The organism is Streptomyces sp. NPDC028298 (assembly GCF_055565895.1).
This window is the reverse complement of the sequence record NZ_JBVHTL010000006.1, coordinates 111142-278487: the sequence shown is the minus strand read 5'-3', so window position 1 is coordinate 278487 and position 167346 is coordinate 111142. Positions and strand designations below refer to the sequence as shown.

Here is a 167346-nt window from a genome sequence, read left to right as displayed (position 1 = left end):
GTATGACGCGGGGGGGGAGATGACAAGCAAGTGCGGGTGAAAAGGGACGTCCACCCCCCACAAAACGAGGGGGGGGGGGGGCCCCCCCCCCCCCCCCCCCGACCCACCACCGGACGGGAACCGCGCCCGCGGTAGGCCGAGCCCCCCGCCGGGTACTCAACAGAAGCCCACCCCTGCACAACGGTTCCTGACACGGCGTCAGTTGCGTAATCTGACAGTGCGTCAGTTAACAATTGGCTGTCACACAGGAGCGGGCGGACCGATGCTTGGATCAACCCACGGCACCCTCACCACCGACTCCCGCCGGGCCAGGGTCATCGCCTGCGGCGAGCAGCCCTCCCCGGTCGTGCACGGACGCCCGGCCGAGGTCGACGACCTGGACGTCAGCGGTCGCCCGCTGTACGCCACCGTCCCCGACCTGGACCGCTTCTTCCGTCCCGAGTGCGTGGCCGTCATCGGCGCCTCGGACACCGAGGGACGGCCGAACACCGGGATCACCCGCCAGCTCATCGCCTGGGCCGAACGGGTCGGCGCCCGGCTCCACCCGGTCCACCCCACCCGCCGCACGGTCTTCGGCCTCCCGTGCCTCCCCTCCGTGGCGGACGTCCCGGAACAGGTGGACCTGGCGGTGCTCCTCGTCGCCGACCCCCTCCCCGTGATCGGGGAACTCACCGAGGCCAAGGTGAAGTTCGCCGTCGCGTTCGCGTCCGGCTTCGCCGAGACGGGAACCGAGGGCGCCGCCGCGCAGACCCGCCTCGCCGCCGCCGTGCACGGCTCCGGCCTGCGCCTGCTCGGCCCCAACACCAACCTCAACGCGTTCGAGCACTTCCGCGACGACCTCGACGGCCCCGCGGTCGCCCTCATCACCCAGTCCGGCCACCAGGGCCGGCCGGTGTTCGCGATGCAGCAACTGGGAGTCCGCCTGTCCCACTGGGCACCCACGGGCAACGAGGCCGACCTGGAGACCGCGGACTTCATCTCCTACTTCTCCGAGCGCCCCGAGGTCGGCGCCATCGCCTGCTACGTCGAGGGACTCAAGGACGGCCGCTCGTTCCTGCTCGCCGCCGACCGCGCCGCCCGCCGCAAGGTGCCCGTCGTCGCGGTGAAGGTCGGCCGCACCGAGACCGGCGCCCGCACCGCCGCCTCGCACACCGGCAAGCTGACCGGCGCCGACGCGGTGGTGGACGCGGCGATGCGGCAGTTCGGCGTGATCCGCGTGGACGGACTCGACGAACTCCAGGACACCGCGGCCCTGTTGGCGCGGGCTCGCGCACCCCGGGCCGACGGGGTCGTGGTCTATTCGATCTCGGGCGGCACGGGCGCGCACTTCGCGGACCTGGCCAGCGAGGCGGGCCTGGACCTGCCCGTCCTCTCGGAGGCCAAACAGGCCGAACTGCACACCTGGATACCGGACTACCTGAACGTCGCGAACCCGGTCGACAACGGCGGGCACCCGGTCGGCGACTGGCGCGGCCGGAAGATCATCGACGCGATCCTCGCCGATCCGGCCGTCGGCGTCCTGATCTGCCCGATCACCGGGCCCTTCCCGCCGATGAGCGACAAGCTGGCGCAGGACCTGGTGGACGCCGCTGAGCAGACGGACAAGCTGGTGTGCGTGGTGTGGGGATCGCCGGTCGGCACGGAGGCCGCGTACCGCGAGACGCTGCTCGGCTCGTCCCGGGTCGCCACGTTCCGTACGTTCGCGAACTGCATCACCGCCGTCCGCGCCCACCTCGACCACGCGCGGTTCACCGCGGCCTACCGCTCGCCCTTCGACGAGGCCCCGCGCACCCCGTCGCCGTCCTTCCGCAAGGCACAGGCCCTGATGCGCCCGGGCCAGCAACTCAGCGAGCACGGCGCCAAACAGTTGCTGCGGGCGTACGGGATCCGCGTGCCGCGCGAGCAGTTGGTGACCAGCGCGGCGGCGGCCGTCCGGGCGGCGAGCCAGGTCGGCTACCCGGTGGTCATGAAGGCCTCCGGCGCGCAGATCGCCCACAAGACCGAACTCGGCCTGGTCAAGATCGGGCTGACCTCCGCCAGTCAGGTCCGCGACGCCTATCGCGAGCTGACCGACATCGCCCGCTACGAGGGCATCTCGCTCGACGGGGTGCTCGTGTGCCAGATGGTCGAGCGGGGTGTGGAGATGGTCGTCGGCGTCACGCACGACCAGCTCTTCGGGCCGACCGTCACCGTCGGGCTCGGCGGGGTCCTCGTCGAGGTCCTGCAAGACTTCGCCGTGCGGGTGCCGCCCTTCGGCGACGACCAGGCGCGCGCCATGCTGTCCGAACTGCGCGGACGGGCCCTGCTCGACGGGGTCCGCGGGGGCCCGCCGGTGGACGTGGACGCGCTGGTCGAGGTCGTGATCCGGGTCCAGCGGATGGCGCTCGAACTGGGCGACGAGATCGCGGAGCTGGACATCAATCCCCTGATGGTGCTGCCCCGGGGTCAGGGCGCCGTCGCCCTGGACGCGCTGGTGCTGTGCCGCTGACCCAGACCTTCCGACCCGCACGCAACGGAGCACCCTCATGACCGACTCCCCCCGTGCACCCCACCAACCGTCCGAACCCCCCGCGCCATCCGAAAAGCCGCTCGACTCATCGATACGCCGCACCACCGACAACGCCGTCTCGTGGATCACCCTCGACCGGCCCGAGGCGATGAACGCGCTCACCTGGGACCAGCGGGAGCGCGTGATCGAGCTGCTCGCGGCGTCGTCGGCCGACCCCGAGGTGCGGGCCGTGGTCCTCACCGCCACCGGCCGCGGCTTCTGCGCCGGAGCGGATCTACGCGGCGGTCCGCCCGCCGGGGAGCGGGTGCCCGGCGACGTCGCCCGCATGATCCGGCAGGGCGCGCAACGCCTGATCGCCGCCGTCCTCGACTGCGAGAAGCCGGTGATCGCGGCGGTGAACGGCACGGCGGCCGGGATCGGCGCGCACCTCGCCTTCGCGTGCGACCTCGTCCTCGCGGCCGAACCGGCCCGGTTCATCGAGGTGTTCGCGCGGCGCGGCCTCGTACCGGACGGCGGCGGGGCTTATCTGCTGCCCCGCCTCGTCGGCCCGCAGCGGGCCAAGGAGCTGATGTTCTTCGGGGACGCGCTGAGCGCGGCGGACGCCGAGCGGATCGGGCTCGTCAACAGGGTCGTACCGGCTGAGGAGTTGGAGAAGACGGCACGGGCCTGGGCCGAGCGGCTGGCCGCCGGGCCCACTCGGGCGCTGGCGCTCACCAAGCAGCTCGTCAACGCGTCCCTCGACTCCGACCGCGCCACCGCCTTCGCGGCGGAGGCCGCGGCGCAGGAGATCAACATGACGACGGCGGACGCCAACGAGGGCGTGGCGAGCTTCGTCGAACGCCGTAGCCCCCGCTTCAAGGGCCGCTGACGCACCGAACCCGGCGGGAACGGGGCCGGAGGCCCGGGTTCGGCCCCGGGTTCGGCCGGTGGGTGGGTCGGGGCCGTGCCGGTGCATCAGCCCGTCGCCGTTGGGCGGAGATGTGGGCGTCGGTGGCGACGGCCATTGATGTACCGGCACGGCCCCTCGCGCGCGTGGCCGGGTGCGGGTGATTCGTGGTGGCTGCGGGCACCGCCGTACCGGCATGGCCCCCTCGCGTGCGTCGCCGGGTGCGGGTGCATCGTGGTGGCTACGGGCAACGCCGTACCGGCATGGCCCCCTCGCGTGCGTCGCCGGGTGCGGGTGCATCGTGGTGGCTACGGGCAACGCCGTACCGGCATGGCCCCCTTCCGTGCGTGGCCGGGTGCGGGTGGTTCGTGGTGGCTGCGGGCATCGGTGTACCGGCATGGGCCCCCTCGCGTGCGTCGCCGGGTGCGGGTGCATCGTGGTGGCTACGGGCATCGCCGTACCGGCACGGTCCCCTTCCGTGCGTCGCCGGGTGCGGGTGGTTCGTCGTGGCTGCGGGCATCGGTGTACGGCACGGGGGTTCGAGTCAGCCCCGTCGCAATATGCGTAGATCCCCCGCGTCAGGGTCGCCGAACAGGACGAACAGCTCCGGGTGGGCCTCGGTGCCGCCGATGGTCCAGTAGGTGTCGTGGCCGCAGTCGCCGACGCGGACGACGACGCCGTCGCGCCGCTCGGAGTCGGGCCCGTCGGCGTACGGGTCGTAGCGGCCGGCGGTGTCGAGGAACCACGTACCCGCGCCGTCGCAGCGCGTGAACTCCTTGGTGGTCACGTCCCCGAACTCGGGCTGGGCGGGCACGGACGAGAGCTCGGCCCTGCCCCCGGCCCGCAGCCGCAGCACCGCCCCGTGATCGCCGCGCCAGACGCCGGTGAGCCGGTCGGCGCCGAGCTTCGGGGGCTCGTACTCGTGGATGAGCCCCGTGGCCAGTCCCACCGTGCCGGCAGCGACGACGAGGACGCAGGCCCCGAGGGCGGCGAGCGCCGAGCGGAACCAGACGCGGTCCGGCGGTCGTCCGCCGGCCCGTTCGCGCCGCCGCGCCCCGGCGGCCGCCAGGACGGGCGGAACACCGGACACGGTGAGCAGCAGGGCCTCGGTGCTGGTGGGACGGAGACCGAGGAGGACCGCGAGCGCGGTCCAGAAGGCGCCGAGCAGCAGGACGAAGCCCAGGTGCCAGGCACCCTCGGGGCCGGGTGCGCGACGGCGCGCGAGACGGGCGAGCGTGGCCGCCGGCATCGTGAACGTCACCGTGTGCAGCAGACCCAGAGCCGCGAGCAGGGGCGGCCCGAAGACCATCACGCACAGCAACCCGACGGCGGCGAGACCGCCGCCGAGGCCCGCCCCGTGGTCGTCGTCGTCGAACGTGCCGACCCACCAGACGGCGGCGGCGACCGCGAACTGCGCCGCGCAGACCGCCGCGGCGAGGTTCACCTCCGCGCCGGTCCATGCCGACCGGGACAGCCTGGGCCTCCCGGAGTTCGCCGACCTCATGAGGCGAAAAGATACGCGGGCGAAACACCCCGCCCCGCGACGGGGGCTGCACCGCCGGTTGCCCCACCCGCCGGGCCGTCCGCCGTGAGCCCCGCTCTCGCGCACCCCTTCCTATCTGACACTCCGTCAGCTTCAATAGTGGATGTGATGGGACACGCAGGGATGGCGGCCGCCGCCGTCCGCTACCTCAGGTCGGCCGGGGCCCCCACCGTCGCGGGGCCCGTCGAGGCGTTGCCGCGCCCGGATCTGCGCGCGGTCCGCGAGGACGAGCGGGCGCCGGTGGATCCGGCCCGGTTCCGTCACGTACTGGGCCACTTCGCGACCGGCGTGACCGTAGTGACGGCGCCCGCGGCCAACGCCGGGGATCCGGCGGGCCCGGCCGGCTTCGCCTGCCAGTCGTTCGCCTCGCTCTCCCTCGACCCTCCGCTGATCTGCTTCATGGTCGGCCGTACGTCCACGACATGGCCGCGTATAGCCCGCGCCGGCGTCTTCTGCGTCAACGTGCTCGGCGCGCACCAGGGCGACCTGTGCCGCGGCTTCGCGGTGAGCGGCGCCGACAAGTTCGCCGGAGTCGCCCACGACGCCGCTCCGGTGTCGGGATCCCCCCGCCTCGCGGGCGCCGCGGCCTGGATCGACTGCACGATCCACGCGGTGCACACGGGCGGGGACCACCTCATCGTGGTGGGCCGGGTGGACGCCCTGGGCGCGAGCGACGACGACGTGCCGCCCCTGCTCTTCCACAAGGGCCGCTTCCTCACCTGAGGCCACTGGCCCGAGGCCTGTCACGCGGGGCCCGTCACCCGAGGCCCGTCACGCGGTGGCCGGTCCCACCACCGGCGCCGCCGATGCCGCCGATGCCCCCGGACGACGCCGGCGGATGACCAGGGCCATCAACGCGGCCGCCGCGCACAACGCGCCCGAGGCGTACCAGACGACGTCGTACGAGCCGAAGCGGTCGCGGGCGACACCGCCGAGGAAGGCGACGAGCGCGGCGCCGACCTGGTGGGAGGCGAGGACCCAGCCGAAGACGATGGCGCTGTCCTCGCCGTACTGCTCACGGCACAGGGCCAGGGTGGGCGGGACGGTGGCGACCCAGTCGAGGCCGTAGAAGACGATGAAGAAGATCATCGGCGGGTGCACGGACGGGGCGAGCAGCATCGGGAGGAACAGCAGCGAGATGCCGCGCAGGGCGTAGTACACCGCCAGCAGGCGGCGCGGCTCGAAGCGGTCGGTGAACCAGCCCGAGGCGACGGTGCCGATCACGTCGAAGACGCCGATGACCGCGAGGAGCGAGGCGGCGGCGGTGATGGGCATGCCGTGGTCGTGGGCGGCGGGCACGAAGTGGGTCTGGACGAGCCCGTTGGTCGAGGCGCCGCAGATGGCGAAGGTCCCGGCCAGCAGCCAGAAGGGGCCGGTGCGGACGGCGGAGAACAGGACGGTCACCGCGCGCCGGGCGGCACCGCGGACCGGTTCGGGCTTGGGCACGAACTCCTTCGCCCCGTACGGCATCTGGCCCACGTCGGCCGGGTGGTCGCGCAGCAGCAGCCAGACGAAGGGGACGACCGCGAGGGCGGCGAGGGAGACGGTCACCGCGGCCGGACGCCAGTCGTGCTCGGTGACGATCCAGGACAGCAGCGGCAGGAAGATGAGCTGGCCGGAGGCCGAGGCCGCCGTCAGGATGCCGGTGACCAGACCCTTGCGCTCGGTGAACCAGCGGTTGGTGACGGTGGCCGCGAAGGCGAGGGCCATCGAGCCGGACCCCAGACCGACCAGCAGGCCCCAGCACAGCAGCAGTTGCCAGGCCGCCGTCATCCAGACCGTCAGCCCGGAGCCGACCGCGATCACGGTCAGGGCGACCGCCACCACGCGGCGGATGCCGAAGCGGTCCATGAGCGCGGCCGCGAACGGCGCCGTGAGCCCGTAGAGCGCGAGGTTGATCGAGACCGCGGCGCCGATCGTGCCGCGCGACCAGTCGAACTCCTCGTGCAGCGGGTCGATCAGCAGTCCGGGAAGCGACCGGAAGGCGGCCGCGCCGATGATCGTCACGAAGGTGACGGCGGCGACGAACCAGGCACGGTGGATGCGGTGGGAGGGGGCGGGGCGGACGGGCCGGGAGTCCTCCGGGGCCTGCGCGGCTTCGGTTGTCTGGGTCACGCCCTAGAGCTTCGGGGAACGGACAAGGACGAACCACTGGCCCGAGAGACAGCATTCGTTAGGATCGGGCCATGGCTCTCCCGGATACGCCGCCTCCGCACCGCGTGGTCGTCCTCGCCCTCGACGGTCTGCTGCCCTTCGAGCTGGGCATCCCGCAGCGCATCTTCGGCAAGGCGCGGGACGCGGAGGGGCGCCCGCTCTACGAGGTCGTCACCTGCTCGGTCCGGCCGCCGGGCCCGGTCGAGACGGACGCGGACTTCTCGGTCCTCGTCGGCAACGGGCCCGAGGCGCTGGCCGGCGCCGACACGGTCGTCGTCCCGGCCTCGTACGAGCTCGGCCCCGTGCAGCAGGAGGGCATCCTGACGCCGGAGCTGGCGGCCGCCCTCGCGCACATCCGCCCCGGCACGCGTCTGGTCTCCATCTGCACCGGCAGCTACGTCCTCGCGGCCGCCGGCTATCTCGACGGCCGCCCCGCCACCACGCACTGGATGCACGCCGAGCACTTCCAGCGCCTCTTCCCGAGGATCAGCGTCGACGCGGACGTGCTGTTCGTCGACGACGGAGACGTCCTCACCTCGGCCGGGGTCGCGGCCGGGATCGACCTGTGCCTGCATCTCGTGCGCCGCGACCACGGCGCCGCGGTCGCCAACGAGGTGGCCCGCCGGACCGTCGTACCGCCGCACCGCGACGGCGGACAGGCGCAGTACATCCGGCGCCCGGTCCCGGAGGCGCGCTCGGCCGGCACGACCGCCGCCCGCGCCTGGGCGCTGGGCCGCCTCCACGAGCCGATCCAGTTGCGCGACATGGCCGAGCAGGAGTCCATGTCGGTGCGCACCTTCACCCGGCGCTTCCGCGAGGAGGTCGGGGTCAGCCCCGGCCAGTGGCTCACACAGCAGCGCGTGGAGCACGCCCGCCATCTCCTGGAGTCCAGCGACCTGTCCATCGACCACGTGGCCCGCGACGCCGGCTTCGGCACGGCCCAGTCGATGCGCCAGCACCTCCAGGCGACCCTCGGCGTCACCCCGACCACCTACCGCCGCACCTTCAGATCCGGCACCCCCGCCGACCACTGACCACCGGGCGGGCGGCCCCCGGACGGGCGGCCCCCGCCCCGTCGACACCTCCCCGCGCCAGGGGCCCGGACGTCGGCCCCGGACCCCTGGCCACCTCCCCGCGCCAGGGGGTCCCCGGATGCCCGGCCCCGGACCCACCCCCCTCCCGCGCGAGGGTGTCCTAGAACGTCAGCACCGCCCGCGCCACCTTCCCCGCGTGCGCGTCCTCCGCCGCCCGCTCGAAGTCCTCGACGGGATACGTCGCGGTCACCAACTCGTCCAGGAGCAGGCGGCCTTCGCGGTAGAGCTCGGCGTACAGGGCGATGTCCCGCTGGGGCCGGGACGAGCCGTAGCGGCAGCCGAGGATGGACTTGTCGAGGTACATCGAGGAGACCAGGAAGGACGCCTCGGCCGTCGCCGGGGGGACGCCGAGCAGGACGGCCTGGCCGTGCCGGTCGAGCAGGTCGATCGCCTGGCGGACGAGTTCGACGCGGCCGACGCATTCGAAGGCGTGCTGGGCGCCGGTGGGCAGGATGTCCTTCACGCCGTCCACCGAGGTCAGGAAGTGCGTCGCGCCGAACTGCCGGGCCACGGACTCCTTGGCCGGATTGGAGTCGACGGCGACGATCCGCAGCGCGCCCGCGAGCCGGGCGCCCTGGAGGACGTTGAGTCCGATGCCGCCGGTGCCGATGACCAGGACGGTGTCGCCACGGTCGACCCGGGCCCGGTTCAGCACCGCTCCGACCCCCGTCAGGACCCCGCAGCCGATCAGCGCGGCCGAGGTGAGCGGGATGTCCTTCGGGATCCGGACCGCCTGCACCGCCTTCACCACCGTGCGTTCCGCGAAGGCGGAGTTGGCGGCGAACTGGTGGAGCGGCTCGCCCGAGCGCGCGAACGGCCGCTGCGGCATACCGATCGCCTTGCGGCACATCGTGGGCCGCCCCCGGTCGCACTCGGCGCAGGTCCCGCAGTTGGCGAGAGTGGACAGCGCCACATGGTCGCCGGGCTCGACATGGGTGACGCCCACGCCCACGGACTCCACCACGCCCGCGCCCTCATGGCCGAGCACCACGGGAACGGGGAAGGGGATGGTGCCGTCCACCACGGACAGATCGCTGTGGCAGAGCCCCGCAGCGGAGATCGCCACCCGCACCTCCCCGGGTCCCGGGTCCCGTACCTCCAGGTCGTCCACGACCCGGGTCCTTCTCCCGTCGAAGATCACGCCTCGCATCGCGCCGGCTCCCCTCTCCCCGGGCCGCCCCGGGCTGTTCCTGGGCTGTTGGTTCCGGGGCCGGTCAGGGCCGGCCCCGGGGCTCCTTCGGCAGGCCGAGCGCGCGCTCGGCGATGATCGTGCGCTGGATCTCGTCCGAGCCGCCGTAGATCGTGTCGGCCCGGCTGAACAGGAACAGGTGCTGGGAGGCGTCCAGTTCGTAGGGCAGCGCGGCGGACCAGTCCCGCGGACCCACCGCCCCCGCGGCCCCCCGCACCTGGACGGCCACCTCACCGAGCCGCCGGTGCCAGCCGCCCCACAGCAGCTTGGCCGCACTGGGCGCGCCCGGTCCGCCGGGACTCCCCGGACCGCCCAGGGTGCGCAGGGCGTTCCACCGCATCGCGCGCAGCTCGGCCCACAGCCGTACGAGCCGGTCGCGTACGACGGGATCCCCGGCCGCTCCCGTGGCGAGGGCCGTGCGCAGTACGCGCCCCAACTCCTCGGCGAAGCCGATCTGCTGGGCGAGGGTGGAGACCCCGCGCTCGAAGCCGAGCAGGCTCATGGCGACCTTCCAGCCCTCGCCCTCGCCGCCGACCACGTGCCCGGCCCGCGCCACCGCCCCGTCGAAGAACACCTCGTTGAAGTCGCTCGTGCCGGTGAGCTGGCGGATCGGACGGACCTCGATCCGGCCGGGCTGGTCCATGGGGACGAGGAGGAAGGACAGGCCGTGGTGGCGGGTGGACCCCGGTTCGGTGCGGGCGAGCACGAAGCACCAGTCGGCCTCGTGGGCGAGCGAGGTCCAGATCTTCTGTCCGGTGATGCGGTACACCCCGGAGGGCCCGGCCCCCGTGTCCCGTACGGCGGTCGTGCGGACGCCGGCCAGGTCCGAGCCGGCGCCGGGCTCGCTGTACCCCTGGCACCACAGTTCCCGGCCCTCGGCGACCGGCGGCAGGAAGCGGCGCTTCTGTTCCGGGGTGCCGTGCGCGATGAGCGTCGGTGCCAGCAGGTTCTCGCCGATGTGCCCGGAGCGGGCGGGCGCCCCGGAGCGGGCGTACTCCTCGGCCCACACGACCTGCCGGGTCAGGTCCGCGCGCCGGTTGCCGTACCCGTCCTCCGCCCAGCCGAGTCCGATCCAGCCGGCCTTCCCCAGTTCCCGCTCCCAGTCGCGGCGCCCGGGAGAGCCGTCCAGATGCTCCTCCAGCCAGGCCCGCGCCTCGCGCCGGAAGGCCTCGTCCTCGGGACCGAATGCGAAATCCACGCGCTCTCCTCCCCTCCGGACCGGGACACCCGGGCCGGGAACGGTCACGCGTTGGGGCGCGCCTTGTCCGCGGCCGCCCTTGCCATCGCCTCCAGTTGCTCCAGCAGCGGCATCGGATCGACGCCGACGGTCCCGGGCAGGAAGTCGGCGATCCTCTCCGGGGTCCAGGCGCCCTCGGCGTATCCGGCGCGCAGTTCGCGGGGCTGGGCCCATACGGCGATCTTGGGGCCGGCGATCGTGTAGACCTGCCCGGTGATGCGTTCCGCGCGGGCCCGCTCCGACAGGAGGTAGACCACGAGCGCGGCCACGTCCTCCGGTTCGCCGATCTCCTTGAGCTCCATCGGTACGTTCGCCGACATGCGCGTACGGGCGACGGGCGCGACGGCGTTGGCGGTGACCCCGTACTTGTGCAGACCGAGGGCGGCGCTGCGCACCAGCGAGATGATCCCGCCCTTGGCGGCGCTGTAGTTGGCCTGCGCCACGGACCCCTGGTGGTTGCCGCTGGTGAAGCCGATCAGGGTGCCCGAGCCCTGTTTACGCATCACCGCCGAGGCGGCGCGGAAGAGCGTGAACGTGCCCTTGAGATGGGTGGCGACGACCGGGTCCCACTCCTGTTCGGACATGTTGAAGAGCATCCGTTCGCGCAGGATGCCGGCGACGCACACCACTCCGTCGATCCGTCCGTACGAGGCGAGCGCGGTGTCGACGACACGCTGCCCGCCCGCCATCGTCGAGATGTCGTCGGCGACCGCGACGGCCTCCCCGCCGGCCGCCTCGATCTCCTTGACGACGGCCTCGGCGACCGAACTCGTGGGCTCGCCGCCCTCGACGGACACGCCGTAGTCGTTCACGACGACGCGCGCGCCCTCGGCGGCCGCGGCGAGGGCGACCGCCCGGCCTATCCCCCGGCCCGCGCCCGTGACGGCGACGGCCTTGCCCGCAAGGAAGTTCCCCATGCCCGGCCCCTTCCCGCAGTTTCTGACGGTCCGTTAGATTCAACTCGGATTCTACGACCCGTCAGATACCTGGAGACAAGCCCCCGGGGAGGACTCATGTCGCAGCCGGCGCTCAGTCCGGAGTTCCACGAGATCGCCAAGCGCGTCAACAACTGGGGGCGCTGGGGCGCCGACGACGAGATCGGGACACTGAACCTCATCACGGACGAGGTGGTGCGGGAGGCCGCCGCGACGGTACGGACGGGGCTCCGGGTGCCGCTCGCCCTGCCGCTCCAGCAGGACGGCGTGCAGACCGGGATGATCCCGGGGCGGGTCAATCCGCTGCACGCGATGGTGCAGATCAACCAGGAGATCTTCGGCCCCGGCACGGTGGCGTGCAGCGACGACGCGGTGACCATGGGCCTTCAGGCGGGCACCCACTGGGACGCGCTGCCGCACGTCTCGCACTCCGGCAGGCTCTACAACGGACGCCCCGCCTCCACCGTCACCCCGCACGGCGGCGCCGAGTTCAGCGGGATCGACAAGCCGCGGCACATCGTCTCGCGGGGCGTCCTGCTCGACGTGGCGCGGGCGCGCGGTGAGCACCGGCTGGCCGGCGGGCACGCCGTGACCCCCGAAGACCTGGAGGCGGCGGAGGAGTTGGCGGGGACTCGGGTGCGGGCGGGCGACATCGTGCTCGTACGGACCGGTCAGATCCAGGTGTACCTGGCGGGCGACAAGCACGGGTACGGGTATCCGTCGCCCGGTCTGTCGGTGCGCACCCCCGAGTGGTTCCACGCGCGCGATGTCGCGGCGGTCGCCAACGACACCCTGACCTTCGAGATCTTCCCGCCCGAGATCGAGGACCTGTGGCTGCCCGTGCACGCGCTCGACCTCGTCGAGATGGGGATGCTGCAGGGCCAGAACTGGAATCTCGAAGAGTTGTCCACAGCCTGTGGACAAGAAGGCCGGTACGCGTTCCTGCTGTCGGCGATGCCGGAACCGTTCGTCGGCGGCACCGGCACACCGGTGGCACCCGTCGCGATCCTCTGACGTCCGGCCGGCGCGAGAGCGGTCCGGGGCCTGCCGCACGAGGGCCGACTGGCGGCGCGCTTCCCCCACTCTCGACTGCGCCCGGCCGAAGGTCCCCACCTCACCCCGGGCACGGCACCGCGCGCCGCCATCCGCCTCCGGCGTACCCGCCCTGCCTCCCCTGGCCGTGGGGGAGCCGACGCCGAATCACGACCCACACTCGCCGAGGGCCCCCGTCACCGGAACCCTCGTCGTCCCCTCGCGGCGAATCGCTGAACACAAGCGTGATCAAACGGACACGCCACGTCAACAGTCGATCGGGGATTTGCGGTGTTCCACCCTATTTGAGACAGCGCGTACGGAAGCACGACCCGGCGCATTCGGCCACGACCGCGGCCGTGTACAGCGGTTTCGTGCATACATGCACGAAACGCGAGACGCACGCACGAAACGCGAGACGCATGCCCGGGAGACGGGGCGGCCTAGACCGCCTCGTACGCGAAGCCGCCGTAGGCGCCGTACGGGGAGTCCTGCGCGGCGCCCGCGGCGCACCGGTCCAGTTCGCACCAGATGCGTTTGCCGGCGCCCTCGGGATTCCAGCCCCAGCGGTCCGCGAGGCCGTCGACGAGTTCCAGGCCGCGGCCGTTGGTCTCGTCGCCGTCCGCGTGGCGGGGCATCGGCGGGCGGGCGCTGGAGTCGGCTACCTCGAGACGCACCGTGGCGGCTCCGGCACCACCCGGCAGACACAGGCGCAGCACGGCCGGACACCCGGTGTGCACCACGGCGTTGGTGACGAGCTCGGAGACCAGCAGGATCAGCGTCTCGGCGAGTGGTTCATCGGCGTCTATCCCGGACCCCGCGAGCCTCGAACGGGCCCACCGCCGGGCTCGCCCCACCTCTGCGGGGTCGGGCCGGATCTCCAGCTGCACTTGAAGCACCTGCACCGCTCACACCATCCGAACCGGCGGACACATCGCCTCGCGCCTCACAAGGGCCACGATCGTAGCCATTTTCTGCATGGCCAGAACAAGGATCACGGAACGTGATTCCCTTGCGAGACAGCATGGTTGACGTACAGTCACCCCAACAAGCGCTTCGGGCATATTCCAGCGCGAAGGAGTACGCGTGCGGCATACTGTGCGACGCTCGCCACGGGGAGTCGAACAGGCAGGTGCGGGGGTCCGCCCTGCCCCACGAGCGGCGCGCATCGCCGGGTCCGGCGCGGCCTCGGGGGCAACACCGGGATGGCTCAGCCTCAGAACCACTCGCATCCCACACAAGGTACCGGAGCCCGGCGCCGACTCCAGGCCGTGACAAGTCACGCCTAGGACACAACCAGGTCTCAACGCTCCGTGATCCCGGTTTGCCACGATCCGCGACATCCGCCCGCGTTCCTCCCGCGACACCCCAGGACAGCGGCCCTCTACGCCTCGGCGGACACCAGATCGTCCGCCAGCTCCTCCTCACTTTGCGTAGCGCCGCCGGCACGATGTGTCCGCGTCCAGGCCCTCTTCAGGTGCAGATGGACGTCGGACTCCCAGGTGAAGCCCATGCCGCCGTGCACCTGGAGGCAGTCGCGGGCACCGCGCACGGCGGCCTCGTCGGCGAGCAGACGGGCGGCCGCGACATCGGCCGGGTCGGCGGTGACCGCGGCGGCGTAGACGGCCACGCGGGCCGTCTCGACCCGCGCGAGCATGCCCGCGCACAGATGCTGCACCGCCTGGAAGGCGCCGATCGGCTGCCCGAACTGCTCGCGCGTCCGGGCGTGTTGCACGGCGGTCTCGCAGGTCCGGGCGGCGCTGCCGAGCTGTTCGGCGGCGGTCAGGAGCGACACGAGCAGCCGGTCCGGCGTCGGGGCGGTCCCGGGTGCGCCGCGCCCGGGAGGCCGGGCGCCGGTCCCGGGCAGCCGGTGCAGGGGCGTCAGCGGGTCCACCGGGTCCAGCGGCTCGGCCCCGGCGGCGTCGCCCCGCACGACGTCGGCCTCGTCCAGCCATTCCACGAGCCCCCCGTCGGCGCGGGTCACGACCACCTCCCCGGCGGCCGCTCCGGGCACGGCGCCCGCGGCGAGATGGGTGGCGATCAGCGGTCCCGGCAGCAGGACCCGCCCCGCCTCCTCGAAGGCCAGCACGGCCTCCGGGAGGCCCTGCCCGACGCCGCCCGCGGCCTCGGGAAGGCGCAGCGCGAAGAACCCGGCGGCGCCCAGCTCGCGCCACAGCCCCCGGTCGAGCACCCGGGCGCCCTTCTCGTCCGCCCGCTCCACGGCCGCGCGCAGCGCCTCCCGCCCGAACCGGCCTTCGAGCAGGTCGCGTACGCCCTGCCGCAGAGCCCGTTGATCAGCCGTCAGCCGGAAGTCCACGGTCACCTCCCCCTGGGAAGGCCGAGGATCCGCTCGGCCACGATGTTCCGCTGGATCTGCGAGGTGCCGGCCGCGATCGTGTACGACAGGGACGAGAGCCGGTCCAGCGTCCACTCCCGTCCCAGGTCCAGGGCCTCGGGGCCGAGGACCTCCGCGGCGGCGTCGAACAGTTCCTGGCGGGCGTGCGAATAGCCGAGCTTGAAGACCGAACCGCCGACGCCGGGCACTCCCCCGGTGCCCTGCGCCTCGCTGACGTTCCACTGGGTGAGCCGCCACAGCGCGCGGAACTCGGCGTTGAGCCTGCCCAGGCGGCGGCGCACGACGGCGTCGTCCCAGCGGCCGTTCTTGCGCGCCTCACGGGCGATCTCGGCCAGGACGCGGCGGCAGGCGACCACTTCGCCGACGAAGGCGGTGCCGCGCTCGTAGGAGAGCGTCACCATGGTCACGCGCCAGCCGTCGTTCTCGGCGCCGACCCGGTTGGCGACCGGGACTCGCACCTCGTCGAGGAAGACCTCCGCGAACTCGGTGGAACCCGCGAGCGTCCGCAGCGGGCGGACGGTGATGCCGGGCGCGTCCATCGGCATGGCGAGCCAGGTGATGCCCCGGTGCCTGCGCTCGGCGGGGTCGGTGCGCACGAGCAGTTCGCACCAGTCGGCCACCTCGGCGTGGGAGGTCCAGATCTTGGACCCGCTGACCACGTAGTCGTCGCCGTCGCGCCGGGCGCGCGTGCGCAGCGAGGCGAGGTCGGAGCCCGCGTCGGGTTCGCTGAAGCCCTGGCACCAGACCTCGTCGCCGCGCAGCACGGGCGGCAGCCAGCGCGCCCGCTGCTCCGCGCTCCCCTCGGAGGCGATGGTCGGCCCGGCGTGCAGCAGCCCGACGAAGTTGGCCCCCACGTAGGGGGCGCCCGCCTTCTCGGTCTCCTCCAGGTAGATGAGGTGCTGGGTCGGCGTGGCCCCGCGGCCGCCCGCGTCGACGGGCCAGTGCAGGCCCGCGTACCCGGCGTCGTACAGCATCCGCTGCCAGCCGAGGTCGTAGGCCCGTCGCGCGGGCCAGTCGCGGGGGGACGGTTTCGGCGGCAGCGTCGGCAGGACCGAGGCGAGCCAGGTCCGCAGGCGGGCGCGGAACTCCTCCTCCTCGGGGGTGTACGTCAGGTCCACTACAGGTCCAGGTCCAGCATGCGGATGGCGTTGCCCCGCATGAGCTTGTGGACGGTCTCGTCGTCGAGGCCCTTCACGTGGTCGAGGGCGACCTCCTTGGTGTGCGGGAAGGTCGAGTCGACGTGCGGGTAGTCGGTCTCGAAGGTGGCGTTGTCGCGGCCCACCACGTCCAGGGACGCCACTCCGTGCTTGTCGCGGAAGAAGCAGCAGAAGATCTGGCGGTAGTAGTACGTCGACGGGGGCTCCGGGATCAGGTCCTTGACCCCGCCCCAGGCGCGGTGCTCCGACCAGACGTCGTCGGCGCGCTCCAGGGCGTACGGGATCCAGCCCATCTGGCCTTCGGAGTAGGCGAGTTTGAGGCGCGGGAACTTCACCAGGACGCCGCTGAACAGGAAGTCCATCATGGAGGCCATCGCGTTGTTGAAGGACAGCGAGGCCTGGACGGCGGGGGGTGCGTCGGGGGACGCGGCCGGCATCTGGGAGGACGAGCCGATGTGCATGTTCACGACCGTCCCGGTCTCCTGGCAGACCGCGAAGAACGGGTCCCAGTAGCCGGAGTGGATGGAGGGCAGTCCCAGGTGGGTGGGGATCTCGGAGAAGGTGACGGCCTTCACGCCCCGGACGGCGTTGCGGCGGATCTCGGCGACGGCGAGGTCGATGTCCCACAGCGGGATCAGGCACAGCGGGATCAGCCGGCCGGCGCTGTCGCCGCACCATTCCTCGACCATCCAGTCGTTGTACGCCCGCACGCAGGCCAGGGCGACCTCCTTGTCGTGGGCCTCGGCGAAGGTCTGGCCGCAGAACCGCGGGAAGGTGGGGAAGCAGAGGCTGGCCTCGACGTGGTTGAGGTCCATGTCCTTGAGCCGCTCGGCGGGGTCCCAGCAGCCGCGCCGCATCTCCGCGCGGGTGATGCCCTCCAGCGTCATCTCGTCGCGGTCGAAGCCGACGGCGGCGATGTTGCGCTTGTACGGGAACGAGAGGTCCTCGTAGATCCACCAGTCGGTCGGCGGGCCGTCCGGGTCCATGGTGATCCGGTACTTGCCCCCGACGTAGGCGAGTTCGCCGATGCCGGCAGTGAGCGGCTTCGGTCCCCGGTCGTGGTACTTGCGCGGCAGCCAGGTCTCGAAGAGGTGCGCGGGCTCGATCACATGGTCGTCGACGCTGATGATGCGGGGCAGTTCGGTCATGGTCCCCTCCGCCTGGCGTACGTTTCTGATGACCCGTCAGATTCAACTCCACAAGCAGGCTAGCCCCGCGCCTATGGACCGACAAGGCGCCGGGCCCTACGCTCTGCCCACGATCTGACTGACCGTCAGTTGCCGGGTCGAAGAGAACGACCACAGGGGGTCGAAGTGAACGACACCGCACACGCCCTGAGCTCCGCGCGCACGCTGTGGGAACTGGTCGACCGCCGGGCCGGCCTCACCCCCGACCGGCCCGTCCTGCTCCAGGGCGACCGCTCCCTGAGCTTCGGCGAGCTGCGCGACCGCGCCGAGCGGGTGGCGGCGGGACTCCACGACAGGGGCGTGCGGCCGGGCACGGTGGTCGCCTGGCAGTTGCCGACCCGGATCGAGACCGCCCTGCTGTCCTTCGCGCTGGCCCGTATCGGCGCCGTGCAGTCGCCGGTCATCCCCTTCTACCGCGACCGCGAGGTCGGCTTCGCGCTGCGGGAGTCGAAGGCCGAGTACGTCGCCGTGCCGGGCGAGTGGCGCGGCTTCGACCACACCGCGATGGCCCACCGGCTCGACGCGAAGAACGTCTTCGAGGCCTACGACACGCTGCCCGACGGCGATCCCGCCGTCCTTCCGCCCCCGCCCGCCGACGGAACCTCCGTCCGCTGGATCTACTGGACCTCGGGCACCACCTCCGACCCCAAGGGCGTGCTGCACACGGACCGTTCACTGATCGCGGGCGGCTCCTGCCTCGCCCACGCGCTGCGGCTGTCCGAGGACGACGTCGGCTCGATGGCCTTCCCGTACGCGCACATCGCCGGGCCCGACTACACGGTGATGCTGCTGCTGTACGGGTTCCCGGCGGTGATGTTCGAGCACTTCGCGCTGCCGGACGCGCTCGCGGAGTACCGCAGGCACGGCGTGACGGTGGCGGGTGGGTCGACCGCGTTCTACTCGATGTTCCTGGCCGAACAGCGCAAGCGGCCCGGGGAGCCGGTGATCCCCACGCTGCGGCTGCTCGCGGGCGGCGGGGCCCCGAAGCCGCCCGAGGTCTACCACTCGGTCGTCCGGGAGATGGGCGTGCAGCTCACCCACGGGTACGGGATGACCGAGGTCCCGATGATCACGATGGGCGCGCCGGACGACACGGCCGAGAACCTGGCCACCACGGAGGGCAGGCCCCCCGAGGGCATGGAGATACGGATCGTGGACGCGGCGGGCGCCGCCCGGCCGTGCGGGGTCGACGGCGACGTGCGGCTGCGCGGGGAGGCCGTGTGCCAGGGGTATCTGGACCCGGCGCAGACCGCGGAGGCGTTCGACGGGGACGGGTTCCTGATCACCGGGGACGTGGGGCATCTGACCGGGAGCGGTCATCTCGTCCTGACCGGCCGGGTCAAGGACATCATCATCCGCAAGGGCGAGAACATCTCCGCGAAGGAGATCGAGGATCTGCTGCACCGGCACCCGGCGGTCGGCGACGCCGCCGTGATCGGACTGCCCGACGCCGAGCGCGGGGAGCGCGTGTGCGCGGTGGTGGAGCAGCCGCCGGGTGCGCCGGAGCTGACGCTGGTCGCGGTGACGTCGTATCTGCGCGCGGAAGGGCTGTCCGTGCACAAGCTGCCGGAGCAACTGGAGGTGGTGGACGCCCTTCCGCGCAACGAGACGCTGCGGAAGGTACTCAAGTACCGGCTCAGGGACCGCTTCTCGGGGTGATCCCCCAACGCGGGCCCAGTCCGGCACGCCCGGCAGGTCCGGCTGGCCTGGCCGACCCGGCTGACCCGGCTGACCCGGCAGGTCCGGCAGGCCAGGCAGGTCCGGCAGGCCAGGCAGGTCCGGCAGGCCAGGCAGGTCCGGCAGGCCAGGCAGGCCAGGCAGGCCAGGCAGGTCCGGCAGGTCCGGCAGGCCAGGCAGGTCCGGCAGGCCAGGCAGGTCCGGCAGGTCCGACTGACCTGGCCGACCAGGCTGACCCGGCGGGTCCGGCAGGCCCGGCTTACCCGGCCGACCCGGCAGGTCCGGCAGGTCCGGCAGGTCCGGCAGGTCCGGCGAGTCCGGCTGCCCCGACTGCCCCGACTATCCCGGCTGACCCGGCTGGACCGGTGTGTCCGGCTGACCCGGCTGACCCGGCTGACCCGGTGTGCCCGGCTGAGCCGGCCGGGTCGGCTACTCCGGCACCGTGAAGTAGCGGGCGAAGCCGGTCACGATCTCCGGTTCGCCGATCCGTCCGTCGGCGTCCGTGTCCAGGGCGGCGGCCACGCCGGTGGCGAGGGTCTCGCCCACTCCCAGCGCCCCGAGGACGCGAGTGACCTCGCCGACCGTGGCCGCGCCGTCCCCGTCGGCGTCCGCCACGGCGAGGGCCGCGTGCAGGAAGGGACGGGCGATCTCGGCGAACCGGTCGGGGTTGTCGCGCAGCCGCTTCACGGCGCCGCTCACGAACTCCTCGCGCGTGATCCGCTGGTCTCCGTCACGGTCCGCTATCCCGGCCATCCCCTGCCAGAACGCCTCGGCCCCGATGTAGAGGGCCTGCCCCTTGTCCGACCGGGCGGTCGTGCCGAACTCGGCGAGCAGGGCCTTGGCCGCGGCGTTGAAGTCCTCCCGGTCGATGTAGCCGTTGCCGTCCTGGTCGAAGCCGGCGAACCGGGCGGCGATCCTGCGCTCGTACTCGGAACTGACCATGGTGTGTTCGGACCGCCTCACTACTCAGCCGGCCGCGGCCGGACTGCGGTTCATCTGGGACGGAGCGTACGACGACGGAACCGTCCGGGGGGCCGGAAAGCGACGGTTGTACCAAGACCGCAAGAATTCCGAGACAAGGGAAAGGGGCCGAAAAGGGACGGGAGGAGGGCGCGAAGGGGGCGGGAAGCGGCCGTCTCCGGGCCGTGCCGGGCGATCACGACCGAACCCTCAGGCCGACAGCGGGCGGGACTCCTCGTCCGTGGCCGCGTCGACGTCCGGGTACACGTCGAAGAGCCGGCGCACGCCGAGGGCCCCGAGGACGCGGTTCACATGGGAGCCGTCGACCGCGCCCCGCGCGGGCAGGATCAGACGCAGCCGCCCGCGGCACGAGCGCATGAGACGGCGGGCGGCGATCAGGACGCCGACCCCGCTGGAGTCGCAGAACACGACCTCGGACAGATCCAGGACGATGCTGTGCCGGCCCGCGGCCACCACGTCGTGGACGCTCTGCCGCAGCCCCGGCGACGTCACGAGATCGAGTTCGCCCGACACCCGCAGCACGGCCCACTCGCCGTCGGTCACGTCGGTCACGTGCGTCACTTCGAGCGTCACCGCCACGCCTTTCGCTCGCCTCGCCCAGCAGAAACGGAAGCACTCCGTACGCTTCCTTCCAGCGCGGCTGCCCCGCCGTAGTTCCATGAAACACGGATCCCGCCAGGAAGAAACGTCTGTCTACGGTCGAAAATGCTTCACGATGGTTCTCTTTCGGTCGCATACGACCAGTTGCGGTCAGGTGCGGGGCCGGAAAGGGCGCGCCTCTACCATCCACAGCCCGCCCAGGGGCGCACATTGACGCAAAGGGGCGTGCGGCGACGGACGTGCCGACTACATTCAAGACAGCGGACGCGCCCAGGCTGGACGGCAGCACCGCATGGCCGGCCAGGGACAGGGGACACGGCCGGTACACGGGCCGGACGCGGGAACGCGCACCGGGCACGACCAGGGGTGAGGGGGCCGTATGGCGACGCAGGACGCACCGCCCCGCTGGGACCGCAAGATGCAGCAGCGGCTCTCGCGCGGGGAGGCCGCCGCGCTCGGCGAGCTCTACGACCGGTTCGCCTCGCTCGTGCACGGCCTCGCCCATCGCGTGCTCGGGGACGAGCGGGCCGCCGACGGGATCACCCGCGAGGTCTTCACCCACGTCTGGGAGAACCCCGACGCCTACGACCCGAAGCAGGGCCCGCTGCGCTCCTGGGTCGCCACCCTGACCCACCGCCTGGCCGTGCAGCGTCTGCGCGCCACCGAGGCCGCCGCCCTCGCCCGCGACGGCGACGGCAGCGCCGAGGAACTGGAGCGCAAGGTGCGCAGCGCGTCCGTCGCCGCGCGCGCGGACTACATCGTCACGTCCATGCCCACCCCGCTGCGGACCGCCCTGGAACTGGCGTACTTCCAGCGCCGCGACTACCGCCAGGCGGCCGCCGACCTCGGCGTCACCGAGGACGAGGCCCGCCGCCGGCTGCGCCTCGGCCTCCAGTTGCTGTCCACCGCCCACGACGCCGGGCCGGCCGGCACCCCGCCGGAACCCGGGGGTGCGCGGTGAGCGAGGAACCCGGCCGGTTCGTGCCGCCCGACGACGAGGAGGGCCGCGCGGGCGGGTACGAGGACGGTCACGGGGACAGGCACGGGAAGACGAACGAGAACGACGCGAACGACGAGGACGGGCACAGCGGCATGCACGAGGACGCGCACGACGACGCCGACGGCGGTGGCGCCGGGCCGCGGCCGGGCGGGCCGCCGCGCATACCGCCGCCCCGCGCCTCCGTGGAGGACACCGGACTGCCGCTGCCCGAACCGGCCGGCACCCCGGCACCGCCGGTCCTCGAACACCGGGTCCTGAAGTCGCTGCTGGGCGCCTGGGCGCTGGCCGCCTGCTCGGCGGACGAGACGAACGCCGTCGAGGAGCACCTCGGGAACTGCGGCTCGTGCGCGGAGGAGGCGCTGCGGCTGCGCGAGGCGGTCGGCCTGCTGCACCCGGCGGAGAGCCTCGACCTGGACCCCACGCTGCGCACCCGCGTCCTGACGAGTTGCCTGGACCGGCGCCCGCCGCGCATCCCGGTACCCGAGTGGGCCGCCCCGTACGACGCGGAGACCGCGCGTCTCGACGCCCTGCTCCAGGACATCGGCGGTTCCGAATGGCACGCCCCCGTGCGGCTGCGCTGGTTCGAGGGCGACGGGCCCGTGAGCCGTCGTACGACCGTCGCCGGGGTCATCGCCCATCTGCTGAGCGTCGACGGACTGGTCGCCGTCGCGCTGGGTCTGGACGACCCGGTCGGCACGGCGGGAGCGGAGCGGCCGACACCGCAGGAGCGCACCGAGACGTACTGGCGTTCCTCGCGCGTCCCGCCCACCCGGTCCGTGCGCGCCCCCTGGCGGGAGCAGAGCCACGACATCGTCCGGAGCGTGTCGTTCGTGGAGGAGGGCGCCCCGGCCGCGGGCGGGGTCGCGGGCGGGGAGGCCTCCGGGCGGCTCACCGTGGCGTACGGCGGTTTCGAACTGCCGCTCAGCGACGCGATGCTGGACCGGGCCTTCGAGTGCTGGGTGCACGCGGGGGACATCGCCGACGCGGTGGACTACCCGTACGAGCCGCCCGCTCCCCGGCATCTGCACCGGATGATCGACCTGGCCGCGCGGATGCTGCCCGTCTCCCTCGCCGAGCGGCGCCGGGCCGGGCTGTCGGCCCGGTCGGTCCGGCACCTCGTCACGGCCGGCGCTCCCGGACGCAGTCTGCGCCTGGAGATCGAGGGCTCCGGGGGCGGTGAGTGGCTCATCCCGCTCGACTCGCCCGGCGCCGTCGGCTCCGCCGACCACGAGGTGGCCCATGTCGCGCTGGACGGCGTCGAGTTCTGCCGCCTGGCCGCGGGCCACGTCTCTCCGGAGGAGGCGGCCGCCGGACAGGACGGCGACCGTGACGTCATCAGGGACGTCCTGTCCGCGGCGGCCTCGCTGAGCCGGATGTAGTCCCGCGCCCCGCGCCCCGGACGTCAGGCGGTCAGGCGAAGACGACCGTGCGGCGTCCGTTGAGCAGGATGCGGCGCTCCGCGTGCCACTTCACGGCGCGGGCCAGGGCCTGGCACTCCACGTCACGGCCGATGGCGACGAGCTGGTCGGGGGTGACGTCGTGGCCGACCCGCTCGACCTCCTGCTCGATGATCGGGCCCTCGTCGAGGTCGGCGGTGACGTAGTGCGCCGTGGCGCCGATGAGCTTGACCCCGCGGGCGTGTGCCTGGTGGTAGGGCTTGGCGCCCTTGAAGCTCGGCAGGAAGGAGTGGTGGATGTTGATGATGCGGCCGCTGAGCTGCTTGCACAGATCGTCCGAGAGGACCTGCATGTAGCGGGCGAGGACGACCAGCTCGACGCCCTTCTCGCGCACCAGCTCCAGCAACTGCGCCTCGGCCTCGGCCTTCGTGTCCTTCGTCACCGCGATGTGGTGGAAGGGAACGTCGTACGACCCCACGAGCTCCGCGAAGTCGGTGTGGTTGGAGACCACGGCGGCGATGTCGACGGGCAGCGCGCCGATCCGCGCGCGGAAGAGGAGGTCGTTCAGGCAGTGGCCGAACTTGCTGACCATGAGGACGACCCGCATCCGGTCCTCGGCGCGGTGGATCTGCCACTCCATGTGGAACGCGTCGCCGATCGCTGTGAAACTCGCCCGCAATTTCTCCACGGTCACCGGGGATTCGGCGGAGAAGTGGACGCGCATGAAGAACAGACCGGTGTCGTGGTCGCCGAACTGCTGGCTGTCCTCGATGTTGCAGCCGGTCATGAACAAGTAGCTCGACACGGCGTGCACGATGCCCTGCTTGTCGGGGCAGGACAGCGTCAGGACGTACTGCTCGGCGGAGGGCACGGTCTCGCGGACGGACGGCTCATTCATGCGGGACAGGCTTTCATACCGGGCGCCCGCGCAGGAGTGCCGTCCCGCCACGCGGACGCCGCCCGGGCCCCCGCGCCGACCGCGCCGCGACGCCGCGCGGAGCTACGCCGACCGCGTCAGGATGCGCAGGACCTCAAGGGTGCGCGGAGGCGCGTCCGGGTCCTCTCCGTCGCTCGATGCCAGCCGCATGTGCGCGGCACGCGCGGCCTGGAGGGCGTCCGGCCAGCCCTGGTGGTCGAGGTAGGCGGAGACCGGGGCGTCGGGTCCGACCTGGTGCATGATCCGCAGGACCCGCAGGACGGCACTGTCCACGAGGGCCGCCTCCTGGGAGTCGCGGAAGATCGTGCCGACGTATTTCTCGGCCGACCAGTTGTCCAGCCAGGTGTCCTCGACCAGGCGGTACACGGCGTCGGTGACGTCGCCGTATCCGTCGACGCCGGCGAGCCAGACGTCTCTCTGGAACGCGGGGTCGGAAAGCATGTGCAGCGCGGAGCGCACATTGCTGCGCCAGCGCCACCAGGGCATGTCGTTCAGTGGCATGCCGCCCATGGTGGATGAGCGACGGCCGCGGCGGGAAGAGTTCTCCGAGTCTTGCACGGTCATCGATCGTACGTTCCCTGTGAAAAACAGTTCATCGACCCCTGTAATTCACCTCTGCGTCACCTGGTGTCGACCACGGGTCACATAAATATTTTTGATGTGGCGGAATCGTGCATGCCCATGACCGGTAGGCGACGTACTCGCACCACCTCCCCCACCCCGCCCCGGCCCCGCAAGGCCAAGCTGCTGTACGCGAGCGCCTTGGTGGCGTGCGCGTCGGTCGCCGTCGGATGCGGGGTCATCCCTGGTGCCACGGGGGGCTCCGGGGATGGCCCCGTCAAGGTGATGACCTGGGCCCCCGAGAAGACCAACGCGACGAACAAGCCCGGAATGCCGGCCCTGGCGAAGGCGTACGCGCGCTGGGTCAACGCGCACGGAGGTATCAACGGCCGCCGGCTCGAGGTCCTCACCTGCAACGACCACAACGACTCGGTCGCCGCCGCGCACTGCGCCGAGCGGGCCGTCGACGAGGACGTCGTCGCGGTCGTGGGCTCCTACAGCCAGCACAGCCGGGCGTTCCTCGCCCCGCTGGAGAGCGCCGGCATCCCCTACATCGGAGGCTTCGGCGTCACCGACGACGAGTTCACCAGCCCCGTCTCCTACCCCGTCAACGGCGGTCAGGGCGTCCTGCTGGCCGGCCTCGGCGAGCAGCTCGCGAAGAACTGCGGCGCCGTCTCGCTCATACGCCCCGACACGATCGCCGGTGACGAGCTGCCGGTGCTGCTCGACTCCGGTCTGAAGGCGCTGGGCCACTCGCAGGCCGCGGACCAGCGGGCGGCCGAGGACGCCACCGAGTACTCCCGGCCGACCCAGCAGGCGCTCGACCACGCGACGTCCGACCCGAGCAAGCCGGGCTGTGTGGTCCCCGCGCTCGGCGACCGCACGAACACCTTCATGGACTCCTTCCGGCGCGACGCCAAGGACTACCCGAAGGTGCACACCGGGACGGTCATCGGCAACGTCGACCAGTCGCTCATCGACGCCACCGGAGGCAAGTCGGGCCCCTACGAGGGTTCGTACGTCACCGGCTGGTACCCGACCGCCGACGACTCGCGCTGGAACCCGATGCGCGCGGTGATCAAGGAACAGGCGTTCGGCGACAACCGGATCGACCCCGCCGACGCCGGGGTGCAGACCACCTGGATCGCCTACACCGTGCTGAGGAAGGCCATCGAGTCCCTCGGTGCGGGAGAGGTCTCGCCCCTCACTCTGCGGCGCGAACTCGACAACGGCCTGAAGGTGGACACCGGCGGGCTCACCCCGGTCCTGAGCTGGCGCTTCGACGCGGACACCGCCGCCGCCGACTTCCCGCGCCTGGTCAACGCCAACGTCACGTTCCAGGTGGTCAACGGCGGTCTGCTCACCTCGCAGCGCAAGGGGTTCGTCAACATGACGAAGACCCTGTCCGGGGAGGACTAGCCGGTCCCCGGCGGGACACCGCTCACGACGAAAGCCTGGCCCCCGCACCGTTCGGTGCGGGGGCCGGGCTTTCGTGCGTGGCCGGTACCGGCGTGCGCGGCCGGAAGGGGCGCGTGCTGCCGGAAGCGTGCGCCCGGTCAGAGCTGGGTGCGGGCCCGCTGGGTCAGGCCGTACTTCGACGCGATGGCGTTCCACAGCGTCGCGGCCTTCCCCTTCTGGGCGGAGGCCGTGCCGCTGGCCCGGTCGCCCGCCTGGGTCTGCCCGGTGGTGCGGGCATGGCCCTTGCGGCAGCCCTTCTTGTCGTTCTTGACCTGGTCGGCCCAGGCCGCGTAGTGGTTGTCGGCCGCGGCGGAGGCCTTCCAGCCGCTGTTGAGGGCGGCGCTCAGCTCGTCGTGGTTCGGCAGCTTGTCGACCGAGAGGCCGGCGAGCCGGGTGACCAGCTCGCCGCGCTGCTTGGCCGCGTCCCGCAGATCACTGGCCGCCTGGTCGAGGTTGCCGCACGCCTTCACGTTCGCCACGGCGTTGATCACCGAGTCGCGGCTGCTGGCGCTGTCCGCGAGCAGCTTGTCCAGTTCGACGGCCTGCGCCTTCACCGGATCGGCACCGGCGGGCGCCGACGAACCCGCCGTCGCGGGCGCGGTCGCGGCCACCGTCTTGCCGGTGTCGTCCTTGGCGTCGTCGCCACCGCCACCGCCGCTGAGCAGGGCGCCCGCGCCGACACCGAGCACGATGATGCCGATGCCGACCGCGGCGATCACTGGGACGCGCGAACGGCCGCGGCCACCGCCGCCCGCGTCACCGCCCGACGGGCCGCCGCGCCGCCCGGCGGCACGTCCGCCGCCGGCGCCGGGCACCGGCTGGGCGCCGTACCGGTCACCCTGGCCGTAGGGGTCCTGCGGGCCGTACGGGTCCTGCGGGCCGCCCGCGTCGATACGGGGCAGCATCTGCGTCGACCCGGCGACCTCCGGCTCGCTGCGGAAGAGATTGTCGAACTCCGCCGGGGGCTGCCGCTCCTCGTGCGCTCCGGAGGGCATCCCGTAGGAGCCCGAGGGCTGCGCGGGGACGGGCGGGATGTACTGCGTGGCGTCGGCGTCCGAACCGCCCGGCGCGGCCTGTCCCGGGTAGTGCGGGGTACCGGCCGCGACCTCCGGCGGCAGAGCGCCCGGTCCGACCGGCGGAATGAACTGGGTGGCGCCCTCGTCCGGCGCGGCGGCGACCGGCGGTATGAACTGCGTCGCCCCCTCGTCGGCACCGGGGGCGGCCGGTATGTACGGAATGTACTGGGTGGCGCCGTCGTCACCGCCGGACGGGAGCGGGGTCCCGTGGCCGCCCTGCTGCTCCTGGGTCCCGTACGCGCCGTAGCCGTCGTATCCGGCGGCGGCGCCCGGGCCGTGCGCCCCCGGCGCATAGCCGTTCTGGGCGCCGTATGCCGAGGACGACGCGCTCTCGGGCGGCAGCGGTGCGGAGCCGGATCCGGGCGCGCCGAAGCCCTGCGCCTGCTGTGCGCCGTGCTGGTCCGCGGCCGGCCAGCCCTGGGCCCCGGAGGGCGTGGGGGCGCCCCAGGACGGATCGGCGTTCGCGGGCGTGCCCCAGCCGTCGGCGGACTGCGGGGCGGGGGCGGCCGACTGATCGGGACCCCACTGCCCACCCCAGGCCGGGCCACTGGCCGGGGTCACACGGTCACCCGTCGTGCCCGGCAGCAGGGGCTCGCTACCGTCGGAGGGCAGCACGATGCCTTCGTGCGCGGGCCGCGCCGAGGGCTCCTCGCCCTGTCCACTCTGCGTCACCGGGACTCCTACGAATGGGGGACCTTCGGAATCATCGGCTCACGCTACCGGGTCCCCACAACCCGGTGCCACGCAGCACCGGCGGTGACCGCGGCGCCCTGTGACGCGGGTAACGAAACCGCCCCCGAATGCGCTGTATCTCACTCCCTTCCCCCACGGCACTCTCGTTTTCCCGGCGTTCACGCCTCTAAGGGCCATATGTTCACGCAGGCGGGCCCCGAAGACCGCGAAGCGAAATGATCACACCCGCGCCGCCGGTCACTTCCGTGCCGGGTCCGCGCGTACGCTCACGCGGCCGCCTGCAGCTCCATGCGCGCCCCGAACTCCCGGACCACGGCCTCGTCCTGGAACGGCGCCAGGCGCTGCTGGAGGTCCTCCAGATACTCGGCGCCGCGGTTGGAGCGGAGCGTGCCGAGGAGTTCGACGGCGCGCAGACCGGTGTGGCAGGCCTGCTCCACCTCGCGCTTCTGGACCTGTGCCGTGGCGAGCAGGACGTAGCCGATGGCCCGGCGGCGGGCGCGCGACTCGGGAAGACCGGCCAGGGACTCCTCGGCGCACCGCGCGGCGGCCTCGGCCTGACCGAGGTCCCGGTGGCAGTGGGCCAACTCGTCGGCCAGATAGGCCTCGTCGAAGTGCGCGATCCACGCCGGATCGTCCCCGGAGGCCGCGTCGGCGTTCTCCAGGGCCGTGACGGCCTTCCCGGACGCCACCTGCGCGGCGCGCGCGTCGCCCAACAGCGCGTGCCCGCGCGCCTCGGCGGCGTGGAACATCGACTCCGCCCGCGGTGTCACCCGGCCCCGCGACCCTTCCTGGGCCGCGCGCGCCAACTGCGCGATCTCGCGCGGGTTGCCGAGCTGGGCGGCCAGGTGGCTCATGGACGCGGCGAGGACGTAACCGCCGTAGGCGCGGTCACCGGCCGCCTGCGCGAGCCGCAGCGCCTGGATGTAGTAGCGCTGGGCGAGCCCGGGCTGTCCGGTGTCGATGGCCATGTAGCCGGCGAGTTCGGTCAACCGGGAGACGGCGGCGAACAGTTCACGTCCGACCGCCTCGCGGTAGGAACCGGCGAGCAGCCCGGAGACCACGCTGTTCAGGTAGTGCACGACCACCGGGCGCACATGCCCGCTGCCGTACTGGTGGTCCAGGTCGGTCAGGGCCTGGGTCATCGCGCGGACCGCCGCCACGTCCGAGAGGCCGACGCGCGGGCCCGCCGACCGGGCCACCTGCGAGTCCGGCGACGAGATCAGCCAGTCGCGGCTCGGCTCGACGAGCGCGGAGGCGGCGACGGACGACCCGGACAGGAAGTCCCGCCGTCCCACGTCGCTGCGCCACAGCTCGCAGACCTGCTCGATCGCGCCCAGTATCGTCGGCGAGAACTGGAGACCGACGCCGGACGCCAGGTTCTTGCCGTTGGCCATGCCGATCTCGTCGATCGTGACCGTCCGGCCAAGCTTGCGCCCCAGCGCCTCGGCGATGATCGCCGGAGCCCTCCCCCGGGGCTGCTGCCCGCGCAGCCAGCGCGCGACCGACGTCTTGTCGTAGCGCAGGTCGAGTCCGTGCTCCGCTCCGCACATGTTCACTCGGCGGGCCAGCCCGGCGTTCGAGCAGCCCGCTTCCTGGATGAGCGCCTGGAGCCGTTCGTTCGGCTGCCTGGCGATGAGAGGCCTTGCGGCCATGGCGTACCCCCTGTGGCTGCGGTGCCTGCCCACGCACCGAGTTGATGTGTCCTCACCGGCCGGCGCACCGAAGGAGACCGGCCAGGAAGATCGATGCCCCGCAGACATACCGAAGATGCGAGACATGTGAGGATTGCCGGGGTAAGGACGGTCGCCCGACCCCATCCCTGATTACCCGCTACCGGCTGCCGCCGCCCCCGCGCGCCCCCACACGTGCATCCATGCGCCCCAGCCGGGGAATCGATGCTCCTCCCCCGCGCGCGTGTCCCCCGTAACCCTGGGTGGACGCGGAAGTTGAGATCGACGTGGAAGAGATCATCACAGGAACCGAGTCCGCACACTTTCCCCAGCAGCGGGGCGAATCGCTGCCGGAAACCGCCGTGCGCTACGCCGAGGAACGCCACTGGGACGTGTTCCCCGGCACCTGGCTGGTGACGTCCGGCGGGGTGCAGCTCTGCTCCTGCGGTGAACCCGCCTGTGCCGCGCCCGGCGCGCATCCGGCGCGCGAGGACTGGGCGGCCCAGGCCACGGGCAGCGCGACCGTGGCGCGGCGGCTCTGGTCGGTGCGGCCGGAGGCGTCGATCCTGCTGCCCACGGGGCGCGCGTTCGACGCGATCGACGTGCCCGAGACGGCCGGGTTCCTGGCGCTCGCCCGGATGCGGCGGATGGAGCTCACGCTCGGGCCGGTGACGTGCACCCCGGACCGCCGCATGCACTTCTTCGTGCTCCCCGGAGCCGCGGCGAAGGTTCCCGACCTGGTGCGGGCGCTGGGCTGGCCGCCGGCCTCGCTCGATCTGACCGTGCGCGGCGAGGGCTCCTACGTGGCCGCGCCGCCGACCCGGGTCGGATCGCGGGGTGCCGTGCAGTGGGCCTGCCGGCCGACGCCCGCGAACCGCTGGCTGCCGGACGCGGAGGAACTGATCTCCCCGCTGGCCTACGCCTGCGGACGGGACCGGTGACGGGCGGAGCCGGCCGGCGTCCGTAGATCGACCGGGACTCGGCGGGGACCGGTGGCGGGCGGCCGGGGGCCCTTAGGGTGCCTGTATGAGCGAGGGAGCGAAGGACGGCGGCGTGCCCGCCGTGCGTGTGCGGGGGCTCTGGAAGCGGTTCGGTGAGCAGGTCGCCGTGGCCGGGATCGATCTGGAGCTTCCCGCGGGGCAGTTCATCGGGCTCGTCGGGCCGAACGGCGCCGGCAAGACCACCACCCTGTCGATGGTGACCGGTCTGCTCAGACCCGATCAGGGCACGGTTGAGGTCGTGGGTCACGACGTCTGGCGCGACCCGGCGGAGGTGAAGGCCCGGATCGGGGTGCTGCCGGAGGGGCTCCGGCTGTTCGAGCGGCTCTCCGGACGCGAACTGCTGGGCTACACCGGCCGGCTGAGGGGGCTGCCCGGCGCCGAGGTCGACAAGCGCGCCACCCAGCTCCTGGACGTCCTCGACCTCGCGGGCGCCCAGCACAAGCTCGTCGTCGACTACTCGACCGGCATGCGCAAGAAGATCGGCCTGGCCTGCGCGCTCCTGCACAACCCCGAAGTCCTCTTCCTGGACGAGCCGTTCGAGGGCGTGGACCCGGTCTCCGCGCAGACCATCCGGGGCGTCCTGGAGCGGTACACCGCGTCCGGCGCCACCGTCGTCTTCTCCTCCCACGTGATGGAGCTGGTCGAGTCGCTGTGCGACTGGGTCGCCGTGATGGCCGCCGGGCGCATCCGCGCGCACGGTCCGCTCGCCGAGGTGCGCGGCGCCGCGCCCTCGCTCCAGCAGGCCTTCCTGGAACTGGTCGGCGCGCACGGGCGCGGCGTCACGACCGACCTGGACTGGCTGGGCGGCGGTGCTCCCCGATGAGCGCGGCCACCGGCGTCTCCGCCGCGTCGATCACTCCCGTCGTCGTACGACTGAAGCTGTCGCTCCTGCGCAACGGCCTGCGGCAGTCCGCCGGGCGGCGGGCCGCGTTCATCGCGTCCACGGTGCTGGTGCTGCTCTTCGCCGCGCTCCAACTGCTCGGCCTGATCGCGCTGCGCGGCAACGAGCACGCCACCGCCGTCGGCGTCCTCCTCGTGGCGATCCTGGCGCTCGGCTGGACGGTGATGCCGCTGTTCTTCCCCAGCGGCGACGAGACGCTCGATCCGACGCGGCTGGTGATGCTGCCGCTGCGGCCGCGGCCGCTCGTCCGGGCGCTGCTGGCCGCCTCCCTGGTCGGTGTCGGGCCGCTCTTCACGTTCTGCCTGCTGCTCGGTTCGGTGATCGCGGTCGCGCACGGGGCGGCCGCGTACGCGACGGCGGTGGTCGCGCTGGTGCTCGCCCTGCTGGTCTGCGTGGCCCTCGCCCGGGCCGTCGCGGCCGCCAACATCCGGCTGCTGTCCAGCCGCAAGGGCCGCGATCTTGCGGTGCTGAGCGGGCTGGTCGTCGCGATCGGCGCCCAGCTCGTCAACTTCGGCGCCCAGCGCCTGGGTTCGGCGGGCGGGCTGTCGGCGCTGGACCCGGTGACGGACGTGCTGCGCTGGATCCCGCCCGCGTCGGCGATCGGCGCCGTGGACTCGGTGAGCGACGGGTCGTACGGGGCCGGGATCGTCCAGCTCGCCCTGTGCGCGGCCGCCCTGGCGGGGCTGCTGGCGCTCTGGTCCCGTCATCTGACGCGGCTGATGACCTCGCCCGACGGGTCCACGCTCCAGGCCGCGGAGCCCGCCGCCAAGGAGCGCGGCTCCTCGGGGCTCGGGCGGCTGCTGCCGGCCGGACGCACCGGGACGGTCATGGAGCGCAGCCTGCGGTACGTGTGGCGCGACCCGAAGACCAAGGCGGCCTGGGTGACCTCGCTGGCCATCGGGCTGATCGTGCCGGTGTTCAACGCGCTCCAGGGCACCGGCTCGGTCTACTTCGCGTGCTTCGCGGCCGGGATGCTCGGGATCCAGATGTACAACCAGTTCGGGCAGGACACGTCGGCGTTCTGGATGGTGGCGCTGACGATCTCCTCCACCCGTGACGCGTACGTCGAGCTGCGCGGGCGGGCGCTGGCCCTGCTGTTGATCACCCTGCCGTACGCGACGCTCGTGACGACCGTGACGACGGGGCTGCTCGGCGCGTGGGGGAAGCTGCCCGAGGTGCTCGGGCTGTCCTTCGCGCTGCTCGGCGCGATGCTGGCGACCGGCGCGTGGTCCTCGGCACGCTTCCCGTACTCCATCCCCCAGGAGGGCTACAAGAACGTGGCGCCCGGTCAGGCCGGTCTGGCCTGGATCGCCATCTTCGGCGGCCTGATCTCGGCCGCCCTGCTCGCCTCTCCCGTCATCGCCCTGACGATCTGGCTGAACGTGAGCGCCGACGGCGACCGCTGGACCTGGCTGCTGTTGCCCGTGGGCGCCGTCTACGGGGCGCTGATCACCCTGCTCGGACTCCGGCTCGCCGCGCCGCGGACGGCTGGGCGCCTGCCGGAGATCCTGACGGCGGTCAGCAAGGGCTGACCGCGGGCCGCCGCCGGTGGTCGTGCGGCGTTGCGGTGCGCGTCCCCCTGAAAGGTGAGCTGAGCGGCCGGGACGGCACACCGCGCCGCAGCGCTATTGGGCACCACACAGCAGCGGAATATGAAGATCCGGTGAAGCTTCGTGATCACCTTGTGACACGGCCGGACTGCGTCGGCAGACAGGCCCTAGCCGGTGAGCACTCCGTCCAGAAACGGCTCGATCGCGGCGCGCCACGCCTCGGGCTGGTCGTAGTGCACGAGGTGGCCGGCGTCCGCGACCTCGGCGTACTGACCGCGCGGCAGGACCCGGACCATCTCCTGGGACTCGGCCCGGCCGAGTTCCCCGTCAAGGCCGCGGACGACCAGGGCGGGGCACCGGACCTGGGCGAGCTCCTCCCAGTGGGCGTCGTACACCCAGGTCTGGCGGGACTTGAGCATCTGTTCGGGTTCGAAGACGGGGCGCCAGCCGTCGGGGGACTCGTGCATCACCTCGGCGTAGAACTCGCCGCGGGAGGGATTCGGGCGCTCCACCCAGGGATCGTCCTCGCCGAACCATTTCCGTACGTCGGCGAGGGTGGCGAAGGGGACGGGCCAGGCCTTGAACCAGTCCTCCCATTCACGCTGGGAGGCGGAGCCGAGCGCCGAGGCCCGCATGTCGCAGATGATCAGGGCCCGGACGAGATCGGGGCGCTTGGCGGCGAGCTGCCAGCCGGTCAGTGCGCCCATCGCGTGGCCGACGACGACGGCCGGTCCGAGGCCGAGCTGGTCGAGGGCGGCTTCGGCGTCCTCGACGTAGGCCTCACGGGTGTACTCGGCCTCCGGGGCCTTGTCGCTCTGGCCGTGACCGCGCTGGTCGAGGGCGATGGCGCGGTGCCGCTCGGAGAGCCAGCGGGCGGTGGACGCCCAGTGCGAGGCGCGGCCCATGAGGCCGTGCAGTAACAGCACGCCGGGCGCCTCGGACGCCTTCGGCTGGTCGCTCTTGGGAGGGTCGGCGTACTCCCATGCGGCCAGGCGCACACCGCCGGCCCCTGTCACGTCGATGCGCCGCACCATCGGTAAAGGCACCCCCCTGGCTCGCTCGGACCCGCTCGCTCCCGCTCTTCCCGGCCGGTCCACTCGTACCGCTTTCTGCCGCTGTTCCCGGTGTGCGGGCGATGCCCTCACGCACGCCGCCACATCGTCACGTTATCGAATGGGGATTCGAAAATGGCCTCTCCGGCCGCAACACCCCTCGTTCGAGTGACCGCCCACCAGGATTGACCGCCGTCGCCCGGGGGAGATCTTCTGCGGGAGGCGGACCGCTCGGGGAAAACGGTCCGAAGGGAATGACCCTGGGAGCTCGGGGCTCCGGGTCAGCACAGGGGAGGACAGGCCCCGGCGCCGGAAGGCGCCGGGGCCCTCTCCGCATCTGCGGCACATCCTCACGCCCCCTCCCCGACCGTGCACGATCGCTCCCGGACACGGTCAAGAGCCCTCAAGTCATATGCCTCACGCGACAGCCTTGCACGCAAACGGTCTCGGCGCTGCGATTCGGCACACTGAATCTTGGTTTCGAGATGGTCGCGGAGACATCACAACTGCCCCTCCCGCCACAGCAGTTGACGCGTCCGGGGTGGTGGGGACGGGGGTGCCCCACGGTGTCCGGCGTGCTCCCGGACGCCGACCTCAAGGTCAGCGACTGCCGGCCTCTCGGTCGGCGCCCGGGAGCTGCCCCTCGCGGGTACCGGAAGATGCGTCAGCGCTTGGCGACGAACACATGCGAGGCGATGTCCGCCTCCAGCTCCGCGGCCTCACCGCCGCTGCCGACGAGGACCCCGCCGGCCGACTCGGTCACGCTGACCACGGAACCGGGCTGCACGCCCGCCCGCCGCAGCGTGTACATGAGCTGGGCGTCCGTCTGGATCGGCTCCCCGATCCGCCGGACGACCACGGTCTTGCCGTCCACACCCGGGTCGAGCTCGGACAGCGCCACCATGCCCTCGTCCAGGAACGGGTCGGCCCCGTCCTTCTCGCCCAGCTCCTCCAGGCCCGGGATCGGGTTGCCGTACGGCGACTCGGTCGGGTGGCGCAGCAGTTCGAGCACGCGCCGCTCCACCGCCTCGCTCATCACGTGCTCCCAGCGACAGGCCTCCGCGTGCACCTGCTCCCACTCCAGGCCGATCACGTCGACGAGCAGGCACTCGGCGAGACGGTGCTTGCGCATGACGCGGGTGGCCAGCCGCCGCCCCTCGTCCGTGAGCTCCAGATGCCGGTCGCTCGCCACCGCCACCAGACCGTCGCGCTCCATGCGCGCCACCGTCTGGCTCACCGTCGGGCCGCTCTGGTCGAGCCGCTCCGCGATCCGGGCGCGCATGGGGACAACGCCTTCCTCCTCCAGCTCGAGGATGGTGCGGAGATACATCTCCGTGGTGTCGATCAGTCCGGACATTCGTGCCCCTCGATTAGCTCTGCCGGAGACTCGATGGTCCACCGGCGTGTGCGCTGGCCCTGGACTCAATTCTGACGCATAGCACTGACAACCGTGCCTCGCCGTCCGAACCGCTTGGCGACGATCGCCTCGGAATGCCCGTGAATCAGGTCCCGTCCGGCCGCCGGGGCCCGCGTCACCGTGCCCTCGGGCGCCCCGGAAGCCGTATTGACAGGGCAGTGGTCCAGACCGCAACGTGATCCGCGACACGAGGATGTACGGCCACGCCGGGCGACCGGTTCGGCCGTCCGCCCGCCCTGCGCCGACCCGGCGCCGACGAGATCTCCAAGCCGACGAGACTTCAAAGGGGCTTCGCCGATGAGCGACAGCAAGCTGGCCGGGCAGTTCTTCGACGCCGCGATCGGCCTGCTGCGGCAGGTGCGGGACGAGGACGCCGGGGAGATCGGGGCGGCCGGGAACCTGATCGCGGACACCGTCGTGGACGGCGGCCGGCTCTTCGCCTTCGGCGCCGGTCACTCCTCGCTCGCCGCGCAGGACATCGTCTACCGCGCGGGCGGCCTGGCCCTGATGAACCTGCTCGCCGTACCGGGGGTGGTGGGCGTCGACGTCATGCCCGCGACCCTGGGCTCCGCCCTGGAGCGGGTCGACGGCCTGGCGAGCGCGGTCCTGGACTCCAGCCCGCTGCGCTCCGGCGACCTGTTGGTGATCATCTCGCTCTCCGGCCGCAACGCGCTCCCCGTGGAGATGGCGATGAACGCCCGCGCCCTGGGCGTGAAGGTCATCGGCGTCACCTCCGTCGCCTACGCCACCGAGACGACGTCACGGCACGTGTCGGGGACCTACCTCAAGGACCACTGCGACGTCGTCCTCGACTCGCGGATCCCGGTCGGCGACGCGGAACTCACCCTGGACTCCATCGAGGCACCCTTCGCCCCCGCCTCGACCGTCGTCACCTCGGCGCTCCTCCAGGCGGTGATGGCGACCGCAGCCGGCGCCCTCGCGGACCGCGGCATCGAACCGCCCCTGCTCCGCTCGGGCAACGTCGACGGCGGCCACGAGTGGAACGGCCGCGTCATGACGGAGTACGGGGACCGGATCTTCTACCGCCGCTAGGGCGCGGACCCGCCCAGGCGCGAACCCGCCCTAGGGCCTGTCCGTCAGCTCTTCCAGGTCCAGGGCCATCGCGATCCGCACGGCCACGTCCTCCGCGTACATCGCGTCCGAGCGCTCGAACCGGCTGCGGCCCGCGCTCCGCAGGAACGTCACGACCCCGAGCGTCCGGCCGCGGCTGCGCAGCACCGCGCACAGGGCGTGCACGGAGTCGCGCGGCCACTGCCGGGCCAGCGCCCATTCGCGCGCCTGCTCGGGGTCGGCGGCGGCCGCGTCGGCCCGGACCGAACCGGCGCGGTCCACGCACTGGAGCGCCGGGTGCCCCTCCCCGTAGCGCAGGGGCAGTCCGGCCTTGCCGGTGATGTGGCTCGGTCCGGGCGATCCGGCGGGCGTGGCGACGGTCCGTACGAGCCGGACGGGCCCCTCCCCGTTCGCCGGACCGCCCGGGGCGACCCGGTCGACCAGCGCGTGGTCGGCGAAGCCCGCGAGGGCGAAGTCGAGGTGCACGGCGGCGGCCTCACCCGGGTTCTCGCACTCGGCCGCGGCCCGCGCGGCCCGGTGCAACTGGTTGGCGCGGAAGCGCAGCAGCGCCGCCTCCTGCTCGGTCTGCTTGGCCTCGGTCACGTCCTGGAAGAGCCAGCCGACACCGAGCGGTACGGGCTCCTCCGCGAGCGGCGAGGCGAGCCGCACGAAGCCGCTGCGCCAGCACCGCCGCTTCTCGCCCTCCGGCGTGCGCAGGCCCACCCACATCTCCGCGGGGGCCGGTGGCGCGCCTTCGGACAGGACGTGGGTGAGGGCGCTCTCCAGTTCCTCGACGCCCTGGGAGAGGAGGTCGCCCAGGGGCCGGCCGAGGGCGGAGGTGCGGCCGGCGCCGAGGGCGTGGGCGGCGTACGCGTTGACCACGGCGGGCCGCAGGTCGGCGTCGACCAGCACCACGCCCCAGCCGGCGTCCTCGAAGAGCGCCTCGCTCAGGGCGATCGACCGTTCGAGGTCGATCTGGGTGTGCACCTCGCTGAAGGCGCAGTACACCCCGGCGGGCTTGCCCTCCGGGCCGCGGACGGCGGCGGACTGGGTGCGGACGAGGACCCTGCCGCCGTCCTTGGTCAGGAGCGCGAACTCGTGCACCTGGCGGCCGGGCGCCTCCATGGCGGACATCAGCCGGCCCTCGACCTCCTCGGCGTCGGCGGTCCGCACGGCCCAGCCGGCGAATCCGCGCCGCCCCACCGCTTCGGCCGCCGTCCACCCGAGGATGCGCTCGGCCTCGCGGTTCCAGTGGGTGAGGACCCCGTCGGCGTCGAAGGCGCACAGGGCGGCGTCCATGCCGTCCAGCAGCGCGGCCAGCAGGTCGGAGCCGTCCCGCTCGGGCTCGTCCGGCCCCAGCTCGTCGGTGGTCCCACTACGCCGGGAAGCACTCACCTGGACCCCCTGCAGGCTGCGTCCGTTGTGTACGGCGCGACAGTTCGCTCACTCGTCACCATTCAACTCGAACGTGACCCAGCCCACACCTCGTTCCTCGAAGATGCCCGAAGAAGAGGGAAATCCCTCTGTGCCGCGAACCGTGCGAGGACCGCGAATAAATCGCTTGAGCCTTCCGGGACGGGTTCCTAGAGTTCTCCACACGTAGGAGAGGAGGTGGTTCGGCTCATGACGGAAACCCGGACATACGAGGTGACTGCGGGCTAGCGGCCCGCTGTCGGACTCGGTTCGGCGCCGGACCGGCATGCGACACGCATGCAGCCGGCCCAATCCAACGCAGTCACCCGACCCGTGAGCTCGCCGGTACGTCCGGCCGGCCCCGTCGCCGCGAGGCGGAGGGACCCGAGCTCACGGGTCGTCCGCGTCTCCCGGCCCGCGCGCCCGCCTCCGGGCGATCGCGGACCTCCGAGTGATCGCGGACCTCCGCGGCCCGGACCTCCGAGCGATCATCGATCGTCGAGTGACCCGGGTCACAGGTGGTTCGCGGGGAGAGCAGTACGCTGTGGCCATGCTTCCGATGCTCGTCCGACGCCGCCACGTGGATTTCGTGCGCGTCACGAGCATGGGCTGTCGGCGCTCCGCCTGACCGGCCCCCTTCGCACGGCTTCTTCCCTCCCCGGCACCCGTGGCCCCCGCCCCACCCCCGGCGGCCGCCCCGGGCACCCGTAGACCCCGCGGACGCACCTCATGACGACGAACACGTCTTCCACGTTTTCCACCGCTGCCCCGAACGGGCGCTCCCACGCCCCGTACCAGCAGCTTCCGATCATCGACCTCTCGGCGGCCGACCGCGGCCCCCAGGCACGGGCGCTGCTGCACGCGCAGCTCCACAGCGCCGCCCACGACGTCGGCTTCTTCCAGCTCGTCGGGCACGGCGTGACCGAGGCCGAGACCGGCGCGCTGCTGCGGGCCATGCACCGGTTCTTCGCGCTCCCCGAGGCCGACCGGCTGGCCCTCGACAACGTCCTCTCACCGCATTTCCGCGGGTACACGCGCACGGGCGACGAGCGCACCGGCGGCAGCCGGGACTGGCGGGACCAGCTCGACATAGGCGCCGAACGGCCCGCGCGGGCGCCGCTGCCCGGCGAACCCGCGTACTGGTGGCTCCAGGGTCCGAACCAGTGGCCGGCCGCGCTGCCGGAGCTGCGGACGGCCGCGCTGGCCTGGATGGAGCGGCTGAGCGCGGTCGCGGCCCGGCTGCTGCGCGAGCTGCTGACCTCCATCGGGGCCCCGGCCGGCTTCTACGACCCGATCTTCGGCGAGCGGGCCCACCCGCACCTGAAGCTGGTGCGCTACCCCGGGAGCGCCGGCGACGGCGCCGATCAGGGCGTGGGCGCGCACAAGGACTACGGATTCCTGACGCTGCTGCTCCAGGACCGGATCGGCGGGCTCCAGGTGCAGCGCGACGACGGCCGTTTCCACGACGTGCCGCCGCTGCCGGGTGCCTTCGTGGTCAACCTGGGCGAGCTCCTGGAGGTCGCGACGAACGGCTATCTCGTAGCCACCAACCACCGGGTGGTGAGCCCGGCCGGGGCCACCGAGCGGTTCTCGGTGCCGTTCTTCTACAACCCGCGCCTGGACGCCCGGATCGAGCCGCTGCCGTTCCCGCACGCCTCCGGCGCGCCCGGCGTCACCGACGACCCGTCGAATCCGCTCTTCGCCGAGTACGGCTTCAACGAGCTCAAGGGCAAGCTGCGGGCGCACCCGCTCGTCGCCGCCCGCCACCACGCGGAGCTGCTCGCTCCCGCGTGACGGCGGTCGTCCCGGTGCGGGGCCGGTGCGCCCCGCGCCGGGTCAGTGCGCGATGTCCTCGAACCCCTCGATCTCCTGGACACCGCGGGTGCCGGGTCCCACGTAGCGGGCGGAGGGGCGCACCAGGCGGCCGGTGCGCTTCTGCTCCAGGATGTGGGCCGACCAGCCCGCGGTACGGGCGCAGGTGAACATGGACGTGAACATGTGCGCCGGGACCTCGGCGAAGTCCAGGACGATGGCCGCCCAGAACTCGACGTTCGTCGCGAGGACACGGTCCGGGCGGCGGGCGTGGAGCTCGGCGAGCGCGGCCTTCTCCAGGGCCTCGGCGACCTCGAAGCGGGGGGCGCCCAGCTCGCGCGCGGTGCGGCGCAGCACCCGCGCGCGGGGGTCCTCGGCGCGGTAGACGCGGTGGCCGAAGCCCATGAGGCGCTCGCCGTTGTCGAGGGCCTGCCGGACGTAGGCGTCGGCGTCCCCGGTGCGCTCGATCTCCTCGATCATGCCGAGGACGCGGGAGGGGGCGCCGCCGTGCAGCGGGCCCGACATGGCTCCCACCGCGCCGGAGAGCGCCGCGGCGACGTCCGCGCCGGTCGAGGCGATCACGCGGGCGGTGAAGGTGGAGGCGTTCATGCCGTGCTCGGCGGCCGAGGTCCAGTAGGCGTCGACGGCGGCGACGTGCTTGGGGTCCGGCTCTCCGCGCCAGCGGATCATGAACCGCTCGACGATGGAGTGGGCCTTGTCGATCTCGTTCTGCGGGACCATGGGCAGGCCCTGTCCGCGGGCGGACTGGGCGACGTACGACAGGGCCATGACGGCGGCGCGGGCGAGGTCCTCGCGGGCCTGCTCGGCGTCGATGTCGAGGAGGGGTTTGAGGCCCCAGACGGGTGCGAGCATCGCGAGCGCGGACTGCACGTCGACACGGATGTCACCGGAGTGGACGGGGATCGGGAACGGCTCGGCGGGCGGCAGACCGGGGTTGAAGGCGCCGTCGACGAGGAGTCCCCAGACGTTGCCGAAGGAGACGTGGCCGACGAGGTCCTCGATGTCGACGCCCCGGTAGCGAAGAGCGCCGCCCTCCTTATCGGGTTCGGCGATCTCCGTCTCGAACGCGACGACTCCTTCGAGTCCGGGTACGAAGTCGGACATCAGGCGGCTCCTCGTGATGTGTGCGACGGATGGTGTTGTCGGGGTTGTGGTGACCCTGCGCCCCTGTGGGGGCGACGGTCGACGGGGAGGTGCTGCGCCGGCCGGTTCCACGGTCGTCCGCGAAGACTCCCGAATGCTCTTCGGTCGGTCTCCGCCGGCTCGCGGTCCGAAAGCGGTCACCCCGGTGATGCCCCGTACGACTGGTCCTCCAACCGGAACGGCATCAGCACGATATCCCCGAGTGCCATCTTCAGGGAGAGAACGCGGCACTGAGTGCCACTGCGTGACGAAGCCCACCCGCCCTCGCACCCGGCCCGCGAGGGGCCCCGATGCGGCAGGATGACCGCGTGAACGATCGTGTCCCGGACGAATCCACGAACGAGCCCCTCATCCAGGCCGCGGCCGAGGCCGCCGAGGCCGCGCACGAGGAGATCGCCGCCGACCCGGCCTCCATGCGGGCGCACTACCGCGCCGAGGGACTCGACGAGAGCGATCTCGCCGCGCACCCCATGGAGCAGTTCTCCCGCTGGTTCGAGCAGGCGGCCCAGGCGGCGGTGCACGGTTTCGTGCACGAGCCGAACGCGATGGTCGTCTCCACGGCGGACGCCGAGGGCCGGCCCAGCTCACGCACGGTGCTGCTCAAGGGGTACGACGACCAGGGCTTCGTCTTCTACACGAACTACGACTCGCGCAAGGCCCGCGAGCTGTCCCGCAACCCGTACATCTCGCTGCTCTTCCCGTGGCATCCGCTGGCCCGGCAGGTCATCGTCACCGGGACGGCCCGGCGCACGGGCCGGGAGGAGACCGCCGCGTACTTCCGCACCCGCCCGCACGGCTCCCAGCTCGGCGCCTGGGCGAGCGCGCAGTCCACGGTCATCGCCGGGCGCAGCGAGCTGGACGCCACGTACGCGGAGCTGGACGCCCGCTACCCGGAGGGCGAGCAGGTGCCCGTGCCGCCGCACTGGGGCGGTTTCCGGATCGCCCCGCAGACGGTCGAGTTCTGGCAGGGCCGCGAGAACCGTCTCCACGACCGGCTCCGCTACGTGGCCCGGCCCGACGGCGGCTGGCGGGTCGAGCGGCTCAGCCCCTGACCCGGGACCGGGGCCGCCGATCCTGACCAGGGGCCGGGGCCGCCGATCCTGACGAGGGACCGGGGCCGGTCAGCCGAGGGTCTCCTCCACGATCGTCCCCCACTGCGCCACGACCCGCTCCCTGCGAGCGGTGTCGTCGGTGAGCAGGTTCGCCAGGCCGAGACCGCGCGCCATGTCCAGCAGCCCCTGCACCGTCTCGCGCACCCCGGGCCGGGACTCGTCCGCGCCCAGCAGGTCCACCGCGATGCGGTGGCTCTCGCGGCCGACGCGCCCTTCGAGCTCGGTCACCCGCGCCCGGAGCTGGTCCTCGTTCGAGGCCGCGACCCAGAGGTGGAGGGCGGCGCGGAACAACGGCCCGGTGTAGAGGCCGACGAGGGCCTCGACGACGGCACGCCGGTCGGCGGGACCGTCGGGGAACAGGTCCCGCAGGGCGCTGGAGCGTTCCTCGGCGACGTACTCGACGGCTGCCGTGAAGAGGTCCTCGCGGGTGGGGAAGTGGTGCTGGGCGGCACCCCGGGACACCCCGGCGCGCTCGGCGACGACGGAGACCGTGGAGCCCGCCCAGCCGTGTTCGGCGAGGCAGGCCACGGCGGCGGCCAGGAGCCGCTGCCGGGTGGCCCGGCTGCGGTCCTGTTTGGGGACGTGCGGAGTACGTGCCGCGTGTTCCGTCGCGCTCACACCACCCATGCGGGATCCCGTCGTTCGAGGAAGGCCGTCATACCCTCGCGGGCCTGCGCGGAGGAGAACAGCCGGGCCGAGAGCGCGGTCAGGTCCGCCGCGTCCCGGTCGAAGGTCTCCAGCACCTTAGCCGTGAGCAGTGCCTTCGTCTCGGCGAGGGCGTCGGGGGCCGACCGGCGCAGCCCGTCGAGCACGGGCGCGAGGACGGCGTCCACGTCGTCCCCGGCCGCCGTGAGGAGCCCGGTGCGGACGGCCTCGGGGGCGTCGAGGCGTTCGCCGGTGAGGTAGTAGCGGGCGAGGGCGCGCGGGTCGGCGCGGGGCAGCAGCGGCAGTGAGATGACGGCGGGGGCGACCCCGATCCGTACCTCGGTGAAGGCGAAGGTCGACGCCTCGCCCGCCACCGCGATGTCACAGGCCCCGAGCAGGCCGAGGCCGCCCGCCCGGACGTGTCCTGCCACCCGGGCCACGACGGGTCTGCGCAGCTCGACGATCTGCCGCAGCAGGCCGACGAAGGCCTCCGGGGGCGGCGGGTCGCGCAGGTCGGCGCCCGCGCAGAAGGTGTTCCCGGTGTGGGTCAGGACGACGGCGCGTACGTCGCCGTCCTTGCCGCAGCGGGTGAGCGCGTCGGCGAGCTCGCCCACGAGGACGGCCGAGAGCGCGTTGCGGGTGGCGGGCGAGTCCAGGGTGAGCGTGGTGACGCCGCGCTCGTGTTCCGTGCGGACGACGGTCATGACAGGCCTCGCAGTTCGCGGCGCAGGATCTTCCCGGAGACCGCCCTCGGGACGGCGTCGATGAAGCTGACGACGCGGACCCGCTTGTACGGGGCGACGCGCTCGGCGACGTACAGCATGACCTCGTTCGCGGAGAGGTCGGCGGCCGAGGGCTGGCGCACCACGAAGGCGTGCGGGACCTCGTTGTTGTCCTCGTTGTAGGACCCGATGACGGCGGCGTCGGCGATGCCGGGGTGGGTGAGCAGCAGTGCCTCCAGCTCGGCGGGGGCCACCTGGAAGCCCTTGTACTTGATGAGCTCCTTGACGCGGTCCACGACGAACAGCCAGCCGTCCTCGTCGACATGACCGACGTCCCCGGTGTGCAGCCAGCCGTCCGGGTCGATCATCGCGGCCGTCGCGTCGGGCCGGCCCAGATAGCCCTTCATGACCTGGGGCCCCCGGACGACGATCTCGCCGCGTTCTCCGACGGCGACGTCCTTGTCCGGGTCGTCGAGGGAGACGATGCGCATCTCGGTGCCGGCGACGAGTTTGCCGACCGTGCCCGGGGGCGGGTTCTCGGCGCCCAGCGGGACGACGTGCGTGCCGGGCGACAGTTCGGTCATGCCGTAGGCCTGGCCCACCGGCGGCAGCCCGAGCCTGGCCGAACAGGCGGCCGCGAGGGCGGCGTCCAGGGGCGCGGCCGCCGAGACGATGTACTCCAGGGAGGACAGGTCGTACTCCGCGACGGCCGGGTGCTTGGCGAGCGCCAGGACGATCGGCGGTGCCACGTACAGGCCGGTGATGCGGTGCTCCTGGATGGCGCCGAGGAAGGTGTCGAGGTCGAAGCGGGGCAGCACGACCACGGTGGCGCCCTGCCGCAGGGGCGCGTTCATCAGGGCGGTCAGTCCGTAGATGTGGAAGAACGGCAGTACGGCCAGGATGCGTTCGCCCGGGCCCATCGGCATGGCCGGTTCGAGCTGGGCGAGGTTGGTGGCTATGGAGCGGTGGGTGAGCATCACGCCCTTGGGGACGCCCGTGGTGCCCGAGGAGTACGGGAGCGCCGCCACGTCCTCGACGGGGTCGATGTCCACCCGCGGTTCGGGCGCGGTGCCGCCCAGCAGGTCGACCATGGACCGGTGGCCCTCGGCCTGGTCGCAGACGAAGATCTCCCGTACGCCGCCCGCGAGTTCGGCGGCCCTGCGGGCGGTCTCCAGCAGCGGCGAGACGGTCACGATCCAGCGGGCCGAGGAGTCCTGGAGCTGCTTGGCGAACTCCTCCGCCGTGGCGAGCGGGTGCACGGTGGTGACCGACGCCCCCGCGCGCGTGGCCCCGTAGAAGACCACGGGGAAGGCGATGGTGTTGGGACTGTGCAGGGCGAGCACGTCGCCCTTGCGCAGCCCCGCCTCGGCGAACGCGGCGGCCAGCCGCCGGTGGAACTGGTCGACCTGCGCGTAGGTGAGCGTGGTGCCGTCGACGCCGTCGACGAGCGCGGGCGTCTCGCCGCGCTCGGCGGCGTGTCCCAGGACGGCGTCGTGAATGGGTTCCTCGACGGCCGGAACATCTGCGTACTCGCTGCGGAACACGGTTCCTCCTAGAGCGCTCAGTACGACTTGGGCAGGCCCAGGGTCTGGTGGGAGACGTAGTTCAGAATCATCTCCCGGCTCACCGGCGCGATACGAGACACGCGCGCCGCCGTGATGAGGGAGGCGAGCCCGAACTCCCGGGTGAGGCCGTTGCCGCCGAGGGTGTGCACCGCCTGGTCGACGGCCCGCACACAGGCCTCCCCGGCCGCGTACTTGGCCATGTTGGCGGCCTCCCCGGCCCCGATGTCGTCGCCGATGTCGTACAGGTACGCGGCCTTCTGCATCATCAGCCGGGCCAGTTCGAGCTCGATGTGGGCCTGCGCGAGCGGGTGGGCGATGGCCTGGTGCGCGCCGATGGGCGCCTTCCAGACGGTGCGGTCCCGCGCGTACTCCACGGCCCTGGCGAGCGCGAAGCGGCCCATGCCGATCGCGAACGCGGCCGTCATCACCCGCTCCGGGTTGAGACCGGCGAACAGTTGCAGCAGTCCCGCGTCCTCGTCGCCGACCAGGGCGTCGGCCGGCAGCCGCACCTCGTCCAGGGTGAGCTCGAACTGCTTCTCCGCGCTGGCCAGTTCCATGTCGATCTGCCGCCGCCCGAAGCCCTCGGCGTCGCGCGGGACGATGAACAGGCAGGGCTTGAGGCTGCCGGTGCGCGCGTCCTCCGTGCGGCCCACGATGAGCGTCGCGTCGGCGATGTCGACGCCGGAGATGAAGACCTTGCGGCCGGTCAATACCCAGTCGGTGCCGTCGCGGCGGGCCGTGGTGGTGATGCGGTGCGAGTTGGAGCCGGCGTCGGGCTCGGTGATGCCGAACGCCATCGTGCGGGAGCCGTCGGACAGGCCCGGCAGCCAGGTGCGCTTCTGCTCCTCGGTGCCGAAACGGGCGATGACCGTGCCGCAGATGGCGGGCGAGACGACGAGCATCAGCAGCGGACAGCCGGCCGCACCCAGCTCCTCCAGGACGATGGACAGTTCCGCGATGCCGCCGCCTCCGCCCCCGTACTCCTCCGGCAGGTTCACCCCGAGGTAGCCGAGCTTGCCCGCCTCGGCCCACAGCTCGTCGGGGTGACCGCCCTCGGCGACGGCCTTGGTGAGGTACTCGCGGCCGTAGCGCTTGCCGAGAGCGGCGACCGCGGAACGGAGCGCCTTGTGTTCGTCGGTCTCTGTGACAGGGCTCATGAGGGCTCCTCGGTACGGAGATACGGAACGAGCGGGAGTACGAGGGGTGCGGAAGGTTCGGGAGATGCGGAAGGTGCGGAAGGTTCGGGAGATCCGGGAGATGCGGGGCGCCGTCTCACCCGGCGTCGGCCGGTGGCGTCTCCCCGGGCGTCGCGTCCTCGCGTACGACGGCGAGCAGCGCGCCCACCTCCACCTGCTGCCCGACGACGGCGTGCAGAGCGGTGAGCGTGCCCGCCGTCGGCGCCGAGATCCGGTGCTCCATCTTCATCGCCTCCAGCCACAGCAGCGGCTCCCCGGCCCGCACCGCGGCGCCCTCGGCGAGCCCCTCGGCCACCCGGACCACGGTGCCGGGCATCGGCGCGAGCAGCGAGCCCGGAGCCCGGTCCGCGGCCGGATCGGGGAAACGGGGGAGCTCGGTCAGCGCGGTCGCGTTCACGAAGACCCGGCCGTCCGCGTACCGCGTCACCTCGAACGTCCGCCGTACTCCCGCCACTTCGAGGACGACCCGGCCGGCGTCGGCGTGCAGCACGCGCACCCCGTCGGCCGCGAGTCCCTGCCGCGTGTGCCGGTACGCGGCCTCGTGCTCGGAGCCGTGCATCCGGTACCGCCTGGTCTGCGGAGCCGACGCCAGGTTCCGCCAGCCGCCGAACCGCGAGCGCCCGTGCGCGTCGGCCAGGGCCGCGGCCAGCGGGGCGTACGGATCGGGGGCGGGCTCGGTCAGCGCGGCGAGGTGACGGTCGTAGAAGCCCGTGTCCATCCGGGCCCCGGTGAACTCCTCGTGCCGCAGCGACCGTACGAGCAGATCCCGGTTGGTGACCGGACCGTGGAGCGTGGCCCGCTCCAGGGCGCCCGCCAGCTTCCGCACGGCCTCCGCGCGGGTGGGGGCGTGCGCGACGACCTTCGCGAGCATCGGGTCGTAGTGGATGCCCACCGAGTCGCCGTCGGCGAACCCGGTGTCCAGCCGGACGCCGTCCGGGACGGCGATCCGGTGCAGGGTGCCCGTCTGCGGCGCCCACGCGCCCGCCGGGTCCTCCGCGTACAGCCGGGCCTCCACCGCGTGGCCCCGCGCGGGCGGGGGCTCGCCCTCCAGCCGCTCCCCCTCCGCGACCCGCAGTTGCAGGGCCACCAGGTCGACCCCGAACACCGCCTCCGTCACCGGGTGTTCGACCTGGAGCCGGGTGTTCATCTCCAGGAAGTGCGCGGTGCCGTCGGCGACGAGGAACTCGACCGTGCCCGCCCCGACGTAGTCCACGGCGCGGGCGGCGCGCACCGACAACTCGTGGAGCCGTCGCGTGAGTTCCTCCCCCAGTCCGGGGGCGGGCGCCTCCTCGATCACCTTCTGGTGGCGGCGCTGGAGGGAGCAGTCGCGGGTGCCGAGCGGCCAGACCGTGCCGTGCGCGTCGGCCAGGATCTGCACCTCGACGTGCCGGCCGCCCTCGACGTACGGCTCGACGAACACCTCGCCGTCGCCGAAGGCGCTCAGCGCCTCCGCCCTGGCCGCCTCCAACTCGGCGTCCAGATGCTCCAGTTCACGGACGATCCGCATCCCGCGGCCGCCGCCGCCCGCGGCGGCCTTGACCAGGACCGGCAGGTCCGCGGCGGTGACCCGCTCCAGGGGCGCGAGCCCCATCAGCTTCTTGGCCCGCGTCTTGGACGCCATCGCCTCGATCGCCTCGGGGGACGGCCCGACCCACACCAGCCCGGCGTCGATCACCGCCCGCGCGAAGTCCGCGTTCTCCGACAGGAACCCGTACCCCGGGTGCACCGCGTCGGCGCCCGCGTCCAGCGCGGCCCGCACGACGAGATCGCCCCGCAGATACGTCTCGGCGGGGGTCGCGCCGGGCAGTCGCACCGCCGCGTCCGCCTCGCGGGTGTGCAGGGCGTTCTCGTCGGCGTCGGAGTACACGGCGACCGTGCGCACCCCGGCCGCACGGCAGGTGCGGAAGACCCGGCAGGCGATCTCGCCCCGGTTGGCGACCAGCAGACTCGCAATCACGTGATCCCTCACATCCGGAAGACGCCGAAGCCACCGCGCGCGCCCTCGAAGGGCGCCGTGTGGATCGCGGACAGGCACAGGCCGAGGACGGTGCGGGTGTCGCGCGGGTCGATGACCCCGTCGTCGTACAGCCGCCCGGACAGGAACATCGGCAGCGACTCGGACTCGATCTGCTGCTCCACCATGGCGCGCAGCGCCGCGTCGGCGTCGTCGTCGTACGGGTGGCCCTTCGCCGCGGCCGACTGCCGGGCGACGATCGACAGGACGCCCGCGAGCTGCTGCGGTCCCATCACGGCCGATTTGGCGCTGGGCCAGGCGAACAGGAACCGCGGGTCGTAGGCCCGGCCGCACATCCCGTAGTGGCCGGCGCCGTAGGAGGCACCCATGAGCACCGACAGATGCGGGACCCGCGAGTTGCTCACCGCGTTGATCATCATCGCGCCGTGCTTGATGATGCCGCCCTGCTCGTACTCCTTGCCGACCATGTAGCCGGTGGTGTTGTGCAGGAAGAGCAGCGGGATGTCGCGCTGGTTGGCCAGTTGGATGAACTGGGCGGCCTTCTGGGACTCGGCGCTGAACAGCACGCCCTGCGCGTTGGCGAGGATGCCGACCGGGTAGCCGTGCAGGCTCGCCCAGCCGGTGGTCAGGCTCGTCCCGTACAGCGGCTTGAACTCGTCGAAGTCCGAGCCGTCGACGATCCGGGCGATCACCTCGCGCGGGTCGAAGGGGTGCTTCAGATCGCCGGGGACGATTCCCAGCAGTTCGTCCTCGTCGTACTTGGGGGGCTCGGCCGGGGCCGGATCGCCGTACGCCTTGCGGTGGTTGAGCCGGGCGACGACCCGGCGGGCCTGGCGCAGCGCATCCCGCTCGTCGACGGCGAAGTGGTCCGCGAGGCCCGACACGCGGGCGTGCATCTCCGCGCCGCCGAGCGACTCGTCGTCGCTCTCCTCGCCGGTGGCCATCTTCACCAGCGGCGGACCGCCGAGGAAGACCTTCGCCTTCTCCTTGACCATGATCACGTGGTCGGACATGCCGGGGACGTACGCGCCGCCGGCGGTCGAGTTCCCGAAGACCACGGCCACCGTGGGGATCCCGGCCGCCGACAGCCGGGTGAGGTCGCGGAAGATCGCGCCCCCGGGGATGAAGATCTCCTTCTGGGAGGGCAGGTCGGCGCCGCCGGACTCGACCAGGCTGATGCAGGGCAGCCGGTTCGCGAGGGCGATGTCGTTGGCCCGCAGCGCCTTCTTCAGGCTCCACGGGTTGCTGGCGCCGCCGCGCACGGTCGGGTCGTTGGCGGTGATCAGGCACTCGACGCCCTCGACCACCCCGATGCCGGTGACGAGCGAGGCGCCCACCGTGTAGTCGCTGCCGTAGCCCGCGAGCGGCGACAGCTCCAGGAAGGGCGTGTCCGGGTCGAGCAGCAGCTCGATGCGCTCACGGGCGAGCAGCTTGCCGCGCTTCCGGTGCCGCTCGACGTACTTCTCGCCGCCGCCCGCGAGGGCCTTGGCGTGCTCGGTGTCGAGGTCGGCGAGCTTGGCGAGCATGACCTCGCGGTTCGCCTGGTAGTCCTGGCCGCCCACGTCCAGGGCGGACGAAAGGACCGTCATAGCAGGACCTCCGGGATGTCGAGGTGACGGGAGCGGAGCCATTCGCCGAGCGCCTTGGCCTGCGGGTCGAAGCGGGCCTGGGAGGCGACGCCCTCGCCGAGGATCCCCTCGACCACGAAGTTGAGGGCGCGCAGGCCCGGCAGGACGTGCCGGACGACCCGCAGCGGGCGGCTCTCCGGGATCAGCTCCCGAAAACGGTCGGCCGTCAGTTCATGGGCGAGCCAGCGCCAGGCCTCGTCGGTGCGGACCCAGACGCCGACGTTGGCGTTGCCGCCCTTGTCGCCGCTGCGGGCGCCCGCGATCAGTCCGAGCGGGGCCCGGCGGGTGGGACCCGCGGGCAACGGCTCGGGCAGGGACGGCTCTTCGAGTGTCTCCAGGACGAGCGTTTCCTGGGCCGGGATCACCGAGAGGCGGCTCCCGTCGTCGAGGACGGCCACCTGGTCCACGGCGCCCTGGGGGACGTACACATCCTCGAAGACCCCATAGGGCGCGCCCTTGCCCGGTGGCGCCACCACATGGAATCCGGGGTAGCTGGCGAGTGCCAGCTCGATGGCCGCCCCGCTCAGCGCGCGCCCCACGGCGGCCTGGTCGGGATCGCGGACGACTAGCCGCAGCAGGGCGCTGGCCGTCTCCTCGGTGTCCGCGTCGGCCCGGTCGGTGCGCACCAGTTCCCAGCGCACCTCCGCGGGCGGCGTCTTGGCGAGTGCGTCGCCCATCTGCTCGCGCACCAGCGCGGCCTTGGTCTCGATGCCGAGTCCGGTCAGGACGAAGGTGACCTCGTTGCGGAAGCCGCCGAGCTTGTTGAGGCCGACCTTGAGGGTGGGGGGCGGTGCCTCGCCGCGCACGCCCTCGATCCGCACCCGGTCCGGGCCGTCCTGGACGAGCCGGACGGTGTCCAGGCGGGCGGTGACGTCGGGTCCCGCGTACCGGGCGCCCCCGGTCTCGTACAGGAGCTGCGCGGTGACCGTGCCGACGTCGACGAAGCCGCCGGTGCCGGGGTGCTTGGTGACGACGCAGCTTCCGTCCTCGTGGATCTCCGCGAGCGGGAAACCGGGGCGGCGCACGTCGCCATCGGCGAAGAAGGAGTAGTTGCCGCCGGTGGCCTGGGTACCGCACTCCAGCACGTGCCCGGCGACGACGGCTCCCGCGAGCCGGTCGAAGTCCGTGGGCCGCCAGCCGAAGTGGGCGGCGGCGGGCCCGGTGACCAGGGCCGCGTCGGTGACCCGGCCGGTGACCACGATGTCCGCGCCCGCCAGCAGGCACTCCGCGATGCCGAAGCCGCCGAGATAGGCGTGCGCGGCGAGGCTGCCGATGGGGGTCCCCCCTGGTCGAGCGGAGTCGAGAGCTTGGGGGAGTGCGGCGGTGAGGTCGTCGCCCTCGACGTGGGCGACGCGCACCGGGATGCCGAGCCGGCCGGCCAGGTCCCGGACGGCGCCGGCGAGGCCCGCCGGGTTGAGGCCCCCGGCGTTCGTCACGATCTTCACAGACCGCTCGTGGGCGAGACCGAGACAATCCTCCAACTGCCGCAGGAAGGTACGGGCGTATCCGGCGGCGGGGTCCTTCAGCCGGTCCCGGCCCAGGATCAGCATGGTCAGCTCGGCGAGGTAGTCACCGGTGAGGACGTCCAGTTCACCGCCGGTGAGCATCTCGCGCAGGGCGTCGAAGCGGTCGCCGTAGAAGCCGGAGGCGTTGCCGATGCGCAGCGTCACGCCGCCCCCTCCTTCGGCGGGCGTCCGTCGCCGGGCGGGCCCGCGAAGGCCTGGGCGATGCCGAGCCAGCGCTCGGCGTCGGGGCCCTCGGCGCGCACGTCGACGTCGGCGCGGTTCGCCCGCTGGGTGACCAGCAGGCAGAAGTCGAGGGCGGTGCCGGTGACCCGCTGGGGGGCGTCCTCGGGGCCGTAGGCCCAGGTGCCGCCGGAGGGGGCGAGGATCTCGACCCGGAACTCCTCGGCGGGCGCGGCGAGCCCGCGCGCGGCGAAGGCGAAGTCCCGGGTGCGCACCCCGATGCGGACCACGTGCCTGAGCCGGTCGGTGGGGGCGCGGACGACACCGAGGGCGTCGGCGACGTCCTGGCCGTGGGCCCAGGTCTCCATGAGCCGGCCGGTGGCCATGGAGGCGCCGGACATGGGCGGGCCGTACCAGGGGAAGCGGGTGCCCGGCACGGACGCCCGCAGGGCCCGGTCGAGCGCGGCGCGCCCCGCCCGCCAGCGGGCCAGCAGTTCGGCGGACGGCAGCCGGGCCCCGTCGTCGGCGCCGTCGTCCACGAACGTCGTGGGCGCCGCGAGCGCCTTCTCGACGAGGCCGTGGAAGGCGTCGGCGTCCGTGACGGACAGGAGGGCGGAGTGGTCGGTCCAGGCGAGGTGGGCGATCTGATGGGCGACGGTCCAGTGGGGCGCGGGCGTCGGGAGCGCCCACCGCTGCGGACTCAACTCGGCCACGAGCCGGTCGAGTTCTTCGCTTTCGTCACGCAGATCGTCGAACACGGGCGTCGGATCGGACATGGGGGGAGCATGTCAGCGCCCCCAGAAACAATCAAGCATGCTTGCATCAATTTATTTCCCGCAGTCGGCCCCGGACCCGTCACATCTCCGGCCCCCGGTCCGTCATACCGATGACGACGCGACACGAGGGACGCAGAGGGAGACGTGAGCATGAGCGAGACCAAGAAGATCGCGGTGGCCGGGGCGACCGGGCGGCTCGGGCGGCATGTCGTGGACGTGCTGACGGAGCGCGGGCACGCCGTCGTACCGATGTCCCGGGCCACCGGGGTCGACATCGTCACCGGCGCCGGACTGGCCGAGGCGCTGGAGGGTGTGGACGTCGTGATCGACGCGTCCAGCACGCCCTCGGCGGACCAGGAGGTGGCGACGGAGTTCTTCACGGCCGCGGCCCGCAATCTGCACGAGGCCGGGGAGAAGGCCGGGGTCGGCCGGCTGGTGGTCGTGTCGATCATCGGCATCGACGCCTCGGTCGCCGGTTACAACGCGGCCAAGCTGGAGCACGAGCGCGCGGTGCTGGCGGGACCGGTGCCGGTGCGGGTGCTGCGGGCGGCGCAGTTCCACGAGCTCGTGGAGCAGTTCACGCAGTGGGGGCGCCAGGGCGACACCGTGTACGTCCCGAGGATGCGGACCCAGCTCGTGGCGGCGGGGGCCGTGGCGGAGGCGCTGGTGGAGCTGGCGGAGGCGGACGAGGCACCGGGGGCGCGGGCCCCGTTCCCGGAGGTGGCCGGTCCGCGCGAGGAGAGCCTGGAGGAGGCGGCCCGGCTGCTGCTGTCCCGCCGGGACCCGGCCGCGAAGCTGATCGCCGTGAGCGACCCGGACAACCCGGAGCGGGACCTGTTCGAGAACGGCGGCCTGCTCCCCGGAGCGGACGCCCGGCTGGCGGGCCCGGCGTTCGCCGAATGGCTGGAGTCGACTTCCTGAACCGGGCGCGCCCCGGGGTGCCTGCCCCGGGCGCTCGGCACCCGGGGCGCGCCGGGCGGGCGGGGCGCCGGGAGCTCCGGGCGGGGTGCGGGTGCCCGGGGTGTCGCACCGCGGGGCCGCGGCCGTGCCGGACCGCCCGGCCGGAGGCCCCGTGACGCGTGCGGGTCAGGGGGCGTCGAGCGGGAGGGTCGCCTTGCCTCGGCCGACCTGGGTGCGGACCGCGCCCATGCTCGCGCCGATGACCAGGGCGATCGCGGCCGCCTGGGTGGCGGACAGGGACTGGTCGAGGATGAGGAAGCCCGCTGTCGCGGCGATGGCGGGCTCCAGGCTCATCAGGATCGCGAAGGTCGACGCGGGCAGCCGGCGCAGGGCGAGGAGTTCGAGGGTGTAGGGCAGGACCGAGGAGAGGACCGCGACGGCGGAGCCGAGGGCCACCGTGGTCGGGTCCAGCAGCCGGGTGCCGGACTCGGCGATCCCCAGCGGGAGGAACAGCAGCGCCGCCACGGCCATGGCCAGCGCCAGCCCGTCGGCCTGCGGGAACCGGCGGCCCGTACGGGCGCTGAAGACGATGTACGCCGCCCACATCGCGCCCGCCCCGAGCGCGAAGGCCGCGCCCACCGGGTCGAGGGAGCCGAACCCTCCGCCGCCCAGCAGGAAGACCCCGCACAGGGCGAGGCCCGCCCACACCGCGTTGACCGCGCGGCGGGAGGCCAGCACCGACAGGGCGAGGGGGCCGAGCACCTCCAGGGTGACGGCGGCGCCGAGGGGGATGCGGGCGACCGACTCGTAGAAGAGACCGTTCATCGCGCCCATGGCGATGCCGAAGACGGCGACCGTCCCCCAGTCGGCGCGCGAGTGGCCGCGCAGCCGGGGACGGCAGAACAGGAGCAGGATCACCGCGGCGGCGAGCAGGCGCAGGGTGACCACGCCGAGCGCGCCGGCCCTGGGCATGAGGGTCACCGCGAGGGCGCCGCCGAACTGGACCGAGATCCCTCCGGCCAGCACCAGCCCGACGGGCCCGAGGGAACCGAGACGGCCGGGCGCGCCGCCCGGGGACACAGGGGCGTGGTCCGTCCCGGGAACGGGCGCGGACGACGAGGTGGTGGCGCTGGGGGTGCTCACGGGCGGTCCTGGGGGCTGGCTACGGTCAGGTGTTCATCACGATGCACTACCGAGTCCAGGGTAGTGGACTTCGTCAGGAGTGTGAACCGCTCATGTAGCTGTCCTGGATGCTGAGACCGGGACCGGGACGCCCTCCTCAGCGACGGGACATGTAGACGTCGAGCGCCTTGTGCAGCAGCCGGTTGATGGGGAGGTCCCACTCCCCCAGGTACTCCGCGGCCTCGCCGCCCGCGCCGGCCTTGAAGCGCAGCAGTCCGACGAGGTGGTCGCTCTCGTCGAGGGTGTCGGTGATGCCGCGGAAGTCGTACACGGCGGCGCCCAGCGCGTGGGCGTCGCACATCATGCGCCACTGGATGGCGTTGTTGGGCTGCACCTCGCGCTTGCGGCTGGTGGAGGCGCCGTAGGAGTACCAGACATGGCTGCCGACGGTCAGCATGGTGGCCGCGGCCAGGACGTCGCCCTCGTGGCGGGCGAGGTACAGCCGCATGCGGTCGGGGTCCTCGGCCGTCAGCGAGGTCCACATCCGCTGGAAGTAGGGCAGCGGGCGCGGGATGAAGCGGTCCCGCTCCGCCGTCTCCGCGTAGAGCTCGTAGAAGGCGGGCAGGTCGTCGTATCCGCCCCTGACCACCTCGACGCCGGCCTTGTCGGCCTTCTTGATGTTGCGGCGCCACTGCTGGTTGAGGCCCTTGTGGATGTCCTCCAGGGAGCGTCCGGCGAAGGGGACCTGGAAGACGTAGCGGGGCTGGCCTGCCGCGAAGCCGTCCTCGCCGCCCGGCTCGGTCCGCTGCCAGCCCATGGCCCGCAGCCGCTCGGCGATCTCGGCGGCGCCCGGTTCGTGCGAGGAGGCCGTCACCTCGCCCAGGCGCCGCGCCGCCGGATCGGCGATGGCCGTCTTGACCGTGTCCGCGCTCCAGCGGCGCGTGACGACGGGCGGGCCCATCTTCACGGTGAACGCGCCGCGTGACTTCAGATGCGCGACCATCGGCCGCAGCCAGCGTTCGGCGAGGTCCGGGTCGTGCCAGTCGATGACGGGACCCTCGGGCAGATACGCGAGGTAGCGCTTGACCTTCGGCAGGGGGCGCAGCAGCACGAGGCCGGCCCCCTGGAGGCGGCCGTCCGCGTCGAACCAGCCGAGGCTCTCCGCCCGCCAGTCCGGCTTCACGTCCCCCCAGGACGGCACCTGCATATGGCTGGCCGAGGGCCGCGAGCGGACGAACGCCAGGTGTTCGTCGCGGGTGATCGACTGCAGGCGGAGGGTCATGCGGGTCGCTCCTCGGAGTCCTTCGGCCGGTGAGACGCCAGCGTACTTACGGAGTCGCCGCGGACCCCTCGTTCCGCGGGCCGTCGTCCAGCGCCCGTGCCAGCACCTCCGCCAGGTGGCGGCCCCGGCGGCCGGAGAGCTGGGCCAACTGGGTGCGGCAGGAGAAGCCGTCGGCGAGGATCACGGCGGCGCCGCCTGCCGCCCGGACCGCCGGCAGGAGCTGTTCCTCCGCGCAGGCCCGCGACACCTCCTCGTGGCCCCTCTCGAAGCCGAAGTTGCCCGCGAGCCCGCAGCAGCCGCCGGCCAGGGTGCCGGTCAGGCCCGCCGCCTCGCGCAGCCGGCGTTCGGCCCCGTCGCCGAGGACGGCGTGCTGATGACAGTGCGTCTGGCCCACCACCGGACGGTCCAGGCGGGGCGGGGTCCAGTGCGGCGCGTGCCGTTCCAGTGCCTCGGCGAAGGTCACCACCGAGGCCGCCAGCCGGGCCGCGCGCGGGTCGCCGGGCAGCAGCTCGGGCAGGTCCGTGCGCAGGGCCGCGGCGCAGCTCGGCTCCAGCACGACGACCGGGAGGCCGTCCATGGAGAGGTAGGGCTCCAGGAGGTCGAGGGTGCGGCGCAGGACGGCGCGGGCGCGGTCGAGCTGGCCGGTCGAGACGTACGTCAGTCCGCAGCAGACCCGGTGCCGGCGGCGCGGGAGCAGCGTGCCCGGCCGGAAGGGGCGCCTGGTGACCCCGTCGCCGACGGGCCCGTGGCGCCACACCGTCCTCGGCGGCAGCAGCACGGCCAGTCCGGCGGCCTCCAGGACCCGTACGGCGGCCCGTCCGACGGAGGGCTCCAAGTGCTCGGTGAAGGTGTCCGGCCACAGGAGGACCGTCCGGCCCTCGAACCCCGGGAACAGTCCGGCACCGGGCGGCCGCCCCTCGCGTCCCGCCGCACCCGCCGCGCCCGCCGCGCCCCGGCGCCGCTCACGCACGTAGGCCCGTGCCCGGTCCCGGAACCGGGCCGACCACCACCGGCTGAACGTCTCCGGGGCCAGCCGCGGGATGTCCCGTCCGGGTGCGACGCCGGCCAGGCGCTTGGCCGCGGCGGCCACCGGGGGCAGGGACACGAGGAGGTTGACGAGCCGGGCCGAGCGGGTGCGGGTCACGGCCGCGAGCCAGAAGGGGAGCCGGCCCAGGGCGTAGTGCGCGGCGGGACGGCGGCGGCCGGCGTAGTGGTGGTGGAGGAACTCCGCCTTGTACGTGGCCATGTCGACGCCGACCGGGCAGTCGGACCGGCATCCCTTGCACGACAGGCACAGGTCGAGCGCGTCACGGACCTCCGTCGAACGCCACCCGTCGGTGACGATCTCGCCGGCGAGCATCTCGTGCAGCAGCCTGGCCCGGCCGCGCGTGGAGTGCGCCTCCTCGCCGGTGGCCCGGAAGGAGGGGCACATGACCTCGTCGCCGCCCGGGACCGTTGCCGTACGGCACTTGGCGACGCCCACGCAGCGGCGCACCGCCGCCGAGAAGTCGCCGCCGTCCGCCGGATAGCCGAACTCCACGTCCACCGGCCGGTGCGGCAGCACCGCGAAGCGCAGGTTCTCGTCCAGCCGGTGCGGGCGGACGAGCATGCCGGGGTTGAGCAGGCCGCTCGGGTCCCAGAGGTCCTTGGCCCGTTCGAAGAGGCGGACCAGGTCGGCGCCGTACATGGCCGGCAGCAGTTCCGCGCGGGCCTGCCCGTCCCCGTGTTCGCCGGACAGAGAGCCGCCGTGGGAGACGACGAGGCGGGCGGCCTCCTCCGAGAAGCGCCGGAAGCGGGTGACGCCTTCCCGGGAGATCAGGTCGAAGTCGATCCGGACGTGGATGCAGCCGTCGCCGAAGTGCCCGTACGGGGTGCCGTGCAGGCCGTGGGCGGCGAGCAGGGCGCGGAAGTCGCGGAGGTACGCGCCGAGCCGGGCGGGCGGCACCGCGCAGTCCTCCCAGCCGGGCCAGGCCTCACCGCCGAGCCCGTGCCCCCGGCCGGGCAGGGCGTCGTCCCCCGCGTGGGGCATCCGGGTCGCCGTGCCGCTCGCGTCCTCCCGCAGCCGCCACAGCGCCCGCTGCCCGGCCGGGTCGGTGACCACCAGGGCGTCCCGTACGTCACCGGCCCGCACGATCGTGTCCGCACGCGCGCGTGCCTCGGCCGGTGATCCGCCGCCGGTCTCCACGAACAGCCAGGCCCCGCCGCGCGGCAGCCCCGCGTCGGCGGGCACGAGATCGGCGGCCATCCCCTCCACGGTCAGCGGCCCGTACCCGAGCAGGCCGGCCGCGGCGTCCGCGGCCGCGCTCTCGTCGGGGTAGGCGAGGACGGCCAGCGCCCGCGCCGGAGGCGCCTCGACCAGGCGTACGACCGCCTCGGTGAGCAGGCCCCAGGTGCCCTCGGTGCCGCAGAACGCGCGGGCCACGTCCGCGCCGCGCTCGGGCAGGAGCGCGTCGAGGGCGTATCCGGAGATCCGCCGGGGCAGCTCGGGAAAACCGGTCCGCAGCAACGCCAACTCGCCCTCCACCAGGGCCTTCAGACCGTCCGGGGCGCCCTGCCAGGCGCGGCCGAGGCGGCGGGTGTCCCCGCCCGCGCCGACGACGGTGAGCTCTCGCACGTTGTCCGCGGTGGTGCCCCAGGCGACCGAGTGGGAGCCGCAGGAGTTGTTGCCGATCATCCCGCCGAGGGTGCAGCGGCCGTGCGTGGAGGGGTCGGGGCCGAAACGCAGGCCGTGCGGGGCCGCGGCCTCCTGGAGACGGTCGAGTACGACGCCGGGCTGGACGACGGCCGTACGGGCCTCCGGGTCGACGGCGAGGATCCGGTTCATGTGCCGGGTGAAGTCGAGGACGACGCCGGTGCCCGTGGCCTGCCCGGCGATCGAGGTGCCGCCGCCGCGCGCCACGACCGGCACCGCGTGGGCGCGGCACGCGGCGAGCGCGGCGGCCACGTCGTCGGCGTCCCGCGGGGCCACCACACCGAGCGGCACGCGCCGGTAGTTGGACGCGTCCATCGTGGTCAGCGCCCGCGCCGTCGCGTCGAAGGAGACCTCGCCGCGCACGGCCCGCGCCAGTTCGGACCGCAGCCGTCCGGCGAGCCCCTCGTCCGCGTTTCCTTCCGGCCGTCCACCCAGATCCGTCATGTCTCCAGGATGCCGCCGGGCTTCGGCACCGGCCCTTCGGCCGCGCACCCGAAAGGCCCCGATATGCGGGGGCGATCATGAAACCGCTTTTCGAAGCTTCCCAATCGGATCACGAACTCTCATATAGTGACGACGAGTTGAGCATCATGTGTCGCTTCTCGCCCAGGCCCGACCGAGGACACGACCGAGGACACGTTCTCCCCCCAGGAACACGACCGAGGACCGATTGATGACCCCGCCCCAGCCCTCCGGCGAACGACCCACCCCCCGCGCCACGGCGAAAGCCGCTCTGACCGCCGCCGTCCCGGCCGCCGCCGCCGTGGTGGCCGGCGTCCTGCTGGCCCCCGAGCCCGCACGCGTGCCCCTCGCCTGGGGCACCGGCGCCGCCGCGTTACTGCTGTGCGTCGCCGTCGCGGTGGCCGCCCACGCCGTGCAGGCCAGACGGATCGCCCTCCGGCGCCTCGACAGCGTGACCAAGGACACCGGCCGACTGCTGCAGGAACGCGCCCGGCTGGCCGAGGAGTTCGGCCAGGAGCGGGCCCGGCTCGCCGACGAGGCCGCCCGCGAACGCGCCCGCGCCGCCGAGGCCGCGGCCCGCGAACGGACCCGTCTGACCGAGACGGCCGAGCGCGAACGCGCCCTCCTCACCGAACAGTTCGCCGCGGAACGGGAGCTGCTCACTGGGGACCGCGCCCGGCTCACCGAGCGCAACGCCGAACTCTCCGAACGCACCCGGCGTGCCGTCGGCGACCGTGCCGCCGCGATCTCCGCGACAGCCAACGCCGCCGCCCGCATGCAGGCGCTGTCCACCGGCATGCTCGCCGACCTGCGGGCCATGGAGGAGCGGCACTCCGACGAGGACGTCCTCGCCGACCTCCTCCACCTCGACCACCGCACCGCCCAGGCGGGCCGCCTCGCCGACTCCGTCGCCGTCCTGACCGGCGCCCGCTCGGGTCGCCGCTGGGCCCGCCCGATCGTCATGGAGTCCATCCTGCGCGGCGCCATGGGCCGCATCGGCGGCTACCAGCGGGTGCGCGTCCACTCCGCCAGCGAGGCCGCCGTCTCCGGCCACGCCGCCGAGGGCGTCATGCACGCGCTCGCCGAACTCCTCGACAACGCCGCCAACTTCTCGCCGCCCACCGCCGAAGTGCACGTGTACGTCGAGGAGGTCCCGGCGGGCGTCATCGTCTCCGTCGAGGACAGCGGCCTGGTCATGGGTGACGTGCAACTGCGGCGCGCCGAACGCGCCGTCTCCGGGGAGGCGGCGGGCCCGGGCGGGCTCGGCGGCCTCACCGGCACCCGCCTCGGTCTCGCGGTGGTCGGCCGGCTGGCCCGCAAGCACGGCCTGAAGGTGTCCTTCCGGCCCTCCGCCCGCGGCGGCACCGGCGTCCTCGTCCTGATCCCGCAGGACATCCTCACGCAGCCGAACCTCCCCCTCGCCGCGGCCCCGCCGCCCGCCGGACCCGAGCCCGTCCCCGCCGCCCCGGCCGCGGTCGACGGCCACCCGTCCGCGCCGAGGTCCCCGGACGGCCCGCGGGCGACGGGAGAGCAGGAGTCCCGTACGCACCGGGAATCCGCCGAGTACCCGGTGTCGCCCGCGTCGCCCGTCTCGTACGCGGCGGCCCACGCGCCCGGCGACCTCGACCCGGACCCCGTCCCGGCCCACGACTCGCCCCGCCACGACCAGGGCCTCGCGGCCACCGGCGGCCTGCCCAAGCGCCGCCGCGGACGCACCCTCGCCCACGCCGAGCGCAGCCGCTCGCACGTCACACCCCCGGCCGCCCCCGAACCCCGTACCGGCGAGGACCCCAAGAACCGGCCGGCGGCCCGCTTCGGCACCTTCCGCCAGGCGGTCCGCGGCACGGCACCCGGCGCCCCCGGACCCGTCGCTGCCGACGCACCCGCCCCGGCGGAAGCACCGGCACGGACCGAGGACCACGCGTCCGCGTCCACCACCGCACCCACTCCGACCCCCACCACCCCCACACACGCGCTCCCGGAAGGCGACACCACTTCATGACCGGCACCATCACCGCCGACGAGAAGCTCACCTGGCTCATCGAGGGCCTCCTCGAGCGCACCCCGGGCGCACGGCACGCGCTCGTGCTCTCCCGCGACGGACTGAAGCTGTGCCGCACCCCGGAGCTCTCGGTCGACCAGGCCGACCAGCTCGCCGCCATCGCCGCCGGCATCCAGTCGCTGTCCCACGGCGCCTCCGTGGAGTTCGGCGACGGCAGCGGCGGCGTGCGCTCGGCCATGGCCGAGTTCTACGGCGGCGTCCTGTTCATCGTCGAGGCCGGCGACGGCGCGCACCTCGCCGTCGTCACCGCCGAGGACGCCGACGCCGGACTGGTGGGCCACAACATGAGCGAACTGGTGGAACAGCTCGGCGAGCACCTGACCGCGCCGCCCCGCTCGTCATGAGCCGTCCTGGCAGGGACGACGCGCCGGACCGGCTGTACACCCTCACCGGAGGACGCACCCGGTCCGGCCCGGACACCCCCTTCGACCTCGTGACCCTGGTGGTCGCCGAGTGCGATCCGGCGGTGGGCATGCAGTCCGAGCACGCCGCGATCCTGCGGATGTGCGAACGGCCCACGGCGGTCGTGGAGATCGCGGCGGAGCTGAGGCTGCCGGTGTCGATCACCCGCGTCCTGCTCTCCGACCTGCTCTCCACCGGCCGGGTCAGCGCCCGTCACCCGCACACGACGGTTCCCTCCGGTCTTCCCGATCCCGACATCCTGGAGCAGGTGCTCGTTGGACTCCGTAACCTCTGACGCTCGTGCGCCCCTGTCCGCGTCGGCCGACAACGGCCTCAAGATCGTGATCGTGGGCGGCTTCGGTGTCGGCAAGACGACCCTGGTCCGCTCGGTCAGCGAGATCCGTCCCCTCAACACCGAGGAGACGATGACGCAGGCCGGCGAGAGCGTCGACGACATCAGCGAGGTGCGCGGCAAGTCCGCGACCACCGTCGCCTTCGACTTCGGCCGCATCACGCTGGACACGCACAACATCCTGTACCTGTTCGGCGCGCCCGGGCAGGAGCGGTTCTGGTTCCTGTGGGACCGGCTGTTCTCCGGGACCCTCGGCGCGATCGTCCTCGTCGACACCCGACGCATCGACGAGTCCTGGTACGCCATCGACCGGCTGGAGCATCACGGCACGCCCTTCATCGTGGCCTGCAACGACTTCGGCGGGCCCGCGCACACCCCGGCGCAGATCCGCGAGGCCCTCGACCTCGACCCGCACGTACCGCTGCTCGACTGCGACGCCCGCTCCCGGGAGTCCAGCAAGCAGGTGCTGATCACCCTGGTCGAGCACCTCCAGACCCACTACGCCCGTCATGGCGCCGCGGCCGCGGAAGGCGCCCTTCAATCACCGGAGCCCGCGCTGTGACCTCCGCCCCCACCACCGCGCCCGTCCCCCTCGGCGGACCGCGGTTCCAGACCGAACCCGCCGAGCTGTACCGGGAGATGCGGCGCGACCACGGCTCGGTCGTACCCGTCGTCCTCGACGGCGACATCCCGGCCTGGCTCGTGCTCGGCTACCGCGAACTGCACCAGGTCACCGGCGACCCCCAGCTCTTCAGCCGGGACTCGGACCTGTGGAGCCAGTGGGAGCGCATCCCCGACGACTGGCCGCTGCTGCCGATGATCGGCCGCAAGCAGCCCTCCATCCTGTACACCGTCGGCGAGCGCCACCGCGAGCGCGCCGCGATGATCAGCGACGCCCTCGAAGCCGTCGACCCCTTCGAACTGCGGTCCCAGGCCGAGAAGTTCGCCGACGAGCTGATCGACGCGATCTGCCCCAAGGGCGAGACGGACCTCATCGGCGACTACGCGGCCCTGCTGCCCGTACGAGTCCTCGCGACGCTCTACGGCTTCTCCGACGAGCAGGGCCCCGGACTGGTCACCGCCCTGAACGACATGATCAACGGGCGTGAGGGCGCGCTGGCCGGACAGCAGCACCTGGCCTCCTCCATGGCGCGGTTGATCGCCGACCGCACGGAGGCACCCGCCGACGACGTCGTCTCCCGCATGCTCGCGAACACCGCGGGCTTCGACGCCATGGAGATCGTCCAGGACCTCATGGTCATGATGGCCGCCGGCCACCAGCCGACGGCCGACTGGATCGGCAACTCGCTGCGGCTGATGCTCACCGACGAGCGGTTCGCCGCCTCCCTGTTCGGCGGCCGGCACAGCGTCGCCGAGGCCATGAACGAGGTCCTGTGGGAGGACACCCCGACCCAGAACGTGGCCGGGCGCTGGGCCTCCCGCGACACCCAGCTCGGCGGCCGCCGGATCCGCTCCGGCGACCTGCTGCTGCTCGGGCTCCAGGGCGCCAACTCCGACCCCCAGGTCCGCACCGACAGTTCCGCGCTCACCGGCGGCAACAACGCCCACTTCTCCTTCGGCCACGGCGAGCACCGCTGCCCGTTCCCGGCCCAGGAGGTCGCCGAGGTCATCGCGCGGACCGGCATCGAGGTCGTACTGGACCGGCTGCCGGACATCGACCTCGCGGTACCCGCCGACTCGCTCACCCGGCGCCCCTCCCCGTGGCTGCGGGGACTGAACGAACTGCCCGTGCGGTTCACGCCCGTACCCGTCCTCTGAGACGCCCTGTGCACCCGGCCGGCGCACCCCGCCCGGCCGGGGCCCGGGGCTGTCCCCATGCCCCGGGGGAAAACGCTTCACCCCCACCCCAGCCCCTTGGAGGCACCCCCGCATGACCACCGGTACCGAAGAGACCCGCATAGCCCTGGACCCCTTCGTCGCCGACCTGGACGGCGAGAGCGCCGCGCTGCGCGCCGCGGGACCGCTCGCCGCCGTCGAACTGCCCGGCGGAGTCCCGGTGTGGGCCGTCACCCACCACGCCGAGGCGCGCGCCCTGCTCACGGACCCCCGCCTGGTGAAGGACATCAACGTCTGGGGCGCCTGGCAGCGCGGCGAGATCGCCGCCGACTGGCCGCTGATCGGCCTCGCCAACCCCGGCCGCTCCATGCTCACCGTGGACGGCGCGGACCACCGCCGGATGCGCACCCTGGTGGCGCAGGCGCTGACCCCGCGCCGGGTGGAGCAGATGCGGGAGCGGATCGCGAAGCTGACGGAGAGTCTGCTCGACAACCTCACCGGGGACGTCGTCGACCTGAAGGCCGACTTCGCCTACCCCCTGCCCATGTACGTGATCGCCGACCTCATGGGCATCGAGGAGTCCCGGCTGCCGCGTCTGAAGGAGCTCTTCGAGAAGTTCTTCTCGACGCAGACCCCGCCCGCCGAGGTCATCGCGACCCTCACCGAGCTCGCCGGGATCATGGCGGAGACCGTGGCGGCCAAGCGGGCCGAGCCGGGCGACGACCTGACCAGCGCGCTGATCCTGGCCTCGGAGGACGGCGACCACCTCACCGACGAGGAGATCGTCTCCACCCTCCAGCTCATGGTCGCGGCCGGCCACGAGACGACGATCTCCCTCATCGTCAACGCGGTCGTCAACCTGTCCGCCCACCCCGACCAGCGCGCCCTCGTCCTGTCCGGCGGGGCGGACTGGTCCGCGGTCGTCGAGGAGACCCTGCGCTACGCCACCCCGACCTCCCACGTCCTCATCCGTTTCGCCACCGAGGACGTCCCGGTCGGCGACAAGGTGATCCCGGCGGGCGACGCGCTCATCGTGTCGTACGGCGCGATCGGCCGTGACGAGAACGCCCACGGGCCCACCGCGGGCGAGTTCGACATCACCCGCACCGGCAAGAACCGGCACATCTCCTTCGGCCACGGGCCCCACGTCTGCCCCGGCGCGGCCCTGTCCCGCCTGGAGGCGGGCGTCGCCCTGCCCGCCCTGTACGAGCGCTTCCCGTCCCTGGACCTGGCCGTACCGGTGTCGGACCTGCGCAACAAGCCGGTGGTGACGCAGAACGACCTGTTCGAACTGCCGGTCCGGCTCACCGCCGAGTGAACTGACCAGGTGTGACGGCACGGCCGCCGGAGGAGCCCCCACGGCCCCTCCGGCGGTCGCGCCCTCGCCACGCCCCGTCAACACGCGCCGTCTCAGCCGACGGACGACGTTTCACCGAGGTTTCCCCGAACGGCTAGGCTCCTGGCGTGGCTGATATCCAGATCCCCGCTGACCTCAAGCCCGCCGACGGACGATTCGGCGCCGGCCCCTCCAAGGTGCGGACGGAGGCACTGGACGCGCTGGCCGCGACCGGCGCCTCGCTGCTCGGCACATCCCACCGCCAGGCCCCGGTCAAGAACCTGGTCGGCAAGGTGCGCGAGGGCGTGCGCGAGCTGTTCTCCCTGCCCGACGGGTACGAGGTCGTCCTCGGCAACGGCGGCTCCACCGCGTTCTGGGACGTCGCGACGCACGGCCTGATCGAGAACAAGTCGCAGCACCTCACGTTCGGCGAGTTCTCCTCCAAGTTCGCGAAGGCCGCCAAGCTCGCCCCGTGGCTCGCCGACCCGACCGTGATCTCCTCCGACCCGGGCACGCACCCCGAGCCGGTCGCCGAGGCGGGCGCCGACGTCTACGCCTTCACCCACAACGAGACCTCCACCGGTGTCGCCGCCCCGATCAAGCGGGTCGCGGGCGCCGACGAGGGCGCCCTCGTCCTGGTGGACGCCACCTCCGGCGCCGGCGGCCTGCCCGTCGACATCGCCGAGACGGACGTCTACTACTTCGCCCCGCAGAAGTCCTTCGCCTCCGACGGCGGCCTGTGGATCGGCGTGTTCTCCCCGGCCGCCATCGAGCGCGCCGAGCGGATCCACGCCTCCGGCCGGCACGTCCCGGAGTTCTTCTCGCTGCCCACGGCGATCGACAACTCCCGCAAGAACCAGACGTACAACACCCCCGCGCTGGCCACGATCTTCCTGCTCAACGAGCAGCTCGAATGGATCAACGGCCAGGGCGGCCTCGCCTGGTCCTCGGCCCGTACGAAGGACTCCTCGACCCGCCTCTACCGCTGGGCCGAGGACAGCAAGTACGCCACCCCGTTCGTGACCGACGCGGCCAAGCGCTCGCAGGTCATCGGCACGATCGACTTCGCCGACGAGATCGACGCCGCCGCCGTCGCCAAGGCCCTGCGCGCCAACGGCATCGTCGACACCGAGCCGTACCGCAAGCTCGGCCGCAACCAGCTCCGCGTCGCCATGTTCCCGGCGATCGACCCCGCGGACGTCGAGGCGCTGACGCACTGCATCGACTACGTGATCGAGAAGCTGTAACCGCACGACGACGGCCGAGGGGCGTCCGGCATCCGCCGGGCGCCCCTCGGCCGTGTCCACGGGGTGGCCGCGTTCAGCGGCGGCGCAGCCGCTTGAAGCCGAACACCACGGCGAACAGGGCCGCGACCGCGATGGCGCCGACCTTCACCTCACCGCCCATCCCGTCCCCGCTCCCGCCCCCGGAGGCCGAACCGCCCCCCTTGGAGGACGAGTTGGAGCCGGACCCCGAAGCACCCGGCGCGTCCTCCGGCTCCACGGGGCTGTCCGCGCCCTCGCTGCCGTACATGAGCTTCGATCCGTCGGGCGTGTAGGTGATCGACTCGCCCTGGCCCTGGAGGGGCACGTTCAGGCGCTCGAGGCGTTTGATGCGGCCGTCGTTCCACGCGTAGGCGATGCCGCCGAAGTAGCCGCGCACGGCGAGCTGCCGGCCGTCGGGGGAGAACGCGCCGTCCGTGACCCACAGGTCGATCGTGGCGACCGGCTTGAAGACGTTGGTCGAGCCGGCGGAGAGCTCGGCGGGACCTTCGTAGAGGTGGCCGCCGTCCTCGTCCTTGTCGGCGATGTAGACGCGCCCCGTCTTGGGATGCACCATCAGCGCCTCCGCGTTGCGGGGACCGTCCGAGTACTTCACGACGTACTGGGTGGCGCGGATCGTCTGGTCCTTGAGCACCTTCGGCTCGGGGAGCTTGTAGACCCACACGTGGTCCCACTTGCCGCCGAGGTTGTCGCCGATGTCGCCGACGTACAGGTCGCCGTCCGGGCCGAGGGAGATCGCCTCGACGTCCCGGGGCGCGCCCACCCCGCTCATGGTGATCCTGGCGACGGTCTCGCCCGTACGGCTGTCGACCGCGTACAGGTACGGCCCGTCGTCGCTGTCGTTGTGCGTCCAGTAGACGCCCGGGTGGATGCGTGAGGCGGCGAGGCCGCTGGACTCCTTGATCCGGGGGTCCTTGATGGTGAATCCCCCGTCCCCTCCGTCGGCGAGGGCGGGCGCCGCCAGGGCGAGGACGAGGGCCGCTCCGGCAAGGGCTCCGGCGGCGGCTCCGGACACGTACGAGTGGGATCGGCGCATGGCCCAAGCCTGCCATCCCACCGGCCCGTTCACGTCGTCGCGGCCCGCCCGGACGCACCCCGCCAGGCCCTCGCTCCCCGCCCGCACCGGCACACCGCCGCGGACCCCGCGCGGGCGTGTCCAGCCTCACACCGTCCGGGCCCATGGCGCCTGGGCCGATCGTCCATGATGATCGGATGCTCAGGTTCATGCCCGTCGGCGACTCCATGACGATCGGTAGCGCGGGCGAACACACGTGGCGCTACCGGATGTGGCAGCACCTGCGCGCGGCGTACGGGGGCCCGTTCAAGATCGTCGGCCCGCGCGAGACGCTCTACGACCAGGCGACCGGGTCCGCCGACTCCTACGAGTACGCGGACCCGGAGTTCCCCCGCGCCCACCTGGCCGGCTGGGGCGAGGGCTGGCTGCACATGGCCCCGCTGATCCGCGAGGCGGTCCGCGCCCAGCGCGCCGACGTCCTGCTGGTCTCGCTCGGCCTCATCGACCTCGGCTTCTACACCAACGCCGCCCAGACCGCCGACAACGTCCGCGCCTTCGTCGCCGAGGCCCGCGCCGCGAACCCGCGCGTCCGCATGGTCCTGCTCCCGGTGATACCGAACGTCCGCGCCCAGGACGACCCGCCCTTCGCCGCCGAGGTGGCCGCGTTCAACGACCTCCTCGCCAAGACGGTCGCCGACCTCGACGAACCGCGCTCCCCGCTGCTGCTCGCCTCCCCGCCCTCCTCGTACGACATCGCCTTCGACACCTACGACGGCACCCACCCGAACGCGAGCGGCGAACACAAGATCGCGGAGGGTTTCGCCGAGGCGATGTACCAGGCCTGGGACCTGGGCGAGCCGTACGCGGCCCAGCCGGCCTGACCACCGCGTCCGGCACTCCCCCGCCGTCGCCCGGTCCGCTCTTGCCTAGAGCGCACTCCACGTCGTTGGCTGGTGAACCATGAAGTACACACAGCTCGGACGCACGGGGCTCAAGGTCAGCCGGCTCGTCCTCGGCACCATGAACTTCGGCCCGCAGACAGACGAGACCGACAGCCACGCGATCATGGACGCGGCGCTGGACGCGGGAATCAACTACTTCGACACGGCCAACGTCTATGGGTGGGGCGAGAACAAGGGCCGCACCGAATCGATCATCGGCAACTGGTTCGCCCAGGGCGGCGACCGCCGGGACCGGACCGTCCTCGCCACCAAGGTGTACGGGAACATGGGCGCCGAGGGCGACCCGTGGCCCAACCACGACAAGCTGTCCGCCCTGAACATCCGGCGCGCGGTCGAGGCGAGCCTGAAGCGGCTCCAGACGGACTACATCGACGTCTACCAGTTCCACCACGTCGACCGGTCCACCCCCTTCGACGAGATCTGGCAGGCCGTCGACGTCCTCGTACAGCAGGGGAAGATCCTCTACGTGGGGTCCAGCAACTTCCCCGGTTACAAGATCGCCCAGGCCAACGAGATCGCCGCACGCCGCGGCGGGACCATCGGCCTGGTCAGCGAGCAGTGCCTCTACAACCTCGCCGAGCGCCGCGCCGAGATGGAGGTCATCCCGGCCGCCCAGGAGTACGGCCTCGGTGTCATCCCCTGGTCGCCGCTGCACGGCGGACTGCTGGGCGGAGTGATCAAGAAGGAGGTCGAGGGCGGCCGCCGGGCCAGCGGCCGGGCCGCCGACGCCCTCGCCGACACGGCCGCACGCGCCCAGATCCAGGCGTACGAGGATCTGCTGGAGAAGCACGGTCTGGAGCCCGGAGAGGCCGCGCTGGCCTGGCTGCTGACCCGTCCCGGCGTCACGGGACCCATCGTGGGCCCGCGCACCGCGGAACAGCTCGCGTCGGCGCTGCGCGCGGTGGAGCTGGAACTGTCGGAGGACGTCCTGGAGGGTCTCGACGAGATCTTCCCGGGCCCGGGTCCGTCCCCCGAGGCGTTCGCCTGGTAGCAGGGCCGTCCCCGCAGGGCGTTCGCCTCGTCGCGGGACCGCGGCCGCGGGGCGTTCGCCTCGCAGCGCAGCCGTCCCCGCCGGGCGTTCGCCTTGAAGCGGGGGCCGCGATAGCGGGCGTTCGCCTTGAAGCGGGGGCCGCGATCGCGGGCGTTCGCCTCGTGCCGGGGCGTCCCCGTTCGCCTCGTGCCGGGGCAGCGGGCGCGGGGCGTTGGCCTCGGAGCGAGGGCCGTGGCTGTGGCCGTGGGGCGTTCGTCTCGCGGCCCCGCCGCGCGTCCGGCGTGCGGCGGTGGCGGTCGCTATCTGACCGCCGCCGCCATGGCCACGACGAAGAACATCAGCACGAGCACACCGGCCATGATCCGGTTACGGGTCTTCGGGTTCACGTCAACGAGGTTAACGGTCCGCCGGGCCCGCCCCGTCGCCCGCCCCCAGCGGGCACGCGGCCACCGTTTCGTATCGGGGCTGCTCACCGGGCACTCCCGACCTCGGCAGGTTGCTGCGGACGAGACACAGCTCACCCACCGTCCAGGGTTCTCCCGCGAACGCGTCCAGCGCGGCGACGTACGGCTTGAAGTCCGCGGAGTCGCGGCTGCGGGCCACGGTCAGATGCGGACGGTAGCGGCGGTGCTCCTCCATCTCGACGCCCGCCTTGCGGCCCGCCGCCTCCGCCCGGTCCGCCAGCAGCCGCATGGCCGCGACGTCCCCCGCCGCACCCACCCACAGGGCCCGCCCGCCGAAGTGCCCGCCGCCGCGCAGGGACAGCGGGAACGGATCGGTGCGCCGGCCGGCCCGCAGCAGCCGCTCCGTGAGGTCCGGGACGGTCTCGTCGGCGACCTCGCCGTAGAACGCGAGCGTGAAGTGCCAGCCGGGACGGCCCGTCCAGCGCAAGGCGTCCGCTCCCGGCATCCGCCGCAACGCGTCCACGTCCGGGGCCAGTTCACGCACCGCACCGGCAGGGGGCAGTACCGCCGCGAAGAGTCTCATGGGCCCCAGCCTTCCAGGGAACGCCGTCCGGTACACCGGAGTGGACGAGGCGGCCGGCCGCTTCACGCGGGCCGGCCGCCTCCGAACCTCCTGGTCCCACCCGGGGTGGGTCGTGCCGAGGTGGAATCACACCGTGGCGAGCTGCTCCTCGCTCCGCGCACGCGGGACGAAGCGGATCCGGGGGCGGCCGTGATGCCACCCGAGGTCGACCCGCAGCCCGCCGAGACGGGCCAGGACCAGACCGATCGCCGTCGCCGCGGCCATCGAGACCAGTCCGCCGAGCGCGAAGCCCACGCGAGGTCCGTAGACGTCGGTGACCCAGCCGATCAGCGGCGCGCCGAGCGGTGAGCCGCCCACGAAGACCATCATGAACAGCGCCATGACCCGGCCGCGCATGGCCGGGTCGGTGGCCATCTGGACCGAGGTGTTCGCGGTGACGTTCACCGTCAGGCCGAAGATGCCGATCGGGACCATCAGGAGCGAGAACAGCCAGAGCGTGGGAGCCGTGGCGGCCACCACCTCCAGCGCGCCGAAGGCCACCGCCGCCGCGATCAGCACGCGCAGCCGGGCCGTGCCGCGCCGGGCCGCGAGCAGCGCTCCGGCCAGCGAACCCAGCGCCATCAGCGTGTTGAAGAGGCTGTACGCCCCGGCGCCCGAGTCGAAGATGTCGTCCGCGTACGCCGACAGCCAGACCGGGAAGTTGAAGCCGAAGGTGCCGATGAAGCCGACGAGGACGATCGGCCAGATCAGTTCGGGCCGCCCGGCGACATAGCGGAGGCCTTCGCGGAGCTGGCCCTTGGCGCGCGGCGCCCGCTCGACGACGTGCAGCTCGCGGGACCGCATCAGCAGCAGGCTCGCCAGCGGGGCCACGAACGACACGCCGTTCAGCAGGAAGGCCCAGCCGGTGCCGACGCCGGTGATCAGCAGACCCGCGACGGCGGGGCCGACCAGCCGCGCGGACTGGAAGTTGGCCGAGTTCAGACTGACCGCGTTCTGGAGCTGCCCGGGGCCGACCATCTCGGAGACGAAGGACTGGCGTGCCGGGTTGTCGACGACGGTGGCCATGCCGACGGCGAACGCGGCGAGGTAGACGTGCCAGACCTGGACGTGTCCGGAGAGCGTGAGGAAGGCGAGCACGAGGCCGGTGAGGGCCATCGCCGTCTGCGTCACCAGGAGTGTGGGCCGCTTGGGGAGGCGGTCGACGAGAACACCGCCGTACAGGCCGAAGAGCAGCATCGGCAGGAACTGGAGCGCGGTGGTGATGCCGACGGCGGCGGAGGAGCCGGTGAGGCTGAGCACCAGCCAGTCCTGGGCGATGCGCTGCATCCAGGTGCCGGTGTTGGAGACGACCTGGCCCAGGAAGAACAGGCGGTAGTTCCGGATCTTCAGCGAGCTGAACATCGAGGAGGAGCGGGGGGAGTCGCGGGTGGCCGGGGAATCGGGGGTGGCTGGTGCGGGGGCGGAGTGTGCTCCGGATCCCGTACTCAAAAGGGCTCGCCTCCATTGCGATCGTGGACGTCGGCGTCATGGGGGGCGTCGGCGCTTGCGGGGAAGAGCGGACCCTCCGTTGCTCCGTGATCAGTGATCCCGGTCGAGATCGGTGATCCCGGTCGAGATCGGTGATCCCGGTCGAGATCGGTGATCCCAGTCGTGATCGGTGATCCCAGTCGAGATCGGTGATCCGGACCGTGACCGGTGATCCGAACCGAGATCAGCGATCTGGTCGGTGACCAGTGGTCCGGGCCGTGACCGGCGATCGGAACCGAGATCGCCGATCCGGGACGAGACCGGTGATCCGGACCGAGATCAGTGATCTCGGTCGAGACCGCTGATCCGAGTCGAGACCGGTGATCCGGGCCGGGATCGGGGAGCGTGAGAGGGCCGCCGTCGGTCAGATGTGCGCGAGCTTCTCCAGGACGGGAGCGGCTTCGCGGAGCTTGGCCCATTCGTCCTCGTCGAGGGCCTCGACCAGTCCGGCCAGGAACGCGTTCCGCCGGCGGCGGCTCTCCTCGAGCATCGCCTCGGCCTTGTCGGTCTGCGTCACCACCTTCTGGCGCCGGTCCTCGGGGTGCGGCTCCAGCCTGACCAGCCCCTTGGCTTCGAGCAGCGCGACGATGCGGGTCATCGACGGCGGCTGCACATGTTCCTTGCGGGCGAGCTCGCCGGGCGTGGCGCTGCCGCAACGGGCGAGGGTGCCGAGCACCGACATCTCGGTGGGGCTCAGCGACTCGTCGACTCTCTGGTGCTTGAGTCGACGCGACAACCGCATCACTGCGGAGCGCAAGGCGTTCACGGCGGCCTCGTCGTCGCCATGGGTGAGGTCAGGCATGTTCTTTAGCTTAACTCATTACTCTCGCTAAAGAACAACTGGGCCCGCGTGAAACGCGCCATCGGACGCGGAGATCACTCATATGAGTGAGATGGCTCCGGAAAGTGACCCGAATCCGGTCGGGAAGCGGCGACCCTCGACTTCATGGGGACCAGCGTGCTCAGCCTGCGTATCGACGGGGAGCTGCTCGACCGGCTCCGCGACCATGCCGCGAAACGCGGAATGAGCGTCCAGGACTATGTGGTCCGGACGCTCATTCGCGACGACTTCGACGAGCGGTTCCAGACCGCCGTCGAGGAGACGGAGAAGTTCTACGGGGTCACCTGATCCCGTGTGCGCCGCCGGGGGTCAGTGAGCCCCCCGCACGGCCGATGCCGCTCAGGTCAGGCCGAGGGCCGGCATGAGGTAGTAGAAGGTGAACACCGCCGACACCACGTACATGGCGACCGGGATGTCACGACCCCGGCCCGCCGCCAGGCGCAGCACGACGAAGGTGATGAAGCCCATCCCGATGCCGTTGGTGATCGAGTAGGTGAACGGCATCATCATCATGGTCACGAAGGCCGGGATGGCGATCGTGTAGTCCGCCCAGTCGATCTCCTTGACCGAGTGGGACATGATCAGGAAGCCGACCGCGATCAGCGCGGGGGTGGCCGCCTGGGACGGGACCATCGTGGCGACCGGGGTCAGGAAGAGGGCGACGGCGAACAGCGCGCCGGTGACCACGTTCGCGAAGCCCGTGCGGGCACCCTCGCCGACGCCGGCCGTGGACTCCACGAAGCACGTGGTGGCCGAGGAGGAGGAGGCGCCGCCCGCGGCGACGGCGATGCCGTCGACGAAGAGGACCTTGTTGATGCCGGGCATGTTGCCCTGCGCGTCCGTCAGCTTGGCCTCGTCGCTGATGCCCATGATCGTGCCCATCGCGTCGAAGAAGCACGACAGCAGCACGGTGAAGACGAAGAGGATGCCGGTCAGCACGCCGACCTTGCTGAAGCCGCCGAACAGGCTGAACTGGCCGATCAGGCCGAAGTCCGGGCTGGCGACCGGGTTGCCGGGCCACTTCGGGGTGGTCAGACCCCAGGACGGGATGGTGGTGACGGAGTTGATGATCACCGCGGCGACCGTCATGGTCACGATCGAGATGAGGATGGCGCCGGGCACCTTGCGCACGATCAGCGCGAGGGTCAGCAGGGTGCCGAGGATGAAGATCAGGACGGGCCAGCCGTGCAGGTGGCCGTCCGTGCCGAGCTGGAGCGGGACGGTCGTCTGGGCGATGTCCGGGATGCGGGTGACGAAGCCCGAGTCGACCAGGCCGATCAGCATGATGAACAGGCCGATCCCGATCGCGATGCCCTTGCGCAGGCCGAGCGGCACCGCGTTCATGACGCGCTCGCGCAGACCCGTGGCGACCAGGAGCATCACGATGAAGCCCGCGAGGACCACCATGCCCATGGCGTCCGGCCAGGACATCCGGGGCGCGAGCTGGAGGGCGACGACCGTGTTCACGCCGAGGCCGGCGGCCAGCGCGATCGGCACGTTGCCGATGACGCCCATGAGGAGCGTGGTGAAGGCCGCGGTCAGCGCGGTCGCGGTCACGAGCTGACCGTTGTCGAGGTGGTGCCCGTACATGTCCTTCGCGCTGCCCAGGATGATCGGGTTCAGCACGATGATGTACGCCATCGCGAAGAAGGTGGCGAAACCGCCGCGGATCTCGCGCGGAAGGCTGGAGCCCCGCTCGGAGATGTTGAAGAAGCGGTCGAGAGCGCCCTGAGCGGGCCGGGACTCCGGCTGCTGCGGGGCGGGGGCCTTGGTGGCGGCCGAGGTGGACATGCGGGTCCTCAAACGTGCAGGGGGACGGGACGTGATCGAGCCTGGTCAGTGGTCGTGCACCAGCAGGTTCCCCCAGGTCGCTGTTGGTGTTTTCTACGAATACAACTGGCCAGACTCGGACCGTTTCAGTATGAACATATGAGTCAGAAATCGCTATCTCCGCGCGTAGACCCCTGTGGCACAAGGGGGACGGGGCCCGAACACAACCGGTCGCCGACCCTCGTAAGCTGTGCACATGGCGAAGTGGACCCCCAAGCACGAGGCGCCGGAGCCCCTGGAGGGCCCCGTCGTCGCCACCATCACGGGCGGCACGATCCTCTGGTTCGTCCTCTTCCTGGTGCAGCTCCCGTTCTACGGCTGGTTCGACGACCACGGACACCTGTGGTGGCTGTGGACCTGCCTGGCCGGCGCGGGCCTCGGGCTCATCGGCATCTGGTACGTCCGCAAGCGTGACGCCGCGATCAAGCGCGCCCAGGCGGGCGGCTCCCCCGCCACCCCCGTGACGGACTAGGGGACTTCTCCACCCACGGCAGCACGACCCGCCGCCCCCGGTCCTCCCCAGGTCGGAACTTTGGCGCACTCGGCGGGTGAAGCCGCATATCCGCACGTACCGTCGAAGGCATGACCCACACCGACGCGGGCGCCGGACTGGATCCCGTTCACCCCGTTCCCCTACCCGCCTCCCGGCGGGCCGAGGGGCTGTCGGCCGCCGAGGTGGCCGAACGGGTCGCGCGCGGCGAGGTGAACGACGTCCCGGTGCGCAGCAGCCGCTCCGTGGGCGAGATCGTCCGGGCGAACGTGTTCACCCGCTTCAACGCGATCATCGGCGTGCTCTGGCTGGTCATGCTGTGCGTGGCACCGTTCCAGGACAGCCTGTTCGGCTACGTGATCATCGCCAACACCGGGATCGGCATCATCCAGGAGTGGCGCGCCAAGAAGACGCTGGACTCGCTCGCGGTGATCGGCGAGGTGAAGCCCACCGTCCGCAGGGACGGGGTCGCCGCCGAGGTGCGCTCCTCGGAGATCGTGCTCGGGGACCTCATCGAGATCGGGCCGGGCGACAAGGTCGCCGTCGACGGCACCTGCGCGGAGGCCGACGGGCTGGAGATCGACGAGTCCCTGCTCACCGGTGAGGCCGACCCCGTGGTCAAGCACGCCGGCGACGCGGTGATGTCCGGCAGCTTCGTCGTGGCCGGCAGCGGCGCCTTCACCGCGACGAAGGTGGGCCGGGAGGCGTACGCGGCACAGCTCGCGGAGGAGGCCTCGCGGTTCACGCTCGTCCACTCCGAGCTGCGCAGCGGTATCTCCACGATCCTCAAGTACGTGACGTGGATGATGATCCCGACGGCCATCGGCCTGATCATCAGCCAGCTCGTCGTCAAGCAGCACGGCTTCAAGGACTCCGTCGCGCGGACCGTCGGCGGGATCGTGCCGATGGTCCCGGAGGGCCTGGTGCTGCTCACCTCCGTCGCCTTCGCCATCGGCGTCATCCGCCTCGGCCGAAAACAGTGCCTCGTCCAGGAACTTCCCGCCATCGAGGGCCTCGCCCGCATCGACACCGTCTGCCTCGACAAGACGGGCACCCTCACCGAGGGCGGCATGGACGTCACCGAGCTGCGCCCGCTCCAGGGCGCCGACGAGTCGTATCTGCGCAAGGTCCTCGGCGCGCTCGGCGAGTCCGATCCGCGGCCGAACGCCTCCCTCCAGGCGATCATCGCCGCCTACCCGGACAACGAGGAGTGGCGCTGCACCCAGTCCCTGCCCTTCTCCTCCGCCCGCAAGTACAGCGGCGCCGGCTTCAGCGAGGGCAACGGCGAGTCGAGCGCCTGGCTGCTCGGCGCCCCCGACGTACTGCTGCAGCCCGGGGACGCCGCTCTCGCCGAGACCGAGCGGCTCAACGAGGAGGGCCTGCGGGTGCTGCTGCTGGCGCGGACCACCAAGGACCTGGACGACCCCGCCGTGGCGGAGGCCGCACGGCCCGCCGCGCTGATCGTGCTGGAGCAGCGGCTGCGCCCGGACGCGGCCGACACCCTGCGCTACTTCGCCGAGCAGGACGTCAAGGCCAAGGTCATCTCGGGCGACAACGCGGTGTCGGTGGGAGCGGTCGCCGGAAAGCTGGGGCTCACCGGCGAGGTCGTGGACGCGCGCCGGCTGCCGGACGAGCGCGAGGAGATGGCCAAGTCCCTGGAGAAGGGCACGGTCTTCGGGCGGGTCACCCCGCAGCAGAAGCGGGACATGGTGGGCGCCCTTCAGGCCGGCGGGCACACGGTGGCGATGACCGGCGACGGCGTGAACGACGTCCTGGCGCTGAAGGACGCCGACATCGGGGTGAGCATGGGCTCCGGGTCCGAGGCGACCCGCGCGGTGGCCCAGATCGTGCTGCTGAACAACAGCTTCTCGACCCTGCCCTCGGTGGTCGGGGAGGGCCGCCGGGTCATCGGCAACATCACCCGGGTCGCGACGCTGTTCCTGGTCAAGACGGTCTACTCGGTGCTGCTGGCCGTACTGGTGGTGTGCTGGCAGGTGGAGTACCCGTTCCTGCCGCGTCATCTGACGCTGCTGTCGACCCTCACGATCGGGGTCCCGGCCTTCTTCCTGGCCCTCGCCCCCAACAAGGAGCGCGCCCAGCCCCACTTCGTGCGGCGGGTGATGCGGTACTCGATCCCGGGCGGTGTGGTCGCGGGCACCGCGACCTTCGCGATGTACCTGATCGCGCGCCACTACTACACGGGAGAGGGCTCGCTGGAGGCGGAGACGAGCGCCGCGACGCTGACGCTGTTCCTGGTCTCGATGTGGGTGCTCGCGATCATCGCCCGGCCGTACACCTGGTGGCGGGTCTGCCTCGTCGCCTCGATGGGCGGGGCGTTCCTGCTCGTGCTCGTGGTGCCGGGGCTCCAGCACTTCTTCGCGCTGAAGCTGGTCGGCACGACGATGCCGTGGATCGCGGTGCTGATATCGGTGACGGCGGCGGCCGTCCTGGAGTTCCTCTGGAGGTGGGTCGACCGCCGCGTCCCCGCGTAGGGCTTACGTCATCGACTACTGCACGTCGACGTAGTCACCCGTGGCGTTGACCGCCGGGGTGGTCGAGGTGCCCGCGAAGCTGTAGCGGTAGTAACCGTCGACGGTGGCCGTCGTGGTCGTCTTCAGGTTGCCGGTGCTGTCCGACTTGATCGTCTTGAGCGTGGTGTAGGTGCTGCTGGTCTTCTTGCGGAACTGCAGCTGCACCGGCTGGACGGTGTAGCCGTGGTAGGCGAAGTCGTCCCAGTTGGCGCGGGACAGCTTGCCCGTGACCGTGACGGTCTTGCCCTTCTTCACCGGCTCCGGCGCGGCGTTGACCGTCAGCTTGGAGTAGCGCTGGAGCTTGGTGGTGGCGAGGTCGCCGGCACCGGCGAAGCCGACCTGGCTCCAGTCGATGTCCTCACCCAGCGGGTCCTGGTCGTTGAAGTCCAGGATGTAGCCGTCGGCCTTCCAGGTGGTGGCGTCCTCGTTGCCCACCAGGTCCCAGCCCGGGTCGACCTCGATGCTGCTCTTGCAGTTCGCCTTCGTCGCGGAGACGTCGGTGCAGCTCGGCCAGTCGGGGCCGACCAGCCAGTTGGCCTGGTCTTCGTAGGAGCCCCGGTAGAGCTCGATGTCCATGTAGGTGTCGGCGGCGTAGATGTCGACGTCGGCGGCGTGCGTCACGGTGAAGGTGACGGGGACCGTGACCTTGTTGGTGGTGCCCACAACGATCGGCTTGCCGCTGTTGACCTTCACGGAGGAGAAGGTCACGTCCAGCGGGTACGGCTCGCCGTCCTCGCCCGTGGAGCCGGTGTAGGCCGACTTGCCGTCGGTGGCCGCGCGCGCGGCCTGCGCGGCCTTCTGGACGTCGTCGTGGCTGTACGAGTGACCACCCGTCGCCTGGGCGGCGGGCACGGCGAGGGCGGAGAGAGCCAGGGCGCCGGAGACGGCGGCCACGGTGGCACGTATGCGCATGCGATCCCCACGTGGAGAAAGGGGCCCCGACGGCGGTCGGTCCTGACGGCTCGTGGTCGCCCGGGGCCCAAATGATCTTGGAGTCTGTTGACTCGGAAGACATGATCGCCGAGGCGCCCAAAAGGTTGTACGCCAGGTGAACTTTTCGTGCAGGCCTTCGAGAACGGCCCGGATCCCCGTCCGGGGGCGGGGATCCGGGCCGCGTCGGTTGCCAGCCCGTGCCGGGCACGCGCGCGTTCGTGGACACGGCCTGACGCACGTCGGCGTTGACCGGACGGGAAGTCGTCGCCGGGCGACGGCCCGAGTGATGGCGGAGTCTTATGACTCGTCGAGAAGGATCGCCGGAGTGCTCGAACCGTTGCGCGGGAAACGAAATCCTTGCGCGGTCCCTATGGAGATCGGGGCGGAGATCGGGCGGAGATCGGGCCGAGATCGGGAAAAAGGGAAATCCCCGGCCCTGGGGCCGGGGATTTCTGTTGCTTCAGGTTTTACTGCACGTCGACGTAGTCACCCGCGGCGCTGACGGCCGGGGTGGTCGTGGTGCCCGCGAAGCTGTAGCGGAAGTACCCGTCGGCGGTGGCCGTGGTGGTCGTCTTCAGGTTGCCGTGGCTGTCCGTCGTGACCGTCTTCAGCGTGGTGTACGTGCTGCTGCCCGCCTTGCGGAACTGCAGCTTCACCGGCTGGCCCGTGTAGCCCTGGTACGTGTGGCTGTCCCAGTTCGCGCGGGTCAGGGCGCCGGTGACCGTGACGGTCTTGCCCTTCTTGACCGGCTCCGGCGCGGCGTCGACCGTCAGCTTGGACAGACGCTGGACCTTCTGGGCGCCCAGGTCGCTCTGCCACTTGAAGTGATCGCTGTTGTCGACGGCGACCGCGCCGACCTTCCAGGCACCGGCGTGGGAGTTGGCCAGGTCGTCGTGGTCGCCGGTGGCGTCCGGACGGAACTGGATCTTGGCCGTGCACTTGAGCACGGTGGAGGAGGAGGCGGTGCAGGTGCCGGGCTCGTCGCCGCCGAGGATGACCGCGTTCTCGTCCGAGATCGCGGTACCGCGGTAGATGAGCGGACCGCTCATGAAGGCGCTCGCGCTGAGGCTCGCGGGGTGCGTCACGGTGTAGCTCGCGCTGACCGTGACCATCGCGGAGGCGCCGACCACGATGTTCTTGCCGCTGTTGATCACGACGTTGGAGAAGGTGACGCCGGACAGCGGGTTGCCTGCGGCCTGCGCGGCCGGCACGGCGAGAGCGGAAAGGGCCAGGGCGCCGGTCACGGCGGCCACGGTGGCTCGTATGCGCATGGGGTTCCCCAAGTGGAGAAAGGGGGTCCCGGCGATGGTCGTTCCTCACGGCTCGTCGTCTGCGCGGGACCCAAGTGATCGGTGAGTCTGTTGACTCAAGAGGTGAGATTAGTGAGGGGTGGGGCTGGTTGTGCGGGTGGGGTGGAGAACGCGCAGTTTTTAGGTTCGCGTTACGCGGGGATGGCGAAACACAGAGAAAAGCCCGGCCCCCGGAATTCCGGGGGCCGGGCTAAATGTGCCGGCCGAATGGGGTGGGACCTGTCCGGCTCGCGTGGATCGCGTGGCTCGCGTGGCCTGCCCGACCTGCCCGACCGGTCCGACTCCGAGCGGTCCGACCTCAGTCGAACCAGCGGTCCCGGGCCAGTTCCTCCGTGCGGGACGGGTCCTCCAGCAGCGCGGCCACCTCGAAGCGGCGCGGCCACTGGCCCGCCGCCCAGGCGAGTCCGGCGGCCACACCCTCCAGGGTGGAGGCGTGCAGGACCCCGTCCCGGGTGCGGCGCCAGTCGAGTTCGGTGCCGTCCACCACGAGCTCCTCGTGCTCGACGTACGAGGCGGGGGTCGCCGGGCCCAGCAGGACCCGTACGGACCCCGGTACGTCGTGCTCGGTGCCCTCGGAGGTCACCTCGCCGGTGACGGACTCGCTGAGCCTGCGCACCTGGAACAGTTCGGCGAGCTCGGCGGCCCGCGCCGGAGGCACCGGCAGCAGCGGCACCCCGTCGGTGAAGGCCAGCAGGTCCGGGGAGTCCACGACCACCGCGTCGGCCGCGTCCACGACCCGCACCTCGCCGTCCACGACCGCCCGCAGCTCGTCCGGCAGCGTCACCTGCTCGGGGTCGAGGTCGGCCAACGCGCTGTACAGGCCGTGCAGTTGGGAGCCCGAGACCGGACGGCCGGGGTCCGCGAGCCGGTCGAGCAGCTCGGCCGCACCGCCCGGCTCGTCGAGCAGGGCGGCCACGGAGGTACGGACACCGAGCGCCCGCAGGACCTGCTCGTCGTCGAAGCCGGTCGCGTCGGCCTCGTCGTACAGACCGCGCAGCAGCGGATCCCCGCCGGCCGCCCGCAGACCGGCCGGACGGCGCCCGTCGAGCACCGGATGCCCGCGCAGCCACCACGCCGTGTACGGCCGGACGATCTCGTGCGTGCCGTCCGGGAGCAGGACGCGCACCTGCTGGATGATCGCGTCCCGCAGCGGCGGCTTGGCCAGCAGCGCCAGGGCCTGCGGCCACCGGTCGTCGTCCACCAGGTCCAGGTCCCGTACGGCCACGATCTCGGTCGCGACCGGCGGCACCGGCGAGTCGGGCAGCCGGTCCAGGACGTCCTCGCACCACACGTCCACCGCGTCCAGCAGACCCGCGTCGTCGGGCTCGGCGAAGTCCCCCTCGCGCGGCTCCAGTTCGTCCGGGTCGAGCACGATGTCGGTGGCGCGCACCAGGGCGAAGCCCGCGAGCACGCCACAGGCGGCGAGCGGCTGCTCTCCCCAGCGCTCTGCCAACTCGGAGTCGACGGAAGCCAGTTCGTCCTCGCGCATGATCCCGGCGAACGCGCTTCCGGGCAGCACGAGTTCACCGGCGGGCACGAGTTCGCCCTCGTCGTCCGGCAGCGCGAGCGCGCCCAGCCAGGGCTCGTCGCCGGGTTCGAGCGCGGCGTCACGGACCAGCGCGAGGACGGTGTCCGCGAGCTCCTCCGCGTCCAGGGTGTCCTCGTCCCACGCGCCGCCCTCGTCGTCGAGCGAGGCGGCCACCGCGGCCCGCACCTGCGGCGTCGTGAGCACCGCGCGGGGCGAGGCCGGCAGGGCGCCCAGCTTCTCCAGGAGGGGGTGGGCCGCGTCGGGGTGCGCGACCTTGAGGCCGAGCCTGGCGAGCGTGCCGGGGGCCACCAGGGAGCCCTCGGGGGTGGGCAGCAGGATCTGGCGGGGGCCGATCGTCGTGCGGCCGTCGGCCAGCGGCACCGAGAGCCCCGACAGCCGGTCCGGGTCGACCCCGGCGAGGCTGTCGTACAGGCGGTGCCACCACTCCGGGTCCTTCTCCAGGCCGGCCAGCCGGTCCACGGCCTCGGTGAGCGGGACCCGGGCGACGCCCAGCGAGCGCAGCTCCACCCGCCGTTCGAGCCCGGCGGGCAGCAGGCCGGTCAGCACCTCGGCGAGCACCCGGACGGTCTCTGCGCCCGCGCCCTCCACCACCTCGGCATCGCGCGGCCGCAGGGCGGCGGGGGCCTCCGCGGAGCTGCTCCCGGGCCAGTCCTCGGGGGTGTCGACGGCCGGCAGCCGGGCCGGCGGGGCGGCGGGCGGCAGGAACGCGGTGCGCGGCAGCCGGTCCAGGATCGCCTGGCGCAGCGCGCCGTCGAGCTCGCCCTTGCCGAGCGGGCCGGGCACCAGGTCGATGATCCCGGTGTCCACCGGCCGCCAGGCGGCGAGGAGTTCGGCGTACGCGTCCGCCGCGCGCTCCACCAGGAAGTCCGTCAGCGGGCCGGGGGCGGCGTGGCGGCGGGTGGTGTCGAGCGGGAAGGAGGCGATGAGGAGCGCGGGCACGCCGAGGGCTTCGTCGCTGGGCGTCGGCGCGTGCACGACGGGGCTGGTCCTCGGGCGGCCCGGAGCTCCCTCGGTGTCCACCGGGACGGCCCAGGTCACGGACCAGTGCGGGCGCAGGCGCTCCTCGACCGGGCGGTCGGCGAGCAGGGCGGGGTCGAGGTGGCCGTGCGCCGCGACCGTGCGGTAGCGGGTGGTGCCGTCGCGGGTGTCGTCGATGACGGCGCCGTGCTCGGCGGCGGTCCGGCGCAGGGTGCGGACCTCGGTGTCGCCGATCTCCACGACCACTTCCTCCAGGCCGGGGAGGGCCAGGAGGAGGGCGTCGTCGATGTTCCGCAGGAGGCGCTCGGCGAGGTCCTCGGCGGCGGTGTCGCGCAGCGGGAGGATCACGGCGGTGTCGTACGGGTCCGGGGCGGTGCCCTCGGCCGCGAACGGGAGCCTCAGCAGCGGTACGTGGCCGTCCCGTCGGCGGATCTCGTCGCCGAGGCCGGGGCTGTCGGCGGCGGTGCCGGCGGCGAGGTCGCGGGCCTCGGCGAGGGCCCAGCGGACGCCGCCGTGACGGCCGACGACGGCGGGCTCGTCGGTGACGGCGAGGACCGCGGCGAAGCCGACGCCGAAGCGGCCGACGGCCGTGTCGTGCGCGTCCCGCTTCGCGGAGGCCCTGAGGGTGGCGAGGGACTCGACGCCGACGGCGTCGAGGGGGGCGCCGGTGTTGGCCGCCACCAGGACGCCGTCCCGGAGCGTGAGGCGCAGGCGGCCCGGGGTGCCGGCGCGGGCGGAGGCGTCGGCGGCGTTCTGGGCGAGTTCCACGACGAGGCGGTCGCGGTAGCCGCCGAGGACGAGGTCCTCCTCGGCGTTGGCGTCCTCGCGGAACCTGGCCGGGCTGGCCGCCCAGGCGTCCAGTACTCCGCGGCGCAGGCGGGCCGTGCCGAACGGGTCCGCACCCTCGGCAGCCGGCCGCACGAACTTACTCACGGGTTCACTCTCCCTCTCGCCTGACGCGACCGCGAATGCTGCACCGGCGCGCGGCTTGAAGGTACCGCGCGCCGTGCGGGGGTCCCGTCGCGGTGTCGACCGGCGGGTGGGTCGGGTTCGGTCCGGTGGGCGGTCCGGGTTCGGTCCGGTGGGGGGGTCGGGGCCGTGCCGGTGCATCAGCCCGTCGCCGTTGGGTGAGGAGTGACCGTCGGTGGCGACGGCCATTGATGTACCGCCACGTCCCCTCACGCCGGATCCCGACTGCGGGCGCGTGACCAGACGGTTCCAACCCCGCCCGCCAAAGCCTCCAACCCTGACCCGCCAAAGCTTCCAGCCCCGGCCGGTCAAAGCTTTCAGCCCCGGCCCGCGAGAGTTTCAGCCCCGGCCCGCCAAAGCCTCCAACCCTGGCCCGCCAAAACCTTCAGCCCCGGCCAGTCAGCTTTCAGCCCCGGCCGGCGAGATTTTCAGCCCCTCCGGCGTTTGAGGAGCGGGGTCTGGGGCGGAGCCCCAGGTACGGGACGGGTAGGGGCGGAGGGGGCGAGGAGAGGCTTGGGCTTGCCTCGGCACCCGGGCCGGGGACAGTGCGGGCGCCGTGCCGGGGTCGGTGTGGGCGCCCGGCCCGGGGCGGTGCGTGCCCCGAGCACGAGGGGGGCGGGGCGGGTGTTGGGGAGGGGAAGGGGTGGGCCCGGTCACCCGGGCCCGGGGACGTTTACGAGTGGCCCAGTTCTGCCTGGGAATCGTCCGTCGTCGACGGGACCGAGCCCGAGTCGGGGGACGGGCGGAGCGGGAAGGGGTCCACCTGGGTCTCGTCGATCACGGGAAGCGGCGGCCGCGGCGGCGTCGGCATGACGGCGGCCTCGGAGTGCCCCCCGCACCCGTACGCGAGAGACACCACACGCCCGTCCGCGGGCGAGAACTCGTTCGCGCAGACACCGAACGCCTGCCCGAGCGAGCCCCCGATCCGGTTCAGGAAGCCACAGCTCACGCACGTGGCGGGCGCGGCCTGCGCCATGGCGGTCTTGGCGCCGAACGAGTCCTCCCAGCGGTCGGCCGCGACATGCAGCCCGTACCGGGAGAGCACCCGGGCCCGGCGAAGCCCGAGTTCCTCGGCGACGGAGGCGATCGAGCCCCGGCGCGGAGCCATCGGCAGATGCGCGGGCGTGCCCGCGGTCACCTCGGCGTCCTCCGCCTCGACCAGCTCGGCCATGTCCTCGGAGACCGCGGAGTTCGGCGCGGGCTCGTCCTCGCCGGACCAGCCCGGCTCCAGCCGGAGATCCTCGGCGTCCGTGGGGAGCAGGTCCCCGGGACCCATGTCACCGGGGCGCAGCCGCTCGCTCCACGGCACCCACTCCGGGGCCAGCAGCGCGTCCGTGCCGGGCAGCAGCACGGTCTCGTCGAGGGTGACGATCTTCGCCCGGGAGGCGCGGGCCACGGTCGACGCCCAGCGCCAGCCGCGGTACCCGGGTTCCTTGCACTCGAAGTAGTGCGTGACAACGCGGTCCCCCTCGGAGACCATCCCGAGATGCTCGCCCACGATGCCGGGGTAGGCGGCCTCCTCGGCTGCCGCGCGGGCGAGGTCGACGGCCTCGGCGCACAGACGGTCCGGGGTGCGGCTTCGCGTTGTCGCTGCGCTCACAGGTATCGCTTCTCTCCTACGCCGTCTCACGGGTGCGCCAGTCCTCGGCGGGGGTGCGGACGGAGCGGACCGGTGGGCCGCGTCGACGTCCGCGCCCGATCGCACTCGGGCGCACCTACGCCATCCATTCTGCGGGATGGCCGAGAGGCGCGCGGCCGAGAACAATCGCCGCAGGCGCGTTACGCACGCTACCTTCTCCCGGCCCCTGGGCCCACACCGGCGGCCGTCTTCGGTCCTCCGCGCCGGGATCTTTGGCGCTGCGCGCCCCCCGGAGTCCCCCGCTCCGCGGCCCCGCGCGCCGGACATCGCCCCCTCACCCACCCGTCTCGCCCAGTCCGATGGGCCCCACTCGGCCCCCATACGCGCGGTAACCGCACTACGCACCCCGAACTCGGGGCACTATGACGGAGTGGCGTCCGCAAGGTCACCCCAGGGAGCAACCGGTGTCGGTGGCGCCAAGGGGAGCAACCGGAGTGGCGGATCGGGCCGGGTGACCGGATCCGTCCGTGCGGTGGGGCGTGCCCTGCACTTCCCCGTGTCGCGGACCGCCCGCGGCATCCGCAAGGCCACGCACGCGCACGGGGCGGGCGAGTCGGGCCTCGGGAAACTGATCGAACTGCACGCGGTGAACGGCGCGGGCGACGTCATGATCACGGTGGCGCTGGCGTCCACGGTGTTCTTCTCCGTGCCGACCGACGAGGCCCGCAGCAGGGTCGCCCTCTACCTGGGCATCACCATGGCGCCCTTCGCCGTCCTCGCCCCCGTGATCGGCCCGCTGCTCGACCGGCTGCCGCACGGCCGGCGGGCCGCGATGGCGGGCTCGATGCTCGCCCGGGCGATGCTCGCGCTGATCCTGGCGAGCGCCGTCGTCACCGGCACCTTCGAGCTGTATCCCGCCGCGCTCGGCGTGCTCGTCGCCTCCAAGGCGTACGGCGTGGTGCGCAGCGCCGTCGTACCCCGGCTCCTGCCACCCACGTTCTCCCTGGTCAAGGCCAATTCCCGGGTGACTCTGGGCGGGCTCCTGGCCACCGGTGTGGCCGGACCCATCGCCGTCCTGCTCCAGTCGGCGGGCGCGCGCTATCCGCTCTACGGCGCCTTCACGATCTTCATCCTGGGCACCTTCCTGTCGTTCTCGCTGCCGCCCAAGGTCGACTCCGCCAAGGGCGAGGACACGGCGCTGCTCGCCGCCGACGCGGAACATCTGCACGGTCCGCATCTGAAGAAACCCCCGCGCCCGGGACTGCGGACGGTGGGCACGGCGGTCACCCACGCGCTCGGCGCCAACGCCTCGCTGCGCTGCCTGTCCGGCTTCCTGATCTTCTTCCTCGCCTTCCTGCTGCGCGAGCACCCGCTCACCGGCAAGAGCGCGGCGGTCTCGCTCGGCCTGGTGGTCGTCTCGGCGGGCGTGGGCAACGCGCTCGGCACGGCCGTCGGCGCCTGGCTGAAGCAGCGCGCCCCGGAGATCATCATCGTCACGGTGGTGGCGGTCGTGGTGGCCGCCGCGATCACGGCGGCGCTCTTCTTCGGCACCCTGATGATCGCGTGCCTCGCGGCGGTCGCCGGCTTCGCGCAGGCCCTCGCCAAGCTGTCCCTGGACGCGCTGATCCAGCGCGACGTCCCCGAACTTGTCCGGAATTCGGCGTTCGCGCGCTCCGAGACACTGCTCCAGATGGCCTGGGTGCTCGGCGGAGCCATCGGTATCGCGATGCCCCTCAACGGCCCGCTCGGCCTCTCGGTGGCGGCCGGGATCGTCGCCGTGGGATGGCTGACGACCGTGCGGGGACTGCTCCTGGTGGCCCGCCGCGGGGGATCGGCCCGCAACCGGGTGTCCTGAGCCGCGCGGGGGCCACACACGGCACGCCGCACCCCACGTGGGGGCACCGGTGGGCGTGCCCGATAGCCTTCGGTCATGACCTCCCTGCCCCGCGGCAGAGCCGCCAATGGACAAGGCGCTGCGCGCCGTCGCCGCGCCGTCGCCACTGTCGGCGCCGTTTCCGCCGGACTCCTCGCCCTGTCCGCCTGCGACAAGCCGACCCCGCTGGCCACCGTCACGGTCGGCGACAAGTCGGTGAGCACCGAGACCGACTGCTACAACGACGGCGACCCCGTGAAGACCGCGGACCTGACGGACTGCCTGCGGTCCAAGGACGTCAAGTCCATCACCGTCGACCCGGACGAGACCGTGCGGTTCGGCGTGGACCCGAAGATCGCGGACAGCGGCTGGACGATCCTCATGAACGGGCAGCAGCTTCTGCCCGACTACTCCACGAAGACGTACATGACCATTCCGGGCAGCGTCTTCTTCAACCAGCAGTACGGCGCCACCGGCACCTCGACGCTCGTCTCCATCAAGGAGGGCGACAAGACGGTCAAGGGCCTGTGGACGTTCAAGTTCAAGAAGGACACGGACAACTGATCGCCGCCGCCGGGCCGAGGGTGCTCGTGGCCACCGCCGTCTCCGTGGAGCGGGAAGCGGTGGCCGCGGCGTCGTCCGGCACGGCGCGGGAGATACGGCTTCCGGGGGCGACGCTCCACCGGGCCGGCGGGCTCGATCTGCTCGCCGCCGGTGTCGGCCCCGCCCTCGCCGCCGCCTCCGTCTCCGCCGCACTGACCGCCGCCGCCCTCGACGGCGCGCCCTACGGCCTCGTCGTCTGCGCGGGGATCGCCGGCGGGTTCCAGCCCGGCGCGCCCGTGGGCTCGCTCGTGGTGGCCGACGACATCGTCGCGGCGGACCTGGGCGCCGAGACGCCGGAGGGGTTCCTCCCGGTCACCGAGCTCGGCTTCGGGACCGTCAGCCACCGGCCTCCAAGATCACTCGTACGAGAGGTCGCGGCCGTCACCGGAGCCCGCGCCGGCACGGTCCTCACCGTGTCGACGGTGACCGGCAGCGCGGCACGCGCCGCCGAACTGCGCGCCCGGCACCCGCGCGCCCTCGCCGAGGCGATGGAGGGTTTCGGGGTGGCCGAGGCGGCCGGCGCGCACGGCGTGCCGGTGCTGGAGGTCCGCGCGGTGTCCAATCCCGTCGGGCCGCGGGACCGCGCCGCGTGGCGCGTCGGCGAAGCCCTCGGGGCCCTCACCGAGGCATTCGGGAAGCTGGGGCCCCTCCTGGAGAGTTGGAACCCACATGAGCGCACTGCCTGAATCCGCCGAAGCCCTGCGGATCGCCTACTCGCCCTGCCCCAACGACACGTTCGTCTTCGACGCCTGGGCGCACGGCCGCGTCCCGGGCGCGCCCGCGCTGGACGTGACCTTCGCGGACATCGACATCACCAACGGCATGGCCGAGCGCGGCGAGTTCGACGTGCTGAAGGTGTCGTACGCCGTGCTGCCGTACGTCCTCGACGACTACGCGCTGCTGCCGTGCGGCGGCGCGCTCGGGCGCGGCTGCGGTCCGCTGGTCCTGACGAAGGAAGGCGGCGGCACCGACCTCACGGGCCGTACGGTCGCCGTGCCGAGCGAGCGGTCGACGGCGTACCTGCTGTTCCGGCTGTGGGCGGCGGAGACCGTTCCCGGCGGGGTCGGCGAGATCGTGGTCATGCCGTTCCACGAGATCATGCCGGCCGTGCGGGACGGGAAGGTCGACGCGGGGCTCGTCATCCACGAGGCGCGTTTCACGTACCAGGACTACGGGCTGCACAAGCTCGCCGACATGGGCGAGCACTGGGAGCGGACCACCGGGCTGCCGATCCCGCTGGGCGCGATCATCGCCAGGCGGTCGCTGGGGGCCGAGCGGCTCCTGGAGCTCGCCGAGGCCGCCCGCGCCTCCGTCCGCGCCGCCTGGGACGACCCCGAGGCCTCCCGCGCCTACGTCCTGGAGCACGCCCAGGAGATGGACCCGGGCGTCGCGGACCAGCACATCGGCCTGTACGTCAACGAGTTCACGGCCGATCTGGGCGAGCCCGGATACGCGGCCGTCCGCGGACTGCTCACCCGTGCGGCGGCCGAGGGGCTGGTGCCGCCCCTCGGACCGGACGCGCTGGCGTTTCCCTGATCCCCGGTCCTCGCCCGGGGATCAGGTCCTCGCCCGGGGATCACACGTCGAGCTGGTCGGCGACCGCGCGCAGCAGGCCGGCGATCTTCTTTCCGGAGGTCTTTTCCGGGTAGCGGCCCTGTTCGAGGGTGGGTGTGATGTTCTCGAGCAGGGTCGTCAGGTCCTGGACGATGGACGCCAGTTCGTCCGGTTTGCGACGCTGGGCGGCCGCGACCGACGGGGTCGGTTCCAGAAGGGTCACCGAGAGGGCCTGATCGCCACGCTGACCGGCGACGACGCCGAACTCGACACGCTGGCCGGGCTTGAGGGCGTCTACTCCGGCGGGCAGGACCGAGGAATGGACGAAGACGTCGCCGCCGTCGTCACGGGAGAGAAAGCCGAAGCCCTTCTCGGTGTTGAACCACTTGACTTTGCCGGTGGGCACGTCTGTCCTCGTCCTCGTACTCGTCGGAAACTTCTCGGGGAACGGCTCGGGTGGTTGCAGGGGCAACTGCCCGTTAAACGCCTCTGGATAGCACTACAGCGGGTCCGCCGACCCGCCGGTACCAAGGCTAATGGTCCGTCGGCTCGTGACAAGACGTCGTCGGATTGTTCCTTCGCGCAGGGAACTACCCTGGTGGGGTGCGTGACAAAACCCAAGCGAATTCCGCCGAAGCCGGTGACGGGCTGATCCGTGCCGGTGCCATCGTGTTCTTCATCGGAGCGTTGGCCACACTGGTCACCGTGGCCCCGCTGTTGCTCGGCACGAAGCCTTTTCCGTTCTACATGTTCGGCTTGAGCATGCTCATGGGTGTCGGATTCCTGCTGGCCGCCGCGGGCGTGCTCCAGTCCGCCGCCGAGGGCCGCCGCCGCGCCCGGGCCGCCCGTTCCTGACGGCGGCCTTTCCCCACGGCAGCGGCGTCTCCGGCCGTTGCCGGGTCCGGCGTGCCCTCAGCGGTGGTTCTCCAGCCAGGCCGGGAACTCCGTGAGATCGCCGAGGACGACGTCCGCGCCCGCCGCGCGCAGTTCCTCCGCGTCGCACGGCCCCGTCGCCACGGCCACGCTGTACGCCTGGGCCGTACGCGCTCCGCGTACGTCGCCGGTGTGGTCGCCGACGTACACGCTCGCGCCGTGCTCGCGCAGCGCGACCGCCTTCTGTTCGGCCCACAGGCTGCCGACGACGTCGTCCGCGTCGATGCCGAGGTGGTCCAGGTGCAGCCTGGCGTTGGGCTCCCACTTCGCCGTCACGACGACCGCGCGGCCGCCCGCCGCCCGGACCGCCGCGACGGCCTCGCGGGCGCCGGGCATCGCGAGCGAGCCGGTGATCGCGTACTCGGGGTACATCGCGCGGTAGAGGTCGGCCGTCGCCGCTATGTCCTCGGCCGGGAACCAGTGGGCGAGTTCCTGCTCCAGCGGGGGCCCGAGCCGCGTGACCACCAGGTCGGAGTCGATGTACGTCCCCGTCCGTGCCGCCATCGCCTCGAAGCAGGCGTGGATCCCGGGGCGGGAGTCGATCAGGGTCATGTCGAGGTCGAAGCCGACGGTCAGCGCAGGTGAGGTCATATGCGCCATTGTGCCCAGACCTCCCGGAGGACGGTCCACGCCTTTTCGCGGCGGCCGGGCGTCAGCGCCTGCGCTGGGAGCGCCAGACCAGGTACAGGGCCGAGGCGATCGCCGCGCCGCGGACGACGAAGGGCCAGGTCTCGGCCATCGCCTCCTTCATGTGGCCCTCGGCGACGGGGTCGCCCCACCGTCCGTCCGAACGGCCCCAGAGCCAGAGGATGCCGGCCGTGGCGGACAGTCCCGGCAGGACGAGGACGGCCCACTTCGACTCCGCCTGGCTCAGCCGGCGCGAGCCGTAGGCGATGAGCCAGCCGAGGCCGAGCGCGAACCAGTTGCCGAGGACCGCGCCGGCGACGAGGAGGGCGGCGGCGAGCAGGAGCAGCGGGTTGGTGTAGCCGCCGAGGCGCGGGAGCAGCCGCCGGAGCGGGCGGCGCGCGGTGGCGGCCTCGGCGGCCGGCTCGTCCTCGGGGTCCGGTGCCGCCGTCTCCTCGGCCGGGCCCGTCTCCTTGTCGGGACCGCCGTCCTTGTCCTCGGGCGGCGGCTTGAGCAGTTCGGGGATCTCCACGCCGCCGACGAATCCGGGCACGCTGTCGCCGAGTCCGAAGGGGCTGTCGGTGGAGCGCCACCAGTCGGGCCGGGTGGCGCTGTCGCCCAGTTCGGCCGCGCTCGCCAGATGGGGCGGGGACGGCACGTCGGCGCCGGTGCTCTCGGCGGGCCGCTCCTGGGCCGGGCGGGGGCGGGGGACGACGCGGCGCAGTCCCTTGGGGCGCTCCTCGGGTTCGGCGGCGCGCGGGGAGGGCACGGCGGCCCGGGTCGGGGTGTCCGGCCCGCCGCCCGTGCCCCGTCCGGCCGCCGCGACGATCTCGTCCGGGGTGCCGAGGCGGTCGAGGATGCGGCGGACTGCGGCGGGGGTGTCGGCGCCGGTTCCGGCCCGGCGGCGGCCGATCTCCTCGCGCAGTTCCGTGACCAGGCGCATGCGGGTGGCCGACGGCAACTGGCGCTGCTGGGCCAGGTCGCCGACCCGGCTCAGGTAGTCGAAGACAAGCTGGTCGCTCTCGATCCCCACGAAGTCCCCTCCGGGGCGCGTGCGTTGGATACCCCGTGGGGAGACGGTACCGGTTCTCCCCGGCGCGGGAGCGTCCGGTCCGGGGCTCGGCCTGCCGTGCGAGACACCCCGTGTCGCCGGGGGATGCGGGAGTCGGAGCCGGGAGGGGGAAGGCGGGACGGGGCCGGACGCCGGAGCCCGCCGCCGGGAGGCGCGCCGGACGCCAAGAGCCCGCCGCCGGGAGGCCGGCGGGGTGTCGGGGTGGGCGGGAATGGGAGGACAGGTCCTGGATCGCGTGGTTGCCCGGCGGTCCGGCGGCCGGGGGCCGGGTCCGGCGGGCGTGCCACCCGCTACCGTTGACAGGATGAGCCCCGAGACGACCGCCCCGCGGTCCCTGGCGGAAGCACTCCGCGCGCGGGACGACGCCTCGCTGTCCGCCCTCCTGCGGTCCCGGCCGGACCTGATCACCCCCGTCCCCACGGATCTCACCCAGCTCGCCACACGGGCCGGCACCCGGGCGTCGGTCGTGCGCGCCCTGGAGCGCCTGGACCGCTTCACGCTCCAGACGGCCGAGGCGCTGGCGGTGGCGCGGGAACCGGCGACGTACGACGAACTGCTCGGGCTGCTGGCGGGCGACGACGCCGACCCGGCGGTCACGGCGGCCTTCCCGCACGCGCTCGGGACGCTGCGCGAGCAGGCCCTCCTGTGGGGGGCCGACGACCGGCTCCGGCTCGTCCGCACGGCACGTGAACTGCTCGCCCCCTCCCCCCAGCACCCGTCCCCCACGGGGCTCGGGCCGACGGTCGGCGAGGCCACGGCGGGCATGTCGCCGGGGCGCATCCAGGAGATCGTGACCGCGGCGGGGCTGGCGTCCACCCACGACTCCGTGTCGGCGGTGGCCTCGCTGAGCGCCCTGTTCGACGACCGGAGACGGATGTCGGCGCTGCTCGACGAGGCACCCGCCGAGGCGGTGGAGGTGCTGTCCCGGCTGGTGTGGGGTCCGCCGTACGGGCAGGTGACGGCCGAACCCGCGGCGCACTTGCGCTGGCTGATCGCACGGGGGCTGCTGCTGCCGACGGCGCCGGGCACGGTCGTGCTGCCCCGGGAGGTCGCCCTGCATCTGCGGGCGGGCCGCGCGCACCGGGTGACCGAACCGGTGGCACCCGCGGTCGGGACCGCGACGGCCCACCGTCCACAGGCTGTGGACGCCGCCGCGGCCGGCCAGGCGTACACGACGCTGGCGACCGTCGAGGAGTTGCTGAAGGACTGGCACGAGGGCGGCCCCGCCGTGCTGCGCGCGGGTGGTCTGAGCGTGCGGGACCTGAAGCGGACGGCGGTGGCGCTCGACGTCCCCGAACCGGTCGCCGCGTTCTGGGTGGAACTCGCCTACGCGGCGGGCCTGCTGGCCTCGGACGGCGAGGCGGACGAACGGTACGCGGCGACGCCCGTGTACGACGCGTGGCTGGAGCTGCCCGCGGCGGAGCGCTGGGCGCGGCTCGCCACCGCCTGGCTCGCGGCGACCCGCACGTCCGGTCTCGTCGGCGGGCGGGACGCGAAGGACCGTACGCTCTCGGCGCTCGGCCCGAACCTCGACCGCTCCGCGGCACCCGAGGTCCGTCACCGCGTCCTCGCCCTGCTCGCCGAACTTCCCGAGGGCGCCTCCCCCGACCCGGACTCGCTCCTGGCCCGGCTGTACTGGGAGCGGCCCTCGCGCGGCACCCGGCCCTCACCGGAGGACCTGCGGGCCCGGCTGGCCCGCTGGACGCTCTCCGAGGCGGAGCTGCTCGGGGTGACCGGCCGCGGCGCGCTGTCCGCCCAGGGGCGGGCGCTGCTGGGCCTGCCCTCCTCCGCGGGCGCGCGGGCGGCGGAGCCGGACGGTCCGGGCGCCAAGCTTCCCGCGCACAGGCGGCACCTCCCCGCGGCCTCCGCCGTGACGGCCGCCGTGACGCCCTCCCCCGCCGAGCGGGCCGCGGCGGCGACCCGGGCCGCCGCGCTCCTCGCGCCGCTGCTGCCCGAGCCGCTCGACCACGTCCTGCTCCAGGCGGACCTGACGGCGGTCGCGCCCGGCCCGCTGGAGCGTCCGCTGGCGGACACGCTCGGGGTGCTCGCGGACGTCGAGTCCAAGGGCGGGGCCACGGTCTACCGCTTCACCCCGGCCTCGGTGCGCCGGGCGCTCGACGCGGGCCGCTCCGCGTCCGACCTGCACGCCTTCCTCGCCGCCCACTCCCGTACGCCCGTCCCGCAGCCCCTCGCCTACCTGATCGACGACATGGCCCGCCGGCACGGTCATCTGCGGATCGGGGCGGCCTCGGCGTACGTCCGCTGCGACGACGAGGCGGTGCTCAACGAGATCCTCGCGGACAAGCGCTCCCAGGAGTTCGGGGCGCGGCGGATCGCGCCGACGGTGCTGGTCGCGCAGACCGACCCGACGACGCTCCTCGCCGGTCTGCGCACGATGGGCTTCGCGCCGGCCGCCGAGTCGGCGGAGGGCGATGTGCTGATCAGCCGGGCGCACGCCCACCGCACCCCGCCGCGCACGGCGCCCGAGCCCGTCCCGGACGGCCCGCCGGTCCCCGACGCCACGCTCCTCGGCGCCGCGATCCGCGCGATCCGCGCCGGGGACCTCGCCTCCACGGCCCCGCGCAAGGAGGACCCGGCCGCCGGGCGTCCCGGTGACGGCGCCCTGCCCCGCACCAGCTCCGCCGAGACCCTCGCGACCATGCAGGCCGCCGTCATGACGGGCGAGGCGGTGTGGATCGGCTACGTGAACGCCGAGGGCGCCGCCAGCCAGCGCGTCATCGCCCCCATCCGGGTCGAGGGCGGCTTCGTGACGGCGTACGACCACACGGCGGACGAGGTCCGCACGTATCCGCTGCATCGGGTCACGGGGGTCGCGGAGCTCGCCGACGACCAGCCGTGACCGCCCGCCGGTAGGGCACACTGGACGTTTGGCCGAGCATCCGCGCCGGGTGCCGCCACGCAGAAAGGGACGGGTGTGAACGGACCCCTCATCGTCCAGTCCGACAAAACGCTGCTGCTGGAAGTCGATCACGATCTGGCCGACGCCTGCCGTCGGGCCATCGCCCCCTTCGCCGAGCTGGAGCGGGCGCCCGAGCACATCCACACCTACCGGGTGACCCCGCTCGGCCTGTGGAACGCGCGGGCCGCCGGGCACGACGCCGAGCAGGTCGTGGACGCGCTGGTGGAGTTCAGCCGCTATCCGGTCCCGCACGCGCTGCTCGTGGACATCGCCGAGACGATGGACCGCTACGGACGCCTCACGCTGAGCAAGCACCCGGCCCACGGGCTCGTCCTGACCACCACCGACCGGCCCGTCCTCGAGGAGGTGCTGCGCTCCAAGCGGATCGCACCGCTCGTCGGCAACCGGATCGACCCGGACACCGTGGCCGTGCACCCCTCCGAGCGCGGTCAGATCAAGCAGACCCTGCTGAAGCTGGGCTGGCCGGCCGAGGACCTCGCCGGGTACGTGGACGGCGAGGCGCACGCCATCGAGCTCGACGAGACCGGCTGGGCGCTGCGGCCCTACCAGCGCCAGGCCGTGGAGAACTTCTGGCACGGCGGCTCCGGTGTGGTCGTGCTGCCCTGCGGCGCGGGCAAGACGCTCGTCGGGGCCGGTGCGATGGCGGAGGCCAAGGCGACCACGCTCATCCTCGTCACCAACACGGTCTCCGCCCGGCAGTGGAAGCACGAGCTGGTGAAGCGGACCTCGCTGACCGAGGACGAGATCGGCGAGTACAGCGGCACCCGCAAGGAGATCCGTCCGGTCACCATCGCCACCTACCAGGTGCTGACGACCCGGCGGAAGGGCGTCTACCCGCACCTGGAGCTGTTCGACTCCCGCGACTGGGGGCTGATCCTCTACGACGAGGTGCACCTGCTGCCCGCCCCGGTGTTCAAGTTCACCGCCGACCTCCAGGCCCGGCGCCGGCTGGGGCTGACCGCCACGCTGGTACGCGAGGACGGGCGCGAGTCGGACGTCTTCTCGCTGATCGGGCCCAAGCGGTTCGACGCGCCCTGGAAGGAGATCGAGGCGCAGGGCTACATCGCGCCGGCCGACTGCGTCGAGGTGCGGGTGAACCTCACCGACTCCGAACGGCTCGCGTACGCCACCGCGGAGAACGAGGAGAAGTACCGCTTCTGCGCCACCACCGCGACCAAGCGGAAGGTGACCGAGGCGCTGGTCCGCAGGTTCGCGGGCCAGCAGATCCTGGTGATCGGCCAGTACATCGACCAGCTCGACGAGCTGGGCGAGCATCTGAACGCGCCCGTGATCAAGGGCGAGACCAGCAACGCTCAGCGGGAGAAGCTGTTCGACGCCTTCCGTGAGGGCGAGATCAGCGTGCTCGTCGTGTCCAAGGTCGCGAACTTCTCCATCGACCTGCCGGAGGCCACGGTGGCCATCCAGGTCTCGGGAACCTTCGGCTCCCGCCAGGAGGAGGCCCAGCGTCTGGGCCGCGTCCTGCGCCCGAAGGCCGACGGCCACCAGGCCCACTTCTACTCCGTGGTCGCCCGCGACACGATCGACCAGGACTTCGCGGCCCACCGCCAGCGCTTCCTGGCGGAACAGGGCTACGCCTACCGGATCATGGACGCCGACGAGGTACTGACAGACACCGAGTAGCGGTCTTCCAGCCCCGGCCGGGGAAGATTCAGCCCCTCCGGCGATTGAGGAGCGGGGCCCGGGGCGGAGCCCCGAGGCGGTGGAACGACGGGGCCGGGCCCGCTGTCAGGGGCCCGGACCGGAGTTCTGGTGGGCCCGGGGAGAAACCTCAGCGGCGTCGTACGCCCGCTTCTTCGCCGTACTCGCCGAGCAGGACGACTCCGATGGCCGCGCGCCCGAACACCTTGACGGCCTTCAGGGCGTCGCCGAGGCGATGGCGGTGCTGGATGGAGGTGACGGCCGTCGCGCCACGCGCGACCGGCCCGGGATGGGCAGGACCTGGGGTGAAAGTGGCTGCGCTCATATCTCCATGGTGCGGCCACCCCGACCCGAACGGCGTCGGTCCATGGGCCTAACCTCGCCCACCCCTCAGGTACGGCTCGGCCTCTCCGCCGTACACCTCACGACGGACCCCGCCCCCTAGGGATTCCCGGGCCCGACCCTGAGACGTCCGGGGGCGCCGGAGGAACGCGGTGCGCGGGCGCCGGAAAAAACCATTGGCCCCGGCATCCATCCTTCGCCTAGAATCTTCGCTCTTGCCCGCCTCCCTCGACGGAGTGCCGCCGCCCGGCCGGAAACCGGACGGCACCCGGAATCACCGCGGATTCCGCAGGGATTCCCTGCGGAATCCCGACGGAATCCGTGGCGATTCACGATCTGCATCACTCGCGCAGCACCGCCAGAAGCACCACGGCACTTCCGCAGCACCCCCACAGCAGGTTTCCCGGAGGCAATTCCCCGTGTCCACCCTGTCCGACGGTCCGTCCGGCGCCCCTTCCGAGTCCGACGATCCCCTCTCCCGCGAACGCTCCCACCTCACCCGGTCCCGTTCGGCGCTCCGCGCGATGCGCGAGGACGCGGAGAACCTCGACATCCGCGACGTCACCGCGAACTGGGTGAACGCCGAGGTCCTGCACCGCCAGATCGCCGAGCGCATCAAGGCCCTCGCCGATCTGAGCCACACCCCGCTGTTCTTCGGCCGCCTCGACTATCTGCACGCCCCGGGCTCCGATCTGGCGGAGGGCGCCGAGGGCGAGCGGTTCTACATCGGGCGACGGCATGTCCACGACGCCGACGGCGACCCGATGGTGATCGACTGGCGCGCGCCGGTCTCGCAGCCGTTCTACCGGGCCTCGAAGAAGGACCCGATGGACGTCGGGCTGCGCCGGCGGTTCGGCTACACCGGCGGCGAGCTCACGGCGTACGAGGACGAGCACCTCTCCGACCCGGCCGAGGCCGCGGCCACCAGCAAGCTGCTCCAGCAGGAGATCGAGCGCCCGCGTGTCGGCCCGATGCGCGACATCGTGGCGACCATCCAGCCCGAGCAGGACGAGATCGTACGGTCCGGGCTGTCCGGTTCGGTCTGTGTGCAGGGAGGTCCCGGCACCGGGAAGACCGCCGTCGGCCTGCACCGGGTCGCCTATCTGCTGTACGCGCACCGGGACCGCCTCGCCCGCACCGGCACCCTGGTGATCGGGCCGAACAAGTCCTTCCTGCACTACATCGAGCAGGTCCTCCCCGCGCTCGGTGAGCTGGAGGTCAAGCAGGCGACCGTCGACGACCTCGTCGCGCACGTCGAGGTGCGCGGGAGCGACGACGCCCCGGCGGCCGTGATCAAGGGCGACGCCCGGATGGCCGAGGTGCTGCGGCGGGCCGTGCGCTCGCACGTGACCGTCCCGACCGAGCCCGTGGTGGTGGTCAGGGGGTCGCGGCGCTGGCGCGTTCCCGCGTACGAGCTGGAGGAGATCGTCCGGGAGCTGCTCGACCGGGACATCCGCTACGGCGCCGCCCACCAGGCCCTTCCGCAGCGGATCGCGCACGCCGTGCTGGTCCAGATGGAGCGCTCCGGTGAGGCGCCGGACGACCGGGTACAGGACGCCGTCGCCCGCAACCCCGCCGTGAAGGCCGCCGTGAAGGCGATGTGGCCGCAGGTCGACCCCGCGAAGCTGGTGCTGCGGCTGCTGAGCGACGCGGAGTTCCTGGCCGAGCACGCGGAGGGGCTGCTGGACGAGGCCGAGCAGAAGGAGATCCTCTGGGCGAAGCCGGTGCGCAGCGTGAAGAGCGCGAAGTGGTCGCCCGCCGACGCCGTGCTGATCGACGAGGCCACCGATCTGGTCCAGCGCACGCACTCCCTCGGGCACGTGGTGCTGGACGAGGCGCAGGACCTCTCCCCGATGCAGTACCGCGCCGTGGGCCGGCGCTGCACGACGGGGTCGGCGACCATGCTCGGGGACCTGGCGCAGGGGACGACCCCGTGGGCGACCCGGAGCTGGGAGGAGGCCCTCGGACATCTGGGCAAGGGCGACGCGGTCGTCGAGGAGCTGACCGCGGGTTTCCGTGTCCCCACGGACGTCATCACCTACGCGTCCCGGCTGCTGCCGCACATCGCGCCCGGTCTCACGCCGGTCGCCTCGGTGCGGGAGAACCCGGGCTTCTTCGAGGTGCGCGCGCGTACGGCGGACGCCGACGTCCTGGCCGCGGTGGAGGAGCTGCTGGACCGGGAGGGGTCGGTCGGACTGATCGCCGCCGACGCCCGGGTCCCGGTGCTCGCCGAGGCGCTGACGGCGGCCGGGCGGACGTACATCGGTCCGGGCGAGGAGACGACGGCCGAGACCCGGCTGACGCTGGTGCCGGCCTCCCTCGCCAAGGGCCTGGAGTACGACTACGTGGTGCTGGACGAGCCGGGTGCCGTCGTCGACGGCGAGCCGGACGAACGCACCGGTCTGCGCCGCCTGTACGTGGCGCTCACCCGGGCGGTCTCAGGGCTGATCGTGACCCACGCGGCGCCGCTCCCGGCCGAACTCGGCTGACCGCCCGGCGGCCCCGGCACGGACGCCGACGGCCCCCGGCACGGATGCCGGGGGCCGTGAACCGCCTTACGCGTGGGGCTACTTGAACTTCCGGCTGGTCGCCAGGTAGACCTGCTTGGCGTTCTCGCCGAGGCGTGGCCCGGTGATGAACGTCTTGCGGTCGCTCAGGGAGTTGTTGGAGACCAGGTAGGTCCGGCCGTCGTGGCTCAGGAACCAGGGGCCGCCGGACGCGCCGCCGTTCATGGTGCAGCCGATCATGTACTGGGCGGGGACGTTGCTCGCGAGCACGAACCGCTTGGTGGCGCCGTGGCAGTCGTACATCTTCGAGCCGTCGTAGGGCGACTCGGCCGGGTAGCCGCGGACCTTCATCGACTTGACCTTGTTGGCGGCCGGGGCGCCGAACCACACCGGCAGGGCCGAACCGAGCCGCTCCTGAAGGGACTTGCCGCCGCTCTCCGGCTTGACGTGGAGCACGGCGTAGTCGTAGCCGGAGGCCGCGTTGCCCGTGTGGCCGCCGCCCTGCATCCACTGGGAGGAGGTGGTGGCCCAGTCGGCCCACCAGACGCCGTACGGGGAGACCGACGTGGCGCGCGGGTCGGTGATCTGACGGCTGCTCAGGCTCGCGCTGTTGTTGTACGAGGGGACGAAGGCGATGTTGCGGTACCAGCCGCCGCCCTTGCCCGCGTGCACGCAGTGGCCCGCGGTCCACACCAGGTTGGACTTGCCGGGGTGCGCCGGGTCGGTGACGACGGCGGCCGAGCAGACCATGTTGCCCTGGGGCGAGGAGAAGAACATCTTGCCGACGGGCGGGGCGTAGTGGTGGTAGGTGCCCCTGACCTTGGCGGCGGTCTGCTTCGTGACCTTGCCGTCGGGCAGGTAGGAGGTGGCGCCGCTGCCCGAGCCCGAACTGGTGCTGCCCGCCCGGACGAGGGGGATGCTGGCCTTGGCCCGGGCCATCTTCTCCGGCGACCAGAAGTCCTTGATGTAGGGGTTGGCGAAGTCCTCCGCCTTGGAGGCCCAGTCGCTGTAGTCCTGCCACCCGCCGTTCTTCCACTTGTCCAGGGCGGCGCCGCCGAGTTCGGTGGGAATGCCGTCGGGCAGCTTGTAGCCGCCGAGCGAGGCGGAGCCGTCGTCCTGGCCGGTGTCGACGCCCTTGTCGGCCTGGGCGGACGACGAGGGCCGCGCGGCGGCCCCCTCGTCGTCCTTCTTGCCGTCACAGGCCGTGGTGGTGATCATGACGGCCGCGATCACGGCGGCCGCCCCCGCGAGCGTGCGGCTGCGTATGGATGGCATGAAGCCCCGTCCCCCTGATGCTGCTGTGCTGCCGCACCGCGTTCGCCGGCACGCACATACGTGTGATTGTCATGCCCCGGCCGATCGGGGCAGGTCAAATATGCACGCAAAAAGCCGCGCGGTGATCGACGCGTGACTCTCACAACACAACAACTACGAGGCGGAGATGGATCCGTGACCTCTCCGGCCGGAGAAGCGGCCGCCTACGCGTCGACGGCGGTCCGCCACTGCCGTACCGACTCCGCGGAGACCGGCCCCGCCCATCCGTCCGGACGTGCGGCGCCGCCGATGTGGAAGGCGTCGAGGCCCGCCGCGCGCAGCTCCGGCAGATGGTCCAGGCGCAGTCCGCCGCCGACCATGATCCGCGGCTCGTACCCCGGCTCACCGCGGCGGGCGGCCTCGGCGGCGAGGACGGAGAGCCCGTCGTCGACACCCGCAGGGGACCCGGCGGTCAGATAGGCGTCCAGGCCGGGCAGGTCCGCGAGCTGCTTGCGCAGGGCGTCCCGGTCGGCGGCGCGGTCGATCGCGCGGTGGAACGTCCAGCGGCAGCCGTCCAGTTCGGCGACGATCCGCTCCACGGCGGCCAGGTCGGGACCGCCGTGCTCGTCGAGGAAGCCGAGCACGAACTCGTCGGCGCCCGCGGCCCGCAGTTCGCCCGCGGCCCGGACGAGTGCGTCGACGCCCGCGGGGCCGCCCGCCGAGAAGCCGTCGGACAGGCGCAGCATCACGCGCAGCGCGATGTCGACGGAAGCACGGATCCCGGCGAAGGTCTCCACCGACGGGGTCAGCCCGTCGGCCGCCATGTCCGTGACCAGCTCCAGCCGGTCCGCTCCGCCGGCCTGAGCGGCGACCGCGTCCTCCACGCCGAGGGCGATCACCTCCAGGACCGCGCTCTTCCGCTCAGTCATCGGACCTCTTCCCTTGGGCCGCTATAGGTCTAGTCCAATCCAAGAGTACGCGGGCGGGGACGGGGGCGCGAGAAGATCGCGTCCGGCGCTGTAGTTGATCTTGCTTCGGTGGACGGTACCCGGGCGGCGGGTCGTACGGCAGCTCCGCGAAGAACGCGTCACCAACCTGGACGTTCACCGGGCGCTCGGCGGCCCTGGTGGTCTCGCGCGCCGCGACCTCAGGCCAGGTGTACGTGTACGTGGACGGCAGGAAGACCACCACCCTGGACCTGAGGTCGACGACCACGAAGTACCGCGACGCCGTCTGGGCGACGACCTGGACCGCCGCCGCCAGGCACACGGTGAAGCTCGTGGTCGTCGGGACCGGCGGCCGTCCCACGGTCACGGCCGACGGGCTCGTGTATCTCAAATAGCCGGGGCCCAGTCGGCCTCCGGCCGGGTCACCCGAACAGGTTGAGCTCCTCCTCCCGCGCCCCCACCAGCTCGTAGACCGTCGTCTTCGGGACCGGCCGGCCCGAGCAGAGCCGTACGAGGGTCGCGGCGCCGCCGATGTACCGGGCCGGGGGGCGGTCGCCGGGGACGCCGCCCAGGAGCAGCGGGTCGTCGAGCTGGTCGACGTCGGCGTGCAGCGGCACCCGGCCGCTCTCCCGGCTGTGGCGCACCAGGAGGGCGAGGGCGTGCGGAAGTCCCTCGCCCTCGTAGGCGCCGGGTTCACCGAACGCCTCGCGCACGTCTCCGGCGTGGATCCACTCGCCGAGCGCGACCGCGTCGAGGGCGCCCCTGGTCCGGGCGATCGCCGGGCCCGCCTCGGTCATCCCGCGTTCCAGCTCGTCGATCACCCGCTCAGTCGGCCAGTCGGCGCGCTCGGCGATGTCGCGGTCGTTGGACTCGGGCTCGAACACCCCCGGTTCGAAACGGCGCTCGACGACCCGGGTGAGCACGGCCGAGCAGTGCGCCAGCACGTCCCGCACCGTCCACGCCGGGCACCCGGGCGTCGGACGGGAGAAGTCGTCCTCCGGGCGGGCCCGCAGCAGCGGGATCAGCGCGTCGCGCTCGGTGCGCAGGAGCAGACCGGGCAGTTCCGGGTCCCGTACATCGTGTGCGTCTTGAGGAATCATGACTCCACGCTAGGGGGCGCCGTCCGGAAATTCCGGCGTCCGCGGGGGCTCGGCGCGCGTCCGCCCGCTACCCGCGCAGTTCGACGGAGATGTGCGGGGACAGTGCGCGGAGGAAGTCCGGGGCGTCGAAGATCGCGCCGGCGGAGGCCACGCCGGTCGTCCGGGTGCGTCCGGTGAGGATGCGGTCGAGGGCCTCCACCACGAGCGGCGCGGTGACGGCGTAGATGTCCCGGCCCCGCGCCACGGCCCGGCGTTCGGCCTCACCGGAGCGCACCACGACGTCGACGACGAAGGTCTGTTCCGACCGTCCGCGCTCGTCGGCCGCGCGCGGGGCCGGGGTGTCCGGGGCCGCCAGTTCCCCGGCCGCCTCGACGGTCATGTAGGTGCGCACCTCGGGGACGGCGAGGTGGCTGGGCACGGTGACCACGTCGGCCATCGAGAACTCCCCGATGACGGCGCGCGGACCCGTCGGTTCGGGGAACGGCCACTCCAGGGTGGGCGGGGTGTCGTGGACGTACTCCAGCCGCCCCTTCGTGTGGCGGACGCGCCGGCCGCCGCGCCGCTCCCGGGAGACCGCGCCCGCGGCACGCGTCCCGGGAGTGGGGTGCCAGCCGCTCAGCCCGTACGCGACGTGGGCCTCGTCGGCCGCCGTCCACCCGCCCATCGCGGCGGTGACGAGCAGGTCGCCGAGACCGCCGTAGAACGCCATCGCCGGGACGATCACCGCTCCCGCCGCCTCGGCCCGCTCGGCGAAGTGCGTGAACGTGTCCAGGTTGGCCTCGATCTCGGCCGCCACGTCCACGTACGGGATCCCGGCGCGCAGGGCCGCCTCGATCACGGGGGCGGCCGTCGTGGCGAAGGGTCCGGCGCAGTTGACCACCGCGACGGCACCGGTCAGCGCGTGGTCGAGGGACGCCGGGTCCCCGACCGTGGCCGGGCGGACGTCCAGGCCCGGCCACTCGGTGGCCAGGTCCTTCAGCTTCTCGGCGTCCCGCCCGGAGAGGACCGGGACGAACCCGCGCTCCAGCAGCTCGGCCACCACGAACCGGCCGGTGTGCCCGTACGCGCCGAACACCGTCACCGCTTGACCCGACTTCATGGGTCCTCCCCCGTACTCGAAGTGAACTGCCGTGATCCGTAAGGACATCCTGGCGAGGGCGGACGCCCGGCACGAGTGTCCGGAACGACACGCCCCATACAATTCCGGACATGACCTCTGTCGCGCTGGCCGTCACCGACGGGATGCTGCACTTCGAACTGGGCCTGGCCTGCGAGGTCTTCGGCTCCGCGCCGGACGCCGTCCGGGTCCCCTGGTACGACCTCGCGGTCTGCGGGCCGAGGGCAGTGCGCGTCGGCCCGTTCCGGCTGGAGCCCGACCACGGCTTCGACCGGCTTCCCGAAGCCGACACGGTGATCGTCCCGGGCTGGGCGGACGTGGACCGGGAGCCGCCGGCCGACCTCGTCGACGCGGTGCGCGCGGCCCACGAGGCGGGTGCGCGGGTGGCGTCCCTGTGCACCGGCGCGTTCGTCCTGGCCGCCGCCGGACTGCTGGACGACAGGCGGGCGACCACGCACTGGGCGCACACCCGCGCGCTGGCCGACCGCCATCCCCGGGTACGGGTGGACCCGGACGTCCTCTACGTGGACGACGGCGGCGTGCTGACCTCCGCGGGCAAGGCCGCCGCCATGGACCTGTGCCTGCACCTCGTCCGCCTCGACCACGGGTCCTCCGTCGCCAACACCGTCGCCCGCAACCTGGTCGTGCCCCCGCACCGGGACGGCGGCCAGGCCCAGTTCGTCAGCACCCCGGTGCCCGCCCCCGACCACCACCCGCTCGCCGAGCTGTTCCCCTGGGTCATCGAGCGGCTGGACCGTCCGCTGACCGTGGAGGACCTGGCCCGCCGGGCGCGGATGAGCTCACGCACGCTCGGCCGCCACTTCAGGTCGGTGACCGGCACCACCCCGCTCCAGTGGCTGCTGACCCAACGGATCCGCCACGCCCAGGAGTTGCTGGAGACCACCGACGCGGGCATCGACGCCGTCGCGGCGGCCACCGGCATGGGAACCGCCACGACACTGCGCCGGCACTTCAACCGCACGGTGGGCGTGCCTCCGGACGCCTACCGCCGCACCTTCCGCTCGCGGACGGGCCCGGCGGCCGGGAGCACCACGGACGGCACCACGACGGGGAGTCCGGCAGCGGGGAGTCCGGCGGGGACAATGGACGCATGGCAGCAGAGAGCAACCGCCACCCGGCCCACGAGGACCTGACGCAGCGCTGGGCGGACACCGTCCTGGCCGCACGGGGCGGTGACGGGTCCGGCCCCGCGCCGGGGCCCTACGCGGAGAACCTGCTGGGCCGCTGGGCCGAACCCCGGCGCCGGTACCACACCACCGGCCATCTCCTCGCGGTCCTCGACCACATCGACCTGCTGGAGGCCCACGGGGAGCGCGCCGGCGATCCGGCCGCCGTGCGCCTGGCGGCCTGGTTCCACGACGCCGTGTACCTCCCGGACCGCTCGGAGAACGAGGAGCGGTCCGCCCGGCTCGCGGAACGCGCGCTGGACGAACTGGGCGTCGCCCCGGAGCGCACGGCCGAGGTCGCCCGGCTCGTCCGCCTCACCGTCTCGCACGACCCCGCCGACGACGACACCGACGGCGCCGTCCTGTGCGACGCGGATCTCGCGATCCTGGCCTCGCCCCCGGACGCGTACGCCGCCTACACGGCCGCCGTCCGCGAGGAGTACGCGTTCGTGCCCGACGACGCCTTCCGCGTGGGCCGTGCGGCGGTTCTCCGCCAACTCCTGGCTCTGCCCGCGCTGTTCAGGACCACCTACGGCCAGCGCACCTGGACCACTCCGGCCCGCCGGAACATGGAGACCGAACTGACAACACTGACGACCGAATGACCCGGCCCCTCCGGCGGGAAGGCCGCAGCCCCTCCGGCGGGAGGGCCGCAGTCCCTCCGGCGGGAGGGCCGCAGTCCCTCCGGCCGCGAAAATCCAGCCCCGTCAGGCGGTACCGCGGTCCGGCGGGTAATCCCGTAGGTCCGGCCGGGCGATCCGACCTATCCTCGGCCGCATGACTGACACGGGTGGGGACCGGATCGAGGAAGCCGTCGCGAGCTGCGCCACGCTGCTGCGGGCGGCGGCCGGACACGACTGGGACGGGGTACGGGCGGGACGCCTGGAGTGGGACTGCCGGCGGACCGCCGAGCACATCGCCAGTGATCTCATCGCGTACGCCGGACAGTTGGCCGGCCGGGCCACCACGGCCTACGTACCGTTCGAGATCACGATGGAGGACGGCGCGGACAACGCGGGCGTCGTCGACGTGATCGAGACGACCGGCGCCCTGCTCGCCGCCGCCGTCCGCACGACCCCGCGCGAGGTCCGCGCCTTCCACCCGTACCCGTTCCGCAGCGCGAACCGCGAGGGCTTCGCCGCGATGGGGATCGCCGAGGCCCTGCTGCACACATACGACATCGCCGAGGGGCTCGGCCTGCCGTACGAGCCGCCGGCCGAGCTGTGCGCCTGGGTCCTCACCCGGATCTTCCCGCACGTGCGGCCCGAGCCCGACGCCCCGTGGGACACCCTCCTGTGGGCCACCGGGCGCGGCGACCTGCCCGGCCGCGAACCGGTCACCGAGTGGCGCTGGAACAACAACCTGGTGATCGGCACCGAGCGGCTCACCCTCCAGGGAGTCACCCCGGCCGCCGCCGCCGAGCTGCGCGAGGGCGGCACGGGCGGCTTCGAATGGATCGAGGGCGGCCCGTTCCACGGCACCCGGGATGCCGCGGGGATGGTCGCGAGCTCCTACGAGAAGGGGGTGCACCGGCCGGAGTGGGGGATGTTCGTGCTCGTACGGCGCGAGGACGGACGCGCGGTCGGCGCGATCGGCTTCCACGGAGTGCCCGACGACGAGGGGCGCGCCGAGGTGGGCTACGACCTCGCGGAGAACGCCCGCGGCCGGGGCTACGCCACCGAGGCCCTGCGCGCCCTGGCGGAGACCGCCCTCGCCCGCGACGACGTCAAGCTCCTGTTCGCCGCCATCGAGCAGGACAACGCCCCCTCGCAACGGGTCATCGCCCGCGCCGGTTTCACCCGGGCGAGCGAGGAGGTGGAGCGGGCCGCCCACGAACTGCACGACTGGGAGACGTCCTTGAGGCTGTACTCCCGCGAGGCCTGAACGGCCCCGCCCGGTTCACCGCGCGCGCTTGCGGCGGCGCAGCCCAGCGCCGTGCAGCAGCCGTACGACCTCACGGCTGCTGACCTGCACCGCTCCGGCGGCAACCGCGTCGGCGTAGCGGTGCGAGGGGATGTCGTAGTGGTCGCGCTCGAAGGCCCGCGGGGGCGCGCCCAGCTCCTCGGCGAACGCGTGGAGTTCGTCGTAGGAGACGTCGCTGATCAGGTGGGACCAGACACGGCCGTGTCCCGGCCAGGTGGGCGGATCGATGTAGACGGTCACGAGGGCGGGTTCGTGCCGGTCGCCGAGCCGAGCGAGCCGACCGGGGAGATCTTCACGCCGGCCTCGTGGCACACCCAGTGCGGGTCGGGGCCCAGTTCGGGCTCGACGTCCAGGGCGTGCGGGCCGCCGGAGGTGCACACCGGGCACAGCGGCCATCGTCCGTGCCGCTCAAGGAGCGCGTCCTGGACGTCCTGGGCGACAAGCCCGGCGACGAACTCGACGCCGTCCGGCCACTGCTCGACCCACCAGCGGCGCTGCACCACCGAGTCCTCGACCAGGGAGACGACGTCCGCCTCGGCCACCTGGCCCGCTATCAGGTCGGCGAGCACACGGGCGCGTGCCGCGTGCAACGCCTGCTCCAGAGGGCTGAGGGGGGTGCCGGAGGGGTTCATGTCCCTATTGTGCGCACCCTTGACCGTTCACCCCAAAGGAAAATATCTTTCATGGTGTGACCCATGACGTGAAGGAAATTTTCGCGGGTGAGGCACCCCCCGCCCCCGCGGCCCTCGCGGCCAAGGTGCGGACCCTCGCCCCCTCGATGACACGCAGCATGCAGCGGGTCGCCGAGGCCGTCGCCGGTGACCCGGCCGGATGCGCGGCCCTCACGGTCACCGGACTCGCCGAGCTCACCGGCACCAGCGAGGCCACGGTCGTGCGCACGGCCCGCCTCCTCGGCTACCCCGGATACCGGGACCTGCGCCTCGCGCTCGCCGGGCTCGCCGCCCAGCAGCAGTCGGGCCGGGCCCCCGCCGTCACCGCGGACATAGCGGTCGACGACCCGATCGCCGACGTCGTCGCCAAGCTCGCCTACGACGAGCAGCAGACCCTCGCCGACACCGCCGCCGCGCTCGACACCGTCCAGCTCGGCGCGGCCGTCGCCGCCATCGCCGCCGCCCGCCGCGTCGACGTCTACGGCGTCGGCGCCTCCGGGCTGGTCGCCCAGGACCTCCAGCAGAAACTCATGCGGATCGGGGTCATGGCCTTCGCGCACATCGACCCGCACCTCGCGGTGACCAGCGCCGTCCAACTGCGCGCGAAGGACGTGGCGATAGCCGTCACGCACTCCGGCTCCACCGGCGACGTCATCGAACCGCTCCGCGTCGCCTTCGAGCACGGGGCGACGACGGTGGCGGTCACCGGCCGTCCGGGCGGACCGGTCGCGCAGTACGCCGACCACGTCCTGACCACCTCGGCCGCCCGTGAGAGCGAGCTGCGTCCGGCGGCCATGTCGTCGCGGACCAGCCAGCTCCTGGTGGTGGACTGTCTGTTCGTCGGGGTCGCCCAGCGCACCTACGACACGGCGGCACCCGCGCTGTCCGCCTCGTACGAGGCCCTCGCGCACCGCCACTCCCCGCGCGGCGGCCGGTAGCCGCTCCGCACGACCTCATCGGAAAGAGCCGCCTCTCCATGACCTCCATGTCCAACCACGGCGATCTTCGAGCAGAGTTGGAGACGCTGACCACCGAGGCGTTCCGCCCCGAACTGTCGGAGATCGACCGGCTGTCCACGCTGGAGATCGCGCGGATCATGAACGGCGAGGACACGACGGTGCCCGCGGCCGTCGCCGCGCAGCTCACGCGCATCGCCGCCGCGATCGACGGCATCGCGGAACGCATGGCCCGCGGCGGCCGCCTCATCTACGCGGGCGCCGGCACCGCGGGCCGCCTCGGCATCCTGGACGCCTCCGAGTGCCCGCCCACGTTCAACACCGATCCCTCCCGGGTCGTGGGCCTGATCGCGGGCGGCCCCGACGCCGTGGTCACCTCGATCGAGGGCGCCGAGGACTCGCCGGAACTCGCGGTGGCCGACCTGGACGCACTCGCGCTGACGGCCGACGACACCGTGGTCGGGGTCTCCGCCTCGGGCCGCACCCCGTACGCCGTCGGCGCGGTCGAGCACGCCCGCAAACAGGGTGCCCTCACGATCGGCCTGTCGTGCAACGCGGACAGCGCGCTCGCCTCCGCCGCGGATCACGGCATCGAGGTCGTGGTCGGCCCCGAACTGCTCACGGGCTCGACCCGGCTGAAGTCCGGCACCGCGCAGAAGCTCGTCCTGAACATGCTCTCGACGATCACGATGATCCGGCTCGGCAAGACGTACGGGAACCTGATGGTCGACGTCCGGGCCTCGAACGAGAAGCTGCGGGCCCGCTCCCGGCGCATCGTCGAGCTCGCCACCGGGGCCTCCGACGAGGAGATCGAGCACGCGCTCGCCGCGACGGACGGCGAGGTGAAGAACGCCATCCTGACGATCCTCGGCGGAGTCGACGGTCCCACCGCCGCCCGCCTTCTGGAGCAGTCAGGGGGCCATCTGCGCGCCGCGCTGGCGGCTTCGGCCGGCTGACCAGCACGCTCGGGGGGTGAGCATCCCCGACTCCACCACAGCAGCGGCGATCCTCCCCCTCGTGGGCGGTCCCGCGAACGTCCTCACCGTCACCCACTGCATGACCCGGCTCCGGCTGGGTCTGCGGAACCCCGGCCTGATGGACGAGCAGGGCCTGCGGGCCCTGCCGGCCGTCCTCGGCCTCGTCACGCACGACGGCTCCTGCCAGATCGTCCTGGGCCCCGGCACGGTCGCCCGCGTGACGCCCGCGTTCGAGGCCCTGCTGGCGGACGCCCCGCACGACACGGAACCGGCGGCCGGCGCGGAACCGGCCGCCGGCGGACCCACGACCACCGCGGACCGGCTCGCGCTGCGCGGCGCCGAACTGAAGGCCGCCCGCTCCCGGCGCAACGCCACCCCGCTCAAACTGTTCCTGCGGCGGATCGCGGACGTCTTCGTGCCGCTGATCCCGGCCCTGATCGGCTGCGGAGTGATCGCCGGCCTCAACGGCCTGCTGATCAACCTCGGCGTGCTGAGGGGCCTCACCCCCGCGCTGACCGCCATCGCCTCCGGGTTCATGGCGCTGATCGCCGTCTTCGTGGGCCACAACACGGCCAAGGTGTTCGGCGGCACCCCCGTCCTCGGCGGCGCGGTGGCCGCGATCGTCGTGTACGCGGGGGTCGCCAAGGTCACCGTCCTCGGGGTGACGCTCGCCCCCGGCCAGGGCGGCGTCCTGGGCGCCCTGGCCGCCGCCCTGCTCGGGACGTACGTGGAGAAGTGGTGCCGCCGCTGGGTCCCGCCCACCCTGGACGTCCTGATCACCCCCACCCTCACCGTGCTGCTGACCGGACTGGTGACGCTGTACGCGCTGATGTACGCGGCCGGTGAGCTCTCCGCCGCCATCGGCACCGCCGCCGCCTGGCTGCTCTCCACCACCGGCGCCTTCGCCGGGCTCGTCCTCGGCGCCCTGTTCCTCCCCCTGGTGATGCTCGGCCTGCACCAGGCCCTCATCCCCATCCACACCACGCTCATCGAGCAGCAGGGCTACACCGTCCTGCTGCCCGTGCTCGCCATGGCCGGCGCGGGCCAGGTCGGCGCGGCCCTCGCGGTGTACGTCCGGCTGCGCCACGACACCTCGCTCCGCACGACCATCAGATCGGCGCTCCCGGCCGGTCTCCTCGGCGTCGGCGAACCGCTGATCTACGGGGTGTCCCTGCCGCTCGGCCGGCCCTTCGTCACGGCCTGCGCGGGCGGGGCGGCGGGCGGCGCGTTCATCGGCTTCTTCTCGATGCTGGGCGATCATGTCGGCTCGACCGCCATCGGCCCCTCCGGGCTGGCCCTGTTCCCGCTGCTGTCCGGCAACCGGGGCCTCGCCGTCACCGCGGCGATCTACGCGGGCGGTCTGCTGACGGGGTACGCCGTCGGCTTCGCGGCCACGTACTTCCTCGGCCTCGGCGGCATCCGCGGCACCGGTCCCGACGGGGGGCTCGACAGCGGCCGCGACGGCCGGTCACCGGCCCGGCGGGCGGAACAGGCCGCCGTGTAGCCGCGCTGTCGGTGGCGCGTGCGACGCTGGGGGCATGAACCACGCACAGCTGACCGCCCTGGGCCGTGCTCTGCGGCTGCTCGGGGAGCACGGCGACGCCCTGAACGCCGACACCCCCGACGCCAAGCTGCACGAGGTCAAGGCGGACCTGAAGCGGGCCCTGGACCTGCTCGACGAGACGGTGACGACGGCCAAGCCGACCACCCGCTGCTCCGAGCACCCGAACGGCCCCGTGGACGAGAGCGCCCCGGACCGCTGTCTGCTGTGCGAGACCCGCCGCCGCACCGCCCGCCGCACCGAGGTCAACGACGCGTACACGCACGGCCGGGCGCCCGCCCCGGACGAGCTGCCCGACCGCACGATGTCCCGCTACGGGGTGCGCGGCGACCGCCCCCAGCCCCAGCAGCGCTGGCTCCCGGAGGTCTGGAACGGCCAGACGTGGCTCCTGTGCGGCACCCCCCGCCGCGACCGCCAGGAGGCCGAGCGCTTCCTCGCCGCCGAACGCCGGGCCCCCCGCCCCGGCATGGCCTACCGCCTCGTCCACGAGTTCACCGACTACGAAGTGCTGCGTATCTGGGGCACCCCGGTCAAGGTCGACATCGAGCCCATGGGGAATCTCTAGGCAGGCCGGGGCCCGAAAGCGGGCCCCCTCCCCGGGTCAGGGCAGCCGCCCCTCCGCGTTGAGCCGCCGCACCCGGGCCCGCAGCACCTCGCCCGGCGGAGCCTCCCCGAGGGACTCGGGCGGACAGTCCCACTCGATCCCCCCGCCTGGCGGCCGCAGTTGTACGAGACCGCCCTCGCGCCCCATCACCTGGCCGAGCCGTCCGTCCCGCACGTCGATCGCGTACTCCTCGCCGGACGTCATCTCCATACCCACCGATCCCTCCACGCTGAGTGTTCCCTTTCACCACCCAGCGTGACCGGCGTGCCCGTAACCTGGCCAGAGTCGGCGCTCCAACAACCCCACCTGTTGGACGGGAAGTCGCCATGCCCCACCCCAAGGACCTCGACCCCTCCTCCTCCCCGCGCGCCATGATCGGCGCGGAGTTGCGGCACGCCCGCGAGAACGCCGGCCTCAGCCAGTCCGAACTGGGCGAACCGCTCTTCGTCAGCGGTTCCTTCATCGGCCAACTGGAGTCGGGCACCCGCCGCCTCCAGCTCGAATACGCCGTCCGGATAGACGAGATCCTGGGAACCAGGGGCTTCTTCGAGCGCAATTGCAGGGCGCTGGCGAGGTCGAAGTACCCGGATCACTTCGTGGAAGCCGCGGAGGCGGAAGCCTTGGCGGCGGCGATCAGGGAGTATGCGACGCTGCTGATCCCGGGGTTGTTGCAGACCCGGGGGTACGCGGAGGAGATCTTCCGCGCCTACAAGCCGACGGCGCAGGGCGACGAGATCGAGGCTCTGGTGACGGCCCGACTCGAACGCGCTCGCCTCATCGACCATCCAACAACGCCGTTGTTGTGGGTGGTTCTGGACGAAGCCGTACTCCGGCGCCGGGTCGGCGGTCGCGGGGTGATGTCAGCGGCCCTCCTGCGCATCACGGCCCTGGCTCGCCAACACCGGATCATTGCCCAGGTACTGCCGTTCAGTTCCGGAGCCCATGCGTCGATGACCGGCCCTTTGAAGCTGATGGAGTTCGAGGACGCGCCCCCGCTGTCGTTCGTCGAGGGGCCGGACATGGGGAAGCTGATGGACGATCCAGCAACAGTCGCCCGCCACAACCTCACCTTCAACCTCCTCCAGGCCGCGGCCCTTTCACCACCGGACTCGCTGGCCCTGATCGAGTCCGTGGCGCAGGATTACGAGCATGGAGACCAACACCCGTGAGAGCGACCTGACCACCGCCACCTGGCACAAGTCCAGCTACAGCGGGGGCGAGGGCGGGAACTGCCTGGAGGTCGCCGACAGCCGAGGCAACGTCATCCCCGTGCGGGACTCCAAGAACCCCGGCCCGGTGGTCGCCTTCGGCGCCGCAGCCTGGGGTGCCTTCGTCGCGCACCTCTGAAAAAAGGGACGGCACCCGCGTACAGCGGGCGCCGTCCCTCCCCCGTTCCCCCGTTTCCGGGAAGCTGTCAGCTCAGCGAGCCCAGCGCCGCCGCGTCGTACGGCGCGAGCTCGTCGAAGCGGCCGGCCAGGACCTTCGCCGCCCACTCCGGGTCCTGGAGCAGCGCGCGGCCGATGGCGACGAGGTCGAACTCGTCGCGCTCCATGCGGTCGAGGAGGTCGTCGATGCCCTTGACCGGCGAGCCCTCGCCCACGAAGGCCTTGATGAAGTCGCCGTCCAGGCCCACCGAGCCGACGGTGATGGTGGGCTTGCCCGTCAGCTTCTTCGTCCAGCCGGCGAGGTTGAGGTCGGAACCGTCGAACTCGGGCACCCAGTAGCGGCGGGTGGAGGCGTGGAAGGAGTCCACTCCGGCCGCGGCGAGCGGGGCGAGGATCGCCTCCAGCTCCTCCGGGGTCTCCGCGAGGCGGGCGTCGTACGCCTGCTGCTTCCACTGCGAGTAGCGGAAGATGACGGGGAACTCGGGCGAGACGGCCGCGCGCACCGCGGCGACGATCTCCGCCGAGAACTTCGTACGGGCCACCGGGTCGCCGCCGTACGCGTCCTCGCGGCGGTTGGTGCCAGCCCAGTGGAACTGGTCGAGCAGGTAGCCGTGGGCGCCGTGCAGTTCGACCCCGTCGAAGCCGATGCGCTCGGCGTCGGCGGCGGCCTTGGCGAACGCCTCGATGACGTCGTCCAGGTCCTGCTGGGTCATGCTCTTGCCGGTGACCTGCGCGCCCTCCTTGTAGAGGCCGGAGGGGCCGACGGGCGGGGCGTCCGCGAAGGGCGGCTCGCCCGCCTTGCGGACCATGCCGATGTGCCAGAGCTGCGGGACGATCGTGCCGCCCGCCGCGTGCACGGCGTCGGCGACCTTCGTCCATCCGGCGAGCTGGTCCTCGCCGTGGAAGCGCGGCACCGCGTCGCTCTGTCCGGCCGACTCGTGGCCGACGTAGGTGCCCTCGGTGACGATCAGGCCGACGCCCGCGGCGGCACGGCGGGAGTAGTAGCCGACCACGTCCTCTCCCGGTACGCCGCCCGGCGAGAACATCCGGGTCATCGGGGCCATGGCGATCCGGTTCGGGACGCTCAGGCCGTTGATGGAGACGGGGCGGGACAGGATCTCGGCGGCGCGGGACGCGGCGTCAGCGGTCACGTGGGGGCTCCTCGGAGAGGTGGTCGGTATGACGTCGAGCGGTCTGCGAAACAGGAGATTCCGTGCGGTATGTGCACATGCATCAACTGCTCTTCAGCGTCAACCTCCGCACCGGGCGAGGCATTCCGCCGCCCCGGGACTCGTCCCTGTGATCCGGGCCACGTACCGGGGCGGCCCGCCCGAGGAGACGTCCGGCGGCGGGCCGGGAAACGCCCGAGGGCGGCACCCTCCCTCTCGGGAAGGCGCCGCCCTCGGAACGTCAGGACGGTTGATCGACCGGGGTCGATCAGAAGTCCATGTCACCGCCCGGCATGCCGCCGCCGGCCGGGGCCGCGGCCTTCTCCGGCTTGTCGGCGATGACGGCCTCGGTGGTCAGGAACAGCGCGGCGATGGAGGCGGCGTTCTGCAGAGCGGAACGCGTCACCTTCGCCGGGTCGATGATGCCTTCGGCGATCATGTCGACGTACTCACCGGTCGCGGCGTTCAGGCCGTGGCCGACGGGAAGGTTGCGCACCTTCTCGACGATGACACCACCCTCGAGACCACCGTTGACGGCGATCTGCTTGAGCGGGGCCTCCAGGGCCAGACGCACGGCGTTGGCGCCGGTCGCCTCGTCACCCGAGAGCTCGAGCTTCTCGAAGACCGAGGAAGCCTGGAGCAGGGCCACGCCACCACCGGCGACGATGCCCTCCTCGACGGCCGCCTTCGCGTTGCGAACGGCGTCCTCGATGCGGTGCTTGCGCTCCTTGAGCTCGACCTCGGTGGCGGCACCGGCCTTGATGACGGCCACGCCGCCGGCCAGCTTCGCCAGACGCTCCTGGAGCTTCTCGCGGTCGTAGTCCGAGTCCGAGTTCTCGATCTCGGCACGGATCTGGTTCACACGGCCGGCGACCTGGTCGGCGGAGCCGGAGCCGTCGACGATCGTGGTCTCGTCCTTGGTAATGACGACCTTGCGGGCGCGGCCCAGCAGGTCCAGACCCGCGTTCTCCAGCTTGAGGCCGACCTCCTCGGAGATGACCTCGCCGCCCGTGAGGATGGCGATGTCGCCGAGCATGGCCTTGCGGCGGTCACCGAAGCCCGGGGCCTTGACGGCGACGGACTTGAAGGTGCCACGGATCTTGTTCACGACCAGGGTCGACAGGGCCTCGCCCTCGACGTCCTCGGCGATGATCAGCAGCGGCTTGCCCGACTGCATGACCTTCTCCAGGAGCGGGAGCAGGTCCTTCACGTTCGCGATCTTGGAGTTCGCGATCAGGATGTACGGGTCGTCGAGGACGGCCTCCATACGCTCCATGTCGGTGGCGAAGTACGCCGAGATGTAGCCCTTGTCGAAGCGCATACCCTCGGTGAGCTCCAGCTCCAGACCGAAGGTCTGGGACTCCTCGACGGTGATGACGCCTTCCTTGCCGACCTTGTCCATCGCCTCGGCGATGAGCTCGCCGATCTGGGTGTCGGCGGCGGAGATGGAGGCCGTGGAAGCGATCTGCTCCTTGGTCTCGACATCCTTGGCCTGCTCGAGCAGGGCACCGGAGACGGCCTCGACGGCCTTCTCGATACCGCGCTTGAGGGCCATCGGGTTGGCGCCGGCGGCGACGTTGCGCAGGCCCTCGCGGACGAGCGCCTGGGCGAGGACGGTCGCGGTGGTCGTACCGTCACCGGCGACGTCGTCCGTCTTCTTGGCGACTTCCTTGACCAGCTCGGCGCCGATCTTCTCGTACGGGTCCTCGAGCTCGATCTCCTTGGCGATGGAAACACCATCGTTGGTGATCGTGGGCGCGCCCCACTTCTTCTCGAGGACGACGTTACGGCCCTTGGGGCCGAGGGTGACCTTGACGGCGTCGGCGAGCTGGTTCATCCCGCGCTCGAGACCGCGCCGTGCCTCCTCGTCGAACGCGATGATCTTGGCCATGTGAAGTGGTCCTCCCGGACGGGGTGGATTGCTCCGGATCGCGCCCGCGCCCGCGACGGACGGCCCCCGAGCCCTGTGGTTCCTTGCCCCACAGGCCCGCGAGCCTCGCCGGCCCGATCCAAGTTCTGTCACTCTCACTCGGAGAGTGCTAACGCCAATGATTAGCACTCGACCCCGTCGAGTGCAAGGTGCGCTCGCGAAGCGAGCTCGTCGAGGGGTGGCGGTCGGGCGACGGGCGGGAGCAAGGTGCGCTCGCGAAGCGAGCCCCCTGGAAGCCCCCCGGAGACGCACGAGGGGCCCGCATCCCTGGTGGGATGCGGGCCCCTCGTGCGTGAGTTGAGTCGGTGGTCGTTCGCGCCCGATCAGACGGCGAGTTTGACCATGTCCGCCTGCGGACCCTTCTGGCCCTGCGAGATCTCGAACTCCACTCGCTGACCCTCTTCAAGGGTGCGGTAGCCGTCCATCTGAATCGCGCTGTAGTGCACGAAGACGTCCGCACCACCGTCGACCGCGATGAAGCCGTACCCCTTCTCCGCGTTGAACCACTTGACGGTGCCCTGAGCCATGCCTAACTCCCCTATTACTGGCCCTTGCACAGATCCACACTTCGCGGATCCGGGTCAGACCTCACCCCCCAACGGTTGGGGGTGTGCGCCGGAACGCGTCGACCGCGGCTGAATGTATCTGTCCAACTGCCCTCTGCAACAGGTCAATCGGACGAGAATTCTGGGCATGGCCGATCAATGATATGTGGAGAATGCGCAAGGATTCAGGGCAAGTCGGGCCCCGCAAATGCCATAAAATGCCCAAAAAGGTGAGTCACTTTGGCTACTTCTTGTCGCCCGAAGAACGGTCACTCATATGCGTCCGGCATGAAACCAACATCCAAATCGGAGCGACTTCCCCAACTCTAGCGCGTTCAACCCAACAGAATTGCCCCCTCCGTTTGTCTCACGGAGGGGGCAATTATGTGAACGCACTGTGTTCGGCATTACCGAGGGTAACGATCAGCCTCCGGCGACGGCCGGAATGATCGAAACGCCGACACCGTCCGGAGTCGCCGTCTCCAGTCCCTGCTCGAAGCGCACGTCGTCGTCGTTGACGTACACGTTCACGAAGCGACGCAGCTTGCCCTGGTCGTCCAGGACGCGCGCGGCGATGCCCGTGTGGTTCTTCTCCAGGTCGCTGATGACCTCGGCGAGGGTCGCGCCCTCGGCCGTCACCTCGGCGGCACCACCGGTGTAGGTGCGCAGGATGGTGGGGATGCGGACGTTGACGCTCATGATGCGAGGCCAGCCTCTCGGAAGGAGTCGAGGTTCGGGCGGATGGTCGCGGTCAGCCCGGTGTCGGAGGCCACCGCGTCCAGGGTCTTGAGGCCGTCGCCGGTGTTCAGCACGACCGTGGTGAGGGCCGGGTCGAGGAGACCGTTCTCGATGAGCTTGCGGGTGACACCGACGGTCACACCGCCGGCCGTCTCCGCGAAGATGCCCTCGGTGCGCGCGAGCAGCTTGATCGCGTCGACGATCTGCTCGTCGTTCACGTCCTCCACCGCGCCGCCGGTGCGCCGGGCGATGTCGAGCACGTACGGGCCGTCCGCCGGGTTGCCGATGGCGAGCGACTTGGCGATGGTGTCCGGCTTCTGCGGCCGTACGACGTCGTGACCGGCCTTGTAGGCCACGGACACCGGGGAGCAGCCCTCGGCCTGGGCGCCGAAGATCTTGTACGGCTTGTCCTCGACGAGTCCGAGCTTGATCAGCTCCTGGAGCCCCTTGTCGATCTTCGTGAGCTGGGAGCCGGAGGCGATGGGCACGACGAGCTGGTCGGGGAGCTTCCAGCCGAGCTGCTCGCAGATCTCGTACGCCAGGGTCTTGGAGCCCTCGGCGTAGTAGGGCCGCAGGTTGACGTTGACGAAGCCCCAGCCCTCGCCGGCCGGGTCGCCGATCAGCTCGGAGCAGAAACGGTTCACGTCGTCGTAGTTGCCCTGGATGCCGACGAGCTCGCCGCCGTAGACCGCGGCCATGACGACCTTGCCCTGCTCCAGGTCGTGCGGGATGAACACGCAGGAACGGAAGCCGGCGCGGGCCGCCGCGGCGCCCACCGCCCCGGCGAGGTTGCCGGTGGAGGAGCAGGAGAGGGTGGTGAAGCCGAAGACGCGGGCCGCTTCGATGGCCTGGGCGACGACGCGGTCCTTGAAGGAGTGCGTCGGGTTGCCGGAGTCGTCCTTGACGAAGAGCTTCCCGGCGTCGACGCCGAGCTCGCGGGCCAGGTTGTCGGCCTGGACGAGCTTGGTCCAGCCGGGGTTGATGTTCGGCTTGTCCGCCACGTCCGCGGGGACGGGCAGGAGCGGCGCGTAGCGCCAGATGTTCGTGGGTCCCGCTTCGATGCGCTTGCGGAGCTCTTCGGTGTCGTAGGCCGAGAAGTCGTAGGCGATCTCCAGCGGGCCGAAACACTCCTCGCAGGCGAAGACCGGGCCGAGCGGGACGCGGTGTCCGCACTCGCGGCAGGAAAGCGCCGCGGCCGGGCCGAGGTCTACCGCGTCGGCGGAGTTCGTGGTGCTTGCAACTGTCTGCGCAGCCATGGAGGCGAGGCCCTTTCTCCTCATCTTCCTCACGGCGCACTTCGCCGTGAGACGGATTTGGCACCTTCCCTAGCCGGGAGCCTCGCGACGCGATCGACATCGATCGGTACGAGACCGGCTGGAGGGTTGCCGGGGCTTCATCGGGCCGTATCCCTCTGCCCCTCTGGATGAGCGGTATTTGATTGTTGAACTGTTGAACACGATACGCGCCGACGATCCAGGACATGCGATGGTCATGCGCGTTGTTCAAGACTGTAACCGAAGGCCAGGACAGTTGAGATAGTCGTCCGAACCGCGAGACGACGGCAATCGATCTGCCGCTGGCCGCAGCGGGCACGCCGATGAGAGCGTGTGATCAGACAGTGAGGAGCCGCAGACGGTGCTGAGTAAAGTCGAAAGCTGGCTGAGCACACGCTCCTGGTCCGCGACCGACCGCCCGCTCCACAGGATCATGGCAGCCAAGCGTGTCACCGGATCGACGGTGAGTGTCGTGCTGCCCGCACTCAACGAGGAGGAGACGGTCGGCGAGATCGTCGCGATCATCCGCCACGATCTGATGCAGCAGGTGCCCCTCGTCGACGAGATCGTCGTCGTCGACTCCGGTTCGAGCGACCGCACCGCCGCGGTCGCCGCCGCCGCGGGCGCGCGCGTCGTGCACCGCGACGACATCCTCCCGCGGATCCCGGCCGTGCCCGGCAAGGGCGAGGTGCTGTGGCGGTCGCTGCTCGTGACGAGCGGGGACATCGTCTGCTTCGTCGACGCGGACCTCAAGGAGTTCTCGTCCGACTTCGTCTCCGGGATCGTGGGCCCGCTGCTCACCGAACCCGGCGTCGACCTGGTCAAGGCCATGTACGACCGCCCGATGGCCGGCGGCGGCGGGCAGGGCGGCCGGGTCACCGAGCTGATGGCCCGCCCGCTCCTGAACATGCACTGGCCGCAGCTCGCGGGCTTCGTCCAGCCGCTCGGCGGCGAGTACGCGGCCCGCCGCTCGCTGCTCGAACAGCTCCCCTTCCCCGTCGGCTACGGCGTCGAGCTGGGCATGCTCGTCGACGCCCTGCACCTGGTGGGCCTGGACGCCCTCGCCCAGGTCGACGTCGGGGTGCGCAAGCACCGCCACCAGGACGGGCAGGCGCTCGGCCGCATGGCCGCCGCGATCTACCGCACCGCGCAGCTCCGGCTGGCGCGCGGACACCTGATCCGTCCCTCCCTCACCCAGTTCGAGCGCGACCGCGACGGTTTCCGGCCGCGCACGTACTCCGTGGACACGGAGGAAAGGCCGCCGATGAGCGAAATCTCCGAGTACCAGACGCGCAGAGCCGCGTAGTCCGGCGCCGACGGCCGCCGATCGCATACGGCCGAAGGGCGCGTTTGAGCGTTTCGAGACGGGGCTAGGTTTCGAGGCATGGCTTCAACGCACGGTGCCCACAGGATTCTGGTCGCCTCCAACCGCGGCCCGGTCACCTACGAGGTACGGGAGGACGACTCGCTGCACGCCAGACGTGGCGGCGGCGGCCTCGTCTCCGGACTCTCGGCGATCGGGCCGGACGCGGGCGCCCTCTGGGTCTGCTCCGCCCTCGGGGTCGGCGACCGGGAGGCCGTGCGGCGCGGGGTCCACGAGGACGGCGTACGGATGCTGGCCATCGACGCCGACACGCACGCCGCCGCCTACAACGGCATCGCCAACTCCGTGCTGTGGTTCGTGCACCACCTGCTCTACCAGACCCCGCTGGAGCCGGTCTTCGACGCGGAGTTCCGGCGCCAGTGGGAGTCGTACCGGGCCTACAACCGCGCCTTCGCCGAGGCGCTGGCCGAGGAGGCGGCCGAGGGCGCGGCCGTGCTGGTCCAGGACTACCACCTCTGCCTGGTGCCCGGGATGCTCCGCGAACTGCGCCCCGACCTGCGCATCGGTCACTTCTCCCACACCCCGTGGGCGCCCGAGGACTACTTCCGGATGCTCCCCGACGACATCCGCGCGGAGCTGATGGCGGGCATGCTCGGCGCGGACCGGGTCGCCTTCCTGACCTGGCGGTGGGCCACCGCGTTCACGCGCTGCGCGGAGGCGACCGAACCCGGCCGCTACCGCGCCGGCTCGCCCTCGGGCGGCACCCCCCGCACGATCGAGCACCTGGACGGCGCCCGGCCGCCGGTGCGCGAGACCCGGGTCGGCGTGCACGGCCTCGGCGCGGACGCCGAGTTCCTGCGCGAGCGTTCGCACCGCGCGGACGTCGGGGAACGGATGGCCGCGCTGCGCGAGGAGATCGGCGCGGACCGCAGGACGATCGTGCGCGTCGACCGGACCGAGCTGTCCAAGAACATCGTGCGGGGGCTGCTGGCGTACCGGCAGCTCCTCGACGACCACCCGGAGTGGCGCGAGCGGGTCGTCCACGTGGCGTTCGCCTACCCGTCGCGGCAGGACCTCGCCGTCTACCGGGACTACACGGCCGAGGTGCAGCGGCTCGCCGACGAGATCAACGCGCACTACGGAACGCCCGGCTGGACCCCGGTGGTGCTGCACGTGAAGGACGACTTCGCGCGCTCGCTCGCCGCCTACCGGCTCGCCGACGTCGCTCTCGTCAACCCCATCAGGGACGGCATGAACCTCGTCGCCAAGGAGATCCCGGTCGTCTCCGACGAGGGCTGTGCGCTGGTCCTGTCCCGGGAGGCCGGAGCGTACGAGGAACTGGGCGAGGACGCGATCTCCGTGAACCCGTACGACATCACCGGGACGGCGCGGGCGCTGTACGAGGCGCTCACCATGCAGCCGGGCGAACGCGCCGAACGCACCAAACGCCTGACCGCCGCGGCCACCGCCCTTCCCCCGGCCCAGTGGTTCCTGGACCAACTCCACGCGCTGGAGAGCTGAGGAGGGGCGGGCGGCGGTCGGGGTTCCTGTCCGCCGGATCCCGGCTGCGGGTCCAGGGTCCAGACGGTTCCAGCCCCGGCCGGCGAAAGTTCAGCCCCTCCGGCGATTGAGGAGCGGGGTCTGGGGCGGAGCCCCAGGTACGGGAAGGGTAGGGGCGGAGGGGGCGAGAACCGGCTTGTGGCCCGCCCGCCCCGCCCGCCCCGCGCGGGGGTCGCCGGCCGGGTCAGTCGAGCGCGGCCGCCAGCGCGGCGAGGATCCGGACGACCCCGGCGGGCCCGTCGACCACCAGGTCGGCGCGTTCGGCCAGCTCGGCGACCTCGGAGCTGCCGCTGCACACCAGCAGCCCGGGAACCCCGTCGGAGCGCAGCTTGTCGACGGCGCCGAACGCGGGCAGATCCCCCAGATCGTCCCCGGCGTACAGAACGGCCTCGGCACCGACCTCACGGACGTACTCCAGCAGGGCGACCCCCTTGTCCATGCCGGGCGGACGCAGCTCCAGGACCATGCGCCCCGGTTCGACGATCAGCCCGTGCCGCGCGGCGAGCTCGCCCAACGGCTCCCGCAACGCCTCGAACGCGGCCTGCGGATCGGCGGCCCGGCGCGTGTGCACGGCGACCGCGCGGCCCTTCTCCTCGATCCAGGTGCCCTGCCAGGCACCGATCGCGTCGAGGAACCCCGGCAGTTCGGCCCGGACGGCCGCGACGCCCGGGTGCGGAGCGGGCGCGGTGACCGTGCCGCTGACCGCGTCCCAGCGCTCGGCGCCGTAGTGACCGAGGACGACCAGGTGCTCCAGCCCCGGCACGCCGGCGAAGCCTCCGTGGCGCACGGCGACACCGGCCGGGCGGCCGGTGACGACGGCGACGGAGGCGACCTTGGGGGCGAGGGCGGCGAGCGCCGGGACCGCGTCGGGGTGGGCGCGGGCCCGGTCGGGGTCGGGGACGATGGGGGCGAGTGTTCCGTCGAAGTCGAGTGCGACGACCGTCCGGGCGGGACGCGTGAGGATCGCTTCCAGAGCGTCGCGCCCGGCGGGGGTCACCGGAGTCGGCAAGGAGTCCTTGGATTCGGGGTGGCTGCCCATGGGGCGACCCTATCCGGGCGACGCCGGACGCACCCCCCGCTCCTCGGACGCCGGAGGGGCCGGATCCTGCCCGTGCTCAGCGTTCGTCGCGGCGGGACTCGCGGACACGGCGGAGCCGGTTCACCGTGACAGGGTCGTGCGCGAGGGCTCGCGGGTCGTTCAGCAGCGCGTTCAGGAGCTGGTAGTAGCGGACCGGGGCCAGGCCCAGTTGTTCGCGTATGGCGCGCTCCTTGGCGCCGGGGCCGGGGAAGCCGCGGCGCTCCAGGGCGAGGATGCTCCGTTCGCGCGCGGGCAGCTCTTCCATGGACAGCACGGTAGTCCCCGGCACCGACAGACGCCGGGCCCGGGCCCGCCAGGGGCCCGCCAGGGGACCGGCAGGGGACCGGCAGGGCCCCGCTCATGTCTCGGAATGCGGATACAAGGTCTCCATCCCGTGAGTGGACTAGACCTTTCCAGGGGTAAAGCGCGACACTGTCCCCCGTGAGACACGTCATCGCCCTCGATGTGGGCGGCACCGGGATGAAGGCCGCCCTCGTCGGGGTGGACGCCGAGCCCTCCCCGGACCGCCCCGACGCGCCGCGGCCGCAGGCCTCCGGGCACCCCGCGCTGCTGCACCAGGCCCGCCGGGCGACCGGCCGTGAGCGCGGGCCCGACGCCGTCGTCGAGGACATCCTCGACTTCGCCGCCGAACTGCGCGCCTACGGCGAGGAGAACTTCGGCGAGAGCGCGCTGGCCGCCGGCGTCGCCGTCCCCGGCATCGTGGACGCGCGGAATGGCATCGCGGTCTACGCCGCCAACCTCGGCTGGCGCGACGTCCCGCTGCGCCGGCTGCTCGCCGAACGGCTCGGCGGAGTACCCGTCGCGCTCGGGCACGACGTGCGCACCGGCGGCCTCGCGGAGGGCCGGATCGGCGCCGGACGGGGAGCGGACCGCTTCCTGTTCGTCCCGCTGGGCACCGGCATCGCGGGCGCCATCGGCATCAACGGCGGCGTCGAGGAAGGCGCGCACGGCTTCGCGGGCGAGATCGGCCACATCGTCGTACGGCCCGGCGGGGCCCCGTGCCCGTGCGGGCAGCGCGGCTGTCTGGAGCGGTTCGCCTCCGCGGCGGCCGTCAGCCAGGCCTGGGCCGAGGCGTCGGGCGACCCCACCGCGGACGCGGCGGACTGCGCCAAGGCCGTCGAGTCGGGCGACCCGAGGGCGCTGGCCGTGTGGCAGGAGGCCGTCGACGCGCTCGCCGACGGCCTGGTCACCGCGCTCACCCTCCTGGACCCGCGCACCCTGATCATCGGTGGCGGGCTCGCGGAGGCGGGGGAAACCTTGTTCACACCCCTGCGGGCCGCGGTCGAACGCCGTGTCACCTTCCAGAAACTGCCGTCCATCGTCCCCGCCGCCCTCGGGGACACCGCCGGATGCCTCGGTGCCGGGCTCCTCGCCCGGGACCTCCTGAACACCACTTCTACGACTCCCCGGAGGTAACCACCCGATGGCTCCTAGCAAGGTTCTCGCCGGCGCCCGGGTGGTGCTGCCCACCGGGATCGTGCACGACGGCCGCGTGATCGTCGACGGTTCGCGGATCGCCGCCGCGGGTGCCTCCGAGACGCGGCCCGGCGGAGTCCACGCGGCAGCGCCCGCGGACGCGACCGTGACCGACCTGTCCGGCCACTGGGTGGTCCCCGGCTTCGTCGACCTCCACAACCACGGCGGCGGCGGCGCGTCCTTCACCTCGGGAACGGCCGAGGACGTCCTGCGGGGCATCCACACCCACCGGCTGCACGGCACCACGACCGTCGTCGCCTCGACCGTCACCGGCGACATGCACGGCCTCGCCGAACGCGCCGGGATGCTCTCCGAACTGGCCGAGCAGGGCGACATCGCCGGCATCCACTTCGAGGGCCCGTTCATCTCGCCGTGCCGCAAGGGCGCGCACTCCGAGGAACTGCTGCGCGACCCGGACCCGGCGGAGGTCCGCAAGCTGATCGACGCGGCGCGCGGCCGGGCCAGCATGGTCACGCTCGCCCCCGAACTGCCGGGCGGCCTCGACTCCGTACGGCTGCTCGCCGAGCACGGGGTGATCGCCGCGATCGGGCACACCGACGCCTCGTACGAGCAGACGAAGGCGGCCATCGACGCCGGCGCGACCGTGGCGACCCACCTGTTCAACGCGATGCCGGCGCTCGGGCACCGCGCGCCGGGCCCCATCGCCGCCCTCCTGGAGGACGAGCGGATCACCGTCGAGCTGATCAACGACGGCACGCATCTGCACCCCGCCTCGCTGGAGCTGGCGTTCCATCACGCGGGTCCCGGCCGGGTCGCGTTCATCACCGACGCGATGGACGCCGCCGGCTTCGGCGACGGCCGCTACATGCTCGGCCCGCTGGAGGTCGAGGTCGCGGACGGCGTCGCCCGCCTCGTGGAGGGCGGTTCGATCGCCGGCTCCACCCTCACCCTCGACCGCGCCTTCCAGCGCGCCGTCACGGTCGACCGGCTGCCGGTCGAGGACGTCGTGACGGCCCTCTCCGTCAACCCCGCCCGCCTGCTGGGCCGGTACGACCGGGTGGGCTCCCTGGAGCCGGGCAAGGACGCGGACCTCGTGGTCCTCGACGCCGACTTCGCGCTCAAGGGCGTCATGCGCGGCGGTGAATGGGTGGTCGATCCCCAACTGGGGTGATTCATACCTTTGTTGCTTACGGCGGTTGGCCCGGGGGGACTGGGCCGACCGCCGTTGTGTTTGGCATGATCGAGCCTCCGGAAACACCGGCGGGCGTCCGAACGGCGCCCACGTCACAGAACTCTTCGGGGGAGGTCGGCCCAGGTGATCCTCACGGTCACACTGAACACCGCTCTCGACATCACCTATCGCGTGCGGTCCCTGCGCCCGCACGGCTCGCACCGGGTGAGCGAGGTGACCGAACGCCCCGGCGGCAAGGGCCTGAACGTGGGGCGCGTGCTGGCCGCGCTCGGGCACGAGGTGACGGTCACCGGGTTCGCCGGCGGTGCCACCGGCCGCATCGTGCGGGACCAACTGGCCGAGTCGGCCGGGGTGGTGGACGCGCTCGTCCCGGTGGAGGGAGCGACGCGCCGCACGATAGCCGTGGTCGACACGACGACCGGTGACACCACCCAGCTCAACGAACCGGGCCCGGCGATAACCCCCGCCGAATGGTCGGCCTTCCAGGAGACGTACGAGCGTCTGCTGCGCTCCGCCTCGGCGGTGGCCCTGTGCGGCAGCCTGCCCCCGGGCGTCCCGGTCGGCGCCTACGCCCAACTCGTACGCACCGCGCGCGCGTCGGCCGTCCCGGTACTGCTGGACACCAGCGGGGAGCCGCTGCGGCGCGGGGTCGCCGCGCGGCCGGACCTCGTCAAGCCGAACGCCGAGGAACTGGCGGAACTCACCGGTTCCCACGAACCGTCGCGCGCCACCCAGGACGCCAGGCGGCGCGGGGCCCGGGCGGTCGTCGCCTCGCTGGGTCCGCACGGCCTGCTGGCCGTCGCCCCGGAGGGCTGCTGGCGCGCCGTCCCGCCCGCCCGGGAACACGGCAACCCGACCGGCGCGGGCGACTCCGCGGTGGCCGGACTGCTCTCCGGCCTGGTGGAACAACTCCCCTGGCCGGACCGCCTCACCCGCGCCGTGGCCCTGTCGGCGGCCACCGTGAGGGCGTCCGCGGCAGGCGAGTTCGACCGGGGGACGTACGAGGCGTTGCGGAAGCGAGTAGCAGTGACCTGCGAGAGCTCGGCAGCCTGAAACCGGCCAATCACGGCCAACAGCCGTGCGTACGCACCATCTTCAGAACATATGATCGCCAGCGACCAAAGATCTGGATTTCGCTGGGGGAACACATGCGCAAATCACCGACTGTCAAGCGACTCGCGGCTCTCGGCCTGGCCTCGACGGGACTCCTCTTCTCCATGAGCTCCGCGGCGTCGGCCGATCAGGCGGGAGTCTGGATGAAGGACGGCCACAACTTCACCGTCCGAAGCACCACCAGTACCTCGTCGAGGGTCGTTCACACGGTTACCGATCCTCATTACAGGGTTCCGTGCACCACGACCCCGTGCACGCGGGAGAACGACGGCGGCTCGTACAGGTGCTGGAACGGGGGCCCGTCCGGCAATGACTGGGTCAAGGTGAAGATCGACGGTACGACGGGCTGGGTGGCCGTCCTCTGCGTCGAAGGCGGACGTATCTGACCCGAGGGTGTTCCGACCTTGGCGGTCGTCGAGGTCGGAACACCGCTTCGGGGCTCGGCCCCGAAGGGCTACTTCTTGACCTGACCCTTCTTCAGCGAGAGCTGGTCGAGCAGCACGTTGCAGCTGTCGCCGTCCCCGCAGGAGATGGTGATCGTGTTGGTGCCCTTGTTGAGGGTGGGCCACGCGTAGGTCGTCGTCCAGCCCTTGGCGAAGTCGCCCTCGGCGGCGTGCGCGTAGTTCTCCATGCTCAGCTTGGAGCCGAAGGGCTTGCCATTGACTGTGAGCGTCATCGACGCGTCCTGGCCGGGCACGCTGTAGCGCGCGAACACGGTGTAGGTGCCGTCCTCGGGGATGCCGTTGACCGTCCAGGTCACCGAGGCGCCCGGGGCGTTCAGGCCGGACACGTAGATCCCACCGTCGGACTGGGCGCCCTGGACGTCGGAGGCCGTCGTCACGCCAGTGCCGAGGTTCAGCGTCTTCGCGTCGGCCTTCGGGAGCTCCTTGGGCTCGTCCGCGCCCTTCGTCTCCTGTTGGGTCGGAGCGGCGCTCTGGGAAGCCGTCGGGGTCGTGTCCGCCTGGTTGCCCTTGTCGTCGTCACCGCCGCCCGTCATGGCGATGGCGATGCCGATCACCACGGCGGCGACCACGGCGATCGCGCCGATGAGCAGACCCTTGGTGTTCGGGCCGCTCCCGCGCCCGCCGCCGTCACCGTGACCGGGCATCGGCGTCCGCGCGGTCTGCGCGCCGCCGGGAACGGTCTCGGGGGCTCCGTAGTGCGCGTTCGGCTGGCCGTAGCCGCCCTGCTGCGGCACCTGGCCGTACGGGGCGGTGGGGGCCTGCTGTCCGTAGCCGCCCTGAGCGGTCTGCTGGCCGTACTTGCGCTCGCCGACCGCCCGCACCCGGTTGACCGAGCCCGGGTAGCCGTAGCCCCCGCCGCCAGAGGGCGGCGTGGCTCCGTTGGCCTGACCGTCGGCGTAGAGATAGCCGAACGGGTCGTCCTCCTCGGGCGTGCTCGCGCCGTTGTTGCCGGGCGTCATCCCTTGGTCTCCTCAGCGGGTGCGGTTCTGACTCGGTACACGAATGAATGGCGAGCCTACCCGGTTTCGCTGGGCCAAACGGGGGTCCTTCACCGCATCGACGCACTGACCTGCGTGTTATCCCGCACGCCTGTGTTGTTTGGGACGAGAACGTTTCTCGACGTACATCCGCTCGTCAGCGGATTTCAACACCTCGTCCGCCGTCATTCCACAGTGGGCCCAGCCGATGCCGAAGCTGGCGCCCACGCGGACGGCCCGTCCATCGACCCTGATGGGAGGGATGATCGCGTTCCTCAGGCGTACGGCGAGGTCCTGGGCGTCCGCCCGGCCGAGACCGTCGGCGAGCACGACGAACTCGTCCCCGCCGAGCCGGGCCACCGTGTCGCCGTCCCGGACCCCGTGGGTGAGGCGGCGGGCCACCTCGATGAGAACCTCGTCACCCGCGTTGTGCCCGAACCTGTCGTTGATCGACTTGAAGCCGTCGAGGTCGCAGAACAGCACAGCGAGCCCCTTGGTGCCGTCGTCCGTCTCGCCCTCGGGGGCGACGGTGTGCACGTGGTGGTCGAAGGCCTCGAACGCCTCGGCGCCGGCCTGGAAGTCGAAGCCGTGACCGTTCCCGTCGTAGGCGGGGTGGCCGGTGTCGTCGTACTCGCCGGACAGCGGGTCCGCGAAGTCCCCGTGGCCGTACGCGGCGTCCAGCGAGGCGACCGCGCCGGGCGGCAGGGAGGCCGGGCGCCGGCACAGGCGGGCCCCGAGCCGGGAGCGCAGCTCGGCGGAGTTGGGCAGGCCGGTGAGGGCGTCGTGCGAGGCGCGGTGCGCGAGCTGGAGCTCCCGGCGCTTGCGGTCCTCTATGTCCTCGACGTGGGTGAGCAGGAAGCGCGGGCCGTCGGCGGCGTCCGCGACGACGGAGTTGCGCAGGTGGACCCAGACATAGGTGCCGTCGCGGCGCCCGAGCCGCAGCTCGGCCCGGCCGCCCTCGGCGGAGGTCCGCAGCAGGGTGCCGATGTCCTCGGGGTGGACGAGGTCGGAGAAGGAGTAGCGGCGCATCGCGGAGGCGGGCCGGCCCAGGAGCCGGCACAGGGCGTCGTTGGTGCGCAGGATGCGGCCGTGCTGGTCGCCGCCCATCTCGGCGATGGCCATGCCGGAGGGGGCGTACTCGAAGGCCTGCCGGAAGGATTCCTCGCTGGCGCGCAGCGCCTGCTGCTCGCGTTCCAGGCGGACCAGGGCGCGCTGCATATTCGCGCGTAGACGGGCATTGCTGATCGCGATGGCGGCCTGGAAGGCGTACATCTGGAGGGCTTCGCGGCCCCAGGCGCCCGGCTTGCGGCCGTTGCGCGGCCGGTCCACGGAGAGCACGCCGATCAGCTCGCCGTGCCCACCGCCGTTGCCGCCGCCATTACCGCCGCCGTTGCCGCCGCTGCCGGAGACGCTCGGGGTGTACAGCGGCGCGAAGAGGCGGTCGGAGGGGTGCCACTCGTCCTCGAAGCGGGGCGCGGGACCGTCGGTGTACCACTGCGGCACGTCGTCCTCGTCCAGGACCCAGCCCTCGGTGTGCGGTATGAACCGCAGGTCGCCCCAGGCCTCGCCCATGGTGAGCCGGCGGTCCCAGGAGGCGCGCGAGCCGACACGGCCGGTGATGAGGGCTTCGGCGGCCGGGTTCCCGGCGAGGGCGGCGACGACGAGGTCGCCGTCGGGGCGTACGAGGTTGACGCACGCCAGCTCGTAGCCGAGCCCGGTGACGACGCCGTCGGCGACGGTCTGCAGCGTGTCCGCCAGGCTGCGCGCGGTGTTCATGTCCGCCATGACCTGATGAAGCTGCCTCAGGGTCGCAAGACGGACGTAGGGCTCCGACTCGGTCTCCATTCGCCCTCCCCTCGAGACCTCGCAGCAACTCCAGGGTTCCTTCGGCGTACTGGGTGCTCTTTCGGTTCCGTGCTGACTGCCCGGCGCTTCCCCGCGAACCCCTTCACGCCGTACTGCTTGGTAGCTTCCCCGCTCAACGCCTCCGCCACTGAATCACAGCGCGCTCCCCACTCGGTACACAGGGTCAACAAAATATGGCTCCTGTGACTCAAGTCACAGCGGAACCTGAGCAATTGAGTGGAGTTTCTGCATTCCGGTGTGCGTTTGCAGAATGCATTATTCGACGACTGTGCAGAACCTGTGCGCTCCCCGTGTCCACCGGAGGAGTAGGGACGAGGGTACGGCCTCCGTCTCCGCCCCGGGACCTAGGTCCCGGTTCGGACCGAGGTCCGATGTGGCGCCCCGGATGCGGAGACTAGCGTTTCGGCGTGCTCACGACTCCCCCTGCCCTTCCCGCCACCCCGTCCGTGCATGCTGAGGGGGTGAGCAACGACGAGTTCCGCGCCGCCATGACCCGGCTGGCCGCGGGTGTGGTCCTGGTGACCGCCCACGAGCCCGCGCTGGCCCCGGACGGGCCGCGCGGCGAGGACGTCGGCATGACCGCGACCGCCTTCATGTCCGTCTCCCTGGACCCGGCGCTCGTCCTGGTCAGCCTGCGCGAGGGGTCCCGGATGGACGACCTGCTCGACGAGCAGCCGCTGTGGGGCGTCTCCGTGCTCGCGGAGAGCCAGCGCCACATCGCCGGCCGGTTCTCCATGAAGGGCCGCATCAGCGACCGGCTCCTCTTCGAGGACATCCCCTACGTCCGTGGCGAGGCGTCCGGCGCCCTCCTGGTGGGCGGCGCCCTGGCCACCCTGGAGTGCAGCACCGAACAGCGGATCACCGCCGGCGACCACACCCTCGTCATCGGCCGTGTCCTGACGGCCCGGGTGCCGAGCGCGGACGGCGGTCCCCTGACGTACTTCAAGGGCCGCTACCGGCAGCTCGGCTGAGGCCGCCGGACCGGGCCCGACGGGCTGGGAACGGCCCTAGCCCCAGTCGCGGCCCGTGCGGCCGCGCTTGGTCTCGGAGCGGGCCTTCTTCTCGCGCAGCCGGCGTTCGTTGATGCCCCGGGGGATACGGGTGGCGCGGCGCGGCTTGGGCGGCGGCGCGGTCGCCTCGGCGAGAAGGGAGGCCAGGCGCACGGCCGCCGTCTCGCGGTTGCGCCACTGGGAGCGGTGCTCGGAGGAGCGCACGCTGACGACCCCGTCGACGAGACGGCCCTCCAGCTTCGCGAGGGCACGGTCCTTCCAGACGGGCGGCAGCGCCTCGGTGTTGGCGAGGTCGAAGCGGAGCTCGACCTGCGAGTCGCTGGTGTTCACGTGCTGCCCGCCCGGCCCGCCGGAGCGCGAGAAACGCCACATGAGCTCGGCCTCGGGCAGGGAGACGGAGCCGCGGATGACATAAGGACCGGACATGTGTTCATGGTCGCCCGCGCGACCGGTCCGCGTCACCCGCTTTTCGGCGCCTGTGGGGGTGAACATCGGCCTCTGCCGGGGTGAAGGGGTGAGTCTCGGTAAAAAAGGTAAAGACAGACGGAACCTCGGGTACCCCCCTTGGCGTTCATAGGGGTGACGGTAGCTTCGTCCCCAGTACGAAGCCCGTACGTCACGAGGGAAGGGACTCCCAACAATGGCTGTAAGCCTGTCCAAGGGTGGCAACGTCTCGCTCACCAAGGAGGCTCCGGGCCTGACCGCCGTCACCGTGGGCCTCGGCTGGGATGTCCGCACCACCACGGGCACCGACTTCGACCTCGACGCCTCGGCCATCGCGGTCAACCCCCAGGGCAAGGTCTACTCGGACGCCCACTTCGTGTTCTTCAACAACAAGCAGACCCCGGACCAGACCATCGTCCACACCGGTGACAACCGCACGGGTGAGGGCGCCGGCGACGACGAGGCGATCAACGTCAACCTCGCGGGCCTGCCCGCCGACGTCGAGAAGATCGTCTTCCCGGTCTCCATCTACGACGCGGAGACCCGCTCGCAGAACTTCGGCCAGGTCCGCAACGCCTACATCCGCATCGTGAACCAGGCCGGCGGCACCGAGATCGCCCGCTACGACCTCTCCGAGGACGCGGCCACCGAGACCGCCATGGTCTTCGGCGAGCTGTACCGCAACGGCGCGGAGTGGAAGTTCCGCGCGGTCGGCCAGGGCTACGCCTCGGGCCTCGTGGGCATCGCGCAGGACTTCGGCGTCAGCGTCTGACGGCCCGGCGCGCAGGCGCACTTCGAGAGGAGCCCCCGGACCGCGGTTCGCCCGGGGGCTCCTCTCGCGCGCTCACGGGTGGGCCGGTTTCCCCTTCCCGTACAGCCAGTCCCTCCAGATCCCGCTGAAGTCCTTGTCCGGCGCGGCCTTCTCGACGTACGCGGTGAACTCGGCCGTGTCCGCGTTCGCGTGGCGACGGGTGGCGGCCCAGCCCTGGACGATGTCGTAGAAGGTGTCGTCGCCCACCAGTTGACGGATCTTGTGCAGGACCATCGCGCCGCGGTAGTAGACGGGCGGGTCGGAGATCTGCGCGGGTCCGGGCGGGTCCGCGGGCGGGAAGGCCCAGACCTCGCTGCTGTCGACCGGTTCGTAGTAGTCGCCCCGGTAGAGGGAGTTGAAGATCTTCTCCGCCGAGTCGCCGCCGTGGTCCTCCTGCCACAGCCACTCCGCGTAGGTGGCGAACCCCTCGTTGAGCCACATGTCCCGCCAGGACTTCGGGGTGACCGAGTCGCCGAACCACTGGTGGGCCAGTTCGTGGACCAGGGTGGCGGTGTCGGGGGCGCCGGGGAAGACGGGGCGGGTCTGGGTCTCCAGGGCGTAGCCCACGTCGTCGGGGCGGTCCACGACGGCCCCGGTGGAGGAGAAGGGGTACGGGCCGAAGTTGTACTCCTCCCAGTCCATGACCTCGGGGATCCGTCCCAGCACCTTCTCGCTCGCCTGTTTCTGGGTGGGGTCCACCGCCACGTAGACCGGCAGGCCGTTCTTCGCCGTCGAGCGGGTGACGTCGTACCGGCCGATCGCGAGGGTCGCCACATAGCTCGCCATCGGTTCGGCGGTGTGCCAGGCGTACGTCGTCCGGCCGTCCTTGGTCGACTCGCTCGTCAACTCGCCGTTGGAGACGGCCTGGAGGCCCTTCGGGACGGTGATCCTGACGTCGTACGCCGCCTTGTCGGAGGGGTGGTGGTCGCCGGGGAACCAGGCCATCGACCCCGTGGGTTCCCCAAGGGCGAGGGCGCCGTCGGCCGTGCGCAGCCAGCCCTCCTTGGAGGCGTCGGCGTCGGTGATCGTCCGCGGGATCCCGGAGTAGCGGACGGTCGTGCTGAACGTCTCTCCCCGGTCGAGGTCGTCGTGCGGGCGCACGGTCAGTTCCTGGCCCGCCCGGCTCCAGCCGGCGGCGCGGCCCTCGACGGTGACGTCGGAGACGTGCAGACCCAGCAGGTCCAGGTGGAAGGCGCTGAGGTCCTGCAGGGCCCGTGCGGTGATCTCGGCGGTTCCCGTCAGCCGCTTGTCCCGGGGGTCGTAGGACAGGGTGAGTCCGTAGTGGGTGACGTCGTACCCGCCGTTGCCCATCTTCGGGAAGTACGGGTCGCCGACACCGGCCGCGCCCGGTTTCCCGTGCACGGCGTCCCCGCCGCAGGCGGTGAGCCCGGCGGCGAGCGCGAGGGCCAGGGCAAAGGGGACGGTGGCGGAGGATCGGGGCACATCCGCGATCCTAGGCCGCCGTTCCGCCTCACGCGGGGTGCGCTGCGCGGCCCGGGGGCCCGGTGCCCCGGCTCCGGCCGGAAACCACCGCCGCCGGACCCCGGCGGGCCGGAACCCGACCGTCCCGGCCGCCCCGCCCTCCCGCCGACCGGGACGGGGAGTGGACCGCGTCCGGCGTGACACCATCACCTCGTGCTCGACATCGGCTACGCCCTCTCCAACCGCTTCCCCGACCCCCCGCAGACCGACTACCGCCGCGCGGACGTCCGTGCGCTGCGGCACGACCTGTTCTGCGGGGACGTGTACCTCGCCGACACCAAGACGGACCGGGAGGTGTCCACGGGCTGGGGCTGGGTGCCGGTGCTCGACTTCGCGTGGGCGCTGTGCGACATCGTGGAGCAGCTCGACCGCGACCCGATGGGCAGCCGGGCCTCCCGCCCCCAGCAGGCGGAGCTGGACTTCACGGAGTCCACCGACCGCATGCTCTTCGAGCGCCGCTTCGGCTGGGTGGACATCGAGGCCGACTGGATGCCGGGCGACGAGGAGCCGCTGACCTTCTCCCACACCGAGCTCCGCCGCGAGGCCCGCGACTTCCTGCACGACCTGCTCGCGGACCTCACCGACCTGCACGAGGACCTCGCCGAAAACCCGGCCATCTGGACCCTCCAGGCCCGCTTTCCCCGCGTCTCCTGAACCGACGGGACCGCGGGTCCGTTGTGCTGCGCGTAGAGCGACTCCGGCGCACGGAAGGAATCTCGGATGCCACCCCAGAAGAGACGGTCCGACCTGGAGGCGGGGCAGGGCGCCTCGGTTTCGGACGGTGAGGATTCGACCGCGTCGGTCGACAGCGTCCGCGAGATCCCCTTCGTCGGCGTCCCGGCCGTTCCCGCCGCCACCGCGGGCACCGATCGCACGTCCGTTCCCGTCCCGATCATCGCCCCGGAGGGCATGCCCGAGCTCCCCGAGCGCCCGCACCCCGAGCGCGAACAGGGCATCTACTACCAGGAGGGTGTCGGCAGGCCCCCGTCCTACCTGGCCCAGGGCACGTCCGGAAAGATCTGGCAGTACACCACGGGAGCGAAGAACTGGGTCGTGGCGAACGCGGAGCCGATCATCTCGTTCGCGACGAAGGCCCTCCCCATCGCCGCCCAGATCGCCTCGGTCTACGCCGAGGGCGACACGGCGAAGCGGCTGCAGACGGCGGCGCCCTATCTGGCCGGGACCGAGGCGCTCGGCAATCTGGGGATCACCGCCTACAAGGCGTACCACGACCCCGACGTGAACCGGACGCGGGCCGTGGTCAGCGTGCTGGGCAGCGCCGCCACCATCGGCGGAACCGTGATGAGCGCGCAGGCCGCCGATCCCGACCGGACCCGGCAGCAGTTGCAGCAGCTCACGACCTGGGGAACGACGCTCACCCTCGGCGGTTCCCTGACCAGCTACCAGCAGCGCGCCACCCAGGGCGGCTTCCTGCCGACCACGGCGTCGCCGGAGGCGAGCGTCGGCAGCAACACGAGCCTGCCCGGGGACAACTACCCCATGAACCGGGTGCCGCCGGCCTCGGCGGCCCTGGCGTCGGCATCGAGTGTGGCCTCCCTGCGGTCGCCGGGCGCCGAGACCTCCACCGCGCCCGCGGCGACGTCCTCGGCCCTCCCGTCGCCGCCGCCGAAGGCCGTCACCCAGCGCACGAATCTGGCCCAGTAGCCGCGAACGACCGGACAGCCGGCCCCGGGACGCCCTGCACGGACGTCCCGGCGGCCGGATGTCCCCGCCTCTCCCCGTTCCGCTCCGGCCCCGAGGACATCCCCGCATGCACGAGAACAGCACGCTGCCCGGCGCCCCCGAGGCCCCCGGGCCGGGCCGGGAACTCCGGCCCCCGGAGGAGGAAGCCGTCGCCGAGGACGTCCCGGCCGCCGACGGCGCCCCGCGCCCGGAGCCGTCGCCCCGGCCCTCGCCGTTCATCCTGTATCTGGAAGGGCCGGAACAGGACGACGCCCTTTTCCGGCTGACCCTGTGGGTGCGGCACCTTCTGCTGCCGGTGTACGGCCGTGAGGTCACCTCGACGGCGCCCTGGTGCGCGAGCTGGTGGCGGCACCCGGAAGCGGTGGCCCAGTTCTACGGTCTGTGGATGACCTGGCAGGAGCTGACCGGGCACGCGGCCGGGATGAGCGGACCCGCGCTGTGGCACCGCGACCACCTCACCCATGTCATGGCCTCGCTGCGCGACCCCGCCGGCCCCTTCGCGGGCTGCAAGGGCGGCCACCGGGACAAGGAGACTCCCTCGATGGACCCCTACCCGGGGTGACCCCGCCCTGAGAGCGGATCTCAGCCCTCCACCCTGACCCCCAGCGCCGCCGCCAGCACCGGTGCCAGGTCCAGGAGTTGGTGGGTGTTGATGACCGCGCCCGCGAGGCGGTCCACGCCGCGGGCGATGTCGAGTTCCGCCGCCGCGCGCAGGTCCACGTCCACCAGGGTGGCCTCCGTCAGGTCCGCTCCCTTCAGGACGCAGTCCACGAACTCCACCCGCTCCAGGCGGGCGCCCCCGAAGTCCGGCTCGACCAGGACACAGCCCTCGAAGACGACGTCCTTGAGCCTCGCCTTGCGCAGGTTCAGATAGTCGATCTTCCCGCCGCGCACGACCACCCGTTCCAGGACCGAGCCGTGGAGCTGCACCCCGCCGAGGCGGGCGTCGATCAGCTCGACGTCGCGCAGTGTCGACTCCGCGAGATCGGTGCCGACCCCCCGGATGCCGGTGAGGACCGAGTCCAGCACGCGCGCGCGGTGCAGCCGTGTCTCGTCCAGCGCGCAGCCCGTCAGCGCGCAGTCCATGAAGCGGGCTCCCCCGCCGTCCTGCCCCGCGAAGTCCGCCTCCCGGAACTCCAGCCCGTCGTAGTCGCCGTCAGGCTCCAGCTCCCCGCCGTCGTACGGCTCCAGCGGGGGCAGCCGCAGCTCCGGCCGCCGTGCCCCCTTCGGCCCCGCCCCCTGCTCCTTCGCGCCCGTGCCGCCGCGTCCGCCCGCCACTCTCCTCGCCATGCCCCCATCCTGCCCGCCCCCACCGACAACGGGCGCCGGACCGTGACGGCGGGCGCCCCGGCCTGCGAGAACGCCTCGCATGTCACATTCCGGGGCCGCGTCCCGTCGTACTCACGGAAAGGCCTGTCGTCACAGCACCGCCGCGCCCCCGGGCGCGACAGCCGGCCCCGAGCAGAGGAGACCTCCAGCCATGCACCGCATCACCGTCATCGGCGGCGGCTTCGCCGGACTCACCGCCGCCATCACCGCCGCCGAGGCGGGCGCCGAGGTCACCGTGTACGAGGCCCACCACACCCTCGGCGGACGGGCCCGGACCGCCGAGGGGCCGTACCGGACGAACCAGGGACCGCACGCCCTCTACAGCGCGGGCCCGCACTGGACCTGGCTCGCGCAGCGGGACCTGATCGGAGCGCTCGCCCCGATCCCGCCGCTGGAGGCCGCCCGGCTGCGGCTGCGGCACAAGGACGTGCTGCGCCGCACCCCGCCCTTCGCGATGCTGAAGCTGCTGCGGCGCTCCTGCCAGCGGGCCCCGGCCGACGTCGACTTCCTGACCTGGGCGACCGGACAGGCCGGGGAGGAGGGCGCGCGGGCCGCGGCCCACTACTCGGCCGTCGCCCTCTTCCACCACGATCCCGGTTCGCTGTCGGCGGCGTTCGTGCAGCAGCGGCTGCGCCGGGCCATGAAGGTGCCGACGGAGGTGCACTGCCCCCGGGGCGGCTGGGCCAACGTCATCGACCGGATGGCCGGGCGGGCGTGGAACCTGGGCGTGCGGATGGAGACGCTGGCCCGGGTGGACACCGTCCCCGCCGGCCGGGGCCCGGTCGTCGTCGCCACCTCGCTCGACGCGGCCCGCCGGCTGCTGAAGGACGACTCGCTGACCTGGCCGAGCGGCCGCACCGCCCTCGTCGACCTGGCGCTGCGCACCCGCCGCGGGGACGCGTTCGCCGTCTCCGACCTGGACGCGCCGGGCTGGATCGAGCGCTTCACCGCCCGGGACCGCACCCTCGCCCCGGCCGGCGAGCAGCTCCTCCAGGGGCAGATCCCCATCGCCCCGGGGGAGACCGGGGCACAGGGTGCGGCGCGGGCCGAGCGGTTGCTCGACCTCGCCTTCGAGGGCTGGCGCGAGCGGGTCACCTGGCGGCGTACGAGCGTCGCCGACGGCCGTACCGGCGCGGTCGACGTGCCCGGTACGACCTGGCGGGACCGCCCGCGCATCGACCGGGGGGACGGCGTGTACCTCGTGGGCGACCAGGTCGCGGCTCCCGGGGTGCTCTCCGAGGTGTCCTTCAACAGCGCGATGGAGGCCGTGTCGCTGGCCCTGGGCATCCGGGAACGCCTTGACCTCAAGCGAGCTTGAGGTTGAACCCTGGAGAGGTGACCCCGCAGATCCGCGGACCCCGCAGATCCGCGGACCCCGCAGATCCGTGGATCCCGCAGATCCGCACATGCGGCACACCCCCGCAGATCCCGCAGCCCGAGGAGCCCCCGATGCACGCGATCCGACTGCACGCCTTCGGTCCCGCCGAGAACCTCGTCCTCGAACGGACCGAGGACCCCGAGCCGGGGCCCGGCCAGGTCCGGATCGCCGTGGCCGCCGCGGGCGTCCATCTCCTGGACACCGCCCTGCGCGCGGGCATGCGGGGCGGCCCGGCCCCCCAGCCCGTCCTGCCGACCGTCCCGGGCCGTGAGGTCGCCGGAACCGTCGAGTCCCTCGGCGAGGGCGTCGCGGAGCTCTGGCTCGGCAGACGCGTGGTCGCCCATCTCGGTTTCGCCCCGGGCGGCTACGCCGAGCTGGCGGTCACGGAGGTCGAGCGCCTCCACGACATTCCCGGGAACCTCGACTTCGCGGAGGCCGTCGCCATGATCGGAACAGGCCGTACGGCGATGGGGATCGTGCAGTTCGCCGGCCTCGGCCCCTCCTCCGTGGTCGTCGTGCCCGCGGCGGCGGGCGGCATCGGCACGCTCCTCGTGCAGTACGCGCACCACGCGGGCGCGACCGTGGTGGGTCTCGCGGGCGGCCCCGAGAAGGTGGCGCTGGCCCGCGCGAACGGCGCCGACGTGGCCGTCGACTACACCGATCCCGGCTGGCCGGGGAAGGTCCGCGCGCAGCTCGGCGGCCGGGCGGCGACGGTCGTGCTCGACGGGGTCGGCGGCGACGTGGCGCGGGAGGCCGTCGGACTGCTCGGACCCGGCGGCCGGCATCTCGTCTTCGGCTGGTCGGGCGCGGGCCTGCGGGGCGGTTCCCCGTACCTCGTGGACGGGGTGTCCGAGCAGGTGCTCGGCCCCGTGATGATGCGCGAGGCGGGCGGGCCCGACCCCGTACGGACCCTGGAACTGCGGGCCCTGGCCGAGGCCGCCGCCGGGCGTCTCGTCCCGGCCGTCACCCGCTTCCCCCTGGCCGAGGCCGCCTCGGCGCACCGGGCCCTGGAGAACAGGGCCACGACCGGAAAGGTGGTGCTGGAACCATGACCACGAGCCGGCACGAAGCGTCCCGCGAAGCGAAATCGCCCAAAGATGCGACGCATTCCGTTTCATGGTCTTCTGGGCGAATGAGTGTCACCCGGACAGGTGAACCAGAAGCGCCCGTGGGTCCCGACCCGCACCGCTGGTGGGCGCTGGTGATCATCGCGCTGGCCCAGCTCATGGTGGTGCTGGACGCGACGATCGTGAACATCGCGCTTCCCTCCGCTCAACGCGATCTCGGCATATCCGACGGCAACCGGCAGTGGGTCATCACGGCCTACACGCTGGCCTTCGGCGGACTGCTGCTGCTCGGCGGCCGCATCGCCGACCTCGTCGGGCGCAAACGCACGTTCGTCATCGGGCTGATCGGCTTCGCGCTGGCGTCGGGTCTCGGCGGCGCGGCCACCACGTCCGGCATGCTGTTCGGCGCCCGCGCCCTCCAGGGCGCGTTCGCCGCCCTGCTCGCGCCCTCGGCGCTGTCCCTGCTGACCACGACCTTCACCGACCCGAAGGAGCGCGGCAAGGCGTTCGGCATCTACGGGGCACTGGCGGGCTCGGGCGCGGCGATCGGGTTCATCGTGGGCGGCCTGCTGACGGAGTACCTGAACTGGCGCTGGTGCCTGTACGTCAACATCCCCATCGCCGTCATCGCGGTGTTCGGCGCGTTCGGACTGCTGCGCGACAGGCCGGGCCACAAGAACGTCCGGCTCGACGTGCCCGGCGCGGTGCTGGGCTGCGGCGGGCTCGTGGCGATCGTCTACGGGTTCAGCGAGGCGGAGTCGCGCGGCTGGACGGACCCGCTGGTGCTGGGTCTCCTCGCGGGCGGGGTGGCGCTGCTGGTGGTGTTCGTGTGGTGGCAGAGCAGGGCGCCGAGCCCGCTGCTGCCGCTGCACATCGTCAAGGACCGCAACCGTGCCGGCTGCTTCCTGACGATGGGACTCGCCGTCATCGGCATGTTCGGCGTGTTCCTGTTCATGACCTACTACCTCCAGGTCGTCCTCCGGTACTCGCCGCTGAAGACGGGGCTCGCCTTCCTGCCGCTGACCGTCGCCATCATCATCGGCTCGACGCAGATCTCGGCGCGGCTGCTGCCGCGGGTGGCTCCGCGCATGCTGATGGTGCCGGGCATGATCCTGGCCGCCGGCGGCATGCTGTTCTTCACCCAGCTCACCGTCGAGTCCGACTACGCGAGCGAGCTGCTGCCCGGTCTGCTCCTGCTGGGCCTGGGCATGGGCCTGACCTTCATGCCGGTCTTCGCCACCGCCACGGCCGGGGTCGCCCCGCAGGACGCGGGCGTGACCTCCGCGACCGTCAACACTTCGCAGCAGGTCGGCGGTTCGATCGGCACGGCGCTGCTGAACACCATCGCCACCACGAGCAGCACCGCCTACATCGCCGCCCATCTCCGTGATCCCGCGCAGAAGGCGCTGATCGTCCGCGAGGGCACGGTCCACGGCTACACCGTGGCCATCTGGTGGGCCGCCGGGATCATGCTCATGGCCGGCCTGGTCGCGGGCCTCATGGTCACGGCCAAGGCCCCCCGGCACGCGGCGCCGGCGGGCGCGGCGGTCCCGGAGTCGGTGGGCTGAAGCCGGGGGCCGGCGGACCGGCGCCGGGACCGGTGACGGCCGCGGTCAGTGGCGCCCGGCCACGCGGTCGGCGATCCGGGCCAGCCGGGACGACTCCGGGCTGTGGGTGGTCCGTTCGCGGCGGTCGGCCGTGCGGTAGGTGGCGTACATGCCGTGGACGCCGATCCAGCGGAAGGGCTCCGGTTCCCACTTGCGCACCTCGTGGCCGACCCAGGGCAGGTCGGTCAGCCCGGTCGCGCCCGCCTCGCCCGAGTCCTGCCGGACGAGGTCGCGCAGGGTCCGGGCGGCGAGGTTGGTGGTGGCGACACCGGAGCCGACGTAGCCGCCGGCCCAGCCGAGACCCGTGGAGCGGTCGAGGGTGACGGTGGCGCACCAGTCGCGCGGGACGCCCAGAACGCCCGACCAGGCGTGGGAGACCTGGACGCCGGTCAGCGAGGGGAAGAGGCGGACGAGGATCTCGTACAGGGCGTCGATGGTGGACTGCTGGGTGCGGCCGTCGTTGTCGGTGCGCGAGCCGAAGCGGTACGGGACCCCGCGGCCGCCGAGCGCGATACGGCCGTCGGCGGTGCGCTGGGCGTACATGTACGCGTGGGCCATGTCGCCGAGCGTCTCGCGGCCCTCCCAGCCGATCTCCGCCCACTGGCCGTCCGTCAGCGGCTCCGTCGCGATCATGGACGAGTTCATCGGCAGCCAGGTCCGCTTCTGGCCCTTGAGGTTCGCGGTGAAGCCCTCGGTGCAGCGCAGGACGTAGGGGGCGCGGACGGTGCCGTACGGGGTCACCGCGTGCTTGGGGCGGATCTCGGTCACCGGCGTCTGCTCGTGGATGGTGACGCCGAGCGCCTCGACGGCGGCGGCCAGGCCCTTGAGCAGCTTCACCGGGTGCAGCCGGGCCCCGTGCGGGGTCCAGGTCGAGCCCACCGCGTCCGCGACGCGGATGCGTTCGGCGGTCTCCCCGGCGCCGTACAGCTCGCGGTCCTTCTCGCCGAACGACAGCTCGTGCGCGTGGAAGGCCTTGAGCCGCGCGAGCTGGGCGGGCGTGTACGCCACCTCCAGGACGCCGCCCTGGTGGACGTCGGCCTCGATGCCCTCGTCGGCGGCGACCCGGACGACCTCGTCCACGGTGTCGTTCATCGCCCGCTGGAGCCGTACGGCCGCCTCCTGGCCGTGCAGCGCCGCGTACCGGTCGCGGCCCGCGATGCCGTTGTAGAGCCAGCCGCCGTTGCGCCCCGAGGCGCCGTAGCCGCAGAACTTCTGCTCCAGGACCGTGACCCGAAGGGAGGGGGCCGCCTTCTTCAGGTAGTACGCGGTCCACAGTCCCGTGTAGCCGCCGCCGACCACGACGACGTCGGCGGTCGCGTCGCCGGGCAGCGGCTCCCGCGGCGCGGGCAGACCGTCGTCCGCGTACCAGAAGGAGATGCCACCGTTCACGACCCTGCTCGCCGAGCTGCTCATGACGGGACGCTAACTCCGCCGGGTGTCGACTGTCTCCTTCGGATTCCATGCTTTTCCGCGCCCTCTGGTCAGCGGATAACACGCGAGTCCGATGAGGACGGAGGTGAAATGCCCGAGATCGGTGAAGGTCCGCTCCATCATGAAGGGAATCCCGTACGCCGCCAGGACGGCCAGGAGATACGCGTACCGCCAGGGTGCCGCGATCCGGTACGTGAGCACGCCGACCACCCCGGCCAGGGCGTAGCTCACCCCGACGTCGAGGGTGTCGACCGCCGAGTGCGGTGCCACTCCGTGTTCGATCGCCCAGAGCAGGGCACCCTCGCTGACCAGCGTGGACAGCACATGTGCGGCCGCGTTGACCGCGAGCCAGCGGGCGGTTCCCAGCCAGCGTTCGGCGGGCGCCTGGAAGAGGGTGTAGAGGACGGCGTACGGCAGCCAGTGGCCGCCGTCGATCCACATCGCGCTGGCGAACAGCACCCGCACCGGGTTGCTGGACAGCTCGTGGATGTTCGTCGAGCGCTGCCGCAGGAAGTCCTCTTCGAAATCCGGAGACATGTGGTGCAGAGCCACGGTGGTGATGAAGAGAATCGTCAGCCAGATGTACGTGCCCGGCGCACCGCGCACGTACATCCACACCCTGTGGAAGAACCGTTCACCCCGCATGGCCTGATTCACCCATGACCGCAGTGTCCCTTGCGCGATCGACATTCCGGACGAGCCGAGCGGGCCGCCGGCGCATTCCGGCCGAACCGTGAATGTGGCGCGCACACGACACGAATCCGGGAATGGCCGAATCGACCGGGTGTTCGCAACGGCGCTCGCTACTCTCTGGTGCCGTGAGAGTTACCCATGGTGCGGAAGTGCTGCGTTTTTCCTTACTGGGCCCGTTGCGCGCCTGGCGGGACGGAACGGAACTGGCACTCGGACCACCCCAGCAGAAGGCCGTACTCGCGGCGCTGCTCCTGCGCCGCGGGCGCGCGGTCGGCGTCGGCGAACTCGTCGACGGCATCTGGGGGCACGACCCGCCGGCCGGCGCCGTCCCCGTGCTGCGCACCTACGTGTCCCGGCTGCGCAAGCTGCTGGAGCCCGGACGGACCCCGGGCGCCCCGCCCCGGTTCGTGGTGTCCATGGGCGACGGCTACGCCCTGCGGACCGAGGAGATCACCAGCGACCTCGGCGCGTTCGAGGACGACCTGACGCTGGCCGAACGCCACCGCGCCCGGGGCGACAGCCGCGGGGCCGCCCGGCTGCTGGACACCGCGCTCGCCGCCTGGCACGGCACCCCCCTGACCGGCGTTCCCGGGCCGTTCGCGGAGACCGAGCGGGTCCGCCTGGCCGAACGGCGGCTGACCGCCCTGGAGTACCGGCTCCGCGTGGAGCTCGAACTCGGGCGCCACGAAGCGGTGCTCCCCGAACTCGTGGCGCTGCACGCGGCACAGCCGCTGCGCGAGGCCGTGTGCGAACTGCTGCTCGTGGCCCTGTACCGCTGCGGCCGGCAGGCCGAGGCCCTGCAGGTCTACGCGAACACGCGCCGCACGCTCGTGGACGAGCTCGGCATCGAACCCGGCCCGTCCCTGCGGGCCGCCCACGCACGGCTGCTGGCCGGGGACCCGGACCTGTCGCCACCGCCGGTACCGGTGCCGGCCGTGGACGGCGGCACCGCGGACACCGGCGCCGCGGACCCCGAAGACGGCCCGGACACCGACTCCGCCCAGACCCCCGGCCGGGACGGTCCGCCCCGGGCCGCCGAGGACGTGCACCCCTCCCAACTCCCGGCGGACCTGCCACTGTTCACCGGCCGCGACACCGAACTCGCCCAGGTGGACGCACTGCTGCCCGCCGACGGCCACCCGGACACCGCCGTCATCGGCCTCGTCAACGGCATGGCCGGAGCCGGCAAGACCACCCTGGCCGTGCACTGGGCGCACCGCGTCGCCCACCGCTTCCCCGACGGCAGCCTCTACGTGAACCTGCGCGGATACGACCAGGGCGGCTCCGTCATGGACCCCTCCGAGGCGCTGGAGACCTTCCTCGTCGCCCTCGGCGTGGCCCCGCAGGCCGTCCCCGAAGGACTCGACGCGCAGGCCGCCCTCTACCGCAGCGTCCTCGCCCGCCGACGCGTCCTGATCGTGCTGGACAACGCCCGTGACAGCGGACAGGTACGACCCCTGCTGCCCGGCACACCGGGCTGCCTCGTCATCGTCACCAGCCGCAGCCGGCTCACCGGACTGGTCGCCGGACACGGCGCCCACCCGCTCACCCTGGGCCCGCTGACCGGCGCCGAGGCCCGCGCCATGCTCACCCGGCGCATCGGCGCCGCGCGCGTGGACGCCGAACCGGAGGCCGCCGAGGCCATCGTCGGACTGTGCGCCCGGCTGCCGCTGGCCCTCGCCATCGTCGCGGCACGCGCCGCCCACCACCCCGGCTTCCGGCTCGCCGACATCGCGGGCGAACTCCGCGAGACCCACGGAAGCCTGGACGCGTTCACCGGCGGCGACGCCCACACCGACGCGCGCGCCGTCTTCTCCTGGTCGTACCGCGCGCTGCCGCCCGCCGCGGCGGAACTGTTCCGCCTGCTGTCCCTCCACCCGGGACCCGACATCGGCACGGCCTGCGCCGCCGCCCTGGCCGCGGCACCGAGCCGCCCGGTGCGCGCGCTGCTCGCCGAACTCACCGGGGCCAGCCTGCTCGGCGAACACGCCCCCGGCCGGTACGCCTTCCACGACCTGCTGCGCGCCTACGCCCGCGAACTGGCCGACACCGAGGACACCGAGGAACGGCGCGGCGCCGCGCTGCTGCGCATGCACGACCACTACCTCCACACCACCCACCACGCCTCCGCGATCATCAGCCCGCGCCGCGAGACCCTGCCCCTGCCGCCGAACACAACGGACAGCGGCCCGCTCCGGTTCACCGGCCGCAGACAGGCCACGCAGTGGTTCCGCACCGAGCGGCACGTCCTGCGGGCGGTCGTCCAGCACGCCGCCTCCCACGGCTACGAGGACCACGCCTGGCGCACCGCCGTCGGCCTCGACCTGTACTTCGACCGGCTCGGCTTCTGGCACGACCTGATGGAGATCAACAGCGCCGCGCTGCGGGCCGCCCGCGCCGTCGGCGACCGGGTCGGCGAGGCGCACGCCCTGCGCGGCCTGGGCTTCTTCCACACCCGGTTCGCGCACTCCGCCGAGGCGCGACGGGACCTCGGGCGGGCGCTGGAGCTGTTCCGGGCCGCGGGCGACGGGCCCGGCCAGGCCCGGACCCGGCGCTGTCTCGCCTACCAGGCCAACGGGGAGGGCCGGTTCACCGTCTCGCTGGACCACTACACGCACGCCCGCGAGCTGTACCGGGCCGAGGGCAACGTCGGCAACGAGGCCCTCGTCCTGAACGAGGTCGGCTGGACGTACATCCTGCTCGGCGAGCACGACAAGGCGATGGAGTACTGCGAGAAGGCCGTCGCGCTGCACCAGGAGACCGGCGACCCGCTCGGCGAGGCCGCGGCCCAGGACAGTGTCGGCTACGCCCTCCACCACCTCGGCCGGTACGGCGCCGCCGTCGAACGCTTCGAGCGCGCGCTGGCGTTGTACCGGGAGGTCGGCGACCACTATCTGGAGGCGGACACCCTGCGGCACATCGCCGACTCCAGGCTCGCCGCCGGCGACCGCGAGGCGGCGGTCGGCGCCTTGCGCGCGGCGCTGGCCCTGCTGGAGGAGAACTCCCACCCGGAGGCCGCGGACCTCCGCGAGACCCTGCGCGACCTGGACAGCTCCGCTCCCGGAACGGACGAACCGACCCGGGGGGCGGGAACCGGAGCCGGCGGGATGTGACCGGACGGGGCCGGGGGACCGGGTGGGACAGGGAGACAGGGAGACAGGGTGGGATTCAGGCCGCGGTTCGGGCTTGGGGGGTTCGGGTTTGAGGGGTTCGGGCTTGGGGGGTTCGGGCTTGGGGGGTTCGGGCTTGAGGGGACTTCGGCATCGGCGGCGGGTTCGGTGTCGATGCCGGGTCCGGTGCCGGGTCCGGATCGGGGGCCGGGGGGCGCAGATGGCCGTTCTCGTCCGGCACGACGCCGTGCTCGCGCAGCGCCAGCCGTAAGCCGCGCAGCGCGTAGTACACCCGGGACTTGACCGTGCCCTGCGGGATGCCCAGGACCTCCGCCGCCTCCTGCGTCGTGCGGTCCTCCAGGAACGTCGCCCGGATCACGTCACGGTGGGCGGGGCTGAGCGCCCGCAGCGCCTCCTGGACCACGATCGAGGAGAGCATCCGCTCGATGTCGTCCACCTCGGCGCCCAGTTCGTTCAGCCAGGTGGCGCCGCCTATCTCCAACGGCCGCGCCATCCGCGTCCGGTGGCCGTCGATGACAAGGTTGCGGGCGACCCGGAACATCCAGGGTCGTACGGCCATCCCCTCGTCGTCGACCAGGTTCCGCTTGTTCCAGCAGCGCAGCAGCGTCTCCTGGATGACGTCCTCGGTACGGTGCGTGTCCCCGCCCAGCATGCGCAGCACGTACGTGTAGAGCGCCGGGCCGTGTTCCAGGTAGAGGTCGCGCAGCGCGCGCTCCTCGGACGAGACCGCGCTCGCCGATCCGATGACGGTGACGTTCATGGAGTGCTCCTGTTCCTTGGGAGGACCGGCCCCGGTCAGGGGACCGGAGCCGGGGCCTCCGGGGGAACGGAGTGTCGCGAGGGGCGTTCCACGTTCGTTTGACGTCGGGTGTACGAAGCGATGGACGAGCCGGTCACGGCCGGTGTGACCGTGGGTAGCCGCGAGGCGTACGGGGCGGCCGGGCTCGGCCGTACCTCTCTGATGGACGCGTCAGATGTATGCGTCAGACGTGCGCGTCAGACGTACGCCTCCAGGGCGTCGACCTGTCTGCGGACCTGTGCGACGAGTGCCGCGTAGCCGGGAGGCAGCAGGCCGCCCCGGTCCAACATGGCCCACATGTGGAGGAGTTCACGCCCGTGGGCCACGACGGCCCGGTCGTCGTCGAGCTGCTGCCAGGCCGCCGCCGCCCGCGCCACCTCCGCGGGCGCCCGGCCGTCCCCGGCCCCGCAGCGGATCCGCGCCACGGCCAGCGCCAGCACGATGGCCTCCCGGTGGTCGCCGCGCAGATGCGCGAGGTACGCCTCGACGGCCCGCGCCTCCACGGCGTACGGGTGCTCGGCGCCCATCGAGCCCGTCAGGCTCTCCCGCAGCGCGGTCGCGTCGTCGAACGCCTCGTCGAGCCGCCCGTCGGAGGCCGACGCGTTGATGCGGGCGATGTGTTCGGCGAGGTCGGCGGGGAGCTCGGTGGTGACGGCGGGGGCCGCGACGGCGGCCGGGTCCGGCATCTCGGCCCGGGCGGCGGCCGTGGCGCGGGCCCGGGCGACCGCGGTGGCGACGGCGGAGGCGGTGGCCGCGGCGGGGGCCGGGACGACGACGGTGGCGGGGGCGTCCGCGCCGGCGGTGGCGGCGGGACCGGCGGGGGCGACAGGACCGGCGGGCGCACCGGGACCGCCGGCGCCGGCCTCGGCAGGGGCGGGCGCTTCGGCGGGGGCGGGAGCTTCGGCGGCCGGCTCGGCGGGCGCCTCCTCCTCCGGTTCCAGGACGCCGCTCGACCCGTCCGGAAGCACCTCCAGCAGGAACCGGGCGGCGCCGGGGCCGTCGTACACCGTCGCCACGACGGCGCCGTCCCGCTCCTCCGCGTGCCCCTGAAGGCGGTCGAGGACGGCCTCGTGCACGGACTGGCCGGGCTCGGGGACCAGGGTGTGTCCGTCGATCTCGGCGAGCCCGTCGCCGGAGATGTACACATCGAAGCGGGTCATGGCTGTCCTCCTCATGCTCAGGTGGTGGTCGGCGCGGGGCCGGTCGTGGTCGCGTCCGGGTCGGGTGTGACTCCCGGAGTGGCACCCGAGGGAGGGGCGCCGATGCCCTGGTACTTGGCGAACTGGGCGCGGACAGCGAGGACATAGCCTTGGGCCTCGTTCGTCTGCGGCACCCCCTTGGCCGCGCGGACGGCGTCCATCCCGACGTCGTAGCCGGCCAGCGCGAGGTCCAGGACCGTGTTGGTGGTCCCGTTCCCGTCGCTCTGGTTCACCTGGCCGGCGTCGATCATCTGCTGGCCCTGCTTGGCGAGTTCGCACATGTACCGGCCCTGCGCCATGATCGAGTCCTTCGCGTCCAGGGCCGAGGTCTTGCCGTTGTCGTCGTCGTCCTTGCCGTACGTGCTGAAGAGGTCGGGCGGCAGTTGTGAGAGGCCCAGTTCGCCGTTCGGGCCGACCAGCGCGCTGTTGAAGCCGGACTCCTTCTCGATCTGAGAGGCGATGACGATCGGGCCGATGGCCCCGCACAGTTCGCCGGCCTTCTGGATGGGGTCCACCAGGTCCGCGGGGACGGTGGAGGTGTCCAGCTCGCCCTTGCCGTCGCCCTGGAAGATGCCGAGGGTCTGGTCCGCGGTGTCCTGACTGGGGGGATCGCCCCCGCCGCCGTGGAACAGCAGGTACAGCGCGATGAGCGGGGCCAGCAGCACGCCGAACCCGCCCATGATCACCACGACGACCAGGGTTCCGGCCAGGGCGAGCGGTGACAGCAGGCAGCCGCAGCCGGTGCCCGCGATGATCCCGTTCCGCACGGCGGTCGACGAACCGCCTTCCCCGCTCTCTTGGCTCATGAGCGCCCGCCTTCTTCCCCTCGCCTTGAACCGCTGCGGCCACACGGCCCGTTGTGCTGTCCGACGGGCTCGACAGATCCAAACGGGCCCCGGGGCAAATAAGTTCAAACCAGTGGAAACCAGATGAGCCAGAGCAGCCGATCTACGAGCGAAGAGGGGGGCGGGCACTCATGAGCACTCCTTCGGGGATGCCGTCGGGCCCGGGGTCATGGGTACGGGGTCCGAAGAACCCGCAACCGGCACCACCGCGACCACGACCGGCCCCCGCCGACCCGTCGACGGCAGCCGCACAGCAGCCCGTCGCCCACACCGGGACACAGGCCGTCGCGCAGCCCGCGCCGCGGCCCGTGGCTCACGCCGCGCCGCAAGCCGTGGCGCGGGCCGTGGCTCAGCCCGTACCGCAGGCCGCGCCGCAGCCCGTACCGCAAGCGGCGGCTCAGGCCGTGGCCCAGCCCGTCGTGCAGCCCGCTCCGCGGTCCAGGACCGTTCCGGCGCGGACCGGGGCCGGGCGGCGGACGGCCCCGGCCTCCGGGGCGGAGCCGGCCTGGGGCCGGCCGAAGGCGCCCAAGGTGGCCCGCGCCGCGTCCCGCGACGAGGTCGGCTGGGTCAAGGCGCACGGCGGCTCCGGCGCGACCTCGCTCGCCGAGCTGTTCGGCGGGGTGGAGGTGGGGGCCCGCTGGCCGGACCCCGCCCGCGGCGAGCCACGCCGGGTCGTCCTGGTCGGCCGGACCAGCGCCCGCGGGCTGCGGTCCGTCTCCCAGGCGCTCGGCGCGCTCGACGGCGGCGACGCCCCCCAGGGGCTCGAACTGCTGGGCGTGGTCCTCGTGGCCGACGCCCCCGGACGGCTCCCGCTCGGTCTGCTGCGCCGCGTCCGCGTGCTCCGCTCCGTCGCCCGGGTGCACCGCGTCCCGTGGATACCCGCCTGGCGCACCGGCGGCAGCCCCAGGTCCGTTCCCAGACAACTCGCCACGCTCGCCAGGCTGGTGGGCGCCGACATCCACGGCGAGGGAGCCGCGTCGTGACCCAGCCCCTCCTCGACGCGCGCTTCCTGGCCGCGTACACCCCGCCCGTGGAGGCCGACACGATCCTCGGCCTGCTCGCCTGGTGCGCCTCGGCCTGCGGTGTCGGCGGACTGATCATCGTCGGCATCCAGATGGCGCTCCAGCTCCGCCGCGGCGATCCCGGCGAGGGCGGCGAGCACTTCCGCGGCGTCTTCTTCGTGACCCTGAGCTGCCTGGTCGCCACGTCGGCCGGTCCGCTCGTCGCGGCCCTCGGCAGCCTCCAGCTCCTCGGGCCCTGACCCCGCCGCACCTTCGCGCACAGCAAGTCACCCTCCCGCCCACCGCTCGTGCCGGGCGCCGAACCCTTCGGAGATCCTCATGTCCTCTCTGCTGTACGAAGCCACCAACGTCCTCGCCGCCGGCGTTCCGCAGCCCGCGGCCAACGCCCCCGGGGAGCTCACCTCCAAGGTCAACACGGTCCTCGGCATAGCCGCCTGGGCCGGCACCGCCGCCGGTGTCGCCGGAGTGCTGATCACCGGCGCGATGATGGCCATGTCCGTCAAGCGGGGCGAGAGCTCGGAGCACATGAGCCGGCTCGGGATGGTGCTCGGCGGCTGTGTCCTCGTGGCCACCGCGGGCCCGCTCGTCAGCTTCGTCTTCGCGTAGGCCCGGCGGACGGTCGTGATGTTCAAGCGCAGGGAGCGCCGGCTCGAGGAATCCGGGCCGTACTACAAACAGCGCAGTTGGCAGCTTTCGGCCGGATTCCTGGCCGTCGTGGTCGTGGTGGGCGGCGTCGTCACCATGCTGTCCGGCCCGGACACGACCGCGGCCCACGCGAACGCCGCGGCCACCGAGGGCCCCCTGGCCGGCCCGTCCGCGAAGGACGGCCGGCCCCGGGGCTGCCGTACCGACGACAGCGCCGGCACGGCGCTGCCCGACAAGGCGCCCAAGGACGTCGGCTGGCGCACGCTCGGTGTCGCGCGGGTGCCCGTCTCCCCCACCGCGGGGCCGACCCTGATCCAGGGACCCCTGTGGTGGTGCTACGCGCACACGCCCACCGGGGCCGCGCTGGCCGCCCACGTCATCCCCTCGCAGATGAGCGGCTCGGACTGGCGCACCGTCACCGAGCAGCAGGTCGTGCCCGGCCGGGGACGCGACATGTTCGAGTTCCAGCGGGCCACCGTGCGGAGCACCGACAGCCAGAACAGCGGCACGGCCGTCGCGTCGTACGTGGGCTTCTCCGTGAGCTCGTACACGGACAAGGCGGCGACGGTCCGGCTGCTCCTCAAGAGCGCCCAGGGATACGCGGCGACCGACATCTCCCTGCGCTGGAGCGGCGGCGACTGGAAGCTCCGGGCCGACGACAACGGCTCGCTGCACTCGCCGGTGTCGGCCGTCCAGAGCACCAACGGCTTCATCCTTTGGGGGGTTTGACGTGAACTGCACGTCCGGGAACCCGGTCATCGACCTGGTGAAGGGGTTCTTCAGCTTTCTCGGTGATCCCATCGGGACCATCGTCGACCTCATCGCGAAGACGATCCTCGCGGGCGCGGTCGCGGTGTTCGCGGCGCTGACCACCAACGTCCCGACGCTGGAACAGACCCAGACGTCGAAGGACATCAGCAGCGACACGCAGTGGATCGTGGTCTACCTCGCGGTCGGCTCGCTGCTGTTCGCCGCCTGCCGCATGGCCATCGAGCGCAAGGGCGACGCGGGCCGCACGGCACTGAAGGGCATCATGCGGGTGGTGCTCGTCTCGGGCGCCGCCACCACCGTCGTCGTGGCCGCCGCGGCCGTCGGCGACAGCTACTCCAACTACCTCTTCAACAACGCCGTACGGGACTCGCTGAACAACGTCGGGGCCTGCTCGGACGGCAGCGGGATCCAGTCCTTCCTGCTGCTGGTCCTCGCGTTCCTGCTGCTGATCGCCGGGATCGTCCACACGGTGCTGATGTACATCCGGCTCGGCGTGATGATGCTGCTGCTGGGCACCCTCCCGCTGGCCGCCGCCGCCTCGATGACCGACTGGGGCTCGGGCTGGTGGCGCAAGCACATCGGCTGGATGATCGCCTGGCTGCTCTACAAACCCGCCGTCGCCCTCGTGCTCAACGCCGGCATGGCGATGATCAACTCGGGCAAGAACAGCGGAACCGGTGACGTCAGCACCATCAACACCCGGATCGCCGGCATCGGCGTCATGCTGCTGTCCGCCATCGCCCTGCCCGCGCTGCTCAAGCTCATCGTGCCCGCGACCGCCGCCATGGGCACCGGCAACCCGATGTCCTCCATGGGACAGGCGGGCTCCAGCCTGGCCAGCGGCGCGGTCCAGCTCGGCGGCAGCCGCGGCGCCTCCGGCGGCGGCGGACAGATGGGCCCGAGCGGGGCGACCGGATCCGGCGGCTCGGGCGGCTCGTCCGGAGCGGGCGGCTCCTCCGGCGCAGCGGGGGCGGGCGGAGAGTCGGGCGCGTCCGGAGCGAGCGGCGCGAACGGCGCGGCCGCGGCGGGCCGGGCCGGTGCCTCGGGTGCCTCCGCGGCGGGCGGCGCGGCCGCGGCCGCCGGACCCGCGGGGGTCGCCGTTCTCGCGGCGGTCGCCGCGGCACAGGTGGCCAGTTCCACGGTGACCGGCGCCGTGGAGGGCGCCGACGGCGAACTGGGCCACAACAAGTGACCGCCGTCGCCTGACCCGCCCCCTCCCGTACGACTCCCCCCTTGAACGGCCGCCGGGTTCCCGCTCCCCCCGCGGGAACCCGGCGGTCTCACCGCGCCGCGCCCGACCCCCGTCACCTCACGAAGGGAAAACGGACCCATGTCCACGGAAGCCGTCATCCATCCGACCTACGGAAACTGGCGCAGGCCACGACGGCCGGGGCTCGGACCGCTCGGACTCGTCGGCACCTTCGGGGTGTTCGGCGGGCTCATCATCACCCTGCTCGCGTCGCTGATCTCGCTGTACGCGGCGCTGGTCGTGCTCGTCCCGGTCGTCGTGTTCCTGGTCCCGCTCGCCATCCGCACCCAGGACGGGCGCAACGTCTACCAGTTGGTCACCCTGCGCGTCGGGTGGTGGCGCCGCAAGGCCAAGGGCGCCCACCTGTACGTCTCCGGCCCGCTGTCCGCCCGCCCCGGCGGCCGGTTCCGGCCGCCGGGCCTGCTCAACAAGGTCACCGCGACCGAGGGCCGGGACGCCTACGACCGCCCGTTCGGCGTGCTGCACCACCCGGTCCGCAACCTGTACACGATCGTCCTGGGCTGCGACCCCGACGGCGGTTCGCTCATCGACCCGGACCAGGTCGACGTATGGGTGGCGCTGTGGGGCGAGTGGCTGGCCCGGCTGGCGCACGAACCCGGTCTGAAGGGCGCCACCGTGATCGTGGAGACCGCTCCCGACCCGGGCACCCGGCTCGCGCACGAGGTGCTGCCCCGCATCCACCCCGACGCCCCGCCGGCCGCCCGCGCGGTCATGGAGGAGGTCGTGGACCGGTACCCGAGCGCCTCGTCCGAGATGCACACCTACGTCACGCTGACCTACGGCGTCCCGCCGGGCCAGCGGCGCAAGAAGGACGACGTGATCGCCGATCTCGCCGTCCGCATCCCGGGCCTGCTCAGCGGGCTCGTCGCGGCCGGCGGGGGTGCCGCCTATCCGCTGTCGGCCGAGCGGATCGCCGAGGTCGTCCGGGTCGCCTACGACCCCGCCGTCGCCGCCGACGTCCTCACCGCCCGCGCCCAGCAGGGCGGAACCGGCCTGGAGTGGGACGACGCGGGCCCCGCCGCCGCCGTCGAGACCGTGAACAGCTACCAGCACGACTCCGGTGTCTCGCGCACCTGGCTGCTGACCCTGGCGCCGCGCGGCACCGTCCGCTCCTCGGTGCTCCGGGGCATGCTGGAGGCGGCCCCCGGCACCCGCCGCAAGAGGGTCGCCCTGGTCTACCGGCCCATCGACCCCGCCACCTCGGCCCGCATCGTCGAGGCGGACCGGCGCAGCGCCCAGTTCATGGCCTCCTCCGGCAAGGGCATGGTGCAGGCCCGCGCGGCCTCCGAGGTGAGGGCGGCCGAGCAGACCGCCGCGGAGGAGGCCTCGGGCGCGGGGCTCGTGGAGTTCTCGCTGATGCTGACCGTCACCGTGGACAGCCTGGAGGAGCTGGCGGACGCGAGCGTCGCCGTCCGCAATCTGACCGCCGCGTCCCGGGTGCTGATGCGGCCCGCGGACCGGATGCAGGCGGCGGCGTTCACCTGCACCCTGCCCGCCGGGATCCTCCCCTGGGAGCAGACCCTCGTCCCGCACGAACTCCAGGAGGCGCTGTGAGCCGGCGTGAGCAGAAGCAGGCCGAGCGGGCCGACCGGCTGGCCGAGGAGCGGCAGGCGCTCACGGCCGTGGACGGCGGCCGCTCCGCACGCGAGGACAGCGGGACGGACCCGTCCACGCGGAGGGGGACGGCGCAGCGCTCGGAGAAGAGCGCTGCGAAGGGCAGTGCGAAGGGCGCTGCCAAGGGCACGGCGAAAAGTGCGGCGAAGGGCGCTGCGAAGCCCAAGGAGCTGTTCGTGCCGCACCGCGGCTGGTACGGCGTGGGCGGCGGGCGCGTCGGCTACATGGATCCGCCCACCATGTGGCGGGCCACCACCGTGCAGGCATGCGGCATGTGGCCCTTCGCCGCGGGTTCCGGATCTCCGATGACCGGGGTCCCGCTCGGGCAGCACCTGTTCACCGGCGCCACCGTGTGCGGCGACCCGCTGAACTGGTTCACCCGGGCCCGCTACATCTCCAACCCCTCCCTGTTCATGCTCGGCATGCCGGGCCTCGGCAAGTCCACCCTGGTCAACCGCATGCTGATCGGGCTCGCCGCGACCGGCGTCGTCCCGCTCGTCCTCGGCGACCTCAAGCCCGACTACGCCGACACCGTCCGCGCGCTGGGCGGCCAGGTGATCTCCATCGGCCGCGGCCGGGGCGGCATCAACGTCCTCGACCCCGGGGCCATGGGCGAGGCGGCCGTGAAGATCGGCGGCGAGGCCGGAGAGGTCCTGAAGGCCGAGGCCCACGGACGCGTGCTGAACATGGTCGCCGCCCTCATCACCATCGTCCGCGGGCGGCCCATGGACGACCACGAGCAGTCCGTGCTCTCCGCCGTCCTGCACCATCTGCGCGAACGGACCCCCGAGGGACGGGCGCTGCTGCTGCCCGACGTGCTGCGGGTGCTGACCGAGGGCCCGCCCCGGGTGCGCGCGGTCACGCTCGACCGGGGCGACGACGCCCGCTACCGAGACGCCGTCGACCCGCTGCACCGCTCCCTGCTCGGCATCCTCGACGGCCCGCTCGGCGACACCTTCGCCTCCGAGACCTCCACCCGGATCGATCCCGACGCGCCCGCCGTGTGCATCGACATCTCCGGCATCGGCGAGGCGGACACCCAGCTCACGGCCGCCGCGATGCTGGCGGCCTGGTCGGACGGCCTCGGCACGGTGGCCGCCTCGCACGCCCTCGCGGACGCCGGACTCGCGCCCAGGCGCTGGTTCTTCACCGTCCTCGACGAGCTGTGGCGGCCGCTGCGCGCGGCATCCGGCATCGTCGACCGCATCGACGCCCTGACCCGGCTGAACCGCTCGCTCGGCCTCGGCGACGCGAAGATCACCCACACGCTCAAGGACGCCGAGGCCCTCGGCACCGACGCCGACCGCGCCAAGGCCCGCGGCTTCGTCGAACGGGCCGGGATGGTGGTGTGCGCCGGGCTGCCGAAGACGGAGATGGAGGACCTGGGCAAGGTGGTCGGCCTGTCCCGGCGCGAGATCGAACTCGTCTCCTCCTGGTCCTCGCCGCCCGGCTGGGGCGTCAACGGCGACAACGAGGAACCGCCCGGCCGCGGCCGTTTCCTCATCAAGGTCGGCGGCCGCCCCGGCATCCCCATCAAGGTCGCCATCACCGACGCGGAGCGCCGGCTGCACAACACCAACACCCGCTGGACGCCGAACGAGGACGCCGTCGAGAAGGCCGCCGCCCGCGCCGCCGAACAGGTGGCACGCGCCGCGCGCGAAGGCGTCCACGGCTTCCCCGGCACCACCGGCGGTCCCGGCGCTCCCGGCACCGAGGCGGCGGCCGGGCGGTGGACCGCGTGAGCGCCCCCCGCGGCGGGACCGACCCGCACGACCTGCTGCCGTGGGCCGTCGTCGCCCTCGCCGCCACCGGCCTGCTGGTGTTCACGGTCGTCTGGTCCGGCGGCACCCTCGGGTCCGGGCTCTCCGGCAGCGGCTGGGCCGCCCCGCCGTTCGCCCTGTCCACCGTCACCCGCCTCGCCTCCGACGGGCCGGGCGCCCTGTGGCCCGAGGCACCGGCCGCCGCCGTCTACGCGGGCATGGCCGGGCTGCTCGCGCTGGTGACCCTGCCCGTCGCCGTCGTCGTACGCCTCCTCATGGACCGTTCGGCCCGCCCCAAGGGGCTGGCCGGGCGGCGGGAACTCGCCGCGATGTGCCCGAAGGGCATCGAGGCCCGCGCCCGCGACCTGCGCCCCGGCCTCAAGGGCCGCGACCAGGTGCACCCGGACGAGACCGGCAACCTCCTCGGCGACCTGGAGCCCAAGGGCCCCGAACTGCGCAGCAGTTACGAGGACGTGGAGCTCGACCTGATGGCGCCCCGCGCCGGCAAGTCGACCGGCATCGCCGTCCCCCGGGTGCTGCGCGCCCAGGGTGCCGTCCTGCTGACGTCCAACAAGGCCGACGTGTACGCCGTCACCCGCGCCGAACGCGCGAAGGCGGGCACGGTCTGGACGTTCGACCCGCAGGGCATCGCCCACACCCCGCGCGCGATGTGGTGGAACATCCTCGGCGAGTGCCACACCATCGAGGGCGCCCGCCGGATGGCCGGCCACTTCGTCGCGTCCGTCAACGACGACAGCGCGAAGAAGGACTTCTGGATCTCGGCCGCCCAGAACACGCTCACCGCGCTCTTCCTCGCCGCCGCACGCGGCGGGACCCCGCTGACCGAACTCCTCGCCTGGCTCGCCGACCCCGCCGACCGCACCCCGATCGACCTGCTCCGCCAGGTCGGACTCGGCGCGATGGCCGAGCAGTTGCAGGGCACGGTCCGGGGCGCGGTGGAGACACGCGACGGCATCTACGAGACCGCCCGGCAGACCGTCTCCTGCCTCCTCGACCCCGAGATCCTCGCCTGGGTCACCCCCGACCCCGGCCTTCCCGAGTTCCGCCCCGACGAGCACGTCCTCGGCCACGACACGCTCTACCTCCTGTCCAAGGACGGGGGCGGTTCGGCGGCCGGCGTCATCGCGGGCCTCGCGGACGCCACGATGCGGGCCGGTGTCGTGGCCGCCGAACGCATGGGCGGACGCCTCGACCCCCCGCTGACGGCGGTCCTCGACGAAGCGGCGAACGTGTGCCGCATCTCCGACCTCCCCGACCTGTACTCGCACTTCGGCTCCCGCGGCATCAACGTCGTCACCCTGCTGCAGAGCTACCGCCAGGGAGCCCGGGTGTGGGGGGAGGTCGGCATGGACGCCCTGTGGAGCGCGGCCACCATCAAGCTCCTCGGCGCGGGCCTGGACGACGCCGACTTCGTCCAGAAGATCTCCACCCTCGTCGGCCAGCACGACGTGCGCACCCCGAGCGTCTCGCGCAGCAAGGACGGCACGTCACGCTCGTACTCCTACCGCCAGGAGGCCGTCCTGCCGCCCGACCGGATCCGCGCCCTGCCCAAGGGCACCGCGCTGCTCCTCGCGACCGGTGTCAGGCCCGCCCTGATCCGGCTGCGCCCCTGGTACAAGGAGCCCGGGGCCGGCGCCATCTCGGCGGCGGCGAAGGCGGAGACGGCGGCGATCACGGAACGGGCAGCCGGTCGCGCCCTGCCGGGTGTGACCCTGAGCAAGCCGGAGCCCGGCCGGGACGTCGCGCCAGCGTGACCGTGCGCAGCACCAGTTCGGCGGGCCCGTACCGGACCCGGCTCATCAGCAGCGCGCCGAGGGCCAGTTGGACGCCGTACAGGAGCACGCAGCCCGCGAGGACGGCGGCCGTGCCGACACGGTCGTAGAGACCGAGCCCGTACCCGGTGAACACACAGGCGAGGACGAGCGACTGGGTGAGGTACTGGCTGAGCGCCATGCGCCCGGAGGCGGCGAGCACGGCCGCCACCGGGCGCCGGGCGCCGGCCAGGAGGAGCACTCCGCACGCGTACGACACCGTGAGCGCCGGCGCGGTCAGCAGCGACACCGCGTGCCCGACCAGGAACCACCGGCTGTCCAGGGGGCCGTTCGCGCAGCAGGCGGTGACGACACCGCCCGCCAGACCCGCAGGCAGCCACCGCGTGAGGGTCCGCCGCAGCCACACCCGGTCCCGGCCGCGCCGCTCCACCAGTGCGGACTTCGCCGCCGCGAGTCCCGCGAGGAACGCCGCCAGCATGTCCGGCGCGTACATCAGGTTCGCGCCGAGTGCCGAGGGCAGCTCGCGCAGATGCGCCCCGATCACCGACGAGGGACCGCCGCGGTAGGCGGCCACGGTGTCCGCGACCAGGGGCGCGTACCGGGCCGGCGTGACCGGTTCGGTGAGGGCGACGGTGAGCAGCCCGTACCCGAGCAGCAGGACGGCCAGGCCCGCCACCAGAGCGACCGCGAGGCGCACGGCGGCCCGGGGCGTGAGGTCGCGCAGCCCGTACAGGATCAGCCCGAGCGCGGCGTACGTCATCAGGATGTCGCCGGGGTACAGCAGCACGGCGTGCGCCAGCCCGAGGCCGAAGAGGCCCGCCGTGCGCCGCAGATGACGGAGTCCGGCGGCGGGGTCCGACGGCCGGGCCGCACGCCGGTCGAGGACGAAGCTGTAGCCGAGGAGGAAGGAGAAGAGCTGATAGGCGGTGGTCGTCGCGGTCACACCCCACGCCGCCGCCCGGTCGACGGCCGAGGCCCCGGGCCCGCCGCCGAAGGGGGTGTAAGGGCCCGCCATGAGCTGTGCGTTGACGAGCAGGATGCCGAACAGCGCGGCCCCCCGCAGCACATCGATCTCACCGACCCGACCGGCCGGAGCGCCCCCGCCGCCCGTCTCGTCCCTCCGGCCGCTCACGACGAGACCACGACGCCCGTGCCGAACGCCAGGGTCGAGGACAGGAACCATCCGAACGACGGCGCCAGCAGGTACCGCAGCGTCCACAGCCGGGCCGTGGCGGGCCGGTTCCGCGCGTAGACCACGGGCACGCGGCCGCCGACCGGCGGCAGCCCGCACAGCGGCCCCCGCCAACCCGGGTCGAGGACGAGCCCCCGCCCCAGGTGGTCGGAGAACACCACGAGCCCGCCCCACCGCCGGTCCGAACCCTCCCGGGGCCTCACCTGACCCATGACGCGCAGTCCGCGCAGGGACAGCCGCAGGGCCGCCAGCGCCGACCGTGTCGCCAGCGTCAGGAATCCGAGCCCGGATCCCGTGCACAGCGCCAGCAGCACCAACTCCGCGCCCATACCGATCCCTTCGTCCGCGAACCGCACCTGGACGCACAACGGGGCGCGCGTCCCACCGGTTCATACCCGCGCTTTGAACCACCGGACGCCACCGCCCCGTTGTGGGGGCGATCCCGCCCCGCACCCCGCGTGCGACGCCCTTGGAAGGAGCTTCGGCCCAGATGAGACGGACCCTGCGCGCCCACGGCCACCGGACGGCGGCGACCGTCACCCTGGCCCTCGCCCTGGCGGCGACGACGGCGCCACCGGCCGGTGCCGATCCGGCCGGGCCCGCCACCCTCGCCGAGGTGCACGCCGAGCTCAAACGCCTGTACCACGACGCGGAGGTGGCCACGAACAAGTACGACGCCGCCGACGAGAAGGTGACCGAGCAGGAGAAGCGCGTGCACACGCTGCGGACCCGGATCGAGGCGGCCGAGACACGGCTGGGCCGCCTCACCTCCCTGGCGGGGGCGGCGGCCCGCGCCCAGTACCGGGGCGACAGCCTGCCCGCCGAGATGCAGTTCGCCCTCTCCGACAACCCCGAACACGCCCTCGACAACGCCTCCTTGGCCCGGCAGGCGCAGCAGGCGACCCAGGGGGTGCTGACCGCCCTGACCGCCACCCGCGAGGACCTGGAGACCCGCAGCGACGACGCCGCCGACGTCCTGAAGAGCCTGCGGGAGAGCCGCCGCGCCAAGGACACCGAGCGCCGGGCGGTCGAGAAGCACATCGACGAGGCGAAGAAGCTGGAGTCGCGGCTGGAGAAGAAGGAGATCGAGCGGATCGCCGCGCTGGAGAAGAAGGAGGCCGACGCCGCCCAGGCGAAGTGGGTGGGCTCGGGCGTCCTCGACAAGGTCGGCACGGAGGCGACCCCCGCCGGCAAGAAGGCGATCGAGTTCGCCACCCGCCAGCTCGGCAAGCCGTACGTGTGGGGAGCCGAGGGCCCCGACTCCTACGACTGCTCCGGGCTGACCTCACAGGCCTGGCTGTACGCGGGCCACCCCATCCCCCGCACCTCCGAGGAGCAGTGGCGGCGGCTGAAGCGCGTCCCCGTGGAGGACATGCGGCCCGGCGACCTCATCATCTACTTCGCCGACGCCAGCCATGTCGCCCTCTACATCGGCGACGGCAAGATCATCCAGGCTCCTCGTCCGGGCCGCTGGGTGTACGTGTCCCCGGCCGCGTCGATGGAGATCCTCGGGGTGGTCCGTCCGGACGCCTGAGGCACGGAGGCCGGCGGGCGGCGGGCCTGAAGCCCGGACGTGGGAAGCCCGGACACGGGTCGAGGGGCGGACCGCGGGGGTCCGCCCCTCGCGGGGGTCCGCCCCTCGCGGAGGTCCCCACCCCTCGCGGGAGTCCGCCCCTCGCCGGGGGCCACGGCCGGTGCCACCCTTGTGCCGTCCCGCATCGGCGCCCGTGTCGGCGCCGGGCCCCCGGACTCGCCGGTCCTGGGCCCGCCCGTCCGCCCCGCTCCGCCCCCGGACGCCCTCCTCAGCCCTCGGCCGGCGACGGCCCGGCCGACGGCCCGAACGGGTCGGCGGCGTCGACGGCGGGAACCTCCTTCGGGCGGTGCGAGCCGGTCTTGCAGCCGGCGAACACCCCGGACGGGTCCCGCAGGTTCTGCATGATCGGGGCCAGATAGTCCCGGTGCCAGCCGGCCGGACCGCTCAGACCGGCCTCGGATCCGGTGTCGCTCAACTCCCCCCAGGCGAGCCACAGCCCGTGCAGCTGGGCGACCGCCTCCGGATGCTCCCACCAGCGCGAACACCAGGGAGCCAGGGCGGTGACCTCCCTGCCGTAGACCGGGAGCAGCACGTGGTGCACCCACAGGGTGAGCTGCCGCAGCGCCCGGCCGTACTCGGGCGCCTCCAGGTAGAGGATGAACTTGGGGGCGGGAGGCGCCGCCTGCTCGGCGTCATGCGTCGGGGTCGTCATGGCGCTCCTTCCTGATGCGCGGCCGAAGCCGCGTCGGACAGTGGTCGAGGAAGCCGGGAAGCGTGAGACCCGGATCCCGGCACCACAACGCACGCGTGCGGTACGGGGTTCAGGGGCGCGGCGGATCCGCGCGCCGAGGCCGCGTTGAACCGCCCGGCGGTGACGTCCGTTGCTTCTTCGGCGACCGCCGAGAACGACCGCCGAACGCAACGGAAAGACGATCGTTCGGCACGGCGGTGCCACAACGCGGGCGAGCGGCACCGCACTTGCCGCTCCGGCAAGGAGGACCTCACGATGGTGGCTTTCGACGAGGCGAAGTTCAGGTCCGACGAAGCGGACATGAGAGCGGACCTGACGAAGTACAACCTGCACAAGGACCCGGCGTTCATGCAGGCCTTCAACGGCTACATGGACCGGCTCCACCTCAACGGGCAGTGGCTCAACCAGGGGTACAAGCCCGACGCGCAGTGGTCGGGCGACGCGGCGACCAACCTGATCGCCCAGTTCGACCGGCTCAACGCCCTGCACGTCCCGGCGGACTGGTGGCGGGCGAACCGGAAGCACAAGGACTTCGACCGGCTGCGGGACGCGAAGGCGCGGGAGACCTACGACAAGAAGTACCTCTGGAGCAAGACGGAGCCCTACTACCCGGCCCGCCAGGCCGCGAAGGCCGGCGGTCTCATCCTGGAGACGTCACCCCCGGGAAAGATCTTCAACGGCAGGAACTGCGGGTTCGCGAACTGGTCGGACGCCAAGGTCCAGGCCGACCTGTGGACGTACATGTCGAACCACTACGTGGACGGCACCCGGGGCCCGGTCGAGGCGATGATGCTCGGCGGCAGGGTGGACAACAGCGTCCTGACGAAGTACGAGTGGCCCCACCTGAGGGAGCGGATCGAGGCCGGTCTCGTCACCAACATGCACGTCAAGGTGATGGGCATCAGGAACGACTCGCAGGAGTCGGGGGCGTGGTCGCTGGAGACGAGAGCGACGTACAACGTGCACTCGCAGAACTCCTTCGACCAGATCCCCGCGCCGGACGACCCCCAGTTCGCGGACAAACAGAACCGCTGGCGCAACCAGGAGAAGGCGCGCAACGCGAGCAAGTCCTCGGCCAGTTCGTCGACCTCCCAGGAGAGCGCGGCGAGCGGTCATTCGCTGAAGACCTTCCACAAGGCGTTCGACGACCCCAACGCGGTGGTCGTCCTGGCGGACCCCGCGACAGGACGGGTGGCGGGCACGGAGAGCCCGAACGACTTGTCCCAGGTGGTGAGCCGTCAGCTCACCCGGGTGGACACCAACGCCTCGCTGCAAGGGGCGGGCAGGGCCGCGACCGTGGCGGCGGTGCGGGCCGAACTCCAGGCCCAGGCGGAGGCGGCCCACACACTCGACCAGAAGCTCGCGGCCTTCCAGGAGGAGCAGCAGCGACGGGCGAGCACGTCCGCCTGGCCCGGCACGCCGGACTACGGCAACCAGTTGTCGCAGGGCATGGCCGGCCTCGACCTCGGAACCTCCGCCGCGCGCTACTCGCCGACGGCGGACTACTCCCCGACAGCCGACTACTCCCCGACGGCGGAGGTGCCCACGACCGGGGACCACTTCCCTCCGGGCGGCCTCCAGCAGGGCGGCCCGACGACCGGGCAGCCGCACTACACCTACTCCCTCCAGGGCGGCGACGGACAGCACTACTCCTATCCGCTGTCCGCGTCACCCGACCAGGAGGAGTCGTTCGCCCCGCCGTCGCCGGTCGCGAACACCGAGATGTACCACCCCTCGTACACGAACACGCAGCAGCACACCCCGAGCACCGGCTCGGCCTCCTCCGAGTTCGGAGAGCCCCTGGCCCGTGCCCCCAGAAACCCCAGTCCGCCGTCCGGAACCCCGCAGAGCAGTTCGTCGGGGAAGAAGGCGAAGGAGCCGCCGAAGAAGGGGGGCGGCTTCGGGGCGTGGGTGAGGGGCGACCAGTACCGGAACAAGAAGGCCGGCGGTCCCAGCAAGAGGTAGGCCGCCCGGAACGGATGGCGGCCGTCGGCCGGAGCACTCTCGGACCGACGGCCGTTCCTCCCGTTGAACTGACCGGTGCCCGGCACCCGTTGTGCTCTCCGAACCCCTGTCGGCGCCCGGCCGACGCCGTACGACCCAGACGTCCGGAGGTACGCGCATGTCCAGTGTCCACGTACGGCGGTTCGCGGGTCAGGGCCTGCTGAAACGCCGCCGGTCCGCGCCCGCCGCGCACGGATGCTACGACCGTACGGACCCGCCGCGTCCGGCCGACGGCGCCCGCTGGTTCCCCGACGCCCCGCTGCCGCCGGGGCTGCTGCCCCTGCCGAGCGGGTTCGAACCGCGCGGGGCCTGACCGTGGCGATCGACGACACGGCTCCCCGGGGCCGGGCCCGGCCGACCCGCGGCGGTTCCCGGTCCAGGCTGGCGCGTGACCTGCTCAGAACCGAGTACGGCCTACGGAACCAGGGACGCGGCGGGACGGGTCCGGCCGACGCGGACACCGTGTGGGAGCGGCTGCTCGCCGAACTCCGGCGCCTGCTGCGGACCTTCACGGGCGGGTCGCGCTCGGCGCCGGGCGGAGGCGGAAGCGGCCCCGCGCCGGGCGCCGGAGGCTCGGCCCCCGGCGGAGAAGGCCCCGTTGCCGGCGGCACGGGAACCGTGGCCGACCACGGGCAGGGCGGCAGACCGGTCGAGGGACCGGGCGGCGGACCGGGCGACGGCTCCTTCGGCCGGGGCGGGGAGCGATCCGGCCCGGCGGGACCCGTACACGCGGGCCCCGTACACGCGGGACTCGCGCTCCTCGAACAGCGCATCCTCCGGCTGCCGACGCCCGAGCGCGAGGCCTTCGAGGACGCGGTCCTGGACCTGGTCAGGAACAACAGGAAGTACCGCGAGGCGTTCGAGAAGTCCCCCGAGAGCATGCCGCTCGTCGCCCGCTGCGCCACCAACGCGTACGAGAGGGAGCTGGCGCGCGAGGCGCCCCCGGCGTCCGTCCCCTCGGGGCAGGACCCGGCCGGACGACGGGAGGACGAGGCCGCGCGGTCGGAACGCGAGCACCCCGCGCGGGATCGGGCGGTGCCGGCTGTCGCTCCCTCGGACCTCGACCTGCCGAGTCGGGCGGCCGCGCCGTTCCTCTCGACCCCGGAGTCCCCTCCGACGAGCCAGGCGTCCTTGCGGCCAAACCCGACGGACGGGCTCTCCCCGCTGCCCTACCCGGCGAGCCCGGTCTCCCCCGTGCCGTACGTGGCGCTCCCGGTCTCCCCACTGCTGAGCCAGGCCACCCCGGTGTCACCCCTGCTCGACCAGGCGACGCCCGTGTCATCCCTCCTCGACCAGGCCACGCCCGTGTCACCCCTGCTCGGCCGGGCCACCCCGGTGTCCCCGACGCTCGGTTCCGCCCCCGTGGCGTCCCCGATCAGCGGTGACGGTCACCAGGTCCTGAGCGATTCGCTCGACGCCCTCTCCCGGTCCTCGGCCCCGAGGAACAACGGAACCGCTCCACGGCCCGGGACCCTCCGACCGCTGCCGCCCGCCGGCCAGCACACGTCCGCCCCGCCCGCACCGCGACGCGTCTGACATCCGCCGCACCCCGGAGGTTCCGTCCCGCCGGACGCAGTTGAACCGTCCTCCCCCGCACCCCGTTGTGCGGAGGGAACCCGAAGGCGCCCAAGGCACCTGGGACACCGAAGGAACCGAAGGAGGCGTATGTCAGGCGGTCCGCTCCGGTTCGGCGGCCCCCTCGGCTTGGGCGCCGCGCGGGGCGCCGGGCCAGGCCTCGGGCGGGACGTCGGACGAGACGTCGCCCAGGCGGCCGAGCCGTTCGCGTACCTTCTCGGCGTCCGGATGGTCGAACTCGACGAAGATCGCCAGGGCCTGCCGCCAGGCCTCGCGCGCGGCCTCCGGTTCGTCGGCGTCGAGATGGACGTCCCCGAGGTTGCCGAGGGTGTGGCCCTCGCCCCAGCGGTTGCCGATGTCCCGATGCGTCTTGAGCGCCTCGAGGTGGTACTCGACGGCGGCGCCGTGCCGCCCCAGACGCCGATGGGCGGTGCCCAGGATGTCGAGGGTGACCCCCTCGACCCACCGGTTGCCGCCCGCGCGCAGCACGGCCAGGGCCCGCTCCAGGCAGTCGACGGCCTCCTCGAACCGGCCCTGCCGCTGGTAGGCGTCGCCCAGGTTGCACAGGGAGATCCCCTCGCCCCAGGCACCGCCGATGGCCCGCTCGATGACCAGCCCGCGACGGGTGTACTCGACGGCCTCGGCGAGCCGCCCGGACTGCAGATAGGCGTCGCCCAGGTTGGACACCGCGGCGCCTCTGCCGTCGTGGTCCCCCAGATCGCGGTAGGCGACCATCGCCTGCCGCAGATGGTCGATCGTCTCGTCGAGCCGGCCCGAACTGCGCAGGGCGGCCCCCACGTCCGCGAGCCCCTGGGCCTCGCCCCAGCGGTCGTCGGCGGCCCGGGCGGCGGCCAGCCCCACCCGGGCGGTGTCGAGCCAGTCGTGCATGTGGCTGCGGAGGTAGAAGAACCCCCACAGGACGGCGGGCAGCCGCCAGGCGATGCCGGGATGTCCCGACGCGGCGGCCGTGTGCACGGTGCTGACCAGGTTGCCCCGCTCCTTCTCGCACCAGCCGAGCGCCTCGTCGTACGTCGTGAACTCCAGCGGCCGACACAGCGGGGGCGGCGGGTCCAGGGGGATCGGGCGCCGGCGCGGGGTGATGTGCGGGTAGGCGGCGTCCGCGGTGTGCAGGTACCAGGAGAGCAGCCGTTCCAGGGCCGTCGCCCGCTCGCGCGGTGTCTCCTCGGCCTGGACACGTTCGGCGGCGTACACGCGCAGCAGGTCGTGCAGGGTGTAGCGGCCGGGGAAGTGCTCGGTGAGCAGATGGGCCCGGGTCAGCTCGACGAGCAGACCGCGGGCCTCCCGCGCCGGCAGCCCGGCGAGCGCGGCCGCGGCAGGCGCGGAGATGTCGGGCCCGGAGTGCAGGCTCAGCAGATGGAACAGCCGCGCGGCCGGGCCGGACAGCGCCTTGTACGACCAGGAGAAGACCGCCCGTACGTCCGTGGTGATGTCATCGCCCCCGGTGAAGGCGTCCAGGCTCCCGTGACTCTCGCGCAGTTCGTCGACGATCGCGCTGAGCGGGAAGCCGGGGTGCGCGGCGGCGTGGGCGGCGACGATGGACAGCGCCAGCGGCAGCCGGGCGCACCGCGTGATGATCTCGTCCACCGCCCGCGGTTCGGCCGCCGGACGGACGGTGCCGAGGCGGCGCGCCAGAAGGTCGTACGACTCGGCGGGGGTGAGCTGGTCCAGGGTCAGCGGGTACGCGCCCTCCGCCGCGACCAGACCGGTGAGCTGGTTGCGGCTGGTGACGATGACCAGGCAGCCCGGAGCGCCGGGCAGCAGCGGGCGGACCTGCTCGGTGTCACGGGCGTTGTCCAGCAGGACGAGGATCCGGCGCTGGGCGAGCATGCTGCGGTAGAGCGCCGCCTGGGCGTCGAGACCGGCGGGGATCCGCATCGGGGGGACGCCGAGGGCGTCGAGGAAGGTGCGGATGGCGTCGTCCGGTGTCATCACCACACCGGTCGGGTCGAAGCCGCGCAGGTTGACGTAGAGCTGCCCGTCGGGGAAGCGGGCGGCCATCTCGTGGGCCCAGTGCACGGCCAGGGTGGTCTTGCCGATACCCGCCATGCCGCCGATCGCGCCGATCACCACGGCGGTCGGAGTCTCACCCACGCCCGGCAACAGGGCCCTCACACGTTCGAGTTCCGCCTCCCGGCCCGCGAACGTCGGCAGATCCGCGGGCAGTTGAGCCGGGATCGCCGCCTGCACCCCGTTCGGCGGGGCCGTCCGTGCCGCGCGCTCCGGCCGGGGACCCGCGGGTTCGGGAGTCCGCGCCACGGAGGAGGGACCGGGTTCCGGCGGAGCACCGCCGCCCTCGGACGACCCGGGGCCCGACGGCGGACCGACCCCCGGAGATTCGCCGGCACCCGGAGACCCACCGGCACCCGGAGCCGCACCTGCGCCCACGGGCGGACCGACACCCATCGGCGGACCGGCGTCCAGGGACGGGTCGGCGGCCAGGATGCGTTCGTGCAGGTCCTTCAGCGACGCGCCGGGCTCGATGCCCAGCTCGGACACGAGGGTGCCACGCGTCGCCCGATAGGCGGCCAGCGCCTCGGCCTGCCGCCCGGACCGGTACAGCGCCAGCATGAGCAGCCGGCACAGCCCTTCCCGCAGCGGGAACTTCCCCGCCAGCGCGGCCAGTTCGGCGATCACCTCGCCGTGACGTCCGAGTTCGACGTCGACGTCCAGCCGCAGTTCCAGCGCGGTCAGCCGCTGCTCGCCCAGCCGGGAACCCTCGGACTCGGCGAGCGGTCCCGGCACCCCCGCCAGCGCCGCCCCCTGCCAGCCGCCGAGCGCGGCGCGCAGCAGGTCGGCCGCCGCGGACGGGTCACCGGCGGCCCGCAGCTTCCTGGCCTCGGCGACCCGTCTCTCGAACACCCCCAGATCCAGGGCGCCTTCGGGGATCCGGAGCGCGTATCCGTCGCCGACGGAGACGATCACACGGGGGGCGGCGGTGGCGTCACGTTCCGGTTCCAGCCCCTTACGCAGACGTGACACATAGGTCCGTACGACCGACACGGCGGCCGTCGGCGGCTCCTCGCCCCAGACGGCGTCCAGGAGTTCGCCGAGCATGACGGGGCGCCCCCGGCGCAGGAGCAGTGCCGCCAGTACCGCCCGCTGCTGCGGGGCACCGACGTCCACCTCGCGTTCCCCGCGCCATGCCCGGACCGGCCCCAGCACGGCGAAGCGCACGGATTCCTCGTAGGCGTTCACTCTCCGCACTCTACTGAACACCCCTTTCCGCTTAGGGGTGTTGAGCGTGTGCAAGCGGCCACACACCCTTCCGCTTCCGTATCGCGCCGGCCGGGATTTGAACCGTTCCCCGGCGGCGCCCGTTGCGCTACGAGGACCCGACGCGACGGGCCCGGCCGGCAGGTACGCGGTCGGGCACGTCAGGAAGGAAGCGCCATGAGCCGTGGCGAACAGACACCCGGACCGCCCTCGGAGGACGTCCCCGCCGTGCCCGGCGAGCCGGACCCCTGCTTCACGGTGGTCATCTCCGGTGACGGTTCGGCCGCCATCGACGGTGAGCCCGTACCGTCGGCCGACGGGGTGACGGTCGACGCCGCGATCCTCGACGCGCTGCACGGGTACGCGCGGGACCGCGGCACCACCGTGTCCGCCACGATCTCGGACCCGTCCGCGGGGTACGTGGCGCACGTCGAGGTGGCCCCGGACGGTTCGAGCACGCTCGTGGACCAGCGAGAGGAACCACCGCCCCCGCCGACCGCCGAGGAGCGGCCGACCGCCGAGAACGCGGAGAAGCCCGGGCCGAGCGGCCTCGCCCACGACGAGGACGGAGACGAGG

142 protein-coding genes, 2 pseudogenes and 1 riboswitch (1 of these 145 only partly in view) are annotated in these 167346 nt (G+C 72.6%); of the genes and pseudogenes, 73 read left to right on the top strand and 71 right to left on the bottom strand.

The features are described 5' to 3' along the window. Positions 1-262: 262 nt before the first annotated feature. Both ACZ4TO_RS26845 and ACZ4TO_RS26840 read left to right on the top strand, forming a co-directional pair. Entirely contained in the window at positions 263-2488 is a 2226-nt protein-coding gene (locus ACZ4TO_RS26845; protein ID WP_468025403.1) for an acetate--CoA ligase family protein, read from the top strand. Positions 2489-2525: 37 nt separating this feature from the next. Then, positions 2526-3377 carry an enoyl-CoA hydratase/isomerase family protein gene (locus tag ACZ4TO_RS26840; RefSeq protein ID WP_468025402.1) on the top strand — a complete coding sequence of 284 codons (852 nt, stop codon included), beginning with the start codon at positions 2526-2528 and terminating at the stop codon, positions 3375-3377. A gap of 562 nt (positions 3378-3939) precedes the next feature. Here ACZ4TO_RS26840 and ACZ4TO_RS26835 read toward each other — a convergent pair. After that, positions 3940-4899 (bottom strand): hypothetical protein, encoded by a 960-nt coding sequence (locus ACZ4TO_RS26835; protein ID WP_468025401.1) that lies wholly within the window; start codon positions 4897-4899, stop codon positions 3940-3942. Between the two features lie 147 nt (positions 4900-5046). Between ACZ4TO_RS26835 and ACZ4TO_RS26830 the strand changes: the two genes are divergently transcribed. After that, positions 5047-5661, top strand: a complete 615-nt coding sequence (locus ACZ4TO_RS26830; RefSeq protein WP_382792861.1) for a flavin reductase family protein — start codon at positions 5047-5049, stop codon at positions 5659-5661. Between the two features lie 48 nt (positions 5662-5709). Here the strand turns inward: ACZ4TO_RS26830 and ACZ4TO_RS26825 are convergent, their stop codons facing one another. Next, positions 5710-7053 (bottom strand): MFS transporter, encoded by a 1344-nt coding sequence (locus tag ACZ4TO_RS26825; RefSeq protein ID WP_382792858.1) that lies wholly within the window; start codon positions 7051-7053, stop codon positions 5710-5712. A gap of 71 nt (positions 7054-7124) precedes the next feature. On the opposite strand from ACZ4TO_RS26825, the gene ACZ4TO_RS26820 reads away from it, so the two are divergent. After that, positions 7125-8126: a GlxA family transcriptional regulator gene (locus ACZ4TO_RS26820; RefSeq protein WP_382792855.1), complete on the top strand. Its 1002-nt coding sequence runs from the start codon at positions 7125-7127 to the stop codon at positions 8124-8126. 160 nt (positions 8127-8286) lie between these two features. Here ACZ4TO_RS26820 and ACZ4TO_RS26815 read toward each other — a convergent pair whose 3' ends face one another. From ACZ4TO_RS26815 to ACZ4TO_RS26805, 3 genes are all read right to left on the bottom strand, one after another. Continuing rightward, positions 8287-9336 (bottom strand): Zn-dependent alcohol dehydrogenase, encoded by a 1050-nt coding sequence (locus tag ACZ4TO_RS26815; protein ID WP_382792852.1) that lies wholly within the window; start codon positions 9334-9336, stop codon positions 8287-8289. A 64-nt stretch (positions 9337-9400) separates the two neighbouring features. Next, entirely contained in the window at positions 9401-10573 is a 1173-nt protein-coding gene (locus tag ACZ4TO_RS26810) for an acyl-CoA dehydrogenase family protein (RefSeq protein WP_468025400.1), read from the bottom strand. Between the two features lie 44 nt (positions 10574-10617). Next, positions 10618-11529, bottom strand: a complete 912-nt coding sequence (locus ACZ4TO_RS26805) for an SDR family NAD(P)-dependent oxidoreductase (protein ID WP_467844926.1) — start codon at positions 11527-11529, stop codon at positions 10618-10620. Positions 11530-11625: 96 nt separating this feature from the next. On the opposite strand from ACZ4TO_RS26805, the gene ACZ4TO_RS26800 reads away from it, so the two are divergent. Next, entirely contained in the window at positions 11626-12561 is a 936-nt protein-coding gene (locus ACZ4TO_RS26800) for a cyclase family protein (protein WP_468025399.1), read from the top strand. Between the two features lie 461 nt (positions 12562-13022). On the opposite strand, the gene ACZ4TO_RS26795 is transcribed toward ACZ4TO_RS26800, so the two are convergent. From ACZ4TO_RS26795 to ACZ4TO_RS26780, 4 genes are all read right to left on the bottom strand, one after another. Next, the gene (locus ACZ4TO_RS26795; protein WP_468025398.1) at positions 13023-13469 is read right to left on the bottom strand and encodes an ATP-binding protein; all 447 of its coding nucleotides are present in this window, start codon (positions 13467-13469) and stop codon (positions 13023-13025) included. 494 nt (positions 13470-13963) lie between these two features. Beyond that, a complete protein-coding gene (locus tag ACZ4TO_RS26790; protein WP_468025397.1) occupies positions 13964-14896 on the bottom strand; it encodes an acyl-CoA dehydrogenase family protein in 933 nt (310 codons plus the stop codon). Positions 14897-14898: 2 nt separating this feature from the next. Then, a complete protein-coding gene (locus ACZ4TO_RS26785) occupies positions 14899-16053 on the bottom strand; it encodes an acyl-CoA dehydrogenase (RefSeq protein WP_467844933.1) in 1155 nt (384 codons plus the stop codon). Further along, on the bottom strand, positions 16053-17240 hold the full coding sequence (locus ACZ4TO_RS26780; RefSeq protein ID WP_468025396.1) for an amidohydrolase family protein: 1188 nt from the start codon (positions 17238-17240) through the stop codon (positions 16053-16055). The genes ACZ4TO_RS26785 and ACZ4TO_RS26780 overlap by 1 nt, the downstream gene beginning before the upstream one ends. Positions 17241-17405: 165 nt before the next feature. On the opposite strand from ACZ4TO_RS26780, the gene ACZ4TO_RS26775 reads away from it, so the two are divergent. Then, on the top strand, positions 17406-18938 hold the full coding sequence (locus ACZ4TO_RS26775; protein ID WP_385042408.1) for a class I adenylate-forming enzyme family protein: 1533 nt from the start codon (positions 17406-17408) through the stop codon (positions 18936-18938). 447 nt (positions 18939-19385) lie between these two features. On the opposite strand, the gene ACZ4TO_RS26770 is transcribed toward ACZ4TO_RS26775, so the two are convergent. Both ACZ4TO_RS26770 and ACZ4TO_RS26765 read right to left on the bottom strand, forming a co-directional pair. After that, positions 19386-19898, bottom strand: a complete 513-nt coding sequence (locus tag ACZ4TO_RS26770) for an EF-hand domain-containing protein (RefSeq protein ID WP_382792827.1) — start codon at positions 19896-19898, stop codon at positions 19386-19388. Between the two features lie 228 nt (positions 19899-20126). Next, positions 20127-20516, bottom strand: coding sequence for an STAS domain-containing protein (locus tag ACZ4TO_RS26765; RefSeq protein ID WP_382792824.1), 390 nt, complete (start codon positions 20514-20516; stop codon positions 20127-20129). Positions 20517-20916: 400 nt separating this feature from the next. Here ACZ4TO_RS26765 and ACZ4TO_RS26760 point away from each other — a divergent pair, with 400 nt between their 5' ends. Then, positions 20917-21498: a sigma-70 family RNA polymerase sigma factor gene (locus tag ACZ4TO_RS26760; RefSeq protein ID WP_382792821.1), complete on the top strand. Its 582-nt coding sequence runs from the start codon at positions 20917-20919 to the stop codon at positions 21496-21498. A 131-nt stretch (positions 21499-21629) separates the two neighbouring features. Continuing rightward, positions 21630-22916, top strand: a complete 1287-nt coding sequence (locus ACZ4TO_RS26755) for a zf-HC2 domain-containing protein (protein WP_468025555.1) — start codon at positions 21630-21632, stop codon at positions 22914-22916. Positions 22917-22947: 31 nt separating this feature from the next. Here ACZ4TO_RS26755 and purU read toward each other — a convergent pair whose 3' ends face one another. After that, complete coding sequence (gene purU / locus ACZ4TO_RS26750; RefSeq protein ID WP_382792818.1) at positions 22948-23832, bottom strand: formyltetrahydrofolate deformylase; 885 nt, start codon at positions 23830-23832, stop codon at positions 22948-22950. A gap of 102 nt (positions 23833-23934) precedes the next feature. Next, on the bottom strand, positions 23935-24435 hold the full coding sequence (locus tag ACZ4TO_RS26745) for an SCO4402 family protein (protein ID WP_382792815.1): 501 nt from the start codon (positions 24433-24435) through the stop codon (positions 23935-23937). A 117-nt stretch (positions 24436-24552) separates the two neighbouring features. Between ACZ4TO_RS26745 and ACZ4TO_RS26740 the strand changes: the two genes are divergently transcribed. Continuing rightward, positions 24553-25851 carry an ABC transporter substrate-binding protein gene (locus ACZ4TO_RS26740; RefSeq protein ID WP_382792812.1) on the top strand — a complete coding sequence of 433 codons (1299 nt, stop codon included), beginning with the start codon at positions 24553-24555 and terminating at the stop codon, positions 25849-25851. A gap of 137 nt (positions 25852-25988) precedes the next feature. Here the strand turns inward: ACZ4TO_RS26740 and ACZ4TO_RS26735 are convergent, their stop codons facing one another. Beyond that, positions 25989-27638 carry a hypothetical protein gene (locus ACZ4TO_RS26735; protein ID WP_468025395.1) on the bottom strand — a complete coding sequence of 550 codons (1650 nt, stop codon included), beginning with the start codon at positions 27636-27638 and terminating at the stop codon, positions 25989-25991. 287 nt (positions 27639-27925) lie between these two features. Further along, positions 27926-29311, bottom strand: coding sequence for a transcriptional regulator (locus ACZ4TO_RS26730; protein ID WP_385042404.1), 1386 nt, complete (start codon positions 29309-29311; stop codon positions 27926-27928). Positions 29312-29616: 305 nt separating this feature from the next. Between ACZ4TO_RS26730 and ACZ4TO_RS26725 the strand changes: the two genes are divergently transcribed. The 3 genes from ACZ4TO_RS26725 (at position 29617) to ACZ4TO_RS26715 (ending at position 32763) form a co-directional block, all read left to right on the top strand. Then, on the top strand, positions 29617-30270 hold the full coding sequence (locus ACZ4TO_RS26725; RefSeq protein ID WP_468025554.1) for a bifunctional DNA primase/polymerase: 654 nt from the start codon (positions 29617-29619) through the stop codon (positions 30268-30270). An 85-nt stretch (positions 30271-30355) separates the two neighbouring features. Then, positions 30356-31153 (top strand): ABC transporter ATP-binding protein, encoded by a 798-nt coding sequence (locus ACZ4TO_RS26720; protein WP_385042403.1) that lies wholly within the window; start codon positions 30356-30358, stop codon positions 31151-31153. Further along, complete coding sequence (locus ACZ4TO_RS26715) at positions 31150-32763, top strand: transporter (RefSeq protein WP_382792800.1); 1614 nt, start codon at positions 31150-31152, stop codon at positions 32761-32763. Before ACZ4TO_RS26720 ends, ACZ4TO_RS26715 begins: the two co-directional genes overlap by 4 nt. A 185-nt stretch (positions 32764-32948) precedes the next feature. On the opposite strand, the gene ACZ4TO_RS26710 is transcribed toward ACZ4TO_RS26715, so the two are convergent. Continuing rightward, positions 32949-33815, bottom strand: coding sequence for an alpha/beta fold hydrolase (locus tag ACZ4TO_RS26710; protein WP_382792798.1), 867 nt, complete (start codon positions 33813-33815; stop codon positions 32949-32951). 682 nt (positions 33816-34497) lie between these two features. Then, positions 34498-35190, bottom strand: coding sequence for a metal-dependent transcriptional regulator (locus tag ACZ4TO_RS26705; protein WP_382792795.1), 693 nt, complete (start codon positions 35188-35190; stop codon positions 34498-34500). A 357-nt stretch (positions 35191-35547) separates the two neighbouring features. On the opposite strand from ACZ4TO_RS26705, the gene ACZ4TO_RS26700 reads away from it, so the two are divergent. Then, on the top strand, positions 35548-36303 hold the full coding sequence (locus ACZ4TO_RS26700) for an SIS domain-containing protein (RefSeq protein ID WP_382792792.1): 756 nt from the start codon (positions 35548-35550) through the stop codon (positions 36301-36303). A gap of 30 nt (positions 36304-36333) precedes the next feature. Here the strand turns inward: ACZ4TO_RS26700 and ACZ4TO_RS26695 are convergent, their stop codons facing one another. Next, the gene (locus ACZ4TO_RS26695; RefSeq protein ID WP_385042401.1) at positions 36334-37716 is read right to left on the bottom strand and encodes a PAS domain-containing protein; all 1383 of its coding nucleotides are present in this window, start codon (positions 37714-37716) and stop codon (positions 36334-36336) included. Between the two features lie 747 nt (positions 37717-38463). On the opposite strand from ACZ4TO_RS26695, the gene ACZ4TO_RS26690 reads away from it, so the two are divergent. Next, positions 38464-39528 (top strand): isopenicillin N synthase family dioxygenase, encoded by a 1065-nt coding sequence (locus ACZ4TO_RS26690; RefSeq protein ID WP_468025394.1) that lies wholly within the window; start codon positions 38464-38466, stop codon positions 39526-39528. Positions 39529-39570: 42 nt separating this feature from the next. Here the strand turns inward: ACZ4TO_RS26690 and ACZ4TO_RS26685 are convergent, their stop codons facing one another. Further along, positions 39571-40671, bottom strand: a complete 1101-nt coding sequence (locus ACZ4TO_RS26685; protein ID WP_382792784.1) for a citrate synthase 2 — start codon at positions 40669-40671, stop codon at positions 39571-39573. 452 nt (positions 40672-41123) lie between these two features. Here ACZ4TO_RS26685 and pdxH point away from each other — a divergent pair, with 452 nt between their 5' ends. After that, positions 41124-41762 (top strand): pyridoxamine 5'-phosphate oxidase, encoded by a 639-nt coding sequence (gene pdxH / locus ACZ4TO_RS26680; protein ID WP_382792893.1) that lies wholly within the window; start codon positions 41124-41126, stop codon positions 41760-41762. Positions 41763-41831: 69 nt separating this feature from the next. On the opposite strand, the gene ACZ4TO_RS26675 is transcribed toward pdxH, so the two are convergent. From ACZ4TO_RS26675 to ACZ4TO_RS26640, 8 genes are all read right to left on the bottom strand, one after another. After that, positions 41832-42449: a TetR/AcrR family transcriptional regulator gene (locus tag ACZ4TO_RS26675; RefSeq protein WP_382792782.1), complete on the bottom strand. Its 618-nt coding sequence runs from the start codon at positions 42447-42449 to the stop codon at positions 41832-41834. Continuing rightward, a complete protein-coding gene (locus ACZ4TO_RS26670; RefSeq protein WP_382792780.1) occupies positions 42437-43171 on the bottom strand; it encodes an enoyl-CoA hydratase family protein in 735 nt (244 codons plus the stop codon). The genes ACZ4TO_RS26675 and ACZ4TO_RS26670 overlap by 13 nt, the downstream gene beginning before the upstream one ends. Further along, positions 43168-44733, bottom strand: a complete 1566-nt coding sequence (locus ACZ4TO_RS26665; RefSeq protein WP_382792777.1) for a 4-coumarate--CoA ligase family protein — start codon at positions 44731-44733, stop codon at positions 43168-43170. The genes ACZ4TO_RS26670 and ACZ4TO_RS26665 overlap by 4 nt, the downstream gene beginning before the upstream one ends. A 17-nt stretch (positions 44734-44750) precedes the next feature. Next, positions 44751-45911 carry an acyl-CoA dehydrogenase family protein gene (locus tag ACZ4TO_RS26660; RefSeq protein WP_382792775.1) on the bottom strand — a complete coding sequence of 387 codons (1161 nt, stop codon included), beginning with the start codon at positions 45909-45911 and terminating at the stop codon, positions 44751-44753. A gap of 115 nt (positions 45912-46026) precedes the next feature. Then, a complete protein-coding gene (locus ACZ4TO_RS26655; protein ID WP_468025393.1) occupies positions 46027-47907 on the bottom strand; it encodes an acetyl/propionyl/methylcrotonyl-CoA carboxylase subunit alpha in 1881 nt (626 codons plus the stop codon). Between the two features lie 8 nt (positions 47908-47915). Continuing rightward, positions 47916-49514 carry an acyl-CoA carboxylase subunit beta gene (locus tag ACZ4TO_RS26650; protein WP_382792770.1) on the bottom strand — a complete coding sequence of 533 codons (1599 nt, stop codon included), beginning with the start codon at positions 49512-49514 and terminating at the stop codon, positions 47916-47918. Further along, a complete protein-coding gene (locus tag ACZ4TO_RS26645) occupies positions 49511-51223 on the bottom strand; it encodes an acyclic terpene utilization AtuA family protein (protein WP_468025392.1) in 1713 nt (570 codons plus the stop codon). The genes ACZ4TO_RS26650 and ACZ4TO_RS26645 overlap by 4 nt, the downstream gene beginning before the upstream one ends. Next, positions 51220-52014 (bottom strand): TIGR03084 family metal-binding protein, encoded by a 795-nt coding sequence (locus ACZ4TO_RS26640; protein ID WP_468025391.1) that lies wholly within the window; start codon positions 52012-52014, stop codon positions 51220-51222. Before ACZ4TO_RS26640 ends, ACZ4TO_RS26645 begins: the two co-directional genes overlap by 4 nt. Before the next feature lie 150 nt (positions 52015-52164). Here ACZ4TO_RS26640 and ACZ4TO_RS26635 point away from each other — a divergent pair, with 150 nt between their 5' ends. Beyond that, positions 52165-52935: an SDR family oxidoreductase gene (locus ACZ4TO_RS26635; RefSeq protein WP_468025390.1), complete on the top strand. Its 771-nt coding sequence runs from the start codon at positions 52165-52167 to the stop codon at positions 52933-52935. A 165-nt stretch (positions 52936-53100) separates the two neighbouring features. Here ACZ4TO_RS26635 and ACZ4TO_RS26630 read toward each other — a convergent pair whose 3' ends face one another. The 3 genes from ACZ4TO_RS26630 to ACZ4TO_RS26620 form a co-directional block, all read right to left on the bottom strand. Next, complete coding sequence (locus ACZ4TO_RS26630; protein WP_468025389.1) at positions 53101-54057, bottom strand: EamA family transporter; 957 nt, start codon at positions 54055-54057, stop codon at positions 53101-53103. Positions 54058-54193: 136 nt separating this feature from the next. Then, positions 54194-55318: a lipid II:glycine glycyltransferase FemX gene (locus tag ACZ4TO_RS26625; RefSeq protein WP_468025388.1), complete on the bottom strand. Its 1125-nt coding sequence runs from the start codon at positions 55316-55318 to the stop codon at positions 54194-54196. A gap of 46 nt (positions 55319-55364) precedes the next feature. Beyond that, complete coding sequence (locus tag ACZ4TO_RS26620; protein WP_468025387.1) at positions 55365-58454, bottom strand: FAD-binding and (Fe-S)-binding domain-containing protein; 3090 nt, start codon at positions 58452-58454, stop codon at positions 55365-55367. Between the two features lie 229 nt (positions 58455-58683). Here ACZ4TO_RS26620 and ACZ4TO_RS26615 point away from each other — a divergent pair, with 229 nt between their 5' ends. The 7 genes from ACZ4TO_RS26615 to serC all read left to right on the top strand — a co-directional run bounded on the left by ACZ4TO_RS26615 (position 58684) and on the right by serC (position 65668). Beyond that, a complete protein-coding gene (locus tag ACZ4TO_RS26615) occupies positions 58684-60474 on the top strand; it encodes a sensor histidine kinase (protein ID WP_385042391.1) in 1791 nt (596 codons plus the stop codon). Continuing rightward, the gene (locus ACZ4TO_RS26610; RefSeq protein WP_382792748.1) at positions 60471-60878 is read left to right on the top strand and encodes a roadblock/LC7 domain-containing protein; all 408 of its coding nucleotides are present in this window, start codon (positions 60471-60473) and stop codon (positions 60876-60878) included. Before ACZ4TO_RS26615 ends, ACZ4TO_RS26610 begins: the two co-directional genes overlap by 4 nt. Further along, positions 60875-61231 carry a DUF742 domain-containing protein gene (locus tag ACZ4TO_RS26605; RefSeq protein ID WP_326787105.1) on the top strand — a complete coding sequence of 119 codons (357 nt, stop codon included), beginning with the start codon at positions 60875-60877 and terminating at the stop codon, positions 61229-61231. The genes ACZ4TO_RS26610 and ACZ4TO_RS26605 overlap by 4 nt, the downstream gene beginning before the upstream one ends. After that, entirely contained in the window at positions 61212-61850 is a 639-nt protein-coding gene (locus ACZ4TO_RS26600; protein WP_382792745.1) for a GTP-binding protein, read from the top strand. Before ACZ4TO_RS26605 ends, ACZ4TO_RS26600 begins: the two co-directional genes overlap by 20 nt. Further along, positions 61847-63067, top strand: coding sequence for a cytochrome P450 (locus ACZ4TO_RS26595; RefSeq protein ID WP_468025386.1), 1221 nt, complete (start codon positions 61847-61849; stop codon positions 63065-63067). Before ACZ4TO_RS26600 ends, ACZ4TO_RS26595 begins: the two co-directional genes overlap by 4 nt. A 112-nt stretch (positions 63068-63179) precedes the next feature. Beyond that, the gene (locus tag ACZ4TO_RS26590; RefSeq protein ID WP_385042389.1) at positions 63180-64403 is read left to right on the top strand and encodes a cytochrome P450 family protein; all 1224 of its coding nucleotides are present in this window, start codon (positions 63180-63182) and stop codon (positions 64401-64403) included. A gap of 146 nt (positions 64404-64549) precedes the next feature. After that, positions 64550-65668 (top strand): phosphoserine transaminase, encoded by a 1119-nt coding sequence (gene serC / locus ACZ4TO_RS26585; RefSeq protein WP_382792737.1) that lies wholly within the window; start codon positions 64550-64552, stop codon positions 65666-65668. A gap of 73 nt (positions 65669-65741) precedes the next feature. Here the strand turns inward: serC and ACZ4TO_RS26580 are convergent, their stop codons facing one another. After that, on the bottom strand, positions 65742-66740 hold the full coding sequence (locus ACZ4TO_RS26580; protein WP_382792734.1) for a YncE family protein: 999 nt from the start codon (positions 66738-66740) through the stop codon (positions 65742-65744). A gap of 176 nt (positions 66741-66916) precedes the next feature. Here ACZ4TO_RS26580 and ACZ4TO_RS26575 point away from each other — a divergent pair, with 176 nt between their 5' ends. Further along, entirely contained in the window at positions 66917-67600 is a 684-nt protein-coding gene (locus tag ACZ4TO_RS26575; protein ID WP_382792731.1) for an SGNH/GDSL hydrolase family protein, read from the top strand. A 79-nt stretch (positions 67601-67679) separates the two neighbouring features. Further along, complete coding sequence (locus ACZ4TO_RS26570) at positions 67680-68672, top strand: aldo/keto reductase (protein WP_382792728.1); 993 nt, start codon at positions 67680-67682, stop codon at positions 68670-68672. Positions 68673-69068: 396 nt separating this feature from the next. Here ACZ4TO_RS26570 and thpR read toward each other — a convergent pair whose 3' ends face one another. From thpR to ACZ4TO_RS26555, 3 genes are all read right to left on the bottom strand, one after another. After that, positions 69069-69659: an RNA 2',3'-cyclic phosphodiesterase gene (gene thpR, locus ACZ4TO_RS26565; RefSeq protein ID WP_467844996.1), complete on the bottom strand. Its 591-nt coding sequence runs from the start codon at positions 69657-69659 to the stop codon at positions 69069-69071. A 126-nt stretch (positions 69660-69785) separates the two neighbouring features. Then, entirely contained in the window at positions 69786-71147 is a 1362-nt protein-coding gene (locus ACZ4TO_RS26560) for an MFS transporter (RefSeq protein ID WP_468025385.1), read from the bottom strand. Between the two features lie 403 nt (positions 71148-71550). Further along, complete coding sequence (locus tag ACZ4TO_RS26555) at positions 71551-71988, bottom strand: MarR family winged helix-turn-helix transcriptional regulator (protein WP_103551027.1); 438 nt, start codon at positions 71986-71988, stop codon at positions 71551-71553. 144 nt (positions 71989-72132) lie between these two features. On the opposite strand from ACZ4TO_RS26555, the gene ACZ4TO_RS26550 reads away from it, so the two are divergent. Beyond that, a complete protein-coding gene (locus ACZ4TO_RS26550) occupies positions 72133-72315 on the top strand; it encodes a hypothetical protein (protein WP_037624226.1) in 183 nt (60 codons plus the stop codon). Positions 72316-72366: 51 nt separating this feature from the next. On the opposite strand, the gene ACZ4TO_RS26545 is transcribed toward ACZ4TO_RS26550, so the two are convergent. Beyond that, the gene (locus ACZ4TO_RS26545) at positions 72367-73818 is read right to left on the bottom strand and encodes an NCS2 family permease (protein WP_468025384.1); all 1452 of its coding nucleotides are present in this window, start codon (positions 73816-73818) and stop codon (positions 72367-72369) included. Positions 73819-74053: 235 nt separating this feature from the next. Here ACZ4TO_RS26545 and ACZ4TO_RS26540 point away from each other — a divergent pair, with 235 nt between their 5' ends. Both ACZ4TO_RS26540 and ACZ4TO_RS26535 read left to right on the top strand, forming a co-directional pair. After that, positions 74054-74329, top strand: coding sequence for a DUF2530 domain-containing protein (locus ACZ4TO_RS26540; RefSeq protein ID WP_382792716.1), 276 nt, complete (start codon positions 74054-74056; stop codon positions 74327-74329). A gap of 110 nt (positions 74330-74439) precedes the next feature. Then, positions 74440-76839, top strand: coding sequence for a cation-translocating P-type ATPase (locus ACZ4TO_RS26535; protein WP_468025383.1), 2400 nt, complete (start codon positions 74440-74442; stop codon positions 76837-76839). 15 nt (positions 76840-76854) lie between these two features. Here ACZ4TO_RS26535 and ACZ4TO_RS26530 read toward each other — a convergent pair whose 3' ends face one another. From ACZ4TO_RS26530 to ACZ4TO_RS26515, 4 genes are all read right to left on the bottom strand, one after another. Continuing rightward, a complete protein-coding gene (locus ACZ4TO_RS26530) occupies positions 76855-77790 on the bottom strand; it encodes a hypothetical protein (protein WP_468025382.1) in 936 nt (311 codons plus the stop codon). A 488-nt stretch (positions 77791-78278) separates the two neighbouring features. Further along, positions 78279-79082 (bottom strand): hypothetical protein, encoded by an 804-nt coding sequence (locus ACZ4TO_RS26525; protein WP_385042384.1) that lies wholly within the window; start codon positions 79080-79082, stop codon positions 78279-78281. Positions 79083-79419: 337 nt separating this feature from the next. Next, on the bottom strand, positions 79420-82581 hold the full coding sequence (locus tag ACZ4TO_RS26520; protein ID WP_468025381.1) for a sacsin N-terminal ATP-binding-like domain-containing protein: 3162 nt from the start codon (positions 82579-82581) through the stop codon (positions 79420-79422). A 709-nt stretch (positions 82582-83290) separates the two neighbouring features. After that, positions 83291-84217, bottom strand: coding sequence for a DUF3027 domain-containing protein (locus tag ACZ4TO_RS26515; protein WP_382792704.1), 927 nt, complete (start codon positions 84215-84217; stop codon positions 83291-83293). Between the two features lie 409 nt (positions 84218-84626). Here ACZ4TO_RS26515 and ACZ4TO_RS26510 point away from each other — a divergent pair, with 409 nt between their 5' ends. The 4 genes from ACZ4TO_RS26510 (at position 84627) to ACZ4TO_RS26495 (ending at position 88208) form a co-directional block, all read left to right on the top strand. After that, positions 84627-86051, top strand: coding sequence for an MFS transporter (locus ACZ4TO_RS26510; protein ID WP_382792700.1), 1425 nt, complete (start codon positions 84627-84629; stop codon positions 86049-86051). A 75-nt stretch (positions 86052-86126) separates the two neighbouring features. After that, entirely contained in the window at positions 86127-86633 is a 507-nt protein-coding gene (locus ACZ4TO_RS26505; protein ID WP_382792697.1) for a DUF2771 domain-containing protein, read from the top strand. 26 nt (positions 86634-86659) lie between these two features. Next, positions 86660-87358 carry a futalosine hydrolase gene (locus ACZ4TO_RS26500; protein ID WP_385042487.1) on the top strand — a complete coding sequence of 233 codons (699 nt, stop codon included), beginning with the start codon at positions 86660-86662 and terminating at the stop codon, positions 87356-87358. After that, entirely contained in the window at positions 87342-88208 is an 867-nt protein-coding gene (locus ACZ4TO_RS26495) for a 1,4-dihydroxy-6-naphthoate synthase (RefSeq protein ID WP_382792694.1), read from the top strand. The genes ACZ4TO_RS26500 and ACZ4TO_RS26495 overlap by 17 nt, the downstream gene beginning before the upstream one ends. Positions 88209-88248: 40 nt before the next feature. On the opposite strand, the gene ACZ4TO_RS26490 is transcribed toward ACZ4TO_RS26495, so the two are convergent. After that, positions 88249-88632 (bottom strand): cold-shock protein, encoded by a 384-nt coding sequence (locus tag ACZ4TO_RS26490; protein ID WP_382792691.1) that lies wholly within the window; start codon positions 88630-88632, stop codon positions 88249-88251. 197 nt (positions 88633-88829) lie between these two features. Here ACZ4TO_RS26490 and ACZ4TO_RS26485 point away from each other — a divergent pair, with 197 nt between their 5' ends. Continuing rightward, positions 88830-89081 carry a hypothetical protein gene (locus tag ACZ4TO_RS26485; RefSeq protein WP_382792688.1) on the top strand — a complete coding sequence of 84 codons (252 nt, stop codon included), beginning with the start codon at positions 88830-88832 and terminating at the stop codon, positions 89079-89081. Positions 89082-89138: 57 nt separating this feature from the next. On the opposite strand, the gene ACZ4TO_RS26480 is transcribed toward ACZ4TO_RS26485, so the two are convergent. After that, positions 89139-89759 carry an HAD family hydrolase gene (locus tag ACZ4TO_RS26480; protein ID WP_382792685.1) on the bottom strand — a complete coding sequence of 207 codons (621 nt, stop codon included), beginning with the start codon at positions 89757-89759 and terminating at the stop codon, positions 89139-89141. Between the two features lie 52 nt (positions 89760-89811). Continuing rightward, on the bottom strand, positions 89812-90816 hold the full coding sequence (locus ACZ4TO_RS26475) for a hypothetical protein (RefSeq protein WP_468025380.1): 1005 nt from the start codon (positions 90814-90816) through the stop codon (positions 89812-89814). A 343-nt stretch (positions 90817-91159) separates the two neighbouring features. Between ACZ4TO_RS26475 and ACZ4TO_RS26470 the strand changes: the two genes are divergently transcribed. Together ACZ4TO_RS26470 and ACZ4TO_RS26465 are read left to right on the top strand one after the other, a co-directional pair. Continuing rightward, positions 91160-93715, top strand: a complete 2556-nt coding sequence (locus ACZ4TO_RS26470) for a helicase-associated domain-containing protein (protein ID WP_382792680.1) — start codon at positions 91160-91162, stop codon at positions 93713-93715. A gap of 75 nt (positions 93716-93790) precedes the next feature. Next, entirely contained in the window at positions 93791-95437 is a 1647-nt protein-coding gene (locus tag ACZ4TO_RS26465; protein WP_382792677.1) for a DNA repair helicase XPB, read from the top strand. Positions 95438-95585: 148 nt separating this feature from the next. Here the strand turns inward: ACZ4TO_RS26465 and ACZ4TO_RS26460 are convergent, their stop codons facing one another. Continuing rightward, positions 95586-95780, bottom strand: a complete 195-nt coding sequence (locus tag ACZ4TO_RS26460; protein WP_382792674.1) for a hypothetical protein — start codon at positions 95778-95780, stop codon at positions 95586-95588. A gap of 436 nt (positions 95781-96216) precedes the next feature. Between ACZ4TO_RS26460 and ACZ4TO_RS26455 the strand changes: the two genes are divergently transcribed. Further along, the gene (locus tag ACZ4TO_RS26455; RefSeq protein WP_468025379.1) at positions 96217-98286 is read left to right on the top strand and encodes a HelD family protein; all 2070 of its coding nucleotides are present in this window, start codon (positions 96217-96219) and stop codon (positions 98284-98286) included. Positions 98287-98364: 78 nt separating this feature from the next. Here the strand turns inward: ACZ4TO_RS26455 and ACZ4TO_RS26450 are convergent, their stop codons facing one another. Both ACZ4TO_RS26450 and ACZ4TO_RS26445 read right to left on the bottom strand, forming a co-directional pair. Beyond that, positions 98365-99579, bottom strand: a complete 1215-nt coding sequence (locus tag ACZ4TO_RS26450) for a trypsin-like serine peptidase (RefSeq protein WP_382792671.1) — start codon at positions 99577-99579, stop codon at positions 98365-98367. 203 nt (positions 99580-99782) lie between these two features. Further along, positions 99783-100487 carry a copper homeostasis protein CutC gene (locus ACZ4TO_RS26445; RefSeq protein WP_385042376.1) on the bottom strand — a complete coding sequence of 235 codons (705 nt, stop codon included), beginning with the start codon at positions 100485-100487 and terminating at the stop codon, positions 99783-99785. A gap of 116 nt (positions 100488-100603) precedes the next feature. Between ACZ4TO_RS26445 and ACZ4TO_RS26440 the strand changes: the two are divergent. Then, positions 100604-100900: pseudogene (locus ACZ4TO_RS26440) on the top strand (N-acetylmuramoyl-L-alanine amidase); the annotation flags it as partial. A gap of 27 nt (positions 100901-100927) precedes the next feature. On the opposite strand, the gene ACZ4TO_RS26435 reads toward ACZ4TO_RS26440, so the two are convergent. Together ACZ4TO_RS26435 and ACZ4TO_RS26430 are read right to left on the bottom strand one after the other, a co-directional pair. Then, entirely contained in the window at positions 100928-101605 is a 678-nt protein-coding gene (locus ACZ4TO_RS26435; protein WP_382792662.1) for a maleylpyruvate isomerase family mycothiol-dependent enzyme, read from the bottom strand. Positions 101606-101672: 67 nt separating this feature from the next. Next, positions 101673-102704, bottom strand: coding sequence for a saccharopine dehydrogenase family protein (locus tag ACZ4TO_RS26430; RefSeq protein WP_468025378.1), 1032 nt, complete (start codon positions 102702-102704; stop codon positions 101673-101675). 110 nt (positions 102705-102814) lie between these two features. Here ACZ4TO_RS26430 and ACZ4TO_RS26425 point away from each other — a divergent pair. The 3 genes and pseudogenes from ACZ4TO_RS26425 to ACZ4TO_RS26415 form a co-directional block, all read left to right on the top strand. Further along, positions 102815-103768: pseudogene (locus ACZ4TO_RS26425) on the top strand (helix-turn-helix domain-containing protein); the annotation flags it as partial. A 65-nt stretch (positions 103769-103833) separates the two neighbouring features. Next, positions 103834-104514 (top strand): HD domain-containing protein, encoded by a 681-nt coding sequence (locus ACZ4TO_RS26420; RefSeq protein WP_468025377.1) that lies wholly within the window; start codon positions 103834-103836, stop codon positions 104512-104514. A gap of 172 nt (positions 104515-104686) precedes the next feature. Next, on the top strand, positions 104687-105793 hold the full coding sequence (locus ACZ4TO_RS26415; RefSeq protein WP_468025376.1) for a GNAT family N-acetyltransferase: 1107 nt from the start codon (positions 104687-104689) through the stop codon (positions 105791-105793). A gap of 15 nt (positions 105794-105808) precedes the next feature. On the opposite strand, the gene ACZ4TO_RS26410 is transcribed toward ACZ4TO_RS26415, so the two are convergent. Both ACZ4TO_RS26410 and ACZ4TO_RS26405 read right to left on the bottom strand, forming a co-directional pair. After that, entirely contained in the window at positions 105809-106072 is a 264-nt protein-coding gene (locus ACZ4TO_RS26410; RefSeq protein WP_385042370.1) for a DUF4031 domain-containing protein, read from the bottom strand. Further along, positions 106069-106464 (bottom strand): hypothetical protein, encoded by a 396-nt coding sequence (locus tag ACZ4TO_RS26405; RefSeq protein ID WP_382792648.1) that lies wholly within the window; start codon positions 106462-106464, stop codon positions 106069-106071. Before ACZ4TO_RS26405 ends, ACZ4TO_RS26410 begins: the two co-directional genes overlap by 4 nt. 56 nt (positions 106465-106520) lie before the next feature. On the opposite strand from ACZ4TO_RS26405, the gene ACZ4TO_RS26400 reads away from it, so the two are divergent. From ACZ4TO_RS26400 to ACZ4TO_RS26385, 4 genes are read left to right on the top strand one after another with little or no spacing between them, the layout of a single operon-like run. Beyond that, positions 106521-107441 (top strand): MurR/RpiR family transcriptional regulator, encoded by a 921-nt coding sequence (locus ACZ4TO_RS26400; protein WP_382792646.1) that lies wholly within the window; start codon positions 106521-106523, stop codon positions 107439-107441. Positions 107442-107479: 38 nt separating this feature from the next. Next, a complete protein-coding gene (murQ, locus tag ACZ4TO_RS26395; protein WP_468025375.1) occupies positions 107480-108415 on the top strand; it encodes an N-acetylmuramic acid 6-phosphate etherase in 936 nt (311 codons plus the stop codon). A gap of 16 nt (positions 108416-108431) precedes the next feature. Further along, a complete protein-coding gene (locus ACZ4TO_RS26390) occupies positions 108432-109940 on the top strand; it encodes a PTS transporter subunit EIIC (RefSeq protein ID WP_468025374.1) in 1509 nt (502 codons plus the stop codon). Positions 109941-109974: 34 nt separating this feature from the next. Then, positions 109975-110562 carry a hypothetical protein gene (locus ACZ4TO_RS26385; RefSeq protein WP_355766795.1) on the top strand — a complete coding sequence of 196 codons (588 nt, stop codon included), beginning with the start codon at positions 109975-109977 and terminating at the stop codon, positions 110560-110562. A gap of 36 nt (positions 110563-110598) precedes the next feature. Here ACZ4TO_RS26385 and ACZ4TO_RS26380 read toward each other — a convergent pair whose 3' ends face one another. Continuing rightward, entirely contained in the window at positions 110599-110805 is a 207-nt protein-coding gene (locus ACZ4TO_RS26380) for a hypothetical protein (RefSeq protein ID WP_385042486.1), read from the bottom strand. Between the two features lie 122 nt (positions 110806-110927). Between ACZ4TO_RS26380 and ACZ4TO_RS26375 the strand changes: the two genes are divergently transcribed. Then, complete coding sequence (locus tag ACZ4TO_RS26375) at positions 110928-111770, top strand: helix-turn-helix domain-containing protein (protein ID WP_385042367.1); 843 nt, start codon at positions 110928-110930, stop codon at positions 111768-111770. After that, on the top strand, positions 111751-111948 hold the full coding sequence (locus tag ACZ4TO_RS26370) for a DUF397 domain-containing protein (RefSeq protein WP_468025373.1): 198 nt from the start codon (positions 111751-111753) through the stop codon (positions 111946-111948). The genes ACZ4TO_RS26375 and ACZ4TO_RS26370 overlap by 20 nt, the downstream gene beginning before the upstream one ends. Positions 111949-112015: 67 nt before the next feature. Here the strand turns inward: ACZ4TO_RS26370 and ACZ4TO_RS26365 are convergent, their stop codons facing one another. The 5 genes from ACZ4TO_RS26365 to thrC form a co-directional block, all read right to left on the bottom strand. Beyond that, on the bottom strand, positions 112016-113137 hold the full coding sequence (locus ACZ4TO_RS26365) for an NADH:flavin oxidoreductase (protein ID WP_468025372.1): 1122 nt from the start codon (positions 113135-113137) through the stop codon (positions 112016-112018). Between the two features lie 286 nt (positions 113138-113423). Beyond that, complete coding sequence (gene groL, locus ACZ4TO_RS26360; RefSeq protein ID WP_103550993.1) at positions 113424-115046, bottom strand: chaperonin GroEL; 1623 nt, start codon at positions 115044-115046, stop codon at positions 113424-113426. 362 nt (positions 115047-115408) lie between these two features. Further along, positions 115409-115612: a cold-shock protein gene (locus tag ACZ4TO_RS26355; protein WP_005315736.1), complete on the bottom strand. Its 204-nt coding sequence runs from the start codon at positions 115610-115612 to the stop codon at positions 115409-115411. A 441-nt stretch (positions 115613-116053) separates the two neighbouring features. After that, on the bottom strand, positions 116054-116329 hold the full coding sequence (locus ACZ4TO_RS26350; protein WP_355766811.1) for a MoaD/ThiS family protein: 276 nt from the start codon (positions 116327-116329) through the stop codon (positions 116054-116056). Beyond that, positions 116326-117624: a threonine synthase gene (gene thrC, locus ACZ4TO_RS26345; protein ID WP_468025371.1), complete on the bottom strand. Its 1299-nt coding sequence runs from the start codon at positions 117622-117624 to the stop codon at positions 116326-116328. The genes ACZ4TO_RS26350 and thrC overlap by 4 nt, the downstream gene beginning before the upstream one ends. A 17-nt stretch (positions 117625-117641) precedes the next feature. Further along, positions 117642-117798, bottom strand: a riboswitch (SAM riboswitch). Positions 117799-118003: 205 nt separating this feature from the next. Between thrC and ACZ4TO_RS26340 the strand changes: the two genes are divergently transcribed. Next, positions 118004-118948, top strand: coding sequence for a glucosyl-3-phosphoglycerate synthase (locus ACZ4TO_RS26340; protein ID WP_468025370.1), 945 nt, complete (start codon positions 118004-118006; stop codon positions 118946-118948). 78 nt (positions 118949-119026) lie between these two features. After that, a complete protein-coding gene (locus ACZ4TO_RS26335; protein WP_468025369.1) occupies positions 119027-120487 on the top strand; it encodes an alpha,alpha-trehalose-phosphate synthase (UDP-forming) in 1461 nt (486 codons plus the stop codon). Between the two features lie 223 nt (positions 120488-120710). On the opposite strand, the gene otsB is transcribed toward ACZ4TO_RS26335, so the two are convergent. Further along, complete coding sequence (gene otsB, locus ACZ4TO_RS26330; protein ID WP_382792623.1) at positions 120711-121565, bottom strand: trehalose-phosphatase; 855 nt, start codon at positions 121563-121565, stop codon at positions 120711-120713. A 76-nt stretch (positions 121566-121641) separates the two neighbouring features. Beyond that, entirely contained in the window at positions 121642-121869 is a 228-nt protein-coding gene (locus ACZ4TO_RS26325; RefSeq protein WP_261701885.1) for a DUF3263 domain-containing protein, read from the bottom strand. A gap of 176 nt (positions 121870-122045) precedes the next feature. On the opposite strand from ACZ4TO_RS26325, the gene ACZ4TO_RS26320 reads away from it, so the two are divergent. From ACZ4TO_RS26320 to ACZ4TO_RS26310, 3 genes are all read left to right on the top strand, one after another. Continuing rightward, positions 122046-123041 (top strand): ROK family protein, encoded by a 996-nt coding sequence (locus tag ACZ4TO_RS26320; RefSeq protein ID WP_382792620.1) that lies wholly within the window; start codon positions 122046-122048, stop codon positions 123039-123041. A gap of 7 nt (positions 123042-123048) precedes the next feature. Continuing rightward, on the top strand, positions 123049-124233 hold the full coding sequence (nagA, locus tag ACZ4TO_RS26315; RefSeq protein ID WP_382792617.1) for an N-acetylglucosamine-6-phosphate deacetylase: 1185 nt from the start codon (positions 123049-123051) through the stop codon (positions 124231-124233). Between the two features lie 144 nt (positions 124234-124377). Beyond that, the gene (locus tag ACZ4TO_RS26310) at positions 124378-125307 is read left to right on the top strand and encodes a 1-phosphofructokinase family hexose kinase (RefSeq protein ID WP_468025368.1); all 930 of its coding nucleotides are present in this window, start codon (positions 124378-124380) and stop codon (positions 125305-125307) included. Positions 125308-125821: 514 nt separating this feature from the next. Here ACZ4TO_RS26310 and ACZ4TO_RS26305 read toward each other — a convergent pair. Both ACZ4TO_RS26305 and cdgB read right to left on the bottom strand, forming a co-directional pair. Further along, a complete protein-coding gene (locus tag ACZ4TO_RS26305; RefSeq protein WP_468025367.1) occupies positions 125822-126790 on the bottom strand; it encodes a carbohydrate-binding protein in 969 nt (322 codons plus the stop codon). Between the two features lie 117 nt (positions 126791-126907). Then, positions 126908-128653 carry a diguanylate cyclase CdgB gene (cdgB, locus tag ACZ4TO_RS26300; RefSeq protein WP_468025366.1) on the bottom strand — a complete coding sequence of 582 codons (1746 nt, stop codon included), beginning with the start codon at positions 128651-128653 and terminating at the stop codon, positions 126908-126910. 509 nt (positions 128654-129162) lie between these two features. Between cdgB and ACZ4TO_RS26295 the strand changes: the two genes are divergently transcribed. Further along, on the top strand, positions 129163-129645 hold the full coding sequence (locus tag ACZ4TO_RS26295; RefSeq protein ID WP_468025553.1) for a flavin reductase family protein: 483 nt from the start codon (positions 129163-129165) through the stop codon (positions 129643-129645). 36 nt (positions 129646-129681) lie between these two features. On the opposite strand, the gene arfB is transcribed toward ACZ4TO_RS26295, so the two are convergent. Continuing rightward, complete coding sequence (gene arfB / locus ACZ4TO_RS26290; protein ID WP_339130103.1) at positions 129682-130110, bottom strand: alternative ribosome rescue aminoacyl-tRNA hydrolase ArfB; 429 nt, start codon at positions 130108-130110, stop codon at positions 129682-129684. Positions 130111-130324: 214 nt separating this feature from the next. Between arfB and ACZ4TO_RS26285 the strand changes: the two genes are divergently transcribed. Then, positions 130325-130900: a TerD family protein gene (locus tag ACZ4TO_RS26285; RefSeq protein ID WP_382792601.1), complete on the top strand. Its 576-nt coding sequence runs from the start codon at positions 130325-130327 to the stop codon at positions 130898-130900. Positions 130901-130972: 72 nt separating this feature from the next. Here the strand turns inward: ACZ4TO_RS26285 and ACZ4TO_RS26280 are convergent, their stop codons facing one another. Then, positions 130973-132382, bottom strand: a complete 1410-nt coding sequence (locus ACZ4TO_RS26280) for a M1 family metallopeptidase (protein ID WP_385042359.1) — start codon at positions 132380-132382, stop codon at positions 130973-130975. A gap of 192 nt (positions 132383-132574) precedes the next feature. On the opposite strand from ACZ4TO_RS26280, the gene ACZ4TO_RS26275 reads away from it, so the two are divergent. The 3 genes from ACZ4TO_RS26275 to ACZ4TO_RS26265 all read left to right on the top strand — a co-directional run bounded on the left by ACZ4TO_RS26275 (position 132575) and on the right by ACZ4TO_RS26265 (position 134687). Then, the gene (locus tag ACZ4TO_RS26275; RefSeq protein WP_382792596.1) at positions 132575-133075 is read left to right on the top strand and encodes a hypothetical protein; all 501 of its coding nucleotides are present in this window, start codon (positions 132575-132577) and stop codon (positions 133073-133075) included. A gap of 66 nt (positions 133076-133141) precedes the next feature. Beyond that, the gene (locus tag ACZ4TO_RS26270) at positions 133142-134086 is read left to right on the top strand and encodes a hypothetical protein (protein WP_382792593.1); all 945 of its coding nucleotides are present in this window, start codon (positions 133142-133144) and stop codon (positions 134084-134086) included. Between the two features lie 106 nt (positions 134087-134192). Then, positions 134193-134687 (top strand): DUF4913 domain-containing protein, encoded by a 495-nt coding sequence (locus tag ACZ4TO_RS26265; RefSeq protein WP_382792590.1) that lies wholly within the window; start codon positions 134193-134195, stop codon positions 134685-134687. Between the two features lie 20 nt (positions 134688-134707). On the opposite strand, the gene ACZ4TO_RS26260 is transcribed toward ACZ4TO_RS26265, so the two are convergent. After that, complete coding sequence (locus ACZ4TO_RS26260) at positions 134708-135415, bottom strand: pentapeptide repeat-containing protein (RefSeq protein WP_382792587.1); 708 nt, start codon at positions 135413-135415, stop codon at positions 134708-134710. Positions 135416-135605: 190 nt separating this feature from the next. Between ACZ4TO_RS26260 and ACZ4TO_RS26255 the strand changes: the two genes are divergently transcribed. The 3 genes from ACZ4TO_RS26255 (at position 135606) to ACZ4TO_RS26245 (ending at position 139467) form a co-directional block, all read left to right on the top strand. Next, positions 135606-136772 carry an NAD(P)-binding protein gene (locus ACZ4TO_RS26255; protein ID WP_468025365.1) on the top strand — a complete coding sequence of 389 codons (1167 nt, stop codon included), beginning with the start codon at positions 135606-135608 and terminating at the stop codon, positions 136770-136772. A 131-nt stretch (positions 136773-136903) separates the two neighbouring features. Further along, positions 136904-137884, top strand: a complete 981-nt coding sequence (locus tag ACZ4TO_RS26250; RefSeq protein WP_382792583.1) for a zinc-binding dehydrogenase — start codon at positions 136904-136906, stop codon at positions 137882-137884. Positions 137885-137964: 80 nt separating this feature from the next. Next, the gene (locus tag ACZ4TO_RS26245) at positions 137965-139467 is read left to right on the top strand and encodes an MFS transporter (RefSeq protein ID WP_382792581.1); all 1503 of its coding nucleotides are present in this window, start codon (positions 137965-137967) and stop codon (positions 139465-139467) included. A 45-nt stretch (positions 139468-139512) separates the two neighbouring features. Here the strand turns inward: ACZ4TO_RS26245 and ACZ4TO_RS26240 are convergent, their stop codons facing one another. Together ACZ4TO_RS26240 and ACZ4TO_RS26235 are read right to left on the bottom strand one after the other, a co-directional pair. After that, positions 139513-140919, bottom strand: coding sequence for an NAD(P)/FAD-dependent oxidoreductase (locus ACZ4TO_RS26240; RefSeq protein ID WP_468025364.1), 1407 nt, complete (start codon positions 140917-140919; stop codon positions 139513-139515). Positions 140920-140928: 9 nt separating this feature from the next. Further along, complete coding sequence (locus ACZ4TO_RS26235) at positions 140929-141582, bottom strand: rhomboid-like protein (protein ID WP_382792575.1); 654 nt, start codon at positions 141580-141582, stop codon at positions 140929-140931. Positions 141583-141779: 197 nt separating this feature from the next. On the opposite strand from ACZ4TO_RS26235, the gene ACZ4TO_RS26230 reads away from it, so the two are divergent. After that, entirely contained in the window at positions 141780-144743 is a 2964-nt protein-coding gene (locus ACZ4TO_RS26230; protein ID WP_468025363.1) for an AfsR/SARP family transcriptional regulator, read from the top strand. 55 nt (positions 144744-144798) lie between these two features. Here the strand turns inward: ACZ4TO_RS26230 and ACZ4TO_RS26225 are convergent, their stop codons facing one another. The 3 genes from ACZ4TO_RS26225 to ACZ4TO_RS26215 form a co-directional block, all read right to left on the bottom strand. Then, entirely contained in the window at positions 144799-145521 is a 723-nt protein-coding gene (locus ACZ4TO_RS26225) for a sigma-70 family RNA polymerase sigma factor (RefSeq protein ID WP_468025362.1), read from the bottom strand. A 236-nt stretch (positions 145522-145757) separates the two neighbouring features. Next, complete coding sequence (locus ACZ4TO_RS26220; protein ID WP_468025361.1) at positions 145758-146720, bottom strand: hypothetical protein; 963 nt, start codon at positions 146718-146720, stop codon at positions 145758-145760. A gap of 17 nt (positions 146721-146737) precedes the next feature. Further along, positions 146738-147565, bottom strand: a complete 828-nt coding sequence (locus tag ACZ4TO_RS26215; protein ID WP_382792565.1) for a lytic transglycosylase domain-containing protein — start codon at positions 147563-147565, stop codon at positions 146738-146740. Positions 147566-147948: 383 nt separating this feature from the next. On the opposite strand from ACZ4TO_RS26215, the gene ACZ4TO_RS26210 reads away from it, so the two are divergent. The 8 genes from ACZ4TO_RS26210 (at position 147949) to ACZ4TO_RS26175 (ending at position 156461) form a co-directional block, all read left to right on the top strand. Then, positions 147949-148587: a DUF6668 family protein gene (locus ACZ4TO_RS26210; RefSeq protein ID WP_385042351.1), complete on the top strand. Its 639-nt coding sequence runs from the start codon at positions 147949-147951 to the stop codon at positions 148585-148587. After that, complete coding sequence (locus ACZ4TO_RS26205; RefSeq protein WP_365490179.1) at positions 148584-148865, top strand: hypothetical protein; 282 nt, start codon at positions 148584-148586, stop codon at positions 148863-148865. The genes ACZ4TO_RS26210 and ACZ4TO_RS26205 overlap by 4 nt, the downstream gene beginning before the upstream one ends. A gap of 79 nt (positions 148866-148944) precedes the next feature. Beyond that, the gene (locus tag ACZ4TO_RS26200) at positions 148945-149232 is read left to right on the top strand and encodes a hypothetical protein (protein ID WP_467845116.1); all 288 of its coding nucleotides are present in this window, start codon (positions 148945-148947) and stop codon (positions 149230-149232) included. 18 nt (positions 149233-149250) lie between these two features. After that, positions 149251-150000, top strand: coding sequence for a DUF8175 domain-containg protein (locus tag ACZ4TO_RS26195; protein ID WP_468025360.1), 750 nt, complete (start codon positions 149251-149253; stop codon positions 149998-150000). A gap of 1 nt (position 150001) precedes the next feature. Beyond that, a complete protein-coding gene (locus tag ACZ4TO_RS26190) occupies positions 150002-151234 on the top strand; it encodes a hypothetical protein (protein WP_382792555.1) in 1233 nt (410 codons plus the stop codon). Positions 151235-151372: 138 nt separating this feature from the next. Continuing rightward, positions 151373-152866, top strand: coding sequence for an SCO6880 family protein (locus ACZ4TO_RS26185; protein WP_382792553.1), 1494 nt, complete (start codon positions 151373-151375; stop codon positions 152864-152866). A 284-nt stretch (positions 152867-153150) separates the two neighbouring features. Then, on the top strand, positions 153151-154668 hold the full coding sequence (locus tag ACZ4TO_RS26180) for an ATP/GTP-binding protein (RefSeq protein WP_382792883.1): 1518 nt from the start codon (positions 153151-153153) through the stop codon (positions 154666-154668). After that, the gene (locus ACZ4TO_RS26175; RefSeq protein WP_382792550.1) at positions 154665-156461 is read left to right on the top strand and encodes a type IV secretory system conjugative DNA transfer family protein; all 1797 of its coding nucleotides are present in this window, start codon (positions 154665-154667) and stop codon (positions 156459-156461) included. The genes ACZ4TO_RS26180 and ACZ4TO_RS26175 overlap by 4 nt, the downstream gene beginning before the upstream one ends. Here ACZ4TO_RS26175 and ACZ4TO_RS26170 read toward each other — a convergent pair. Beyond that, on the bottom strand, positions 156379-157611 hold the full coding sequence (locus ACZ4TO_RS26170) for a DUF418 domain-containing protein (RefSeq protein WP_468025359.1): 1233 nt from the start codon (positions 157609-157611) through the stop codon (positions 156379-156381). The two genes, ACZ4TO_RS26175 and ACZ4TO_RS26170, sit on opposite strands and share 83 nt — an antisense overlap. Beyond that, on the bottom strand, positions 157608-158000 hold the full coding sequence (locus tag ACZ4TO_RS26165; RefSeq protein WP_382792544.1) for a hypothetical protein: 393 nt from the start codon (positions 157998-158000) through the stop codon (positions 157608-157610). Before ACZ4TO_RS26165 ends, ACZ4TO_RS26170 begins: the two co-directional genes overlap by 4 nt. A gap of 161 nt (positions 158001-158161) precedes the next feature. On the opposite strand from ACZ4TO_RS26165, the gene ACZ4TO_RS26160 reads away from it, so the two are divergent. Further along, entirely contained in the window at positions 158162-159205 is a 1044-nt protein-coding gene (locus tag ACZ4TO_RS26160; protein ID WP_382792541.1) for a C40 family peptidase, read from the top strand. Positions 159206-159473: 268 nt separating this feature from the next. Here the strand turns inward: ACZ4TO_RS26160 and ACZ4TO_RS26155 are convergent, their stop codons facing one another. Continuing rightward, positions 159474-159917, bottom strand: coding sequence for a DUF4913 domain-containing protein (locus ACZ4TO_RS26155; RefSeq protein WP_468025358.1), 444 nt, complete (start codon positions 159915-159917; stop codon positions 159474-159476). A gap of 294 nt (positions 159918-160211) precedes the next feature. Here ACZ4TO_RS26155 and ACZ4TO_RS26150 point away from each other — a divergent pair, with 294 nt between their 5' ends. The 3 genes from ACZ4TO_RS26150 (at position 160212) to ACZ4TO_RS26140 (ending at position 163496) form a co-directional block, all read left to right on the top strand. Then, complete coding sequence (locus ACZ4TO_RS26150; protein ID WP_385042346.1) at positions 160212-161921, top strand: chromosomal replication initiator protein DnaA; 1710 nt, start codon at positions 160212-160214, stop codon at positions 161919-161921. A 157-nt stretch (positions 161922-162078) separates the two neighbouring features. Beyond that, on the top strand, positions 162079-162273 hold the full coding sequence (locus tag ACZ4TO_RS26145; RefSeq protein WP_382792532.1) for a hypothetical protein: 195 nt from the start codon (positions 162079-162081) through the stop codon (positions 162271-162273). Between the two features lie 2 nt (positions 162274-162275). Further along, a complete protein-coding gene (locus tag ACZ4TO_RS26140; RefSeq protein ID WP_468025357.1) occupies positions 162276-163496 on the top strand; it encodes a hypothetical protein in 1221 nt (406 codons plus the stop codon). A 132-nt stretch (positions 163497-163628) separates the two neighbouring features. Here ACZ4TO_RS26140 and ACZ4TO_RS26135 read toward each other — a convergent pair whose 3' ends face one another. Continuing rightward, positions 163629-166751 (bottom strand): AfsR/SARP family transcriptional regulator, encoded by a 3123-nt coding sequence (locus tag ACZ4TO_RS26135; protein ID WP_468025356.1) that lies wholly within the window; start codon positions 166749-166751, stop codon positions 163629-163631. A 195-nt stretch (positions 166752-166946) separates the two neighbouring features. On the opposite strand from ACZ4TO_RS26135, the gene ACZ4TO_RS26130 reads away from it, so the two are divergent. Next, positions 166947-167346, top strand: the start of a protein-coding gene (locus ACZ4TO_RS26130; protein ID WP_468025355.1) for a hypothetical protein. The gene runs 1235 nt beyond the window's last position; 400 of the gene's 1635 nt are visible here — the first part of the coding sequence; it begins with the start codon at positions 166947-166949; its stop codon lies beyond the right edge, outside the window.

Bases quoted from the DNA above. Each gene is read 5' to 3' on its own strand.
- ACZ4TO_RS26295 (WP_468025553.1), top strand. From the start codon at position 129,163: ATGACCCGGCTGGCCGCGGGTGTGGTCCTGGTGACCGCCCACGAGCCC.
- ACZ4TO_RS26155 (WP_468025358.1), bottom strand. From the start codon at position 159,917: ATGACGACCCCGACGCATGACGCCGAGCAGGCGGCGCCTCCCGCCCCC.
- ACZ4TO_RS26635 (WP_468025390.1), top strand. From the start codon at position 52,165: ATGAGCGAGACCAAGAAGATCGCGGTGGCCGGGGCGACCGGGCGGCTC.
- ACZ4TO_RS26720 (WP_385042403.1), top strand. From the start codon at position 30,356: ATGAGCGAGGGAGCGAAGGACGGCGGCGTGCCCGCCGTGCGTGTGCGG.
- ACZ4TO_RS26270 (WP_382792593.1), top strand. From the start codon at position 133,142: ATGCCACCCCAGAAGAGACGGTCCGACCTGGAGGCGGGGCAGGGCGCC.
- ACZ4TO_RS26820 (WP_382792855.1), top strand. From the start codon at position 7,125: ATGGCTCTCCCGGATACGCCGCCTCCGCACCGCGTGGTCGTCCTCGCC.
- ACZ4TO_RS26640 (WP_468025391.1), bottom strand. From the start codon at position 52,014: ATGTCCGATCCGACGCCCGTGTTCGACGATCTGCGTGACGAAAGCGAA.
- ACZ4TO_RS26235 (WP_382792575.1), bottom strand. From the start codon at position 141,582: ATGCGGGGTGAACGGTTCTTCCACAGGGTGTGGATGTACGTGCGCGGT.
- ACZ4TO_RS26160 (WP_382792541.1), top strand. From the start codon at position 158,162: ATGAGACGGACCCTGCGCGCCCACGGCCACCGGACGGCGGCGACCGTC.
- ACZ4TO_RS26470 (WP_382792680.1), top strand. From the start codon at position 91,160: ATGAGCCCCGAGACGACCGCCCCGCGGTCCCTGGCGGAAGCACTCCGC.
- ACZ4TO_RS26800 (WP_468025399.1), top strand. From the start codon at position 11,626: ATGTCGCAGCCGGCGCTCAGTCCGGAGTTCCACGAGATCGCCAAGCGC.
- nagA (WP_382792617.1), top strand. From the start codon at position 123,049: ATGGCTCCTAGCAAGGTTCTCGCCGGCGCCCGGGTGGTGCTGCCCACC.
- ACZ4TO_RS26830 (WP_382792861.1), top strand. From the start codon at position 5,047: ATGGGACACGCAGGGATGGCGGCCGCCGCCGTCCGCTACCTCAGGTCG.
- ACZ4TO_RS26760 (WP_382792821.1), top strand. From the start codon at position 20,917: ATGGCGACGCAGGACGCACCGCCCCGCTGGGACCGCAAGATGCAGCAG.
- arfB (WP_339130103.1), bottom strand. From the start codon at position 130,110: ATGTCCGGTCCTTATGTCATCCGCGGCTCCGTCTCCCTGCCCGAGGCC.
- ACZ4TO_RS26480 (WP_382792685.1), bottom strand. From the start codon at position 89,759: ATGGCGCATATGACCTCACCTGCGCTGACCGTCGGCTTCGACCTCGAC.
- murQ (WP_468025375.1), top strand. From the start codon at position 107,480: ATGACCTCCATGTCCAACCACGGCGATCTTCGAGCAGAGTTGGAGACG.
- ACZ4TO_RS26265 (WP_382792590.1), top strand. From the start codon at position 134,193: ATGCACGAGAACAGCACGCTGCCCGGCGCCCCCGAGGCCCCCGGGCCG.
- ACZ4TO_RS26590 (WP_385042389.1), top strand. From the start codon at position 63,180: ATGACCACCGGTACCGAAGAGACCCGCATAGCCCTGGACCCCTTCGTC.
- ACZ4TO_RS26745 (WP_382792815.1), bottom strand. From the start codon at position 24,435: ATGACCGTGCAAGACTCGGAGAACTCTTCCCGCCGCGGCCGTCGCTCA.
- ACZ4TO_RS26450 (WP_382792671.1), bottom strand. From the start codon at position 99,579: ATGCCATCCATACGCAGCCGCACGCTCGCGGGGGCGGCCGCCGTGATC.
- ACZ4TO_RS26245 (WP_382792581.1), top strand. From the start codon at position 137,965: ATGAGTGTCACCCGGACAGGTGAACCAGAAGCGCCCGTGGGTCCCGAC.
- ACZ4TO_RS26305 (WP_468025367.1), bottom strand. From the start codon at position 126,790: ATGACGCCCGGCAACAACGGCGCGAGCACGCCCGAGGAGGACGACCCG.
- ACZ4TO_RS26755 (WP_468025555.1), top strand. From the start codon at position 21,630: ATGCACGAGGACGCGCACGACGACGCCGACGGCGGTGGCGCCGGGCCG.
- ACZ4TO_RS26730 (WP_385042404.1), bottom strand. From the start codon at position 29,311: ATGGCCGCAAGGCCTCTCATCGCCAGGCAGCCGAACGAACGGCTCCAG.
- ACZ4TO_RS26165 (WP_382792544.1), bottom strand. From the start codon at position 158,000: ATGGGCGCGGAGTTGGTGCTGCTGGCGCTGTGCACGGGATCCGGGCTC.
- ACZ4TO_RS26840 (WP_468025402.1), top strand. From the start codon at position 2,526: ATGACCGACTCCCCCCGTGCACCCCACCAACCGTCCGAACCCCCCGCG.
- ACZ4TO_RS26650 (WP_382792770.1), bottom strand. From the start codon at position 49,514: ATGACGGTCCTTTCGTCCGCCCTGGACGTGGGCGGCCAGGACTACCAG.
- pdxH (WP_382792893.1), top strand. From the start codon at position 41,124: ATGCGGGCGCACTACCGCGCCGAGGGACTCGACGAGAGCGATCTCGCC.
- groL (WP_103550993.1), bottom strand. From the start codon at position 115,046: ATGGCCAAGATCATCGCGTTCGACGAGGAGGCACGGCGCGGTCTCGAG.
- ACZ4TO_RS26200 (WP_467845116.1), top strand. From the start codon at position 148,945: ATGTCCTCTCTGCTGTACGAAGCCACCAACGTCCTCGCCGCCGGCGTT.
- ACZ4TO_RS26700 (WP_382792792.1), top strand. From the start codon at position 35,548: ATGAGCGACAGCAAGCTGGCCGGGCAGTTCTTCGACGCCGCGATCGGC.
- ACZ4TO_RS26215 (WP_382792565.1), bottom strand. From the start codon at position 147,565: ATGAGCCAAGAGAGCGGGGAAGGCGGTTCGTCGACCGCCGTGCGGAAC.
- ACZ4TO_RS26385 (WP_355766795.1), top strand. From the start codon at position 109,975: ATGAACCACGCACAGCTGACCGCCCTGGGCCGTGCTCTGCGGCTGCTC.
- ACZ4TO_RS26460 (WP_382792674.1), bottom strand. From the start codon at position 95,780: ATGAGCGCAGCCACTTTCACCCCAGGTCCTGCCCATCCCGGGCCGGTC.
- ACZ4TO_RS26550 (WP_037624226.1), top strand. From the start codon at position 72,133: ATGGGGACCAGCGTGCTCAGCCTGCGTATCGACGGGGAGCTGCTCGAC.
- ACZ4TO_RS26250 (WP_382792583.1), top strand. From the start codon at position 136,904: ATGCACGCGATCCGACTGCACGCCTTCGGTCCCGCCGAGAACCTCGTC.
- ACZ4TO_RS26180 (WP_382792883.1), top strand. From the start codon at position 153,151: ATGGATCCGCCCACCATGTGGCGGGCCACCACCGTGCAGGCATGCGGC.
- ACZ4TO_RS26220 (WP_468025361.1), bottom strand. From the start codon at position 146,720: ATGACCCGCTTCGATGTGTACATCTCCGGCGACGGGCTCGCCGAGATC.
- ACZ4TO_RS26435 (WP_382792662.1), bottom strand. From the start codon at position 101,605: ATGATTCCTCAAGACGCACACGATGTACGGGACCCGGAACTGCCCGGT.
- ACZ4TO_RS26815 (WP_382792852.1), bottom strand. From the start codon at position 9,336: ATGCGAGGCGTGATCTTCGACGGGAGAAGGACCCGGGTCGTGGACGAC.
- ACZ4TO_RS26780 (WP_468025396.1), bottom strand. From the start codon at position 17,240: ATGACCGAACTGCCCCGCATCATCAGCGTCGACGACCATGTGATCGAG.
- ACZ4TO_RS26805 (WP_467844926.1), bottom strand. From the start codon at position 11,529: ATGGGGAACTTCCTTGCGGGCAAGGCCGTCGCCGTCACGGGCGCGGGC.
- ACZ4TO_RS26675 (WP_382792782.1), bottom strand. From the start codon at position 42,449: ATGGGTGGTGTGAGCGCGACGGAACACGCGGCACGTACTCCGCACGTC.
- ACZ4TO_RS26505 (WP_382792697.1), top strand. From the start codon at position 86,127: ATGACCTCCCTGCCCCGCGGCAGAGCCGCCAATGGACAAGGCGCTGCG.
- ACZ4TO_RS26150 (WP_385042346.1), top strand. From the start codon at position 160,212: ATGGTGGCTTTCGACGAGGCGAAGTTCAGGTCCGACGAAGCGGACATG.
- ACZ4TO_RS26530 (WP_468025382.1), bottom strand. From the start codon at position 77,790: ATGCGCATACGTGCCACCGTGGCCGCCGTCTCCGGCGCCCTGGCTCTC.
- ACZ4TO_RS26195 (WP_468025360.1), top strand. From the start codon at position 149,251: ATGTTCAAGCGCAGGGAGCGCCGGCTCGAGGAATCCGGGCCGTACTAC.
- ACZ4TO_RS26525 (WP_385042384.1), bottom strand. From the start codon at position 79,082: ATGCGCATACGAGCCACCGTGGCCGCCGTGACCGGCGCCCTGGCCCTT.
- ACZ4TO_RS26145 (WP_382792532.1), top strand. From the start codon at position 162,079: ATGTCCAGTGTCCACGTACGGCGGTTCGCGGGTCAGGGCCTGCTGAAA.
- ACZ4TO_RS26445 (WP_385042376.1), bottom strand. From the start codon at position 100,487: ATGACTGAGCGGAAGAGCGCGGTCCTGGAGGTGATCGCCCTCGGCGTG.
- ACZ4TO_RS26375 (WP_385042367.1), top strand. From the start codon at position 110,928: ATGCCCCACCCCAAGGACCTCGACCCCTCCTCCTCCCCGCGCGCCATG.
- ACZ4TO_RS26285 (WP_382792601.1), top strand. From the start codon at position 130,325: ATGGCTGTAAGCCTGTCCAAGGGTGGCAACGTCTCGCTCACCAAGGAG.
- ACZ4TO_RS26255 (WP_468025365.1), top strand. From the start codon at position 135,606: ATGCACCGCATCACCGTCATCGGCGGCGGCTTCGCCGGACTCACCGCC.
- ACZ4TO_RS26555 (WP_103551027.1), bottom strand. From the start codon at position 71,988: ATGCCTGACCTCACCCATGGCGACGACGAGGCCGCCGTGAACGCCTTG.
- ACZ4TO_RS26575 (WP_382792731.1), top strand. From the start codon at position 66,917: ATGCTCAGGTTCATGCCCGTCGGCGACTCCATGACGATCGGTAGCGCG.
- ACZ4TO_RS26225 (WP_468025362.1), bottom strand. From the start codon at position 145,521: ATGAACGTCACCGTCATCGGATCGGCGAGCGCGGTCTCGTCCGAGGAG.
- ACZ4TO_RS26770 (WP_382792827.1), bottom strand. From the start codon at position 19,898: ATGGTCAGTTCCGAGTACGAGCGCAGGATCGCCGCCCGGTTCGCCGGC.
- purU (WP_382792818.1), bottom strand. From the start codon at position 23,832: ATGAATGAGCCGTCCGTCCGCGAGACCGTGCCCTCCGCCGAGCAGTAC.
- ACZ4TO_RS26535 (WP_468025383.1), top strand. From the start codon at position 74,440: ATGACCCACACCGACGCGGGCGCCGGACTGGATCCCGTTCACCCCGTT.
- ACZ4TO_RS26185 (WP_382792553.1), top strand. From the start codon at position 151,373: ATGTCCACGGAAGCCGTCATCCATCCGACCTACGGAAACTGGCGCAGG.
- ACZ4TO_RS26380 (WP_385042486.1), bottom strand. From the start codon at position 110,805: ATGACGTCCGGCGAGGAGTACGCGATCGACGTGCGGGACGGACGGCTC.
- ACZ4TO_RS26420 (WP_468025377.1), top strand. From the start codon at position 103,834: ATGGCAGCAGAGAGCAACCGCCACCCGGCCCACGAGGACCTGACGCAG.
- ACZ4TO_RS26705 (WP_382792795.1), bottom strand. From the start codon at position 35,190: ATGTCCGGACTGATCGACACCACGGAGATGTATCTCCGCACCATCCTC.
- ACZ4TO_RS26355 (WP_005315736.1), bottom strand. From the start codon at position 115,612: ATGGCTCAGGGCACCGTCAAGTGGTTCAACGCGGAGAAGGGGTACGGC.
- ACZ4TO_RS26545 (WP_468025384.1), bottom strand. From the start codon at position 73,818: ATGTCCACCTCGGCCGCCACCAAGGCCCCCGCCCCGCAGCAGCCGGAG.
- ACZ4TO_RS26715 (WP_382792800.1), top strand. From the start codon at position 31,150: ATGAGCGCGGCCACCGGCGTCTCCGCCGCGTCGATCACTCCCGTCGTC.
- ACZ4TO_RS26570 (WP_382792728.1), top strand. From the start codon at position 67,680: ATGAAGTACACACAGCTCGGACGCACGGGGCTCAAGGTCAGCCGGCTC.
- thrC (WP_468025371.1), bottom strand. From the start codon at position 117,624: ATGGCTGCGCAGACAGTTGCAAGCACCACGAACTCCGCCGACGCGGTA.
- ACZ4TO_RS26610 (WP_382792748.1), top strand. From the start codon at position 60,471: ATGACCGGCACCATCACCGCCGACGAGAAGCTCACCTGGCTCATCGAG.
- ACZ4TO_RS26240 (WP_468025364.1), bottom strand. From the start codon at position 140,919: ATGAGCAGCTCGGCGAGCAGGGTCGTGAACGGTGGCATCTCCTTCTGG.
- ACZ4TO_RS26660 (WP_382792775.1), bottom strand. From the start codon at position 45,911: ATGAGCCCTGTCACAGAGACCGACGAACACAAGGCGCTCCGTTCCGCG.
- ACZ4TO_RS26370 (WP_468025373.1), top strand. From the start codon at position 111,751: ATGGAGACCAACACCCGTGAGAGCGACCTGACCACCGCCACCTGGCAC.
- ACZ4TO_RS26620 (WP_468025387.1), bottom strand. From the start codon at position 58,454: ATGACGGATCTGGGTGGACGGCCGGAAGGAAACGCGGACGAGGGGCTC.
- ACZ4TO_RS26495 (WP_382792694.1), top strand. From the start codon at position 87,342: ATGAGCGCACTGCCTGAATCCGCCGAAGCCCTGCGGATCGCCTACTCG.
- thpR (WP_467844996.1), bottom strand. From the start codon at position 69,659: ATGAGACTCTTCGCGGCGGTACTGCCCCCTGCCGGTGCGGTGCGTGAA.
- ACZ4TO_RS26260 (WP_382792587.1), bottom strand. From the start codon at position 135,415: ATGGCGAGGAGAGTGGCGGGCGGACGCGGCGGCACGGGCGCGAAGGAG.
- ACZ4TO_RS26835 (WP_468025401.1), bottom strand. From the start codon at position 4,899: ATGAGGTCGGCGAACTCCGGGAGGCCCAGGCTGTCCCGGTCGGCATGG.
- ACZ4TO_RS26325 (WP_261701885.1), bottom strand. From the start codon at position 121,869: ATGGAAGAGCTGCCCGCGCGCGAACGGAGCATCCTCGCCCTGGAGCGC.
- ACZ4TO_RS26625 (WP_468025388.1), bottom strand. From the start codon at position 55,318: ATGACCCTCCGCCTGCAGTCGATCACCCGCGACGAACACCTGGCGTTC.
- ACZ4TO_RS26540 (WP_382792716.1), top strand. From the start codon at position 74,054: ATGGCGAAGTGGACCCCCAAGCACGAGGCGCCGGAGCCCCTGGAGGGC.
- ACZ4TO_RS26405 (WP_382792648.1), bottom strand. From the start codon at position 106,464: ATGAACCCCTCCGGCACCCCCCTCAGCCCTCTGGAGCAGGCGTTGCAC.
- ACZ4TO_RS26415 (WP_468025376.1), top strand. From the start codon at position 104,687: ATGACTGACACGGGTGGGGACCGGATCGAGGAAGCCGTCGCGAGCTGC.
- ACZ4TO_RS26710 (WP_382792798.1), bottom strand. From the start codon at position 33,815: ATGGTGCGGCGCATCGACGTGACAGGGGCCGGCGGTGTGCGCCTGGCC.
- ACZ4TO_RS26615 (WP_385042391.1), top strand. From the start codon at position 58,684: ATGACCCCGCCCCAGCCCTCCGGCGAACGACCCACCCCCCGCGCCACG.
- ACZ4TO_RS26845 (WP_468025403.1), top strand. From the start codon at position 263: ATGCTTGGATCAACCCACGGCACCCTCACCACCGACTCCCGCCGGGCC.
- ACZ4TO_RS26685 (WP_382792784.1), bottom strand. From the start codon at position 40,671: ATGTCCGACTTCGTACCCGGACTCGAAGGAGTCGTCGCGTTCGAGACG.
- ACZ4TO_RS26690 (WP_468025394.1), top strand. From the start codon at position 38,464: ATGACGACGAACACGTCTTCCACGTTTTCCACCGCTGCCCCGAACGGG.
- ACZ4TO_RS26430 (WP_468025378.1), bottom strand. From the start codon at position 102,704: ATGAAGTCGGGTCAAGCGGTGACGGTGTTCGGCGCGTACGGGCACACC.
- cdgB (WP_468025366.1), bottom strand. From the start codon at position 128,653: ATGGAGACCGAGTCGGAGCCCTACGTCCGTCTTGCGACCCTGAGGCAG.
- ACZ4TO_RS26580 (WP_382792734.1), bottom strand. From the start codon at position 66,740: ATGCGCCGATCCCACTCGTACGTGTCCGGAGCCGCCGCCGGAGCCCTT.
- ACZ4TO_RS26350 (WP_355766811.1), bottom strand. From the start codon at position 116,329: ATGAGCGTCAACGTCCGCATCCCCACCATCCTGCGCACCTACACCGGT.
- ACZ4TO_RS26740 (WP_382792812.1), top strand. From the start codon at position 24,553: ATGACCGGTAGGCGACGTACTCGCACCACCTCCCCCACCCCGCCCCGG.
- ACZ4TO_RS26335 (WP_468025369.1), top strand. From the start codon at position 119,027: ATGGCTTCAACGCACGGTGCCCACAGGATTCTGGTCGCCTCCAACCGC.
- ACZ4TO_RS26670 (WP_382792780.1), bottom strand. From the start codon at position 43,171: ATGACCGTCGTCCGCACGGAACACGAGCGCGGCGTCACCACGCTCACC.
- ACZ4TO_RS26605 (WP_326787105.1), top strand. From the start codon at position 60,875: ATGAGCCGTCCTGGCAGGGACGACGCGCCGGACCGGCTGTACACCCTC.
- otsB (WP_382792623.1), bottom strand. From the start codon at position 121,565: ATGGGCAGCCACCCCGAATCCAAGGACTCCTTGCCGACTCCGGTGACC.